Origin of the sequence: Curtobacterium sp. ODYSSEY 48 V2 (assembly GCF_023712625.1) — a bacterium.
In the GTDB taxonomy this organism is placed as follows: domain Bacteria; phylum Actinomycetota; class Actinomycetes; order Actinomycetales; family Microbacteriaceae; genus Curtobacterium.
The window spans coordinates 282,401-508,786 of sequence record NZ_JAMAXX010000001.1 but is presented as its reverse complement, the minus strand read 5'-3'; the positions used below and the strand labels follow the sequence as shown (position 1 = coordinate 508,786).

The 226,386-nt window shown below is 71.5% G+C and carries 225 protein-coding genes and 7 tRNA genes (1 of these 232 running past the window's edge); 123 read left to right on the top strand and 109 right to left on the bottom strand.

Going from position 1 to position 226,386, the window contains the following annotated elements:
- The 4 genes from gyrA to M3666_RS02490 form a co-directional block, all read left to right on the top strand.
- On the top strand, positions 1-88 hold the 3' portion of the coding sequence (gyrA, locus tag M3666_RS02505) for a DNA gyrase subunit A (RefSeq protein ID WP_066651131.1). Its footprint begins 2,576 nt before the window's first position; 88 of the gene's 2,664 nt are visible here — the last part of the coding sequence; the start codon falls outside the window, past its left edge; the stop codon is at positions 86-88.
- The gene (locus M3666_RS02500) at positions 81-488 is read left to right on the top strand and encodes a DUF3566 domain-containing protein (RefSeq protein WP_066651132.1); all 408 of its coding nucleotides are present in this window, start codon (positions 81-83) and stop codon (positions 486-488) included. The genes gyrA and M3666_RS02500 overlap by 8 nt, the downstream gene beginning before the upstream one ends.
- Before the next feature lie 76 nt (positions 489-564).
- A tRNA-Ile gene (locus tag M3666_RS02495) sits at positions 565-641 on the top strand.
- Positions 642-673: 32 nt separating this feature from the next.
- Positions 674-746, top strand: a tRNA-Ala gene (locus tag M3666_RS02490).
- A 616-nt stretch (positions 747-1,362) separates the two neighbouring features.
- On the opposite strand, the gene M3666_RS02485 is transcribed toward M3666_RS02490, so the two are convergent.
- Entirely contained in the window at positions 1,363-1,938 is a 576-nt protein-coding gene (locus M3666_RS02485; RefSeq protein ID WP_066651134.1) for a hypothetical protein, read from the bottom strand.
- A 116-nt stretch (positions 1,939-2,054) separates the two neighbouring features.
- Between M3666_RS02485 and M3666_RS02480 the strand changes: the two genes are divergently transcribed.
- Entirely contained in the window at positions 2,055-2,594 is a 540-nt protein-coding gene (locus tag M3666_RS02480) for a peptidylprolyl isomerase (protein WP_066651135.1), read from the top strand.
- A 5-nt stretch (positions 2,595-2,599) separates the two neighbouring features.
- Positions 2,600-3,466, top strand: a complete 867-nt coding sequence (locus tag M3666_RS02475; protein ID WP_066651137.1) for a rhomboid family intramembrane serine protease — start codon at positions 2,600-2,602, stop codon at positions 3,464-3,466.
- A gap of 404 nt (positions 3,467-3,870) precedes the next feature.
- Here M3666_RS02475 and M3666_RS02470 read toward each other — a convergent pair whose 3' ends face one another.
- Positions 3,871-4,125, bottom strand: coding sequence for a cell division protein CrgA (locus tag M3666_RS02470; RefSeq protein WP_251154393.1), 255 nt, complete (start codon positions 4,123-4,125; stop codon positions 3,871-3,873).
- Between the two features lie 82 nt (positions 4,126-4,207).
- Between M3666_RS02470 and M3666_RS02465 the strand changes: the two genes are divergently transcribed.
- Positions 4,208-4,852, top strand: coding sequence for an aminodeoxychorismate/anthranilate synthase component II (locus M3666_RS02465; RefSeq protein WP_066651138.1), 645 nt, complete (start codon positions 4,208-4,210; stop codon positions 4,850-4,852).
- 124 nt (positions 4,853-4,976) lie between these two features.
- Here the strand turns inward: M3666_RS02465 and pknB are convergent, their stop codons facing one another.
- From pknB to M3666_RS02430, 7 genes are all read right to left on the bottom strand, one after another.
- Complete coding sequence (gene pknB, locus M3666_RS02460; protein WP_308301814.1) at positions 4,977-6,809, bottom strand: Stk1 family PASTA domain-containing Ser/Thr kinase; 1,833 nt, start codon at positions 6,807-6,809, stop codon at positions 4,977-4,979.
- A 121-nt stretch (positions 6,810-6,930) separates the two neighbouring features.
- Entirely contained in the window at positions 6,931-8,661 is a 1,731-nt protein-coding gene (locus M3666_RS02455; protein WP_066651142.1) for a protein kinase, read from the bottom strand.
- The gene (locus M3666_RS02450; protein ID WP_066651145.1) at positions 8,658-10,112 is read right to left on the bottom strand and encodes a penicillin-binding protein 2; all 1,455 of its coding nucleotides are present in this window, start codon (positions 10,110-10,112) and stop codon (positions 8,658-8,660) included. Before M3666_RS02450 ends, M3666_RS02455 begins: the two co-directional genes overlap by 4 nt.
- Positions 10,109-11,557 (bottom strand): FtsW/RodA/SpoVE family cell cycle protein, encoded by a 1,449-nt coding sequence (locus tag M3666_RS02445; RefSeq protein ID WP_251154392.1) that lies wholly within the window; start codon positions 11,555-11,557, stop codon positions 10,109-10,111. Before M3666_RS02445 ends, M3666_RS02450 begins: the two co-directional genes overlap by 4 nt.
- Entirely contained in the window at positions 11,554-12,939 is a 1,386-nt protein-coding gene (locus tag M3666_RS02440; RefSeq protein ID WP_066651160.1) for a Stp1/IreP family PP2C-type Ser/Thr phosphatase, read from the bottom strand. Before M3666_RS02440 ends, M3666_RS02445 begins: the two co-directional genes overlap by 4 nt.
- Positions 12,940-12,946: 7 nt before the next feature.
- Positions 12,947-13,516 carry an FHA domain-containing protein gene (locus M3666_RS02435; protein WP_251154391.1) on the bottom strand — a complete coding sequence of 190 codons (570 nt, stop codon included), beginning with the start codon at positions 13,514-13,516 and terminating at the stop codon, positions 12,947-12,949.
- A complete protein-coding gene (locus M3666_RS02430; RefSeq protein ID WP_066651163.1) occupies positions 13,513-14,193 on the bottom strand; it encodes a DUF3662 and FHA domain-containing protein in 681 nt (226 codons plus the stop codon). Before M3666_RS02430 ends, M3666_RS02435 begins: the two co-directional genes overlap by 4 nt.
- Before the next feature lie 110 nt (positions 14,194-14,303).
- Here M3666_RS02430 and M3666_RS02425 point away from each other — a divergent pair.
- The 10 genes from M3666_RS02425 (at position 14,304) to M3666_RS02380 (ending at position 23,731) form a co-directional block, all read left to right on the top strand.
- Positions 14,304-14,390 (top strand) — tRNA-Leu (locus M3666_RS02425).
- A gap of 272 nt (positions 14,391-14,662) precedes the next feature.
- Complete coding sequence (locus tag M3666_RS02420) at positions 14,663-15,658, top strand: matrixin family metalloprotease (protein WP_251154390.1); 996 nt, start codon at positions 14,663-14,665, stop codon at positions 15,656-15,658.
- 94 nt (positions 15,659-15,752) lie between these two features.
- Entirely contained in the window at positions 15,753-16,469 is a 717-nt protein-coding gene (locus M3666_RS02415) for a GntR family transcriptional regulator (protein WP_209684753.1), read from the top strand.
- 90 nt (positions 16,470-16,559) lie between these two features.
- Entirely contained in the window at positions 16,560-17,558 is a 999-nt protein-coding gene (locus M3666_RS02410) for a sugar phosphate isomerase/epimerase (RefSeq protein ID WP_251154389.1), read from the top strand.
- Positions 17,555-18,508 carry a 3-hydroxyacyl-CoA dehydrogenase family protein gene (locus M3666_RS02405; protein WP_066651174.1) on the top strand — a complete coding sequence of 318 codons (954 nt, stop codon included), beginning with the start codon at positions 17,555-17,557 and terminating at the stop codon, positions 18,506-18,508. Before M3666_RS02410 ends, M3666_RS02405 begins: the two co-directional genes overlap by 4 nt.
- 11 nt (positions 18,509-18,519) lie before the next feature.
- The gene (locus M3666_RS02400) at positions 18,520-19,281 is read left to right on the top strand and encodes an SDR family NAD(P)-dependent oxidoreductase (protein WP_209684746.1); all 762 of its coding nucleotides are present in this window, start codon (positions 18,520-18,522) and stop codon (positions 19,279-19,281) included.
- 73 nt (positions 19,282-19,354) lie between these two features.
- A complete protein-coding gene (locus M3666_RS02395) occupies positions 19,355-20,743 on the top strand; it encodes an MFS transporter (RefSeq protein WP_251154388.1) in 1,389 nt (462 codons plus the stop codon).
- Entirely contained in the window at positions 20,740-22,473 is a 1,734-nt protein-coding gene (locus M3666_RS02390) for a dihydroxyacetone kinase family protein (protein ID WP_066651181.1), read from the top strand. Before M3666_RS02395 ends, M3666_RS02390 begins: the two co-directional genes overlap by 4 nt.
- Positions 22,470-22,973 carry a ribose-5-phosphate isomerase gene (locus tag M3666_RS02385; protein WP_251154387.1) on the top strand — a complete coding sequence of 168 codons (504 nt, stop codon included), beginning with the start codon at positions 22,470-22,472 and terminating at the stop codon, positions 22,971-22,973. Before M3666_RS02390 ends, M3666_RS02385 begins: the two co-directional genes overlap by 4 nt.
- Positions 22,970-23,731 (top strand): triose-phosphate isomerase family protein, encoded by a 762-nt coding sequence (locus M3666_RS02380; RefSeq protein ID WP_251154386.1) that lies wholly within the window; start codon positions 22,970-22,972, stop codon positions 23,729-23,731. The genes M3666_RS02385 and M3666_RS02380 overlap by 4 nt, the downstream gene beginning before the upstream one ends.
- A 12-nt stretch (positions 23,732-23,743) precedes the next feature.
- Here the strand turns inward: M3666_RS02380 and M3666_RS02375 are convergent, their stop codons facing one another.
- From M3666_RS02375 to M3666_RS02365, 3 genes are all read right to left on the bottom strand, one after another.
- On the bottom strand, positions 23,744-24,415 hold the full coding sequence (locus tag M3666_RS02375) for a response regulator transcription factor (RefSeq protein ID WP_066651190.1): 672 nt from the start codon (positions 24,413-24,415) through the stop codon (positions 23,744-23,746).
- Positions 24,412-25,749, bottom strand: a complete 1,338-nt coding sequence (locus M3666_RS02370; RefSeq protein WP_251154385.1) for a histidine kinase — start codon at positions 25,747-25,749, stop codon at positions 24,412-24,414. The genes M3666_RS02375 and M3666_RS02370 overlap by 4 nt, the downstream gene beginning before the upstream one ends.
- Before the next feature lie 206 nt (positions 25,750-25,955).
- Positions 25,956-26,639: an SDR family oxidoreductase gene (locus M3666_RS02365; RefSeq protein WP_251154384.1), complete on the bottom strand. Its 684-nt coding sequence runs from the start codon at positions 26,637-26,639 to the stop codon at positions 25,956-25,958.
- Between the two features lie 202 nt (positions 26,640-26,841).
- On the opposite strand from M3666_RS02365, the gene M3666_RS02360 reads away from it, so the two are divergent.
- Positions 26,842-27,723: a manganese catalase family protein gene (locus tag M3666_RS02360; protein WP_209684732.1), complete on the top strand. Its 882-nt coding sequence runs from the start codon at positions 26,842-26,844 to the stop codon at positions 27,721-27,723.
- A gap of 97 nt (positions 27,724-27,820) precedes the next feature.
- Here the strand turns inward: M3666_RS02360 and M3666_RS02355 are convergent, their stop codons facing one another.
- The 3 genes from M3666_RS02355 to M3666_RS02345 form a co-directional block, all read right to left on the bottom strand.
- Positions 27,821-28,141: a hypothetical protein gene (locus M3666_RS02355; protein WP_251154383.1), complete on the bottom strand. Its 321-nt coding sequence runs from the start codon at positions 28,139-28,141 to the stop codon at positions 27,821-27,823.
- 14 nt (positions 28,142-28,155) lie between these two features.
- On the bottom strand, positions 28,156-28,599 hold the full coding sequence (locus M3666_RS02350; RefSeq protein ID WP_066651206.1) for an Hsp20/alpha crystallin family protein: 444 nt from the start codon (positions 28,597-28,599) through the stop codon (positions 28,156-28,158).
- 123 nt (positions 28,600-28,722) lie between these two features.
- On the bottom strand, positions 28,723-29,193 hold the full coding sequence (locus M3666_RS02345) for a MarR family winged helix-turn-helix transcriptional regulator (RefSeq protein ID WP_251154382.1): 471 nt from the start codon (positions 29,191-29,193) through the stop codon (positions 28,723-28,725).
- A 62-nt stretch (positions 29,194-29,255) separates the two neighbouring features.
- Here M3666_RS02345 and M3666_RS02340 point away from each other — a divergent pair, with 62 nt between their 5' ends.
- Both M3666_RS02340 and M3666_RS02335 read left to right on the top strand, forming a co-directional pair.
- Positions 29,256-29,783, top strand: coding sequence for a phenolic acid decarboxylase (locus tag M3666_RS02340; RefSeq protein ID WP_209684726.1), 528 nt, complete (start codon positions 29,256-29,258; stop codon positions 29,781-29,783).
- Entirely contained in the window at positions 29,783-30,574 is a 792-nt protein-coding gene (locus M3666_RS02335; RefSeq protein ID WP_066651209.1) for an alpha/beta hydrolase, read from the top strand. The genes M3666_RS02340 and M3666_RS02335 overlap by 1 nt, the downstream gene beginning before the upstream one ends.
- A gap of 135 nt (positions 30,575-30,709) precedes the next feature.
- Here M3666_RS02335 and mgrA read toward each other — a convergent pair whose 3' ends face one another.
- Complete coding sequence (gene mgrA, locus M3666_RS02330) at positions 30,710-31,753, bottom strand: L-glyceraldehyde 3-phosphate reductase (protein ID WP_066651210.1); 1,044 nt, start codon at positions 31,751-31,753, stop codon at positions 30,710-30,712.
- A 141-nt stretch (positions 31,754-31,894) separates the two neighbouring features.
- Between mgrA and M3666_RS02325 the strand changes: the two genes are divergently transcribed.
- The 3 genes from M3666_RS02325 to M3666_RS02315 are packed head-to-tail and all read left to right on the top strand — an operon-like array spanning position 31,895 to position 33,348.
- On the top strand, positions 31,895-32,077 hold the full coding sequence (locus M3666_RS02325) for a hypothetical protein (protein WP_066651213.1): 183 nt from the start codon (positions 31,895-31,897) through the stop codon (positions 32,075-32,077).
- Between the two features lie 47 nt (positions 32,078-32,124).
- Positions 32,125-32,682 (top strand): MarR family winged helix-turn-helix transcriptional regulator, encoded by a 558-nt coding sequence (locus M3666_RS02320; RefSeq protein WP_066651217.1) that lies wholly within the window; start codon positions 32,125-32,127, stop codon positions 32,680-32,682.
- A gap of 48 nt (positions 32,683-32,730) precedes the next feature.
- Positions 32,731-33,348 (top strand): TetR/AcrR family transcriptional regulator, encoded by a 618-nt coding sequence (locus M3666_RS02315; protein ID WP_066651220.1) that lies wholly within the window; start codon positions 32,731-32,733, stop codon positions 33,346-33,348.
- Positions 33,349-33,450: 102 nt separating this feature from the next.
- Here the strand turns inward: M3666_RS02315 and M3666_RS02310 are convergent, their stop codons facing one another.
- The 3 genes from M3666_RS02310 to M3666_RS02300 form a co-directional block, all read right to left on the bottom strand.
- Entirely contained in the window at positions 33,451-35,154 is a 1,704-nt protein-coding gene (locus M3666_RS02310; protein ID WP_251154381.1) for a beta-N-acetylhexosaminidase, read from the bottom strand.
- Between the two features lie 43 nt (positions 35,155-35,197).
- Positions 35,198-36,520: a hypothetical protein gene (locus M3666_RS02305; protein WP_251154380.1), complete on the bottom strand. Its 1,323-nt coding sequence runs from the start codon at positions 36,518-36,520 to the stop codon at positions 35,198-35,200.
- Between the two features lie 111 nt (positions 36,521-36,631).
- Complete coding sequence (locus M3666_RS02300; RefSeq protein ID WP_251154379.1) at positions 36,632-37,537, bottom strand: ROK family protein; 906 nt, start codon at positions 37,535-37,537, stop codon at positions 36,632-36,634.
- A gap of 216 nt (positions 37,538-37,753) precedes the next feature.
- Between M3666_RS02300 and M3666_RS02295 the strand changes: the two genes are divergently transcribed.
- From M3666_RS02295 to M3666_RS02280, 4 genes are all read left to right on the top strand, one after another.
- The gene (locus tag M3666_RS02295) at positions 37,754-38,902 is read left to right on the top strand and encodes an ROK family transcriptional regulator (RefSeq protein ID WP_251154378.1); all 1,149 of its coding nucleotides are present in this window, start codon (positions 37,754-37,756) and stop codon (positions 38,900-38,902) included.
- Positions 38,903-38,936: 34 nt separating this feature from the next.
- Complete coding sequence (locus M3666_RS02290) at positions 38,937-40,265, top strand: sugar ABC transporter substrate-binding protein (protein WP_251154377.1); 1,329 nt, start codon at positions 38,937-38,939, stop codon at positions 40,263-40,265.
- 79 nt (positions 40,266-40,344) lie between these two features.
- On the top strand, positions 40,345-41,328 hold the full coding sequence (locus M3666_RS16975) for a carbohydrate ABC transporter permease (protein WP_066651231.1): 984 nt from the start codon (positions 40,345-40,347) through the stop codon (positions 41,326-41,328).
- On the top strand, positions 41,325-42,251 hold the full coding sequence (locus M3666_RS02280; RefSeq protein ID WP_251154376.1) for a carbohydrate ABC transporter permease: 927 nt from the start codon (positions 41,325-41,327) through the stop codon (positions 42,249-42,251). Before M3666_RS16975 ends, M3666_RS02280 begins: the two co-directional genes overlap by 4 nt.
- A 55-nt stretch (positions 42,252-42,306) precedes the next feature.
- Here the strand turns inward: M3666_RS02280 and M3666_RS02275 are convergent, their stop codons facing one another.
- The 3 genes from M3666_RS02275 to M3666_RS02265 form a co-directional block, all read right to left on the bottom strand.
- Positions 42,307-43,299 (bottom strand): alpha/beta hydrolase, encoded by a 993-nt coding sequence (locus M3666_RS02275; protein ID WP_251154375.1) that lies wholly within the window; start codon positions 43,297-43,299, stop codon positions 42,307-42,309.
- Entirely contained in the window at positions 43,292-44,797 is a 1,506-nt protein-coding gene (locus tag M3666_RS02270; RefSeq protein ID WP_308301812.1) for an MFS transporter, read from the bottom strand. The genes M3666_RS02275 and M3666_RS02270 overlap by 8 nt, the downstream gene beginning before the upstream one ends.
- 167 nt (positions 44,798-44,964) lie before the next feature.
- Entirely contained in the window at positions 44,965-45,384 is a 420-nt protein-coding gene (locus M3666_RS02265; RefSeq protein WP_251154374.1) for a hypothetical protein, read from the bottom strand.
- Between the two features lie 307 nt (positions 45,385-45,691).
- On the opposite strand from M3666_RS02265, the gene M3666_RS02260 reads away from it, so the two are divergent.
- Positions 45,692-46,243 (top strand): hypothetical protein, encoded by a 552-nt coding sequence (locus M3666_RS02260; protein ID WP_251154373.1) that lies wholly within the window; start codon positions 45,692-45,694, stop codon positions 46,241-46,243.
- Positions 46,244-46,253: 10 nt separating this feature from the next.
- Positions 46,254-46,457: a hypothetical protein gene (locus tag M3666_RS02255; protein WP_251154372.1), complete on the top strand. Its 204-nt coding sequence runs from the start codon at positions 46,254-46,256 to the stop codon at positions 46,455-46,457.
- 62 nt (positions 46,458-46,519) lie between these two features.
- Here the strand turns inward: M3666_RS02255 and M3666_RS02250 are convergent, their stop codons facing one another.
- Positions 46,520-47,635 (bottom strand): Gfo/Idh/MocA family protein, encoded by a 1,116-nt coding sequence (locus tag M3666_RS02250; RefSeq protein WP_251154371.1) that lies wholly within the window; start codon positions 47,633-47,635, stop codon positions 46,520-46,522.
- Positions 47,632-48,432 carry a sugar phosphate isomerase/epimerase gene (locus M3666_RS02245; RefSeq protein WP_209684703.1) on the bottom strand — a complete coding sequence of 267 codons (801 nt, stop codon included), beginning with the start codon at positions 48,430-48,432 and terminating at the stop codon, positions 47,632-47,634. Before M3666_RS02245 ends, M3666_RS02250 begins: the two co-directional genes overlap by 4 nt.
- A gap of 239 nt (positions 48,433-48,671) precedes the next feature.
- Here M3666_RS02245 and M3666_RS02240 point away from each other — a divergent pair, with 239 nt between their 5' ends.
- Together M3666_RS02240 and M3666_RS02235 are read left to right on the top strand one after the other, a co-directional pair.
- Positions 48,672-49,967, top strand: coding sequence for an MFS transporter (locus tag M3666_RS02240; RefSeq protein WP_251154370.1), 1,296 nt, complete (start codon positions 48,672-48,674; stop codon positions 49,965-49,967).
- A gap of 110 nt (positions 49,968-50,077) precedes the next feature.
- The gene (locus M3666_RS02235; protein WP_251154369.1) at positions 50,078-51,400 is read left to right on the top strand and encodes a carboxylesterase family protein; all 1,323 of its coding nucleotides are present in this window, start codon (positions 50,078-50,080) and stop codon (positions 51,398-51,400) included.
- 88 nt (positions 51,401-51,488) lie between these two features.
- Here the strand turns inward: M3666_RS02235 and M3666_RS02230 are convergent, their stop codons facing one another.
- Both M3666_RS02230 and M3666_RS02225 read right to left on the bottom strand, forming a co-directional pair.
- Positions 51,489-52,733, bottom strand: a complete 1,245-nt coding sequence (locus M3666_RS02230) for an acyl-CoA dehydrogenase family protein (protein ID WP_251154368.1) — start codon at positions 52,731-52,733, stop codon at positions 51,489-51,491.
- 37 nt (positions 52,734-52,770) lie between these two features.
- The gene (locus tag M3666_RS02225; RefSeq protein WP_251154367.1) at positions 52,771-53,409 is read right to left on the bottom strand and encodes an AmiS/UreI family transporter; all 639 of its coding nucleotides are present in this window, start codon (positions 53,407-53,409) and stop codon (positions 52,771-52,773) included.
- 161 nt (positions 53,410-53,570) lie between these two features.
- On the opposite strand from M3666_RS02225, the gene M3666_RS02220 reads away from it, so the two are divergent.
- Positions 53,571-54,155 (top strand): TetR/AcrR family transcriptional regulator, encoded by a 585-nt coding sequence (locus M3666_RS02220; protein WP_251154366.1) that lies wholly within the window; start codon positions 53,571-53,573, stop codon positions 54,153-54,155.
- A gap of 97 nt (positions 54,156-54,252) precedes the next feature.
- Here the strand turns inward: M3666_RS02220 and M3666_RS02215 are convergent, their stop codons facing one another.
- Together M3666_RS02215 and M3666_RS02210 are read right to left on the bottom strand one after the other, a co-directional pair.
- Positions 54,253-55,014 carry a DUF4184 family protein gene (locus tag M3666_RS02215; protein WP_251154365.1) on the bottom strand — a complete coding sequence of 254 codons (762 nt, stop codon included), beginning with the start codon at positions 55,012-55,014 and terminating at the stop codon, positions 54,253-54,255.
- Positions 55,015-55,027: 13 nt separating this feature from the next.
- Positions 55,028-56,329: an esterase family protein gene (locus M3666_RS02210; protein WP_251154364.1), complete on the bottom strand. Its 1,302-nt coding sequence runs from the start codon at positions 56,327-56,329 to the stop codon at positions 55,028-55,030.
- Positions 56,330-56,634: 305 nt separating this feature from the next.
- On the opposite strand from M3666_RS02210, the gene M3666_RS02205 reads away from it, so the two are divergent.
- Both M3666_RS02205 and M3666_RS02200 read left to right on the top strand, forming a co-directional pair.
- Positions 56,635-57,069: an NUDIX hydrolase gene (locus M3666_RS02205; protein WP_066651264.1), complete on the top strand. Its 435-nt coding sequence runs from the start codon at positions 56,635-56,637 to the stop codon at positions 57,067-57,069.
- On the top strand, positions 57,066-57,416 hold the full coding sequence (locus M3666_RS02200; protein WP_066651271.1) for a hypothetical protein: 351 nt from the start codon (positions 57,066-57,068) through the stop codon (positions 57,414-57,416). Before M3666_RS02205 ends, M3666_RS02200 begins: the two co-directional genes overlap by 4 nt.
- On the opposite strand, the gene M3666_RS02195 is transcribed toward M3666_RS02200, so the two are convergent.
- Complete coding sequence (locus tag M3666_RS02195; RefSeq protein ID WP_251154363.1) at positions 57,397-57,765, bottom strand: VOC family protein; 369 nt, start codon at positions 57,763-57,765, stop codon at positions 57,397-57,399. The two genes, M3666_RS02200 and M3666_RS02195, sit on opposite strands and share 20 nt — an antisense overlap.
- 37 nt (positions 57,766-57,802) lie before the next feature.
- Between M3666_RS02195 and M3666_RS02190 the strand changes: the two genes are divergently transcribed.
- Both M3666_RS02190 and M3666_RS02185 read left to right on the top strand, forming a co-directional pair.
- A complete protein-coding gene (locus M3666_RS02190) occupies positions 57,803-58,444 on the top strand; it encodes a nucleoside/nucleotide kinase family protein (RefSeq protein WP_251154362.1) in 642 nt (213 codons plus the stop codon).
- A 70-nt stretch (positions 58,445-58,514) separates the two neighbouring features.
- The gene (locus tag M3666_RS02185) at positions 58,515-59,348 is read left to right on the top strand and encodes an NmrA family NAD(P)-binding protein (RefSeq protein WP_251154361.1); all 834 of its coding nucleotides are present in this window, start codon (positions 58,515-58,517) and stop codon (positions 59,346-59,348) included.
- A gap of 192 nt (positions 59,349-59,540) precedes the next feature.
- Here M3666_RS02185 and M3666_RS02180 read toward each other — a convergent pair whose 3' ends face one another.
- The 4 genes from M3666_RS02180 to M3666_RS02165 all read right to left on the bottom strand — a co-directional run bounded on the left by M3666_RS02180 (position 59,541) and on the right by M3666_RS02165 (position 63,730).
- Positions 59,541-60,788, bottom strand: coding sequence for a CynX/NimT family MFS transporter (locus tag M3666_RS02180; protein WP_251154360.1), 1,248 nt, complete (start codon positions 60,786-60,788; stop codon positions 59,541-59,543).
- A gap of 10 nt (positions 60,789-60,798) precedes the next feature.
- The gene (locus tag M3666_RS02175; protein ID WP_209684693.1) at positions 60,799-61,467 is read right to left on the bottom strand and encodes an HAD hydrolase-like protein; all 669 of its coding nucleotides are present in this window, start codon (positions 61,465-61,467) and stop codon (positions 60,799-60,801) included.
- A gap of 166 nt (positions 61,468-61,633) precedes the next feature.
- On the bottom strand, positions 61,634-62,329 hold the full coding sequence (nucS, locus tag M3666_RS02170; protein WP_066651293.1) for an endonuclease NucS: 696 nt from the start codon (positions 62,327-62,329) through the stop codon (positions 61,634-61,636).
- Positions 62,330-62,338: 9 nt separating this feature from the next.
- Positions 62,339-63,730, bottom strand: a complete 1,392-nt coding sequence (locus M3666_RS02165; RefSeq protein WP_251154359.1) for an MFS transporter — start codon at positions 63,728-63,730, stop codon at positions 62,339-62,341.
- Between the two features lie 126 nt (positions 63,731-63,856).
- Between M3666_RS02165 and M3666_RS02160 the strand changes: the two genes are divergently transcribed.
- Positions 63,857-65,011 carry a substrate-binding domain-containing protein gene (locus M3666_RS02160; protein ID WP_251154358.1) on the top strand — a complete coding sequence of 385 codons (1,155 nt, stop codon included), beginning with the start codon at positions 63,857-63,859 and terminating at the stop codon, positions 65,009-65,011.
- Positions 65,012-65,057: 46 nt separating this feature from the next.
- Here M3666_RS02160 and M3666_RS02155 read toward each other — a convergent pair whose 3' ends face one another.
- A complete protein-coding gene (locus M3666_RS02155; RefSeq protein ID WP_251154357.1) occupies positions 65,058-65,426 on the bottom strand; it encodes a DUF4190 domain-containing protein in 369 nt (122 codons plus the stop codon).
- 150 nt (positions 65,427-65,576) lie between these two features.
- Between M3666_RS02155 and M3666_RS16970 the strand changes: the two genes are divergently transcribed.
- Positions 65,577-66,656, top strand: a complete 1,080-nt coding sequence (locus M3666_RS16970) for an esterase family protein (protein ID WP_251154356.1) — start codon at positions 65,577-65,579, stop codon at positions 66,654-66,656.
- A 39-nt stretch (positions 66,657-66,695) separates the two neighbouring features.
- Here the strand turns inward: M3666_RS16970 and M3666_RS02145 are convergent, their stop codons facing one another.
- From M3666_RS02145 to M3666_RS02135, 3 genes are read right to left on the bottom strand one after another with little or no spacing between them, the layout of a single operon-like run.
- Entirely contained in the window at positions 66,696-67,844 is a 1,149-nt protein-coding gene (locus M3666_RS02145) for an ATP-binding protein (RefSeq protein ID WP_251154355.1), read from the bottom strand.
- Between the two features lie 43 nt (positions 67,845-67,887).
- Positions 67,888-69,132 (bottom strand): lipopolysaccharide biosynthesis protein, encoded by a 1,245-nt coding sequence (locus M3666_RS02140; protein ID WP_251154354.1) that lies wholly within the window; start codon positions 69,130-69,132, stop codon positions 67,888-67,890.
- Positions 69,129-70,463 carry an MATE family efflux transporter gene (locus M3666_RS02135; protein ID WP_251154353.1) on the bottom strand — a complete coding sequence of 445 codons (1,335 nt, stop codon included), beginning with the start codon at positions 70,461-70,463 and terminating at the stop codon, positions 69,129-69,131. Before M3666_RS02135 ends, M3666_RS02140 begins: the two co-directional genes overlap by 4 nt.
- A gap of 61 nt (positions 70,464-70,524) precedes the next feature.
- On the opposite strand from M3666_RS02135, the gene M3666_RS02130 reads away from it, so the two are divergent.
- A complete protein-coding gene (locus tag M3666_RS02130) occupies positions 70,525-71,187 on the top strand; it encodes a GAP family protein (RefSeq protein ID WP_251154352.1) in 663 nt (220 codons plus the stop codon).
- A 103-nt stretch (positions 71,188-71,290) separates the two neighbouring features.
- On the opposite strand, the gene M3666_RS02125 is transcribed toward M3666_RS02130, so the two are convergent.
- Both M3666_RS02125 and M3666_RS02120 read right to left on the bottom strand, forming a co-directional pair.
- Positions 71,291-72,628 carry a uracil-xanthine permease family protein gene (locus tag M3666_RS02125; protein ID WP_251154351.1) on the bottom strand — a complete coding sequence of 446 codons (1,338 nt, stop codon included), beginning with the start codon at positions 72,626-72,628 and terminating at the stop codon, positions 71,291-71,293.
- Between the two features lie 56 nt (positions 72,629-72,684).
- On the bottom strand, positions 72,685-73,251 hold the full coding sequence (locus tag M3666_RS02120) for a hypothetical protein (protein WP_251154350.1): 567 nt from the start codon (positions 73,249-73,251) through the stop codon (positions 72,685-72,687).
- A gap of 110 nt (positions 73,252-73,361) precedes the next feature.
- On the opposite strand from M3666_RS02120, the gene M3666_RS02115 reads away from it, so the two are divergent.
- Both M3666_RS02115 and M3666_RS02110 read left to right on the top strand, forming a co-directional pair.
- Positions 73,362-75,326, top strand: coding sequence for a M13 family metallopeptidase (locus tag M3666_RS02115; RefSeq protein ID WP_251154349.1), 1,965 nt, complete (start codon positions 73,362-73,364; stop codon positions 75,324-75,326).
- Positions 75,326-76,345, top strand: coding sequence for a serine hydrolase (locus tag M3666_RS02110; RefSeq protein WP_251154348.1), 1,020 nt, complete (start codon positions 75,326-75,328; stop codon positions 76,343-76,345). Before M3666_RS02115 ends, M3666_RS02110 begins: the two co-directional genes overlap by 1 nt.
- Before the next feature lie 114 nt (positions 76,346-76,459).
- Here the strand turns inward: M3666_RS02110 and M3666_RS02105 are convergent, their stop codons facing one another.
- The gene (locus tag M3666_RS02105) at positions 76,460-77,134 is read right to left on the bottom strand and encodes a DUF4232 domain-containing protein (RefSeq protein WP_251154347.1); all 675 of its coding nucleotides are present in this window, start codon (positions 77,132-77,134) and stop codon (positions 76,460-76,462) included.
- Between the two features lie 104 nt (positions 77,135-77,238).
- Between M3666_RS02105 and M3666_RS02100 the strand changes: the two genes are divergently transcribed.
- On the top strand, positions 77,239-77,517 hold the full coding sequence (locus tag M3666_RS02100) for a hypothetical protein (RefSeq protein ID WP_209684668.1): 279 nt from the start codon (positions 77,239-77,241) through the stop codon (positions 77,515-77,517).
- A 51-nt stretch (positions 77,518-77,568) separates the two neighbouring features.
- Here M3666_RS02100 and M3666_RS02095 read toward each other — a convergent pair whose 3' ends face one another.
- Both M3666_RS02095 and M3666_RS02090 read right to left on the bottom strand, forming a co-directional pair.
- Positions 77,569-77,973, bottom strand: a complete 405-nt coding sequence (locus tag M3666_RS02095; protein WP_251154346.1) for an NUDIX domain-containing protein — start codon at positions 77,971-77,973, stop codon at positions 77,569-77,571.
- Between the two features lie 23 nt (positions 77,974-77,996).
- Entirely contained in the window at positions 77,997-79,319 is a 1,323-nt protein-coding gene (locus tag M3666_RS02090) for a glutamyl-tRNA reductase (RefSeq protein ID WP_066657578.1), read from the bottom strand.
- A gap of 122 nt (positions 79,320-79,441) precedes the next feature.
- Between M3666_RS02090 and hemE the strand changes: the two genes are divergently transcribed.
- From hemE to M3666_RS02025, 13 genes are all read left to right on the top strand, one after another.
- The gene (hemE, locus tag M3666_RS02085; RefSeq protein ID WP_251154345.1) at positions 79,442-80,572 is read left to right on the top strand and encodes a uroporphyrinogen decarboxylase; all 1,131 of its coding nucleotides are present in this window, start codon (positions 79,442-79,444) and stop codon (positions 80,570-80,572) included.
- Positions 80,569-81,897 carry an FAD-dependent oxidoreductase gene (locus M3666_RS02080; RefSeq protein ID WP_209684664.1) on the top strand — a complete coding sequence of 443 codons (1,329 nt, stop codon included), beginning with the start codon at positions 80,569-80,571 and terminating at the stop codon, positions 81,895-81,897. Before hemE ends, M3666_RS02080 begins: the two co-directional genes overlap by 4 nt.
- Before the next feature lie 98 nt (positions 81,898-81,995).
- Positions 81,996-82,250 carry a hypothetical protein gene (locus M3666_RS02075; RefSeq protein WP_066651317.1) on the top strand — a complete coding sequence of 85 codons (255 nt, stop codon included), beginning with the start codon at positions 81,996-81,998 and terminating at the stop codon, positions 82,248-82,250.
- Positions 82,247-82,681: a phage holin family protein gene (locus M3666_RS02070; RefSeq protein WP_066651323.1), complete on the top strand. Its 435-nt coding sequence runs from the start codon at positions 82,247-82,249 to the stop codon at positions 82,679-82,681. The genes M3666_RS02075 and M3666_RS02070 overlap by 4 nt, the downstream gene beginning before the upstream one ends.
- 34 nt (positions 82,682-82,715) lie before the next feature.
- Positions 82,716-82,946 (top strand): DUF3618 domain-containing protein, encoded by a 231-nt coding sequence (locus M3666_RS02065; protein WP_066651325.1) that lies wholly within the window; start codon positions 82,716-82,718, stop codon positions 82,944-82,946.
- Positions 82,947-83,018: 72 nt separating this feature from the next.
- Positions 83,019-83,792, top strand: coding sequence for a hydrogen peroxide-dependent heme synthase (hemQ, locus tag M3666_RS02060; RefSeq protein WP_245172028.1), 774 nt, complete (start codon positions 83,019-83,021; stop codon positions 83,790-83,792).
- Complete coding sequence (locus M3666_RS02055; protein WP_066651329.1) at positions 83,789-85,021, top strand: ferrochelatase; 1,233 nt, start codon at positions 83,789-83,791, stop codon at positions 85,019-85,021. The genes hemQ and M3666_RS02055 overlap by 4 nt, the downstream gene beginning before the upstream one ends.
- Positions 85,018-86,094 carry a hydroxymethylbilane synthase gene (gene hemC / locus M3666_RS02050; protein ID WP_251154344.1) on the top strand — a complete coding sequence of 359 codons (1,077 nt, stop codon included), beginning with the start codon at positions 85,018-85,020 and terminating at the stop codon, positions 86,092-86,094. The genes M3666_RS02055 and hemC overlap by 4 nt, the downstream gene beginning before the upstream one ends.
- Before the next feature lie 120 nt (positions 86,095-86,214).
- Positions 86,215-86,985 carry a uroporphyrinogen-III synthase gene (locus M3666_RS02045; protein ID WP_066651333.1) on the top strand — a complete coding sequence of 257 codons (771 nt, stop codon included), beginning with the start codon at positions 86,215-86,217 and terminating at the stop codon, positions 86,983-86,985.
- Positions 86,982-88,037, top strand: a complete 1,056-nt coding sequence (gene hemB, locus M3666_RS02040) for a porphobilinogen synthase (RefSeq protein ID WP_271825934.1) — start codon at positions 86,982-86,984, stop codon at positions 88,035-88,037. The genes M3666_RS02045 and hemB overlap by 4 nt, the downstream gene beginning before the upstream one ends.
- The gene (hemL, locus tag M3666_RS02035; protein WP_251154343.1) at positions 88,034-89,398 is read left to right on the top strand and encodes a glutamate-1-semialdehyde 2,1-aminomutase; all 1,365 of its coding nucleotides are present in this window, start codon (positions 88,034-88,036) and stop codon (positions 89,396-89,398) included. Before hemB ends, hemL begins: the two co-directional genes overlap by 4 nt.
- Before the next feature lie 141 nt (positions 89,399-89,539).
- On the top strand, positions 89,540-90,718 hold the full coding sequence (locus M3666_RS02030; protein WP_251154342.1) for a histidine kinase: 1,179 nt from the start codon (positions 89,540-89,542) through the stop codon (positions 90,716-90,718).
- Positions 90,715-91,374: a response regulator transcription factor gene (locus tag M3666_RS02025; RefSeq protein WP_251154341.1), complete on the top strand. Its 660-nt coding sequence runs from the start codon at positions 90,715-90,717 to the stop codon at positions 91,372-91,374. The genes M3666_RS02030 and M3666_RS02025 overlap by 4 nt, the downstream gene beginning before the upstream one ends.
- 3 nt (positions 91,375-91,377) lie before the next feature.
- Here M3666_RS02025 and M3666_RS02020 read toward each other — a convergent pair whose 3' ends face one another.
- The 6 genes from M3666_RS02020 to M3666_RS01995 form a co-directional block, all read right to left on the bottom strand.
- Complete coding sequence (locus M3666_RS02020) at positions 91,378-92,268, bottom strand: L,D-transpeptidase (RefSeq protein WP_251154340.1); 891 nt, start codon at positions 92,266-92,268, stop codon at positions 91,378-91,380.
- Between the two features lie 85 nt (positions 92,269-92,353).
- The gene (locus M3666_RS02015) at positions 92,354-92,932 is read right to left on the bottom strand and encodes a hypothetical protein (protein WP_251154339.1); all 579 of its coding nucleotides are present in this window, start codon (positions 92,930-92,932) and stop codon (positions 92,354-92,356) included.
- Between the two features lie 170 nt (positions 92,933-93,102).
- Positions 93,103-93,888 (bottom strand): ABC transporter ATP-binding protein, encoded by a 786-nt coding sequence (locus M3666_RS02010; protein ID WP_251154338.1) that lies wholly within the window; start codon positions 93,886-93,888, stop codon positions 93,103-93,105.
- Positions 93,889-93,928: 40 nt separating this feature from the next.
- On the bottom strand, positions 93,929-94,621 hold the full coding sequence (locus tag M3666_RS02005) for a GntR family transcriptional regulator (protein ID WP_251154337.1): 693 nt from the start codon (positions 94,619-94,621) through the stop codon (positions 93,929-93,931).
- Positions 94,622-94,711: 90 nt separating this feature from the next.
- The gene (locus M3666_RS02000) at positions 94,712-95,689 is read right to left on the bottom strand and encodes an acryloyl-CoA reductase (protein ID WP_251154336.1); all 978 of its coding nucleotides are present in this window, start codon (positions 95,687-95,689) and stop codon (positions 94,712-94,714) included.
- A 125-nt stretch (positions 95,690-95,814) separates the two neighbouring features.
- Complete coding sequence (locus M3666_RS01995; protein ID WP_251154335.1) at positions 95,815-96,843, bottom strand: 6-phosphofructokinase; 1,029 nt, start codon at positions 96,841-96,843, stop codon at positions 95,815-95,817.
- A 161-nt stretch (positions 96,844-97,004) separates the two neighbouring features.
- On the opposite strand from M3666_RS01995, the gene M3666_RS01990 reads away from it, so the two are divergent.
- Both M3666_RS01990 and M3666_RS01985 read left to right on the top strand, forming a co-directional pair.
- Positions 97,005-97,937: a DNA-3-methyladenine glycosylase gene (locus M3666_RS01990; RefSeq protein ID WP_251154415.1), complete on the top strand. Its 933-nt coding sequence runs from the start codon at positions 97,005-97,007 to the stop codon at positions 97,935-97,937.
- 65 nt (positions 97,938-98,002) lie between these two features.
- Positions 98,003-98,191: a hypothetical protein gene (locus M3666_RS01985; RefSeq protein ID WP_058750533.1), complete on the top strand. Its 189-nt coding sequence runs from the start codon at positions 98,003-98,005 to the stop codon at positions 98,189-98,191.
- Positions 98,192-98,275: 84 nt separating this feature from the next.
- Here the strand turns inward: M3666_RS01985 and M3666_RS01980 are convergent, their stop codons facing one another.
- Together M3666_RS01980 and M3666_RS01975 are read right to left on the bottom strand one after the other, a co-directional pair.
- Entirely contained in the window at positions 98,276-99,133 is an 858-nt protein-coding gene (locus M3666_RS01980) for an NAD-dependent epimerase/dehydratase family protein (RefSeq protein ID WP_251154334.1), read from the bottom strand.
- Positions 99,134-99,195: 62 nt separating this feature from the next.
- Positions 99,196-99,381 carry a hypothetical protein gene (locus M3666_RS01975; RefSeq protein ID WP_058729353.1) on the bottom strand — a complete coding sequence of 62 codons (186 nt, stop codon included), beginning with the start codon at positions 99,379-99,381 and terminating at the stop codon, positions 99,196-99,198.
- A 304-nt stretch (positions 99,382-99,685) separates the two neighbouring features.
- Here M3666_RS01975 and M3666_RS01970 point away from each other — a divergent pair, with 304 nt between their 5' ends.
- From M3666_RS01970 to M3666_RS01950, 5 genes are all read left to right on the top strand, one after another.
- Entirely contained in the window at positions 99,686-100,372 is a 687-nt protein-coding gene (locus M3666_RS01970) for a hypothetical protein (protein WP_066651357.1), read from the top strand.
- Positions 100,373-100,492: 120 nt separating this feature from the next.
- Complete coding sequence (locus M3666_RS01965; protein ID WP_251154333.1) at positions 100,493-101,191, top strand: YceI family protein; 699 nt, start codon at positions 100,493-100,495, stop codon at positions 101,189-101,191.
- Positions 101,188-101,703: a sigma-70 family RNA polymerase sigma factor gene (locus tag M3666_RS01960; protein WP_066651360.1), complete on the top strand. Its 516-nt coding sequence runs from the start codon at positions 101,188-101,190 to the stop codon at positions 101,701-101,703. Before M3666_RS01965 ends, M3666_RS01960 begins: the two co-directional genes overlap by 4 nt.
- On the top strand, positions 101,700-102,434 hold the full coding sequence (locus tag M3666_RS01955) for a zf-HC2 domain-containing protein (RefSeq protein ID WP_251154332.1): 735 nt from the start codon (positions 101,700-101,702) through the stop codon (positions 102,432-102,434). Before M3666_RS01960 ends, M3666_RS01955 begins: the two co-directional genes overlap by 4 nt.
- 7 nt (positions 102,435-102,441) lie before the next feature.
- Positions 102,442-103,317 (top strand): serine hydrolase, encoded by an 876-nt coding sequence (locus M3666_RS01950; protein ID WP_251154331.1) that lies wholly within the window; start codon positions 102,442-102,444, stop codon positions 103,315-103,317.
- 24 nt (positions 103,318-103,341) lie between these two features.
- Here the strand turns inward: M3666_RS01950 and M3666_RS01945 are convergent, their stop codons facing one another.
- Positions 103,342-103,806 (bottom strand): MarR family winged helix-turn-helix transcriptional regulator, encoded by a 465-nt coding sequence (locus M3666_RS01945; RefSeq protein ID WP_158407717.1) that lies wholly within the window; start codon positions 103,804-103,806, stop codon positions 103,342-103,344.
- A 118-nt stretch (positions 103,807-103,924) separates the two neighbouring features.
- Between M3666_RS01945 and M3666_RS01940 the strand changes: the two genes are divergently transcribed.
- Positions 103,925-107,503, top strand: coding sequence for a proline dehydrogenase family protein (locus M3666_RS01940; RefSeq protein WP_251154330.1), 3,579 nt, complete (start codon positions 103,925-103,927; stop codon positions 107,501-107,503).
- Between the two features lie 35 nt (positions 107,504-107,538).
- Complete coding sequence (locus M3666_RS01935) at positions 107,539-107,751, top strand: hypothetical protein (protein ID WP_066651373.1); 213 nt, start codon at positions 107,539-107,541, stop codon at positions 107,749-107,751.
- A gap of 10 nt (positions 107,752-107,761) precedes the next feature.
- On the opposite strand, the gene M3666_RS01930 is transcribed toward M3666_RS01935, so the two are convergent.
- A complete protein-coding gene (locus M3666_RS01930; protein ID WP_066651376.1) occupies positions 107,762-108,127 on the bottom strand; it encodes a hypothetical protein in 366 nt (121 codons plus the stop codon).
- Entirely contained in the window at positions 108,124-109,119 is a 996-nt protein-coding gene (locus tag M3666_RS01925) for an SDR family oxidoreductase (protein ID WP_209684630.1), read from the bottom strand. Before M3666_RS01925 ends, M3666_RS01930 begins: the two co-directional genes overlap by 4 nt.
- Positions 109,120-109,203: 84 nt before the next feature.
- Here M3666_RS01925 and M3666_RS01920 point away from each other — a divergent pair, with 84 nt between their 5' ends.
- Entirely contained in the window at positions 109,204-109,827 is a 624-nt protein-coding gene (locus M3666_RS01920) for a hypothetical protein (RefSeq protein ID WP_251154329.1), read from the top strand.
- A gap of 48 nt (positions 109,828-109,875) precedes the next feature.
- On the opposite strand, the gene M3666_RS01915 is transcribed toward M3666_RS01920, so the two are convergent.
- The 6 genes from M3666_RS01915 to M3666_RS01890 all read right to left on the bottom strand — a co-directional run bounded on the left by M3666_RS01915 (position 109,876) and on the right by M3666_RS01890 (position 115,279).
- Entirely contained in the window at positions 109,876-111,147 is a 1,272-nt protein-coding gene (locus M3666_RS01915) for a phosphatidylserine decarboxylase family protein (protein ID WP_251154328.1), read from the bottom strand.
- A 101-nt stretch (positions 111,148-111,248) separates the two neighbouring features.
- Positions 111,249-112,637 carry a hypothetical protein gene (locus tag M3666_RS01910; protein ID WP_251154327.1) on the bottom strand — a complete coding sequence of 463 codons (1,389 nt, stop codon included), beginning with the start codon at positions 112,635-112,637 and terminating at the stop codon, positions 111,249-111,251.
- A gap of 84 nt (positions 112,638-112,721) precedes the next feature.
- The gene (locus tag M3666_RS01905) at positions 112,722-113,504 is read right to left on the bottom strand and encodes a DUF2071 domain-containing protein (protein ID WP_251154326.1); all 783 of its coding nucleotides are present in this window, start codon (positions 113,502-113,504) and stop codon (positions 112,722-112,724) included.
- Positions 113,501-114,331, bottom strand: a complete 831-nt coding sequence (locus M3666_RS01900; RefSeq protein ID WP_066651387.1) for a nitroreductase family protein — start codon at positions 114,329-114,331, stop codon at positions 113,501-113,503. Before M3666_RS01900 ends, M3666_RS01905 begins: the two co-directional genes overlap by 4 nt.
- Before the next feature lie 27 nt (positions 114,332-114,358).
- Positions 114,359-114,730 carry a hypothetical protein gene (locus tag M3666_RS01895; protein ID WP_251154325.1) on the bottom strand — a complete coding sequence of 124 codons (372 nt, stop codon included), beginning with the start codon at positions 114,728-114,730 and terminating at the stop codon, positions 114,359-114,361.
- Positions 114,731-114,841: 111 nt separating this feature from the next.
- Positions 114,842-115,279, bottom strand: coding sequence for an Lrp/AsnC family transcriptional regulator (locus M3666_RS01890; protein ID WP_058729711.1), 438 nt, complete (start codon positions 115,277-115,279; stop codon positions 114,842-114,844).
- 235 nt (positions 115,280-115,514) lie between these two features.
- On the opposite strand from M3666_RS01890, the gene ddaH reads away from it, so the two are divergent.
- Both ddaH and rocD read left to right on the top strand, forming a co-directional pair.
- Positions 115,515-116,402 (top strand): dimethylargininase, encoded by an 888-nt coding sequence (gene ddaH / locus M3666_RS01885; protein ID WP_209684620.1) that lies wholly within the window; start codon positions 115,515-115,517, stop codon positions 116,400-116,402.
- 2 nt (positions 116,403-116,404) lie between these two features.
- A complete protein-coding gene (gene rocD, locus M3666_RS01880) occupies positions 116,405-117,676 on the top strand; it encodes an ornithine--oxo-acid transaminase (protein WP_251154324.1) in 1,272 nt (423 codons plus the stop codon).
- A gap of 266 nt (positions 117,677-117,942) precedes the next feature.
- On the opposite strand, the gene M3666_RS01875 is transcribed toward rocD, so the two are convergent.
- Together M3666_RS01875 and M3666_RS01870 are read right to left on the bottom strand one after the other, a co-directional pair.
- Positions 117,943-118,938, bottom strand: coding sequence for an SDR family oxidoreductase (locus M3666_RS01875; protein ID WP_251154323.1), 996 nt, complete (start codon positions 118,936-118,938; stop codon positions 117,943-117,945).
- Between the two features lie 58 nt (positions 118,939-118,996).
- Entirely contained in the window at positions 118,997-119,662 is a 666-nt protein-coding gene (locus M3666_RS01870; RefSeq protein WP_251154322.1) for a hypothetical protein, read from the bottom strand.
- A gap of 208 nt (positions 119,663-119,870) precedes the next feature.
- Between M3666_RS01870 and M3666_RS01865 the strand changes: the two genes are divergently transcribed.
- Positions 119,871-120,881, top strand: coding sequence for an aldo/keto reductase family protein (locus M3666_RS01865; protein ID WP_066657594.1), 1,011 nt, complete (start codon positions 119,871-119,873; stop codon positions 120,879-120,881).
- 171 nt (positions 120,882-121,052) lie between these two features.
- Here M3666_RS01865 and M3666_RS01860 read toward each other — a convergent pair.
- The 3 genes from M3666_RS01860 to M3666_RS01850 all read right to left on the bottom strand — a co-directional run bounded on the left by M3666_RS01860 (position 121,053) and on the right by M3666_RS01850 (position 121,326).
- Positions 121,053-121,125 (bottom strand) — tRNA-Phe (locus M3666_RS01860).
- 1 nt (position 121,126) lies between these two features.
- Positions 121,127-121,203 (bottom strand) — tRNA-Asp (locus tag M3666_RS01855).
- Positions 121,204-121,253: 50 nt separating this feature from the next.
- Positions 121,254-121,326 (bottom strand) — tRNA-Glu (locus tag M3666_RS01850).
- Positions 121,327-121,581: 255 nt separating this feature from the next.
- Here M3666_RS01850 and M3666_RS01845 point away from each other — a divergent pair.
- On the top strand, positions 121,582-122,865 hold the full coding sequence (locus M3666_RS01845) for a M23 family metallopeptidase (protein ID WP_251154321.1): 1,284 nt from the start codon (positions 121,582-121,584) through the stop codon (positions 122,863-122,865).
- Positions 122,866-122,898: 33 nt separating this feature from the next.
- Complete coding sequence (locus M3666_RS01840) at positions 122,899-124,344, top strand: NlpC/P60 family protein (protein WP_251154320.1); 1,446 nt, start codon at positions 122,899-122,901, stop codon at positions 124,342-124,344.
- Positions 124,345-124,477: 133 nt separating this feature from the next.
- Here M3666_RS01840 and M3666_RS01835 read toward each other — a convergent pair whose 3' ends face one another.
- On the bottom strand, positions 124,478-124,969 hold the full coding sequence (locus tag M3666_RS01835; protein WP_251154319.1) for an inorganic diphosphatase: 492 nt from the start codon (positions 124,967-124,969) through the stop codon (positions 124,478-124,480).
- Between the two features lie 51 nt (positions 124,970-125,020).
- Here M3666_RS01835 and tilS point away from each other — a divergent pair, with 51 nt between their 5' ends.
- The 15 genes from tilS (at position 125,021) to M3666_RS01765 (ending at position 137,970) form a co-directional block, all read left to right on the top strand.
- A complete protein-coding gene (gene tilS / locus M3666_RS01830) occupies positions 125,021-126,040 on the top strand; it encodes a tRNA lysidine(34) synthetase TilS (protein WP_251154318.1) in 1,020 nt (339 codons plus the stop codon).
- Between the two features lie 9 nt (positions 126,041-126,049).
- Entirely contained in the window at positions 126,050-126,601 is a 552-nt protein-coding gene (gene hpt / locus M3666_RS01825; protein ID WP_031272831.1) for a hypoxanthine phosphoribosyltransferase, read from the top strand.
- Between the two features lie 165 nt (positions 126,602-126,766).
- Positions 126,767-128,755: an ATP-dependent zinc metalloprotease FtsH gene (gene ftsH / locus M3666_RS01820; protein ID WP_066651404.1), complete on the top strand. Its 1,989-nt coding sequence runs from the start codon at positions 126,767-126,769 to the stop codon at positions 128,753-128,755.
- A 6-nt stretch (positions 128,756-128,761) separates the two neighbouring features.
- Positions 128,762-129,766 carry a dihydropteroate synthase gene (gene folP, locus M3666_RS01815; protein WP_245172026.1) on the top strand — a complete coding sequence of 335 codons (1,005 nt, stop codon included), beginning with the start codon at positions 128,762-128,764 and terminating at the stop codon, positions 129,764-129,766.
- On the top strand, positions 129,763-130,152 hold the full coding sequence (gene folB / locus M3666_RS01810; protein WP_066651406.1) for a dihydroneopterin aldolase: 390 nt from the start codon (positions 129,763-129,765) through the stop codon (positions 130,150-130,152). Before folP ends, folB begins: the two co-directional genes overlap by 4 nt.
- Positions 130,149-130,682, top strand: coding sequence for a 2-amino-4-hydroxy-6-hydroxymethyldihydropteridine diphosphokinase (gene folK / locus M3666_RS01805; protein WP_251154317.1), 534 nt, complete (start codon positions 130,149-130,151; stop codon positions 130,680-130,682). Before folB ends, folK begins: the two co-directional genes overlap by 4 nt.
- Positions 130,679-131,167 (top strand): DUF3180 domain-containing protein, encoded by a 489-nt coding sequence (locus M3666_RS01800; RefSeq protein ID WP_066651410.1) that lies wholly within the window; start codon positions 130,679-130,681, stop codon positions 131,165-131,167. The genes folK and M3666_RS01800 overlap by 4 nt, the downstream gene beginning before the upstream one ends.
- Before the next feature lie 22 nt (positions 131,168-131,189).
- Entirely contained in the window at positions 131,190-131,711 is a 522-nt protein-coding gene (locus tag M3666_RS01795) for a PH domain-containing protein (protein ID WP_066651411.1), read from the top strand.
- Positions 131,712-131,720: 9 nt separating this feature from the next.
- Positions 131,721-133,484, top strand: coding sequence for a PH domain-containing protein (locus M3666_RS01790; RefSeq protein ID WP_251154316.1), 1,764 nt, complete (start codon positions 131,721-131,723; stop codon positions 133,482-133,484).
- On the top strand, positions 133,481-134,173 hold the full coding sequence (locus M3666_RS01785; protein WP_251154315.1) for a Rossmann-like and DUF2520 domain-containing protein: 693 nt from the start codon (positions 133,481-133,483) through the stop codon (positions 134,171-134,173). The genes M3666_RS01790 and M3666_RS01785 overlap by 4 nt, the downstream gene beginning before the upstream one ends.
- 120 nt (positions 134,174-134,293) lie before the next feature.
- Positions 134,294-135,829, top strand: coding sequence for a lysine--tRNA ligase (lysS, locus tag M3666_RS01780; protein ID WP_251154314.1), 1,536 nt, complete (start codon positions 134,294-134,296; stop codon positions 135,827-135,829).
- A 113-nt stretch (positions 135,830-135,942) separates the two neighbouring features.
- A complete protein-coding gene (locus M3666_RS01775; protein ID WP_066651415.1) occupies positions 135,943-136,146 on the top strand; it encodes a hypothetical protein in 204 nt (67 codons plus the stop codon).
- Between the two features lie 54 nt (positions 136,147-136,200).
- On the top strand, positions 136,201-136,344 hold the full coding sequence (locus M3666_RS01770) for a hypothetical protein (protein ID WP_209684602.1): 144 nt from the start codon (positions 136,201-136,203) through the stop codon (positions 136,342-136,344).
- Positions 136,345-136,418: 74 nt separating this feature from the next.
- On the top strand, positions 136,419-136,550 hold the full coding sequence (locus tag M3666_RS16590) for a hypothetical protein (RefSeq protein WP_268746767.1): 132 nt from the start codon (positions 136,419-136,421) through the stop codon (positions 136,548-136,550).
- Positions 136,551-136,896: 346 nt separating this feature from the next.
- A complete protein-coding gene (locus tag M3666_RS01765; protein WP_251154313.1) occupies positions 136,897-137,970 on the top strand; it encodes a sigma-70 family RNA polymerase sigma factor in 1,074 nt (357 codons plus the stop codon).
- 179 nt (positions 137,971-138,149) lie between these two features.
- On the opposite strand, the gene M3666_RS01760 is transcribed toward M3666_RS01765, so the two are convergent.
- Positions 138,150-139,082, bottom strand: coding sequence for an NAD(+)/NADH kinase (locus M3666_RS01760; protein WP_066651419.1), 933 nt, complete (start codon positions 139,080-139,082; stop codon positions 138,150-138,152).
- 167 nt (positions 139,083-139,249) lie between these two features.
- On the opposite strand from M3666_RS01760, the gene M3666_RS01755 reads away from it, so the two are divergent.
- Positions 139,250-141,766 carry an ATP-dependent Clp protease ATP-binding subunit gene (locus M3666_RS01755; protein ID WP_066651428.1) on the top strand — a complete coding sequence of 839 codons (2,517 nt, stop codon included), beginning with the start codon at positions 139,250-139,252 and terminating at the stop codon, positions 141,764-141,766.
- A gap of 253 nt (positions 141,767-142,019) precedes the next feature.
- Here M3666_RS01755 and M3666_RS01750 read toward each other — a convergent pair whose 3' ends face one another.
- Entirely contained in the window at positions 142,020-142,829 is an 810-nt protein-coding gene (locus M3666_RS01750; protein ID WP_251154312.1) for a hypothetical protein, read from the bottom strand.
- A 106-nt stretch (positions 142,830-142,935) separates the two neighbouring features.
- Positions 142,936-143,388, bottom strand: coding sequence for an SRPBCC family protein (locus M3666_RS01745; protein ID WP_251154311.1), 453 nt, complete (start codon positions 143,386-143,388; stop codon positions 142,936-142,938).
- 110 nt (positions 143,389-143,498) lie between these two features.
- Here M3666_RS01745 and M3666_RS01740 point away from each other — a divergent pair, with 110 nt between their 5' ends.
- From M3666_RS01740 to M3666_RS01730, 3 genes are all read left to right on the top strand, one after another.
- Positions 143,499-144,041, top strand: a complete 543-nt coding sequence (locus M3666_RS01740) for an amino-acid N-acetyltransferase (RefSeq protein ID WP_209684599.1) — start codon at positions 143,499-143,501, stop codon at positions 144,039-144,041.
- A gap of 136 nt (positions 144,042-144,177) precedes the next feature.
- Positions 144,178-144,876, top strand: a complete 699-nt coding sequence (locus tag M3666_RS01735; protein ID WP_251154310.1) for a hypothetical protein — start codon at positions 144,178-144,180, stop codon at positions 144,874-144,876.
- Positions 144,877-144,974: 98 nt separating this feature from the next.
- Positions 144,975-145,142: a hypothetical protein gene (locus M3666_RS01730; protein WP_209684597.1), complete on the top strand. Its 168-nt coding sequence runs from the start codon at positions 144,975-144,977 to the stop codon at positions 145,140-145,142.
- Positions 145,143-145,475: 333 nt separating this feature from the next.
- On the opposite strand, the gene M3666_RS01725 is transcribed toward M3666_RS01730, so the two are convergent.
- The gene (locus M3666_RS01725; RefSeq protein ID WP_022904520.1) at positions 145,476-145,682 is read right to left on the bottom strand and encodes a cold-shock protein; all 207 of its coding nucleotides are present in this window, start codon (positions 145,680-145,682) and stop codon (positions 145,476-145,478) included.
- A gap of 343 nt (positions 145,683-146,025) precedes the next feature.
- Between M3666_RS01725 and M3666_RS01720 the strand changes: the two genes are divergently transcribed.
- The gene (locus M3666_RS01720) at positions 146,026-146,409 is read left to right on the top strand and encodes an SseB family protein (protein WP_251154309.1); all 384 of its coding nucleotides are present in this window, start codon (positions 146,026-146,028) and stop codon (positions 146,407-146,409) included.
- 232 nt (positions 146,410-146,641) lie between these two features.
- On the opposite strand, the gene radA is transcribed toward M3666_RS01720, so the two are convergent.
- Both radA and M3666_RS01710 read right to left on the bottom strand, forming a co-directional pair.
- Entirely contained in the window at positions 146,642-148,003 is a 1,362-nt protein-coding gene (radA, locus tag M3666_RS01715; protein ID WP_251154308.1) for a DNA repair protein RadA, read from the bottom strand.
- Positions 148,004-148,012: 9 nt separating this feature from the next.
- Positions 148,013-149,086, bottom strand: coding sequence for an SGNH/GDSL hydrolase family protein (locus M3666_RS01710; protein WP_209684596.1), 1,074 nt, complete (start codon positions 149,084-149,086; stop codon positions 148,013-148,015).
- 141 nt (positions 149,087-149,227) lie between these two features.
- Here M3666_RS01710 and M3666_RS01705 point away from each other — a divergent pair.
- Together M3666_RS01705 and M3666_RS01700 are read left to right on the top strand one after the other, a co-directional pair.
- Positions 149,228-149,317: transfer RNA gene (locus M3666_RS01705), tRNA-Ser, on the top strand.
- Positions 149,318-149,709: 392 nt separating this feature from the next.
- Positions 149,710-151,578 (top strand): ATP-binding protein, encoded by a 1,869-nt coding sequence (locus M3666_RS01700; RefSeq protein WP_251154307.1) that lies wholly within the window; start codon positions 149,710-149,712, stop codon positions 151,576-151,578.
- Positions 151,579-152,290: 712 nt separating this feature from the next.
- Here the strand turns inward: M3666_RS01700 and M3666_RS01695 are convergent.
- Positions 152,291-152,995 (bottom strand): hypothetical protein, encoded by a 705-nt coding sequence (locus tag M3666_RS01695; RefSeq protein WP_251154306.1) that lies wholly within the window; start codon positions 152,993-152,995, stop codon positions 152,291-152,293.
- A gap of 874 nt (positions 152,996-153,869) precedes the next feature.
- On the opposite strand from M3666_RS01695, the gene M3666_RS01690 reads away from it, so the two are divergent.
- Genes M3666_RS01690 through M3666_RS01680 form a run of 3 tightly spaced genes read left to right on the top strand, consistent with a single transcriptional unit; the run spans position 153,870 to position 155,456 of the window.
- Positions 153,870-154,220: a hypothetical protein gene (locus tag M3666_RS01690; protein ID WP_251154305.1), complete on the top strand. Its 351-nt coding sequence runs from the start codon at positions 153,870-153,872 to the stop codon at positions 154,218-154,220.
- A gap of 22 nt (positions 154,221-154,242) precedes the next feature.
- The gene (locus M3666_RS01685; protein ID WP_251154304.1) at positions 154,243-154,809 is read left to right on the top strand and encodes a hypothetical protein; all 567 of its coding nucleotides are present in this window, start codon (positions 154,243-154,245) and stop codon (positions 154,807-154,809) included.
- A 26-nt stretch (positions 154,810-154,835) separates the two neighbouring features.
- Complete coding sequence (locus M3666_RS01680) at positions 154,836-155,456, top strand: hypothetical protein (RefSeq protein WP_251154303.1); 621 nt, start codon at positions 154,836-154,838, stop codon at positions 155,454-155,456.
- Positions 155,457-155,635: 179 nt separating this feature from the next.
- Here the strand turns inward: M3666_RS01680 and M3666_RS01675 are convergent, their stop codons facing one another.
- Both M3666_RS01675 and M3666_RS01670 read right to left on the bottom strand, forming a co-directional pair.
- Positions 155,636-156,835: a Fic family protein gene (locus M3666_RS01675; protein WP_251154302.1), complete on the bottom strand. Its 1,200-nt coding sequence runs from the start codon at positions 156,833-156,835 to the stop codon at positions 155,636-155,638.
- 104 nt (positions 156,836-156,939) lie between these two features.
- Complete coding sequence (locus M3666_RS01670; protein ID WP_251154301.1) at positions 156,940-157,593, bottom strand: nuclease-related domain-containing protein; 654 nt, start codon at positions 157,591-157,593, stop codon at positions 156,940-156,942.
- Positions 157,594-160,469: 2,876 nt separating this feature from the next.
- Here M3666_RS01670 and M3666_RS01665 point away from each other — a divergent pair.
- Positions 160,470-161,552 carry a site-specific integrase gene (locus M3666_RS01665; RefSeq protein WP_251154300.1) on the top strand — a complete coding sequence of 361 codons (1,083 nt, stop codon included), beginning with the start codon at positions 160,470-160,472 and terminating at the stop codon, positions 161,550-161,552.
- Between the two features lie 202 nt (positions 161,553-161,754).
- Here the strand turns inward: M3666_RS01665 and M3666_RS01660 are convergent, their stop codons facing one another.
- From M3666_RS01660 to M3666_RS01645, 4 genes are all read right to left on the bottom strand, one after another.
- The gene (locus M3666_RS01660; RefSeq protein WP_251154299.1) at positions 161,755-162,093 is read right to left on the bottom strand and encodes an ASCH domain-containing protein; all 339 of its coding nucleotides are present in this window, start codon (positions 162,091-162,093) and stop codon (positions 161,755-161,757) included.
- A 211-nt stretch (positions 162,094-162,304) separates the two neighbouring features.
- Positions 162,305-163,204 (bottom strand): NAD(P)-dependent oxidoreductase, encoded by a 900-nt coding sequence (locus M3666_RS01655; RefSeq protein WP_251154298.1) that lies wholly within the window; start codon positions 163,202-163,204, stop codon positions 162,305-162,307.
- A gap of 3 nt (positions 163,205-163,207) precedes the next feature.
- Positions 163,208-164,008, bottom strand: coding sequence for an SDR family oxidoreductase (locus tag M3666_RS01650; protein WP_251154297.1), 801 nt, complete (start codon positions 164,006-164,008; stop codon positions 163,208-163,210).
- Between the two features lie 117 nt (positions 164,009-164,125).
- Positions 164,126-164,956: an oxidoreductase gene (locus M3666_RS01645; protein WP_251154296.1), complete on the bottom strand. Its 831-nt coding sequence runs from the start codon at positions 164,954-164,956 to the stop codon at positions 164,126-164,128.
- A 153-nt stretch (positions 164,957-165,109) separates the two neighbouring features.
- Between M3666_RS01645 and M3666_RS01640 the strand changes: the two genes are divergently transcribed.
- Complete coding sequence (locus M3666_RS01640) at positions 165,110-166,000, top strand: helix-turn-helix transcriptional regulator (RefSeq protein ID WP_251154295.1); 891 nt, start codon at positions 165,110-165,112, stop codon at positions 165,998-166,000.
- Positions 166,001-166,079: 79 nt separating this feature from the next.
- Complete coding sequence (locus M3666_RS01635; RefSeq protein WP_251154294.1) at positions 166,080-166,286, top strand: hypothetical protein; 207 nt, start codon at positions 166,080-166,082, stop codon at positions 166,284-166,286.
- Between the two features lie 36 nt (positions 166,287-166,322).
- Here the strand turns inward: M3666_RS01635 and M3666_RS01630 are convergent, their stop codons facing one another.
- Positions 166,323-166,982, bottom strand: coding sequence for a response regulator transcription factor (locus M3666_RS01630; RefSeq protein WP_251154293.1), 660 nt, complete (start codon positions 166,980-166,982; stop codon positions 166,323-166,325).
- Positions 166,979-167,950 (bottom strand): HAMP domain-containing sensor histidine kinase, encoded by a 972-nt coding sequence (locus M3666_RS01625; RefSeq protein WP_251154292.1) that lies wholly within the window; start codon positions 167,948-167,950, stop codon positions 166,979-166,981. The genes M3666_RS01630 and M3666_RS01625 overlap by 4 nt, the downstream gene beginning before the upstream one ends.
- A gap of 356 nt (positions 167,951-168,306) precedes the next feature.
- On the opposite strand from M3666_RS01625, the gene M3666_RS01620 reads away from it, so the two are divergent.
- The 3 genes from M3666_RS01620 (at position 168,307) to M3666_RS01610 (ending at position 170,618) form a co-directional block, all read left to right on the top strand.
- A complete protein-coding gene (locus M3666_RS01620) occupies positions 168,307-169,107 on the top strand; it encodes a hypothetical protein (RefSeq protein ID WP_251154291.1) in 801 nt (266 codons plus the stop codon).
- A gap of 69 nt (positions 169,108-169,176) precedes the next feature.
- Positions 169,177-169,851, top strand: coding sequence for a DedA family protein (locus tag M3666_RS01615; RefSeq protein ID WP_144805274.1), 675 nt, complete (start codon positions 169,177-169,179; stop codon positions 169,849-169,851).
- Positions 169,852-169,868: 17 nt separating this feature from the next.
- Entirely contained in the window at positions 169,869-170,618 is a 750-nt protein-coding gene (locus tag M3666_RS01610) for a hypothetical protein (protein WP_251154290.1), read from the top strand.
- Positions 170,619-171,083: 465 nt separating this feature from the next.
- Here M3666_RS01610 and M3666_RS01605 read toward each other — a convergent pair whose 3' ends face one another.
- Complete coding sequence (locus M3666_RS01605) at positions 171,084-171,398, bottom strand: hypothetical protein (RefSeq protein WP_251154289.1); 315 nt, start codon at positions 171,396-171,398, stop codon at positions 171,084-171,086.
- A gap of 668 nt (positions 171,399-172,066) precedes the next feature.
- On the opposite strand from M3666_RS01605, the gene M3666_RS01600 reads away from it, so the two are divergent.
- A complete protein-coding gene (locus tag M3666_RS01600; RefSeq protein ID WP_251154288.1) occupies positions 172,067-172,300 on the top strand; it encodes a hypothetical protein in 234 nt (77 codons plus the stop codon).
- A 21-nt stretch (positions 172,301-172,321) separates the two neighbouring features.
- Positions 172,322-172,735, top strand: a complete 414-nt coding sequence (locus tag M3666_RS01595; protein WP_251154287.1) for a hypothetical protein — start codon at positions 172,322-172,324, stop codon at positions 172,733-172,735.
- A gap of 1,049 nt (positions 172,736-173,784) precedes the next feature.
- On the opposite strand, the gene M3666_RS01590 is transcribed toward M3666_RS01595, so the two are convergent.
- Both M3666_RS01590 and M3666_RS01585 read right to left on the bottom strand, forming a co-directional pair.
- The gene (locus M3666_RS01590; protein WP_251154286.1) at positions 173,785-174,627 is read right to left on the bottom strand and encodes an AbiJ-NTD4 domain-containing protein; all 843 of its coding nucleotides are present in this window, start codon (positions 174,625-174,627) and stop codon (positions 173,785-173,787) included.
- Between the two features lie 608 nt (positions 174,628-175,235).
- A complete protein-coding gene (locus tag M3666_RS01585) occupies positions 175,236-175,982 on the bottom strand; it encodes a FadR/GntR family transcriptional regulator (protein ID WP_251154285.1) in 747 nt (248 codons plus the stop codon).
- 250 nt (positions 175,983-176,232) lie between these two features.
- Between M3666_RS01585 and M3666_RS01580 the strand changes: the two genes are divergently transcribed.
- Genes M3666_RS01580 through M3666_RS01555 form a run of 6 tightly spaced genes read left to right on the top strand, consistent with a single transcriptional unit; the run spans position 176,233 to position 182,367 of the window.
- Complete coding sequence (locus tag M3666_RS01580) at positions 176,233-177,621, top strand: MFS transporter (RefSeq protein WP_251154284.1); 1,389 nt, start codon at positions 176,233-176,235, stop codon at positions 177,619-177,621.
- A complete protein-coding gene (locus M3666_RS01575; protein WP_251154283.1) occupies positions 177,618-179,354 on the top strand; it encodes a dihydroxyacetone kinase family protein in 1,737 nt (578 codons plus the stop codon). Before M3666_RS01580 ends, M3666_RS01575 begins: the two co-directional genes overlap by 4 nt.
- Positions 179,347-179,832, top strand: a complete 486-nt coding sequence (locus M3666_RS01570; RefSeq protein ID WP_251154282.1) for a ribose-5-phosphate isomerase — start codon at positions 179,347-179,349, stop codon at positions 179,830-179,832. The genes M3666_RS01575 and M3666_RS01570 overlap by 8 nt, the downstream gene beginning before the upstream one ends.
- On the top strand, positions 179,832-180,623 hold the full coding sequence (locus M3666_RS01565; RefSeq protein WP_209684564.1) for a triose-phosphate isomerase family protein: 792 nt from the start codon (positions 179,832-179,834) through the stop codon (positions 180,621-180,623). The genes M3666_RS01570 and M3666_RS01565 overlap by 1 nt, the downstream gene beginning before the upstream one ends.
- Positions 180,620-181,453, top strand: a complete 834-nt coding sequence (locus M3666_RS01560; protein WP_251154281.1) for a sugar phosphate isomerase/epimerase — start codon at positions 180,620-180,622, stop codon at positions 181,451-181,453. The genes M3666_RS01565 and M3666_RS01560 overlap by 4 nt, the downstream gene beginning before the upstream one ends.
- The gene (locus tag M3666_RS01555; protein ID WP_251154280.1) at positions 181,450-182,367 is read left to right on the top strand and encodes a phosphogluconate dehydrogenase C-terminal domain-containing protein; all 918 of its coding nucleotides are present in this window, start codon (positions 181,450-181,452) and stop codon (positions 182,365-182,367) included. Before M3666_RS01560 ends, M3666_RS01555 begins: the two co-directional genes overlap by 4 nt.
- 1,261 nt (positions 182,368-183,628) lie before the next feature.
- Here the strand turns inward: M3666_RS01555 and M3666_RS01550 are convergent.
- Positions 183,629-184,141 (bottom strand): MarR family winged helix-turn-helix transcriptional regulator, encoded by a 513-nt coding sequence (locus M3666_RS01550; RefSeq protein ID WP_251154279.1) that lies wholly within the window; start codon positions 184,139-184,141, stop codon positions 183,629-183,631.
- A gap of 105 nt (positions 184,142-184,246) precedes the next feature.
- Here M3666_RS01550 and M3666_RS01545 point away from each other — a divergent pair, with 105 nt between their 5' ends.
- A complete protein-coding gene (locus tag M3666_RS01545) occupies positions 184,247-185,176 on the top strand; it encodes an NADP-dependent oxidoreductase (protein ID WP_251154414.1) in 930 nt (309 codons plus the stop codon).
- Between the two features lie 21 nt (positions 185,177-185,197).
- Here M3666_RS01545 and M3666_RS01540 read toward each other — a convergent pair whose 3' ends face one another.
- From M3666_RS01540 to M3666_RS01525, 4 genes are read right to left on the bottom strand one after another with little or no spacing between them, the layout of a single operon-like run.
- A complete protein-coding gene (locus M3666_RS01540) occupies positions 185,198-186,703 on the bottom strand; it encodes a glycoside hydrolase family 36 protein (protein ID WP_251154278.1) in 1,506 nt (501 codons plus the stop codon).
- Between the two features lie 32 nt (positions 186,704-186,735).
- Positions 186,736-187,719, bottom strand: a complete 984-nt coding sequence (locus tag M3666_RS01535) for an N-acetylglucosamine kinase (RefSeq protein WP_251154277.1) — start codon at positions 187,717-187,719, stop codon at positions 186,736-186,738.
- Entirely contained in the window at positions 187,716-188,849 is a 1,134-nt protein-coding gene (locus tag M3666_RS01530) for an SIS domain-containing protein (protein WP_251154276.1), read from the bottom strand. Before M3666_RS01530 ends, M3666_RS01535 begins: the two co-directional genes overlap by 4 nt.
- The gene (locus M3666_RS01525) at positions 188,846-190,177 is read right to left on the bottom strand and encodes a D-tagatose-bisphosphate aldolase, class II, non-catalytic subunit (protein ID WP_251154275.1); all 1,332 of its coding nucleotides are present in this window, start codon (positions 190,175-190,177) and stop codon (positions 188,846-188,848) included. The genes M3666_RS01530 and M3666_RS01525 overlap by 4 nt, the downstream gene beginning before the upstream one ends.
- 158 nt (positions 190,178-190,335) lie before the next feature.
- Between M3666_RS01525 and M3666_RS01520 the strand changes: the two genes are divergently transcribed.
- The 5 genes from M3666_RS01520 (at position 190,336) to M3666_RS01500 (ending at position 195,922) form a co-directional block, all read left to right on the top strand.
- Positions 190,336-191,124, top strand: a complete 789-nt coding sequence (locus tag M3666_RS01520) for a DeoR/GlpR family DNA-binding transcription regulator (protein ID WP_066651508.1) — start codon at positions 190,336-190,338, stop codon at positions 191,122-191,124.
- A 234-nt stretch (positions 191,125-191,358) separates the two neighbouring features.
- Entirely contained in the window at positions 191,359-192,675 is a 1,317-nt protein-coding gene (gene melA / locus M3666_RS01515; protein WP_251154274.1) for an alpha-galactosidase, read from the top strand.
- A 41-nt stretch (positions 192,676-192,716) separates the two neighbouring features.
- Positions 192,717-194,063: an ABC transporter substrate-binding protein gene (locus M3666_RS01510; protein ID WP_251154273.1), complete on the top strand. Its 1,347-nt coding sequence runs from the start codon at positions 192,717-192,719 to the stop codon at positions 194,061-194,063.
- A 9-nt stretch (positions 194,064-194,072) separates the two neighbouring features.
- On the top strand, positions 194,073-195,023 hold the full coding sequence (locus M3666_RS01505) for a carbohydrate ABC transporter permease (RefSeq protein WP_251154272.1): 951 nt from the start codon (positions 194,073-194,075) through the stop codon (positions 195,021-195,023).
- A complete protein-coding gene (locus M3666_RS01500; RefSeq protein ID WP_081984540.1) occupies positions 195,020-195,922 on the top strand; it encodes a carbohydrate ABC transporter permease in 903 nt (300 codons plus the stop codon). Before M3666_RS01505 ends, M3666_RS01500 begins: the two co-directional genes overlap by 4 nt.
- A gap of 328 nt (positions 195,923-196,250) precedes the next feature.
- On the opposite strand, the gene M3666_RS01495 is transcribed toward M3666_RS01500, so the two are convergent.
- From M3666_RS01495 to M3666_RS01475, 5 genes are all read right to left on the bottom strand, one after another.
- Positions 196,251-197,159, bottom strand: coding sequence for a carbohydrate ABC transporter permease (locus M3666_RS01495; RefSeq protein ID WP_245172021.1), 909 nt, complete (start codon positions 197,157-197,159; stop codon positions 196,251-196,253).
- The gene (locus M3666_RS01490; RefSeq protein ID WP_251154271.1) at positions 197,156-198,115 is read right to left on the bottom strand and encodes a carbohydrate ABC transporter permease; all 960 of its coding nucleotides are present in this window, start codon (positions 198,113-198,115) and stop codon (positions 197,156-197,158) included. The genes M3666_RS01495 and M3666_RS01490 overlap by 4 nt, the downstream gene beginning before the upstream one ends.
- 109 nt (positions 198,116-198,224) lie before the next feature.
- Positions 198,225-199,538 (bottom strand): sugar ABC transporter substrate-binding protein, encoded by a 1,314-nt coding sequence (locus M3666_RS01485; RefSeq protein WP_251154270.1) that lies wholly within the window; start codon positions 199,536-199,538, stop codon positions 198,225-198,227.
- On the bottom strand, positions 199,535-200,773 hold the full coding sequence (locus M3666_RS01480) for a Gfo/Idh/MocA family protein (protein ID WP_251154269.1): 1,239 nt from the start codon (positions 200,771-200,773) through the stop codon (positions 199,535-199,537). Before M3666_RS01480 ends, M3666_RS01485 begins: the two co-directional genes overlap by 4 nt.
- 213 nt (positions 200,774-200,986) lie before the next feature.
- On the bottom strand, positions 200,987-201,775 hold the full coding sequence (locus M3666_RS01475) for a DeoR/GlpR family DNA-binding transcription regulator (protein ID WP_066651516.1): 789 nt from the start codon (positions 201,773-201,775) through the stop codon (positions 200,987-200,989).
- A 131-nt stretch (positions 201,776-201,906) separates the two neighbouring features.
- Here M3666_RS01475 and M3666_RS01470 point away from each other — a divergent pair, with 131 nt between their 5' ends.
- A complete protein-coding gene (locus M3666_RS01470; RefSeq protein WP_251154268.1) occupies positions 201,907-202,968 on the top strand; it encodes an ROK family protein in 1,062 nt (353 codons plus the stop codon).
- Positions 202,965-204,080, top strand: coding sequence for an N-acetylglucosamine-6-phosphate deacetylase (locus M3666_RS01465; RefSeq protein WP_251154267.1), 1,116 nt, complete (start codon positions 202,965-202,967; stop codon positions 204,078-204,080). Before M3666_RS01470 ends, M3666_RS01465 begins: the two co-directional genes overlap by 4 nt.
- A gap of 96 nt (positions 204,081-204,176) precedes the next feature.
- Here M3666_RS01465 and M3666_RS01460 read toward each other — a convergent pair whose 3' ends face one another.
- Complete coding sequence (locus M3666_RS01460; protein ID WP_251154266.1) at positions 204,177-205,220, bottom strand: hypothetical protein; 1,044 nt, start codon at positions 205,218-205,220, stop codon at positions 204,177-204,179.
- Between the two features lie 81 nt (positions 205,221-205,301).
- The gene (locus M3666_RS01455; RefSeq protein WP_066651524.1) at positions 205,302-205,721 is read right to left on the bottom strand and encodes a BLUF domain-containing protein; all 420 of its coding nucleotides are present in this window, start codon (positions 205,719-205,721) and stop codon (positions 205,302-205,304) included.
- A gap of 129 nt (positions 205,722-205,850) precedes the next feature.
- On the opposite strand from M3666_RS01455, the gene M3666_RS01450 reads away from it, so the two are divergent.
- The gene (locus M3666_RS01450) at positions 205,851-206,756 is read left to right on the top strand and encodes a carbohydrate kinase (protein ID WP_251154265.1); all 906 of its coding nucleotides are present in this window, start codon (positions 205,851-205,853) and stop codon (positions 206,754-206,756) included.
- A gap of 332 nt (positions 206,757-207,088) precedes the next feature.
- On the opposite strand, the gene M3666_RS01445 is transcribed toward M3666_RS01450, so the two are convergent.
- The 7 genes from M3666_RS01445 to M3666_RS01415 all read right to left on the bottom strand — a co-directional run bounded on the left by M3666_RS01445 (position 207,089) and on the right by M3666_RS01415 (position 215,096).
- Positions 207,089-208,012 (bottom strand): PfkB family carbohydrate kinase, encoded by a 924-nt coding sequence (locus M3666_RS01445; protein WP_209684538.1) that lies wholly within the window; start codon positions 208,010-208,012, stop codon positions 207,089-207,091.
- The gene (locus tag M3666_RS01440; protein WP_251154264.1) at positions 208,009-209,493 is read right to left on the bottom strand and encodes a cytosine permease; all 1,485 of its coding nucleotides are present in this window, start codon (positions 209,491-209,493) and stop codon (positions 208,009-208,011) included. Before M3666_RS01440 ends, M3666_RS01445 begins: the two co-directional genes overlap by 4 nt.
- A 148-nt stretch (positions 209,494-209,641) precedes the next feature.
- Positions 209,642-210,658 carry an ADP-ribosylglycohydrolase family protein gene (locus M3666_RS01435; protein ID WP_251154263.1) on the bottom strand — a complete coding sequence of 339 codons (1,017 nt, stop codon included), beginning with the start codon at positions 210,656-210,658 and terminating at the stop codon, positions 209,642-209,644.
- Entirely contained in the window at positions 210,655-211,365 is a 711-nt protein-coding gene (locus M3666_RS01430; protein WP_209684533.1) for a GntR family transcriptional regulator, read from the bottom strand. Before M3666_RS01430 ends, M3666_RS01435 begins: the two co-directional genes overlap by 4 nt.
- Before the next feature lie 117 nt (positions 211,366-211,482).
- On the bottom strand, positions 211,483-213,501 hold the full coding sequence (gene glgX / locus M3666_RS01425) for a glycogen debranching protein GlgX (RefSeq protein WP_251154262.1): 2,019 nt from the start codon (positions 213,499-213,501) through the stop codon (positions 211,483-211,485).
- Positions 213,502-213,637: 136 nt separating this feature from the next.
- Entirely contained in the window at positions 213,638-214,159 is a 522-nt protein-coding gene (gene msrA / locus M3666_RS01420) for a peptide-methionine (S)-S-oxide reductase MsrA (protein ID WP_066651533.1), read from the bottom strand.
- 154 nt (positions 214,160-214,313) lie between these two features.
- Positions 214,314-215,096: an SDR family NAD(P)-dependent oxidoreductase gene (locus M3666_RS01415; RefSeq protein WP_209684528.1), complete on the bottom strand. Its 783-nt coding sequence runs from the start codon at positions 215,094-215,096 to the stop codon at positions 214,314-214,316.
- 87 nt (positions 215,097-215,183) lie between these two features.
- Between M3666_RS01415 and M3666_RS01410 the strand changes: the two genes are divergently transcribed.
- Both M3666_RS01410 and M3666_RS01405 read left to right on the top strand, forming a co-directional pair.
- On the top strand, positions 215,184-216,038 hold the full coding sequence (locus M3666_RS01410; protein WP_251154261.1) for a helix-turn-helix transcriptional regulator: 855 nt from the start codon (positions 215,184-215,186) through the stop codon (positions 216,036-216,038).
- 120 nt (positions 216,039-216,158) lie between these two features.
- Positions 216,159-216,419, top strand: coding sequence for a hypothetical protein (locus M3666_RS01405; RefSeq protein ID WP_066651540.1), 261 nt, complete (start codon positions 216,159-216,161; stop codon positions 216,417-216,419).
- A 35-nt stretch (positions 216,420-216,454) separates the two neighbouring features.
- On the opposite strand, the gene M3666_RS01400 is transcribed toward M3666_RS01405, so the two are convergent.
- Positions 216,455-217,063 (bottom strand): TetR/AcrR family transcriptional regulator, encoded by a 609-nt coding sequence (locus M3666_RS01400; RefSeq protein ID WP_066651542.1) that lies wholly within the window; start codon positions 217,061-217,063, stop codon positions 216,455-216,457.
- 78 nt (positions 217,064-217,141) lie between these two features.
- Here M3666_RS01400 and M3666_RS01395 point away from each other — a divergent pair, with 78 nt between their 5' ends.
- The gene (locus M3666_RS01395; protein ID WP_251154260.1) at positions 217,142-217,756 is read left to right on the top strand and encodes a GNAT family N-acetyltransferase; all 615 of its coding nucleotides are present in this window, start codon (positions 217,142-217,144) and stop codon (positions 217,754-217,756) included.
- A gap of 79 nt (positions 217,757-217,835) precedes the next feature.
- Here M3666_RS01395 and M3666_RS01390 read toward each other — a convergent pair whose 3' ends face one another.
- From M3666_RS01390 to aztB, 4 genes are read right to left on the bottom strand one after another with little or no spacing between them, the layout of a single operon-like run.
- A complete protein-coding gene (locus tag M3666_RS01390) occupies positions 217,836-219,020 on the bottom strand; it encodes a hypothetical protein (protein WP_251154259.1) in 1,185 nt (394 codons plus the stop codon).
- Positions 219,021-219,046: 26 nt separating this feature from the next.
- Entirely contained in the window at positions 219,047-219,952 is a 906-nt protein-coding gene (locus tag M3666_RS01385) for a metal ABC transporter solute-binding protein, Zn/Mn family (protein ID WP_374109563.1), read from the bottom strand.
- Positions 219,949-221,148, bottom strand: coding sequence for an ABC transporter (locus M3666_RS01380; RefSeq protein WP_251154258.1), 1,200 nt, complete (start codon positions 221,146-221,148; stop codon positions 219,949-219,951). Before M3666_RS01380 ends, M3666_RS01385 begins: the two co-directional genes overlap by 4 nt.
- Positions 221,145-222,044: a zinc ABC transporter permease AztB gene (gene aztB / locus M3666_RS01375; protein ID WP_251154257.1), complete on the bottom strand. Its 900-nt coding sequence runs from the start codon at positions 222,042-222,044 to the stop codon at positions 221,145-221,147. Before aztB ends, M3666_RS01380 begins: the two co-directional genes overlap by 4 nt.
- 50 nt (positions 222,045-222,094) lie before the next feature.
- Here aztB and M3666_RS01370 point away from each other — a divergent pair, with 50 nt between their 5' ends.
- Both M3666_RS01370 and M3666_RS01365 read left to right on the top strand, forming a co-directional pair.
- The gene (locus M3666_RS01370) at positions 222,095-222,721 is read left to right on the top strand and encodes a metal ABC transporter ATP-binding protein (protein ID WP_251154256.1); all 627 of its coding nucleotides are present in this window, start codon (positions 222,095-222,097) and stop codon (positions 222,719-222,721) included.
- A 539-nt stretch (positions 222,722-223,260) separates the two neighbouring features.
- The gene (locus M3666_RS01365; RefSeq protein ID WP_251154255.1) at positions 223,261-223,995 is read left to right on the top strand and encodes a Fic family protein; all 735 of its coding nucleotides are present in this window, start codon (positions 223,261-223,263) and stop codon (positions 223,993-223,995) included.
- A 24-nt stretch (positions 223,996-224,019) separates the two neighbouring features.
- Here the strand turns inward: M3666_RS01365 and M3666_RS01360 are convergent, their stop codons facing one another.
- Together M3666_RS01360 and M3666_RS01355 are read right to left on the bottom strand one after the other, a co-directional pair.
- Positions 224,020-224,754: a copper homeostasis protein CutC gene (locus tag M3666_RS01360; protein WP_251154254.1), complete on the bottom strand. Its 735-nt coding sequence runs from the start codon at positions 224,752-224,754 to the stop codon at positions 224,020-224,022.
- Positions 224,754-226,292, bottom strand: coding sequence for a M81 family metallopeptidase (locus M3666_RS01355; RefSeq protein WP_251154253.1), 1,539 nt, complete (start codon positions 226,290-226,292; stop codon positions 224,754-224,756). The genes M3666_RS01360 and M3666_RS01355 overlap by 1 nt, the downstream gene beginning before the upstream one ends.
- Positions 226,293-226,386: the final 94 nt, after the last annotated feature.

Genomic DNA, 226,386 nt, shown 5'->3' with positions numbered 1-226,386 from the left:
TGACGAAGCGGCCCCCGAACCCGCCGACCCCGCCGACACCGAGCCTGTCGAGGACGAGGCCGGAGAGGACCAGTCGAACAATGAGTAGTGTCGCCGAGAAGCTCCAGAAGAAGGCGAAACGTCCCAGCGGTACCCGGCAGGTCCGCCTGCGTCTGGTGTACCTCGACTTCTGGTCGATGGTGAAGCTGAGCTTCCTCATCGCGCTCGCCGGTTCGATCGTGATCATCGTCGCGACCGCGCTGGTCTGGGTCATCCTCAACCAGACCGGTGTGTTCACCCAGATCGACGCCCTGCTCAAGGACGTCACCGGGCAGAACAGCTACTCGATCATGGACCAGTTCTCGCTCGGGCAGGTCCTCGGGTTCTCGGTCGTGGTGGGCATCCTCAACGTGGTCGTCGGCACCGTGCTCGGCGCGATCGTGAGCGTCCTCTACAACCTCAGTGTGCGGATCACGGGCGGCCTGCTCGTGGGCTTCACGAACAACTGACACACCCGGGCCGGACGGCAGTCGCCCCTCGATTTCGTTCTCCGAGATCGGTACGGTAGGCTTTCTTCTGGTCTGAGGGGCTATAGCTCAGGCGGTTAGAGCGCTTCGCTGATAACGAAGAGGTCCAAGGTTCAAGTCCTTGTAGCCCCACCACTTCCCACCGGGACCAGTACGCTGGTCCTCACGGGGCCTTAGCTCAGTTGGTAGAGCGCCTGCTTTGCAAGCAGGATGTCGGGAGTTCGATTCTCCCAGGCTCCACTCGAGAAGCCCCTGCTCGCGACTTCGTCGCTTCGCAGGGGCTTCGTTCTGTGCTGGCCTGCGCCTCCGGCGCGCCGCTCCGCGATGGTCGCCTTCTTCCGGGCGTTGCCGCTGCGGGGTGGTCGTCTCGGTCGTCTTCGGGCGTGAGGTGTCGCCGCTGCGGGCGTTCGGCCCGGCGCTGGCGCACGACATGCCGTCTGTGGTGCTTCGACGCGGCATGTCGTGGCACCTGGGCGAGCGACGGCGGCATGTTGCGCGACGGCGCAACAGCGGCTGACGGGATGAGGGCGTGCCTCCAGTCTGTGGCTGGGGCTGGGGCTGAGGCCGGGCCTGTGCCTGAGGCTGGGGCCGGTGCTGTGCCTGAGCCTGAGGCTGGGGCTGTCGAGCGGGCAGGACGTGCCGCGTGCGGGGCGTCGACAGGGTTCTTCTCGTCGAGTCTCAGCGGTGAGCGGGCCGTATGTCGCCCGTTCGGGGCTCGGGGCTCGGGGCTCGGGGCTCGGGGCTCGGGGCAGGTGGCACGGGGCCGGGGCCGGGGCAGGTTCTGCGGCGTGCGGGACGGCCGGGGACGACGAAGGGCCCCGGCGCGGTGCCGGGGCCCTTCGTACGAACCGGGAGGTCAGGCGGCGGGCTTCTCCGCCGTGTCGGCGTCGTCGGCGACCCACAGGTCGTCGTCGGCGCGGAGCGTCTGGTAGGCGGCGTACGCGGCGCCGGCAACGGCGACCACACCGACGACGATGAGGGCGACCCCACCGAACCCGAGGCCCTTCTTCTGCTGCCCCGGCGTGTACTTCGCCGCGGCCTTCTTCGCCTTCTTGCCCTTCTTCTGGGCGTCCTTCACGATCTTCTTGACGCGCGGGTCCTTCGCGAGGTCCTTCACGCTCATCACCGAACCAGCGGTCGCCACGAGGCCGGGGACGACCTCGGTCTGGAAGCGGTGCGACGCGCTGTGCGCGGCCGAGGTCGCTGCGTGCACGCCCGTCGCGACGGCGGGACGGATCCCGTTGTCGATCGCGTTCTGCACGCGGGGGGCGATGTCCTTGCGGGCTGCGTCAGCAGCGTGCGAGCGGGCCTCGGCGAGGATCGCGTTCGCGTGCTCGAGGACCTTGCGCTGCTCGCCGAGGAGCGAGGCCGTCTTGCCCTTGAGCTTCTTGATCTGCTTCCGACGCTTGCGCGGGATCTCGATCGTCGTCATCTGGTACCTCCATCGGATCGGCGTGACCCCATCCTGCCACCGAGCACCCTGACAGGTCACGGATCGTCGGCTGTGTGATCCGTGTCACCGTCAGGAGTGCATGCGAGAATCGACACATGTCTCTGCACACCGCTGTCGCAACGATCCACACGAACAAGGGCGACATCCGCGTCAACCTGTTCGGCAACCACGCCCCGAAGACCGTCAAGAACTTCGTCGACCTCGCGACCGGCAAGCAGGAGTGGACGCACCCCGGCACGGGCAAGGTCTCGACCGACAAGCTCTACGACGGTGTCGTCTTCCACCGCATCATCAAGGACTTCATGATCCAGGGCGGCGACCCGCTCGGTCAGGGCATCGGTGGTCCGGGCTACCGCTTCGACGACGAGATCCACCCGGAGCTCACCTTCCAGGAGCCGTACATCTTCGCGATGGCGAACGCCGGCATCCAGGGCGGGCGGGGCACGAACGGCTCGCAGTTCTTCATCACGACCGTGGCGACCCCCTGGCTGCAGGGCAAGCACACCATCTTCGGTGAGGTCGCCGACGACGAGTCGCGCGCGGTCGTCGACGCGATCGAGGGCGTCCCGACGGACGGTCGCGACAAGCCCGTCGAGGACGTCGTCATCGAGAGCATCGACGTCGAGGACGTCTGAACCCGGTGACCGACCAGGCCCCGGGGCGGGACAACTACTGCTACCGGCACCCGGACCGGCAGAGCTTCATCCTGTGCCAGCGGTGCGGGCGGACGATCTGCACCGAGTGCCAGACGCCGGCGGCCGTCGGCGTGCACTGCCCGGAGTGCGTACGTGAACAGCGCGCGCAGTTCCAGGCGAACCGTCGTGCCTCCGGGGCCCCGGGCGGCCTGACCGTCGCCCGTCGTCGGTTCGCGATGATGGACCAGAAGGCGACCACGGTGATCATCGCCGTGTCGGTCGTGATCTGGCTGCTGAACCTGCTGTCCGGCAACGTCGTCAACCAGTGGCTCAGCTACTGGACGCCGTTGGTCGGGACACAGCCGTGGCGCCTCGTCACGGGGCTGTTCGTCCACTCGTCGATCTTCCACATCGGGTTCAACATGCTCGCGGTGTTCATCTTCGGGCGGATCCTCGAGAACCTCCTCGGCACGTGGCGCTTCGTCGCGCTGTACTTCCTGGCGGGCCTCGGCGGTGACCTCGCGGTGTCCCTGCTGACCCCCGGTACGCCGGTGGTCGGTGCCTCGGGTGCGATCTTCGGGCTGTTCGCGGCGTTCTTCGTGATCCAGCGCAGCCTCGGCTACAACGCCGTCCAGCTGCTCGTCATCATGGGGCTCAACCTCGTCGTCGGCTTCCTGCCCGGGACCAACATCTCGTGGCAGGCCCACGTCGGTGGCATCGTGCTCGGGTTCGTCACGGGCTTCGTCTTCTCGAAGACCCGGAACGTCCGGCAGCGTGGCCTGCAGGTCGGGCTCCTCGTCGCCGAAGCGGTCCTGCTCGTGGCCGGGATCGGCGCCGCGTACATCAGCATCGGTGGCTACGCGATCGGCTGACGAGTCCGCCGCCGCTCAGGACGCCTCGTCCCACCACAGTGTGGGGCGGGGCGTTCTGCCTCTCTGGAGGCCGCTTTCCACAGCCGTCCGGTGAGTTCTCCACAGTTGGGGACAACTCGGTGAGTTACACGGGTGTGATTATCCCCACTGTGGACGGGCCTGTGGACAACTCGGGGGCCATGGTGTGGATGGTCGTGTGGAAAGTGTGGACAACTGTGGAGAACGTGGTCCCGGGTGTGGACGGATGCGTCGGGGTGGTGTCGGGCTTGTGGACAGCGAGCAGGAACCCGGGCCGAGACGGGACGGGCCGGGACAGGACGGGCCGGGAGGGGACGGGCCGGGGCGAACGACGACGCCCGCCGTACCGGGCGGTACGACGGGCGTCGGGAGATGCTGGGCGGCGGTCAGCGCCACCGCGTGGTCATGAGGAACCCGATGAACATGATCCCGAAGCCGATCAGGATGTTCCACGACCCGAGCGACGGTACGGGCAGGGTCGTGTTCGAGATGTAGAAGACGATGACCCAGGCCAGCCCGATGAGCATGAAGCCGAACATGACCGGCTTGAACCACATGGGGTTGGGCTGGTCGCCCGCCGTGTCGACCGAGTCGGCTCGGGTCCTCCGGGCGGGCTTGGTGCGGTCCTTGTCCTTGGCCATGGCCGGTATCCTACCGTGACCACGTCTGTGGGAAGACCCTCAGCAGCCCGCGCACATCCCCCACGAGTACGGTGATCCGACCATGACCAAGATCCTCGTCGTCGACAACTACGACAGCTTCGTCTACACGCTCAACGGCTACCTGCAGCAGCTCGGCGCGGACACCGACGTCGTCCGGAACGACGCGTTCCCCGAGGACGAGATCGCCGAGCGCATCGCCGACTACGACGGTGTGCTGCTCTCGCCCGGGCCGGGCACCCCCGCGGACGCCGGTGTCTCGATCCCCACCGTGCGTGCGGCCGTCGACGCCGAGACCCCGCTGCTCGGCGTGTGCCTCGGGCACCAGGCGATCGCTGAAGCCATGGGCGCCACGGTGACCCACGCCGAGGAACTCATGCACGGGAAGACCTCACAGGTCGACCACGACGACAGCGTGCTCTTCGCCGGTGTCCCGCACCCGTTCACCGCCACGCGGTACCACTCGCTCGCGATCGTCGACGGGACGGTGCCCGACGAGCTCACCGTCACGGCGCGGACCGCAGGTGGGGTGATCATGGGCGTGCAGCACCGTGACCACCCGGTGTACGGCGTGCAGTTCCACCCGGAGTCCGTCCTCACCGAGGGCGGGTACCGGATGGTCGGCAACTGGCTCGAGACCACCGGTCTGACCGGTGCTGCCGAGCGGGCCGCAGCGCTCAACCCGCTGATCGCCGAACACCGGTCCTGACGCCGGAGCGGTACGACCGCCGCCGCGTCCGGTGACCACCGGCGCAGGCGACGTCCGCGGGGATGCTGCCGCGTGCCTCCAGGCCGACGGACGGACGCCCGCCGCAGCCGACGTGACGGACGGACTACTGTCCGGCGCCGCCGCCCTGGACGGTCCCGCTGCCGCCGCCACCGTCGCTGCCGCTGTCGTCGCCACCCCGGTCGGGGACGGACGGCGCCTGCGACGGCCGCTGTGCCGAGGCTGCGCAGTACGTCAGCGTGATGGTGCTGCCCTGCGCGACGTCGCCCTGCGGCACGCTCTGCTGCACCACGGTGCTGCCCGTGCACGTGTACGTCGGGGACGCCACGACCTTCAGCCCGAGGTTCGCGAGTGCCTCGTTGGCGGCGCTGATCGGCTGCTGCGTGACGTCCGGCATCTGCACCTTGCCGTTGGAGACCGTCAGGTTGACGACGGAACCCTTCGTCAGCTGCGTGCTGCTGCCCGGGTCGCTGCTCATCACGGTGCCCTCGGGCACGTCGCTCGAGTAGTCGCTGTTGATCGCTCCGACCGCGAACCCGGCGTCCTTCAGGGCTTGTTCCGCCGCGTCCTGCGTCTGGTTGGCGACGTCCGGGACGGCGACCTGCTCCGGTCCCAGGGAGACGACGACGCGGATGCTCTGCTTGCGGGCGACGTTCGTGCCCTCCCCGGGCTCGGTGCGGATGACCGTGTCCTTGGCGACGTCGTCGGAGTTCTCGCCGACCTCGACGGCACTGAGGTCCCGCTTCTCGAGTTCGGTCCGCGCCGAGTCCCACGTGGCGCCGACGACGTTCGGTACGGACACCGACGACGACACCGGTGCCTTGCCGGGCTGCAGGTTCGCGACGAAGAACACCACGCCCGCGATGACGGCGGCGGTGAGGATGATGCCGAGCCAGATCCAGGCGACCGGAGGGCGGTTCTGCGTGCGCTGGGGTCGGTGGTCAGCGGCGTCGTCGTCGAGCTCGCGGAACGCCACGGCAGGGTTCGAGGTCGTGCGGGGGTTCACGCCGAAGAGCATCGTGGACGCGTCGTGTGCCGCGTTCTGCTGGAGCGTTCGCGTGGACACCGGGACCTTGCCGGCGGCGGCCTGCTGCAGGTCGGTCCGGAAGTCCGCGGCGGTCTGGAACCGACGGGTGCGGTCCTTCACCAGGGCGTGCAGCGTCACCGCGTCGAGCGCCGGGGACACCTCGGGCACGAGCGTGGAGGGCGCGACCGGCTGCTCGCTCACGTGCTGGTAGGCCACGGCCACCGGGGAGTCGCCGACGAAGGGCGGGCGGCCGGTGAGCAGCTCGAAGAGCAGCACGCCGGTCGAGTACAGGTCGGTCCGGGCGTCGACGGTCTCACCGCGGGCCTGCTCCGGCGAGAAGTACGAGGCCGTCCCGAGGATCGAGGTCGTCTGCGCGACCGTCGCGGACGTGTCGGTGATGGCACGGGCGATGCCGAAGTCCATCACCTTGACCTGGCCGCTGTGCGTCACCATGACGTTCGCGGGCTTGATGTCGCGGTGCACCACGCCGGCGCGGTGCGAGTACTCGAGGGCGGTGAGGATCCCCTCGGTGATGCGGACCGCCTCGGCCGGGTCGAGCGGGCCGTCGTCGAGCACGTCGGAGAGTGCGCGACCGTCGACGCGCTCCATGACGATGTAGGGCACCTGGACCTGGGCGCCGGAGGGCTCGGTGACCGTCTCCTCGCCCGCGTCGTAGACGCGCACGATCGTCGGGTGCGCCATGCGGGCCGCCGCCTGGGCCTCCTGCCGGAAGCGGATCCGGAAGGTCGGGTCCGTGGCGAGGCTCGGCTTGAGGAGCTTCACCGCCACCTTGCGACCGAGTCGCGTGTCGGTGCCCACGTGCACCGTCGCCATGCCCCCACGACCGATGACGTCACCGATCTCGTAGCGGTCGGCGAGGAGCGTGATCCCCGCGGTCACACCTTCTGGCACGTACTCCTCCGAATGTTCGTCCGGGCAAGTGTACGGCAGGGGTTCCTGCCCGAACGCTGACGACGGGGGCTGCCGACGAACCGTTACACAACGGTGTCGACAGCCCCCGTTCGGGTGACGATCAGTTGGCGTCCTGCGGGCCCGTCGGGGTCGGGGTCGGGGTGCCCGAGGGCGTCGGGTCCTCGGCCTGTTCCCACGTCGCCGTCGCGGCGTCCGAGGACTCGGAGGCAGCGAGCGAGCCGCACGTGACCGTGTAGGTGAAGGACACCTCGTCGTTCACGGCGTCCGCCTGGATGGTGACGGCCGTCGAGCTGGTGTCCCCGGAGGTGGCCCCCGAGGCGTCCTTGCCGCCCGTGACCGTCCACGTGTACTTCGACACGTCGTAGCCGTCGGGGCACGTCGCGCCCGACCAGCTGAAGGTGACCTGGCCGGACTCGGACACCGTCCCCGCGGTCGGGGTGTTCGGCTTGTTGGCCGTCGGCGGCGTCGTGTACTGGGTGAGCGTGACGAGGGTGCCCTCGACGACGCTGCCGGTCGGGGTGAGGTCCGCGACGGTGCCGGCCTGCTCCGCCGTCGGCGCGGGGCTGCCGTCCTGCACGGTGACCTCGAAGCCGCGGCCCTGGAGCTCGTTCCGGACCTCGTCGGCGCTGCGGCCGACGTAGTCGCTCTTGTTCAGGAACACCCGTGCCGTGGTCGGTGTCGGTGTCGGCGTCGACCTGGTCGGCGCGGCCGAGGCCGACGTCGGTGCGGGGTCCGGGTCGTCGGAGCCGCCGAGCGCGAAGGCCGCGATGACCCCACCGATGACGAGCACCGCGAGGACCCCGACGAGCCACCAGATCCAGGCGCGCTTCTTGGTCGGCTCCTCGTCCTCCGGCGCTGCCGGTGACCGCGGCGTGCCGGGAGGGCCGGCGACGGCTCCGGCCTGCGTGCCGATGAGCGCGGTCGCCGCGTCGTTGCCCGGACGCTGCGGCGGGTTGAACGCGACGGTGCCCGCGCCGCCGACTGCAGGCACGGCGACGGTCGCTGCGGCGACGTCCCCGCGCCGCAGCGCCTGGGACGCGCGGGCCAGGTTCGCCGCGGTCGCCGGACGGTCCGCCGGCTTCTTGGCGATGCAGGACAGCACGAGTGCCGAGACCGGCTCGGGCACGTCACCGGGCAGCGCGGGCGGCTGCTCGTTGATGTGCGCCATCGCGATCGCGACCTGGGACTCGCCGGTGAACGGACGACGCCCGGCCAGGCACTCGTACGCGACGATGCCCAGCGAGTAGATGTCGGTCGACGGCGATGCCGGGTGGCCGCTCGCCTGTTCCGGGGACAGGTACTGGACGGTGCCCATCACCTGGCCCGTCGCGGTGAGCGGGACCTGGTCGGCGATGCGCGCGATACCGAAGTCGGTGATCTTCACACGGCCGTCGGGCGTGATGAGCAGGTTCCCGGGCTTGATGTCACGGTGCACCAGGCCGACGGCGTGGGCGGCCTGCAGGGCGTTCGCCGTCTGGGCGACGATGTCGAGCACCTTGTCGACCGGCAGCGTGTGCTCCCGCTCGATCATGGTGGACAGGGCCTCGCCCGGGACGAGTTCCATCACCAGGTAGGCGCTGCCGTCCTCCTCGCCGTAGTCGAAGACGTTGGCGATCCCCTCGTGGTTGACGAGGGCAGCGTGGCGCGCCTCTGCGCGGAAGCGCTCGAGGAAGCCCGGGTCGCCGAGGTACTCGTCCTTGAGGATCTTGAGTGCGACGGTCCGGCCGATGACGAGGTCGGTCGCCTGCCACACCTCACCCATGCCGCCGATCGCGACCCGCGAGGAGAGCTGGTACCGCCCACCGAAGGTGAGTCCGCTGGTGGGTCTCATTTGTTCAGCACCGCCTCCATGACCTTCTTCGCGACCGGGGCCGCGACCGTGTTGCCGACGCCGGACTGCCCGAGTCCGCCGCCGTTCCCGACGACGACCGCGACGGCCACCTCCGGGTTCTTCGCCGGGGCGAACCCCGTGAACCACAGCGTGTACGGATCACCCGTACCGCCTTCCGCCGTACCCGTCTTGCCGGCGACGTCGACTCCGTCGATCTTGGCATTGGTGCCGGTCCCGCCGCTCACGACGCTCTGCATCGCCTCGGTCAGGTCGGCGGCCTCGGAGCCGGACAGCGGGTCGCTGTACTGCTTCGGCGAGAACGACTCGACGGTCTTCAGGTCGCTCGTGGTGATCGAGTCGACGAGCGAGGGCTGCATGACCTTGCCGCCGTTCGCGATGCCGGCCGACACCATCGCCATCTGCAGCGGCGAGACGCGCACGCTGGCCTGCCCGAACGCGCTCAGCATGAGCTGGGCGGTCGAGTCGACGTCGGGGTACTGGCTCGCGGTGGCGCGCATCGGGACCTCGATCGCGTCACCGAAGCCGTACTCGTCCGCGACGGACTTGATCGTGTCGTACCCGAGCTTCTGGCCGAGCTCGGCGAACGGGATGTTGCACGAGAACTGGATCGCCGTCCGGAGCTTGACCGTGTCGCCACCGCCGCAGGAGCCGCCCTCGGCGTTGTTGATGTACGAGCTGGTGCCCGGCAGCTGCAGGCGCGACGGGTTCGGGAACTCGGAGTCGAGCGAGTACTTGCCGTCCTTGAGCGCGGCGGAGGCCACGACGAGCTTGAAGACCGATCCCGGCGTGTACAGGTCGCCGCCGATCGCCCGGTTCTGCAGCGGGGTCGGGGTCTGCTGCAGCAGGGCGTCGTACTGCTGCTTGACCTGCGCGGTGTCGTGCGAGGTCAGGGCGTTCGGGTCGTACGCCGGCTTCGACACCATCGCCAGGATCTTGCCCGTGCTGGGCTGGATCGCGACGACCGCACCGCTGTTCTCGCCGAGTGCGTCGTACGCGGCCTGCTGCACGTCCGGGTCGATGGTGAGGTTGACGTTGTCGCCCTGGACGTCCTGCCCGGTGAGGATCGCGTTGAGGTTCTGGAAGAACGACGCGTCGGAGTTGCCGGAGAGCACGGCGTTCTCGGCGCTCTCGATGCCCGTGTTGCCCTGGCCGATGGTGAAGTAGCCGGTCACGGCGGAGTACAGCGCACCGTTCGTGTACTTGCGCTGGTACTGGTACTGGTCGTCCGAGGGGGTCGACTCGGCGATCGGGCTGCCGTCGACCAGGATCGCGCCGCGCTTGGTGGAGTAGCTGTCCAGGATCGTGCGGGAGTTCCGTGAGTCGGCACGCAGGGTGTCGGCGGCGAAGAACTGGATCGAGGTCGTCGACACGAAGAGCGCGACGAACATGAGCACGATGACGGTCGAGACGCCGCGGAGCTGTCGGTTCACCGGGTGCGCTCCTTCCTGGTCGTCGCACCGCGTCCGGAACGGCCACGGGCGGCGGGGACCGCGCCCTGCTGGACGCGCTGTTCTGCGGGGATCGAGTCGGTCAGTCGCAGCAGCATCGCCGCGATGATCCAGTTCGCGATGAGCGACGAGCCACCCGCGGCCATGAAGGGTGTGGTCAGACCGGTCACCGGGATGATCCGGGTGATGCCGCCGACGACGACGAACACCTGCAGGGCGATGATGAAGCCGAAGCCGACACCGAGCAGCTTGCCGAAGTCGTCCTGCGCCATGAAGGCCACGCGGAGGCCCCGCGACGCCAGCACGATGAACAGGGCGAGGATCGCGAAGACGCCGATCAGCCCGAGTTCCTCGCCGAGCGACGCGACGATGTAGTCCGCGTTGGCGACGGGCGTGATGTACGGGCGGCCCTGACCGAGGCCGGTACCGGTGATCCCGCCGTTCGCGAAGCCGAACAGGCCCTGGACGAGCTGGTAGCTGCCCTGGGTCTGTCGGTCGAAGATCGCCTGGTCGAACGGGTCGAGCCACTGCTCGAAGCGACCCCGCACGTAGACCAGGACCGACTGCGCGACGAGGGCACCGCCGACGAACAGCCCGAGCCCGATGACGACCCAGCCGAGCCGGGCGGTCGCGACGTAGATCATCACGAGGAACAGGCCGAAGTAGAGCAGCGCCGTACCGAGGTCGCGCTGGAACACCAGAACGGCCATGGCCGACGCCCACATCACCAGGATCGGGCCGAGGTCACGGGCGCGCGGGAAGGTCATGCCGGCGAACTTCTTGCCGACGATCGACAGCGAGTCCCGGGCGGTGACGAGGTACCCGGCGAAGAACAGCGCCATCGTGATCTTCGCGAGCTCGCCGGGCTGGAACGAGAACGGGCCGATGCGGATCCACACGCGGGCGCCCCCGACGTTCTCCCCGATGCCGGGGAGCATCGGGAGGAGCAGCAGCGCGATCGTCGCGAACATGAAGATGTAGCGGTAGCGCTGCAGGAAGCGGTGGTTGCGGACCGCGACGACGGTGATCGTCGCCAGGACCATCGCGAGCATCGTCCAGACGATCTGCTTGACGCCGATCGCGTCCCAGCCGGTCAGGCCGTTGTGCACGTCGATGCGGTAGATCTCGGCGATGCCGATGCCGTTGAGCACCAGGGCGATGGGCAGCACGAACGGGTCCGCGTGCTTCGCGACGACGCGGAGCACCACGTGCATGACGAGCGCGAGGCCGAGGATCCCGCCGCCGACCCAGAGCACACCGGTGTCGAAGATGCGGCCCTTGGTGCCGAGCTGGACGAGCACCATCGCGCCGGCGCAGATGCCGCACGCGATGACGAGCAGCACGAGCTCGAGGTTCCGGGCCCGGGCCGGCTCCCGCAGCTTGATGGTGATCGCCTGCGTGAAGGACTGCGCGGTCGCGGTGCTCATCGGCCGTCCCCCGGGCTCTCGGACGGCGAGGCGCTGCCGGACGGCGAGGCGCTGCCCGACGGTGACCCCGACCGGGTCGGGGTGGGCGACGGCGACGAGTCCGCATCGCCGCCCGTGCCGGCCTGGTCCTGGCCGGTCTCGGCGGCCTTCCGCAGCCGGTCCACGATGTCGCGCGCGTCGGAGAGCGAGGTCGCGTTGATCGTCGACCGCACGTTCTCGCGCGTGTAGTCCGGGAGCGACGTGACCGAGATGTCGGTGTCCTCGTAGACGTCCGACAGCGCGATCGGCCCGATCGACTGCTGCACGCCCTGGTAGATGGCGACCGTGCCGCGGTCGGTGCCGACGTAGTAGTGCGCCTGGGTGATCCGCCAGCCCAGGAACACCGCCCCCACGAGGGCCGCGACGGCGACGACGAGCGCGATCGACCAGGCCACGCGGCGTCGGATGCGCCGACGGCGGTCCTCGGCGATGAGCTCGGCGAAGTACTGGTCGGACTCGGGCTCGAAGTGGGAGTCCTCCGGCACGGCGCTCACCTTGAGCGGGTGGAGCAGGATCGTGGGGAGGCGGATCGGCTTGCGACCGGTCGACGCCTCGAAGGTCAGGGGTGCCGCGGCGGAACCGACCGTGGTGGCGGCGGCGTCGTCGTCCTCGGGTTCCGTGTCGGTGACGTCCATCACGACGACGGTCACGTTGTCCGGGGCACCGTGGTCGAGCGTCTCCTTGACCAGGCGCTGCGTCACCTGGTTCGCGTCCATGGTCGACGCGAGCGCGTGCCGGATCCGCTCCTCGGCCAGGTACGACGACAGACCGTCCGAGCAGAGCAGCCAGCGGTCGCCGGTCTGGATGTCCATGACGGCGGTGTCGACCTCGGGGGCGGCGTCGACGTCGCCGAGCACGCGCATGAGCACCGAGCGCCGGGGGTGGACGGCGGCTTCCTCCGGCGTGATGCGACCGCTGTCGACGAGGCGCTGCACGAAGGTGTGGTCGGAGGTGATCTGCTGCAGCTCGCCGTCGCGCAGGCGGTAGATGCGGGAGTCGCCGATGTGCGCGATGGCGATCTGCTCGCCGACCCGGATGAGTGCGGACACCGTGGTGCCCATGCCGGTGAGTTCCTGGTGCTCGAACACCGTCTCGGTGATGAGCTGGTTCGCGGCGATGAGCGCGGACTGCAGGGCGAACTCGGCATCGTGCGCGGACGGGAACTCGCGGTCGACCTCGCGGATGCGGCGGATGGCGATCGCGGACGCGACGTCGCCGCCGGCGTGGCCGCCCATGCCGTCCGCGACGGCGAAGAGGTGCGTGCCGGCGTAGCCGGAGTCCTGGTTGTTGGCGCGGATGCGCCCCACGTGGGACACAGCGGCGCTCAGCGTGCGAGCCGTCATGTCCCGGTTACCGCCGCAGCTCGAACGTCGTCGTCCCGATCGTGATCGGCGTCCGTTCCGCGATGGTCACGGGCCCGGTCACCTTCTGACCGTTGACGAACGTGCCGTTCGTGGACTCGAGGTCGGACAGGACCCAGCCCTCGCCGCGGAGGTCGAGGCGGGCGTGGTTGGTCGACGTGTAGTCGTCGCGGATGACGACGTTCGACTCGCTGGAGCGTCCGATGGTGATCGGACCGCCGCCGAGGGGCATCTCCATGCCCTCGCGGGAGCCCTCGGTGATGACGAGGCGCGTCGCGACGCCGGTCGGCGGTGCGGAGCCGGACTGCTGCTGTGTCGGGCCCGCGGGTTGGCCGATCAGCTCCGTGAACGCGCCGGGCGCTGCGGCTGCAGGAGCCGCGGCGGCGGGCACGGTCGGCGTCGTCGGTGCGGACGCTCCGGCCTTCGGGTCGGTCGGGATGGTGCGGACACGTTGGCCGAACAGGTCGCTCCGCAGGGCGAAGACGATGACGAACACGAACAGCCACAGCACCGCGAGGAAGGCGAAGCGCAGGACGAGCAGGGTCAGGCCCGTGGTCATCGCGCACCTCCGTCGTTCTCCGGGATCACCCGGAACACCATACGGGTACGACCGATCTCGATGGTGGAGTCCGGCTCGACGATGGCCTGCTGGAAGCGTTCGCCGTTCAGCTTCGACCCGTTCGTGGACCCGAGGTCGTTGGCCTGCGCGTGCTTGCCGTCCCAGATGATCTCGACGTGCTTCCGACTCGTCCCGGTGTCGGCGACGGTGATGTCCGCGTCGGTGCCGCGCCCGATCACGGTGCGGCCGCGGTGCAGCCGGTGGCGCTGCGACCCGATGTCGAGCACGGCGACCCACGCCACGTCACGCTGCACCGTCGACGAGTCGACCTGCAGGATGCCGGTGGACAGCGTGCCGTCCTGCTGCAGCGTGATCGAGACCGGTCCGGAGAAGGAGTAGTTCTGGGCCACCGCGTGCTGCTGCACCATCTGCGACAGCTCGTCGATGAGCGGGCGCCCGATGTCGTTCATCCGCGTGTGGTCCGGCGGCGCGAGGCGCACCGTGAACTCGTTCGGGACGAGGATCCGCTCGCGGGAGACCACGGCGGCCTTCGTGTCGAGCTCCCGCCGCAGCGCGCTGGAGATCTCGACGGGCTGCACGCCGGAGCGGAAGGTCTTCGCGAAGGTGCCGTTGACGGCGCGCTCCAACCCTCGCTCGAAGCTGTCCAAGAGGCCCATGTGTCTCCGTGTTCGTCGGTCAGGGACCACTGCATGGTAGTGGGTGGCGCTCGTGCCCGTCTGTGCGTGGTCACGGGCACCCTCCGTCGCGTGCTAGTGTTGCCGGGCTGGCGCGAGTGGCGGAATTGGTAGACGCGCACGGTTCAGGTCCGTGTGCTGGAAACGGCGTGGGGGTTCAAGTCCCCCCTCGCGCACCAGGTGAGGAACGGCCCCCGGAGGAATCCGGGGGCCGTTCCGCGTTCCGGCGCCGATGCTCCCCACGACCGGCCTGGAGGCTCGTCCCACCTCCGTCCGTCGGCCGCAGCCGTGCACGGATCGGGTCCGCCTCGGCGCGCCGACCGGGTCGGCCCATCGACCCCGTGGTGACCGCCGGCCTGCCCGTTCTGGGGGTTGCCCGTCCGCTGCCGCTCTCCGCACACTGATCGGCGTCGTACCGGGTCGTGCCGGTGCGCCTGCTCCTGGAGGACCCATGCGGACGTCGTCCGTGACCGCTGCCGTGGTCGCACTCGGGACCGCGCTCGTCGCGGTCGTCACCACCAGCGTCGGGGTCGCCCCCGCGCACGCCGCGCCGTCGTGCCGCGGTGACCGGATCACGGTCGCCGAGCTGTCCGGTGGCTGCGTCGTCGCGTCCGGCTCGGTCGTGCTCCCCGACGGTCGCGTCTTCGCGGTGCCCGACGCCGGCACGACGGTGACGGCGCTGCCGGTGGCGACGACGACCGGTGGTGACCCCGGGGACGCCTCGGTGACGAACACCGGCGCGGCAGGCATCGCCGTGGCGGTCGACGGCCGCTGGTCCGGCGCCCCTGCTGCCGTCCGGCGGGTGCTCGCACTGCGCGAGGGCCGCGTCGCCGCCGGGCACGACGCCGGTGCGGGTGCGGCCACGACCGGCACCGGATCGGCGGCCTCGAGCTGCACGGACCGGTCCTACACGCTCCTGGCGTACCGCTGGACGAGGGACGTCCGGTGGTGGTCGAACCCGACGGGAGCGAAGGCGGCGGATCGCGTGGCGATCCGTGCGGGTGCGACGGCGTGGAGCGGACGGCTCGGGACCTGCGGGCGCTCGATCACGTCGAGTGCCGCGAACACCTGGGTCAGCACGACGGCGAGGACCCCCGCGGTCTCGAGCACCGGGGGCTGCGGCGACCCCGACCGTCGGAGCGTCACCGGCTGGGGCTCCCTGCCCGCGGGCACGCTCGCGACCACGTGCGTGTGGTCGCAGGACGGCATCGCGGTCGAGGCGGACCAGCGCTACTCCACCCGGTACGCGTGGTCGTCGACGGCGACGTGCTCCGGGAACCGGTACGACCTGCGCGGCGTCGCGACGCACGAGTGGGGGCACGCGTACGGCCTCGGCCACACCGCAGCCTCGTCGGCCCTCGTCATGAAGCCGGCGGCCGCGCCGTGCGACGTCGCCCAACGCAGCCTCGGGCTCGGGGACGCCCTGGGTATCGACGCCCGGTACTGACGATCGCCGACGGTGCCCGGCGCCGGCGCACACCGGCCACCGCCGCCGCCTGACGCGCAGGTCGCGGGACCCTGCACTCTCTAGGATCGACCGCATGACGAGCACGATGCCGGGCTTCGGCTCCGCGCGGATCACCCAGATCGGGTTGCGCGACCGCGTGTACGACCGGGTGCTCGAGGTGCTCATGGGGCACGACGTCGAGCCCGGGATGCGCCTGTCGATCGACGGTCTCGCCCGGACGCTCGGCGTCTCCCCGACCCCGGTGCGCGAGGCCCTCGTGCAGCTCGAGCGGACCGGCCTGGTCACGCGCGAAGCCAACAAGGGGTACCGCGTCGCGCCGCCGCTCGCCGGCGACCAGCTCGAGGCGCTGTTCGACGCGCGGCTCATCGTCGAGAGCGGGGCGGTCGAGCTCGCGGCACGCGGGGACGTGGCCGTGCTGCGGGAGCGGCTCGCTGCGGCGCTCGCCGAGCAGGAGGCCGTGGCCGCCGAGGTCGCCCGGGTCGGCGCCCGCCGTGCGTCCGAGGAGCTGATGGCCCGGTTCTTCCGCTCCGACTGGCGGTTCCACCAGCTCGTGTTCGACGCGACGAGGAACCCCTTCCTCGAGGAGATGTCCGCGATCATCACGACGCGGGTGCACCGCATGCGGCAGATCGTCGAGGGCGGGGACGACGACACCGAGCGGGCGGTCGCCGAGCACCGTGCGGTCCTCGATGCCCTCGCCGTGGACGCGCCCACGGCCGTGGCGGCGATGCGGCACCACATCGACGCGGTGCGGGTGCGCTCCCGGGCCGACGCGTCACACTCCGCCTGACGGAACGGGGTTGCGCTCTGGCTCAGCGCGACTATCTTTCCTATAGGAAAGAGGTTCAAGGATGAACCGTGTGATGCAAGGGAGCACTCCGTGAGCACACCGCAGGACTGGGTCGAGCAGGACTGGGACCCGGACAGCTGGACCGACCGGACGTGGCCGATCGCCGTCTGCCTGCACGGCTTCGACCGGGTCACCCGGGACGGCACCGCCTTCCACGACGCCCCCGTCGAGGTGTGGGACGACGTGTTCGCGCAGATCGCCGCAGCGGGCTTCTCGCTCGCCGAGCTGGCCGACAGCCACGTCCGCCCCGCGGACCTCGAACGGTCCCGGCGCGACGAGCTCTTCGCGGTCGCGGCGGCCCACGGCGTGGGGATCCCGTCGGTGCACCTGCAGCGTCGGAGCGTGATCCAGCCCGGGCACGAGGAGGAGAACCTCGCCTACGCCCACCGCACGATCGACGCGGCGGCCGAGTGGGGCATGCAGGTGTTCTCGACCGGACTGCACCAGCCGTTCTCGGAGGCCCAGCAGCGCGCGCTCTGGTTCTGGACGGCTCCCGGGCCGAAGGACCCCGAGGACCCCGACGTGTGGGACGCGGCCGTCCGACGCCTCCGCGAACTCGGGGAGCACGCGGCGAGCGTCGGCCTGCCGATGGCCCTCGAACTGTACGAGGACACCTACCTCGGCACCGCGGACAGCGCGGTCCGGCTCGTCGAGGAGATCGGGCTCGACACCGTCGGTCTCAACGCCGACGTGGCGAACCTCGTCCGCCTGCACCGTCCGGTCGAGGACTGGCGGGAGCTCTTCGCGAAGACGATGCCCCACACGAACTACCTGCACGTGAAGAACTACACGCGCGACGAGGCGGGCGACGGCAGCTGGGCGACGAGTGCGCCGAGCACGATGGAGACCGGGCTCATCAACTACCGCCAGGTCCTCCGGGACGCGGTCGCCGACGGCTTCCGCGGGATCGTCATGACCGAGCAGTACGGCGGGGACAGCCTCGGCGTCTGCGCCACCAACCAGCAGTACATCCGGTCGGTGCTCGCCACGACGAGCATCGGCACGAAGCACGGAGGAGCAGTCCGATGAGCACCCTCGACATCGCCGTCGTCGGGTCCGGGTACATGGGCGGCGGGATCGCCCAGGTCCTCGCCCTCGCCGGTCACACCGTCCGCATCGCCGACGTCTCGGCCGAGATCGCGCAGCAGAACCTCGAGCGGCTGATCCGCGAGACGGGCCAGTTCGTCGCCGACGGCCTGTTCCCGGAGGACGCCGTCGCGCGGGTCACCGCGCACCTCAGTGCCGCCGAGTCGATCGAGGCCGCCGTCGCGGACGCCGACTTCATCGAGGAGGCGGTCCCCGAGAAGCTCGCGATCAAGCACGAGACCCTGCGTCGGATCAGCGCCGCCGCCCGACCCGACGCCGTCATCGGCTCGAACACGTCGACGATCCTCATCGAGAGCCTCGCCGAGGCCGTCACCGGTCCGGAGCGCTTCCTCGGCGTGCACTTCTCGAACCCGGCGCCGTTCATCCCCGGTGTCGAGCTCATCCCGCACCCCACCACCGGCGAGCACGCGGTCACCGTCGGCGAAGCAGTCGTCGCGGCGACCGGCAAGCAGTCTGCACGGGTGCAGGACTCGACGGGGTTCGTGCTGAACCGCCTGCAGTACGCCCTGTTCGAGGAAGCATCGAAGATCGCGGACGAGGGCATCGCCAGCCCCGACGACATCGACACGATCGTCCGGACGACCTTCGGGTTCCGCCTGCCCTTCTTCGGCCCGTTCGCGATCGCGGACATGGCGGGACTCGACGTCTACGCGTTCTGCTTCGAGTCGCTGCAGACCCGCTGGCCCGAGCGCTTCGCCACCCCGCCGACGCTGCAGCAGCACGTCGACGCCGGCGAGCTCGGCACGAAGACCGGATCGGGCTACCTCGACGTGCCCGCCGACCGCACGCCGGAGCTCGTCGCCTACCGGAACAGGGCCTACGTCGCCATGCAGGAGCTCCTCGACGAGCTCGGCCCGGCCCCGATCCACTGAAGGAGCACGCGATGCGCAACGAGCAGCAGACCGTCGTCCTCACCGGCGCGGCGTCCCCGCGCGGCATCGGCCGTGCGACCGCCCACCACCTGGCCGAGCAGGGCTGGAACGTGGGGATCGTCGACCTCGACCAGGCCGCGAGCGAGGCCGTCGCCGCCGAACTCCGCGAGCAGCACGGCGTGCAGGCCGTCGGCGCGGGCGCGGACGTCGCCGACGAGGCCGCCGTCCGGGCCGCCTTCGACACCATCGAGGCCGGGCTCCCGCCGATCGCGGCACTCGTGAACCTCGCGGGTGTCTCGTCGGCGCACGCCTACCTCGACCTGCCCGAGGGGGAGTGGCACCGGGTGCTGAGCATCAACCTCGACGGGGTGCACTTCGCCGGTCTCCGGGCAGCCGAGTCGATGGTGCGGAACGGGTACGGCCGCATCGTCAACCTGTCGTCGGTCTCCGCGCAGCGCGGCGGCGGGACGTTCAGCAAGACGCCGTACTCGGTCGCGAAGGCCGGCGTGATCGGCCTCACCCGCGGGATGGCCCGCGAGCTCGGGCAGCACGGCGTGACGGTGAACGCCATCGCGCCCGGCCCGATCGACACCGACATCATGGGCGGCACCCTCTCCGAGGAGCGCAAGGCCGAGATGGCTGCCGACGGTGTCCTGCCGCGCATCGGCACGCCGCGGGACGTCGCCGCCGCGGTCGCCTACCTCGTCAGCGCCGACGCCGGGTTCGTGACGGGTCAGACCCTGAACGTCGACGGCGGCCTCTACATGCACTGAACCCGACGGCACGCACCGGAGCCGACGGCTCCGACCACCAGAACGACCACTCATGATCGCGAAGGAGCGATTCGTGTCCGCAAGCAGCCCCGCCCTGGGGTCCACCCACGACCCGGCACTGAGGTCCGCGATCGCCAAGGCGACCAAGCACCTCATGCCGATGCTGGTCATCCTGTACTTCGTCGCCTTCCTCGACCGCACCAACGTCGGCTTCGCCGAGGAGGCCCTGAGCGTCGACCGGAACATCTCCGACGCGGCCTTCGCCCTCGGCGCCGGCATCTTCTTCATCGGCTACGCGATCTTCGAGATCCCGTCCAACCTGCTGCTCAAGCGCTTCGGGGCGCGCTTCTGGCTCGCCCGGATCGCCGTCACGTGGGGCATCGTCGCCGCACTGTTCTCGTTCACGACGAACGACACGATGTTCATCGTCCTGCGCTTCCTGCTCGGTGTGACCGAGGCGGGACTGTTCCCGGGCGTGATCATGTACCTGTCCGAGTGGTTCCCGAACAAGGTCCGCGTGCGGATGTTCGCGATCTTCTACCTCGCGCAGCCGTTCTCGCAGATGATCGGCGCACCGCTGTCCGGCGGGCTCATCAGCGTCGGTGACCAGGTCACCCCGTTCCACGGCTGGCAGGTCATGTTCTTCGGCGAGGGCATCCTCGCGGTGCTGGCCGGTGTCGCGGCGCTGTTCTTCCTGACGAACAGCCCGCAGCAGGCGAAGTGGCTGGAACCGGGGGAGAAGCAGTCGCTCACCGCGGCGATGGCCCGTGAGGACACCGCCCGCACCGAGGACGGCCCGAAGGGCATCTGGAAGGCGATGGCGAGCGGCCGCGTCTGGTACTTCACGATCATCTACTTCTGCCTGCAGGTCGCCGTGTACGGCACGACGTTCTACCTGCCGCAGCAGGTGTCGTCGCTGCTCGGTCAGGACGTCGGCTGGCAGGTCGGCCTCGTCGCGGCGATCCCGTGGCTCGTCGGCCTGGTCGCCTGCTACCTCGTCGGGTCGAAGGCCGACACCGTGGGTCGTCGCCGCCGCTGGGGGACGATGTTCTACATCACGACCGGGCTGTCGATCCTCGGGTCGGCGTGGGCGGGTGCGAACGGCCAGCCCGTCCTCGGCATCCTGTTCATCACCCTCGCCGTCGCGAGCTTCCTGGCGGTCGGCCCGATCACCTGGGCCTACCCGACGGCGTTCCTCACCGGTGCGGCGGCGGCCGCGGGCATCGGCCTGATCAACTCGCTCGGCAACCTCGGTGGGTTCGTCGCCCCGATCATGCGCACCGCGATCAACGAGGCCGTGCCGACCGACAGCGGGGCGTTCGGCATCGTCTCGCTCGGCGTCCTGGCGTTCGTCGCCGCCGTGATGATCTCCTGCACCAGGTTCTTCCGCGGCGCGAAGGCCGACGAGCTGCTCGACACCTCGCACGTGGCCACCACCTCGACGAAGGGGACGACGCGATGACCCGGCTGTACAACGACCCGGCGGCCTTCGCCGACGAGGCCACGGACGGCTTCGTCGCGGCGAACGAGCGGTGGGTCCGCAGGGTGCACGGCGGTGTCGCCCGCGCGACCACCAGTCCGGACGGCACGGTCGCCGTCGTGATCGGCGGTGGCTCGGGGCACTACCCGGCGTTCGGCGGTCTCGTCGGGCACGGGCTGGCCGCCGGCGCGGCGATGGGGAACCTGTTCGCCAGCCCGTCCGCGCAGCAGGTCGCCGCGGTCTGCCGTGCCGCCGAGCACGGTGGCGGCGTGCTGCTCAGCTACGGCAACTACGCCGGCGACGTGCTGAACTTCGACGCCGCGGCCCGCACGCTCGAGGACGAGGGCATCCCCGTCCGCACGGTCCGGGTGACCGACGACGTCGTGTCCGCCCCGGCCGGTGCCGAGGCCGACCGGCGCGGGATCGCGGGCGACCTCTGCGTGTTCAAGGTCGCCGGGGCCGCGGCCGAGCAGGGGCGCCCGCTCGACGACGTCACCGCCGTGGCGGCCCGCGCGAACGACCGGACCCGGAGCTTCGGCGTCGCGTTCTCGGGCTGCTCGCTCCCCGGTGCCGAGGAGCCCCTGTTCGAGGTGCCCGAGGGACGGATGGCGATCGGCATGGGCATCCACGGCGAACGCGGCATCGACGAGACCGACGTGCCGAGCGCCGACGGTCTGGCGGCGCTGCTCGTCGAACGGCTGCTCGACGAGGTGCCCGCGGGCGTCACGGTCGAGGGCGCCCGGGTGGTCCCGGTGCTCAACGGACTCGGCAGCGTGAAGTACGAGGAGCTCTTCGTCGTCTACGGCTCGGTGCAGCGACGGCTCCGGGACGCCGGTGTCGTGATCGTGGAGCCGGAGGTGGGCGAGCTCGTCACGAGCTTCGACATGGCCGGGGTCTCGCTGACGCTGTTCTGGCTCGACGACGAGCTCGAGGAGCTGTGGTCGGCACCCGCGGACACGCCCGCCTTCCGCAAGGGCGGGGCGGTCCCGCAGGAGCGGGTCGCCGACGACGTGGTCGCCGCCGACGAGGAGGGCATCGTGATCGGTCCGGCGGGCGACGACTCGCGTGCCGCGGCCGGTCGCATCGCAGCGGGCATCAGCGCCGTGCGCGCGGTGCTCGACGACCACGCGGACGAACTGGGCCGCATCGACCAGGTCGCGGGGGACGGCGACCACGGCATCGGGATGCAGCGCGGGTCGCACGCGGCGGACACCGCCGCCGCGGACGCGCTCGCTCGGGGCGCGGGAGCGGGGACGCTCCTGCGGGTCGCGGGCGACGCCTGGTCCGACCGGGCAGGCGGGACGTCCGGTGCGATCTGGGGTGCCGCCCTGGAGGCGCTGGGTCGCGTCGTCGGGGACGACGCGCGTCCGACGTCGGCGACGGTCGCGGACGCGGTGCGGGCCGCCACCGAGGCGGTCCTGGCCTTCGGGGCGGTGCCCGGCGACAAGACGATGGTGGACGCCCTCGTCCCCTTCGACGAGGAACTGCGGCGCCGGCTCGAGGCCGGCGATGCCCTGGACACCGCGTGGCGGACGGCGGTGGACGCCGCCCGCCGGGCAGCGGACGCCAGCGCGGACCTGCTGCCGCGGAAGGGCCGCGCGCGGACGCACGCGGAACAGGCCGTCGGGACCCCCGACCCGGGCGCGGTGTCCTTCGCGCTCGTCGTCGAGACCCTGACGGCGACGATCGACGAGGAAGGAGTGGACGCATGACGCTACGACTGGTGGTGGGCTCGGACGACGCGGGCTTCGACTACAAGGAGGTCATCAAGCGGGACCTCGAGGCCGACGACCGCGTGGCCAGCGTGGTCGACGTGGGCGTGGACGCGGACGGCCACACGGCGTACCCGCACGTCGCCGTCGACGCCGCCCGGATGATCGCGGACGGCGAGGCCGACCGGGCGATCCTGGTCTGCGGCACCGGGCTCGGCGTCGCGATCAGCGCGAACAAGGTCCCCGGCATCCGGGCCGTCACGGCGCACGACTCGTTCAGCGTCGAGCGGTCGGTGCTGTCGAACGACGCCCAGGTGCTCTGCATGGGCCAGCGCGTGATCGGTGTCGAGGTCGCCCGGCGGATGGCGAAGGAGTGGCTCGGGTACACGTTCGACCCGTCGAGCGCGAGCGCGGAGAAGGTCGCCGCGATCTGCGGCTACGACGGCTCCGCGCCGGTCGGCACCGACGCCCCTGGGGACGGGACGGACCCGGGCGCATGACGATCGTCGGGGTGTCGCTGAAGATGTACTTCTCGCACGCGCAGACGCTCTCGTGGGCGAGCGCGGTGGCGGACATCGCCCGGCGGCACCCCGCGGTCGCCGCCGGCGCGGTGGAGCTCTTCGTCGCGCCGACCTTCCCCGCGCTCGTCCCGGTGCGCGAGCTGCTCGCCGGGTCGGGCATCCGGCTCGCCGCGCAGGACCTGTCGGCGTCGGACGAGGGCGCGTCCACCGGCGAGGTGTCCGGCGCCGAGCTCCGCGAGATCGGCGTCGACCTCGTCGAGATCGGGCACGCCGAGCGGCGCTCCCGGTTCCACGAGACAGACGAGGTCGTCGCGCGCAAGGTGCACGCGGCCTTCCGGCACCACCTCGAACCGCTGGTGTGCGTCGGCGAAGCTGTCCGCGCCTCCCGTGCGGAGGCCGTGGCGGAGGTCACCGGGCAGCTCGACCGGGCGCTGGCGGTGGCCGCGGAGGCCGGGACGACCGGACGGGTCACCGTGGCGTACGAGCCCGTGTGGGCGATCGGCGCCGCCGAGCCGGCGCCGCACGAGCACGTCGTCGGGGTCCTCGAGGGGATCGAGCAGTCCCTGGCGGCCCGGGCGGCCTTCGCGGGGTCGCGGGTGGTCTACGGGGGCAGCGCCGGACCGGGACTGCTCACCCGTGGACGCGGGCGGATCGGCGGACTGTTCCTCGGGCGCTTCGCGCACGATCCCGCGGCGGTCGGTGCGGTGCTCGACGAGGCGGCGGCCCTGGCGTCCTGACCGGGTCGCCGGTCACCCCTCCCGGGCGCCCGCCAGGCCGTGGTCGTGCGCGTAGACCACGAGCTGCACCCGGTCGCGGAGCTCGAGCTTGCCGAGGATGCTCGAGATCTGCGACTTGACGGTCGACTCGGTGACGAACTCCTTCGCCGCGATCTCGGCGTTCGAGAGCCCTCGGGACGCCCACCCGAAGACGATGCGCTCCCGGTCCGTCAGGGTCTGGAACGCCTCGGGCTGGGGAGCAGGGGCTCGGTCGACATCGGCGCCGAACAGCTGCGACAGGTCGTTCGGGGCGATCACCGAGCTGCCCTCGTGCACGGCCCGCACCGCGGCGAACAGGAACGGCGGTGTCGTGTCCTTGAGCAGGAACCCGCTCGCACCGAGCCGGATCGCGGTGGCGGCAGCGGGGTCGAGGCCGAACGTCGTGAGCACCACCACGCGGGGGAGCGGCCCCGGGACGGCGCCGGAGAACAGCTGGCGCACCGTCTCGACGCCGTCCATCCCGGCCATGCGCATGTCGAGCAGGACGACGTCGGGCCGCAGCTCCCGGACGCGGTCGAGGGCCTCGGCGCCGTCCGAGGCCTCGCCCACCACCTGCATGTCGGGCTGCGCGTCGAGCACCACGCGCAGGCCCGCCCGGAAGAGCGCCTGGTCGTCGGTGAGCAGGATGCGGATCGGGTCGGTCATCGGGTCGTCCCCCCTCGGACGTCGAACGGGATGCGGGCGCGCGCGACGAACACGGCGTCCAGCACGGCGGCGTCGAACGACCCGCCGATCGTGGTCAGTCGGGTCTGCATGCCGGTCAGGCCCCGGCCGGAGCCACGGGTCGACGTGACCGTCGGCTGCTCGGCGGTCGCGGTCGGCTGTCCTGCGGTCGCGGTCGCGCGGACGGGGACGCCGCCGGTGGCCGCCGCGGCGAGTTCCTCGAGCCCGAGCCCGGGCCCGACCGGCAGCGCGTCCGACGGGACGGCGTTCTCCACCTCGAGCACGAGGTCGGCGGACCGCCAGGTCTCCCGGACCTCGACGGCACCGCCCGGTGCCCCGTGCCGGAGGGCGTTCGTGAGCATCTCCTGCAGGACCCGGCGGGCAGCCGTGCCGTGCACCGCGCCGAGCGGTCGGGCGACACCGCGCACGGCGTGCTCGACGTCCACCCCGGCGTCGCGGATGCCGCGGACGATCTCCTCGAAGGACGTCGGGTCGCTCGCGGTGTCCGACCCGTCGATGTGCCCGAGGACCTGTCGCACCTCGACCAGGGAGCTCCGGGCGGTGCTGGCGATGGTGGCGCTGACCTCGCGGATCCGCGCCTCGTCGTCGAGGAAGGGCACCGAGTCCGCCTGCGCGATGATGACCGCGAGCGAGTGGCCGACGACGTCGTGCACGTCGCGGGCGATGTCCGCACGGATGCGTTCCGCCTCGGCCTCGTCGACCGCGCGCGTGGCCACGGCCTCGGCACGGTTGGCCACGGCCTCCGCCCGGCTGGCGGCCGCCTCGGCGTCGGCACGCCGGACGGCCTCGGCGTTCTGTGACCGGATCGCCCGACCGGCGAGGCCCGCCGCCCAGAAGGAGAGCAGGACGAGTGCCGGGGCGGCCAGGACGAGGACGACCTGGTCACGCGGCCCGTTCAGCAGTAGTGCGTAGCGGTAACCGGTCGTGGAGAGGTACATCGACGCCGAAGCCCCGGCGACCACGGCGAGCAGACCGGCCAGCACGGCCTCGAACCGCGTCCCGACGACGGCGACGGTGCCGATGACGACGGCGATGGCGAGGTCGACCAACGACGGTCGCTCGCCGCCGGCCACCTGCACCGCGCCCAGGGCGACGGTCGCGGTCATCGCCGCGCTCGGCGAGAGGCGGCGGACGGCGATGGCGACGGTGGCGATCGCGACGGCGAGGGGGCTGGCGTGCTCGAGCTCGACGTCGATCGGGGCGGCGGACACCAGCGCGGCGAGGCCCGCCCAGAGGAGGTCGACGACGACCGACCGGGTCCGCATCGGCCGGAGGAGCGTGCGCCGGTCCGTCACGGCTCGATCATCGCACGACGCGGGCTCACGGCACGGGGGACATCGCGACGAGGGCCACCGCGGTGACGACGATGATCGCCGCGCAGGTGGCGAGGGTGGCGATCACGTGCTTGGTCGAGCTCTCCATGCCACCGAGCCTGTCGGTCGACCCGGTCGTCGGGCATCGTGCGGAGGGACGAACGGGGTCGTCCTGCAGGACGAACCCGTCAGATCGTCAGTTGTCCCAGCACGCGGTGCCCGATCGACACCGACTCCCCGCTGACGACCGAGCGCGGGGACGACAGGAACGCGACGAGGTCGGCGATCTGCTGCGGGCTGGACTCGCCACCGGCCCCGGGCTGCACCGTCCTGGCGGGCTCGTCCGTCACCGCACCGGGGTTCACCACGTTCACGGTGACCCCCGTGCCGACGGACTGGTCGGCCAGGTTCCCCGCGATGATGCTCGTCGCCGCGTTCCGGAGCGAGGTCGTGACGTTGCCGGACAGGTAGGCGTTCTGCCCGCTCACCACCACCACGCGGCCGAAGCCCGCATCGCGCTGCACGGGCAGCACGGCGTTCGCGACCCGGAGGAAGCCCAGTGCCTTGCCGTCGATCGCCGCGGCGACCTGATCGGGGTCCGACGCACGCTCCGGGTCGAGGGTCCCGGCCGCCGGCGCGGCGGTGACGACGAGGACGTCGATGCGTCCGTGCTGGTCGAGGACGCGGGCGACCCCGGCGTCCACCGACTCCTGCGACGCGGTGTCCATCGCCACGGCGTCGTCCCCGTCGGCGTTCCGCGACGCGACGACGACCCGGGCGCCCTCGCGACGCAGGGTCTCGGCGACGACGGAGCCGATGTACCCCCGTCCGCCGACGACGAGGGCGACACGGCCGGTGAGTTCGAGGTCCATGCGCCACACGCTAGGCCGATCACCCGCGCTCGGACCGGGGGCAGCGGGACGTCGTCCGCGCGATCCGGCCAACGGACCCGCGCGATCCGTCCACCCCGAACGCCCGCCCAGTCATCCGAGCGGAGCGTCGGCCACGACGACGGACCCCGCCACGCCGCCGTGCACCACGACGACGTGACGACCATCGAGACAGGAGAACGAGTTGTACTTCCACAAGCAGGAGCTCCAGTTCAAGGCCACCCCCGACAAGCCCGACGCGGTGTACGCGCGCAAGCTGCAGGAGGTGCTCGGGGGTCAGTACGGCGAGATCTCCGTCGCCCTGCAGTACCAGTTCCAGGCGTGGAACATGCACATCCCGGGCAAGTACCGCGACATGGTGTTCGGCATCGGGGCCGAGGAGATGGGCCACGTCGAGATGCTCGCGACGATGATCGCGCAGCTGCTCGAGAAGAGCCCGCTCGGCATCACCGAGGACGCGCTGCAGGACGACCCGACCGTGGCCGCGATCGTCGGCGGCACCGACGTGCAGCACGCCATCGTCGCGGGTGCAGGCGCCCGTCCGGTCGACAGCAACGGCAACCCCTGGCAGGGTTCCTACATCACCGCGTCGGGCAACCTGCTCGCGGACTTCACGGCCAACGAGAACGCCGAGATGCAGGGCCGTGTCCAGGCAGCACGGCTCTACCACATGACCGACGACCACGGCGTGCGGGACCTGCTCTCGTTCCTCATCGCCCGCGACACCATGCACCAGAACATGTGGGCGACCGCCGCAGCCGAGCTCCGCGAGCAGGGCGTCGAGGGCTTCCCGGTGCCGAGCAACTTCCCGCAGTCGAAGGAGCACACCGAGTTCAGCTACCAGTACCTCAACTTCTCGGACGGCAAGGAGGCCGGCGACGGCCCCTGGGCGAGCGGCCCGTCGTTCGACGGCAAGGGCGAGTACTCGTACCACGACGGCCCCACGTCGTCGGTGCCGATGCCGCCGCCCACGCACCCGGACGTGCGGTTCTACGGCACGACGGAGCTGCCGAACGTGGTCGAGAAGACCGCCGGGCTCGTGCAGGACAAGCTCAACAAGGAGTGACGGTCCGCCGGTCGCGCGGCCTCACCACCCGACGCGACCGGGAGACGGACGGGAGGCGCGGTGCCAGCCGGTACCGCGCCTCCCGTCCGTCACGTGGTCACGCCGTCGACTCCACGCCCACCGTCGCCAGCGCGGCGGTGTCGTCGTCGCGCGGTGCGCGCGGTGGCTCGAAGATGCCGGACCAGAGGCGCGTCGCGCTCCAGAGTGCGATGAGCGCGACCGTGCCGGCAACCGCGGCGAGCCAGGGGACGAGCGGGACCTGTGCCCACGCGCCGGGCGCGACCAGCCAGGTGAGGAAGTTCCCCGCCGTGCTGCCGGCCGCGCCGAGGAGCACGGCCACCCGACGGTCCAGGCTCGTCGCGACCAGCGCTCCCGTCACGACCGCGACGGCGAGGAAGGCGTTGATGATCGTCGTCACCGCACGCCCCCGGACTACTCGGTGGAACCGCTGCCGACCGCGAGCTGCTGCGCCCCACCACCGGTGGTGACGTCGATCTTCCGGGGCTTCGCGGACTCCTTGACCGGGATCGTGACGCTCAGCACGCCGTTGTCGTAGGCGGCACTGATGCGCGCGGTGTCGAGGTGGTCGCCGAGCGTCAGCTGCCGGACGAACGTGCCCGGCTGGCGCTCGCGGGTCAGCCACTGCGAACCCTCGGGGGCACCGAGCGTGCGCTCGGCGCGGATGGTGAGCACCGAGCCGTCGACGTCCACGTCCACCGATCCGGGGTCGATGCCCGGCAGGTCGACGTCGAGGACGTAGTGGTCGCCGGTCCGGTACAGGTCCATCGGCATCGAGCGGGGAGCACCGGCGCCGGCACCGAGCAGGGAGCCGGCGAGTCGGTCGAGCTCGCGGAACGGGTCGAACTGCATCGTCATCGAGATCAACTCCTTCGTCCTTGTTGAGTCCCTTCGACTCAACTGCGTCATGTTCTAGCACTCTCCCCTCAGGAGTGCCAAGAGAACGCTCGGAGGGCGCTGGGAGCACCGGGTCGCCGACGCTCAGCGGTCGCCGCGGTGCGCGATCTCGCGGTGGAGGTGCTCGAGTGCGGGGAGTGCTGCGGCCAGCGCGGCTCGGTCCTCGGGGGACAGCCGGTCGAGCGCCTCGACGAGCACGGCGGTCGAGGCGTCGTCGTAGGCGGCGAGCCGCTCCTCGGCCAGGGGGGTCAGGCGGAGTTCGGTCCGGCGTCCGTCACCCGCTGCCAGTCGTCGCTCGAGGAGCCCGGCGGTCTCCATCGCCGACACGAGGTTGCTCACCGTCGAGCGAGCCAGTCCGAGCCGGCCGGCCAGGGCCGAGGGCGTGGTCGTGGTCCCCGTCAGGGCCCGCATCACCTCGACCTGGGCGTCGGGCAGGTCCGGCAGGTCGGCGACCTCGCGCGACGTCCGGAGGAGGGCGCGCCGGAACGGGCCGATGCGGTCGCTCAGCCTGCGCGCGACCTGCGTCGTGCCGCCCGGTCCGTCCGTACCCTGCACACACGGCAACCTAGCAGCGAGGTTTGTTTGCAACAAAACCAGTTCGGGAGCAAACTCGACGCATGACCACGCAGACCTCCGTCGAGCACCCCGAACCGCCCCAGGACCTCACCGGCATCGTCGGCCACCGGTTCGTCTACACGTACGCCAACGGCTGGCAGTACGAGATGTACGTCAAGAACGCGACGACCATCGACTACCGCATCCACACCGGCCACGTCGGCGGTCGCTGGGTGAAGGACCAGACCGTCGACCTCGTCGCCCTCGCCCCCGGCGTCTACAAGGTGTCCTGGAACGAGCCGACCGGCACCAGCGTCGTCGTCAACGTCGTCCCGGAGCAGCGCGTCCTGCACGGCACGATCTTCTTCCCGCGCTGGATCGAGCTCGACGGGCAGAAGACCGTGCTGTTCCAGAACGACCACCTGGACGACATGCAGCGCTTCCGCGACGAGGGTCCGACCTACCCGATCTACGTCGTGCCGGAGTTCGCGCACATCACGCTGTTCGAGCACGTCGGCGCGGACGACGAGACCGTGATCGACACCGCTCCCGGTGACCTGCCGGCCGGCTGGGCGGACCGGACGAACTGATGTCCGTCGTGCCGCTGCGGGGCGCCGATCCCCGCACCACCCCGACCACGCTCGACCACCACGGTCGGACGGTCCGCGGATGGCAGTGGGAGCCGCAGGACGGTGCGGCCGCGGATGCGCCCGTCGTGCTGCTCGTGCACGGCTTCAGCGACAGTGCGCTCGGCGGGCACCAGCTCTTCGTGCAGACCGCACGACACCTGGTCGCCCGAGGCGCGGTCGTCCGCAGTCACGACCGACTCGGACAGGGCGCCAGTGACGGGGAGTTCGCGGACATCACCATCCGTGACGAGGTGGAGCAGGTCGTCACGATGATCCGCGCCGCCGACCGTGGGCAGGGCGTGCACGTCGTCGCGCACAGCCTGGGGGCCGTCGAGTCGGCGCTCGCCGCGGCGCAGGAGCCCTCGCTCGTCCGGACGCTCACGCTGTGGTCACCCGCCGGCGTCGTCGTGGACGACATCACGGAGCACGACGTGATCCAGGGGCAGCCGCTCGCCCCGGTGCGCGAGCACGGATGGTTCGACTTCGGCGGGATGCCCCTCGGTGGCGCGTTCATCGCCGACGTGCAGGACGACCTCGACGTGTACGGGCCGGTGTCGGGCTACGGCGGACCGGCCGACGTGGTGCACGGCAGCGAGGACGCGATCGTGCCGGTGTCGTACGGTCGCCGGTACGCCGACCTCCTGCCGGGTGCGCGACTCACGGTCGTCGACGGTGCGGACCACGGCTGGTCCTCGGTGCCCTTCCGCGAGCGGCTCCTGGCGCTGCTGGACGAGCGGCTCGGCCTGCGCTGACGCCACCGTCCCGCACGACGCAACGTCGGCGGCAGCTCGCAGCGGTACAGCGCTGCGAGCGACCGCCGACGTTGCGTTCCGCGATCTGCGCCAGGCCGGGCCGGGCCGGGCCGGGCGGACGGAGCCGGTCCGGGGTCAGCTCACCTGACCGGAACGGGCTCCCGACCACAGGTCGACGTCGAGCACGCCGACCGAGTGCTCGTCGATGCGGCGCAGCTCGTCGTCCGTGAAGGACAGGTTGCCGAGCGCCGCGACGTTCTGCTCGAGCTGCTCGACGCGCGACGCCCCGATGACGAGCGAGGTCACCCGCTCGTCGCGCAGTGCCCACGCGAGTGCGAGCTGCGCGAGGCTCTGCCCGCGGTCGGACGCGATGTCGTTCAACGCCCGCAGGTGTCCGACGACCTCGTCCGTCAGGGACCCGGCGTCGAGGGACTTCCCGGCGGCGGCGCGCGAGTCCTCCGGCACGCCGTCGAGGTACCGCCCGGTGAGCAGGCCCTGCGCGAGCGCGGTGAAGCCGATGACGCCGAAGCCCAGGTCGCCCGCGGCGTCGAGCAGGCCCTCGTCCTCGATCCAGCGGTTGAGCATCGAGTACGAGGGCTGGTGGATGAGGAGCGGCGTGCCCAGGTCGCGGAGGATCTCGGCGGCCTGTCGGGAGCGCTCCGCGTCGTAGGACGAGATCCCGACGTAGAGCGCCTTGCCCTGCTGGACCGCGGTGTGGAGTGCGCCCATGGTCTCCTCGAGCGGGGTCGAGGCGTCGAGGCGGTGCGAGTAGAAGACGTCGACGTAGTCCAGGCCCATCCGCTCGAGCGACTGGTCGAGCGAGGCGAGCACGTACTTCCGCGAGCCGCCGCCCTGCCCGTACGGCCCGGGCCACATGTCCCAGCCCGCCTTCGTCGAGATCACCATCTCGTCGCGGTAGGGACGGAAGTCCTCCCGCATGAGCCGGCCGAAGTTCACCTCGGCGGCGCCGTAGGGCGGGCCGTAGTTGTTCGCGAGGTCGTGGTGCGTGATGCCGAGGTCGAACGCCCGGCGGCTGATCGCCCGCTGCGTCTCGAAGGGCTTGTCGTCGCCGAAGTTGTGCCAGTAGCCCAGCGAGAGCAGTGGCAGGTCGAGGCCGGAGCGGCCGGTCCGGCGGTAGGGCATGGAGTCGTAGCGGTCGTCCGCGGCGATGTAGGACATGGGACCCATCCTGGCCCCGCCCTGTCGAGTGCCGCGCGAACCGTACAGAACGCGAAAGGTTCGTTGCACTGATCGTTCGCGTCGTGAAACAGTTCACTCGTCCGACCAGGACGGCAACGACGCAGGAAGGCGGGATCAGTCATGCACAGCACGTACTCCGGGATGCCGCGCACCACACGGATGTCCGCGACCCACACGCGGGTCGGCCTGACCGACCCCGCCGTGATCGACGCCTGGGTGTCCCGGCGCATCCAGGACCCGTCGCTCCTGTCGACGCGCAGCGAACCGTCGTACGCTGACTTCTTCACGGCGCCCACCGCGTAGCCACCCGCTCCGACCGGATCCGCCCGACAGAGAGACCCCACCAGCCGATGCCCCTGACCGTCGTCCGCCGTGAGCACGTCCACCTCTACGCCAGGGAGCCGCGGTCGAAGGCCGCGAAGGTCGCCGTCGACGCGCTCCTGCGTCTGCAGCACGTCGAGGAGCAGCAGCTGGAGCAGGCCCGCACCGAGAGCGGCCTGACGAAGAACGAGTTCCTGACGGTGCGGTACATGCTGCAGGCGCACCGGGACGGTCGGGCGATGGGCCCGAAGGACCTCGCCGTCATGCTCAACGTCTCGAACGCGTCGGTCACGAAGATCGTCGACGGGCTCGCGGCGAAGGGCGACATCGTCCGCGTCCCGCACCCCACCGACCGACGGGCGCAGGTGCTCGAGCCGACGGTGCAGGCCGCCGAGAAGATCGACTCGTCGTACGCCCGGTTCCACGAGGCCGTGGTCGGCGTGATGGACCACCTGTCGAGCGAGGACAACGAGGTCCTCGCGCGCTGCCTGTCGCAGATCACCGACGCCCTCGCCGTCGGGACCCCGACACCCGTCGACGAGTACACGGTCGACCCCGACGGCGCTGCGGAGCCGAACGACTCCTAGCGGCGACCGCAGGGTGGCGCGAAAACCTTCCAGCGGTAAGTTGGGGGGATGACGCACGAGGTCGACGACGACGGCGCGACCCCGCCCCGACGCGGCGGGTACCGCAAGGGCGCCGAACGCCGTGCGCAGATCCTCGACGAGATGATCCGCATGGTCGCGGCGCAGGGCGTCGACGCGTCGTCGCTCCGCTCGGTCGCCGACGCGCTCGGGATCACCCACGCGGCGCTCCGGCACTACTTCCCGAGCCGCGACGAACTGCTGCTCGCCGTCTACCGCGAGCACGAGGTGCGTGAGCAGGACGCCCCGGACCGCCTGCGGTCCGCGATCGGCGACATGCGCGAGAGCGCGTCGCGGAACCGCGCGGTCCCCGGGCTCGTGCAGCTCTACACGACGCTCGCGGCCGACGCCGTGCAGGAGGGGCACCCCGCCACGCGCGACTTCATGCGCGAGCGCTTCACCCGGCTCCGCGCCGACCTCGCCGAGCTGATCGCCGCGGACCAGGCCGCCGGACGGATCCGGGCCGACCTGGACCCGGTCGACCTGGCCAGCCTCGGCATCGCCGCGTCCGACGGCCTGCAGGTGCAGTGGCTGCTCGACCCGGAGGCGGTCGACGGCGAGCGGGTGCTCCGCCTGCTCGAGTCGATCATCCCCGCCGCGGACGACTGAGGCGGCTCCGCGCGGCCGGACCCGTCGCCGGTGCGCCACCAGCGACGGACGGGAGGCGCGTGGCGGTGCCGCCACGCGCCTCCCGTCCGTCGGTCGCCCCGTTCAGGACGCCGGCGCACCGTCCGCGATGTTCGCCGTGATCGCGTCGACGTACGCCGCGCGTTCCTCGCGGCTGTGGGGGCGACCCGGCACACCGGGCCGTTCCTCCCACGGGCGCGGGCCGGACTCGTGCCGGTACGCGACGCCGAGCGCGTCGAGCCGGGCGAGGTGGTGCGTCAACCGCTGCCGGAACTCCTCGACGTCGCGAGGGCGGGCGACGTCCGCCGACCAGAGCGCCTCGGACAGGGCGACCACGCGCGGGAACAGCTGGTAGTCGAGGCGGCCGACGGTGTCGACGTGCTCGGTCCACATGTTCGCCTGCCCGCCGATGACGTGTGCCCGCTCCGCCTCGGTGAGCTCCGCGGGCACCGGGTCGAAGGCGTACACGTCGTCGACGGTGAGCACGATCGACACCGGGATCGGCTCGTTCGGCAGGTCGCTCTGCCGGTAGTCGAGGTAGACCTGGTCGTCCGGTGTCGAGATGACGTCGTGCCCACGCCGTGCGGCGGTGATCGCTCCCTGCAACCCGCGCCACGAGACGACGGTCGCCGACGGGGACAGCGTGCCGCCCTCGAGGATCTCGTCCCACCCGAACGCCCGGCGTCCGTGCGACTCGAGGTGCGCCGCGAGCTGTCCGACGATCCAGGCCTGCAGCTGCTCCTCGTCCGCGAGGCCGAGCTCCCGGATGCGCTCCTGGGTGCGGGGATCGTCCTCCCACTGGTCCTTCGGGCACTCGTCGCCGCCGAGGCCGATGTACTCGGAGGGGAAGAGCGCGACGACCTCGTCGAGCACGTCCGTGAAGAACCGCACCGTGCTGTCCTCGGCGTTCATCACGTCGTGCGCGATGCCCCACTCGGTCCACACGTCGAGCTGCCGCTCCGGGTGCACGCCGAGCTCCGGGTACGCGGCCAGCGCGGCGCGGACGTGTCCGGGGGTCTCGATCTCCGGCACGACCGTGACGAACCGGTCGGCCGCGTAGGCCACGATCTCGCGGATGTCGTCCTGGGTGTAGGAGCCGCCGTGCGGGCGTCCGTCCTTCCCCGCGACCCGGAGGGTGCCGTCCGCGTCCGGCACGTGTGCGCCGACCTGCGACTCGGTGCGCCACGACCCGACCTCGGTGAGCCGCGGGTACTTCGTGATCTCGATGCGCCAACCCTGGTCCTCGGTCAGGTGGAAGTGCAGGCGGTTGAGCCGGTGCACGGCGAGCTGGTCGACGAGGCGCAGGACCTCGGCCTTCGTGCGGAAGTGCCGGGCGACGTCGAGCATCACGCCGCGCCAGGCGAAGGCCGGGGCGTCCTCGACGACCGTCACCGGGAGCGTCCACCCCTCGGTGCGCACCTGGCCGCGGCGGTACACGTCGGCGGGGAGCAGCTGGAGCAGTGCCTGGACGCCGTAGAAGACGCCGGCAGGGCCACCGCCGGTGACGACGACGCCCTCGGCGGTGACCTCCAGCCGGAAGGCCTCCGAGCGGTCACCGCCGGGGCCCTCCGGCAGGTCGCTCGGGTCGGCGGCGACCCGGAGGGCGACCAGGGGGACGTCGGTCGCGCCGGCGGCGCCGAACAGGGGGAGACGGGTGGAGGCGCGCAGGACCTGCTGCAGGTACTGCGCGACCGGCTCGGCCGCGGGGTCGGCGGTGACGCGGGTCCGCTCGTCGAGGGTGAACGAGCCGGCGCCGTCGACGCGGGAGCGGGGGCGGGGGATGAGCATGCGGTGCTGTCCTTCCGGGGTGGTCGGGGACGGATCGGGATGGTCAGAGGCGGAACGGGTTCGTGCGGGTGACGGCGAGCAGGTACCAGGCCGTCGCACCGGTGTGCAGGCTCGAGTGGTAGAGGTCGCCGAACCCGGTGTCGAGTCCGTCGGACGACGCCGAGACGATGCCCTTCCCGTCGCCGTTCGCCTGCGTGCGCTGCGCGAGCTGGACGCTGTCGAGGACCGAGGCGGACCGGGTGCGGTCCGTTCGCGTGCCCCGCGCCTCCAGGGCGAGCGCCAGCTGACCGGACCCCTCGAACCAGACCTTGCTGACGTCCGTGTCCGAGAAGGACGGGCCGGTGTACGGACCGTCGTGGGCGATGAGGTGGTCGAGCACCCAGGTGACCGATGCGGAGTACCGGCGATCGAGCGTGGCGAGGTACGCCCAGACCTGCACGTCCTCGGGGATCGGCGTGCGGTTGATCGTCGTGCCGTCCGGGTCGGTGCCGGTCCAGAGGTGCCCGTCGGTCCGGTCCTGCATCGCGCGGACGAAGGTCTCCGCCAGGGTCGCTCGTCGGGACCAGGTGCGGTCGCCGGTGAGCCGGGCGAGCTGGGTGAAGAACGCCGTCACGTCGATGTTGTGCTCGGTCGACTTGTAGGTGATCGGCTGGTCGTCGGCGTTCCGTCCGCCCGTGTACCCGGCGGGCTGCCGTACGTCGTCGCGGGCGTTCGTCTCGATCCAGGCGCCGAGCCGGAGCGCCCCGTCGAGGAACCGACGTTCCCGGGTGACCACGAACAAGCGGCAGAACGCCATGCCGACCCACGACTGGTTCCCCGTGTAGGCGGCGGGGGAACCGATGTCGATCGGACGCGGGGGCGTCGCGACGGGGAAGGTGTCGGGTTGGTACGAGGCCCGGGTCCGACCGTCGCCGATCGGGTCCGCAGCCTGCAGCGCCAGCAGGGTGTCCCCGAGCACCGTGGCCCGCTGGACGTCGCGGTGCCGGCCCCGGCCGAGCCAGGCCAGCACCATGAGGGCATCGTCGTAGGCGAACGACGACACGAACTCGGTGGGCAGCGACGCGAAGTACCCACCGAAGTAGCTGCGGGGGAGGCGGAGCTCCGTGCCGGAGCCGTACTCGTCCATGCGGAGGTCGAGGTACTCGTAGGCGAGGTCGCGGGAACGGCCGCGCGACACCGGACCGGCCGGGGGTCGAGCACCCCCGCGCAGTACGGCCGGCGGCGTCGCGGCGGCGATGCCCGGGGCGCCGAGCGTGACCGCGGCGGACGCGACGGTCGCCGCGGCGCCGAGCACGATCCCTCGGCGCGTCAGCGTGCCGCTCGCTCGGGGGCTGTCGTGGTCGGAGGGACGGGATGTTCCGGTCATGGCGTGCTCACTTCCGCTGCGTCGGGACGCGATCGGTGGGTTCGAGGCTTCGGTGGTGCGGGCGGCCGGTCGACCGCGGTCAGGCGGTCGAGACGGCTGGCTCGACCGCGGTCAGGCGGTCGAGACGGCCGGCGCGGGTGCGAGGAACGCGGCCCCGAGTGCGGCGAGCGGACGGTCGACGGGGGCGATGTGGACCCTGGACGACAGGTCGAGCGAGGCGGCGAAGGGGGACGTGCGCGCGGCGCCGTCGAAGCCGGCGCGCACGAGGGCGAGCAGGCGTTCGCCGAGGGTGGCGAGCCCACCGCCGATGACGACCGACTCGACGTCGGCCGTGACGACGAGGATGCGCACGGCCGATGCGAGGCCCGAGACGAAGCGGTCGCGGACGGCGACGGCAGCGGGATCACCCGCGTCGGCCGAGTCGAACAGGGCCGTCGCTGCGGAGCTGCCGTGGCCCGGCCACGCGACTGCCAGGGCGGACCCCGATGCGAGGGTCTCGAGGCAGCCGCGCTGACCGCACACGCAGGGCTGCCCGTCCGCCACGACCGGGATGTGCCCGACCTCGCCGGCGTTGCCCCGTGCTCCGCGCCACAGGCGCCGGTCGACGACGAGTCCGGCGGCGAGTCCCGTCCCGATGTTCAGGTACGCGTGCGGCCCGTCGAGCTGCATCGCCTGCGCGGCACCGAGCGCGGCGACGTTCACGTCGTTCTCGACCTGGACCGCCGCGCCCGTCGCAGCGGCCACCAGCGGACCGAGTGCGACCTCCGAGAGCCCGAGGTTGACAGCGTGTCGCACCCAGCCGGTCTCGTGGTCGACCAGACCGGGGACACCGATGCCGATCGTGTCCGCGGTCGAGCGCGTCCGGACCTCGAGCGATCGGACGACGGCGAGCGTCTCGGCCACCACCGCGTCGGGCCCGAAGCCGGTCGGGACCCGGACCCGATCGACCACGTCGCCCGCCGGTGAGACGGCGACGGCGTCGATCTTCGTCCCGCCGATGTCGAGGCCGATCCTCATGGTGCTCCCGTCCAGGGGGTGCGCGGCCTCGTCAGCGAGGACGCGGCGTCAAGGCTGCGCATGCGGGTTAGTAAACACGCCTAACTCGACGCTGGCAAGAGCGTGTCGAGCAGTGTTTCCGCGAGATCACGGGGCTGTTACGGCTCCAGATCGGTGCTTGACATCGGATTAGGAACGGTCCTTTACTAAGGCAACCACTCGGAGGGAGGAACCCCATTGGCGAACGACACGGATGCTCCGGCACCCTTCGCGGCGCAGGTACGGCGTCAACGGAGCAAGGCCCTGCCGCAGCACAGCCGGGCGCTCAACCGCTCCCTGATCCTGCAGACGCTCTTCACCGACGGCGCGATGAGCCGAGCGGACCTCTCCCGGCACTCGGGGCTCACCCGGCCGACCGTCTCCGGTCTGGTCGCCGAACTCGAGGCCGATGCCCTCGTCACCGAACTCGGGCCCCGCGAGGACCTGCGCGTCGGGAAGCCCGCGACCCTGATCAACCTGAACGTCGACGCCTTCCACATCGTCGTCGTGGACCTCTCCGTCCCCGACCACTTCGTCGGGGCGGTCACGAACCTGCGTGGCGACGTCGTCGACAGCGCGAAGATCGAGGTCGACGGTGCCGTCGGAGACCAGGCCCTCAACCGCATCATCCGACTCGTCGAGCGCCTGGCGGCGACGACGTCGCGTCGCCTGCTCGGGATCGCCGTCGGGTGCCCCGGCGTCATCGACGAGACGGGCACGGTCCTCGACTCGGTCGCACTCGGGGGCGGCTTGCCCCTGCAGCGGCAGCTCGCCGAGCACTTCCGGCTCCCGGTGCACGTCCTCAACGACGCGAACGTCGCGGCGCTCGGCGTCCACGCCTTCGAGGTCGACCCGACCCGGGACGTGCTCGTCGTCGCGCTCGAGCACGGCGTGGGGACGGGGATGGTGCTCGGCGGACGACTCGTGCTCGGCGAGCGCTACGCGGCAGGTGAGATCGGCCACCTGACGATCGACGAGGACGGCGAGCCGTGCCCCTGCGGGCGCCGTGGGTGCCTCGAGGTGATCATCGGGGCCGACCACCTGGCTCGGCGGCTCGACGCTGCCCCCGTCGCCGACCGTGCCGGCCTCCTCCGGTCTGCGGGGGACACCCTCGGCCGGGTGCTCGCTCCGATCGTCAGTGCCGTGAACATCACCGAGATCGTCGTCACCGGGCCCGCCGACCTCGTCGAGGGCCCCCTCGTGCAAGCCGTGCACGACACCGTCTCGGCCCGCACGCTCGCGAGCGTGGGTGACGACCTCGCCGTGACGGCCACGTCCACCAACAGCGACCTGATCCTCCGGGGCGGGGCAGCGTTCCTGCTCGCCGCGGAGCTCGGGGTCAGCTGATCCGACACAGCAGAACGACCACCAAGGAGAAGCAATGCGTACGAAGAAGTTCGCGGCAGCAGCTGCCGTGGCCCTGACCGTCGCCCTCGGGGTGACCGCGTGCTCCAGCGCCGGCAACACCGGTGCTGGTGGCAGCGGTGGCACCAAGGAGATCGGGGACGTCAAGGGGGACGGCAAGACGCTGACCGTGTGGGCGATGACCGGGGACTACTCCGACAAGACCATCGCCGCGATCAACGACCAGTTCGAGAAGGAGACCGGCGCGAAGGTCAAGGTGCAGATCCAGCAGTGGGACGGCATCACGACCAAGGTCTCGACCGCGCTGGCCACGAACACGCCGCCGGACGTCCTCGACCTCGGCAACACGCAGGTCGCGAGCTACGCCGCGAACGGCGCGTTGCTGGACCTCACCCCGTACGAGTCGGACCTGGCACAGGGGCAGACCTGGCTCGACGGCCTGTCCGACCCGGCCACGGTGGAGGGCTCGCTCTACGGCGTCCCCGGTTTCGCCGGCGCCCGATCGGTCATCTACAACAAGCAGATGTGGAAGGACGCCGGCATCACGGAGGTCCCGACCACCTACGAGGAACTGACGGCCGACCTCGACAAGGTCAAGGCAGCGAACACCGCGAAGGACTTCTCCGCCTTCTACATGCCCGGTCAGTACTGGTACGCCGGGATGCAGTTCGTCTGGGACGCGGGCGGTGACATCGCGACCGAGGACGGCGGGACGTGGAAGGCCGGGTTCGGCGACGCGAAGGCGCAGCAGGGCCTCGAGGACTTCCGGGCGTTCGCGAACGCGTACTCGACGAAGGCCTCGGCCACCCTCAACACCGACAGCCCGGACATGAACCAGGTCTTCGCGGACGGCAAGACATCGGCCATCCTCAGCACCAGCGGCACGCTCGGCCTCATCGAGCAGGCGAACCCGGAGATGACGGCGGACACGATGGGCACCTTCCCGTTCCCGGGGAAGTCCGGGAAGACACAGCCGGTCATGCTCGGTGGATCGGACTGGGGCATCGCAGCGAAGTCCGGCAACACCGACCTGGCGCTCAAGTGGGTCGAGATCGCGTCGAGCCCGGACGTCCAGAGCAAGTACGTCTACGGCGACAACGGCTGGATCCCGAACAGCACCGAGGGCATCAAGGCCGCCGACTCCAGCCTGAGCGCGATCAACAAGGCCTTCTTCACCGCCGCGTTGAACTCGAAGGCGACCCCGGCCAACGCCCGGTGGGCCGACCTCGAGGGTGACCAGAGCATCAACACCCTGTTCTCGAGCATCGTCTCCGGTTCGAAGACGCCGGAGGAAGCCGCGGCGACCTTCGACAAGGCCGCCGACGACGTCCTGAACAAGCAGTAGGACGACCCACCAGGACGGTGCGGGTGCCGTCGTCACGCGACGGCTCCCGCACCGCCCGCCCCGACCGGAAAGGCCAGACGTGACCGTCTCAGCCACCCGCCCGAGCACGGAGCGCCGTAGCCGCCCCGACCGCTCGCCCGGGGATCGTCCCGGCGGCGCTCCGCAGCGCCGGGCAACCCGCTCGTTCGCCCCCCTCTGGCTCCTGACCCCAGCAGGGCTCGTGCTCGTCTTCGTGACGGTCGCCCCCATCGTCTTCCTGGTCTTCACGTCGTTCACCGACTACGACCAGCGCTCGCTCTTCACCGGTGCGTACGACGCCGTCGGGCTGGCGCAGTACGGGCAGATCCTCTCCGACCCGGCCTTCTGGGCATCGCTCGTCCGCACCGTGCTGTTCACGGCGGCGATGGTCCTCGGGAGCATCCTGATCGGCGCGGGCGTCTCGCACCTGATGACCCGGCTGGGCGTGGTGCTCCGCTACGCCGTCACGATCGTCCTGATCTGTGCGTGGGGCATGCCGAACGTGGCGTCCTCGCTCGTGTGGAACTGGCTCTTCCAGCCGGGCTACGGGGTCGTGAACTGGGCGCTCACGCAGCTCCGGGTCTTCGGCGACATGACCGACACCGACTGGGGCAACAGCGCCGGCCTGGCGTACACGTCCATCTGGATGCTCGTCGTCTGGCAGGCGGTGCCCTTCATCGCGCTCACCCTGTACGCCGCCGAGACGCAGATCCCGATCGAGGTGAAGGAGGCCGTCCGGCTCGACGGCGGCTCCGAGTGGACGGTGTACCGCGTCGTCACGATCGAGTACCTCCGACCGACCCTGCTCCTCGTCACGATGCTCTCGATCATCTGGGACTTCAACGTCTTCAACCAGATCTGGCTCGTCTCGCAGGGCGGTCCGGACGGTGCGACGTCCACCCTCGGTGTCTTCACCTACGTCACCGCGTTCGTCGGGCACGACATCGGGACCGGTTCGGCGGTCGCCGTGATCGCGGCGCTGATCCTCATGGCGCTCAGTGCCCTCTACATCCGGAACCTCGTCCGATCGGGAGAAGAGCTGTGACCACCGCGATGCCGACGGGCGTCCCCGTCCGAGCCGACGTCCCCGCAGCCGTCCCCACCCCCGAGGGCGTCGCCGCGACGAGACGCATCCGCCGTCGCCGGCGCCCCGTGCGCTGGATCAGCAGCTCCATCGCGATCGTGTTCTGCGTCGTCTGGATCTTCCCGGTCTACTGGATGATCAACACGGCCTTCAAGCCCCGCTCCGAGGCCCTGACCAGCACCCCGCTCTTCGCTCCGGCTCACCCCACGCTCGACAACTTCGTGACGGCCTTCACCCGAGCGGACTTCCTGGTCTACCTGGGCAACTCGACCATCGTCGTGGCAGGGGCCGTCGTGCTCTCGCTGGCCCTGGGCATCCTGGCGTCGGCGGCACTCTCGCGGTTCCGGTTCCGTGGCCGTCGCACGATCCTCGTCACGATCCTGCTCGTCCAGATGCTGCCGGGGACCGCACTGCTCATCCCACAGTTCCTCATCTTCAACCAGGTCGGCCTCACCGGTACCTACGCGGGGCTGATCCTGGCCTACGTGGCTGCGGTGCTGCCGTTCTCGATCTGGGTCATGCGCGGCTTCTTCCTCGCGATCCCGATGGAGGTCGAGGAGGCAGCGCGCATCGACGGTGCCAGTACGTGGCAGGTCCTGACGAAGGTGCTCTTCCCCCTGGTGATGCCGGGCATGATCGCGACGAGCGTCTTCGCGTTCATCGCCGCGTGGAACGACTACATCGTCGCGTACACGTTCATGCAGGACCAGGCGCACTACACGCTGCCCGTGTGGCTCGCGTCGTTCACCACCCAGACGACCGGCACCGACTTCACCGGTCAGATGGCCGCGTCCGTGCTGTTCTCGCTGCCGGTCGTGGTGTTCTTCATGATCATCCAGCGCAACCTGGTCTCGGGGATGTCGGCGGGAGCGGTGAAGGGCTGACTCGACGGACGGGAGGCACGGTGCGGGCCCGCACCGTGCCTCCCGTCCGTGCGCGTCAGGTGCGCGGCGCCGGGTCGGGTTCCCCGAGCAGCCGGGTCGTCCAGTCGGCGAGGGCCGCGACCGCGGACCGCGAGACCGCCGCTCCCGGCACCATGCTCGTGAAGCCGTGGAACGCGCCCGGCCACACGTGCAGCTCGGCGTCGACCCCGGCGGCCCACAGCGCGCTCGCGAACGCCACGGTCTCGTCGCGGAAGACCTCGGCGCTGCCGCAGTCGACGTAGGTGCGGGGGAGTCCGGACAGGTCCTCGGCGCGCGCCGGTGCCGCGTACGGGGAGACGTCGTCGGTGCCCCGGCGCTCGCCGAGGTACGCGCCCCAGCTGAAGTGCATCGCCTGGCGGTCGGCCACGCCGACGCCGTCGATCTGCCGGGTCGACACGGAGGCGTCGCGGTCGTCGAGCATCGGGGAGACCAGGACCTGCGCGAGGACCTCGGGGCCGCTGCGGTCCCGGGCCAGCAGGACGGTCCCCGCGGCGAGGCCCCCGCCGGCGCTCTGGCCGGCGACGACGATGCGCGCCGGGTCGATGCCGAGCTCGTCGGCGTGCTCCGCGACCCAGACGAGTCCGGCGTAGCAGTCCTCGACCGGGGTCGGGTCGGGGTGCTCCGGAGCGAGACGGTAGTCCACGCTGACCAGCACGACGTCGTGGTCGAGCAGCCAGTCGTCGTACGAGTCGAGGTTGCCGAGGTGGTGGCCCATCACCATGCCCCCGCCGTGGATCGTGTAGACGCCCGTGGTCGGGCCGGTCCGGCCGGCACGCTGGATGACCGCGAGGTCGATCGGGTCACCGCCGTGTCCGGGGACGGTGATGCGCCGCCGCTCGAGCCCGCGGGCGCGCAGGCGGTCGTCGAGCTCCTGCTCGGTGATCTCGAGCGCACGCATCCGGGGCAGGGCCGCGGCGTCGATGGTGAACGGTCCACGGGCCTCGAGCGCGGTGAGGAAGACGGCGAGCTCGGGGTCGAAGTGCGGTCGGGGCGAGGTGGTGTCAGGCACGGGAGGGCTCCTGGTGGTGGTCGGCGGAAGTGGACGAGGAAGAGGAAGAGGACGGCATCGGCGGGGTCGGGGTCGGTTCCGGCGTGCCGACGGCGCGTCGCGCGCGGAGCACCCCGACGGCGACGAGCAGCGCCGCGATCACGGTGATCACGGCCCCGGCGACCTGCAGCGCACCGACGACGGCGGCAGCGTGCGCTGCCGTGGTCCGGGCGACGGTCACGCTGCCGGGGACGAGCGCGGCGAGCACCGTCCCGGTCGCAGCGATCCCCACCGCCGTGGCGAGTTCGCTCGCGGTGTCGACGAGTGCCGCCCCGATCGACGTGCGGTCCGTCGGGAGCCCGGACAGGACGCTGGCCCCGGCGACCGCTCCGACCACACGCATCCCGGCCGCGACGAGCACGAGGGCGACCGCGACCGCCGGGTACCCGGTGCGCCCGGACAGGGTGAACACGGCGAGCCCGACGACGACGGCCGTGGCGCTCGTCCACGCGGCCCGATCGAGCCCGACCCGCCGGACGACGGGCCCGACGAAGCGGCCGCTCGCGAGGAGCACCACGACCTGGGGCAGGGTGCCGAGCGCGGCGAGGGCCGGCGGCCACCCCCACGCAGCCTGCAGCTGCAGGGTCACCGCGTAGGACAGCCCGGCGGTGGCGAGCCCGGCGGCGGCCTTGTACGCCAGACCGCTCGCGACGAGGGGCCGTGCCACCAGGGTGAGGTCGAGCAGCGGGTGCGGGGCCGTCCGCTCCCGCACGACGAAGCCCGCGACGGCGGCGACGGTGGCGGTCGCCGCGGCCCAGGTCGGCCAGCCGGTGGTGGACACGGCGAGCGTCGGGGTCACCAGGACGCCGACGACGGCGGCCGTGCCGAGCACGGCGCCGACGAGGTCGAGCGGGTGCCGGTGCAGGTCCGCCGGCCGATCGGCCCCGATCCCGGAGCGGATGCCGACGAGCGCGACGAGGGCGATCGGCACGTTCGCCACCAGGAGCACCTGCCACGGCGCCACCGTGAGCACGAAGCCGCCGACCGTCGGGCCGACCGCCAGCCCGACGAGCCCGGCGGTCGACACCACGGTCAGCGCCCGGACGCGCAGGTCGTCGGCGGAGAAGAGCCGGAAGGTCAGGGCCATCGAGCCGGGCGTGGTCATCGCGGCGGCGAGGCCCGTGAGGACCCGGACGACGACGAGCTGCTCCACGCTGGTCACCAGGACGGTCGCGGCGCTCGCCGCGGCGAGCAGCACCAGCCCGACGAGCATCGTGCGGCGGCGGCCGAACCGGTCGGCGACCGCCCCGAACAGGAGCATGAGCCCGCCGAATGCGACCGAGTACGCGCTCGAGACCCACTGGAGCGAGGCGGTGGACGCGGCGAGGTCCCGACCGATCGTCGGCAGGGCGACGGTGAGGACCGAGTTGTCGAGCATCTCGAAGAGGAACACGGCGGACAGCCCGGACAGGGCGATCCACGTGTCACGGAGACGGGCGGGTGGGGTGTGTGCAGACACGGGTGCACTCCTTCGATGAAGAAGTGGCGACTCCCGTGAGACGCGTGCACGCTCCCGGCCGGTGAGCGGCGCGGGATTTTTTCCCTCTGCGAGGAACAGTAGCCGATCAGCGGCACGTGCAGAAGAGCGGCTGGGGACCTGCCGGGCGGCTCAGTGCAACGAGTCGCTCACCCGTAGCCCTCGTCGTACAGCCGCCACCCGTCCTCGGTGTGGCGGAAGCAGAACTGCCACCCCCGCAGGGTCCCGGGGTCGGCGCCGCTCATGTTCGTCTCGGTGACGTCGACGGGGATGCACTCCTCGGCGCCCCCGCCTCGCTCGTCGGCCGGGATCCACTCGACGGCGCCGACGTTCCGGTGGACGAGCAGGTCCGGGTGCTCGTCGAACCAGGACGTCGGCTGCCGCTGCCCGCACCACGCGTGATCGGGTGACGACGGCGCGTGCGCAGCCGTGAGGGCTTCGGTCACCGCGCAGTCGTGGCCCTCGGCGGCGCGGAGGTAGACGCGGAGGACCTGCTCCGACGAGGCGCTCGCCGGAGGGAGGCGTCGCGCGGTCTCGACCCGCTGGACCACCGCAGCCGTCCCGGTCACCGCGAGCACGGCACCGACCGCGACGGCAGTGGCCGCGATCCGACGTCGCCGTGTCCAGCCACTCGTCGTACGCGTGTTGTCTCCTCTGTCGGCGATCGGATCCCGTCTCACGTGCGACTGTCGCACGCACCGCGTCCAGCGGCATCATCCCTCGAGACGAAGCCGGGTGGCCGAGCGACCGGCAGGCGGGGCGGCCTCCTTGCATGCAGCAGATATACCACTGTTCCACATTCGAGAGGTCCGGCACTACGGTCGACCCACCGGGATGTCCAGATCCTGGTGCACACCTCGAGAGATAGAGACGATCATGCAGAATTTCCGTACCCGATCGGCCGGTGTCGCGTTGGCTGGGGCACTCATCGCAGCCGGCCTCGTGAACGCTCCCGCTGCGAACGCAATTGCCCGTTCATCAACGGACGTGTCCCAGAGCATCGACGGCACGGCGCCGGATGCCGTCACGATGGAAACCGTTCATCGAGCCATCGAGGAAGCCCGGTCCGCAGGAGCGATCACTGCGGAGCACACCGCAGCTGACGGTACGACGACCGTCGTCATCGAGGGGGAAGGTGGGACGACGCTCGAACTGAACACCGGCGGCTCGGACGCCCGCTTGGGTACGGGGTCGGACCGCTACGGCATGTACGTCGCGTTCAACGCGTTCGATCAGAACCTCATCATCAGTGGCGCGCTGTCCGCGATCGCGTCCGGCATGTGCGCGCTCGGCCCCGCGGTGTGTGCCGTTGCGCAGGTGGCAGCGCTCCTCGCGAGCAATGCCATCGGCAGCGGTGGTGGCATCCGCTGCGGTACGAAGTCGCTACGCGTCTACCCGGTTTCGCACCACGCACCCCGATGTGCCTGAGTGCAGAGCTGTGCTGAAGATCCTGACGAACGTCTGGTTCGCAGTCGCCGTCGCGGTCGGCCTGCTGGTGGCCGGCTCTGCGTACTTCGCCAGCACGGTGGACACACCGGGTCAGTGGACGGGCGCGCTGGTCAACGCGGTCGCCGTCGGGGCGAGCGGGATGTACGTCGGGACGATGATCCGTCGTCGTCGCCGCCGGAACGCCAGGCGCTGAACGCGACGGACGGGAGGCGCGGTGCCAGCTGGCACCGCGCCTCCCGTCCGTCACGTGGCTGGCTAGGCGTTCGCGCCCTCCGCCAGCACCGCAGCAGCCGGGTCGAAGTCCTCCGGCAGCGGCTCCGGCTTCGTGATGCGCGAGGTGATCTCGACGGCCTGGCCGGAATCGGCGGCGTCCCGGATGCCGAGCATGACGTCGAGCGCGTGGGACGCGACGGCACCGGAGGCGCGCTCCGGGCGGCCCTCGGCGATCGCGCGTGCCATTTCGACGACGCCCGTGCCGCGACCCCAGGTCGAGCCCTTGTGCTCGAGGGTCGTCGGTTCGTCCTTGCCGAGCGTCCACAGCGTGCTGTCACCGTCGAAGACGTTCGGGTCCGGCAGCACGATCGTGCCCTCGGAGCCGTTGATCTCGACGAAGCCGTTGCGGGGCAGGGCGTGCTGGAACGACAGGGTCGTCTGGGCGGACTGCCCGTCGGCGAACGAGATGAGCGCGGCGTGGTGCGTGGGCACCTCGACCGCGAACTCGGTGCCGGCGCGGGGGCCGGAGCCGATCACGCGGGTCTCGCGGGACTTCGACGACACGGCCTGCACGCGCGAGGCCGAGCCGAACGCGTGGAGCAGGGTCGTCACGTAGTACGGGCCGATGTCGAACAGCGGACCGGCGCCCTCGGCGTAGAGGAACTCGGGGTCCGGGTGCCACTGGTCCGGGCCGGGCACGTGGAACATCGTCGTCGCGGTGAGCGGCGTGCCGATGTCACCGCGGGCGATGGCGCGGATCGCGGTCTGGATGCCGGCACCGAGCACGGTGTCGGGGGCGGTCGCGTACCGGACGCCGGCGGCCGATGCGGCGGCCAGGAGCGCCTGGGCGTCCTCGGCGGTGGTGGCGACCGGCTTCTCGCTCCAGGTGTGCTTGCCGGCGGCGATGATCTGCTGGCCGACCTTCGCGTGCTCGGCCGGGATCGTGATGTTGACGACGATCGAGATGTCGTCGCGGGCGAGGAGCTCCTCGACCGTGCCCGACGACGGCACGCCGTACTTCTCGGCCTGCGATGCCGCGCGCTCGAGGATGAGGTCGGCGACCATCAGGACCTCGACGTCGGCGAACTGCGTCAGGTTGGTCAGGTACTGGTCCGAGATGTTGCCGGCACCGATGATGCCGACTCCGACGCGGCTCACTTGTCGTTGCCCTTCAGCCACTCGAGCGACTCGGCGATGCCCTGGAAGACGTCGCCCGAGTACGCGTCGAACTCGACGACGCGGATGGCCTGCGGCGCGGCGGCGAGGATGCCCCGCACGTCGACGTCGCCCTGGCCGGCCGGGGTCTGGTTCTCGAAGGCGCGCTGCAGTGCCTCGGGCACGACGAGGGCGCTCTCGGACGAGGGCAGCGCGGTGAGGATGTCACCGTCGACCTTGCCGTCCTTGACGTGGATGGCGACGACGCGGTCGCCGAGCGACTGCAGGACGGCCGGGGCGTCGGCGCCGCCGACGGTCGCCCAGAAGGTGTCGACCTCGAGGACGGTCTCCGGCGAGAGCTGCGACACGAAGAGCTCGTAGACGGTCTTGCCGTCGACCTTGTTCGTGAACTCCCACTGGTGGTTGTGGTACCCGAACTTCAGGCCGCGCGCGGTGGCCTCGGCGGTGAGCTCGTTGACGCGCTCGGCGATCTTCGCGACGTCGTCGGCGGTCTGCCAGCGGTCGGTCGGGATGAACGGGTCGATGACGGTCTGGATGCCGAGGCGCTCCGCGGCGTCCCAGATCGGCGCGGTGTCCTCGGCGTCGATCACGGCGACATGGCCGGACGGAGCCTTCAGGCCCGTGGCGGCGAAGGCCTTCTCGAGGTCGGCGGCGCGCTCGACGAACGCGTACGGCTCGACGTTCTCGTAGCCGATCTCGCGCACCCGGGCGATGGCCTTGTCGAGGTCTTCGGCGATGGCGTCGCGCAGCGAGTACAGCTGCACAGAGGTGGTGGGCATGGCAGAGGGCTCCTTCGGTCCTGTCAGGTTGTCGGGGCCCGTCGAGGATCGATGCTCCCCGGCGAGATCGAGACCGACGCTACCCCAAAAACCACCCGCTGTGTAGTTTTTGTCGCGCGTCATCGGTGGCGCACTCGCGCGCCGTCTGGGCGACACGTGTCGATCACGCCTCGGGCGATGTATGCTCGCCGACGGAAAACCTTGCAGTACAAGGTTTCCGATCGACTCAAGGAGGCGTCATGAGCACACCCGAACCCGGCAGCCCCGCACTGCTGGACCCGGAAGCGGGCATCACCCAGCCCGTCAGCACCGTCAAGGTGGGGATCGGCTACCAGGTCGCCCTGTTCCTCGGACAGTTCGGCCTGTTCGTGGCGCTCATGGCCCCGGTCTACGTCAGCATGCAGATCAAGGCACAGGCCCTGGTCGGCGACGACGCGGCGAACGTCATCGGCTCCGTGCTGCCGATCGGGGCGTTCGGTGCGCTCATCATGAACCCGCTGGCCGGCGCGCTGTCCGACCGGACCCGCACGCGCTGGGGCCGCCGACGCCCGTGGCTGCTCGGCGGTGTCGTCGTCTTCGCGATCGCGCTCGCCTGGATCGCCTACGCGCCCGACGTCCTCAACCTGACGCTCGGCTGGCTGCTCGCGCAGCTCGCCGCGAACGCCACGCTCGCCACCCTGCTCGCGAGCTTCGCCGACAACGTGCCGCAGCTCCAACGCGGCCGGGCGTCGAGCATCATCGCCCTGGCGCAGAACATCGCCGTGCTCGCCGGCACCTACCTGTCGGTGTTCTTCGTCGCGAACCTGCCGGTGCTGTTCATCGCTCCCGGCATCCTGGCGATCGTCCTGGTCGTCGTGTACGCCCTGGTCGCCCGTGACGACCTGCCCACCTACAAGCTCAAGCCGTTCACCTGGATCAACCTCATCTCGTCGTTCTGGACGAACCCGATCAAGAACCCCGACTTCGCGTTCGCGTGGTGGTCGCGCTTCCTGATCATCCTGGCGACGTTCATGTTCACGACCTACCGCCTGCTCTACATGCAGGAGCACCTCGGGATCGCGGACCTGAAGGAGGCCACCGAGGCCGTCGCGTTCGGCGTGCTCCTCTACACGCTCGCCCTGCTCGTCAGCGCGGCACTCTCCGGCTGGGCGTCGGACCGGATCGGCCGCCGCAAGGTCTTCGTCGGCGGATCGACGGCGCTGTTCGCGGTCGGCCTGGTGATCCTCGCCCACGCCGACACCGTGACGGGCTTCTACGTCGCCGAGGTCGTCATGGGCTTCGCCTACGGCATCTACTCGGCAATCGACACCGCGCTCGTCGTGGACGTGCTGCCGAACGCCGACCGTCCGGGCAAGGACCTCGGTGTGATCAACATCGCGAACGCGCTGCCGCAGTCGCTCGCACCCGCGATCTCGCTCTTCTTCCTGAAGATCGGCAGCAGCCACCCGGACAACTACGAGCTCATGTGCTGGGCTGCGGGGGTCGTCGCTCTGCTGGGCGCCCTGGTGGTCATCCCGATCAAGCGGGTCCGCTGACGCCCGTCGCACTGACGGATTGAAGGCGCGGTGCCAGCTGGCACCGCGCCTTCAGTCCGTTCGTCTGGCGTCCGTCGTCCGTCCGCAGGTCGCGTCGTTACCGTGGGTCGGTGCGCTCCACCGACACCCGTTCCTTCGACTCCCCGGCCGGCACGATCGAGGCGGTCGTCGACGGCGACGTGACCCGCGCCCTCGGCATCCCCTACGCGCGGGCCGACCGCTTCGCGCCGCCGGCGCCGCAACCGCCGTTCAGCGGCCCGTTCCGCGCGGACACCCCGGCGCCCGTCCCACCACAGCCGAGCGCGCAGTTCGTCGACCAGCTCCTGCCGTCGATGGACCACCTGCAGGTCGACGAACACTGCCAGCGACTCAGCATCACGGTGCCCTCGGACGTCCGACCCGACGAGCGCCTGCCCGTGGTGGTCTGGGTGCACGGCGGGTCCTACGTGCTCGGCGGCGGGGACCTGCCGATCCACGACGCCCACGACCTGGTGACCGAGCAGCGCGTGGTCGTCGTCACGGTGACCTACCGGCTCGGGGTGCTCGGGTTCCTCGGTGACGGCGAGACGGTGCCGGCCAACCTCGGACTGCTCGACCTGGTCGAGGCGTTCCGGTGGGTGCAGCGGAACATCGCGGCGTTCGGCGGGGACCCCGACTCCGTCACCGCGTCCGGGCAGTCCGCCGGAGCCGACGCGATCGCGCACCTCATGATCAGCGAGGGCGCCCGCGGCCTGTTCCGCCGCGCGATCGTGCAGAGCGCGCCGCTCGGGCTCTCGCGCGGGCGGGCGCGGATGAACCGGGCGATGGTCCGGGCCGTCGGGTCGGTCGCGGCGGACACGTCGCTCGACGAGGTGCTCGAGCGGCAGGCCCTCGCGACGAAGGCCGGTGGCCGGTACGGCCTGGCCGGCGGCATGCCGTTCGGCACGCAGTACGGGTTCGCACCGTTGCCCGCCGAGCGCGACACCGACCGGGCCTGGCGGTCGGTCGCACCGGAGGTCGACGTGCTCATCGGGTCCGGCTCGGACGAGGCGGGAATGTACGTGCCGCTCGTCCCGGGGCTCCGGACGGCCGCGCGGTCCCGCCTGGTCCGACCCCTGCTGCGCTGGCTGCTCGTGCGGCCCCTGTCCGAGGTGATCTACGGCCGCGATGCGCGGCGCTTCGCCGATCGTCACCGGGCCGCCGGTGGACGGGCGACGGTCTACCGGTTGCTGCGGCACCCGTCCGTGGCGCCGGTCGGTGCGGTGCACATGAGCGACCTGCCGTTGCTGCTCGGCGGTCGCTCGGCGTGGGTGGGCAGTCGCTTCGTGCCGGAGCGGGACTGGCCGGAGGTCGAACGGCGCGGGCGGGCGTTCCGGGCGGTCTGGGCGGAGTTCGCGCGGACCGGACGGGTGACGGCGGCGGACGACGAGACGCTGGTGTTCGACCGGGGGTGACCTCCACCGGGCCCGTACCGGCTGCACCGCGAGGGGCCGGGGCACTCGGCCCCGACCCCTGCGACGGTGTGCTGCGGTGTCGCGGTGCTCAGCCGCGACGCGTCGCCCCGATCGCCCAGACCCGGGGCGGTTCGACCCCGTTGACGGCGTGGTCGCCGACGATCCGGGCCTTGAACACCCACGGGTTGTGGCTCCCCGCGGTGCGGGCGTTCCGCCAGTGCCGGTCGAGGTTCTTCGTCGTGCTCACACCCGAGGCCGCGAGGGCGTCGAACAGGTGTGACGTCGCCGTGGTCGCGAGGGACGTGAGCGAGACCTGCGCCTGTGCGGTCGCGAGCTCGGCGCGGTCGTTCCGGCGCTCGTCCTCTGCCTCGTCGAGGGCAGCACCCTCGTACGCGGCCTGCAGCGCCTCGGCTGCCCGGTCGACGATCGCGGTCGCCGCGAATCCGGCCGCGGACACCTCGCCGACGACCTGCAGGATCTGCGGGTCCGCGGCGAAGGTGTCGGCGTTGCCGTGCGAGAACACCCGGTTGCGGTTCCTGACCTGCAGCGCGATCTCCCGCTCGGCGGCCAGGACGGAGCCGGCGAGCACGGTGAGGAGCACCGCCTGGTAGAACGCGGTCTGGTACTTGAACCGGTGGTCGAACAGCACGACCGCGTCGGCCTGCACGACGGCGTCGGTGAACGTGCTCGTCCCCGAGCCCGTGGTCCGCTGGCCGAAGCCGTCCCAGTCGTCCGAGTGGGCGACCCCCGGCTGGTGTGCGTCGACGATCGCGATGACCCGCTCGCCGGTGTCGGTGCGCTCCGCGTACGTGTCGATCCAGTCCGCGAAGATGCTGCCCGTCGAGTAGTACTTCTGCCCGCTGACGCGGAAGGTGCCGTCGTCCTGCGGTGTGACCTTCGTGACGACGTCGCCGACCTGCACGGCCCCGACCTCGGTCCAGGAGTTGCCGGCGATCTCGCCCCGACCGAATCGTCCGAGCCAGGCATCGCGTTCGCCGGAGCGCCCGACGAGACGGTCCTCCACGAGGGCGAAGTGCCCGCGCAGGGCCTGCGGGATGTTGCTGTCCGCGGCGGCGAGCTCGGTGAGCAGGCGGAAGAGCTGCGGGAGGGTCGCGCCCGCGCCACCGAACGCGACGGGGACGCGGACCGCGCCGAACCCGGCGGCTGCGAGTTCGCGGATCTCGTCGAAGGGGAGCCGATGGTCCTGCTCCCGCTCGGAGGCGCCGGCGGCGATGCGGTCGAAGATCGGCCGGAAGCGACCGGCAAGGGTCTCGTAGTCGACCGGTGCGGTGGTCTGGGCGGTGCCGAGCTGGTCGGCCGTGGTGTCGGTCATGGTGTCGTGCCTTCCGGGTTGCGTGTGCGGGTGCTGTTCAGGCGGTGGCCGTCGGTGTGACGACCTGGGGCTGGGCGGGGGTCGACGGTGCTCTGCGAGCCCCGCGTCGGGAGAGCACGGCCGCGCCGACGAAGACGACGAGCGCGACCAGGGCGGCGCCGACGGTCCACGCGGCCCCGGCCGGCCACCGACCGGAGAGCCCGAGGAGCGCCGGCGCGGTCGTGGTGGTCTGGCTGGCGAGGACGAGGGCCCAGGCGGTGTACCGGCCGAGGTCACGACCCAGGGCGAGCAGGAGGAAGAAGAGCGTCCAGAGCCCGGCCCAGGTCGCCCACAGCACGGCGAGGACCGGGTCGACGGTGACGTTCGAGACCGCGAAGACGACGGCGATCGCGGCGACGAGGCCGCAGAACCAGCCGAGCCCCGTCGAGCCGAGCCCCGCGAGCGCGTCGATCCCCACGTACAGGTAGGTGAGGCCGAAGAGGAACGTCCCCGCGATCGAGAGCAGGACGGGCAGTGACCCGTCGGCCGTGACGGAGACGGCCGTGCACAGCACGAGCTGCAGCCCGCCGATCAGGACGTTGAACACACCGCTGTCACGGCCGGGGACCCGACCGAGCAGGGTGAGCCCGTTGATGAGCAGTGCCGCTCCGGAGAGCACCAAGCAGATGTACGCCATGGCGACGACCGTGGCAGCGAGGGGACCGCCGCGGAAGGGTTGTGTCGCACTGTGTCCGACGGTGACGATCCGTGACGTCGAGCGCTCACTGCTGCTCCCGACGTCGCTCGCCCCCGGACGGGAGGTCGCGCGCACACCGCTCCGTGGGCAGGATCGACCACATGCCCGACGCCGACCTCCGCGCCCGCATCGTCTCCGGTGCCGCCGATGCCTTCCGTGACGGCGACTTCCACACGATCGGCCCGGACGACGTCGCCCGGGCCGCCGACGTCACGGTGGCCGAGGTGCACCGCGTGTTCCCGTCGTGGGAGCTGCTCGTCGTGGCCGTCGTCGACCGGTGGACCAAGGACGGCCGCGATGCGCTCCGCGGGGTCGCCGAGCAGGAGGGGGCCGTCGCGTACCTCCGAGCCCGGCTCGACCGCGGACACCGACACCCCGCGGTCGTGCGGGTCCGCGTCGCGCTGCTCAGCGCGACGTCGACCCCGGGCCACCCGGCGTCCGGGTGGTTCCGGCAGCAGTACACGATGCTCTTCGAGGACGTGACCCTCGCGCTCGTGCGGGACGTCGTCGCCGGTCGTGAGTCCCGCGGGGCTGCTCCGCGGCACGCCGCCGAGCAGCTCGTCGCGCTCTTCGAGGGGCTGCAGCTGCAGGCGATGCTCCGCGACGACACCGACCTGCTCGCCGGGTGGGACCGGGCGGTCGCACGCATGCGGGCCGGCTGGGCCGCCGCCGCCGTCGCGGCCTGAGGGGAGCCGGCCGCGCGGGCACCGGACGTTCACGCAGCGCCCTGCCGGGGCCCGCGGGCACCCGGACGTTCGCGCAGCGCCCTGCCGGTGCCGGGTCCTAGGACCCGCGTGTCCCGTGGCCGCGGAGTCCACGCCCGACGAGCAGCACGACGGCACCCACGACCAGGGCGACCGCGACGAGTGCCGGCACCCGGAACGCCAGCGCGGTGACCACGCCACCGATCCCGCCGCCGGCGAGGAACGACCGCACCCCGACGGCCAGCGCCAGGACGACGACCACGGCCAGGGCTGCGACCGGGACGACCCGCTCGACGGGGGGCAGGGGCCCGACCGGCCGGACGTCGGCGCGTCGCCACCACACCGCCGCGACGACGAGCAGGGCGAGCAGCCCGAGCACGCTCGACAGGTCCTGCAGCAGGAAGGGCAGCGGGTACCCGCCGACGGCGGCGTCCCGCAGTGCGGGCCAGGCCCGGACCACGAAGCCGTGCTCGTGGGTGAAGCCGTCCCACACGACGTGCGTGACGCTGCCGAGCAGGCAGCCCACGACCACCGGCAGCACGTCGCGTGCACCGAGCGGCGGCCGGCGACCCCAGCCCCGCGGCAGACGCCGACGCAGCCCCGGGACGACCGGTGACCATGCCGGCCGCACGAGGAACCACCACGTGGCGAGCACCACGAGGGAGACGGCGAGGTCGATGGTCGGGACGCCCCACCACGAGTGCGCGTCCTCGTAGGGCGGCAGGAACGGCGCGAACAGCACCGTGTCCGGCGCCATCGAACCGATCGCGACGGCGGCGACCGGCACGGGAAGGCGACGTGTTGCCAGGGCGACGACCGCGTGGCTGACGGTGAAGGGCACGGTCACGTCCTCGTCATCGGGCCAGGTGCGTGCGGTGCACGAACCACTCGACGCCCTCGGCCAGGGCGACACCGGCGGTGTGCCAGTCGTGGCCACCGTCCTCGATGATGCGCTCCGTCACCGTGACGCCGGCTGCACGTGCGGCCGCCACGACCCGCGGGACGACCGGTCCGTACCGGCTGTCGTCCGCACCGGCCGCGACGAACGCGGCGGAGTCGCGGTACGGCGCCCGCTCGGCGAGCACTCGGAGCGGCTGCGCGGCCTCGTACGCCGCCCGGTCACCGCGGAAACCCCTCGAGACGGTGTCGTCGCGACCCTGCAGGACCGGCCCGATCTGTCCCGAGACGTCGATCCACGAACCGAACCGGTCGGGCCGGCCGGCCCCGAGCTGCAGGGCGCAGGTGCCTCCCTGCGAGAAGCCCGCGATGGCCCAGTCCGCCCCGCCGGCGGCAGCGTGCAGGTGCTCGTGGACCCAGGTCGGGACGTCGCGCGTCAGGTAGGTGGCGCTGTTCCCGAGCGGACCGTCGACGCACATCGGGTTGTTCGATGCCCGGGCGAGCTGGTCCGGCATCACGACGATCGGTGCGAGTCCGCGGTGCCGGTGGGCGATCGCGTCGAGCCGGGTCGCCATGCGGCCGGCCTCGACGATGTTCGCCGGAGCGGCGCCGGGTCCCTGCCCGGAGAGCATCACGACGACGGGCAGCTCCGGGGCGTGCTCGACGAGGGCGGCCGGGGGGAGCCAGACGATCGCGGGTCGGGCGTGGAAGTGCGACACGGTGCCCGGGATCCGCACCGAACCGTAGCGGCCGTGGGCCGGCATGTCGCGCGGGGGTCGCCAGCTCGCGGCGTCGACCGGGGCCGATCCCGGGGCCGGGTCGTCCGGCAGGCGGAGGGGCGGCACGTGCGACTGCCCCAGGGCGTCGGCGATCGTGGGGAAGAGCCCGGCGTCCCGGTTCACCGCCAGTCCGCCGGACACCAGGGCGAGGGGGACCAGCAGCGCGGCGACCACCCGGGTCAGCACCCGGCCCCGCCGTGCCCGGCCACCGCGGACGAGTCCGACGACCGCGACCCCGAGCAGTGCGCACACCACACCCGTCCAGACCCGGTCGACCCAGGTGGGCGGGACGCCGAGCACGTCGAGGACGTCGCCGAGGAACCAGGAGAGCATGGTCCCGACCAGCGCTCCCGCGACGATCGCGACGGCTGCCCAGCGCCAGGAGCGGCGGACGGTGGTGAGGACGAGGACGGCGGCGACCAGGGTCAGGGCGTAGAGGGGCAGCAGCACGTGGGCGGACAGGAGCGGCAGGGTGGTCACGGGCGGGTCCGACGGTCGGGACGCTCTCGGACACCCGGCGGGTGACGGGACAGGAGCGGCGTGGTCCAGCGACGGTAGCGAGCCGAGGTGTCCGGACCGGCAGCGGGGAGCCCGTCCCCGGCGGTCTCCCGGCTGATCCTGAGCGATCCTGCACGGGGGGTGGCCGGCCGACGGTCCGGAGCTGTCCGAGCGGCCAGGCCCGGGTGGTCCGTCGACCGTGCGGAGGACCGCACCGTCCCCGCACCGGACGGTGGCGGGCGGCGCGTCTGGGTGTGCCCTCCAGGGGATCCTGGCAAGGTCGGCGGATGGAGTACACGGACTACGACACCCGGCTCGCCGCCTACGGCGTGATCACCGAGGGCGACCGTGTGCTCCTGGCCCGACTGCGGGTCCCCGAGGCCGGCACGTGGACGCTGCCGGGCGGCGGGGTCGAGTTCGACGAGACCGTCGAGCAGGCCGTCGTGCGCGAGGTCCTCGAGGAGACCGGGTACGAGGCGACGTGCGGTCCGCTCCTCGGCGTCCGGCACCACATCGTGCCGAAGGAGCGCCGGATGCACGACAACGGGCGGCCGATGAAGGCGGTGCAGGTCGTGTTCCGCGTGACCGTCACCGGCGGCGAGCTGCGCAGCGAGACGGACGGCTCGACCGACGAGGCCGCGTGGGTCCCGGTCGCCGAGCTGCCCCACCGACGGCACGGGCTGCTCGTGCCGATCGCCCTCGGCTGGGCTCGACGACCGTGAGCGGCGAGGCCACCGACCTGTCCGCCCGGCTCTGGGACGAGCGGGCGCTGCTCGGCGACCTGGTCACCGCTGCGGCCGACCCCGACCGCGTCCGCCGGCTCCTCGACCGGTTGCGCGAGCTGCGCCTGGAGCAGGACGTCCTCGTGCACGCCCTCGCCGAGCAGTGGGGCACCGGTCCCGACACCGCCACGCTCCGGTCGCTCGAGCGTGTCGCACCCCCGCCGTGGGACCTGCTCCTGCCCGAGCACCTGACAGCCCTGGCGAGCCTGACCGCCGAGGTCGCCGCGGTGCTGCCACCCGGCCCCGTGCGCGACGCGTGGGACCGGATCAGCCCTCGAGCACGCTGAGCACGTTGCCCGACGGGTCGGTGAACCACGCGATGAGCGGACCGCCGTGCCGGTTCACCCCGCGCTCGTCGGTCACGCCCTCGTAGCGCAGGAACGTGACGCCCTTCGACGACAGCTCGTCCACGGCGGCGTCGACGTCCGGCACCGGGAAGTTCAGCACCGTGAACGACGCCGGCTCGTGCGCGGGCCCCTTCGGGTAGACGAGCACCCCGGCGCCGGAGCCGACGTGCAGCACGAGCATGCCGTGGTCCTCGCTCACCGGCAGCCCGAGGACGCCCTCGTAGAACGCCCGCGCCCCGGGGACGTCATGCACCGAGAACCCGCTGAACGCCGTCGTCGCATCGACCATGCGGCCAGTGAACCACCGCTCCTGTCAGGATGGGACGGTGACCCCGACCGAGCTGTCCGTCGACGCCGCCGTCGAGCGGGCGGTGGCGCTCGCCGCGGTTCCCGGCCGCGCGGTGCTCGGCATCGCGGGGGCGCCCGGGGCGGGCAAGTCGACGCTGGCACGCCGGATCGTCGTCGCCGTCGACGCCGCGCACGGGCCCGGCACCGCGGTGCAGGTCCCGATGGACGGCTTCCACCTGGCGAACGCGGCACTCGACGCCCTCGGCCGGCACGACCGCAAGGGCGCGATCGACACCTTCGACGCGGCCGGCTACGTCGCCCTCGTCCGTCGTCTGGTCGTCGCGGACGACGACGTCGTCTGGGCGCCGGACTTCGACCGCCGCGTCGACGAGCCCGTCGCCGGCAGCATCGCCGTGCCGCGGAGCACCCGGCTCGTCGTCTCCGAGGGCAACTACCTGCTCGACACCGACGCGCCGTGGTCCGCGCTGCCCGGCCTCTTCACCGAGACGTGGGCGTGCGTCGTGGACGATCGTGTCCGCGTCGACCGTCTGGTGGGCCGGCACGTGCGGCACGGACGCGACCACGAGGCGGCCCGGACCTGGGCGCTCGAGGTCGACGGCGTGAACGCGGCGAGGGTCGCTGCCACGGTGACCCGTGCCTCCCGGACGGTCCGGACCTGACCGGAGCCGGACGACCAGGGCGGCCCGACCCGAGCCACCCGACCAGCAGCACCGAAGGACAGGAGCGACCATGACCATCGCCATCACCGGAGCCACCGGCAACATCGGCGGGTCCGTCGCCCGCGCGCTCGCCCGGGCCGGCACGCCGATCCGCATGCTCGTCCGCGACGCGGCCCGGGCACCCGAGCTGCCGGGAGCGGAGGTCGCGGTCGCCTCGTACGCCGACGCGACCGCGTCCCGCGCCGCGCTCGAGGGCGTCGACCTGCTGCTCATGGTCTCGGGCGCCGAGGCGCAGGACCGCCTCGACCAGCACCGCGCCTTCGTGGCCGCGGCCGCGGACGCGGGCGTCGCCCACGTGGTCTACACGTCGTTCGTGGGTGCGGCACCGGACGCCACCTTCACCCTCGGCCGCGACCACTGGGCGACCGAGCAGGCGATCGAGGAGACCTCGATGCGGCACACGTTCCTGCGGGACTCGTTCTACCTGGACTTCGTCGAGGACCTGGTCGGCGAGGACGGCGTGATCCGCGGACCGGCCGGTGTCGGCGCAATGGCCGCGGTCGCGCGGGCGGACGTCGCGCGCGTCGCGACCGAGGTGCTGCTGCACCCGTCGGACCACGCCGACCGGACGTACGAGCTCACCGGACCGGAGGCGATCACCCTCGCCCAGGCGGCCGCCACCGTGTCCGAGGTGCGCAGCCGCGCCGTGACGTACCAGCCGGAGACGGTGGCGGAGGCGTACGCCTCGCGTGCGCGCTGGAACCCGGAACCGTGGCAGGCGGACGCGTGGGTGAGCACCTACACGGCGATCGCCGAGGGTGCGCTGGCGCACGTCTCGACGGACGTCGAGCGGGTGACCGGCCGTCGGCCGCTGTCGCTGCGCGAGGTGCTGCAGTCGGACTGACCCGGCCGGGAGGCGCAGCGCGCGTCCGCCGTGTCGGCCGCGGGTACTGCTGCACGACGGGAGGCACGTCGCACCACGTCCTTCCGTGGTGCGACGTGCCGTCGGTTGTTCGAGAGCGCGTCGAACCACGTCCTCGAGTACGGGCCGATCGCCGCGCTTCGCCGCCGCGGCGCGCCGCGCCGCTGCGCCGCGTCAGCGCACGCGGCGGGCCGCGAGCGTCCCCGCGACGCCGAGCGTCAGCACCGCCACGAGCACGACGAGCAGCGGGGCCGTCCAGCTCCCGGTCGCGCCGTGCAGGGCCCCGGCGACGAGGGGTCCCGCCGAGCCGATCAGGTACCCGCCGCCCTGCACGAACGCGGACATCCGCCGGGCGTCGTCGTCGCTCGTGACGATCCGCACGACGATGATGAAGACGACCGTGATCCCGCCGCCCTGCGCCGCTCCGCCGAGCACCGACCAGAGCAGCCAGAGCTGCGGCGCGAACAGCAGCCCGAGGGGCATCGCGAGCCAGAGGAAGGCGACGAGGGCGATGATCGCGCGGGGCGCCCAGCGGGTCGCGAGCACCGGGACGCCGAGCGCGCCGACCACCGCCAGGATCTGGAACACGGACGAACTCGCGCCCGAGGACTCCGCCGAGAAGCCGATCTCGTCGTGCAGCAGCGTCGGGATCCACGCGGTCAGGGCGTAGTACGAGAACGCCTGCCCGCCGAAGGCCAGCGTCAGCCCCCACGTGATGAGCCGGCGCGCGGGTCGGACGGGCTCCGACGCTGCCGACACCGTGCGGATCGACCCGGTCTCGGTCAGGAGCTCGACCGGACCCGTCGCGACCACGGGCTCGACCCGGGCCGGCCGGAGCCACGCCGCGCGCGCCCCGACCGCGTACGTCCACGCGGCCCCGGCGACGACGGCGAACACCGCCCACACGGCGATGGCGACCGGCCACCCCCACGCGGCAGCGATCGGGGCGGTGCCGAGCGAGGTGATCATCGACCCGACGTTGAGCGCCGACGTGTACACGCCGGTCACCAGCCCGACGCGCTCGGGCGAGGTGTCCCGTCGGATGACCACCGGGATCACGACGTTGCCGATCGTGATGCCGATGCCGATGATCGCGGTGCCGACCAGGAGCGCCGCCGCCGACGGGGTCGACCGGACGACCGTGCCCGCGAGCACGATCACGAGCGCCAGCGACACCGCACGCTCCGGGTCGGCCTTCGCGATCACCCAGCTGGCGAACGGCGTCGCCAGCGAGAAGCACAGGACCGGGATCGTCGTCAGGAGCCCGGCGATCGTCGCGGTCAGCCCGAGGTCCACGCGCAGGTCGCCGATGACCGGCGCCGGAGCCACGATCGGCCCGCGCAGGTTGAGAGCGATGAGGACGATCGCCGCCGGCAGCAGCCAGGCCGCACCGCGGAGTCCGCGACGGGCGACCGTGTTCACCGGTTCCTGCTCACGCCGCCGCGTCCGGCAGCAGGATCGGCAGCAGGTCGAGCGGGGTGGCGGCCCGGGCGACGGTGCCCTCGGCCTCGGCGGGGGAGCCGTAGCCCCACTCGGCGAAGACGACCGGCACGCCGTGCACGTGGGCGCCCTCGACGTCGTGCAGCCGGTCGCCGACGAGCACCGGGCGGCTGACGTCGTGGCCGGCCGCCTCGAGTCGTCGCAGGGCCTCGGCGACGACGTCGGCCTTGGCGCTCCGGACCTCGTCGTCGCTCGCGCCGGTGACGAAGTCGAAGTACCCGGTCAGGCCGTAGTGGTCGAGGATCACCGTGGCCGGTGTCTCGGGCTTGCTCGTCGCGGTGGACAGCGGCAGTCCGGCCTCGTGCAGGGTGCGGAGCACGACGTCCATGCCCCTGAACATCGCCGAGTCGAGAGCCCCGTGCGACAGGTAGTGCTCGCGGTACACGGCGAGTGTCCGCTCCGCACCGACGTCGTCCATGCCCATCGCCGTCCGGAAGGTGTCCATGATCGGCGGGCCGACGAACGACATCAGCGTCGCGTGGTCCGGCACGGGCACGCCGACCGTGCGGAAGGTGTGCGTCATGCTCTCGAGGATCCCCGGGGCGGAGTCGCTGATGGTCCCGTCGAGGTCGAACAGGATGGCGGAGTAGGGGCGCGTCATGTCCTGACCAGCCTAGTCGCGGCGGTGGGGCCGGCCACGGGGCGGGCCGGTGGGCGCGCAGGGCGGTGGGGCGAGCCTCCCGGCTCGGTGCCGGTCCTGCGACATCGCACGCGTCGATCGACGGGTGCGGTGTCGCAGAACGCGTGCCGAGCGCGCCACGCGACCGTCAGAACAGGCGGGTGTGCCCGCCCTCGATGCCGCGCATCGCGTCGTAGTCGAGCACGAGGACGCGGATGCCGCGGTCCTCGGCGAGCGTGCGTGCCTGCGGTGCGACCGTCTGCGCGGCCAGGACGCCCTGCACCGGCCGCAGGTGCGGGTCGCGGTTCATGAGCTCGAGGTACCGCGTGAGCTGCTCGACGGCGTCGATGTTGGCGTTGCGCTTCATCTCGACCGCGACGCTCGCCCCCGCGTCGTCGCGCGCCAGGATGTCGACCGGACCGATCGCCGTCATGTACTCACGTCGGACGAGCGTGTGCCCGTCGCCGAGGAGCTCGATCTGCTCGGCGAGGAGCTGCTGCAGGTGCGCCTCGACGCCGTCCTTCACCAGACCGGGGTCGACGCCGAGGTCGTGGCTCTCGTCCGCGACGACCTCGTACAGGCTGACGATGAGCTTGTCCTGCGTCTTCTTCTGCGTGACGGTCCAGACCTGGGTGATGCCGGCGCTCGCCTGCTCCTCGTCCGGCTCGGTCATCTCGATCGAGCACGGCGGGCTCATCCAGTTCAGCGGCTTGTAGCTACCGCCGTCCGAGTGGACGAGCAGGGAGCCGTCCGCCTTGAGCATGAGCAGACGGGTCGCGAGCGGCAGGTGGGCCGACAGGCGTCCGGCGTAGTCGACGGAGCAGCGGGCGATGACGAGACGCACCCGGCGATCCTAACGGTCGGCGCGCGTCCCACCGGACGCGGCGGGGTCCGCCACCGTGTCGTCCGTCCCGTGGTGCGGGCGGTCGGTCTGGAGGCGCGGCTCGCCCCCGCCGGGCTGCGCCGCGTCCGGCTGCTGGTCGCGTGCCGCCCCGTGGCCACCGTCGTCGCGTCCGCGCCGCTTCCGCAGCGTCTCGGCCGCCGCGCCGGTCTCGCGCGCCGCTCCCGATGCCAGGCCGGCGGCGATGATGAACACGAACACCACGAGCAGCGCGCCGAGCAGGCCGATGTGCTCGCCGAGGAAGCCGATCAGCGGCGGACCGGCGAGGAACGCCACGTAGCCGATCGTCGCCACGGCGCTGACCTTGAGCGCTGCCGAGCGGGGGTCGTCGGCGGCGGCGGACATGCCCATCGGGAAGCCGAGGCTCGCACCGAGGCCCCAGAGGACGACACCGACGATCGCGATCGGGATCACGTCCACGAAGATGAGCAGCCCGAGGCCGACCACGGCGACGGCGGCGCTCACGCGGAGCACGGGCACCCGGCCGAACCGGTCGATGAGCGGGCTGCCCGCGATGCGTCCGGCGGTCATCGCGGCGAGGAACACCGTGAGCACGGCGGAGCCGGCGGCGTTGTCGAGCCCGTGCCCGTCGATCATGGCGAGGGGCAGCCAGTCGTTGGCGGAGCCCTCGGCCAGCGCCATGCCGAGCACGATCACACCGATGAGGAGCGTCGACGGCTGTGCCCAGACCTGCCAGCGCGTGAGCTGCACCGGGGTCGGGCTGGTCGCGGTGGACTCGTGCTCCTCGTACCGGTGCTCGTCCCCGAAGCGCGACGCCGCCGCGAGCATGACCAGGCAGACCACGACGCCGAGCACCGCGAAGTGCAGCACGACGGGGACGTCGAGCGCCTCGGTCAGGGCGCCCAGCCCGGCACCGGCGAGCGTGCCGACGCTGAACGCGGCGTGGAAGAGCGGCATGATCGTGCGACCACCGGCCTTCTCGGCGGCGGCGCCGGAGACGTTCATCGACACGTCGACCAGGCCGTTGCCGAAGCCGAACGCGATGAGACCGATCCAGATCGCGGCGAAGCCCCAGCCGGCGGTGACGGCGACGCCCGCGAAGACGAGGCCGACCGCCAGGCAGACCGAGGCCACCTGCACGCCCCGACGGGCGCCGACCTTTGCGACGATGTGGCCGGCGAAGGTCAGGCCGCCGATCGAGCCGACCGCCATGCCGAGCACGAGCAGGCCCATCTCGAAGGTGGTGGCACCGAGGGAGTCGCGCACGCTGGGGATGCGGCCGAGCCAGGTGGCGATGGCCAGACCGGACAGCGTGAAGGCCACGAAGACCGCGATGATCCAGGTGCGGGTCGTCGGGGCGGTTCGGGTGGACGTCGTCGTCATGCGGAGCTTCCGGTCTCGTGCTGGTCGTGTCGTGGGCCGCCGGCGAGGCCGTCCCTGGTCGGGTTCCTGCCTGCGGCTGTCCGGTCGAATCGATTCGACCGGTTCGTGTGACTACGCTAACGGGCGATGGACCACCCGGCAACAGCACCCGGCGCGTCCGGGGCGACGAACCCCCGCGACCACGCCGACGGTCCCGTGCGCCGAGGGCCGAGGCCGACCCTCGCCGCGGTCGCACGGGCAGCGGGGGTCGCACCGTCGACCGCCTCCCTCGCCTTCAGCGGTGCCGGCCCGGTGTCCGAGGACGCGAGGGCCCGGGTGCTCGCCGCCGCTGCCGACCTCGGCTACGGGGGCCCGGACCCGCGGGCGCGCTCGCTCCGCCGGGGGCGGTCCGGGGTGATCGGCGTCGTGATGGACGAGCGGCTGAGCGATGCGTTCCGCGACCCGGTCAACGTCCTGACGCTCGACGGCATCGCCGAGGTCGCGGGCGAGGCGGGCGCCTCCCTGCTCCTCGTGCGCAGCCCCCTCGACGACGAGCACGGCGCCGGGCCGATCGTCGACGCCCCGATGGACGCCGTCGTCCTGGTCGGGTGCAACGTGCGGATCGACCCTGCGGTCGCCGTGCTCCGCCGACGACAGATCCCCGTCGTCGCGATCGAGGCCGACGACATCGAGGGCGCGGTCCCCGTCCAGCTCGACAACCGCGAGGCCTCCGGTCGTGCCGCCGACTACCTGCGCGAACTCGGCCACACCGCGGTCACCGTCGTCACCCTCCCGCTCGACGCCGAGCGCCGCCGCGGCCCCGTCGACGCAGCGCGCGAGGCGGAGGGGGTCGCCCACACCACCCTGGAGCGTCTCCGTGGTGTGCGCGGCGTCTACCCCGACGCCGTCGCGGTCGAGGCCGCCGCCAGCTCCGTCGAGGAGGGCCGGATCGCCGGACAGTCACTGTTCACCGGCGACGGACCGGTCCCGAGCGCGGTGATCGCGCAGAGCGACCTGCTCGCCGTCGGGGTCGTCTCGGCAGCGCTCGACGCGGGACTCCGGGTGCCCGAGGACGTCAGCGTCGTCGGCTTCGACGGCATCACGGTCGACGACAGCCTGCTCCACCGCTCGCCGATCCGGCAGCTCACGACGCTGGTGCAGCCGTTCGAGCAGAAGGGTCGGGCCGCCGCACGCGCCGCGCTCGCGATGCTCGAGGGCGACGAGCCGCAGCCGGCGGCCTTCCGGTCGGAGCTGCGCGTCGGCGACACGACGGGGCCGGTGCGCCGGGCGGTCGGCGACTGAGCGCCCGGGTCCGCGACCCGCGCGCCTCCTGCCGGAGAGACGGGGGCTAGGCGCCCGAGGTGCCGCTGGTGGCGATGCCCGCTGCGCCGATGCCGATCACGAAGATGACGAGCAGCGCCCACCCCACGACGAAGAGCCCGTTCAGGATCAGACCGGTGACCGCCATCCCGCGACCGGCGGGTTCCTTCCGGAGGCCGACGATGCCGAGGACGAACCCGACCAGCGGCACGAGGAAGGTGAACCCCAGGACGATCGACACCAGGCCGAGCACCATGCTCGCGATGCTCAGACCACGCGGCGGAGCGGGCTGGTAGCCGACCGTCACGTGCGTCGGCTGCCCGTACTGCGGCGCCGGCGCGTACTGCGGCTGGTGCTGGCCCTGGTTCCCCTGGCCCGGGTACTGGTCGTCACTCATCGGTTCCCCCTCGTCGAGTCCGCTGTCGCGTGCCCCAACGGTAGCGGATGGCAGAGCGCGGCCCCGGCTGGGTGTCGGTTGGGGGTTTCCTCAGCGCCGCAGGCCCCTGCCACCGACTGCTCACGAGGAGCGCTCCCTACGCTCCGTCACGTGCAGCCGATCGATCGTTCCCGGGACCTGGTGTGGCTCGTCGTGGTCCTGGTGGTCGCGTTCGTCTCGGTCGCGCTCACCGTCGTCGTCGTGCGATCGGTGGGGTCGTCCGACCAGGCGCCTGCTGCTCCGGCACCGAGCGCGACGCTGATCGCGCCGCAGCGCACCCGCAGTGTGCCGACGAGTTCCCGCGGCATCCCCGCCACGGAGCGCCCGACGTCGCACGAACCGTCGAGCGTCGACCTCGCGACGACGTGGACCCCGCCCGCCGACCTCCCGCAGCAGGGGCGCCTGCTGCACGTCGCCATCCCGGGCACCCGGTCGCACTTCGTCGCGCGGGACGCCCTGCTCTGGCTCCCACCGGCGGCACTGGTCGCCGATCCGCCGCCACTCCCCGTCACCGTCCTCATGTCGGGGCAGTCACGGGGCGCCGGCCCCGACGACGTCGAGACCGGCGGGCACATCGCACACACCATGGATGCGATCGCCGGCCTGCACCGCGGCCTCGCGCCGATCGTCGTCGTGCCCGATCAGCTCGGCCCACGATCGGGCAACCCGATGTGCGTCGACGGGCCGCTCGGCAACAGCCGGACGTACCTCGAGCAGGACGTCCCCGCGTGGATCACGAGTCACCTGCGCGTGCAGACCGGTGCCACGGCGTGGACCGTCGGCGGGTTCTCGCAGGGCGGTACCTGCGCGATCCAGCTCGGGGCGGGCGATCCACAGCGCTTCGGCAACGTGATCGACGTCTCCGGTGAGCTCGGCCCGACCGAGCCGACCCGCGCCGAGACCCTGCACGGGTTCGGCGGCAGCGTCGCGGCCTGGCGTGCGGCGCAACCGATCGCGGTGATGGCCCAGCACGGCCCCTACACGGGTACGTCCGCGTTCTTCACCGCTGCGCAGCTGGACCGGCACTACGGTCCGGCGATGCCCGTGGTCGCCGCGCACGCTGCTGCGGCGGGCATGCACGTCACGCGGTGGGTCGTGCCGGGAGGCGGGCACGACTGGGCGATGGCACGCGCGGCCATCGCTGCCGGGATGGCGTGGCTGGAGCCGCACGTGGGACTCGCGGCGTCCTGACGGCTCGCTCGCCACTCGAGGGCTCCGGCCGCCGGTCCCTCAGGAGTACTCGGAACGGATGAAGGCGGCGAACCCGGGGATCGTGAACTGGAGCATCCCCCGGTCGGCTGGTTGCACGAGTCCCTTGTCGATGAGCCGCGCCCGCGGCGTGGAGAGCTGGTTCGTCCCGGTCCCCAGCGCCTCCGCGATCGACGCCCGCGAAGTCGGACCGTCGCCGAGCCGTGCCATCGCCGTCAGCAGACGCCGTTCCGAGGTCGAGCACGCCGACCACCTCGCCCGGAAGAGCGCCTCCAGGTCGGCCTGCATGGAACGGTGTCCGGTCTCGACCGAACCGACGTCGATCACCGCTCCCGGATCGGGCCGCCCTGCAGCCGCCCACGCGGAGTCGGCGATGAGCTGGACGGAGTACGGGTAGCCCTGCGCGATCGACAACGCGCGGTCGACGGCTTCCGGCGTCCACTGCACTCCGAGGAGGCGAGCCGGTCCGACCAGTGCGATCTCCTCGGCATCACGATGCAGGGGGCCGAGCGGTCGGTACGCGAGGCGTTCGCTGAAGGTGACGATCTCGGCGATGGTCTCCGGCGCGTTCGGCAGTCCAGCGGCGAAGACCGCGGCGGGGACGTCCGTACCCTCCGCCTGGAGGTGTTGCCAGGCGTAGACCAGCGTGCGGAGGCCTGCCGCGTCCGCTGACTGGATCTCGTCGACGAAGATGACGAGCGGCCGCTCCGTCGTGGCGGCGCGGATGACGTCCTCGAGGCCGCGGGCGCCCGCACGAGCGCGCTCGTCGTCCGGAGCCGTCGAGCGGAAGGTCCCCGTCGCGGTGGCGACGCCCGGCACCCCGAGCGAGAGCCGGAGTGACTCGACCTTCTCGCGGAGAGCCCTGCCGTGCGGGGCGCCGGCAGCTCCGACGGTCCGCCGCAACTCGTCGAGGATCTGCTCGACGAGCCCTTGCGGTTCACCTGCCGTCACCCACACGGTGGCCGCGCCGCGCGCAGAAGCCCGGCGTTGGTACTCGCGGAGCAGTGACGTCTTCCCGAAGCCTCGCGCGGCGTGGTCCACCCGGATCCGACCCACCAGACGGTGGAGGTCGACCAGGACTGACAGGCGCTCGTCCAGATCGGCGAGTTGGAGGGCGCGCCCGGGAACGGCGCGGGCGATCTCACCCGGTGTGTAGGGGCTCGGCTGCATGGGCCTCCGATGATCTGTTATGAAAGACGTCTTTCATAACAATCTATCGCGCTCCTCCCGCCCGCGGCCCGCGCAGCCCGAGCACGACCACGGCGACGAGGTTCACCGCGCTCCCGACCAGGAACCCCGTGCTGCCCCCGGCCACGCCCCACGTCGGAGCGAGCACCGCCATGAGCACCACCCCGACGACGAACCCGGCGACCGACGCCAGCGCCACCTGCCGCGACCGCCCGGACGCGAGCAGCAGCGCCGCGGGCACGAGCCCGACCGTGAACACCCACACGCCGACCATCAGGTACCGCAGGTCCGACACGGCCTCGGCCCCCTCGGCGGGGTAGACGAGCGGCAGGAACCACCCGGCGAGCCACGCCACGAGCCCGAACACCACGGCGGTCCCGCCGGTGAAGCCGCCGACGAGCAGGAGCACCCCGCGTGAGCGCAGCGACCCGCCGTCCGAGCGGTGGGCGAACGCCGGCACGAGGACCTGGCCCAGCGCCTGGCCGACCATCGACGCCGGGGTCGCCAGGGTGAACGCCGCCGCGTAGACACCGGCCTCGTGCGCCGAGACGGAGACCTGCGCCGAGATCATCGTCAGCTGCAGCAGCCCGTTCGAGGTCACGACCGCGAGCACGTTCCAGGCCGCGAAGGCGAGCACCCCTGCGGTCGGTTCCGGTGCGCCGGGAGCACGGTTCCCTCGCGGCCAGCAGGCGACGGCGAACACGGTGTACCCGACCGCCAGCGGCAGCAGTACGAGGGGCTCGAGCCGGGTGACGCACGCTGCGACGAGCAATCCGAGGGCGAGCAGGCTCGTGACCATGTCCCACAGTGCGACGCGTGGCGCCCGGTCGTACCCGAGTTGCGCTCCGCGGGCGTAGCAGTACAGGCCGTACCCGACGACGACCCCGACCCCGCCGACGACCATGCCCGGGCTCGTTCCCCAGGCGAGCGCGACCGGCACGGTCACGGCGGCGAGCACGGCGCTCGACACCGCCATCGAGGCCCCGAGCAGCCGGTTCACCGCGGCGTCCGAGCGACGTCCGCGCAGTGCGATCGCCAGCACCCTCGACGCGGTGTTCCCCGCGGCGTTCGGCCAGAGCAGCGCGGTGAAGACCGACAGGGAGAGCAGGGCGGTGGTCTGCCCGAGGGTCTCGGTGCCGAACACCCGGCCGACGACGACGGTGACGAGCAGCTTCGCGAGCCCCTGCACGCCGATGCCGACGGTGGCGAGCAGCGCCGACGACGCGACGCCCCCGTGCCCGTCCGCGCGCCCGCCCGTGTGCCCGCTCACCGCGCCAGCGCCTGTTCGACCCAGCCCCGACGGTGCGCCCGCACCCCGAGGGTCACCGCCCGGACGCCGATGTAGCCGAGCGCGAAGGCCGCCCAGAGCCCGGCGAGCGTCCCGCCGACCCACCAGAGCAGCGGCAGGTACACGACCAGGTTCACGAGCCCGGCGACGGCGAGGTAGCGCGCGTCCCCGGCACCGATGAGCACGCCGTCGAGCACGAACACGTAGCCGGCGACGGGCATCCCGACGGCGATGAGGACGAGCACGAGCGGCAGGGCCGAGCGCACCGCGGCGGAGTCGGAGAAGACCGGTCCGAGCAGTCCGCTCACCGCGAGGGTCAGCACCCCGAGCAGTGCCCCGCCGACGATGCCGAGCAGCACGAGCCGGCGCGTGACCAGCCGCACCCGATCGGGGTCGCGCGCGCCGAGCCCGTGACCGACGAGGGCCTGCCCGGCGATCGCCAGGGCATCGAGTGCGAAGGCCAGGGTCGAGAACACCGTGAGACCGACCTGGGTCGTCGCCAGGCCGGTCGTGCCCAGGCCCGAGGCGGTCGCCACGGTCGCGAGCATCGCCACGCGCAACGACGCCGTGCGCAGGAACAGCCACGCCCCGGACCGGAGCGCCCGCACGACGCCGGACGCGCCCGGTCGCAGCGGTGCACCCGATGCCCGGGCCGCACGCACGGCGATCACGACGTACACGGCGGCCATCGCCCACTGCACGATCACGGTGCCGGCGGCGGACCCCTCGACGCCCCAGCCGGCGCCGTAGATGAGCACGGCGTTGAGCAGCCCGTTCGCCACGAAGCCGATCGTCGCCACGACGAGGGGTGTCCGCGTGTCCTGCAGGCCCCGCAACAGTCCGGTCGAGGCCGTCACGACCAGGATCCCGGGGAGCCCGATCAGCGACACCGTCAGGTACGCGGTCGCCGCGGTCGAGACCGCCGCCGCGGCGCCGAACAGCTCGACGAGCGGTCCGGCGAGCGGCCAGCCGACGAGTGCGAGCACGACACCGAGCCCGAGCGCGAGCCACATCCCGTCGATGCCGGCGTGCACCGCTCCGCGACGGTCGCCGCCGCCCAGCGCCCGGGCCACCGCGGGGGTCGTCGAGTACGCCAGGAAGACGAGCAGTCCGGTCACCGTCTGCAGCACGACGCTCGCCAGGCCCACGGCAGCCAGCGCCGTCGCCCCGAGGTGTCCGACGAGCGCCGTGTCGGTCAGCAGGAAGAGCGGCTCGACGACGAGCGCGCCGAGGGCCGGCAGCGCGAGCCGGACGATGTCCCGGTCGACCGACCGACGTTCGGTCGTCGCGGCTGGCGAGGTCGGTCGTGGCACCGGACCATCCTGCCGGAGTCGGAGCAGCACCGGTCCGTCCCGCCGTCGGTACGCTGCGCGCGTGGACCTCCTCGCGCTCGCGCCCGGCGCCGTCGGCATCGCCCTGAGCCCGCTGCCCGTCGCGTCCGTGGTCGTCCTGCTCGGGCACCGTCGCGGCTCCGCCCCCGCCGTCGCCTGCACCGCCGGGTGGACCGTGGCCGTCGCCGCGGCGCTCGTCCTGGCGGTCGCGGTGGGGGAGCGGCTCCCCGTGCAGACGGCCGGTGGCTCGTCCGTCCAGGCGATCGTCGCCGTGGTCGCCGGGGTGGTGCTCGCCGCGCTCGCGGTCTGGCAGTGGACGGTCCGCCGGCTGCCGGACGGCTCCCCGTCGAGCACCCGCTGGGCGGACGTGGTCGAGCGGGTCGGTCCGGTGCACGGCTTCGGGCTCGGGATGCTGCTGTTCTGCAACCCGAAGGCGGTCGTGCTCGCCCTGACCGCGGGGCTCGCGTTCGGGGACGCCGAGCCCGACCCCGGCGAGGCACTGCTCGCCGGCGCGGCCTTCGTCGTGGTCGCCGCGTCGACGACGGTGCTGCCCGTGGTCCTCGTGCTCGCGGCCGGTCGTCGCGCTCGCCGTCCCCTCGCTGCGATGCGCGCGGGCATCGCCCGGTGGGGCTCTGTCGGACTGGTCGCGGTGCTCGCCGTCCTGGCGGTGGTCCAGTTCACCGTCGGCGTGGTCGGTCTCCGCTGACGCTGGCCGACAGGGCGGGTGCGCGCACGACCGGACCGCGGACGGAACGGACGGGAGGCCCGTGGCGGGGTCGCCACGGGCCTCCCGTCCGGTGGTCCCGGCGTCAGTCCGCGCGCGGCTCTGCCGGGATCGCCCCGGTGGCGGCGCGCGCCTCGTCCGACGCGCGGGGCGTCGCCGGGTCCGTGCCGCGGGCCCGTCCGACCAGGTCCATCAGGTGGTGGACGACGATCGCGGCGACCGTGCCGACGATGATGCCGCCGAAGGTCGCGCCGCCGAACGAGAACGTGAAGTCGGCGATGCCCATGATCAGCGCGATGCCGGCGGTCAGCTGGTTCTTCGGCTTGGCGAAGTCGACGCGGTTCTCGACCCAGATGCGGATGCCGATGACGCCGATCAGTCCGTACAGGGCGGTGGTCGCACCGCCGAGCACCCCGGCCGGCACCGAGGAGATGACCATGCCGACCTTCGGCGACAGCCCCAGCAGGATCGCGACGATCGCGGCGACCCAGTACGCGGCCGTCGAGAAGACGCGGGTCGCGGCCATCACGCCGATGTTCTCGCCGTAGGTCGTGGTGGCGGAACCGCCGCCGGCACCGGCGAGCACGGTCGAGACGCCGTCGGCGAAGAGCGCGCGACCCGTCAGCGGGGTGAGGTCACGGCCGGTCAGCTGTCCGACGCCCTTGACGTGACCGACGTTCTCGGCGACCAGGGCGAGCACGACCGGCACGAAGCCGAGGTAGATCGCGAGCTGGCCCGGGTCGAAGGCCGGGGCGGTGAAGGTCGGCAGGCCGATCCACGGGGCCGCGCTGACCGTCGACAGGTCGACCTGGCCGGAGAGCAGGGCGGCGACGTAGCCGACGAGGACGCCGATGACGATGGACAGGCGACCGAGCAGTCCCTTGAACAGCACCGTGACCAGGATGATCGCCGCGAGGGTGACCAGCGCGACGACCGGGGCCTTCGCGAAGTTGTCGCGGGCGGCCGGCGCGAGGTTGAAGCCGATCAGGGCGACGATCGCTCCCGACACCACCGGGGGCATGAGGCGGTCGATCCACCCGGCCCCGGCGAGGTGCACGATCGCGCCGACCAGGGCGAGCAGCACGCCGACCACGATGATCCCGGACAGCGCGAGCGGGATGCCGCCGATCTTCGTCGCGGCGCCGATCGGGGCGAGGAAGGCGAACGACGAGCCGAGGTAGCTCGGCAGCCGGTTGCCGGTGATCAGCAGGAAGAGGATCGTGCCGACGCCGCTGAAGAGCAGGGTCGTCGAGGGCGGGAAGCCCGTGATGAGCGGCACGAGGAAGGTGGCACCGAACATCGCGACGACGTGCTGGACGCCGAGCCCGATGGTGCGACCCCAGGAGAGGCGCTCGTCCGGCGCCACGATGGTCGAGGAGGAGACGGTCGCGCCGTCACCGTGCAGCTTCCAGCCGAGTCCCATGGCAGCACCGTAGCGGCTGCGGGGCTCACGGTGCGGGCTCGCGGGTCCCGCTGGTGCTAGTGCCCGCCGGTGTCCCCGCCCCGCGACCCCTCGCGACGCCGGACGACGAGGGTCCCGATGCCCTGCACCACGAAGAACACGGCGGAGGCGGCGAGGAGGACCGCCACGGCGACCGCGCCGGCGGACAGCCCCCTCGCGACGAGCTGCACGACCGCGACCGTGAGGAAGACGCCACCCATCACGATGACGACGACGGGGTTCTGCGCGACGAGGAAGCGTCGTCCGCCGTTCGCGTCGGCGACCGCCCGGGAGCGGGCCTGCGCCACCGCGTCGGGAGAACGGCCGTCGCGACGATCAGCGGCTCGGCGACGTGCACGCACACCGAACCAGACGACGGCACCGATCACGACCGCAGCTCCGTACGCGATCGGGCTCGGAGCCTGGAGCAACCCCGACACGAACAGCACCACGATGCCCGTGACGATGCCGGCGACCGACGCGGTCGTCCAGGTGTCGGTGCGGCCGTCGACCCCGGTGACGTAGCCCGGGCGCTTCGCGTACGGGTCGTGCGGCTGCTGCTCGTCGTCGCGCGACGGTGCGTTCGGTGTCGGTCGGGATCCCACCGAGCAGAACGTACGCGTGGGTCCTGGGGCTCGCAGGAGCCGGCACGCGCGTCCTGACGTGACACTGCTGGCTCCGTCCCGACGCGGACCCGGTGGCTATCGTGGAGCGCATGACCGACGTCGCACGCACCTCAGGGATCCACACCGACGAGCTCGACCCGGCCGTCCGCCCGCAGGACGACCTCTACCGGCACGTGAACGGGACGTGGATCGCGCAGACGCCGATCCCCGACGACAAGGCGCGGTACGGCTCGTTCACCGTGCTCGCCGAGGACGCCGAGGTCGCCGTGCGCGAGATCGTCGAGCGCTCCCAGCAGGCCGCACCCGGCACCGAGGAGCGCAAGGTCGGTGACCTGTACACGTCCTTCACCGACGAGGAGCGGCTCGAGGCCCTCGGCACCGGACCGATCGACCCGCTGCTCGGCGAGATCGACGCCGTCGAGACCACCGACGACGTCATCGCGATGGTCGGACGCTTCGAGCGCCTGGGCCTGCCCGGCTTCGTCCAGCTCTTCGTCGACAACGACCCGGGTGACCCGGAGTCGTACGTCGTCTTCCTCGAGCAGTCCGGCCTGGGCCTGCCCGACGAGTCGTACTACCGCGAGGAGCGCTTCGCCGACATCCGGTCGAAGTACCGCGAGTTCGTCGCGTCGATGTTCCCGCTCGCGGGCTTCGCCGACGCCGGACGGAGCACCGAGGCCGTCATCGCGCTGGAGACGGCGCTCGCCGCGGCGCACTGGGACAACGTGACGACCCGCGACAGCCAGAAGACCTACAACAAGATGACCTGGGACGAGGTCGCCGCGCTCGCGAACGGCACCGACCTGCACCTGTGGTGGCAGGCGATCGGTGCCCCTGCCGGCGCCTTCGAGACCGTGGTCGTGCGCGAGCCGTCGTTCATCACCGGCCTGGCCGAGCTCCTGCGCTCCCAGCCGCTGGACGCGTGGAAGGACTGGCTGCGCTGGCAGGTCATCCGCGGCTCCGCGGCGTACCTGACGAGCGCGATGTCCGCCACGAACTTCTCGTTCTACGGCACGGCGCTCACCGGTGCGCCGAAGCAGCGCGAGCGCTGGAAGCGCGGCGTCTCGCTGGTCGAGGGCGCGATGGGCGAGGCCGTGGGTCGCATCTACGTGCAGGAGCACTTCGACGAGACGTCCAAGGCCGAGATGGACGACCTCGTCGCCAACCTGGTCGAGGCGTACCGGCAGAGCATCACCGCGCTCGACTGGATGACCGACGAGACCCGCGCTCGTGCCCTCGACAAGCTCGACAAGTTCACGCCGAAGATCGGCTACCCGGTGACGTGGCGCGACTACTCGGCCCTGTCGGTCAGCCCCGACGACCTGATCGGCAACGTCCGGGCCGTCGCGAGCTTCGCGGTCGACCGCGAGCTGGGCAAGATCGGGAAGCCGATCGACCGCGACGAGTGGTTCATGACCCCGCAGACGATCAACGCGTACTACAACCCGGGGTTCAACGAGATCGTCTTCCCGGCGGCGATCCTGCAGTTCCCGTTCTTCGAGGCGTCGCGCGACGCCGCCGCGAACTACGGCGCGATCGGTGCCGTCATCGGGCACGAGATCGGACACGGCTTCGACGACCAGGGCTCGCAGTACGACGGGGACGGCCGACTGCAGAACTGGTGGACCGAGGCCGACCGCACGGCGTTCGAGGAGCGCACGAAGGCCCTCATCGCTCAGTACGACGCGCTCGTACCGACCGAGGTGCCGGACGGCCACGTCAACGGCGCGCTGACCATCGGCGAGAACATCGGTGACCTCGGCGGGCTGTCGATCGCGTGGAAGGCGTACCTGCTGTCCCTCGACGGCCAGGAGCCCCCGGTCGTGGACGGACTGTCCGGCGCCGAGCGCTTCTTCCTCAGCTGGGCACAGGCCTGGCGGATGGCGATCCGTCCGGAGGAGGCAGCGCGTCTGCTGAGCATCGACCCGCACTCGCCGAACGAGTTCCGCTGCAACCAGATCGTGCGGAACATCGACGGCTTCTACGAGGCCTTCGGCGTCACCGAGTCGGACACGATGTACCTCGACCCGGCCGAGCGCGTCGCGATCTGGTGATGACCGAGCCGGACGCGGCTCCGTCGTCCGAGCCGAGCGCTGACCACAGCGGGACACCCAGCGCTGCGCCGGGCGAGACGCCGGGCGCCGACACCGGTGCCTCCCGCCGTCCCCGCCGCCGACACCAGGTCGGCGGCGGGAACGGCGCTCGTGCGCGCGGACGCCACCGTGGCGGGGCCGACGAGCGGTTCGGCGCGACGGTCGACGCCCTCGGTTCGATCGCCCGTGACGGTGCCGCCGTCAGCGCGTCGATCATCGACACGTCGACCGGCAAGGCCCTGCTCGCCGTCGACGACACCCTGGTGCAGCCGGTCGCGAGCCTCGGTCGCGTGCTCCTGCTCATCGAGGTCGCGGCGCAGCTCGAGGACGGCCGGCTGCACGGCGACCGGCTCCAGCGGATGGCACGGGACACCGCCACCGGCGCCGGGCTGTGGCAGTTCCTGCAGGAACCGACGATGCAGGTGCCGGACCTGGCGACCCTGGTCGGGGCGACGGCGGACGCGTGGGCGATGAACGCACTGCTGTCGACCGTCGGCATCGACGCGGTGCGGCAACGGGCCGAGGCGCTCGGCATCGACCGCGCGGCACTCATCGACCGCGTGCGGGACCGGCGCGGTCCCGACGACGCCCCCGACGCCTCCGTGGCGCCGGCAGGCGAGCTCGCCTGGCTGATGCGCGGCCTGGCCCTCGGCGAGGTCGTCGACGAGGCGGTGTCGAACCGGGTGCTCGGCTGGCTGAGCCTGGCGAGCGACACCACGCTCGTGGCGGGCTCGTTCGGCCTCGACCCCCTGGCGCACCGTGCGCTGGACCACGGGCTGCAGGCCGTCGTCGTGACCGGCTCGTCGACCGGCGTCCGCGCCGAGGCCGGCATCCTCCGGGGACCCGGCTCGTCGGTGAGCTACGCGGTCACGGTGACCTTCGACGACGCGACACTGCAGCGGCGGCTCGCGGTCGTCGAGGCCCTGCGCACGATGGGCACCGAGGTGCTCGAGGCCGTGCACACCCCCGCCCGCCGCTGACCAGCACGGACGAGCACGGACGGGCGGGCGCAGACGGGCGCCGGCGGGCGCGACGGGCGCCGGCGGGCGCGACGGGCGCCGGCGGGCGCGACGGGCGCCGGCGGGCGCGACGGCTCAGTCGGCCGCCTGCCCCTCCGGCACCAGGCCCTGCACGCTGAGCAGCCCCGCGTCGGTCGACCGGCACGCCGTGATGCCGGAGTCCCGCACGAACAGTGACTCGGTCGACCCGGGCGGGTACACGCGGAACCCGTCCGCGGACACCGGGTCGCACGTCGCCGTCGGGTAGTTCTCCGCCTGGGTGATCCTCAGCGGTGCGACGGCCACCGCGCCGGGCGCCAGCGTCACGGTCGGGTGCGCCGATGCCTCGTCACGGGTGGCCGGGGCGCCGATCTGCTCACCCGAGCCGCCGCCGACGAAGGAGACCCCGGGCCACCCCTGCAGCGTGCAGGTCGTGGAGCCGGTGTTGCGGAGCGCGAGGTGCACGTACGTGCTGCCGGCGGCCCCACCGCTGCCGGACTCGACGCTGCCCGACAGCGATCCGGTGGTGCACCGGCCACCGTCGCCGCCGGACCCGCCACCCGCCGAGCCGCCCGACGACGACGACGCCGCCGACGACGAGGACGGAGCCGACGTCGCGGTGGAGGGTGACGAGCCCCCGGCCGACGCGGTCACGGTCTCGGTGGCCGTCGGCGCCGTGTCCGTACCGCCCGACGAACAGCCGGTGAGCGCGAGGGCGAGTACCACCCCGGTGCTCGCGAGGACGATGGGTGTGCGGGTGCTGCGGTGCATGCCTCGACGCAACACCGGCCCCCACCCACGGGACTCGGTGAGCGTCCAGTCGTCACGGGCACACTCGCGTCACAGCCAGGAACACGAGCGACGGAGGTCGGAACATGGCAGGCAAGCACGAGCAGGCACGCGGCGAGGACGGTCGGGCGGACGGCGTCGACACCCGCGCCGGCGCCTTCACCGACAGCGAGATCCCGGGCGAGCAGCACGTCGAGTCGCACGAGCCCGCGGGAGAGTTCGTCTCCAGCGACATCCCCGGCGAGACGCGGCCCCAGGGCGCGGGCGGCGCGGACGAGGGTGAGTACGTCGAGTCGGACATCCCCGGCGAGGCCGAGCCCACGCCGGACGGCGAGGCCGGGCACTACGTCGACAAGGACGAGTGAGGCGCCGAGGGGCACCGGTCGGAGCTGACCGGATCCTCAGGCGTCAGGACCTCAGTCGACCAGATCGGCGGCGACCAGCCGGCGGAGCGTCTCGACGCCCGCCGGCGGGCACCGGTCCGCGTCCGACGAGGTGACCCACTCCACCTCGTCCACCTCTGCGGAGGCGACGGGCGAGGCGCCATCGGCGGTGCCTCCCGGCCGGACCCGGAACAGGGCCATGGCGACCATCGTCCCTTCGCCCTGGCCGTGCGCGGCCTCGGTCACCGTGCCGAACGGCTCGAGGTCCGCCTCGGTCAGGTGCAGCCCGGTCTCCTCGCGCGCCTCGCGGATCGCGGCTTCGACGTCGGTCTCGTGCGGCTCCGCCTTGCCGCCGGGCAGGTAGAGCACGTCGCGTCCGCGGGCGCGCACCATCAGGACCTGCCGGTCACGGACCAGCAGCAGCGCGCTGACGCGCAACGTGCGGGGGACTGCCGGGAGGCTCAGCTCGCGTCCGCCTCGCCGGTGCGGTCCGTCGAGACGGGGCACTCGGGCGCGGTGCGCTCCGCGAGCGGCACGATCGGCGACGGCAGCTCCGCCTCGGGCTCCGGGTGCACGCCGAACAGGGCGTCGAGCGCCCCGACGAACTCCTCGCCGCGACCGGCGCGACCGAGCTCGCGCGCGCGCACCGAGGGGCGGTGCAGCAGGACCCCGACCAGGTGCCGGAGGGCCCGTTCGGTCTGCTCGACGGACTCCGGGTCGCCGTCGCGACGCTTCGCGCGGTCGATCTCGTCGTCGAGGATGTCGAAGACGTGCTTGCGGAAGGCCACGAGCGCCGGCGTGGTCGACTGCTCGAGCGCCTGCGCACGGAAGCGCGACACGGCGTCGTCGACCATCTGACGCGCCTCGGACTCGGCGTTCAGCTCGGCGATCGGCGCGTGGATGCTGATCGTCTCGAGGTCGAGCAGCTCGACGCCCTCGACGTGGGCCGCGTCGGGGTCGACGTTGCGGGGCAGCCCGAGGTCGATGACGATGCGGCGCTGGCCGTCGGCGAGGTCGGCCGGTTCGACGACCGGGACCTCGCTCGAGGTGCAGGTGATGACGACGTCGCTCGTGCCGATCGCCTGGCGCAGGTCGGTCGCGGCGACCAGGTCGTGCTTCGCGGCGAACCAGGGCGCGCGGCCGGACGGCGAGAAGACCTGGATGTTCGCGGCACCGCGGTCGCGCAGCGCGGCGATGGTGGTGGCCGCGTAGCTGCCGGTGCCGACGAGCAGCACGCGGGTCCGGGCCCAGTCGGTGATCCGCGACGAGGCGAGCTCGAGCCCGAGACGGACGAGCGACCGGCCGGCGGCACCGATGCGGGTGCGGGTCTTGACGCCGCGGGAGGTGTGCGCTGCCTCCTGGAACAGGCGCTCGAGGTCGGACGTCGTGGTGCCGTTGGCGCGGGCGTCCTCGAGTGCCCGGCGGACCTGGCCGGAGATCTCGGTCTCGCCGACGACGACGGACTCGAGTCCGCTGGACACGGCGAACAGGTGCTGCACGACGTCCCCGCCGCCGAGCACGCTGACGGAGTCGAGGACCTCGGCGGGAACGAGGTCGCTGGCGGTGGCGACGGCGTCGACGGTGGCCGACACGGCGGAGTCACGATCGTCGCCCGCGATGTCGAGGTAGGCCTCGAAGCGGTTGCAGGTGGCGAGGACGACGGCTCCGTCGAGCACGTCGGAGTCCGTCACCAGACGGCTCGCGGCGGTCGGTGCGCCGATGCTCAGTCGCTCCAGGAGGTCGAAGCTGGCGTTGCGGTGCGACGCCGTGAGACAGATGAGCACGTCTTCCATCGTAACTCGCGCTCGGGCCACCGGCTGTTCGCCCTCCGCGTGCACAGCAGACTGTGCGGTGGCGCCCGTGTCCGGGGCGGGTCGTGCCCGGCCGCGGATGGGACAATCGGTGGGTGACCTCCGCCGCACCCGCCGCCCTGCCCAACAGCCACCCGCTCGTGACCGGCAGGACCTCGGGGTCGCCGCTCGTCCGGGCGCTCCGTGGGGACCGTCCGGAGACGCTGCCCGTGTGGTTCATGCGGCAGGCCGGCCGGTCGCTGCCGGAGTACCGGGAGCTGCGGGTCGGCACCGCGATGCTCGACGCCTGCCTCGACCCGGCGCTGGCGTCCGAGATCACCCTGCAGCCGGTCCGTCGGCACGGGGTCGATGCCGGCATCTTCTTCAGCGACATCGTCGTGCCGATCAAGCTCGCGGGCGTGGACGTCGAGATCGTCCCCGGTCGTGGCCCGGTGCTCGGGTCCCCGATCCGCACGGCGGCCGACGTGGACGCGCTCGCCCCGCTCGACCCGGGTGCCCTGGCGCCGATCACCGAGGCCGTGCAGCGCACCGTCGCCGAGCTCGGGGACACCCCGCTCATCGGCTTCGCGGGCGCACCGTTCACGCTCGCCGCCTACCTGGTCGAGGGCGGCCCCTCGAAGGACCACATCCGCGCGCGCACGCTCATGCACAGCGACCCGGAGACCTGGGCACGGCTGCTCGACTGGGCCGCCGGCGTCTCGGGCGCCTTCCTCCGTGCGCAGGTGACGGCCGGTGCCTCGGCCGCGCAGCTCTTCGACTCGTGGGTCGGCTCGCTCTCCCGCCGGGACTACGTCGCCTCGGTGGCCCCGCACTCGGCGACGGCGCTGTCGCACGTGGCGGACCTCGGTGTCCCGCGCATCCACTTCGGCGTCGGCAGCGGCGAGGTCCTGCACGAGATGACGACGCTCGGCGACCCGTCGGACGCCGTCGCGGTCGACGCCGTGGGTGTCGACTGGCGTGTCCCGCTCGACGACGCCGTCCGTCGCGTCGGCACCGGCGTCACCGTGCAGGGCAACATCGACCCCGCGATGCTCGCCGCCCCGTGGGAGGTGCTCGAGGCCCACGTGCGCGACGTCGTCCGCCGTGGCGGCACTGCCCGTGCGCACGTGGTCAACCTGGGCCACGGTGTCCCGCCGGAGACCGACCCGACCGTGCTCACCCGCGTGGTCGAACTGGTCCACGGGCTGGGCGACGGCCGGGGCGACGGGACCGGAGCCGCGGCGTGACCGACGTCGTCGTGGTCGGCGGTGGGGTCGCCGGCCTGGTCGCCGCCCGTGACCTGGCCGAGGGCGGCGCGCACGTCGTGCTCGTCGAGGCCGGGGAGCGCCTGGGCGGGATGATCCGCCGGCACACCGTCGCCGGGCTCGACCTCGACATGGGCGCGGAGTCCTTCGCGACCCGCACCGACGCCGTCGAGCGGCTCGCGATCGAGCTCGGCCTCGGGAACGACGTCGTGTCGCCCGACCCCCGCGGTGCGTGGCTGATGACGCGCGACGGCCGGACGGCCCCGATCCCGCAGACCGGCTTCCTCGGGATCCCGGGCAGCCCGATGGCCGCCGACGTCCTCGCGGTGGTCGGCCAGGGCGGTGGCCTCCGCGCACAGATGGACTCGCTGCTGCCGTCACCCGTCGGTGCCCGGGCACAGTCGCTCGGTGCCCTCGTGCGGAAGCGCATGGGGGAGCGCGTGCTCGACGACCTGGTCGTCCCGGTCGCGGGCGGCGTGTACTCCACGCACCCCGACCAGCTCGACCCCGACCGCGTGGCCCCGGGGCTCCGTGCGGCCCTGCAGCGTGAGGGCTCCCTCGCCCGCGCCGTGCTCGCCCTGCGCTCCCGGTCCGCCGCGGGCTCGGCGGTGCAGGGCATCCGCGGCGGCATCGCCCGGCTCGTGGACGAGCTCGTGGCCGACCTCGAGACCCACCGCGTCGACGTCCGGACGGGCACCCGCGCCACCGCGGTCGAGCGCTTCGCCGTCGAGACCGTGGCAGCGGACGGCACCCGCGAGCGCCTGCCCGCACAGCACGTCCTCGCGTCGACGGCCGACCCGGGCCGGACCGCGGCGGCCGACCGCACCGGCATCGAGCTCGTCACCCTGGTCGTCGACCAGCCCGAGCTCGACGCCGGGCCGCGCGGGACCGGGATGCTCGTGCACCCGGAGGCCGCCGGGGTCGGGGCGAAGGCCCTGACGCACGCGACGGTGAAGTGGCCCTGGCTGGCCGAGGCGGCCGCGGGCCGCCACGTCCTGCGGCTCAGCTACGCGACCGCACCCCACGATCCGGTGACCGGTGACGACGGGGTGGGGACGAGCCTCCCGGTCGACCCGGAGGACACCGTCGGCGCCCGCGCCGTCCGGGACGCGACCGCGCTCCTGGGCGTCCCCGTGACCGCGGACCGTGTGCAGGGCGCCGCCCGCGTCCGCTGGTACGGGCCGGACCTGACCGCAGCCGGCTTGGCCGAGGGGGTCGTCGGCATCGGCGAGACCTCCTCCGGCCGCGGCCTGGCGGGCATCGTCGCCGCGGCCCGGGCGTCCGCTGCACGCATCCTGGGATCCTGAGCGGACCGAGGAGCACCCGAGGGCTACTGTGGACCAACGCCGGACGTATTCCGTTCGGCGCATGACCACCGCACACCCTCAACAACGGAGGATCGCACATGCGAGGCAAGCTCCTGTTCGTCGCCGGCGCCGCACTCGGGTACGTCCTGGGATCGCGAGCCGGACGGGCGCGGTACGAGCAGATCAAGACCGTCAGCGGCAAGATCTGGAACAACGGCAACGTCCAGAAGGGCGTGCACCAGGCCGAGGAGTTCATCCAGGACAAGGGCCCGGACGTCGCCGAGTTCGTCGGTGAGCAGACCAAGAAGGTCGTCCGCAAGGTCAGCCAGAAGAAGGACTCGACCACCTCATGACCGACACCCGCGACCGCAAGTCGCGATCGTTGTTCGGTCTGGTCGGGGACATCCCGAAGCTGGTCAAGAACCTCGTCAAGGGCGAGATCGACCTGCTGAAGGCCGAGATGATCGCCAAGGCGAAGGTGTTCGGCCTCGCCGCCGGGCTCCTCATCGGCGCGCTCGTCATCGTGCTGTACGCGATCGGCGTGCTGCTGACCGCTGCCGTGATGGGCCTCGCGACCGTGATGCCGGCGTGGCTCGCAGCCCTGCTGCTCGCCGTCGTCATGCTCATCGTGGCCGGCATCCTCGGCTTCGTCGGCTGGAAGCGCTTCAAGAAGGGCCTGCCCCTCACCCCGAAGCGCACGATCGACAGCGTCAAGGACGACATCAACGCCGTGAAGGGCATGGGCAACAAGCCCGGCCAGCACGACCGGATCACCCGCTCCTGAGCGGGACGACCGACACCCCCACCGGAGGACCCCTGTGACCGATCAGCACGACGACCTGGCGAACCGCGTCGCGGCGACCCGCACGCAGCTGTTCGAGACCCTCGACGCCATCGAGGACAAGCTCAACGTCCCGAAGCAGCTCGGCATTGCGGCGTCCAGGGTCAAGCAGGGGATCGACGAGAAGCCGGTGCCGTACCTGGCCGGCCTCGCAGCCGGTGTGGCGGTGGTCGGGAGTATCGTCGTAGCGGTGCTCCGACGGCGGTAGACCGCCTCTGATCGGTGGTCTCCCGGACGCGGCGCGCAGCCACGACCCAGGCAACCGACAAGACGAGGAACCATGAGCTCCGACGTGCACGCAGCCACGCACGAGAACGTCCCCGACAACGCCGCCGCGCACGGCGGCATCCCGGCGCACGAGACCGACCCGGCGAGCGGGATCGACCCGAACCTCCTCACGGCGTACGCGCTGTGGGCCGTGTTCCGGCGTCCGCTCGGGCCGATCCACCGCGTCGGTGACGACGCCGTCGCCGAGCTCGACGCCGCGGTCGCCCGCGCCGCCGACCAGGGCGTGACGATCCGCGGTTTCTACGACGTCTCCGGCTTCCGGGCCGACGCCGACGTCATGATCTGGCTGCACGGCGACGACGCACAGGCGATCCAGGCCGCGCTCCGCGACCTCCGTCGCACGGCGTTGTTCCAGGACGCCGAGCCGGTCTGGCACGCGATGGCCATGCACCGCGAGGCCGAGTTCAACAAGCGCCACACCCCGGCGTTCCTGCGCGGCAAGGACCCCGAGGCCTGGATCACGGTGTACCCGTTCGTCCGGTCCTTCGAGTGGTACCTGCTGCCGGAGGAGGAGCGCTCGAAGATGCTCCGCGACCACGGCATCGCCGGCGCGAAGTACCGCCGCGTGCTCACCAACACGATCGCGACCTTCGCCCTCAGCGACTACGAGTGGATCCTGCCGCTCGAGAGCCCCGAGCTGGTCGACCTCGTCGACCTCATGCGCGACCTGCGCTACACCGAGGCGCGCCTGCACGTGCGCGAGGAGGTCCCCTTCTTCACCGGTCGTCGGGTGACGACCGCCGAACTGCCGGAGGTGCTGTCGTGACCGACACCAGCCAGATCACCAACGGGAAGGTCCTCGCCGCGACCCCCGCCGCGGCGGACGGCCCCGAGCACGTCGAGGTCCCGACCGCGTACGACGCGATCCTGCTCGCCGGCTTCGGCGGCCCCGAGGGCCAGGACGACGTCATCCCCTTCCTCCGCAACGTCACCCGCGGCCGCGGGATCCCGGACGAGCGTCTGGAGGAGGTGGCGCACCACTACCGCCACTTCGGCGGCGTGAGTCCGATCAACGCGCAGAACCGCGCGCTCAAGGCGGCGCTCGAGGGCGAACTCGCGAAGCGCGGCATCGACATGCCCGTGCTCTGGGGCAACCGGAACTGGGCGCCCTACCTTGAGGAGGCCTTCACCGAGGCCGCCGACAAGGGCTACACCAAGCTCATCGCCATCGCGACGAGCGCCTACTCGTCGTTCTCGAGCTGCCGCCAGTACCGCGAGGACTACGCCCGCGTGCTCACCGAGACCGGCCTGATCGACACGATCCAGGTCGACAAGGTCCGCCAGTTCTTCGACCACCCGGGCTTCGTGCGCCCGTTCGTCGACGGCGTGCGCGACGGCATGGCCCGCGCGATCCGCGAGAACGAGGGCCTCGACGTCGCGACCGAGCTGCACATCCTCTTCTCGACGCACTCGATCCCGTCCACCGACGCGGCGAAGTCGGGCCCCGATTACCGGGGCTTCGACGAGCACGGCGCGTACGAGGCCCAGCACCTCGCCGTCGGCGAGGTCGTCCTCGAGCAGGCCTGGAACGAGCTGCTCGAGCAGCCGGAGTTCGCGCACCTGCAGGGCACGTCGAAGCCCGCGTGGAAGCTCGTCTACCAGTCGCGGTCGGGCCCCCCGACGCAGCCGTGGCTCGAGCCCGACATCAACGACTACATGAACGAGGAGCTGAAGGGCGGCCAGACCCGCGCGGTGCTCATCGTCCCGCTCGGCTTCGTGAGCGACCACATGGAGGTCATGTGGGACCTCGACGAAGAGGCCACCGAGACCGCGGGTGAGCTCGGCTTCTGGTCGCTCCGCACGCAGACGCCCGGCGTCGACCCGGCGTACGTCGCCGGCCTCGTCGACCTGGTGCTCGAGCGCGTCAACGGCACGCCGACGACCGAGCGTCCGCACCTGACCGACATCGGCCCCTGGTACGACGTGTGCCGTCCGGGCTGCTGCGAGAACGTGCGCGCCGGGTTCAAGCCGGCCGCGGCCGGGGTCGCCCCGTGACGGACGCCGACAGCGCGACGCCCTCCGACGGCCCGGCCCCGATCCGGCTCGGCACCCGTGCCAGCCGACTCGCGGTCGCGCAGTCGCAGGACGTCGCCGACCGTCTCGCCACGGCGGCGGGGCGTCCGGTCGAGCTCGTCACGGTGACGAGCGAGGGCGACACGAACCGCGCCTCGCTGGCGAGCCTCGGCGGCACGGGCGTCTTCGCCAGCGCCCTGCGCGAGGCCCTGGTCGCGGGCGAGGTCGACGTGCTCGTGCACTCACTGAAGGACCTGCCGACCGCTCCGTACGAGGGGCTCACGATCGCGTCGGTCCCGAAGCGCGCGGACGCCCGTGACGTCCTGGTCGCCCGGAACGGCGCAACGGTGGAGACCCTGCCCGAGGGCGCGAAGGTCGGCACGGGCTCACCCCGCCGCGTCGCGCAGCTCAGGGCGAAGCGTCCCGACCTCGACGTCATCGACATCCGCGGGAACATCGACACCCGGCTCGGCCGCGTTGACGACGACCTCGACGCCGTGGTGCTGGCCGCCGCCGGCCTCGGCCGGATCGACCGGCTGGACGCAGCGACCGAGCTCCTCGACCTCGGCTTCTGGCCGAGCGCTCCCGGCCAGGGAGCACTCGCGGTCGAGGTCCGGGCGGACGAGACCGACAAGGGCCTGCTCGCTGCGCTCCGCAAGCTCGACCACGCCCCGACGCGCCTCACGGTGACGGCCGAGCGCGAGGTCCTCGCGAAGCTCGAGGCCGGCTGCTCCGCCCCGATCGGTGCCACGGCGGTCGTCGATGCCGAGCTGCTGCTCGTGTCCGCGACGGTCTACCGCCCGGACGGTTCCGAGTACCGCACGGCGTCGCACGCGGCACACCTCGACGGGTCCGCGCAGGACCGTCTCGACGAGGCGCTCGAGGTCGCCGGTCGCGTGGCCGCCGAGCTCCTCGAGAACGGTGCCGCCGAGCTGGCGGACCTGGCGTCGACGGTGTCCGGTGCCCCTGCCGAGGGCGACCACTCCGCCGGGCCCGGTCTCGCCACCCCCGCCGCCGAGCAGCCGGCGGACGACAGCTCCACGACGACGGCCTAGGCGGTCACCACGGACGACACCGCTCGCGTCGCGGACGAGGCACGGCCCCCGGTCGTCCTCGTCCCGCGCGGCGGTGCGTGGGGGGACGCGGTCGCCGCCGCGGCCCGGGAGCGCGGGCTCGTGCCCGTCGTCGTCCCGCTCATCACGGACGCTCCGCCCGCCGACCCGGCGGACCTCGACGCGGCGCTCGTCCGGTTCGCAGACGCCGCGCTCGCCCCGTCCGTCGACCGCGCGTCGGGACCGTCCGTCGTCGACGCCCCGGCCGGGAGGCACGACACACCACCCGCGGTCGGCACGCGTCCCGGGGGAGCCGGCTCCGGAGCCCCCTGGCTCGTCGTGACCAGTGCGACGGCCGTGCGCGTGGTCGCCGGGCGCGTGCCGCGCCTCCCGGCCGGCGTCCGCGTGGCCTGCGTCGGCGACGCGACCGCGCGTGCTGCCCGGCAGGCGGGGTGGCCGGTCGACCTGGTGCCGGACGAGGAGTCCGCCGCCGGGCTCGCCGCGGCCCTGCCGACGGACGCCGGACCCGTGCTGTTCCCCCGATCCGAGATCGCCGCGACCACCCTGGTCGACGCACTGCGCGCCCGCGGCATCGCCGTGTCGGAGGTGGTGGCGTACCGTACCGTGGGGACGGGCCACGATCCGATCGTCCTCGACCCCCCACCGGACGCCGTGCTCGTGACGAGCGGGAGCGTCGCCCGACAGGTCGCAGCGCGGATGACCCCGCTCGACCCGAGCACGCACGTCGCGTGCATCGGACCGTCCACCGCCGACGCCGCCCGTGCCGCGGGACTCCCCGTGCACGTGGTCGCCGCCGCTCGGTCCGCCGAAGCCCTGCTCGACGCCGTCGTCGAGACCCTCCACCCGAACCCCAGAACAGGAAGGTCATCGTGACCGGACGCTTCCCCCAGGTCCGCCCCCGTCGACTGCGGGCCACCCCCGCCATGCGACGACTCGTCGCCGAGACGCGGATCCACCCCGCCGAGCTCGTGCTGCCGATGTTCATCCGCGAGGGCGCCACCGATGCGATCGACATCTCGAGCATGCCGGGCGTGCAGCAGCACTCGCTCGACTCGTTCCGCCGGGCGCTGAACGAGGCCGCGGCGCAGGGCGTCGGCGGTGTGAACCTGTTCGGCGTGCCGACGTCGAAGGACGCCGAGGGCTCCGGTGCGACCGACCCCGACGGCATCCTGAACGTCGCGATCCGCGTGGCGAAGGAGGAGGTCGGTGACGCACTCGTCGTGCAGTCCGACCTGTGCCTCGACGAGTTCACCGACCACGGCCACTGCGGCGTGCTGGCCGCGGACGGCTCGGTCGACAACGACGCGACGCTCCTGCGGTACCGCGACATGGCGGTGGCCCAGGCCGAGGCGGGCGCGGAGCTCGTCTGCATGAGCGGCATGATGGACGGCCAGATCGCCGCCGCGCGCGACGCGCTCGACACCGCCGGCCACAGCGGTACGGCGCTGCTCGCGTACTCGGCGAAGTACGCGTCCGCGTTCTACGGTCCCTTCCGCGAGGCCGTCGCGTCGACCCTGCAGGGCGACCGACGGACGTACCAGATCGACGCCGCCGACGGCCGGCAGGGCCTGCGCGAGGTCCTGCTCGACATCGAGGAGGGCGCCGACATCGTCATGGTGAAGCCCGCCATGAGCTACCTCGACGTCCTCGCCCGCACCGCCGACGTCTCCGAGGTCCCCGTCTGGGCGTACCAGATCTCGGGCGAGTACGCGATGATCACGGCCGCCGCCCAGAACGGGTGGATCGACCGTGACGCCGCCGCGATGGAGGCCCTCGTCGGCATCAAGCGCGCCGGTGCGGACGCGATCCTGACGTACTTCGCCGTGGACATCGCACGGAAGCTCAACCAGGAGGCCGGCCTGCGCACGTCCGGCAGCACCGCGGCGGTGTCCGGCGTCGCCTCGACCGGGAAGGCCCCCGAATGACCACCACCACCGCTTCCACCGGCACCGCTCCGGTGTCGAACGACGAGCTGTTCGGCCGCGCGAAGGACAGCATCCCCGGCGGGGTGAACTCGCCCGTCCGCGCGTACGGCTCGGTCGGCGGCACGCCCCGGTTCCTGACCGCGGCGAACGGCCCCTACGTCACCGACGCCGAGGGGCGGCAGTACGTCGACCTCGTCGCGTCCTGGGGCCCCGCGATCCTCGGGCACGCGCACCCCGGCACGGTCGAGGCCGTGCAGCAGGCGGCATCCCGCGGCCTGTCCTTCGGGGCGTCGACCCCGGGGGAGACCGAGCTCGCCGAGCTCGTGAAGCAGCGCGTGCAGGTCGACGGCGACGGACCGATCGAGAAGCTCCGCATGGTGTCGACCGGCACCGAGGCGACGATGACCGCCATCCGCCTGGCCCGCGGGTACACCGGCCGCGACCTCCTCGTGAAGTTCGCCGGGCACTACCACGGCCACTCGGACTCGCTGCTGGCCGAGGCCGGATCGGGTGTCGCGACGCTCGCGCTCCCGGGCAGTGCGGGCATCACCGCCGAGACCGCCGCGCAGACCCTGGTGCTGCCGTACAACGACCTCGACGCCGTCCGCGCCGCGTTCGACGAGCACTCCGAGCGCATCGCCGCCGTGATCGTCGAGTCCGCCGCCGCCAACATGGGCGTCCTCGCGCCGGAGCCCGGGTTCAACCGGGCGCTCGCGGAGATCACGCGGGCGCAGGGTGCGCTGCTCATCGTCGACGAGGTCCTGACCGGCTTCCGCGTCGGCCCGGCCGGCTGGTGGGGCCTCGAGGCCGACGGCACCGTCCCGGAGGGCACCGGGTGGAAGCCCGACCTCGTCACGTTCGGCAAGGTCATCGGCGGCGGCATGCCCCTCGCCGCGCTCGGTGGTCGTCGTGAGGTCATGGACTTCCTCGCACCGCTCGGGCCGGTCTACCAGGCGGGCACGCTGTCCGGGAACCCGCTCGCGGTCGCGGCCGGCACCGCCACGCTCCGGGCCGCGACGCCCGACGTGTACGCGCACCTGGACCGCACCGCGGCGACGATCGCCGACGCCACGAGCGCCGCGCTCTCGGCCGAGGGGGTCGCGCACACCGTGCAGCACGCCGGCAACCTGTTCTCGTTCGCGTTCGTGGAGCAGGCACCGCGGAACTACGACGACGTCCGCGCGCAGGAGGCCTTCCGCTACGCACCGTTCTTCCACAGCATGCTCGACCAGGGCGTGACCCTGCCGCCGAGCGTGTTCGAGGCGTGGTTCGTCACGGCGGCGCACGACGACGAGGCCGTCGGCCGCGTGCTCGACGCGCTCCCCGCGGCCGCTCGCGCGGCTGCTGCCGCGACCGCGTAGGAGTCCCCTCGCAAGACGCCACGTCGGCGGTTCCGCGCAGCGACATCCCGCTGCGCGGAACCGCCGACGTTGCGTTGTGAAGGTCGGGGTGCGGTCGAGCTCGCGCTGGTGCGGAAACCGAGTGACATGTAGTGTTCCAGTGTGCTGAACACGACGCTGTCTTCGTACTTCCGCTCCGCGCGCGCTCGCCGACTCCTCGTCGACCTGGCCGTGACCGTCGCCTTCGCGTGCGTCATCTGGACGTACTCGCTCACGTACGACGGGTCGGTCGACAAGGGGGACCGGGTCGTCCAGACCTGGACCGGTTGGCACCTGGCGATCCCCGCCGTGACCGTCGCCCTGGTCGGGATCCGTCGGTTCGTGCCGTGGGTCGTGCTCCCCGCGCTGCTCGCAGTGGACTGGTACGACCGCTGGAAGTCCATCGGGAGCGAGCCCTTCGGTGTCGCGATGGGGCTGTTCGCCATCGCCAGCGAGCGTCCCTGGCGCCACACCCTCGTCGCGGGCGGTGTGGCGCTCACCGTGCTCGTGGCGTCGACACAGCTCATCGGCCGGACGACACGAGGGTTCTGGACGTGCCTGATCGTCTACACGTTCGGCATCGTCGCGGGATTGGCGGTGCGCCGTGCACAGGCCGCCCGATGGCGGGTGCTCCGGCTCCTCGCACAGTCGCGCATCGAGCGCAGGACGACCCAGCGCGCCGAGGAGCGAGCGGCGCTGGCCCTCGAGGTCCACGACGTCTGCTCCAACTCGCTCGCCGTCGTCAGTCGACTCAGCGAGGTCGCGCGCAGCCGTGTCACGACCGAGCCCGCCGAGGCGATGCGCCTCCTGGACGACGTCGCGCGCGTCGCACGGGACGGCATGACCGAGGTCCGACGGTTCGTCCGACTCGCCGAGAGCGACCCGGTCGACGGCGATGTCCACGCCATGATCGCGCGCGTCCGGGCGGTCGGCGTCCCGTTGAGGGCGACGATCTCGGGGGAGCCGCGGGACGAGCGGGTCGCAGCGACGGTGTACCGGGTGGTGCAGGAGGCCCTGACGAACGTGCTGCGCCACGCACGTCCGGCACGGGTCGACCTCGAGGTCCACCACGACCAGGACGGCGGGGTCTCCCTGCGGGTCCTGAACGACGGTGTGGTCGCCACCGTGCGCGGGTCCGGCCGCGGGACGCGTGGGATGGCCGAGCGCGTGGCGACGCTCGGGGGGAGCCTCCGAGTCGGGCCCGGGCATGAGGACGGCACCTGGTGCGTGGAGGCGGTCGTCCCTCCGGCCGGCGGCGACCTCGCGACCGCCCAGCGTCGTTCGACGGCGGTGGCACGGTGATCCGCGTCCTCGTCGTCGACGACCAGCACCTGCTCCGCACCGGGACCGCGATGGTGATCGGGACGGCGGACGACCTCGTCGTCGTGGGGGAGGCGCAGGACGGTCTCCAGGCCCTGGAACGGGTCGGTGTCCTCCGGCCGGACGTCGTCGTGACGGACGTTCGGATGCCGGGGATCGACGGCATCGAGACCACCAGGCGGATCACGGAGCGCTTCCCGGCCGTCAAGGTCCTCGTGCTCACGCAGTTCGACCTCGACGAGCACGTGTTCGGCGCCCTCGCCGCCGGCGCGAGCGGCTACCTGCTCAAGGAGAGTTCCGCCGCGGAGCTCTGCACTGCGGTCCGGACGGTGGCCGCGGGCGATGCGATCGTGGCGCCTCGAGCGTGCCGACGCCTGGTCGAGACGGTGAAGCCGGCGTTGCTCACGGCCCGCCCGCAGCAGGCTCCGGCCTCGCCCTTCGACGCCCTCAGTGCTCGGGAGCTCGACGTCGTCCGGGCCCTGGCGGACGGGTCGTCGAACGCCGAGGTGGCCCGGTCCCTCTTCATCTCCGAGGCGACCGTGAAGAGCCACGTCGCGAGCATCCTGCGGAAGCTCGGGGTCCGTGACCGCGTGCACATCGTCATCGAGGCGTTCCGCTGCGGGGTCGTCCGGGACTGATCGTCAGGGCAGGACGACGATCGGCGTCCCCAGCGGCAGTGCGTCGAGCTGCGCGACGGCACCCGGTCGAACGCGGATGCACCCGTGCGACACGCGGCCGCGCGGGTCCGGGTTGGCGTGGATCGCGATGAGCCCGCCGTCGGTGCCGGTGTACGGTTCGTCGGCTGCGGTCGCGTGCAGCGAGGTGAGCTGGATCGCCCCGGGCGCCAGCGCCTGCGCGGGGTCCACGTAGCGGGCCTGGAGGTAGCCGCTCACACCCGTCGGCGTCGGGGTGGAGTCCTGTCCGACTCCGACCTCGTGCCGGTGCGATCCCTGCGCTGTCGTGATCGTCATCGACTGCTCCGCCACACGGACCGTGACCGAGGCGGTGGCTGGCTGCATCGCGGGCAGCTCGTCGGTCCGCGCCCACGCCGCCGTCTGCGCGGGTGCCCCCGACGCACCCGCCGCCGAGGGCAGCGTCTGCCGGGCGGGCGTCAGGACGAGCGTCCAGTCGCCGGTCGTGGTCACCGCGGCGACCACGGTCGGTCCCCGCAGGAAGTTGCGCCCGGGGAGCACGGCGACCGGTTCTCCGTCGCGGGCCGCGTACAGCACGAGGTCGTGATCGAGGAGCCCGGCGTGTGACGCCACAGCGTCGGGCCCGGGCAGGAGTGCGCCGATGACGGCGTCGTGCACGGCGACCGGCAGGTCCTCGGTGGGCGGACCGGCCGGTGCGGTGCTCGCCTCCGGGGAACGGTTCGGTGTGGGGCTCGGCGGGGACTGGCCCTGCGCGGGTGACGTCGGACGTGACGGACGCGGGTCCGTGGAGGTGGTGCTGCACGCCGACGCACCTGCCACGAGGGCAGCACCCACCGTGAGTCCGAGGCAACGGAGCGCCGCACGGCGGTCGAGGGTCATGGATCGGTCCTTTCGACGGTCCGAGGGATCAGCGGTGGGGAGACGGCGGGGCCGCGGCGATGTGGCGCCGCGGCCCCGAGCCGGATCACCCCGCGACGCGCGGGAGCTTGGTCGGGGGCTGGGTGACGCCCTGCTTCCCGACCGGGGCCTTCGGCTTCGAGCTGCCAGATCCGGGGGTGCTCTTCCCCGAGTGGCGGTCGGGGTTCGCCGCCTCCTCCAGCTCCGATCCGTCGTTCGCGCTGCACCCGGCCGCGAGGAGCTGCCGAGCGCTCTCCGGCGTGATGCGTCCGTCCTTGCCGTACACCGGTGTCGGCTTCGTGCCCTTCGTGCAGGTGAAGCGGTCACCCGCCGGCTGCTGCTGGCGCTGCTGCTCGGACTGCGGCTGCTTCTTCTTCTCCGCGGGCGTGGTCGATCCGTCGTTCCCGCCCGACCCCCGCGCGCCGGACCCGGTCGACCCCGACTTCCCGCCGGACCCCTTCGTGTCCGGCGTCCGAGGGTCCTTCCGGTCCTGTCCCTGGTTGCCGGTCTGCTGCTGCGAGGTGGTCGGCCGACCGGTCTCCGACCGGTCCGGTTCGCCGTGCGCCGTGAGCGGCGCGAGGACGACCCCACCCACGAGGGCGAGCCCGGCCGACGTGGCGAGGATGGTCTTCTTGATGGTGTTCACGATGTGCTCCGTTCGGTCGTGTCGGCGGTCTCTCCGTCGACATGAACAGTGAAGCGCTGGAACACCACATTTCACACCGTCCGGACGGACGGTTGCGCACCCCGCCGTCCGGACGACGCGGCGCACGGTTCCCCGACCAGAGGTGGATCCGGACGGGAGGCGCGGTGCGGCTACTCCGCGCGGCGCGCGTGCCAGCGGCCAGCGGTCCGCTCGATGGCCAGCGGGAAGGCGAAGGCGTGCGACACCGCCTCGGACGTGACGACCTCGTCGGCCGGGCCCTGGGCCACCACGGCGCCGTCGCGCAGCAGCATCGCGTGCGAGGTCGACGCGGGCAGGTCCTCGAGGTGGTGGGTCACCATCACGCTGCCGAGGTCCGGCTGGCGCTGGCGCAGGGCGTCGACCGTCTCGAGCAGGTGCTCGCGCGCGGCGACGTCGAGTCCGGTGGCCGGCTCGTCGAGCAGCAGCAGGCGCGGTTCGCTCATCAATGCCCGGGCGATGAGGGTCCGCCCGCGTTCGCCCTGCGACAGCACCGGCCACCGGGTGTCGGCCCGTGCCGCGAGGCCGACGTCCGCGACGTGCCGTCGGGCGGTCTCGAGCTGCTCCGGCGTCGGCTCCCACCGCATCATGAGGTCCGTCGTGCCGGTCAGCCCGGTCAGGACGGTCTCGGTGACCGTCAGCGGCGACAGCATGCGGTGTCGCGGGTCGACGTGCCCGATGTGCTCGCGGAGCTCCCGCACGTCGACGCGGCCGAGCCGACGGCCGAGCAGCTCGACGGTGCCCGCGGTCGGGTGCCCGTTCGCACCGAGGACGGCGAGCAGGGTCGACTTGCCCGCGCCGTTCGGACCCAGCAGCGCCCAGTGCTCACCGCTGCGGACGGTCAGGGCCACGTCGTGCAGCAGGTCCCGCCCGGAGCGGGTGACACGGAGGGCTTCGGTTCTGAGCAGGACGTCGGTCACCCGGCCAGTCTGCCCGGTCGGGTAGCCCGCCCCGCCCGTCTCAGGCGGTCGCGTCGGCGTCGGCGTTCGCGTTCGCGGCGCGGATCTCCGCCATGTGCTCGGCCATCGCGCGGGACATGCCGCGGATGACGGCACCGGCGGCCTCGCCGTCGCGGGCCTTCGCCGCTGCACGGAACGAGTCGAGCCCGTGCTTGACGTCCCAGAACACGAACTCCGGCTGCCCGATGCGCACGAACTTCGCGCGGTTGACGATGCCCTCGGCGGTCTTGACGAGCAGCTCGTTGCCCGAGTGCGCGACGAGGAACGCGATGAGCGCGTCGACGTCGTCGTTCAGGGCGCGGTCCTCGGCGTCGGCGTGCTTGCGGGCCTGGTCGAGGAGCTTGCCGAGCTGCTTCACGGCGGCGTCGTCGAGGTTCGGCACGGCCCAGCGGGCGGCGAGCTCGGCGAAGCCGAAGAGCAGCTGGAACGCGTCGTCGTACTGCTCGCGGGTCGGGGACGCGACGCGGGTGTACCGGTTCGCCTCCATCTCGACGAGCCCGAAGTCGACGAGCTTCGCGATGGCCTCGCGGATCGGGGTCCGACTGACGCCGAGCCACGCGACGAGCTCGTCGTCGTTGAGGCGTTCACCGGCCTGCAGCGTGCCGTCCTGGATCGCGGCGAGCATCTTCTCGAGCACGACGTCCCGCAGGAGCTTCCGGGGGGACGACTCCACCGACGACTTGGGTACCGGCATGGCTGCTCCTCACAGGTTCGGGTGTTCCGTGTGCCAAACCTAGCGTGTCAGTTGGCAAGCGTTCGGGAAATCACCTGAGAGGGAAAAGCATCAGCGTCGCAGGTCGACCACCGTCCGGCCGTGCACCCGTCCGGCGACCACCTCGGCGCCGACCGCGACGGCGTGCTCGAGGTCGACCGTGCGGGTGACGTCGGCGAGCAGTGCCGGGTCGAGGTCGGTCGCGAGCCGCTCCCAGGCCCGCTGTCGCAGCGGCAGGGGTGCCTCGACCGAGTTGATGCCGAGCAACGACACCGCGCGCAGGATGAACGGCATCACCGACGTCGGCAACGCGGAGTCCTGCGCCAGGCCGCACGCCGTCACCGCGCCACCCCACCTCGTCGCGGCGAGGACGTTCGCGAGCGTGGCGCCGCCGACGCTGTCCACGGCGCCGGCCCAGGTCGCGCGCTGCAGCGGCTTGCCGAGCTCGGCGATCGCTGCGCGGTCGACCACGTCCGACGCGCCGAGGGCACGGAGCGAGGCCTCGTTCGCCCGCCGCCCGGTCGAGGCGGTCACGCGGTACCCGCGGGCGGCGAGCAGGGCGATCGCCACCGTGCCGACGCCGCCGGACGCCCCCGTCACGAGCACCGGCCCGTCCTCGGGCGAGACCGTCCGCTCGAGGGCGAGGACGGAGAGCATCGCGGTGAAGCCGGCGGTGCCGATCGCCGCCGCGAACGAGTCCTCGACCGTGTCCGGCAGCACGACGAGGGACCCGCTGGGCACGATGGCGTGCTCCGCCCACCCGCCGTGCCGCGTCTCGCCCAGGCCGGCGCCGTTGCACACCACGCGGTCACCGATCGCGACGTCGTGGACCCCGGGGCCGAGCGCCGACACGGTGCCGACGACGTCGATGCCCGGGACCAGCGGGTCGATCCGGGCGACGCCGGGGTTGCCCGCCAGGGCGAGCCCGTCCTTGTAGTTCACGCTCGAGTACGTGACGTCGACGCACGCCTCGCCCTCGGTGGGGTCGGGGAGGTCGACCTGCGTGATCGCGGGTGGGGTGGAACGGGAGACGAGGACTGCGCGCGTCATGGACCGGACGCTACCCCGTGCCTCCCGGCCGTCGTTCCGACCCATCGCACGGAGGATGGAAGGACGATCCGCGCATGGTGAGCAGGAAGGAACGGCCTCCTACGCGCGGAACTGCGCCGCGCCGCTCAGCCGAACATGATGGCGGCCTCGTCGTACCGCGCCTGCGGGACCGTCTTGAGCTCACCCAGGGCGTCCTCGAACGACACGTGCACGATCTCCGTGCCCTGGAGCGCGACCATCCGGCCCCACCGCCCCTCGACCACGGAGTCGATCGCCGCGAGCCCGAGCCGCGTCGACAGCACCCGGTCGTACGCGGTCGGGGTCCCACCGCGCTGGATGTGCCCGAGCGTCGTGGCACGGGTCTCGATGCCCGTCATCTCCTCGATCATCGGCGCGAGACGCTCGCCGATCCCGCCCAGCCGCGGCCGCCCGAACGCGTCGAGGCCGCGCTCCGTGTGCGCGTTGTCCTCGTGGTCCGGCACGAAGCCCTCGGCGACGACCACGAGCGGCGCCCGTCCCCGGTCGTAGGCGGCACGCACCCACGCCGCGATCTGCTCCATGCTCGTCTTCTGCTCGGGGATGAGGATCGCGTGCGCGCCCGCTGCCATGCCGGAGTGCAGCGCGATCCAGCCCACGTGCCGGCCCATGACCTCGGCGACCATGCAGCGCGAGTGGGACTCGCCCGTGGTGCGGAGGCGGTCCATGGCCTCGGTCGCGATGGCGACGGCGGTGTCGAAGCCGAACGTGTAGTCGGTGGCACCGAGGTCGTTGTCGACGGTCTTCGGGACGCCGACGATCCGCAGGCCGGCGTCGGTGAGGCGCTTCGCCGCGGCCAGGGTGCCCTCGCCGCCGATCGCCACGATGGCGTCGATGCCGTGCCGTTCGAGGGTCTTCGTGATGTTCTCGACGCCGCCGTTCGGTCCCTCGAAGGGGTTCGTGCGGCTGGTTCCGAGGATCGTGCCGCCCTGCTTGGCGATGCCCTGGATGTCCTTGCGACCGAGGGGCACGATGTCCCCGTCGACGACGCCCCGCCAGCCGTCGCGGAACCCGACGAACTCGTGGCCGTGGATCGCGATGCCCTTGAGCACGATGGCGCGGATGACCGCGTTGAGGCCGGGGCAGTCGCCTCCGGAGGTGAGGATGCCGATGCGCACGGAGACTCCAACGTCGTCGGGTTGCGGGGACCTCCCCATCATGTCTGACGGTGGTGTGGCATTACCATCCCCGTGTGTCCCTGCCGTCCTCCGTCGCCTCCGGTCCGTCCGGAGCGCCCGGTCGGCGGCCGGGTGCGTCCGGCCGGGGCGTCGGGTCCGGCCTGACCTCCGCTGCGGCCGTCCGGGTCGACACCGTGTACCGGCCTGGAGGCGCGGTGGACGTCCGCGCGACCCTCCGGCCCCTGCAGCGCGGTTCCGGCGACCCCGCCTTCCAGGTGGTCGGGTCCGACACGTGGCTCGCGTTGCGCACGCCGGCGGGGGCTGCCTCGGTGCTCGTGCGCCGGGCGGGCAGCGATGCCGTCGCGGTCTCCGCGTGGGGTGCCGGTGCCGCCTGGGCGGTCGAACACGCACCGGACCTGCTCGGGCGCGGGGACGACTGGTCCGACCTCGACGTCAGCGCGCACGCCTTCCTGGCCGAGGCGCGACACCGTCAGCCGGGGTTACGGCTGCTCCGGACGAACACCGTCGTGGCGATGCTGGTGCCGGCGATCATGGAGCAGAAGGTGACCTCGCGACAGGCCTGGCGCGCGTGGCGGTACCTGCTCCGGCGCTTCGGCGAGCCGGCACCCGGTCCGGCGCCCGCGGAGATGTTCGTCCCGCCGGCCCCCGAGCAGTGGGCGCGGATCCCGAGCTGGGAGTGGCACAGGGCGGGCATCGAGCCCGGTCGCTCGGCGACGGTGATGCGGGCGGTCAAGGTCGCGCCCGCGCTCGAGCGGACGCTGGGGCTCGGTCGTGGTGGCGCGGTCGTGTCGCAGCGGCTGCAGTCGGTCCCGGGCATCGGGCAGTGGACCGCTGCCGAGACGGCGCAGCGGGCGCACGGGGACCCGGACTCGCCGAGCGTGGGCGACTACCACGTGCCGGCCCTCGTCGGGTGGGCACTGACGGGCGGCCCCGTCGACGACGACGGGATGCTCGAGCTCCTCGAGCCCTGGCGCGGGCACCGCGAGCGCATCGTGCGACTGATCGGGGGCTCGGGCTTCCGGAAGCCGACGTTCGGCCCGCGGATGACGATCCAGGACCACCGCTGGCACTGAGCCCGGACAGGACCGGAGCTGCGACGTAGGCTCCTTGTGAGAACCGATCTCACGAAGGAGGAACCATGTCGGACCCGAACACCACCCCCGCCGCCGAGGCCGAGGAGCACCGCGTCGCCGAGCACGACGTCGCCGACCACGACCACGAGCAGGACGGCGGCGAGCACGAGACCGTCGAGCACGGCGACCACGTCGACTTCGTGCACGACGGCCACCGGCACGCCCGTCACGAGGACCACTACGACGAGCACTGAGCGGCACTGACGTGACCGGCGGCGGCCGGGAGGGGCATGGCGGAGCCGCCACGTGCCTCCCGGCCGTCGTCCGCGCAGCGGCGCCTACGGGTGCCGGGTGCCCTCGCCGGCGAACACGGCCCGGTAGCCCTCGCGGAACGTCGGGTACCGCGGCTCCCAGCCGGTCGAGCGCAGCAGGGCGTTCGCGAGCCGCTTGTCGCCGCCTGCCTGCCGCCCCTCGGGCTCGGCGCTCGGCAGCTGCTCGACGCCGAGCTCGTGCGCCAGGAACGTCAGGACGTCGTCGAGTCGGACCGGTTCGTCGTCGGTACCGAGGTACGTCGGTGCGGGGTCGTCCACCCCCGCCAGGTGGACGAGTGCCGCGGCGGCGTCGTCCCGGTGGATGCGGTTCGTGTGGGGCGACGTGCCGAGCGACAGCCGGGCCTGCCCGGACCGCACCTGGTCGATCAGTCGCTCGCGGCCGGGCCCGTAGATGCCCGACAGCCGGACGAGCACGGCCTCGGGTGCCCGCTCCCGCAGCAGCGCCTCGGCCTCGAGCAGGACGCCGGCGGTCGGGGTGCTCGCCCGCGCCGGGGTCTCCTCGGTCACCTCGTTGCCGTCGTCGACGTCGTACACCGCGGTCGAGGACACGACGAGCAGCCGGGGCGAGGCGCCGGACGCGTCGATGCCGTCGAGCACGTTGCGCAGGCCGTCGACGTAGGTCGCGCGGTACTCGTCCACGGCACGGGAGCCGGCGGCGAAGGCGACGACGACCACGCCCGTCTCCGGGGCGATCGTCGGGACCTCGTGTCGGAGGTCGACGCTGCGGCCGGCGATCGGTGCGGGGATGCGCTCGGCGCGACGGCGGAGCCCGGTGACCGGGTGGCCGAGCGCCGCGAAGCGCAGGGCGACCTCGGTACCGAGGTCGCCGCAGCCGGCGATGACGACGGGGGAGCGGTGCTGCATGCCCTGAGCTTGTCAGGTGCGCGTCGGAGCGGCCCGAGCGCGAGGGCCCGGGCCGTCGGTCATCAGACCTGCTCGTTGTCCGGCGACTCGGGCTCGCCGCCCGAGTCGACGTCGCTGTCCTGCTGCGGGTCCTCGGTCGCGTTGCCGGTGGATGAACCGTCGGGCAGGTCCTCGGTGCGCTGGAACTCGCTCTCGGGGGCGTCCGTGGAGCCGTCGGTCGGGGTGTTCTCGTGCTGCTGGTCGCTCATGCGGCGCACGCTACGCGGGAGCGCCTCCACCGCTGTCCGGGCAGGAGTGTCCCCCGGGAGGCGACTCGGGCGCGGTGCTCGTGCGACCCGTACGGGCGCTGCGTCCCTCGGGTTTGTAACGGAGAGATAACGACTCAGAACTCGTCCAAACCCTTCGGTGGAGGGTCCCGAATCACCTGCATCAACCGGGAAACACCCGGAGCGCTCACCAGCCGCAAGTAGCTGGTTCTCCACCCCTTTCCGGGGTGTGTTCGGCGCACACACAGTGTCCGCGCCGAGCGCGACGACGAAAGGAACGCATCTCATGCGCAAGTCCCTCAAGACCTCGATCACCCTCGCCACCACCGGCGCCCTCGTCCTCGGTGGTGCCGCGTTCGGCATCAGCTCGGCGAACGCCGCGACCCCGAACGTGCAGACGGTCTCCTCCTCGTCCGAGGCGTCGAAGATCCCCGCCCCGGTCGCATCCGTGCCGGACGTCCTCGGCGGCGACACCTCCGTCGCGCTCGACAGCAGCTTCACCGACGCGCTGACCTCGCTGGGTCTGACCCCGGGCGTCTCGGGCGACGCGAAGCTCGAGGACGGCGCCGTGTCGTTCCCGATCACCGCCGGCTCGGTCACCTACTGGAGCCCGGACGGCAACTACCGCCCCTACGTGCAGGGCCTGCTGAACCACAACGGTTCGGGTCTGACCCTCAAGGCCGGCGACACCACGGTCACGCTCGAGAACTTCGTCGTGAACCCGGGCTCGTCCAAGCTCTACGGTGACGTCCTCGTCAACGGCGAGGTCGCCGCGTCGAACGCCTACCTGTTCGAGCTCTGGGGTGGTTCTCTCAAGCCGCTGCAGCTCGAGGGTGACAACGCGGTCCTGACCGGCACCACCGTCCACATCTCCGAAGACGCTGCTGGCCTGCTGAACAAGACCTTCAGCACCGACGCCGTCAAGCGCGGCATGCTCGTCGGCACCGCCACGATCACCGCGCAGATCAAGTAACGCCCCGCGGCACAACCGCCGCACCGGCACCACCACGAGAAGGCGCCGCTCCCGACCACGGGAGCGGCGCCTTCCGCACGTCCGGGTGAACGATCCGGCCGGCTGTCTCGTCGTCAGGGCATGGGACTCCGCACACGTACGAAGGTCGTCATCGGCATCGCCACCGGTGTCGTCGTCATCGGCGCCGCAGCCGTCATCGCCGGCCCGGTCATCTACGCGAACACCGTCAACGGCCAGGCCGCCGCCGCCCCCTCGCTGAGCGCCGCTCCGTCCGGCTCCGGTGCGACGCTCGATGCCCAGCAGGCCGACGGCACCTGGACGAGCACGAGCAGTTCGTACGCCGGGTACCGCGTGCACGAGGTCCTGCAGGGGAATGATGTGGACGTGGTCGGTCGGACGAAGGACGTGCAGGGCACGGCGACGGTCGACGGCGGCTCGCTCACGAAGGCGACCGTCACGGTGCAGGTCGCGACGATCTCCACACCCGAGGCCGCGCGCGACGAGTACTTCCGGAGCAAGGCCCTGCAGACCGACCGGTACCCGACGGCGACGTTCGCGCTGACGGAGCCGGTCGACGTCTCGAAGGCGCTCGACGGCAGCACCCAGGACGTCACGCTCACCGGCACGATGGACCTGCACGGCGTCGAGAAGCCGGTCACGGCCGATGCGCAGGTCGCCGTGACGAAGAACGGGGCCGTCCAGGTCGTCGGCTCGGTCCCGATCACCTTCGCCGACTACGGGGTCGAGGCCCCGTCGCTCGGCTTCGTCACCGTGGACGGGAAGGGCTCGGTCGAGTTCTCCCTCGACCTGGCGAAGTGACCGTGACGAGCCGTTCCGCCGACGAGCTGCTGGCGACGCTGTACCGCGAGCACGGCGACGCGCTCACCCGGTACGTCCGGCACCTGACGCGGGACGGCTCGACCGTCGAGGACGTCGTGCAGGAGACCATGGTCCGCGCCTGGCAGCGTCCGGCGGTGCTCGAGCGGGCGCCCGACAGCGCACGGGCCTGGCTGTTCACGGTCGCCCGGAACCTGGTCGTCGACGACGCCCGCTCCGCACGCAACCGGCGTGAGCAGGGCTCCGAGCACCCGGTCGACCGTGCCGAGGCCGACCGGACGGACGCGGTGCTCGACCGCATCGTCGTGGCGGACGCACTCGCGTCGCTCAGCCCGGACCACCGCCGCGTGGTTGTCGACGCCTACTGGCTCGGCCACACCGTGCCGGAGATCGCACGACGACACGACATCCCCGAGGGCACCGCGAAGTCGCGGTTGCACTACGGGCTCCGGGCCCTCCGGCTCGCACTGCAGGAACGAGGAGTGACCCGATGAGCGAGGACCGGTACGCGGAGTGGGACGCGGCGTACGTCCTCGGCTCGCTCACGCCCGACGAGCGGCTCGAGTACGAGCGGCACCTCGAGACGTGCGACCGCTGCACGGCGGCCGTCGCCGAGCTCGTCGGCCTGCCCGGTCTGCTCGCGAAGCTCCCGGCCGACCAGGCGGTCGAGATCGCGGCACCGGACGGGAGGCCCGACACGCGTCCCGAGAGCGCCCTCGCCGCCGTCGCGCACCGCGTCCGACACCGTCGTCGCCGCCGTCGGGCATGGGTCGCCGTGACCGCGGGGCTGGCGGTCGTCGCCGCCGTGCTCGGCGGGCTCGCCGTCGGCACGGCCGGTGGACGAGGTGCGACGGTGCAGGCCGGTGGCGCGCCCACGACGTCCGCACCGACGACCGCGGGTGACCGCTACACGATGACCGGGTCGCAGGGTCTCGACGTCGACCTGGCCGTGAGCGGCGAGCAGTGGGGCACGCGCTTCGACTGGGGGTGCTCGTACGGCGGCAGGGAGTGGTCGGCGGACGGCTCGGTGATGTACGACCTCGTGGTGGTCCGGAAGGACGGCTCCGTGCAGACCGTGGCCTCGTGGTCGGCAGCCGGGGCCGAGGCCCGCGGGCTGTCGGCGTCGACGGACGTCCCGCGCGACGACATCGCCGAGGTGCAGGTCCGACTGCGCGGCGAACGCGGGTCCCTGGTGAGCACCGACCTCGCTCGACACACGGGATGATGGCGGGGTGGACCGCGCCGCACCAGTGCTCGACGACGTCGTCCGCGCGGTCGCGCGGACGGGCTTCCGCGCCCACGGCCTGCACGTGCTGGTCGGCGACGACACCGCCGAGCACCACTGGTCCGCCGACGTCCGCCGTGACGTGCACTCCGTCGCGAAGGGCGTGGTCGTCCTGGCCGTCGCGACCGCCGCGGACGACGGGCTGATCGCGCTCGACGAGTCCGTCGGCACGCTGCTGCCCGACGTCGTGCTCGGACCGGGTGTGCGGGACGTCACGCTCCGACACCTGCTGACCATGACGAGCGGCATCGACATGCCGTGGTCGCCGACGCAGACCACCGACTGGCCGGACCTGGCACGGGAGTTCCTGGGACGCCCGACCGTCGGACGGTCGTTCCGGTACGCGAACGCCAGCACCTACACGGCCGCGAGGGCCCTGGCCGCACGGGTCGGCGACGTCGGCGCGTACGCGCAGGACCGCATCTTCACCCCGCTCGGCATCGACGACGTCCGCTGGGACCGCTGCCCGCTCGGTCACGTCGTCGCGGGCGGCGGCCTGTGGCTCCGCACCGCCGAGGTCGCGCGCATCGGCCGGCTGCTGCGGGACCGCGGCGCGGCGGACGGGCGTCAGCTCGTGCCCGCGGCGGTCGTCGACGCGATGCACACCGACTGGGTCGCGGCGGGGTCGTCACCGTCGTACGACCGCTACGCCCTCGCGGGCTGGGGCGGCCCGGGACGGACCTGGCGACTGCACGGGGCGTACGGGCAGCTCGTGCTCCTGGACCCGGTCGCCGACGCCGTCGTCACCCTCACCGCGGACGACCACGAGCGTGCCGACGTGACGGCCGCGGCCGTCGCGGAGGTGCTCGCAGGCTCCAGCTGAGCCGGTCCCGCGAGCGGGCTCTCCTCAGGCCTCCGGCTCGACCGGACCGAGTGCGTCGAGGACGCGGTGGGAGACGGACCGCAGGGTGTCCGCATCCGCAGCCACGGGCCTCCAGAACAGCTCCTCGAGTGCCGCGGTGTGCGCGCGGATGCCGGCGAGCACCGCGCGCCGACCCTCGGTCGTCATCGTCACCCAGCTGCCACGTCCGTCCGCCGGGCAGTCCGCGCGGGCGACGAGCCCGCGCCCGACCATCCGCGTGACCTGGTGGCTCACGCGCGACTTCTCCCACCCGATGCCCGCGGCGACGTCACGGACCCGCAACCGGTGGTCGGGAGCGCGGTGCAGGCCGATCAGGATCTCGAACTCGGGGATCGAGATGCCGGCACCCTGCTGGACGGCCTGGTCGAGCGCCCGGTCGAGCCGACGCCAGACGTCGTGGAACGCGTCCCAGGTCGCCCAGTCGTGCCCCTCGCCGCCCTGCTCCGCCATGACCGCCAGCGTAACCAGCGGGCGTGCCGCGGGACCGAGGATCATCCGTTCGGCTGACTCCGGGGCGGCACTCGGCGCGCTCAGAGGTCACGTCGGACGCCCGGAATACGATCACTCCATGCCGACCCCGCACCTCCGAGACTGCACCGACGACGCGGTCATGCGGGCACAGGGGTGGATCGAGGCCGCCCGCGGGGTGAAGCCGGAGCCCGCGGCCGCACGTCTGGCCGAGCTGCTCGCCGACCACCGTGGCGCCGAGTTCGCCCGCGCGTTCGTCGACGTCGTGGTCCGGCCGGAGGACCCGAAGGTCGTCGCCCGGAACCTCGAGCGCGCGAGCCGGGCGGTACCGGACGACCTCGCCTGGTACCTCCGCGGCGCGGTGACGGTGGGCGGTGGCTTCGCGACCATGGCGCCGTGGGCGGTCGTCCCCTCCGCGCGGAAGGTGCTCCGGCGACTCGCAGGACACCTCGTCGTCGACGCCACGCCCGCCCGGACCCCCGCGGCACTCGCGAAGGTCGGCGGACCGGACACCCGACTCGACGTCGACCTGCTCGGCCCAGCCGTGCTCGGACCGGCCGGCCGCGACCGACGGCTCGCGGCACTCGACGACCTGCTGCACCAGGACGTCGCCGCCGTCACCGTCGACCTCGACGCTGTGCTGCCGCCGGTGTCCCCGTGGGACCTCGACGCCGCCGTCGCCGACGCGGTCCGGCACCTCACACCGCTCCTGCACACCGCGGCGAGCCGGCCGACACCGCCCGTGGTCACCCTGCAGTCCGGCCGCGCCCGAGGTGTCGAACGGGCCGTCGCGGTCCTGAGCGCGCTGCTCGAGCACGACGGCACGCGGGAGCTCACCCTCGGGGTGACCCTGCCCGCCGAACTCCCCGAGTCGCTCGACCTGCTCGACCGGGTGACGACCGCAGCACGGGAGCGTCGGGCATCCGGCGGGGCACCCGTGCGCGTCCGCTTCACCAAGGGCACGCTCCTCGCCACCGAAGGGGTCGACGCCGTGCTCGAGAGCCGGCCGCTCGCCGTGACCGCGGACACCCGCACGACGGACACCGCGTTCCTGCGCCTGCTCGACACGGCGATCGACCCCGAGCGGACCGACGCAGTGCACGTCGGTGTCGCCACCGACGACCCGTTCGCCCTCGCGACCGCGCACGTGCTCGCCGAGCGCCGCGGCGTGCTCGACGTCGTCGGACCCGAGCTGCTCCTCGGCACGACGCGGTACGCCGAGGTGCTGCGCACGGCGTTCGGCCACGTGGTCCTCGGTGTGCCACTGGTGCGGCCCGACGAGTTCGACGCTGCCGTCCCGTACCTCGCTCGTCGACTGCGCGAGGTCGCCGGCCACCGCCCGGTGGGCGGCTCGACCACGGCCGGGTCGACGGCGGCGGACACGACCGGCTCGACCGACGACACCGCTGCCGTCGAGCGTGCCACCGCCGAGCACGTCGACGCCGTGGCCGCGCTCCTCCGTCCCGCGCCGCCCACGCGCCGCACCCAGGACCGCCGACGGCCGCCGGGTGACCCGGTGCTGCGCTCGGCTGCCGAGAACACGCAGGACACCGACCCCTCCACGCCGGGCAACCGCGCGTGGGCCGCCGAGGTGCTCGCCCGGGTACCGGAGTCGCAGCGCGGCACCAGGACGATCCGTGCCGCCCGCATCACCGACCGCGGACGCCTCGAGCGTCTCGTCGCCCGCACCGCCCAGGCCGGTGTGAACTGGGGCCGCCAGGACCCGGAGGACCGTGCCGAGCTGTTCGACCTGATCGGCCACGCGCTCGAGACCCACCGCGGGGCACTCGTCGAGACGATGATCGCCGAGCTCGGGCTCACCCTGACCGACGCCGACGGCGAGGTCAGCCGGGCTGTCGACGCCGCCACGCACGCCGCGGACCGCACGCGACACCTCGAGGACATCAACGGGGCGGTCCCGGTCCCGCCGCGCCTGACGGTCGTCGTGCCCTCGTGGAACGCCCCGCTCCTCGATGCCGCCGACGGTGTGCTCACCGCGCTCGCCGCGGGCAGCGGGGTCGTGCTCCAGCCCGCCACCGCCGCCCGACGCACCGGTGCCGTCTTCGCCGACGTGCTCTGGGACGCCGGGGTCCCGCACTCCCTGCTCCAGCTCGTCGACCTCGACGGTAGCGACCTCGCACGCGACCTCGTGGCGCACCCCGCCGTCGACCGCGTCGTCCTGACCGGCACCCCGGAGACCGCTCGGTCCTACCGCTGGTGGCGCGCGGACCTGCCCCTCGTGGCGGAGCTCACCGGGGTCGTCACCGCGGTCGTCACCCCCTCGGCCGACCTCGACCAGGCGGTGCGCGACGTCGTCGCCTCCGCCTTCGCCCGCTCCGGACAGGCGTCGTCGGCGGTGTCGCTGCTCGTGCTCGTCGGGTCCGTGGGGGAGAGCCCGCGCTTCCGCGAGCAGCTAGCCGATGCCGTCCGTGGCCTGCGCACCGCGTGGCCGACGGACGCGACCGCCCAGGTCGGGCCGCTCGTCGCCGAGCCGACCGGCGCCGTCCGGACCGCACTCACCGAGCTGCGCCCGGGGGAGTCCTGGCTCGTCGAACCGGTCGCGCTGGACGACACCGGCCGGCTCTGGTCGCCAGGTGTGCGGGAGGGCGTCCGCGCCACGGGCGACCTCGCGCGGACGGCCGTGCCGGCACCCGTCCTCGACGTCGTCCGCGTGGAGACCCTCGACGAGGCGATCGCCCTGCAGCACTCCGTCGACGGCGGCTCCGTCGCGGCGCTCCACACCCTCGACCCCGACGAGGTCGCGACCTGGTCCGACCGGACCCGGGCCGGCGTGCTCGTGGTCGACCGCCCGACCACCGGGGCCCGGCCGGGACGCCAGCCCGTCGGCGGGTGGCGCGGGACCGCGGTCGGTCCGACCGTGCACCGCGGCGGGCCGCTGGCCGTGATCGGGGCGGACCGGTGGGACCCGACCCGACGTCAGCCGCACCGGAACATCCAGCTGCAGGGACTCGGCAACCGCGTCACCGCCGTCATCGAGGCGGCGCGGGCCGGACTGTCCTTCGAGGAGTTCGACCGCGTCCGTGCCGGGGCCGAGAGCGATGCCGCTGCCCGGGCATCGTTGTACGGACGATCGCGGGACACGGCCGACCTGGTCGTCGAGCGGAACGTCATCCGGTTCCGCCCGCAGTCGGTCGTGGTCCGGCAGTCCTCGGGGGTCGGCGCCGGCGACCTCGTCCGCGTGCTCGTCGCCGCGACCGCAGCGCGCGCGCACGTGCTCCTCAGCACCGCCCGTCCGCTGCCCGCCGAACTCCTGCCGCTGTTCTCGACGGCGCGCTCGCCCCTCGACGTGGTCGACCAGGTCGTCGAGGACGACGCCACGTTCCTGGGACGGGCTGCGGCGGGCACCCTGCTGCAGGACGGGTGGTCGGACGGCGCTGAGCCGGAGGTCGACCCGATCGACCTGGTGCTCGCGCAGGGAGCGGAGCCCCGACGGCACGCGGCCTTCGGCGGCCCCGGGTCACGCGTCCGGCTGCTCGGCGGTGACGCCCGTGCCCTCGAGGAGGCCCTGGGCGCCGGCACCGAGACGACCATCCACGACGACCCCGTGGTGGAGTCCGGCATCGTCGAGATGCTGCACTTCCTGCGGGAGCAGACGGTGTCCGTCACCGCGCACCGTCACGGTGACGTCTCCCGGGTCTTCAGCCGCCTCCGCCTCTGAGGTACCGGACCGGATGCGGGCGTAGCGTCCGGACCATGAACGCACGAGCGAACGACGACGAGGTCCAGACCGCCCCCGTGATGGACGGTGCCACCGAGGCCACCAACGAGGAGAAGCTCGCCGGCCTGGTCGAGCAGGTCGATCACGACCACGGACACGAGGGTGCCGGGGCCATGGCCGACCACCTGCGCGACCGGATGGACGAGACGGGTGTCGAGGAGGAGCAGCCGAACGACGAGGTCGAGTAGGCAGCGGCGGTCAGCGTCGGCCGGGGCGACCGTGTCCCGTGCCGACGAGGCCGACCTCGAGCACGGTGAGGACCACGGCGACGACGAGCTGTCGTGCCGCGAACCCCCGTGTCTGCCGGTCGAGGGCGATGAGCGGCACCATCGAGACGCCGTGCGTGGCGTCGACCGCTGCGCCGAGGACGTGCGCTTCCGGTGACGCTGCGCGCGTGAGCAGTGCGGCCTGCACGAGTTGCCGGGCGCCGAGCACCCGACCGAACACGGCCACCCGGCCCGTCGACCCACGCGAGGCGAGCAGGTGTGCGACGCCGATGCCGGCGCGGAGCCCCTCGACCCACCGCGCCCGCTGCCGGCGGTCCCTGCGGGAGCGGCGGCTCATCGGCGCTTCCCCGCGGCCAGGGCGATCGCGCCCGCGACGCCGACTGCGGCTCCGATGATCCCGTTGCCGAGCCTGCGGTGCTCGACCCACCACGTCTGCGGCGACCAGGCGTGCGCGGAGTCGTCGAAGACCCCGTGCGCACCGTGGTCGCCCGGGACGGGCTCGTGCAGGTTCGTCGGCAGCGACTGTCCGTCCTTCTGCTCGGCCTGCTGTCCGCTGACCAGGGTCTTCGCGGCGTACCAGTCGGCGAAGCGTCCACTGATCCGGTTGCCCAGGATCGTGTAGACCGTCGATTCGCCCACCCACGTGCGGCGGCGCGGCCGCTCTGCAGTGACGGCGATCGCGCGGGCGCCGACCTCGGGCTGGTAGATCGGTGCGACGGGCTGCGGGTGGTGCGGCAGGAGCGACTTCACCCAGTTGAACTGCACCGTGTTGAGCGCCGGCATGTCGACGCGGCTCACGGCCACCCTGCTGCCCTGTTCCGTGAGCTCGGACACCACCGACTCGGTGAACCCGACGATGGCGTGCTTCGCGCTGCAGTAGGCGGCCTGCAGGGGGATGCCCCGGAAGCCCAGTGCGGAACCGACCTGGATGACGTGCCCACGGTCACGGGGGACCATCCGGGCCAGCGCCGCGCGGGTGCCGTTGACGAAGCCGAGGAAGTTGACGTCGACAGCGCGCTCGAAGTCGTCGGGGCCGGTGTCCGTGAAGCGCCCGAAGACCCCGACCATCACGCAGTTCACCCAGAGGTCGATCGGTCCGAGCTCCTGCTCGGTGCGCTCGGCGGCGGCCTCGACGGCCTGTCGGTCGGCCACGTCGGCGATCAGCGCGAGGCCTCGGCGTCCCGCGGCCTCGACCTCGGCGACCGCGGCGTCGACACCGTCGCGTCCACGGGCCAGGACGGCGACGTCCCACCCCCGGGCCGCGAGTTCGCGGACGGTCGCCCGTCCGAGTCCTGCCGAACCACCGGTCACCACTGCCACGCGCGTCATGCTGTCCGTTGTACGCGGGCTCGTGTCCGCACCGGTCCAGCCGCTGTCCCCCGGCCGCCGGACGGCGTGGGGCAGGATGGCGCGGTGGAGACGGACGACCAGGAGCAGACCGAGGAGGCACCTCCCGGCTGGGTGTTGCGGACCCCGACCCGGTACCGGGAGGTCCTGGGGTCACCGGTCCTCGCACTCGTGCTGGCGGTCGTCGCCGTCCTGGTCGGGAGGACGTTCGGCGATGCACTCGCCCTCGTCACCGGGACCGTCGCCGGTGTGCTCGGGATCGCGTGCGCGGTGGTGCTCCTCGTCGCGGCGCTGCGGGCGTACCGGGAGCAGACGCGTGGCGCGTCGTGGGACCTGCACCGCGTGCGCGTCGTGGTCGGTGTCACCGCCGGAGCGGCGGTGATGGTCGCGAGTCTCGTCGTCGGGTTCCCGATCGCGGCGACGATCGGGGTCGTCGGTGGCTTCTCGCAGCTCAGTCGGTACGCCCGATCCGTGCCACGTTTCGACCTCTCGGCCGTGGCCTGGGCGTTCCTCGGCGTGGTCCTGAGCTGCGCGGTCCTCGTCGTCCTGGGACTCGTGCTCCCCGAGGGCCCGGTGCTCCCCGCCTGGCGCGCGGCGGTCTGGGTCGGTGGCGGCATCGCGGCAGCCGTGTTCGCCGCGGTGCTCGCCCTCGTGCACGCACAGCGGGCAGGCCGAGCCCCGTCGCGGTGACGGGCGGCGGCAGCCGACCGTCCGCGGAGCCGACGTCGACCGGTTCCGTCAGTCGGACGACCGCCGCAGCGCCGTCGCCAGGTGCGACCGCACCGGCAGGACCGCCGATTCCTCCTCCGGCGCCTGCGGCAGCGCTCCCAGCGAGAACGACTCGACGACGTCCGGCCCGAACAGCACGCACACCGACGACCCGCCGAACTGGAAGTACCCGAGCTCGTCGCCCTTGCCGACGTGCGCACCGTCCGAGATCCCCTCGCCGATCACGCACGAGGAGACGTCGGACATCCCGATGAACACGACCGCGATCGTCCCGATCGCGGGGTCGTCGGCGTCGATGAGCACGATCGCGCGGGTGGCGACGTGTGCCAGGTAGCCCTGTGACAGCTGCGGCTCGGCGGCGTCGGTGCCCTGCGACGAGGCCTCGGAGTAGTAGGTCCCCGGTTCGACCCAGGCGCGCAGGACCGTCCCGGCGACCGGGCTGTGCCAGCGGTGGTACTCGAGCGCGCTGAGGAACGCCTGCCACACGGTGCCGTCGACGAACAGGTCGGCGGTCTCGTCGCCGGCGAGCAGCTCCTCGACCGAGTACGGCTCCGCCTTCGCCCAGAACGCGTCGAGCCGGTGGACGCGACTGGCGATCCGGTACGGGGTGGCTTCGCAGGGGCTCACCACGACCGCGTCGTCGTCGGGCGCGGCGACCGGGCGCTCGCCGTCCCGGAAGCGCCGCGTGAAGAAGTCGTTCCACGACCCGAAGCCCCAGTGCTCGGCGTCGGCATCGTGCTCGAACCGGTCCATGCCGACCGCCCGACGAGCGGCATCGCTGCACCACCCCGAGGGTGCGTCCACGAGCACCTCGAGGGACTTGTCGCTCGACAGGAAGTCGCACCACCCCTGCAGGATCGCCCGGAGCGCGTCGTTCACGCGCGGGTCCCGGTAGAAGGCGAAGCCCGCCGGCGTGGCCTTCGTCCAGTCGAGCACCCCGTCGAGCGGCGTCATCACCATCTGCTCGTCGCTGTACTCGGGCGCGGTCGTGATGACCTCGTCGACGAGCTCGAGCAGCTCCCCGAACGACTCGAGGTGCCGGTCCTGGTACTCGCGACCAGCGGGGACCTGTTCGATCATCTGGTGCGCGTGCATCCGCAGCACGGGGTCGCCCTCGACGAGGTCGCGGAGGGCCGAGACCGCCGGGTGCAGGGCCCGGTCGGGGTCGCGCTCCTGGTGGCGCTCACGACGCCCTCGGAGCCAGGCCTCGAGCCCGCTCTGGTCCTGCGGGAGCCATCCCGCGCGGCGTCGGACGTCCTGCTGCTGCGCTCCACCGGTCACGACCCCGACGGTACTCACGCGCGGAGGGAGCGGTCGCAGTTCCGAGGACGACGGACCCCGCCGATCCGTGGATCGGCGGGGTCCGTCAGGCCGCGACCTGGTCAGCGTTCGACGGTGACCTCGGTGGTCGTGAGCCGGTCCCACATGCTGGCTTCCGGGTTCGTCTTGGCGAGGAAGGTCAGCTTGTACCGGCCGGGCGCCTGGTAGACCTTCGCCGCGAAGCGGCCGTCGCGGACGGTGTACTCACCGACCGGCTTCCCGTTGGCGAGGACCAGGACCGTCTTGCCCGGAGCTGTGCCCGTGTAGGTGACGAAGCCCTCCGAGTCGAGCTGCACCGCCCCCGACTGGTCGACCGCGAGCTCGGCGGGCGACTGCTCGCCGCCGCCGTTGCCGTCACCGGGCGTCTCGCCGCCGCCGTTGCCGTCGCCGGGCTGTTCGCCGGTCTCGCGGACGAGGTAGCTCAGTCGTTCGTTGGTGACGGGTGCGCCGTGTTCGGTGGCGGAGAGCGCGACGATCGCGATCTGGGGGCCGGTGGTCGCGGGGATGTCGGCGGACCAGCGGCCGTCCTCGACCTGGGTGGTGGCGAGGACCTGTTCGCCGCTGCCGTAGACGGTGATCCAGCCGGCGGAGGCGCGGCCGGAGAGGGTGATCTTGCCGTCCTTCGGGGTGAGCTCGGCGCCCTGCTGCTGGTCGAGACGCAGCGACCGGGCGTCGACCTGCTCGCCGCCGCCGTTGCCGTCGCCGGGCTGCTCACCACCGCCGGAGCCGCCGCCGTTGCCGTCACCGGGCGTCTCGCCGCCGCCGCTCGACCCGCCGCCGAACGTGTAGTGGTCGTCGGACTCGAGCGACTCCTTCTCCCCGAGCGCCTGCTTCGCCCGCACCTGGTTGTCACCCGCGCGGAACTCGACGGGGACCGTCGCGACACCGTCACCCGAGGCCGTGACGACCTCCGAGCGGCCGTTGGCCACGACCGTCACCTCGGCGCCCGGGAGCGCGTCGTACCGCATCTCGTGGACGAACTGGCCGTGTGCGACCGCACGGGCGATCTCCTCCAGGCGGCGCTCCGAGCTGAGGTCGAGCGGCGCGGACAGGGGGAGGCCGCGGAAGTCGAGGTCGACGACGCGGACGGCCGAGGACTGCCCGGTGTCCACCGCGTAGCGCGCAGTGTCCTGACCGGTGGGCTTCACCTGGAACACGACCTGCTTCCGAGGATCGCCGCTCTTCGCGGCGACGGGCTCACCCGACGGGTCGAGGAGGCGCACGACCGTCGGCGCGTCGACGGTGACGCGCACCTCGACCCACTGCTGGTCGCCGACCCGCTGCGGGGTCTGCTGGACGTCGGTGATGGCGGATCGGGCCGTCGTCGCGGACGATGCCGCCGACCGAGCGTGCTGCTCGGGCGCGGCGAACGCGCCGGAGCTCGCAGCGCCGACGGCGATGCAGCTCGCGAGGACCACGGCGGATCCGACGGTGAGTGGGCGGAGGTTCATGCTGTTCCCTTTCGGAGACTCAACGGACTCCGAAAGGCTATGTATGTGGAATACCGGATGCTGTCATCATGCCGAGTGTGATGCTCAGCGTCCCCGCCCGAACCGCGTGGTCACCCCGGGCGAGTACAGCACCGAGTCCGGCTCCAGTCCGGACAGTCCGAAGGGCAGCCCCGCAGCCGCCACCAGGTCATCCCGCAGCGACACGAGGGACGCCCGGTACAGCGGCCACGACTCGTGCTCGTTCGGCCAGTAGCGCGTCGCGCCGACCCGGCGCACGTGCATGCCCCACCGTGCCGTCAGGAACGTCTCGAGGGGCGTCGGCTCGTCGACCGCGTCGCCCACCCGGACGTCGAAGGTCGACCGCAGGTGCGTCCCGTGCCGACGCATCGCGTAGCCCACCCGGCCGTCGGTCTTCCGGATCGCCGCGTGCGCCCACCAGTACGGCAGGCCCGTCGCGACCCGTGCGCCGATCGTCGGCAGGAGCTTCCCGGCGTCCAGCGACAGGAACGCGACGCCCCGACGGCCCTGGTCGTCGCACGTGTAGACGCGCACGTTGACCTCGACGAAGTCGCCGACACTGCCGGCCCGTCCGAGCCCGCCGAGCGGCGGGAAGCGCGTGTCCGTGAAGCGGAACCCGATGAGGCCCACCCAGGTGGTCGCCCCGTCGTCCGTCCCGTCCGGCGCCATCGTGTCCGGGTGCGCTCCGGCGGGCAGCAGCGGTGCCACCGCCGACACGTCGACGCGCCAGTGCACGAAGACCACGTCGAGCCAGTCCTGCGAGATCCACGGCGTCCCGCGCAGGGGCGGTGCCTCCGGCGAGACGGCCGGGAGGCCCGGCTCGCCCCCGCCCCGCTGTCCGGCGGTCACGAGACGGTCCCGTCGGTCGCGCGGGCAGCGTCCGGCGCGTCGTCCCACCCCTGCTGCGGGGTCGCGCAGGTCCCGCGGAACACGTACTGCGACGGGCGCTTCCGCTCGTTCGACACCCAGTCGATGGCGGGACGTCGACGCTCCGGCGGCAGGTAGCCGATCCGGTAGACGGCCATCAGCTCGAGCTCCGGCGGCACCGCGAGGAGCCGCTCGACCTCGGCCCAGGCCTCCTCGACCTCCATCGGGAAGGACACGAACTGGATCCCGAGGCCGAGCTCGGTCGTCGCGAGCCAGACGTTCTCCATCGCCGCGCCCATGCTGAACACGGAGTAGAAGGCGTTGCGCGCCTCCTTCCGGTACTCGTCGCGGTCGAGCATCACCCCGAGCAGGAGCGGCGACCCGGCGACGAGCTTCCGGTTCTCCTCGCCGAGGGTCTGCGGTACCCGGAGCGTGTTCATGAGGAGCTGCCCGCGCTTGGTGAACACCTGCTTCGTGAAGGGCTTGAGCGGTCCCGGCAGCTTGTCGAACAGCATCCCGTCCCGACGTTCGTCCATCTCGGCCTGCGAGAACCGGAAGTACGGACGGTAGCGCGTGAAGAACGAGCCCTCGGCCATCGTCTGCGTCATCGACCGGCCGCTGATGTCGGCGATGCGGTCGATGGTGTCGCGCTCCTCGACGATGACGAAGCGCCACGGTTGGCTGTTCAACTGCGAGGGTGCACGTCCTGCGAGCTCCATCAGCAGCCGCTGGTGCTCCTCGGACACCGGGTCGGGCAGGAACGCGCCGTTGGTCGTGCGCCGGCGTCGGATGGCCTCGAAGAGCTCCACTGCATCCCTCGTGTCTCGTCGTCGCGGTCAGCGCCGTGCGAGCAACGCCCCCAGGTAGGACGGTGCGGCGGCGACCGCGACTCTCCAGTGTGCTCCGGAGCGGGGGTTCGTGCGTGGAGCGAGGGCGAGGGGGACGAGCGCCGGCAGCAGGAACAGTGCGGAGCGGTCCCGTGTCCAGGCCGGGGTGGTCGCGGCGACCCCGGTCAGGGTCGCGGTCACGACGAAGAGGCCGTGGTGCACGACGCGGAGCTTCTCCGTGCGGATGACCCGGACCGCGACCGCGGTGCCCCAGAGGCAGTTCGTGACGTACGCGGCGGCGGCTGCGGCAACCAGGCGGCGGGCCGCCGGCGGACGCGTGGGAGTGGCGCCGCGCCTCCCGGCCGTCCTCCCGATTCCCACGACCGCGACCCTACGCGCGGGACGCTCGCAAGACGCAACGAGGGCGCTCCCTCGGACCGCTGTGCCGCTGCGCACCGTCGCCGACGTTGCGTTCCGCGGAGGAGACGGGGGCTACGCGGACTCGCGGGAGACGAGCTTCGACAGGACGATGGCGCTGCGGGTGTGGTCGACCTGCGGGGCCAGGCGCACCCGGTCGAGTGCGAGCTCGAGCGCCGGCAGGTCACGGGAGCGCATGTGCACGACGGCGTCGGCGCTGCCGGTGACGGTCCCGGCGTCCACGACCTCGGGCACGGTGTCGAGCAGCGTGCGGAGCTCGTCGGGGGAGACGGTGCCGCGGCAGTACAGCTCGACCCAGGCCTCGGTCCCGCGGTCCTCGACCGCGGGGTCGACCTTGATCGTGAAGCCCTGGATGACCCCGTCGGCGACCAGGCGATCGACCCGACGCTTGACCGCCGACGCGGAGAGGCCGACCACCGATCCGATGTCGCCGTAGCCGGCTCGGGCGTTCTCCCGGAGCTGGTCCAGGATGCGGTGGTCGAGCGTGTCCATGTTCGTCGATCGTACGCGGGGTTCTTGCGAGCCAGGTGCGTCCGACGCAGGAATCGTGCGTCACCCGAACGGGTGCCATGCGCTCGTGGACGGGGTACTGCACCGATCGGACCGTTCGTGTCAGACTGCTGCTGGCGTCGACCTGGTCCGCTGCGGTGAGTGAGCCTGCATCTCATCGGAGTGCTTCACCCGTGGTGGTTCCTGGCAGGCTCGGGCCCCGGTCCCAGGAGGACTGATGTCGAACACCGCAACCGAACCGCAGGCCGCACCGGCCCGTGTCGCCACGAAGCGCACGATCCTGATGTGCAAGCCGACGCACTACACGGTGAGCTACCGGATCAACCCGTGGATGCACCCCGAGGAGCCGACCGACACGTCGAAGGCCGTCGAGCAGTGGCAGTCGCTCGTCGACGTCTACGAGCAGCTCGGCTTCGACATCTCGTACATCGAGCCGATCGAGGGCCTGCCCGACATGGTCTACGCGGCCAACGGCGGCTTCGTGCTCGACGGCGTCGCGTACGGCGCGAAGTTCCAGTACCCCGAGCGCCAGCCCGAGGGACCCGCGTACATGGACTGGTTCCGCAGCGCCGGCCTCACCGTCGCCGAGCCCGAGGAGACCAACGAGGGCGAGGGTGACTTCCTGCTCATCGGCGACACGATCTTCGCCGGCACGGGCTTCCGCTCCGACAGCACCTCGCACGAGGAGCTCGCCCGCATCTACGGCCGCGAGGTCGTCACCCTCAAGCTCATCAACCCGAGCTTCTACCACCTCGACACCGCCATCGCCGTGCTCGACCCGGAGCCCGACGCGACCGGCCGTTCGAACATCGCCTACCTGGAGAGCGCCTTCGACGAGCCCTCGCTGGCGATCCTGCGCGAGCGCTTCCCCGACGCGGTCATCGCGACCGAGGAGGACGCCGCGATCCTCGGCCTCAACTCGTACTCCGACGGCTACAACGTCGTGATCGCATCGCGTGCGACGACCTTCGCCGAGCAGCTGCGTGAGAAGGGCTACAACCCGATCGGTGTCGACCTGTCCGAGCTGCTGCTCGGCGGCGGCGGCGTGAAGTGCTGCACGCTCGACCTGCACCCCGTCGGCACCGGCACCTCGGTCGCGCGGTAACCGTGAGCACCGCGACCGGAGCCGGCACCCACGCGGGTGCCGGCGCGTCCGGCGACGCCACCGTAGCCGGTGGTGCCACCGTCGCCGCGCTCGCCGTCGAGGACCGCTCCCTCGCCCACAACTACAGCCCGCTGCCGGTCGTCATCGCGTCCGGCCAGGGTGCGTGGGTGACCGACGTCGACGGCAAGCGCTACCTGGACGGACTCGCCGCGTACTCCGCGGTGAACTTCGGCCACGGCAACCCCCGGCTGCTCGACGCCGCCCGGGCCCAGCTCGACCGGGTGACCCTGACGAGCCGCGCGTTCGTGAACGACCGGCTCGGACCCTTCGCCGCCGCTCTGGCATCGCTGACCGACACCGAACTCGTGCTCCCGATGAACACCGGGGCCGAGGCCGTCGAGTCCGCGATCAAGGTGTCGCGCGCCTGGGGCTACCGCGTCAAGGGCGTGCCGGCCGGGCAGGCCACGATCATCGTCGCGTCCGGGAACTTCCACGGGCGCACCACCACGATCGTGTCGTTCTCGGACGACCCCTCGGCCCGCGAGGACTTCGGCCCGTACACGCCGGGCTTCCGCACGGTGCCGTACGGCGATGCAGCGGCCCTGCGGGAGGCGATGGACGAGACCGTCGTCGCCGTCCTGCTCGAGCCGATCCAGGGCGAGGGCGGCGTGGTCATCCCGCCCGAGTCCTACCTGCCCGAGGTCCGCGCGGTCTGCGACGAGTTCGGTGCGCTGTTCGTCGCCGACGAGATCCAGTCCGGGCTCGGGCGCACCGGGCACACCCTGGCCGTCTCGCGTGTCGGTGTCCGACCCGACCTGATCACGCTCGGCAAGGCCCTGGGCGGCGGCATCGTCCCGGTGTCGGCCGTCGTCGGCTCCCGCGAGGTGCTCGGCGTCCTGCGTCCCGGCGAACACGGATCGACGTTCGGCGGCAACCCGCTCGCGGCCGCCGTCGGGTCCGAGGTCGTCGCGATGCTCGGCGAGGGCACGTTCCAGCATCGCGCGCTCGACGGCGAACCGCTGCTCCGTGGGCTGCTCGACGAGCTCGTCGGGCACGGGGTCGTCGCGCACCGGGTCGCCGGACTCTGGGCGGGGATCGACATCGACCCCGCGCTCGGCACCGGCAAGGAGATCGCGCACGACCTGGCCGACCGCGGCGTGCTCGTGAAGGACACGCACGGGTCGACGATCCGCTTCGCGCCGCCGCTCGTCGTCACCGACGACGAGGTGCGTCTGGCGATCGGGACCCTCGGCGAGGTGCTGGCCGCGCGCTAGACGCGACCAGCCGACGGACGGGAGGCGCGGTACCAGTGGGTGCCGCGCCTCCCGTCCGTCGCGCTCGGCCGCGCCCGCGTCGCCTACCGCGCGCGTCAGCACCCGTCCGCACAACCGGAGGCACGTCGCGCCACGCGATTCCGTTGCGCGACGTGCCTCCGGTTGTGCACCGGCGCCTCGCGCCGTGCGCCGCGCACGTCGCACGGTGCGGCGCGCGCGTCGCACCGTGCGCCGCGCGCGCCGCACCCGCACCGCCCCGCCCCGCGTCAGCGCACCTGCCACCGCTCGACGAGCTGGTCCATCAGCCCGTCGAGCCGCTCGTCCGTCACCCGGCGCGACGGGTCGGCGTCGAACCACGCGACGATCTCCCGCGCCCCCTGCCGGATCGACGTCGTCTGCGCGAACTCGGGCACGAGCGTCTGCACCTTCGTGTTGTCGAAGACCGAGGTGTTCGCCTTGTCTCCGAGCAGGCTCGCGCCCCAGTCGGCGTCGAGCGCGTCGATCGCGTCGGCCGGGACGTGCACGAGCTGCAGGTCCTCGACCCCCGCGGCCGCCGCCAGCTCGTGGGCGATGCGGTCCCAGGTCGGGGCCTCGTCGCCGGTGATGTGGAACGCCTCGCCGATCGCCTCGGCACGGTCGAGCAGCCCGACGAACCCGACCGCGAAGTCCCGCGCGTGCGTGATCGTCCACAGCGAGCTGCCGTCGCCGGTCACGACGATCGGCTTCCCGGCGCGCATCCGTCCGAGCACCGTCCACCCGCCCGAGAACGGCACGAGGGTCTCGTCGTACGTGTGCGACGGCCGGATGATCGTCATCGGGAAGTCGTCCTCGCGGTACGCCTTCGTGAGCAGGTCCTCGCACGCGATCTTGTCGCGGGAGTACTGCCAGAACGGGTTCTTCAGCGGCGTCGACTCGGTGATCGGCAGGTGCGTCGCGGGCGTCTGGTACGCCGAGGCCGACGAGATGAAGACGTACTGGTTCGTGCGACCCGTGAACACCTCGATGTCCCGCTGCACCTGGTCGGGCGTGAACGCCACGAAGTCGATGACGACGTCCCAGTGCTGGTCACCGATCGCGGCTTCCAGCGCGGTGCGGTCCGACACGTCGGCCTGGAGGCGCGCCACGGCATCCGGGATCGGCCGCTTGTCGGTCGTGCCCCGGTTGAGCACGGTGACGTCGTACCCCTGCTCGACGGCTTCGCGGACGCACGCGGCGCTGATGATGCCGCTGCCGCCGATGAACAGCACGCTCGGTCCCGACATGGATGCTCCCTTGCTCCCGGCGGTGCCGCTGTGCACCGCGCCCCTGCGATCCTGCCCCTCATCCGCTGGGTCGGGCGTCGAGGACCGCGCTGAGCGACGTCACGTCCGCCGCCCACTCGGCGGCGGCGGGGTGGACCCAGCCGAGCAGCTCGAGCGCATCGTCGAGGTCGCGGTGGAGGTCCCGCTGGTGGATCGGTTCGTGGTGCGCGGCGCGGTTCCGGACGAAGTGCAGCTGTTGCATGCGAGCCCGGACCTGTCGCTGCCGTGTCAGGACGTCGGCCGGACCACAGGGGAAGGCGCGGTGCAGAGCCGGCGTCCAGAGCGACGTGAGGTAGCGGGATTCGACCAGGTACCGCCAGAAGCCGAACGAGAGCTCCGCCAGGACCCGACCGTGCACTTCCGGGCGCCGCCCACCGCGCGTCGCTCTGGCCCGTGCCTTCGCCAGGTCGCGGCGTCCCGGTCCGTCCAACGGCGCGACGTCGAACCACGTCGCCTCTCGACGCCGAGATCTTGCCCAGCGCCGCAGTTCGGTGTCCATGGCGTTCCTTGCCACGACCTCGACGACACCGGTCAACTCCGTCACGGCTGCAGCAGCCCGCATGTTCCACTCGTAGAGCCGGAGCGCTCCCGCCACCCGCCCCGCAGATCGCTCGTAGGACGCCAGCCGCTCCCTGGTGAGCACCTCGACGAGCGCGTCGTCGCGTGTGACCTGCCGTCCTTCCACCGACGATCCCCCTCCGTGTAGCATCGTTCCCGAAGACCCCGGAACGATCACTGGCCTCGGCCACATCGCCGGGGTTTCGTCTTGCCCCGAGCAACTGATACTTCACGGTAGCGGCTCCGGAGTGAACGGTGGAGGCGGCACGGTCGACGCGGACTACCGTCACGGGTCGGGGCGCACCGACGCGCTCCACGACAGGAGTGACACGCACATGGAGTACCGCTACCTCGGCAACTCGGGCCTCAAGGTCTCCGAGATCACCTACGGCAACTGGCTCACCCACGCATCCCAGGTCGAGAACGACGCGGCGATCGCCTGCGTCCGGGCCGCGCTCGACGTCGGCATCTCGACGTTCGACACCGCCGACGTCTACGCGAACACCGGCGCCGAGACCGTCCTCGGCGAGGCGCTCAAGGGGGAGCGGCGCCAGTCCCTCGAGATCGCCACGAAGGTCTTCGGTCCGACCGGCCCGAAGGGGCACAACGACACCGGGCTGAGCCGGAAGCACATCCTCGAGTCGATCGACGGCTCGCTCGAGCGGCTGCAGACCGACTACGTCGACCTGTACCAGGCGCACCGCTTCGACCACGAGACGCCGCTCGAGGAGACGATGCAGGCCTTCGCCGACGTCGTGCGACAGGGCAAGGTGCTGTACGTCGGCGTCTCGGAGTGGACCGCGGACCAGCTCCGGGCCGGGGCCGAGCTCGCGAAGGACCTCGGGTTCCAGCTCATCTCGAACCAGCCGCAGTACTCGGCGCTCTGGCGGGTCATCGAGGGCGAGGTCGTCCCCGCGTCGAAGGAGCTCGGGATCTCGCAGATCGTTTGGTCCCCGATCGCGCAGGGCGTCCTGACGGGCAAGTACCAGCCCGGTCAGCCCCTGCCGGAGGGCTCGCGCGCCACCGACGACAAGGGTGGCGCGAAGATGATCGAGCGGTTCATGAACGACGAGACGCTCTCGGCGGTGCAGGAGCTCAAGCCGATCGCGGACGAGCTGAGCCTGTCGATGGCGCAGCTCGCGGTGGCCTGGGTGCTGCAGAACGAGAACGTGGCGTCGGCGATCATCGGTGCCTCGCGTCCGGAGCAGGTGCACGACAACGCCGGCGCTGCCGGGGTGCAGATCCCCGCGGAGCTGATGTCCCGCATCGACGACGCCCTCGGGTCGGTCGTCGAGCGCGACCCGGCGAAGACGAACGACAGCAGCCCGAAGACCCGCGAGGCCTGAGGTCGCGAAGGTGCAGCGGTCCCGCTGCACAACGGGAAGCACGTTGCGCCAGGGAAGTCCGTGGCGCAACGTGCTTCTCGTTGTGCGCGAGCAGATCGAGCCCCCGAAGTGCGGCGAGCGACGGCCGGGAACGCAAAAGAGCCCCTCACTCTCGTGAGGGGCTCTTCACCGTGGCTGGACACGGCATCGATCCGTGGACCTTTCGATTTTCAGTCGAACGCTCTACCAACTGAGCTATCCAGCCGTGGCGACCCTGACGGGACTTGAACCCGCGACCTCCGCCGTGACAGGGCGGCACGCTAACCAACTGCGCTACAGGGCCATATTGTGTTGTGTTCGGTGTCGTACTGCTGCTTGCTCACTCACGTGGAGTGACCCCAACGGGATTCGAACCCGTGCTGCCGCCGTGAAAGGGCGGTGTCCTAGGCCACTAAACGATAGGGCCGCAAGCTGCGCCGTGCGCTACCGGGAGTCAAGCATACGGACGCTCTGCGTGATGCACAAATCGAGTGCCCCCGAGCGTGCATCCCCGGCGTGTCGCGCTGTCCTGATGCGCATCGGCCGGGCGCTCGGTGCGACCATCATGGGCGGCCGAGGCCCTCGCTCGGGGGTGTCCCTGCCGTGACCCGTGTTGTTACTGTTGCGTCTGTTGACAGTGTGGCGTGCCCGAGCCTCGCCGCACCGTTACGAAACCGAGACCATGTCGCCTGCACCCCACCGCATCCCCCGCCCCCGCTCCCGCCGCCGCGTCATCGCCGCCGCGGTCGCCGTCGTGCTCTCCGCCGGGGCACTCGCCGCGGTCGGCCCGGTCTCCGCGGCATCGGCTGCCGGGTACCCCAGCTGGTCGGACGTCGAGCAGGCCAAGGCATCGAAGGACGCCCAGCAGGCCAAGGTCACCGAGATCAAGGCGCTCCTGCAGGACCTGACCGCGAAGGCATCGGCCGCGCAGCAGGAGTCCGAGGCAGCCGGCACGGCGTACCAGACGGCGCAGACGAAGTACGACGCGGCGACGCTCGAGCAGCAGACGCTGCAGCACCAGGCGGACGAAGCAGACCGCACGGCGAAGCGTTCCGAGGAGCAGGCCGGCCAGCTCGCCGCGCAGCTCGGTCGCGCGAGTGCGAACGACGTGACGACCGACATCCTCACGCACCCGTCCGACTCGGGTGACCTGCTCTACGAGCTCGGCGCGATGTCGAAGCTCACGGAGCAGGCCGACGGCATCTACTCGCAGGCCTCGCAGGACCGCGGTGTCGCCCAGGGCCTCGCCGACCGCGCCGAGCAGGCGAAGGAGGCCCTCGGCACCCTCGCCGACGCGGCCCAGGCGAAGATGCAGGCGGCCCAGGACGCCGCTGACCGGGCACAGACCGCGGTCGACGCGCAGGCGGACAACAAGGCCCGCCTCGAGGCGCAGCTCACCCTGCTGACCACGAACGCGAAGGACGTCGAGGCCGAGTACGACAAGGGCGTCGCTGCCGAGAAGGCCCGTGAGGCGGCCCGGGCTGCGGCGGCCGCGAAGGCTGCCGAGCAGGCGGCCGCGACGGGCCAGGGCGGCTCCGGCGGCGGGGCCCCGAACTCCTCCGGGTGGGTCCGTCCCGCCGGCGGGTACCAGACGAGCCCCTACGGCTACCGCGTCGACCCGTACACGCACTACCGGGCACTGCACGCCGGCGTCGACCTCGCGCCCGCCTGCTACGCCCCGATCTACGCCGCCCACGCCGGCACGGTGACGTTCGCGGCCAACGGCGGCGGCTACGGCAACGAGGTCGTCCTCGACAACGGCGGCGGCATCTCCACCGCCTACGGGCACATCGTCGACGGCGGCATCCTCGTCTCCGTCGGGCAGCACGTCGAGGCCGGACAGCAGATCGCGAAGATCGGCTCCACCGGCTGGTCGACCGGGTGCCACCTCCACTTCGAGACCCGGGTGAACGGCTCCGCCGTCGACCCGGTCCCCTTCATGGCAGCGCGGGGGATCTCGGTATGAGCAACAGCGCCGTCGAGAGGCCCTGAGCGAGACATGAAGCCCTCCACCCTGTCCGGCTGCACCGCGGTCGTCGCCGTCCTCGGCATCGGTCTGTCGGTCGTCCTCGCCGGTCCCGCCCAGGCAGCTCCCTCGGCCCCGAGCTGGGACGACGTGCGCCAGGCGAAGGCCGACACGGCGCAGGCCCAGACGACGGCGGACGAGCTGAGTGCCCGGCTGCAGACGCTGCAGGACGCCGCGGACAGCGCCGAGGTCTCCGAGCTCCAGGCGGCGCAGGACTACGCGATGGCGGTGTCGCAGCAGCAGGAGGCGCAGGCGTCCCTCGACGACCTGACGGCGCAGGCGAAGCGTGCCGAGCGGCGGGCGGACGAGTCGGCGGCCCAGGTCGCCGGGCTCGTGGTCGAGCTCTCCCGCACGGGCGGCGGTGACCTGTCGACCTCGATGCTCGTCGACGCCTCGGACGCGAAGGACCTGCTCTACCGCGTGGGAACCGTCTCGCACCTGTCCGAGCGTTCGGCCCGTGTGCTCGCGCAGGCACAGACCGACCAGAACACCGTCGAGTCGATCGCCGCGCAGCAGTCGGCGGCGACGAAGGCCCTCGCCGCAGCGACCACGAAGTCCGAGCGTGCCCTCGACGACGCCAACGACGCGTCCGCCTCGGCTCGTGCCCGCGTGCAGCAGCAGCAGGACGAGCAGTCCGAGGTGCTCGACCAGCTGGCGTTCCTCAAGGGGACGAGCAAGGCGACCGAGACGGCGTACTGGAACGAGCAGCAGGCGAAGCGGGCCGAGCAGCAGCTCGCTGCCAGGACCGCCGCCGCCTCCCGTGACACGGCACCCAGCGCCGGCGACTCCGGTGGCAGCAGCGACCCCGCGTCGCCGTCCGTGCCGTCGCGCCCGAGCTCGAACCAGCCGAGCACGACGCAGCCGAACACGAGCCCCTCGCGCCCGAGCACGAGCCCGTCGCGCCCGAGCACGACGCAGCCGAACACGACCCCGTCACGTCCGACTCCGGCGCCCGCGCCGGCGCCGGCCCCCGCGCCGGCGCCGGCCCCCGCTCCGGCCCCCGCACCGGCACCGGTCTCGAGCCCGTCGAAGGCCGCCGGTGCCATCGCGTACGCCCGCGCCCAGCTCGGCAAGCCGTACCTGATGGGCGGGGCGGGCCCGAACACCTGGGACTGCTCCGGCCTGGTGATGATGGCGTACAACTCGCAGGGCATCGCGACCGGCGGGCACAACGTCGTCTGGCAGTACAACCACTTCGCGTCGATCGGCCGGCTCGTCCCGCTGTCGCAGCGCCAGCCGGGCGACATCCTCTTCTACTCGTCGAACGGCAGCGTCTCCGGCGCCTACCACGACAGCATCGTCACGAGCTACGGCACGATGGTCGAGGCCGCCCGCCCCGGTGTCGGCGTGGTCGAGCGCGGCATCTGGCTGCCGAACCAGCTCCTGCCGTACGTCGCCCGCCCGAGCGGCTCGCTCTAGCCCGAGCGACCGGCCGGCGACCGGCGACCGGCGACCGGCACCGGCGACCGGCGACCGAGCGACCGGCGACCAGCACGAACGACAGCGCCCGCGCTCCCCTCGGGGAGCGCGGGCGCCGTCGTTCGTGCGAGCGTCAGTGACCGGCGGGCACGTACGCGGCCTGGCCGGCCTGCACGATCGCCTCGGCCTCGGCGGCGTCGCCCCAGCCGTCGGCCTTGACCCACTTGTTCGGCTCGAGGTCCTTGTAGCGCTCGAAGAAGTGCGCGATCTCGGCCTTCGTCTGGTCGTCGACGTCCGAGATGTCCTGGATGTGCTGCCAGCGCGGGTCCTTCGCGGGGACCACGAGGACCTTCGCGTCGTTGCCGGCCTCGTCGCTCATCTTGAAGACACCGACGGGGCGGACCTTCACGCCGACGCCCGGGAACACCGGGTACTCGAGCAGCAGGAGCGCGTCCACGGGGTCGCCGTCGTCGGCCAGCGTGTTCTCGAAGAACCCGTAGTCGGTCGGGTAGACGAAGGACGTGAACAGCACGCGGTCGAGGTACACACGACCGGTCTCGTGGTCGACCTCGTACTTGTTGCGGCTGCCCTTGGGGATCTCGACGACGACGTCGTACGCGGTCATGGTGCGCTCCTGGTCTCATGTGCGGGAAGAAAGCGCGGCTAACGTTACCGGGTGAACACTCCGCGTCCCCGGTTGGACCCGGCCGTCGCCGCGACCCGGCTGGCGGTCCGGACGCTCCTCGCCCAGGCTCGTGACGAGGGGCTGCTGCACCGCGGCGACCTGGTCACGGTCGCGCTGAGCGGGGGAGCGGACTCGCTCGCGCTCGCCGCGGCCACCGCGTTCGAGGCACCGAAGCAGGACCTGCGGGCCGGCGCGGTCGTGGTCGACCACGCGCTCCAGGCGGGCAGCGAGGCGGTGGCGAGCCGTGCCTCCCGGACGGCCGCGTCGCTTGGTCTCGACCCGGTGACGGTCCGCAGGGTCGCGGTCGGCACGGACGGTGGTCCGGAGGGCGCCGCCCGGGAGGCACGGCACGCCGCCGTCGCGGAGGTCGCCGCCGACACCGGGTCACCCCTGGTGCTGTTCGGCCACACGCTCGACGACCAGGCCGAGACCGTGCTGCTCGGCCTGCTGCGGGGCAGCGGGCCGGACGCGCTGTCCGGCATGCCGCCGCTCGCGCGACGCGCGACCGGGCCGGCGTACGGCCGGCCGCTCCTCGGTGTCCGCCGGCACACGACCCGGCAGGCGGCGGTCGCCGCGGGCCTCGTGCCGTGGGACGACCCGCAGAACGACGACCCCGCGTACGCACGGGTGCGCGTCCGGAGCACGCTGATGCCGGCGCTCGAGCGGGAGCTCGGCGCGGGGGTGCCCGAGGCGCTCGCCCGCACCGCCGAGCAGCTCCGCGAGGACGCCGCGGCACTCGACCACTTCGCCGAGGAGATGGCGGAGGACCTCGCCGAGCACTCCGAGGCAGGCATCTCGCTCTCCGTGCCGGAGCTGCTGGCGAACCCGCCGGCGCTCCGGCAGCGACTCGTCCGCCTGGCGGTCGAGGGGGAGTTCGGCGTGACGCTGTCCCGCACGCAGACGCTCGAGGTCTGCCGGCTCGTGACCGACTGGCGCGGGCAGGGCCCGGTCGACCTGCCGGGGGTGCGGGCGTCGCGCGAGGGCGAGCGCATCGCGTTCGCCGCCCGTTAGAGTGCTCTGGTGGAACTCTCCGACGTCCAGGCAGACCTGTCCGAAGTGCTCTTCACCCCCGAGCAGATCGACGAGAAGCTCGCCGAACTCGCCGCGGTGGTCGACCGTGACTACGCGGGGAAGGACCCGCTGCTCGTCGGCGTGCTGAAGGGCGCCGTCATGGTCATGGCGGACTTCTCGCGGCACCTCAAGATGCAGGCGCGCATGGACTGGATGGCGGTCTCGTCGTACGGCTCCGGCACGAAGTCGTCCGGCGTCGTGCGGATCCTCAAGGACCTCGACACCGACCTGCACGGCCGCGACGTCATCATCGTCGAGGACATCATCGACTCCGGCCTGACGCTGTCCTGGCTGAAGCAGAACCTCGAGTCCCGCGGTGCCGCGAGCGTCGAGATCGTCGCGCTGCTCCGCAAGCCCGAGGCCGCCAAGGTCGAGGTCGACGTGAAGTACGCCGGCTTCGAGATCCCCGACGCGTTCGTGGTCGGCTACGGCCTGGACTTCGACGAGCGCTACCGCAACCTGCGCGGCATCGGCGTCCTCGCGCCGCACGTCTACTCCTGAGGCCCGCCGGGCCGTCCGGACCACGGGCGGCCCGTACGGCTCCCTCCGGGCACGGGTGGAGTTCGCCCGCAGAGGACACCCATTCTCGCCACAGAGTCACCGCCGTATGCTGACCTCCACGCAACTCCGGCAGAGAAAGGTGTCGGGCCATCGCGCCCGGATCACATGAACTTCAAGCGCATCTTCCGCGGCCCGTACCTCTACGTGCTCATCGCGCTGGTCGGCATCTTCATCGGCTGGAGCGTGATCGCACAGTCCGGCACGCAGCAGATCGACACCCAGAAGGGTCTCGAGCAGCTCGCCGACGGCAAGGTCTCGTCCGTGGTCGTCAACTCGACCGAGCAGCGCGTCGACCTGACCCTCAAGGACGGCAACGCGAAGGAGCAGTTCTACTACTCCACGCCGCGTGGCGAAGAGGTCGTCTCGGCCGTCAACGACGCGAACCTGCCCGACGGGTACAACGACGTGGTGAACCAGGGCAACTGGTTCCTGTCGCTCCTCGGGATCATCCTGCCGTTCCTCATCATCGGCGCCCTGTTCTGGTTCCTGCTCTCGAGTGCCCAGGGCGGCGGCTCGAAGGTCATGCAGTTCGGCAAGTCGCGCGCGAAGATGAACAACAAGGAGAACCCGCAGGTCACCTTCGCCGACGTCGCCGGTTCGGACGAGGCGATCGAGGAGCTCCACGAGATCAAGGAGTTCCTGCAGGAGCCCGCGAAGTTCCAGGCGGTCGGCGCGAAGATCCCGAAGGGCGTGCTGCTGTACGGCCCTCCCGGCACCGGCAAGACCCTGCTCGCACGCGCCGTCGCGGGCGAGGCCGGCGTGCCGTTCTACTCGATCTCCGGTTCGGACTTCGTCGAGATGTTCGTCGGTGTCGGTGCGAGCCGCGTCCGTGACCTGTTCGAGCAGGCCAAGCAGAACGCCCCCGCGATCGTCTTCATCGACGAGATCGACGCCGTGGGCCGCCACCGTGGCGCCGGCATCGGCGGTGGCAACGACGAGCGCGAGCAGACGCTGAACCAGCTCCTCGTCGAGATGGACGGCTTCGACGGCAAGACGAACGTCATCCTCATCGCGGCGACGAACCGCCCCGACGTCCTCGACCCCGCGCTCCTGCGTCCGGGCCGCTTCGACCGCCAGATCGGCGTCGACGCCCCGAGCCTGCAGGGCCGCAAGCAGATCCTCGAGGTGCACGCGAAGGGCAAGCCGCTCGCTGCGAGCGTCGACCTCGAGCTCCTCGCCCGCAAGACGCCGGGCTTCACCGGTGCCGACCTGGCGAACGTCCTCAACGAGGCCGCCCTGCTCACCGCCCGGTCGAACGCGCAGCTCATCGACAACCGCGCCCTGGACGAGGCCGTCGACCGCGTCATGGCGGGTCCGCAGCGCCGCACGCGCATCATGTCCGACCAGGAGAAGCTGATCACGGCGTACCACGAGGGTGGTCACGCCCTGGCCGCCGCCGCGATGCGCCACACCGACCCGGTGACGAAGATCACGATCCTGCCGCGTGGTCGCGCCCTCGGCTACACGATGGTGCTCCCGCTCGAGGACAAGTACTCCGTGACCCGCAACGAGCTCCTCGACCAGCTCACCTACGCCATGGGTGGCCGCGTCGCCGAGGAGATCGTGTTCCACGACCCGACCACGGGTGCGTCGAACGACATCGAGAAGGCCACGTCGACCGCACGCAAGATGGTCACCGAGTACGGCATGAGCCGTGCCGTCGGTTCCGTCAAGCTCGGGTCGGGCTCGAGCGAGCCGTTCGTCGGCCGCGAGATGGGCGGCAGCAGCGGACGCGACTACTCGGAGAACATCGCCGAGACGGTCGACGCCGAGACCCGTGCCCTGCTCGAGGCGGCGCACGACGAGGCCTACCAGGTGCTCAACGACAACCGCGACATCCTCGACCGCCTGGCCGGCGAGCTCCTCGACAAGGAGACGCTGGACGCGCCGGAGCTCGTCGAGATCTTCAAGGACGTCCGCAAGCTCCCGGAGCGCCCGCAGTGGCTCTCGAGCGACCGTCGTCCGGTCTCGAACCTGCCTGCGATCGAGTTCCCGGGCAAGGCTGCGTCGACCGCGGCGGAGCAGGGCGACACCGAGTCGTCGTCGAAGCCTCGTCGTCGCCCGTTCGGCAACCCCGGTATCGCCCCCGCGTAGGCCGGCATGACCGACCTGCCGACGAGACGCTCCCGTCGCCTCGCCGAGGCGGACCGCGCCCGTGCCGCCGAGCACGAGGCGCGGACCGCCGCGGCGGAACCGCCGACGGTCGCGATCGACCTCCGTGCACCGGCACCGGTGCCCGAGATCGTGACCGGCCGGCGGCGTGACCGCGCGTCGAGCGGCAGCGCCGGCGGACCGGACGACCGCACGCGGGTGATGGGCATCCTCAACGTCACGCCGGACTCGTTCAGCGACGGCGGCCTGCACCTGGCGGTCGACGCCGCGATCGCGCACGCCCGCGACCTCGTGGGCGCCGGAGCGGACCTGGTCGACGTCGGCGGCGAGTCGACCCGACCCGGTGCCGACCGGGTGCCCGTGGCGGTCGAGCAGCAGCGCGTCCTGCCGGTCGTCCGCCAGCTCGTGTCCGAGGGCATCGCGGTGAGCGTCGACACCATGAACGCGTCGACCGCCGAGCGCGCGGTCGAGGCCGGCGCTGCGATCGTCAACGACGTCTCGGGCGGCCTCGCCGACGACGACATGGCCAGGGTCGTGCGCGACACCGGTGCCGGCTTCGTCGTGATGCACTGGCGTGGGCACAGCGACCGGATGCACCGGAACGCCGAGTACGCGCACGCGGTCGAGGAGGTCCGGCGCGAGGTCGAGCTCCGCGTCGCCGAACTGATCGTCCTCGGGGTCCGCGAGGAGCAGGTGGTCATCGACCCCGGCCTCGGCTTCGCCAAGCACGGCGCCCAGAACTGGGAGATCCTGGCCGGGTACGAGCGCTTCGCCTCGATCGGCCTGCCGGTGCTCGTCGCCGCCTCCCGCAAGCGGTTCCTCGACGGTGTCGGCAGTGCTGCCGGTGCACCGCCGCGCGACCGCGACCTCGCCACCGCCGCCATCAGCCTGCTCGCCGCCGAACGCGGCGCGTGGGGTGTGCGCGTGCACGACCCCGCACCGACCCGTGCGGTGCTCGACGTCTGGGATGCCTGGAGGGCAGCACGATCGTGAGGGACACCATCCGACTGACCGGGGTCCGTGCCCGGGGGAACCACGGCGTGTTCGACCACGAGCGCGCCGACGGCCAGGACTTCGTCGTCGACGTCGCGGTCGAGGTCGACGCCCGTGTGTCGTCGGGGTCCGACGACCTGGCCGACACCGTGCACTACGGGGTCGTCGCCGAGCAGGTCGTGGCCGAGATCGAGGGCGGGCCCGTCGACCTCATCGAGACCCTCGCCGAGCGCATCGCGTCCGCGGTCCTCACCCACCGGGCGGCGCTCGCGGTCGAGGTCACCGTGCACAAGCCCCAGGCGCCGATCACGGTGCCGTTCTCCGACGTCTCGATCACGATCCGCCGCACCCGCGGTGGATCGGTGTCCCACGAGGAAGAAGAGTGAGCCGGGCGGTCATCGCCCTCGGTGCGAACCTCGGGGACCGCGGGAGCACCCTGCGGGCCGCGGCGCAGGCGATCGCGGCCGTGCCGGGCATCCGGCCGGTGGCGTCGAGCCACGAGGTCGAGTCCGTCGCCCTGACGCTCGACGGGCTCGACGACAGCAAGCCCCGGTACCGCAACGGCGTCGTCGTGGTGGACACTGACCTGGCGCCGCACGACCTGCTCGACGCCCTGCACCGCATCGAGGACGACCACGGACGCACCCGCGAGGTCCGCTGGGGCGACCGCACCCTCGACCTCGACGTGATCGCCGTCGACGACCTGCTGATCGACTCCGGGACGCTCACCGTCCCGCACCCGCGGGCGGGGGAGCGCGCGTTCGTGCTCGCACCGTGGCTCGACGCCGACCCGGACGCGGTCCTGCCCGGCGCCGGACGCGTCGCGGACCTGCTCGACGGACTCGGCGACGACACCGAGCGCGTCGACGAGCCCCGGCTCTTCGACGCCGTGCCCGGGTCGGGGTCCGCCGCGTGAACCCCACCCGCGCCTCCACCCTGATCAGCGTCGCGGTCGTCGCCGTCGTCGCCGGGTTCGCGCTCGACGCCGTCCTGGCCTCGCGCCAGGCGCCCACCCTGCTGCTCTCGACGCCCCTCGGCGTGACGCTCGCGCTGATCGGCGTCGCGGTCGTCGCGATGGCTCGACCCGTGCGCCGCCACGCCCGCGACGGCGCGACCCGGCAGCACCCCGTCGACCCGCTCTACGCCACGCGCGTGGTCGTCCTGGCGAAGGCCTCGAGCCTGGCCGGTGCGCTCTTCGGGGCGTTCGCGGCCGGGCTGTTGCTGTACCTCCTGACCAGGTCGGCCCTGCCGCCGCTAGGCTCGGTCCTGCCGAACGCCGTCGCGGTCGGGGGCGGTCTCGTGCTCGTGGTGTGTGCGCTCGTCGCCGAGCGGATGTGCATGGCGCCGCCACCGGGCGACGACGACGACGACCTGCCGCGGGGTGGGACGACGGCGAACTGACCGACGACCGCAGGAGGCCGTGATGCCGCTGGAACGACTCGACGAGCCGGGCCTCGGCCTGACCGGGACCACGTGGACGCGGGTGTCGCCGAAGCTCGTCTGGACGGAGCTCGTCAGCACGATCGTGGTCGGGGTCGTCGTGACCGCCGGGTGCGTGCTCTTCGCGGTGCTCTTCGGCGGGTTCGGGGGCGCCGCCGGCACGGTGTGGAGCTGCGTCGCGATCGTGGTCGCCCTCGTCGCACTGGTCACCGCCGTCCTGACGCCCCGTCGGGTCCGAGCGATCGGCTACGCCCTGCGCGACGACGACCTCGTGCTGCGCCGCGGGCTCATGTGGCAGCGCTTCACCGCGGTGCCGTACGGCCGCATGCAGCTCGTCGACGTGAACCGCGGACCGCTCGACCGGATCCTCGGGCTCAGCGAGCTGAAGTTCGTCACCGCGGCCGCCGCGACCAACGTGCGGATCCCGGGCATCCCCGCCGCCGACGCCGACGAGCTGCGCGACCGGCTCGTCGAGCTCGCCGAGTCCCGCCGCGCCGGGCTCTAGGGAGTCGTCGTGACGTTCCGACCCGGACCGCCGCCGCCCGCACCACCGCGGCGTGGCGATGCTGCCGCTGCCGCTCCGCTGACCGACGGCGAGTGGCACCGCCTGCACCCGCTGACGCCGCTGCTCAAGGGCGGCATCTTCCTCATCGTGGTCCTCGGGTACGTGCTCAACAACCTGCGGGACCAGCTCCTCGAGTTCTTCGTCCCGGGCGGCGCACCGCAGGACGACGGCGACCCGGTCCGCTACGTCTGGGAGCACGGCGCCGTCGGCTGGGTGCTGCTCGGGGTGGTCGTGCTCCTGCTGGTGCTCTTGGGGCTCTTCACCGTCTCCTGGCGGATGCACGAGTTCCGCGTGACCGGCGACGTGGTCGAGGTCCGCTCGGGCGTGCTGTTCCGCAGCCACCGCAAGGCGCGGCTCGACCGGATCCAGGGCATCAACATCTCGCGGCCGGTGGTCCCGCGGATCTTCGGGACGGCGAAGCTCGAGATCGCCCAGGCCGGCAACGACGCCAACGTGCAGCTCGCGTACCTCGGTGCGCGGGCAGCCGACGACCTCCGGCAGCGCATCCTCGTGCTCGCCTCCGGCGCGCAGGACGACGAGGAGACGGCCCGTCGCGACTCGAACGGCGTGCTGCAGGACCGTGTCGGCGAGCTCTTCTCGCCGGAGCTCGACCCCGCCGCCGTGCACGCGACGCGCATCGTCAAGGTGCACCCCGGACGCCTGATCGCGTCGATGCTGCTCTCCGGGACGACGGTGTTCTTCGTCGTGGTGATCGTCGCGATGATCGTCAGCATCGCGATCACGGGCGAGTACGGCATCCTGATCGGTCTGTTCCCGGTGGTGATCGGTGCCGGCGGCTACACCGTCCGGAAGTTCTCGCGCTCGCTGCAGTACACGATCGCCGAGACCCGCGACGGCATCCGGATCGGCTTCGGTCTCGTCTCGACGTCGAACGAGACGCTGCCGCCCGGGCGCATCCACGCGGTGAGCGTCGCGCAGCCGCTGCTCTGGCGTCCGTTCGGCTGGTGGGACGTCCGCATCAACCGTGCGACGAACGCCGGCAACGGGGCGTCGAACAACCAGCAGGTGTCCTCGATCGTGCTGCCGGTCGGTCGCGCCGAGGACGTCCGCGAGGTCCTCGACATCATCCTGCCGGGGCTCGTCGGCACCGCGGTCGCCGGACCGACGGCGTCGCGCGAGGAGCTCCGCGAGGGCTCGTCCGAGGCGGTCAACGTCGTCGACGACAGCCTCACGACGACGGGGGACCGCGGCGGGTTCGTGCACTCCCCGCGTCGCGGCGCCTGGCTCCGCCCGTTCTCGTTCCGCCGCAACGGCTACCGCTTCGTGCAGGGCGCGGTGCTGCTCCGTCTCGGAGCCGTCTGGCGCTCGCTCGTGATCGTGCCGCTGCCGCGCGTGCAGAGCGTCAAGGTCGAGCAGGGGCCGCTCGAGCGGGTGCTCCGGCTCGCGACCGCACACGTCCACACCGTGTCCGGTCCCGTCTCGGCGCGGATCGGCGCGCTGGACGCGCTCGACGCCCAGCGCCTCTGGTCGGAGAGCGCGCACCGCGCCGTCGAGGCCGCGGCGGTCGACACCACGCACCGCTGGCGCGCCCGGGAGGCCCGCCGCACCCCTGCCACGCACGCCCCGGACGGACAGGTGGTGACGACCGCCGCCGACGCAGCTCCCACGGGAACGTGGCGGGCCGACGGGGGGACGCAGGCCGTGCCTCCCGGCCGCTGGTCCGACGTGCCGCCGCCCGGAGCGCTCCGGTGAGGGCCGGACGACTCGGCGTCGGCATCGTCGGCGCGGGCCGGGTCGGACCGGTGCTCGGGGCGGCCCTGGCGAACGCCGAGCACGCCGTCGTCGGTGTGACGGCCGTCTCCGACGCGGGCCGCGACCGCGCCGAGGCGATGCTCCCCGGTGCCCCCGTCCTCGCGACCCCCGACCTGGTCGAGCGCAGCGAGCTCGTGCTGCTCGCCGTCCCGGACGACCAGCTCGCCGGACTCGTGCAGGGCCTGGCGGACGCCGGGATCTGGCAGCCGGGCCAGCTCGTCGTGCACACCAGTCCGGACCACGGTGTCGACGTCCTGCGGCCCGCCCTGTCGGCCGGCGCGATCCCGCTCGCGATCCACCCGGCGATGGCCTTCACCGGCACGAGCGTCGACCTCGCCCGGCTCCGGGACGCCCACTGCGCGGTGACCGCCCCGGCGCCCGTGCTGCCGATCGCCCAGGCGCTCGTGGTCGAGATGGGTTCGGAGCCGTTCGTCGTGTCCGAGCAGGACCGGCCGGCGTACGCGGATGCCGTGCGCGCTGCGGTGTCGTTCTCGACCGCGATCGTGGACCAGTCCGCCGGGACGCTGTCCGGCATCGGCGTCGAGCGCCCCGGACTCGTGCTCGGCGCCCTCGTGCGCTCGGCCGTCGACAACGCGCTGGCCGCGGCCGACGGTCGGGCGGACCACTAGCGCCCGCTCCCCGCCGACACCGGGCGGGCCCTGCACGCCGCGGGTCAGCGCGGGGACCGGCGGGAGCGGAGCGGCCGGTACCATCGGTGCATCCCCACGACCCCATCGGAGCCGCACAGCATGACCGACGAGACCGCATCCGCCACCGAGCCCTCGGGCGACGGCCCCTCCGCCGAGGAGCTCGCCGCCGCCGAGACCAGCGAACAGCGACAGGTGCGGCTCGACAAGCGGGCGAAGCTGCTGGACGCCGGCATCGAGGCGTACCCGGCCGAGCTGCCGATCACCACGACGATCCCCGCCGTCCGCGAGCAGTACGCGCACCTCGAGACGGGCGAGGAGACGCAGGACGTCGTCGGGCTCGCCGGGCGCATCGTGTTCTCCCGCAACACCGGCAAGCTCTGCTTCGCGACGCTGCAGTCCGGTGACGGCGCCCGCGTGCAGGCGATGGTCTCGCTGGCCGAGGTCGGCGACGAGGCCCTGGCCCGCTGGAAGGAGTTCGTCGACCTCGGCGACCACGTCTTCGTGCACGGCCGTGTGATCTCCTCGCGTCGTGGCGAGCTGAGCATCATGGTCGACGAGTGGGCGATCGCGGCGAAGGCGATCCTGCCGCTGCCGAACCTGCACAACGAACTGAACGAGGAGACCCGGGTCCGCCAGCGGTACCTCGACCTGATCGTCCGCGACCAGGCCCGCGAGACCGTCCGCGCCCGTGCTGCCGTGATGTCCTCGCTGCGACACACGTTCACTGGGCACGACTACCTCGAGGTCGAGACCCCGATGCTGCAGACCCAGCACGGTGGCGCCTCGGCCCGACCCTTCGTCACGCACTCGAACGCCTTCGACACCGAGCTGTTCCTGCGCATCGCACCGGAGCTCTTCCTGAAGCGCGCCGTCGTCGGCGGGATCGACCGGGTCTTCGAGATCAACCGGAACTTCCGGAACGAGGGCGCCGACTCGTCGCACTCGCCCGAGTTCGCGATGGTCGAGGCGTACCAGGCGTACGGCAACTACGAGCAGATGGCCGACCTGACCCAGGAGCTCGTGCAGAACGCGGCGAAGGCCGTCACCGGCGGCTCCCTCGTCGTCACGCTCGCCGACGGCTCCGAGTACGACCTCGGCGGCGAGTGGGCCCGCATGGACATGTACGGCTCGCTGTCCGAGGCCGCCGGGCGGGAGATCACCCCGGAGACCCCGCTGTCCGAGCTGGTGGCGCTCGCCGAGGCCGAGGGCGTCGAGGTCGCGCACGCCACGCACGGCAAGTACGTCGAGGAGCTGTGGGAGCACTTCCACGGGGACGACCTGCACGCGCCGACCTTCGTGATGAACTTCCCGGTCGACACCTCGCCGCTCACCCGCGAGCACCGCACCCGCCCCGGCGTGGTCGAGAAGTGGGACCTCTACGTCCGCGGCTTCGAGCTCGCGACGGCGTACTCCGAGCTCGTCGACCCCGTCGTGCAGCGCGAGCGCTTCGTCGAGCAGGCGAAGCTCGCCGCCGGTGGTGACCCCGAGGCGATGCGCGTCGACGAGGACTTCCTGCGCGCACTCGAGCACGCCATGCCGCCGTCGGGTGGCATGGGCATGGGGATCGACCGCCTGCTCATGGCGATCACCGGCCTCGGCATCCGCGAGACGATCCTGTTCCCGCTGGTGAAGTAGGGACGCGACCGGAGACGGACGGGAGGCGCGGTGCCGGCTGGCACCGCGCCTCCCGTCCGTGCGGGCCCCGTCGCGGGCAGGTGGCGGTCACCGGGGCGAGGTACGATGCTCCGGTGCCAGATGGAGTCGTGACCGGGATCATCTTCGCCGTGACGCCGACCGTCGTCGTCGGCCTGATCTTCTGGTTCGTGATGCGCGCGATCATGCGGGCCGACCGCACCGAGCGGTCTGCGTACGCCAAGGTCGAGGCCGAGGAGCGAGCGCGCTTCGAGCGCGAGCACGGCCGCCCGGCCCCCGCGCCGAGCTCGGCGGAGTAGCCCTCCCCGGCAGTCCGTCACCACCCGTTCACCGACGGGTGCTGCAGTGACGGGGTGACCGCACGTCCCTCGCCGTCGTCGACCCCCTCGGACCCGGCTGACCTCGACCCCGAGGACGCCTTCGGGCACTCCGTCCTGCCCGACGCCGCACGTGACGCGGTCTGGCAGGACGATGACGACGACGACATCGACGTCTGAGCGCCCGGCGTCGGTCACCGACCGTTCACCCGGTCGTCGCCGGGCGGTCGTCCGCGCGGGTGAGCATCGTCCGCATGTCCATCACGCACGTCTTCACCGGCCGCAGCCTCGTCGGCGACATCGAGAGCGAGTACGACGAGTTCGACCTCGACGCCGACCTCGAGGTCGCCGAGCGACGGGACGGGTGGCTCGAACCCTCCTGGTGACACCGAGCCCCTGCGCTCTTCGGGGTACGGCAGCCGGATCACGATGATCCGGAACGCCGTACCCCTTTTCCGTGTCCGCTCGGCGCAGCGGTCCGGGGTACACGCTTGCGATCGTCGATGAAACATCCCTGCAACACCGGAAACACGGCGGCATCCCCTTGTGCACGGGCATCCGGCGGGGCCATGCTGACACCAGGCCTGTACCCCGCGGGGGACAGTTCTGCGGGTGAAGCACGACGTTCCCTGGGAATCGATCCGATCGGTTTGTGGGGTACACCTCGGGACCGCTTTACTCGTCAACACCCCCCACCGAGGCCATCACCGTCGAACCGCAGGGAGAGTCACCATGACGATCGCGACCGCAGCACCGAAGACGACGACCACTGGCACCACCGCGCGCCGCAGCAAGAAGGCAGCAGCCGCGAAGACCGTCGTCACCGCGGTGGAGACCACCACGCTCGACGCCGTCGAGGTCGAGGCCGACGAGCAGCTCGCGGGTGTCCGCGGCGCCTCGGTCGACCAGGTCGGCGACTACCTGCGCCACATCGGGCGCCTCTCGCTCCTGACCGCCGAGGAAGAGGCGGACATCGCCCGCCGCATCGAGGTCGGTCTGTTCGCCGAGGAGAAGCTCGCCACCGAGGCCGGCATCGACAAGACGCTGCAGCGCGAGCTGCGCTGGCTCGTCCGCGACGGTGAGCGCGCCAAGGAGCGCATGATCACCTCGAACCTCCGACTCGTCGTGAGCATCGCGAAGCGGTACTCGCAGCGCGGTCTGCCGTTCATGGACGTCATCCAGGAGGGCAACCTCGGTCTGGTCCGCGCGGTCGAGAAGTTCGACTTCACGCAGGGCTACAAGTTCTCGACCTACGCCACCTGGTGGATCCGCCAGGCGATCTCGCGTGGTCTCGCCGACAAGGCGCGCACCATCCGCATCCCGGTGCACACCGTCGAGCTCATCAACAAGATCTCGCGCACCGAGCGTGACCTGACCGTCGACCTCGGCCGTGCGCCGATGCCCGACGAGGTCGCCGCCGAGCTCAGCATGAGCACCGAGGAACTCCTCGACCTCAAGGGCCGCTCGCACGAGCCGGTGTCGATCCACACCGTCGTCGGTGACTCCGACGACAGCGAGCTCGGCGACTTCATCGAGGACGAGGACGCCGCGAGCCCGAACGAGCTGACCGAGACGACGCTCCTGCACCGCGACATCCGGTCGATCGTCTCCGAGCTGCCGACCGACGAGGCCAACGTCATCCGCATGCGCTACGGCCTGGACGACGACAAGCCGATGACGCTCGACGAGATCTCGAAGATCGTGCACACCACGCGCCAGGCGGTCAGCCGCGTCGAGTCGCGTGCAAAGCTGCGCCTGTTCGCGAAGGCCGTGAGCCAGGACATGCAGCTGTACCTGACCGACTGAGGTCAGCAGGCTTCGGCCGGCGCGTGAGCGTCGGCACGGGGAACCGGGTCGTCCTGTGGGAAGGCGGGCCGGTGGGGTGATGGGACGGCCCGTCCAGGCACTGCCTGGGCGGGCCACTTCGCTGTCCGGGGTACCGCTGTCCAGGGCCTCGCGGTCCCGCCCTGTCGTTGCCTGGGCCGCTAGTCCTCGATCTCGCGGCCGAGCTTCTGGCGCAGGTCCTGCGGGATGAGCTCGATGAGCTGGTCCGGGCGGACCGGCAGGTCGAGCAGGCTGAGCTTCACCCGGCCGGTACGTCCGTGCCGCTCGGCGTCCAGGCGCACCACGCTGCCGGCGTCCTTCCGCAGTCGGATGTCGATCTGCGCGCCGGTGGCGACCTCGCCCACGACGAGGCCGTCGACCTCGAGGGCCGCGCTCCGGGTCCCCTCGGCGATGTCGAAGCGGTAGCGCTCCCGTGCCGCCAGGACCACGGCGCGGTCGATGCCCGCCATCGGGGCGACCGGCGTCACCACGGAGCCGGAGAGCGCCGGGGAGAGCACGGGGCCGCCGGCCGCGTAGTTGTACGCGGTGGACCCCGCGGGGGTCGCGGCGACGATGGCGTCCGCACGGTAGTACCCGTAGCCGAGCCCGTTCACGCTGAGGTCGGCCGACACCTGCCCGGCTCCCGGCCGTCGCACGATCGTCAGGTCGTTGAACGCCAGGTAGTCCGTCCGCGCGCCACCCCACGACAGCCGGGCCTCGAGTGCGTGGTGCGGTTCGAGCTGGTACTCGCCGGCGGACAACCGGTCGAGGGCGGCCTCGAGCTCGGGCGGTTCGATCTCGACCAGGAAGCCGACGTTGCCGTAGTTCACACCGAGCACGGGCACCGGACGCTTCGCCACGAGCCGCATCGCACCGAGCATCGTGCCGTCCCCACCGAGCGCGACGACGAGGTCGACCTGGTCGGTGAAGTCGTCGTCGCCGATCACCTCGACGTCGCCGCCGATGCGCTGGGCGTCCGCCCGCCGGGCGACGAGCCGGCCCAGTCCGGAGGCGTTCCACCCCTGCAGGGTCGCGATCGACTCCTGCACGTTCTTGGTGGGGTGGACGACGAGTCCGACGACGGGCTGCTCCATGCCCAGATCGTAACCGTCCGGGCCTGGTCGACGGCAGGTGCGGAGGTCGCGGGCCACCGGGCGAAGAGAGGTCACGCCCACGGCGAACAGGGGCAGCCCTGCGGGGGTCCGCTGGTTAGTCTCGATGTACGTCACCGAGCTCCCACGAGCCCGGCAAGGGAGAGCACATGTTCGAGAGATTCACCGACCGAGCCCGTCGTGTTGTCGTCCTCGCTCAAGAAGAAGCGAAGATGCTCAACCACAACTACATCGGCACCGAGCACATCCTCCTCGGCCTCATCCACGAGGGCGAGGGCGTCGCCGCCAAGGCGCTGGAGTCGCTCGGCATCTCGCTCGATGCCGTCCGCGAGCAGGTCCAGGACATCATCGGGCAGGGCCAGCAGCAGCCGACCGGGCACATCCCGTTCACGCCGCGCGCCAAGAAGGTGCTCGAGCTGTCCCTGCGCGAGGCGCTGCAGCTCGGCCACAACTACATCGGGACCGAGCACATCCTGCTCGGCCTCATCCGCGAGGGCGAGGGCGTCGCCGCCCAGGTCCTCGTCAAGCTCGGTGCGGACCTGAATCGCGTCCGTCAGCAGGTCATCCAGCTCCTGTCCGGGTACCAGGGCAAGGAAGCGGTCGCCGTCGGCGGCGAGCAGCAGCAGAACGCCCAGCAGGGTTCGCAGGTCCTCGACCAGTTCGGTCGGAACCTCACCCAGGCGGCGCGCGACGGCAAGCTCGACCCGGTCATCGGGCGCGAGAAGGAGATGGAGCGGGTCATGCAGATCCTCTCCCGCCGCTCCAAGAACAACCCCGTCCTGATCGGTGAGCCGGGCGTCGGCAAGACCGCGGTCGTCGAGGGCCTCGCCCAGGCGATCGTCAAGGGTGACGTCCCGGAGACGCTGAAGGACAAGCAGCTCTACTCGCTCGACCTCGGGTCGCTCATCGCCGGGTCCCGCTACCGCGGCGACTTCGAGGAGCGCCTCAAGAAGGTCACGAAGGAGATCCGCACCCGCGGCGACATCATCGTCTTCATCGACGAGATCCACACGCTCGTCGGTGCCGGTGCTGCCGAGGGCGCGATCGACGCCGCGTCGATCCTCAAGCCGCTCCTCGCCCGCGGTGAGCTGCAGACGGTCGGTGCGACCACGCTCGACGAGTACCGCAAGCACTTCGAGAAGGACGCCGCACTCGAGCGTCGCTTCCAGCCGGTGCAGGTCAACGAGCCGTCGCTGCCGCACGCGATCAACATCCTCAAGGGCCTCCGCGACAAGTACGAGGCGTTCCACAAGGTGTCCATCACCGACGGCGCGATCGTCGCCGCGGCGAACCTGGCGGACCGCTACGTGCAGGACCGCTTCCTGCCGGACAAGGCCATCGACCTGATCGACGAGGCCGGCGCACGCCTCCGCCTGTCGATCCTGTCGGCGCCGCCGGAGCTCCGCGAGTTCGACGAGAAGATCTCGACGGTCCGCGGGCAGAAGGAAGCCGCGATCGAGGAGCAGGACTTCGAGAAGGCCGCGAGCCTGCGCGACGAGGAGAAGAAGCTCCTCGGCGAGCGGCTCCGCCTCGAGAAGCAGTGGCGTGCGGGTGACGTCGCCGCGTCCGGCACCGTCGACGAGGGCATCATCGCCGAGGTCCTGGCGCAGGCCACGGGCATCCCGGTGTTCAAGCTCACGGAGGAGGAGACCTCGCGTCTCGTCTTCATGGAGAAGGCCCTGCACGAGCGCGTCATCGGTCAAGAGGAAGCCATCTCGGCCCTCTCGAAGACGATCCGCCGCACCCGTGCCGGTCTGAAGGACCCGAACCGCCCCTCGGGCTCGTTCATCTTCGCCGGCCCCACGGGCGTCGGGAAGACCGAGCTCGCCAAGGCACTCGCCGAGTTCCTGTTCGACGACGAGGGCGCGCTGATCTCCCTCGACATGTCGGAGTTCGGTGAGAAGCACACGGTCTCGCGACTGTTCGGTGCCCCTCCCGGGTTCGTCGGCTTCGAGGAGGGCGGCCAGCTCACCGAGAAGGTGCGCCGCAAGCCGTTCTCCGTGGTCCTGTTCGACGAGATCGAGAAGGCCCACCCGGACATCTTCAACTCGCTGCTGCAGGTCCTCGAAGAGGGTCGTCTGACCGATGGTCAGGGCCGCGTGGTCGACTTCAAGAACACCGTCATCATCATGACCACGAACCTCGGTTCGCAGGGCATCGCGGGTGGCCCGGTGGGCTTCCAGGTCGAGGGTGACTCGGCCGTCGGCTACGACCGCATGCGCTCGAAGGTGAACGAGGAGCTCAAGAAGCACTTCAAGCCCGAGTTCCTGAACCGTGTCGACGACACGATCGTGTTCCCGCAGCTCTCGCAGTCCGAGCTGCTGCAGATCGTGGACCTCTTCGTGAAGCGCCTGGCGGACCGCCTGCTGGACCGCGACATGACGGTGGAGCTGACGCTCGCCGCCAAGGAGCAGCTCATCAAGGTCGGCTTCGACCCGGCACTCGGTGCTCGTCCGCTGCGTCGCGCGATGCAGCACGAGGTCGAGGACCAGCTGTCCGAGCACATCCTGCAGGGTGAGCTCAACGCGGGCGACCACGTGAAGGTCGACTTCGTGGACGGGAAGTTCGACTTCGAGACCGGGCGTCAGCCGGGTCGCGAGGAGGTCCTCGCCGGGGCTCCCGCGGTCGAGTCCGCGGAAACCCCGCAGGGCGAGATCGAGTCCTAGGACCGGTTCCACTCGGACGGGAGGCGCGGTGCCGGCTGGCACCGCGCCTTCCGTCCGTTCGTGGTCGCGGATTCGTGTGCGGGTTCCGGCGTGCGCTGCGGACGCGACCCCCGGGCGGGGGGTACCGTTGTTCGTGCGAGGGTTCCCCCCAACACCTCGCGACCGACGTCCGGCTGGTTCCCCCAACAGGTCGGACGTCAGTGGCCCCGGTCTCCCCCCGACCGGGGCCACTTCTCGTTCCGGTGAGTGTCCGTCAGCCGAGCGTCGCGGCGAACTCCCTGACGGCGCGCTCCCACCGCTCCGGGTCCTCGTTCCACTCGAGCGTGTGCCGGGCGTGCGCGAAGGTCTCGACCCGGGCGCCGCGGGCGCGGTGCGTCTCGACGTCGGCCGCTGCCACCAGGGCATCGGCCGTCGAGTGCAGCAGGAGGGTCGGCGTGCGGTCGTCCTGCCAGCGGGTGACCGTGAGGGGGTAGGGCACCCCGGCGAGTCGGCTGAGGCCCGGTGTGGTCGCGATCCGTCCCGCGACCACACCGACGGCCGCCGGGAAGCGCGCGGTCGTCACGGCGCCGCGCAGGGCCGACCGGACGTCGAGGAGCGGTGCGACCCCGACGATGCCGTCGACCGGCGTGCGTGCCGCCGCGGCGGAGGCGGCGAGGGCGCCGGCGGACCAACCCTGCAGCACCACCCGTTCGGCTCCGCGGGCACGCGCGGCGTGCGCGGCTGCGGCGACGCGGTCGACCGCGGCGGGATCGAGGGAGCGCAGCGGCAGGTCGGACGTGTCGACCACCTGGTTCGAGGCGCCGAGCTCCCGCCAGACGCGCAGGCCACGCAGGACCTGCTGCGGGCCGAGCGACTGCCCGTGCACGTGGACGACGTGGGTGCGCCCGACGACGCGGTCCGGTTCGGTTCCCGGGACGGACCGCTCGTCGGCGTACACCAGCTCGGACTCCGGGGGCACGAACGGTGCGGGGCGGAGGAGCCGGCGTGCGGCGGCGGCCCCGAGGGCGACGCTGCCGGCGGTGGCGATCACGGTGCCGGTGACGGCGGTGCGGACGAGCTGCATGGTGTCCACCCTGCCAGGGCGACGTGTGCGTGCGGTCCCCTCCACAGCGGAACGGGAGGCGCGGTGCCAGCCGGCACCGCGCCTCCCGTCCGTCGTGCTGCGGGTCCTAGGCCTGCACGTCGCCGCGCCAGCCCGGCTCGGTCGGGGCGTTCTCGACGCGCTCCTTGTAGTTCTGCAGGTCCTTCTTGACCGCGTGGCCGCCGACACCGACGGCGGAGCCGAGCTTCTCGAGGAAGCCCGACGGCTCCCAGTCGATCTGCGCGGTCACGCGGGTCTCGTTGTCCGACAGCTTGTGGAACGTGACCACGCCGGCGTGCTCGACGTCTCCGTCCTTGACGGTCCACGCGACGCGCTCGTCCGGGTGCTGCTCGGTGATGACGGCGCGGAACTCGCGCTCCTGACCGGCGACCTTGACGGTCCAGTCGGTGGTCTTGTCGTCGACCTGGACGATCTTCTCGACCTCGTCGAGGAAGTGGGGGAACTCCTCGAACCGGGTCCACTGGTCGTAGGCCTGGCGGACGGGGACGTTGACGTCGACGGTCTCGATGATCTGGGGCATGGTCGCTCCTTCGTTTCGTCGTGCTCTTCGGGTTCGTGACCGACGCTATGCCGGTCCGGCTGGAGGGTCCCCAGGGCAGTGTCCCCCTGCTGCGCCGTATGCTCGACGGGATGAGTGGCAACGGGAAGCACGCGTTCGACGAACGGGACGAGCACGGCATCCGGGTGCGCCCGGCCCTGGCCTCGGACGTGCCGCACATCCAGCGGCTCATCGCTCCGTACGTCGACCGGCGCATCCTGCTCGGCAAGGAGAACGTCGCGCTCTACGGCTCGATCCAGCAGTTCCGGATCGCCGAGGGGCCGGACGGCACGCCGATCGGCTGCGGTGCCCTCGCCGTGTTCTGGGACGACATCGCCGAGGTCCGCACGCTCGCGCTCGACGCCGACTGGATCCACAAGCGGGTCGGCCACCGGATGCTCGAGGCGCTCGAGCACGACGCCCGGGAGCTCGGCGTCGCCCGCATCTTCTGCCTGACCTTCGAGGTCGAGTTCTTCGCGAAGCACGGGTACCTGGAGATCGGCGAGCAGGTCGTGTCGCCGGACGTGTACGCCGAGCTCGTGCGCTCGTCGGACGAGGGGGTCGCGGAGTTCCTCGACCTCGCCCGGGTGAAGCCGAACACGCTCGGCAACACCCGCATGTTGAAGATCCTCTGACCGGGATCCTCTGACCGGGATCCTTCGGTCGGGGGGCCACTGACCGGCGATCCGCTGCCTGTGGATTGCTGACGCGTTCGGCTGCGCTTCGGCGTCGCGTCGCTGCGGAGCCGCCCGTTCGCCCTACCCTGTGCGCATGTCGTCGTTCCGTCACCCTGTCGGACCCGAGTCGTCCGGTGTCTACTGGCGTCGTCGCGCGCTCGTCGCCGGCGTGCTGCTGCTCGTCGTCGTGGTGGTCGTGCTGATCGTGGTCGGGCGGGGGAGCGGGGCCTCGTCCGCGTCGGCGCCGGGGGCCTCGCCGTCGGCTGGTGGTGGAGCCGCGTCCGACGGCTCCGTGGCCGCGTCCGGGGCGGCGTCCGCTCCGGCCGGCGCCGGGGCATCACCCGCCCCGTCGGCGTCCGCCACGGCACCCGCTTCGGCCTCCGGCGACGCCACGACGTGCTCCGAGGACCAGATCGAGCTCACGCCGGTCGTCGACAAGGGCACCTACGGGCCGACCGAGGACCCGCAGATCGCGATGTCGATCACGAACACCGGCTCCGACTCGTGCCACCTGGACCTCGGCTCGGCGCAGCAGGTCCTGACGATCAGCTCCGGGCAGGAGCAGTACTGGTCGTCGAAGGACTGCCAAACGGGCGGGACGAACCAGGACGTCACGATCAAGGCGGGGCAGGAGCTCACCACACCGGCGATCGCATGGGACCGCACACGCTCGTCGACGACCACGTGCGACGGTGCTCGGCCGTCGGTGCCCGGTGGCGGGGCGAGCTACCACCTGCAGGTGTCGGTGGGGGACCTGGAGTCGAAGGAGTCGGCGCAGTTCGTGCTGAACTGACGCGGCCCTGGGACGATCCACCCTGCGGCGCGCCCGGCACGTCATCCGAGTGACGCACTCGGTACTGGGAGCTGTCCACGCTGCGTCATGCTGACAGAGTGTCGGATCAGGGAATCGTTCGGGAGTCAGCCTCGGCCTACGAGCGCGATCACGGCGTCGAGCCGGTGAAGATCGCGACGCTCAAGGGGCTCCGGAAGCGCGCGAAGCGCGGTCTGTTCGAGCCCGCGGACGACACGATCTGGTCGGACGGCGTCCGGAGCGAGTAGCGGCGCTGCTGCCGAGGGGCTGCTCCCGCACCTCCTCCTAGAGCTGCTCCTCGACTGAACCCGGTTCGAGTCCGGTCATGAAGTCGTCGAGGAACGTCTGCATGTCGAACGGCTGCGCGCTGTCTTCCGGTCCGTGGTGCGTGGAAGTCATGCCACCACGCTACGTCACATTGCTAGGGCGTCTAGCGATTTGTCCGGAAGCGGCGCTGCCCGGAGACGATGCTTCCTGGCGGCGAGGCTGCTCGGAGGTGGCCCTGCCCGGAGGCGATGCCGCCTGGACATGCGAACGGGCCCGCCGTCCGAAGACGACGAGCCCGTTCCGAGCAGCTGAGGTCAGCCGATGACCGAGATGTTCTCGGCCTGCGGGCCCTTGCGGCCCTCGGTGATCTCGAATTCGACCTTCTGGTTCTCCTCGAGCGACTTGTAGCCGTTGCCAGCGATCGCGGAGAAGTGCGCGAAGACGTCGGCGCTGCCGTCGTCCGGAGCGATGAAGCCGAAGCCCTTTTCGTTGTTGAACCACTTGACGGTGCCAGTTGCCATGATGGCGTTTCCTTAACTTTCTTGCCAGGCCACGTTCGTTGCCTGTCTTGCGAGACGGCTCTTGCTGCCGCCGATCCACCGACGGTTGTCGTCAGATCAGTGCGTCCCGCGGGCATGGGCCGGTGGGACGGGTTCGGGGCCAGGCGACCTGGGAAGATCAGTGACCGATGGCGCTCGAAGGTGCAGAGCACCGGAAGAACGATGGACTCCCGCCGAAGCGGTTGAGACCAACCTACCGTGCTGTGGCCGCAATGGAAGAGGCAGCGCCCACTTCTGTGCAGGATCTCTGCCTCGCAGCCGTTCCTGTTCGCCGTCGGCGTGCAGATCTGGTGGACTAGGGGTGATGGCAGACAAGGAACAGCGCTTCCGGAGCGAGCAGCTCGAGGAGGCCCTCGCGAAGCAGGACGTCGCCGCGGTCGCGTTCGCCCTGCGGAACGACATCGTGATCGTCCCCCGGCTCGTCACCGGCAAGAAGGACATGCAGGTCCGCGTCTTCGGCCGCGAGGGCTCGGACAAGCGCATCCTGCTGCTCTTCTCGTCCGCCGATGCGTACACCGCGATGGTGCCGGACGAGAAGGTCCGCCAGGTCATGGTCTACGACGGGCCGCGGCTCGACGAGTTCCTGGCGGCGCACCTCGACTCGCTCGAGGGCGTGTTCTTCGACATCGCCGGGCCACACACGATGCAGGCGGCACCGTCGGACCTGCTGGCGGCGCTCCGCGCGTAGTCGGGGCCTGGGCGGCGTCGGTTCGCTCTGGAGGCGCGGCGCGCTCGTCCTGCGGCTCGCCACGGGCGATCGGTCCGGTCCGGCCTGGTCCGGTTCGGCCAGACCTGGTCCGGTCCGGTTTGGTCGGAACTCGTTGGTGCGGCCTGGTCCCGTCCGGTCAGACCTCGTCCGGTCCGGCCTGGTCCGGTCAGATGTCGTCTGGTCCGGTCAGGGCCGTCGGTGCCGGTTCCGGTCAGAATGCGCGGTCGAGCTCGCGTTCACGGACCGACTGCGTCAGCGAGAACGCGACGCGCAGCGCCTCGCGCAGGTGCTCGGCGTCCGCGCCGAGCACGGTCGTGAACCCGAGCCGCGAGGCCTCATTTGCCCGCTGCTTCGCGCCCGTCGCCGGACGGATCTCGCCGGCCAGACTGATCTCGCCCACCGCCGCCAGTGTGTGCGGGTACGGACGGTCCCGCGCAGCGCTCGCCAGGGCCAGCGCGATCGCCAGGTCGGCGCCAGGCTCGGTGAGCTTCATCCCGCCGACCGTCGAGACGTAGACGTCCGCATCGGACAGCTTGAGGCCGGCGCGTCGTTCGAGCACGGCGAGCAGCATCGCCACGCGTGACGCGTCGACGCCGTTCACGACCCGGCGCGGCTGCGGAGCCGAGCTCGGCACGACGAGCGCCTGCACCTCGACCGGGAGCGCACGGCGTCCTTCGAGTGCCACGGTCACGCACGTGCCCGACACCGGGGTGCCGTTCCGCGACATGAAGAGCCCACTCGGGTCAGGGACCTCGTGGATGCCGTCGCCGGCCATGTCGAAGCAGCCGACCTCGTCCGTCGGGCCGAAGCGGTTCTTGAGCGCCCGGACGAACCGGAGCGCGGTCTGCCGGTCGCCCTCGAAGTGGCAGACGACGTCGACCAGGTGCTCGAGCAGTCGCGGACCCGCGATCGTGCCGTCCTTCGTGACGTGGCCGACGATGAGGACCGGCAGTGACCGCTCCTTCGCCACCCGGATCAGGGTCGAGGCGACCTCGCGCACCTGGGAGGTGCCGCCGGCGATGCCGTCCACCGTGCTCGACGAGATCGTCTGCACGGAGTCGGCGATCACCAGGTCGGGCTGCACCTGGTCGATCTGCCCGAGGATGACGCCGAGGTCGACCTCGCTCGCCAGGTAGAGCTGGTCGTGCATGGCGTTCGTGCGCTCGGCGCGGAGTCGGACCTGGTCCACCGACTCCTCGGCGCTGACGTAGAGGACCCGCTTGCCGGTTGCTGCCGCACGGGAGGCGACCTCGAGCAGGAGCGTCGACTTGCCCACACCCGGCTCGCCGGAGAGCAGCACGGCCGCCCCGGGGACGATGCCGCCACCGAGGACGCGGTCGAACTCACCGATGCCGGACGTCCACCGCTGGACCCCGGTCCCTCGGGCCTCGGTGATCGGTCGGGCCACGCGCGCTCCAGCGACCGAGACGGCAGCGGTACCGCGCGAGCTCGCCGCGGCCGCCGTCGTGTCCTCGACCGTGCCCCACGCCTGGCACTCACCGCACCGGCCGACCCACTTGATGCTGGTCCACCCGCACTCGGTGCAGCGGTAGAGGGACTGGGTGCGCGCCATGGCTCGAGGCTAGAGCGCCCCGCCGACACCGCGGTGCCGCGGAGCGTGCCGGCCGTGCCCGTCGTCCGTGCCGTGCTCGTCGTCCTTTCCTTGCTCGTCCTCGCCGACGTGCTCGACGTCCCCGTCGTGCTCGGTCGTCTGCTCGCTCTCGCGCGCCTGCTCCGGCAGGGGGACACCGCCCGTCATCCGCTGTCGCAGCCGCTCCACGGGTCCCGGGCGGTCGCCGTGCCCGAGGTCCGCCGCGTGCTCCACGTCCTGCTCGGCGCGGGCGGTCGCGACGGCGCCGGCCTCGCGCCCGAGGTCCTCGGCCTCGCGTGCGGACAGGTAGTGCCGGATCGCGGCGACGGTGTCCACGCGGGCATCGACCGCGGGTTCGAAGGCGCTCGCCCAGATCTCGTACCCGCGGTCGTTCGGGTGGAACAGGTCGCCGTAGCTGTTGAAGAAGGTCCGACGGAGCCCGACGCGCTTCGTGATGACGTGGAGCGGCGCCACGGTCAACCCGAGTTCGGTGGCGACACGGTGCACGATCTCGTTCGCCACGGCGACCTTGCGCTCGCGGTCGGGCACGAACATGCACGGGAGCTCGGCGACGACCGCGTGCGAGGGCACGGCGCTGTAGATCGCGCGGATGTTCCGCTCGAACTTGTCCGGGTGGAAGTCCGCGATGTCGTTCGCCCCGATCGACACCGTGCAGATGTCCGGGGTGTACTGCCGCAGTTTCGGGAGCTGGTCCTGCTTCGCACCCCACGTCGTCGCGCCCGAGACGCTGAGGTTCACCACCCGCACCGACATGCGCGACCGGTGCCGGATGCGGCGGGCCAGGAGGCCGACGTACCCGCGCCCCGGAGCGGTGGCGCCGACGCCCTGCGCAGCGGAGTCGCCGATCGCGAGGTACGTCAGCTGCCCCTCGTGCTGCAGGCGCTCCCGCCACCAGTCCGCATGTACGGGGAGCATGTCGACCACGCGCTGGGACGCAGCTCGCTGCCCCCGGATCCCCGCGCGGGCACCGAACGCGCCACCACCCACGACGGCGAGCCCGCCGATGACGGAGGTGAGCAGGGCGACGAGGGTGCGGGTCTTCATGCCGGAGACCGTACGCGGCCTCGCTCACCCCGGGCTCTGGCGGAGCACACCGGTGGACGGACGGTGGGACGGGGCCGGTGGTGCAGGGGAGCGGCCCCGTGGTGGTCGTGAGCACCGTCGGAGTCGTGTAAACTCTTTCCCGGTACCGTGTCCGAGCGGCCGAAGGATCATGTCTCGAAAACATGTGTGGGGGCAACTCCACCGTGGGTTCAAATCCCACCGGTACCGCCACAGAAAGCCCCCGTTCACGCGGGGGTTTTCTCCTTTTGAGGAGCGTCCTTGGTGCATCTCTGGTGCACTCTCCTGAGTGCACGACTCCGCGCCGTGCCTGCCTCCTCCTTGGCAGCGCAGTGAGTGACGGCGCGTCGGACCCGGTGTGCCAGGCCCACTTGCCTGTTCCTCGAGTGTGCGCAGCGGAGCAAGCCTTCACGTCGGTCTCCACTGGGCCTCGCCACCGCGTTGCGGCGCTGAAGCTCTAGATCAGCGCACAGATGTGTGGCAGAGGCCCGAGGGGAACCCTAGAACGACAGGCGCACAGCCAGCCGCGACTGTGGCGCTGGGGTATACCCAAACGCAACTTCAACGCGACGTGGCCCGTGCACCCCGCATGGGTGCCAACGCGCATGGCGCAGCTGAATTATGCTCATCCTCGGACCGAAGGGGAGCAAGTGATTTTAGATGCTGTAGCGATCAAGAATTTCCGAGGCTATACGGATGAGCAAGAGGTAGCTATCTCCAACCTCACCGCCATTGTGGGGAGAAATGATGTAGGTAAATCGACAGTTTTGGAAGCTCTCGCCATATTTTTTGGCAGTGATCTTGTCAAGCCTGAGGTTGGAGACCTCAACGTATCGACGAAATCCGATGCATTTGAAGTGACGTGTACGTTCAGTGACCTGCCCGAGAATCTTGTCCTGGATGCCCAGGCAGAGACTTCCCTCGCACAGGAGCACCTATTGACGGGTGATGGGAGGTTGAAAATCAAAAAGCGGTGGACCTGTTCGGGGGGAAAGCCCAAGGAAGAGGTGTTCGTAATCTGTGACCACCCTTCTGTCGAGGGGCTCTCGGATTTGCTTCTCCTGACAAATTCCGTGCTGAAAGGTCGCTTGTCGAAGTTCCTGACCGCGGAGCAGCTGGCGGCTGTGAATAAGTCAAATAATCCTGCTATGCGTCAGGCGCTCTGGGGATCGAGATCGTCACTTGCGCCAATCGAACAGGAGGTGCCTGTCTCGAAGGAGGACTCCAAGCGTATTTGGGAGCGGCTGGCACCGATGTTGCCGCACTTCGCGTTGTTCCAATCAGACAGGGCCAGTCGGGATTCTGACAACGAAGTACAAGACCCGATGAAACTCGCCATCGCCTCGGCGCTTGCGGAGACCGACGTGCAGAATGCGCTGGCGCAAGTCGTTGGCGCTATTCGTAAACGCGCCACTGAGCTAGCAGCGCGAACTCATGCTGCGCTCGGGGAGCTGGACCCCAATCTTGCCGACGGGCTTGTGCCGGATTTCAAGAGTGATCCCCGTTGGGCGAGCCTCTTCAGCATCACCCTCGAAGGTGCTGACGGAATTCCCATCAACAAGCGTGGCAGCGGAGTTCGGCGGCTCATTCTGGTCAGCTTCTTCCGAGCAGAAGCCCAGCGCCAGATGGAGGAAGGCTCCAAGCGAAGCGTCATCTACGCAGTTGAAGAGCCTGAAACTTCGCAGCATCCTAAGAATCAGAAGGTGCTGCTCGAAGCGTTCCGGGAAATGGCTCGTGCTGACGGCTGCCAAGTGTTGCTCACGACTCACAGCCCGGGCTTGGCTGGCCACCTTCCAGCGGATAGCCTTCGATTTGTTTCAAAGACACCGGGCGCAGGTCCTCGAATCGACGCTGCAAACGAAACTTCGTGGGATGCGATGGCTGAAGAGCTGGGTATCTTGCCCGACGACCGTGTTCGTGTCTTGGTCTGCGTTGAGGGGCCGCACGACGTGGCTGGCCTAAGTGGCTTGAGCCGCGCGCTGTACCGTGAGGACAGTACCTTAGTTGACCTGAGCGTTGATAAAAGGTTTGCTTTCGTCCCGCTGGGCGGAGGCACTCTTCAGCAGTGGGTCTCCAAGCGGTATTTGCAGGGATTTGGGCGTCCAGAGTTCCACCTGTACGACAACGACGTGGCCAAATACCAACAAGTCGCTGACCAGGTAAACGCTCGAAGCGACGGGTCCTCCGCTCGGCTCACCGATCGGCGCGAGTTGGAGAACTACCTACATCCCGACGTTATCAAAGAGGTCCTTGGTGTTGAGGTAGCTTTCGAAGAGAGCGACGACGTACCAGCGATCATCTCTCGCGCTGTTGCGGCTGATGAGACCCGTTCTCCGCTCAATCCCCGCACTGTCAAGAGTAAGCTTGCTGATCAGGCGTACGCAAAGATGACCGCGGATCGCGTCGAAGACATCGGGGCGGCTGAGGAGATTCGGTCATGGTTGCAGGAACTGTCCAGTATGGCGGCTAACTGACGACGCGCATGTAGCATGCATTGCCCGCCATTGCTGACATAAGAGCGCCGTATCGGCGCGAACCAGAACAGCCGGCCGCGCCGAGGTCTGTCCGGCTGTTCTGCTGAGGGAGCGGCGTCAGTGCGCCGCGTTGTGAGCGTCGCGGACGATGGGGCTGATGCGGCTGCGGCTGGAGACCTCGCAGGAGGTGCGGGCAGTCCGTCACATCGGCGGGTGAGCGCCTCATTCCGGCGAGACTTGTTTGAGGTCGACGCAGCACTGTGAGGTGGGGTCAAATGGTGGCGCCTGGGCGTGCGAGCCTGTTGCTGCATCGGTCTTCGCGAACGTCAGGGCGACCGACAGTGGTCAGCGCCGCTGCGCGATCGCGAGCTCGAGGCCGAGGGCACGTGGTGGCGCTTGGTCAGGCCGGGGCTTGAACCCTGGGGTCATTTGGTGGCGCTGGGGCTTGAAGCCTGGGGTCATCTGGTGGCGCTGGGTCAGGCTGGGGCTTGACGCCTGGGGTCGTTTGGTGGCGCTGGGGCTTGACGCCTGGGGTCATTTGGTGGCGCTGGGTCAGGCCGGTGGCTCGAACCCCGTAGCCGCCGGATGATAATCATGCTCTCCGGTGGGACACGTCATGCTCCACCATTATCGAGACGCCGTCCTGCGCAGAACCCTACGGATGCGCCTCGACGTATGCCAGAGCTCCAACAATGCTTAGTGGAGTCGAATGTCACAGGAGATAGCTCTCGAGGATGTCCACGAGGGGCTGCGCGTCCTGCCCGGCTGCGAGCCACTCGATCGGCGCGACCGGGCGACCGTTGACGCGAGTATCACTATGCGGAGTTGTCATGAACCCCAGGATGCTTGCCGGATTGAGCCCCTCGGGGAATGCCTCCACGAGTCTCGATAGCTGCGGGAGCACCGGATGGCCGGGGGCGTTGCTGAACTGCCAGGTCGGATAGTGAAGTTCGGCGTTTGCGACGAACGCGAACAGGTCGCCAACGCCGAGCATCCATCGCAGCTTTGCCCGGCTGATCCCAAGTCGCGCGGCCACTGCAGGCTCGATAAGCGATTCGTCGAGAGCACGCTTCCAGTTCTGCCGAATGTGCTCGTGGAGCTCACCGCGTGCGACGCGCGCCTTCGCCGCTGCGAGCGTCGATGCCGTAAATACGCCCGACTCGATTAGGATCGCGTCGCTGAGTGCCGCTTGGTCGAGCAGCAGATCGGGGACCGCGGGTTGCGGCGTCCCGAAGTCTCGTCCTCTCGCGTGCACCCCCGCTACGCCGACGAAGGGATTCCCGGCTCGCGTGAGCCGAGGCGCTGTCGAGATATCCATCGCTGCCCTTGCCGCGACGTCGTCGGGCAGGACCTCGCCAGTTAGTCGCGCGAGGGCTACTCTCGCCCGTGCTCTGGCGATATCGAGCCGCGTCGTCATCGAAGACGCCCATGGATCTTGCGGCGCTGAGGTGCCGCTGCCCGATCATCCTGCCGAGCGGGCCGGGCTGCACAGGGTCGACTTGCATCGGCGTCCGCTCTGTGCGCGCGCGCCTTCGGCGCGCTATACATATCGAGCTCGGTTGAGAACCGTGGGCACGCCGTCCTCATCTAGATCGAGAGCGAGAAGCACGTCTTCAATCACTCGCGCTTGCGAGACCTTGAGTGTCGTCGCCGTTGCAACCAAGATCTCCTTCGCCGCCGGCGCCACGCTGCCGTAGACCGTTGGATTGCCCTTTGCGGCACCCCGAGGCCTTCGTCGTACTGCACCGAAGGCAGGAGAAGACGGGCTCGCGCTCGGGGTTGTCGGCGGTGCATTTGGAACCATCGTTGTCCTCCGGTCCGCTCCTATAGAGCATTCGGTTGTGTCGTGGCGTCGGCCCGAGCTAGGTGCTTGCCGCGGTGGGCGGCCGGTGAGACTAACGACCCTACAAGTTCCGCGAGGTTCGCATAGCGCACAGTCGGAGCCGCGGATGCAATCTGCTCGTTTACGAGAAGAAGATGCTCGCTGGGAAAGTTCCGGTAGCGCGATTCGCCGCGGAACCGGTCGGCCGTGCGCCGAATAGTTGCGTTAAGGGCCATTACCGTCGGTGTGAGTCGCACCCCTTGAAGTGACCTGATGCTGCGTCTGTCTGCGGATGCGGGCAGCCGCTGAGGCAGTCGATCTCTGCGAGAATCGCGCCATGACAGATCCTCGGCAGTCGGACCGGCGCATCGGGTGGCATCTCCACCCGTGGCGCCTGGACACCTACCGGTACTGGACGGGTCAGCGATGGCTCCAGGACGGCGAGGCTGCGCCGGAAGTCCGACCGGTCGTGAAGCGGAAGCAGCTGCTGCCGTGGGGGAGCGCAATCTTGCTGCCCGTGCTGACGCTCGCCGTGCTCGGCGGCATCATCGGCGCGGTGAAAGTCGGCACGGCCATCGGACCGACCGCGAACTGCACGATGGCGATGGAACAAGCCGAGCGGCAGGCATCGGACGCGGACTACAACGCGGACTTCTACGTCGAGCGGAGCCTCGACATGTGCCGGGACGCCGATGACTGGAACAAGGCGTTCGCAAAGCACCCCAGCCTCCTCGGCATGACTCGCGCCACCGGCGATCAGGACGTCGAGATCGTCTGCGGTGTGTTCCCGGACACGGCGGTCTGCGAGTCCCGGCGATGACGACGACCCAGAGATGCCGGCCATGACTTCACCAGTAGCAGCGGACGGGCATCCGCAGCTCGGCTCCGCGCACAAGAACGGCGATCGCCGGTTCGGGATCACCGGGCCCTACTCGAGCGTCTACGCCGGCCGAGGGACGCCGATGCTGTCGAGCCTGTACCACTCGACGGTCACCGAGCACATCGGATCAGTCCGCGTCGGCGACGAGCTCCACGTCGAGTGGCGAGGCACCCACTGGTGGGCGACGTCGGACGAAGGCACCGTCGGCAGGCTCTCCTGGTCGAAGGGGCTTCGCGGAAAGACGGCCTACGTCCCGGACGGGCCCAGCCCCTACGACTTCGACGACGGGACGCTGTACGTGCAGCACGTCACGGTGAACGCCGCCGGCGAGGTCGTCGACTGCGGCGGGTACGTCGTGCCGGACGACTACGAGCCGTCGGACTGGCCGATGACGCCGATGCCGGACCCGGCCGAGCGCGAGCTGACCATCACGATCGGCGTTCCGGCGCCGCAGCCGGTGGATTCATCAGCACCGGGCGTCGCGCCTCTGCGACGCCGCGGATGGCTCGACCGGGTCATGGGACGATGACGATGGCCTTGGAGGGTGGAACGACGATGAGCGAGCAGACAGAGTTGCCGGAGGGCGCGATCGGGTATGTGTTCCGAACAGAGCCCGCTGACCAGTCGTGGGCGTACGTCGGTCAGAGCACTCGTCTCGATCCGGCACATGTCGATGGCTACTTCGGTAGCGGTGCGTTCATGACTCAGGTGATCGCAGAGCATGGCGCCGGCGGACTCACGAAGCGCATCGTCGCGACGGCGGGGTCGTCGCTCGAGCTGCACTACCTCGAAATGCTCTACATCGCCGAGGCCCGTCGAGACGGTGTGCGGGTCGGCAATGGTGACTTCGGAGGTCCACGACCATTCCCGAGCCTGCAACAGGCTCTCTGGGAGGTCGCCCCGGCCGTGATTCGCGTGGCGGGTGACCCCCAGCGGTTCTACGACGCCCTCGTGGAGCACCGCGATCTGGTCGAACAGGCGATCCTCGACTCGTCGAGCGTTCCGGTCGACGCCTTCTACGCAGGCCTGGAGCGCGACCTCAGGGCCACCGAGGACTTGTCGCACCCGTGCCCGACATGCGGCTCCGACGTCGGTGAGGTGTGCCGGACGAACTCGAAGTCGCTCAGCCAGCCTCGGAACCCCGCGCGGAACCACTCGAAGCGGCCGGCCTCGTGACGACGTACACACCGCGAGAGCTGGCAGCCGAGCTCGGCTACACGAACGAGTCTCGTCCGGGGCGGGCCGTGCTGGCCTACCTGCGGGAGCGTTACCCGGAGCACACCGGATTCTGAGTACTCGACGAGGCGCAGGCCGACGACGTGCGAGCGAACGTGCCCCGCGCGTCGTGACGAGTCTCAAGCTCCGCGGAGCCTGGTGATCCGCTCGCGGATGCGGGTGTCGAGGTCCTCGAACTCGTCGAGCACATCCATCGCGGCGTACGCGCGGCCGCGGACTCGCTCAGTGACGGCTTCGACGACGCGTGCCTCCTCGAGGGCCTGCACGCCACGGTAGACGCTTCGCTCCGGGATGTCCCTGAGCGCGTCGACGAGCTGCTCGATGGTGAACACCGGCAGCGACAGCAGGACGGGCAGGATGCGCTCGGCCGCGCTGCCGGCGCGCGGGGCGGCCTGCTCCCGCCACGCAGCCTCGTAGCGCGCGAAGACGCGCGCCGTGCCGCGGGCCTCTCGCGCGGCCGTCTCGACGCACAGCGCCAGGTCTGTGACGATCGGCGCCGCGTCGCCCGTCCGGTACGCGGTCAGCAGCGAGAAGTAGTGCGTCGTGTCGGCGGCGAGGGCGCTGGCGACCGGCAGCACCGTGTGCGGGGTGACGCCCCTCCGGCGGAGGATGGCCCCGATGAGCGCCCGGCCGATGCGGCCGTTGCCGTCGGTGAAGGGGTGGATGCTCTCGAACTGGGCGTGCGCGATCGCGGCCTGGGTGACCGGCTCGACGTCGTCGCGGTTCGAGAACGCGATGAGGTCGTCCAGGAGCGCCGGGACCTCCTCGGGCGGCGGCGGGACGTAGAGCGCGCCGCGGGGGGAGTACTGCGAGCCGCCGATCCAGTTCTGCACGTCGCGGACGCGGCCGGCGTAGGGCCGCTCGGACAGGTCCGGGTCGGCCTCCATGAGCGCCTGGTGCGCGGCGAGGATCTCGTCGAGCGTGATCGTCGTGCTCGACGCGGCGATGAGCTTCGTGATCGCGGTGCCGGCTGCGACCATCGACATCGCCGAGGCGTTCTCCTTCAACCCGCCGATGGCGCGTGCGAACGCGACCGGCGTCGCCTCGACGTGCTCGATGCGGCTCGACGCGACGGACTCCATGCGGATGAGGAAGCCGGCCAGCGGGCTCAGCACGCCGTCGGCGACGCGCTCGAGGTCGGCGGCCTCGTACCGGGCGCGGGCGAGGTCACGCTCGGCGATGACGGGTACGTCGAGGTCGGCGATCCGCGGTGGGATCGAGACAGTGACCTCGGAGAGCGTCCGGTCCTCGCGGGTGCCGCGGCGGCTCGTGCTCGTCCAAGGGAGCACGCGCTGGGCGTGTGCTGGCCAGTTCGTCATCGCGGCTCCTTTCTGGCGATAGCCAGGTCGATAATGTCAGTTATTTGGAAAAAGTGACAATATCGACGAGGTTGCTGCCACGGCGCTCCTGCGGACCGCGCGGCTCAGGCGGGCGGGAAGTGCGCTGCGATCGCCTCGGCGACCGCGGTGACGTCGACCGTTCCTTCGAGTGCGGAGAGGCGCTTGGCGAGCCGCTTCGGCCAGCACACGTCGACACCGCGCACGGTGAACGAGCCGCCGAAGAGCGGCCAGTCGGCGTCGACGAAGCAGAGCGCGCCGTGCACGGAGGCTGGAGCGACGACGTCCTGGACGAGCGCCACCTGGCGGAGGACGCTGTCGACGAGCTTCGTGCGGTCCCCGCCGACGATGAGCTTCTCGGTGCGCGGACGGAACAGCCCGCCCTCGACCTGCAGGCGGGGCCGCTTGTTCCGGTAGCGCTTCGCGTCGATGACCCAGACGCCGGCGTGGGTGATGGCGATGTGGTCGATGTTCGCGCGCGACCGAGGGATGCGCCGGTCGTGGAGCACGACGACGTGCTCGTTGGCGATCGCGTCGAGGGCCCGTCCGACCTCCGCCTCGCCGGCGGCACCGGACTTCCACGCTGCGGTGCTCTGGCGTTCGCCCGAGAGCGCCACGGCGATCGAGCCGATCCGGCCTTCGCCCCAGGTCTCGCGGATCTTCGCCTCGTCGCGCGCCCGGCGGCGGTCGTACTCGCGCTTGGCGGATGCGCCGGCGCCGGTGGTGTCGTTCGTCCCCATGGTGTCCATCCAGTCAGAACAGGAGAGCGCGCGGCGAGCCCCAGTGCGAGGCGCGAGAGCCTGCTGAGGGGAGAAGCAGTCCGGCCGTCCGTCTCCTACCGCTCGACGTCGGGCCCGTCGTCGTGCTCGAGCGCCTCCAGGCGGGAATCGCGTCGTCTGCGAAGAGCATTCCGGCGGCGACCTGACGAGCGAGCGAGCAAGTCTCCTGGGCCGTGACCTCGTGCCCGGCGGCACCGAGCATTCCGTCTGCGAGTGTCGTCCGGTGTTCGACCCGTGCCTCGGAAACGGGCTTCAGGCTCGTAGGTCCCATCGCCGTTGCCGGCCAGGCGACGGCCCGCAAGTGGGTGACGTGGCGCATCACGGCGCCGTTTCGTGTCTACCGACGACGCCCAGTGTCCTGGAGTGGCTTCGCGACCGTCGGGGGCGCATGACGGTGGTGCTCCTCGCGCTCAAGGTGTACCTGTTCTGTTTCTTCGTTCGGTTTGCCGCCGATGTACCTCCGATTGCCACAATCGGAGGTACATCGGCTCGGAGGAAAACCGCAGCTCAGGCGCTGTTTCCGGGCTCACGCACTGAGGGGTGTACCGGCGATCGACCGCTCGGTTTTCCATTGGAGGTACAGGGACGGAAGGGCTACTTCCCTTCTTTCCCGCGGAAGTAGGAGAGAGGAAAGCACCGATGTACCTCCTGTACCTAGTTCCGCAGGGAAGCTCCACACGCGCATGCATGCGCGCACGCATGCATAAGAGTTCAGCCAGATTGGCGGTACAAGCGGAACGTTTCGCTGTTTCCGCTGATGAGCATGCGTTTTCTACCGGGACGAGCGCGGTACGCGAAGTGGTACGCGCGTTCGGCCATTGCAGGTGAATTGACCTGCTGACCTGGGCTTAACTCCCGCACGGTCCCCAAAACGGCTGTAGCGCTTTCGCCTCAGAATCCGCGGTACGTCCGCCCTGGGCGCGCGAATGCCTTGTGTTGAGACGAGTGGAAGGCCGACTTGCTCTGATACTTGGGCTGTCGTCGGCTCCTCAACCCCTCCCTGCTGCATGCAGCACTGAGGTCGGCGGACGATCACCGCTACCTCGAAAGTCTTGGCTCGACGGTCCATGACTGGTCCCTCTACGGGCGCGCACCGCCCAATACGTGGTCCGGAGTGCAACGCGAGGGATCGGTCCGCTCGTGCCGTCCGTGGCGTGCCCTTGCGGTGCCCGCGGGGTGCCCTCTTTTCGGCCCGCATCAACCCTTCGCGAGCGAGGCACTCGCCATGACCCGCTTGGCTTGCTTGAAACCTCTCGCGGTCCGCTGATCGGTCACAGACTTACGTCATTTCGGGCGGGGAGCGGTCGGTTGTGACCAGTCCGCGACCTGTTTGTAGCGCGCCTCGGCGGCTGAATCGTGCACGAGCGGCTGTCGAAAGAGCTCGAGCGCGCGGCGATTGAGCCCCGTACCAGCCTGAACTTCGATGGAACTCGTGCGGGGTGCCGTGGCGCCACGGACGCTCCACAGTCGCGCCCGACGGGGCAAAGGAAGAGCTTCGGATCACCGCTTCGCGGTGCGCGAGATCCCGGTGGCCGATCGTTCCTCACGGCCCCCGATGAGGCATCGGCTTCGCCAACCAGAGAGGTCTCCGCGATGCTCCGACCTGCGCTGCCGTGGGCCATAGGCAGCCGCGTCCCCGCGTCTGCGTCAGGGTTGAAACGGGTCTGGTTCCGCAGGCTCCACCACCCCCGACGTCGCTGCGCTCCATGTCTGGTACCCCGGCGTCAAGCCGCCTCAAACCGGGGTACCAGCCAAACCCTGACTTCCCAGGGCAAAAGGGTGCTCCTGGTACCAGCCCGCGCTTCGCGTCCTCCGGATTCCGGTCTGGTACCAGATGGTCTGGGACCACTCATTTCCCCTGATCACAACAGCAGTTGTGCCCTCCATCCGTCGCTGAAGCTCCGGATCCTCGGGTCAAAAGAAAAGGGCATAAGGGGGACTGACGCCGACCTGCGTTTCCTTCCTCGCTGCGCTCGTCGGGAACTGGTTCGTCGGTCGGCGTAGCCGACAGTCCTTCGGGGCGCCCGGAGACTGTCGCTGCGCTCGGTCTTCGGGCGCCCCTCACCCCTCGTCGCTGGCGCTCCTTGGGGCCCTTACTGCGTCGCTACGCTCCTTGCCCTACAACGCCCCGTCGGGGGCGTTGGAGGGTGCCTTGCGCCGATGCCGCGTCTCCGCTTCGCTCCGTCTCGGACACCGGCTGCGAGCCGCCCTCCCGGGCCGGAGACCATAACACGGCGGTGCCGCGCGAGAGGCCTGCGATCAAGCGCTTGGGGCAGTGAAGCACGGCGTCAACCCGAGCAATCATTCCGCAAATGATTCCGCTCGAAGTCTCCCTGGTGAATTACTGAGGAGAGGCGCTGCTAGCGCGGGCACTCGTGAGGTGGATCGCACAGGGCCCGCGATGCCAGCTGGCTGCTGAAGGGTGTTCACTTGGCCGGGTTTGTCCGAGAAGGTCGCAGTGGGTATAGTGATCGCAAGTCTGAATGAGATAAAAGGACCAGGGCCACTGCGGGCTCGACGAGTGGGTACGCCAAGCAACCGTTAACAGGTTCGGCTCCAAAGGCCTCCTCGAAAGCATCGACTTTCGAGGAACATCTATGTCCGAGACCGCTCTCGCTCCGCACCGGCAACCCGGCGAACTGCTCACCCCTGACGCACTGGCCGCTCGACTCCATGTGACGACCCGGAACTTGCGGCAATGGCGCGTCACGGGGGCGGGCCCGCGGTTCGTTCGTGTCGGGCGATTCCCGCTCTACAGGCAAGAGGCCGTCGAAGCATGGCTCCTCGAGCAGGAGTACGCCAGCACCTCCGACGAGCTGCGCTAAGCCGTGGGTTCAGTGAAGTCCTATGAGACAAAGACCCGTGGCAAGCTCTACGAAGTTTGGTACACAAAGCCCGACGGGACTCGCGGTCACGACCGCGGCTTCCGCAGAAAGGCCGAGGCCCTCAACTACCTCAACACCGTCGAGGTGTCGAAGCTGCGAGGCTCCTACGTCGACCCGACCGATGCGCGAGTTTCGATAGGCGAGCTCGGGACAGCTTGGCTCGAGATGCACCGATTCAAGCTCACCCAAAGCAGCTTCCACTCCGTTGAAAGCTGCTGGCGCGTGCACGTCGAACCAAAGTGGGGTGGGTACGCCGTGGGCCGAGTCAGCAAGCGAGACGTCCAAACGTGGCTGAACGAACTCGGGCATTCGCTCTCGCACACCTCGGTGGCGAGGGCACGAGACCTGCTCGCTGGCATCCTCGATGAAGCCGTTGAGGAAAACCGCGTGGTGAAGAATCCTGCGCGCGGCCTCACAGTCAGGAAGAAGCCGATCCCGGACGAGGTGTTCCTGACACATCGGCAGGTCGAAGCGCTGGCCTCAGAGGCCAGGTACGGCGATCTCGTTCGGCTGCTCGCTTACACCGGTTTGCGATGGGGCGAGGCGACGGCCTTGCGGGTTCGGAACGTCGACCTCGATCGCCGTCGCCTCAACATTCGAGAGGGAGTGACTGAGGTGAACGGTCAACACGTCCTGGGCAGTGTGAAGTCGCATGAACGGCGCTCCGTCGCGTTCCCTGACTTTCTCGACTCGGCTGTTGCCGCGGCCTGTCGGAACAAGCACCCCGACGATCGCCTCTGGTCGTCACCGGCTGGAGGCTTTCTCCGGCCGGGGCACTCCCGTCAGGGGTGGTTCGCGAAGGCAGTCCAACGGTCGATGGCGGGCGACGCGAGCTTCCGCCGAGTCACACCGCATGACCTCCGGCACACCGCTGCATCACTCGCGATCAGCGCTGGCGCCAACGTCAAAGTGATCCAACGCATGCTGGGCCACAAGTCGGCGAAGGTGACTCTCGACACTTATGCGGCGCTGTTCCCTGACGATTTAGACAACGTCACCTCCGCGTTGAGCCGGCAACGAGCGGAACAGCTATAGCGATGGTCGTGAACGTGGTCGTGCTGACGGTCGCGCCCACGGGCGTGACCTCCTCGGCCCCGGAGCTCAAGTTTCATCGCATGACACGGTCTCGCATAGGGCACCTTGCCGGAATCACTTTCGGACCAGCTATCTGAGACAGGCGGAGCGCGGAAGGTACGCAGACGGAGACACGCAACGCTCCGTCTCGCTGAACGACCGGCTATTGAGACGCCTCGATCGCGAGCTGGGCGACCTCGACGACAGCGTCGGAAGGCATGTCCGGGTAGTAGTTCTCGCGCAGCTGTTGGGCGAAGAGCTGCATGTCAGTCTCAGGAGGCTGGTGGGCTTGTTCGGCGGTGAGGCTGTCAAGCCGGTGTTGGTGCACGGCGATCACGGCGCCGGGGACCGGTCCTGCCGTCGGGTGTTCATCGAAGACGAACACGGCTGCTCCCACCGGGACGTCCTCGTTCCACCGCACGGTGGTGACCTTCTCGCCAGACATCACTGCCTCGTAGTGCTTGCGATGGAAGTGGATCGTGTTGGGTGCTGCACTGACCATGCGCCCACTCTGCCGTAGCGGCAGAGGGTGGCGATCGAGGTGCCGGTTCCGGCGACCGGAAGTCGCGCCGCCGCGCTGGATCGGCCCGAACGAATGCGTCCGGAGGCCGATCGGCTATCGAGACTGCATGTTGACTTCTATGCGGCACTTCCGCGTGAAACGGTGAGGTCACACCCGTTTGCGGGTGTGACCTCACTCGATGCGGCGGCGGTCAGCAGCGGTCGGGCTCGACGCGGTCGCGCCAGCTGTGTTCGGGTGCCCAGCCGAGGTCACGCTTCGCGGCAGCGTTCGAGAGCAGCGACCCGAACTCGGCCAATTCGCCCGTGACGGCGGTGTTCGGGTACCGCTCGGCGATGATCTTCGCGGTGGGGATGGGCATGACGGTGTCGTCGGCGACGATCAGGTACGGGTGGAAGCCGCGCTCGGTTTGGTGCAGGGCCTTCTCGGTAGCGGTTCCGACGTCACGGCCGTCGATGTACGACCAGATGTCCCAGGCGCGGGTATCGAGGTTGTCGGCGAAGGACGGGTACTCGTCGTACTCGTCGACGTTCTGCACGTAGGACAGACGAAGCGCGGTTACGCGCAGCTCGGGGTCGTTGCTGGTGTACTCCTCGGCGAGATGCTCCATGATCAGTTTCGACAGGCCGTAGGCGTTGCGGCCGTGGCGGGCGGAGTCGTCGTCGAGGGGCAGGTGGTCGAGGTCCGCCGGGAACGGCACGCCGAGGACGGTCTCGCTGGAGGCCAGCACGATGTCCTTCAGGCCGTGGCGGTGGGCAGCCTCGAACACGTTGTAGCCCGCAACGACGTTGTTCTCGAACGTCTTGGCGTTGCTGTAGAGGCGGGGGTGGGGGACGGCGGCGAGGTGGACGACGACGTCGAAGGCGTTGTCGACGGTGTCGCCGAGGACGTCCCAGCCGACGGAGCCTAGGGCATCGAAGGTCTGGCCGTAGTCGGTGAGGTCGGCGACGATCGAGATGATGTCGGTGCGCTTGGCGGGGGTCTGGTCGATCCCGAAGACCTCGTGGCCGTGTTCGAGGAGCTGGTCGACGACGTGCTGGCCGACCTTGCCGTTGATGCCAGTGACGGCGACGCGCTTCTTCGTGGTGCTCATCGGTCAGCTCTCTCGTGACTGGTCGGGGCGGGTCAGCTCAGCCTGCTTGGCGGCTTTCTCCGGCTCGGGGATGGTGCGGTTGTCGATGACGATCTGCTTGGTGGCGTCGTCGCCGCCGACGACGTGGTCAGCCCCAGCGAGGAGGGCTTCGTAGCCCTGCCGGGCGACTTCGGTCTTGTCGTTCTTCTTGAAGTCGGGGCCGAGCTTGGTGTTGTTCATCCCTGCGTTGGCGTGGAAGTCGCTGTCGGTGGCTCCGGGCAGGAGTGCGGTGACGCTGACACCGGTGTCCTTCAGCTCCTCGCGGAGGGATTCGGCGAAGGAGAACCCGAACGCTTTCGAGGGGCCGTAGACGGTCTCGAACGGGGTCGGGGTGGTGGCGGAGATCGAGGAGACGATGAGGATGCGGCCGCGGCCGTTGGGGACCATGTGCTGTACGACGCGCTTGGCGAGGTGGACGGTGCCCTTGATGTTGATGTCCAGGACCCGGAACTCGTCCTCGAGGGTGTTGTCGACGAACGCACCGCCCAGGCCGATCCCGACGTTGAGCGCTGCTGCGTCGACGGGGCGACCGAGGTCGCGGACGAAGGTCCAGAAGCTCTCGACGCCGACGTAGGTGCTGGCGTCGGCCTGGTGAGGGTACGCCTTGACGCCCAGGGACGTCAGCGTGTCCGCGGCGGTGAAGACGCGGTCGCTGGAGGCGGTGATCGCGACGTCGTAGCCGCCGGTGGCGAACCGCTTCGCGAGCTCGAAGCCGATGCCGGAAGAACCGCCGGTGACGAGGGCGAGGGGACGGGTGTCAGTCATGGAATCTGCTCTCCGACGCGGTCGTGGTGCGCGTCTTGTCGGTCGTGATCCGGGGGTCGAGCGGGCGCGTCGGACGCATCGTCCGTGCGGTGGAACGTCGCTCTGGTGTCGGATAGGTCATCGGTCGGCGCTGCGGCTGACGTGTTCGCGGGCGGCGATGTCATCGCGGACCATGTCGAACTTCTCGAGGATGCCGTCGTAGGCGAATTGGCCGAGCGGAAGGCGCTGCGGCGGGTTGGTGTCGTGCGCGACGTCGACGATGGCGATCGCGGCCTTCGCCGGGTCGCCGGGTTCCTGACCTGCCCCCTGGCGGGAGTTCTGACGATTCACCCCCGCGGTGTCGGCGTAGTCGGCGATCTCCCGCTCGGGCTTGGTCTCGGCGGCAGAGTTGCCGGCCCAGTCGGTTGCGAAAGGTCCGGGCTCGACCAGAACGATGTGGATGCCGAGTGGTGCGACTTCGTGCGCGATGGCTTCCGAGAGGCCTTCGACGGCGAACTTGGAGGCGTTGTACCAGGACAGTGCCGGGAACGAGCGGATGCCTCCGACGGAGGAGACGTTGATGATGGTGCCGCTTCGGCGGTTGCGCATGCCGGGCAGGAGCGCCTTCGTGACCGCGGCGAGGCCGAACACGTTGATCTCCATCAGGCGACGCTCTTCCGCCTCCTCGCCTTCCTCGAAGGCGGCGAAGTAGCCGATTCCGGCGTTGTTGAACAGGACGTCGATGCCGCCGGTGCGCTCCTCCGCTTCCGCGGTGACGGAGCGGACCTGCTCGGCGTCGGCGACGTCGAGCGTCATCGGGATGACGCGGTCTCCACCTGCGTCGATGATGTCGGTGAGCGCGTCGGTGTTCCGAGCGGTGGCCACGACGGTGTCGCCCCGTCGCAGGGCCTCGAGTGCGACCTCGCGGCCGAATCCGCGCGAAGCGCCACTAATGAGCCAGGTAGCCATGAAGCAGGTGTCCTTTCGATTTTGGCCGGACTCTTCCCGGCACCGGTCCAGGACACTGCGGCCGGGGCTCGGGTGTCAGGGCCGCGGCATCGTAGGACAGGAAGGCCCACCCACGACCGTCCTGCCCGGAGCTGCGGCGGGGACAATGAGGGGATGGCGAAGAACGAGGCGCTGAGCGAGTTCCTGACGGGTAAGCGGGCCGCCGTGACCCCGGCGCAGGTCGGCCTCTCCGCCACTGGCCCTCGGCGGGTCCCAGGGCTGCGCCGCGAGGAGGTTGCCTTCCTCGCGGGCGTCAGCGTCGATTGGTATATCCGCCTCGAACAGGGCAGGCAGGTGACGCCCTCAGAGTCGGTGCTGGCGGCGATCGCGAAGATCTTGCTCCTCGACGATGCTGAACACGACTACCTCGTGAACCTCGCCCGTCCCGCGGCAGGGATCACGGGAGGTCCTGCCGAAGTTCCAGTGCGGCCCGGGATCGTGAAGATGTTGCGCACTTTCGACCGTCAGGCCGCGTTCGTCGTGGGCCCCCGAACCGAGGTGCTCGCGGGCAACGACTTGGCTTGGGCGCTCCTGACGGACTTCCCGAGCAGGGCACCCGGCGACCGGAACCTGCTGCGCTGGATCCTCCTCGACCCGGACGCGAGGAAGCTCTACGCCGACTGGGCAGTCGTTGCGTCAGAGATGGTCGGAGTGCTCCAGCTCGAGGCCAGCTCCTATCCCAACGATGAAGCCATGGCGGCCTTCGTCGGAGAGCTTGCGACCAAGAGCCCGGAGTTCCGAACGTGGTGGAGCGTCCCCAACCCACTCGGACGAACATCGGGCCGGAAGCGGTTCTTGCACCCGGCCGTAGGGGAGGTTCTCATCGATTGGGAAGCGTTCGTGGTTCCCGGCCCCGAAGGGCAGACGATGTTCGTCAACAGTCCCGCGGATGCAGCCGCCGAAGAGTCCCTGCGCTTGCTCGCCTCGTGGTGGGCAACCAAGACCGAGCCGCGCACGGAGCGCAGATCCACGGAGCCGACAACCTTCACAGGACCGTCTCGGTAGCCGATCGGCAAACGAGACGCCTTGAAGAGCGGCCGTTTCGCATTGGTCTACTTCCTTAACCGGCTTCGTGCTGGGCCGCATGCTGCGAGCAGACGCGCTGGCGCGTCGGCGTGACTGGGTGATTCCTTGGTGGGTTGCCGCGATGGTGGGCGTGGAGGTGGTTTCCGTGGTGCTGATCGTGGTTGCTGCGGCCGTCGTGCTGCTCCTGGTGGTCGTCGCGGCCGTCGGGGCTGCGCTGCTGGCGGTTGCGTCAGAAGCGGAGAAGGAAGGTCTCCTAGACGACTAGGCGCTTCTCGCTTGTTTCAGCGTTAGTGACCCGCGGTCAGGCGGGTGTGCCGAGCCGGTAGCCGACGCCGCGGATGGTGCTGATGAGGTCGCGGTCGGTTTTCCGGCGGATGTAGTGGACGTAGGTGTCGACGGTACCGAGCTGCTCGCCGTTGTCGAACACTGCGGAGAGCAGATGTTGTCGGGTGAAGGCGCGGGATGGTTCGCCCGCGAGCAGCCGCAGCAGGGCGGTTTCCTTCGCGGTCAGCATCACCCGGCCGCTGTAGGGGGAGGTGATGCTGTGATCGTCGGGGTAGAACGCCCACCCACCGATCTCGATAGTGGCGCCAGTGCCGGTGTAGTCGCGGGTGAGCGCGCGGAGCCGTGCGGTGAGCTCGTCGAAGTCGAAGGGTTTGACCAGGTAGTCGTTCGCGCCGGCGTCGAGACCGGAGACGCGGTCGTGGACTTCGCCGAGCGCGGTGAGCATGAGCACAGGGGTGCTGACGCGTCGCTGCCGAAGGGTCGCAATCACCGTGGTGCCATCGATCCCGGGGAGCCGGCGATCGATCACCATGACGTCGAAGTACTCCTTCGCAGCCGTTTCGAGCGCGGATTCTCCGTTCACGCAGAGCGTGACGGTCCACTGCTCGCCGAGCTCGTCGGCGACGAGTGGACCGAGCCGGGGGTCGTCCTCGACGAGGAGGAGTCGGGGCATCATGCGCGGTCCTTCCGGTCGTGTTCCGAGCCGCTGTCCGGAGCGGTCGGTAAGTGGAGCGCGAAGATCGTTCCGCTGCTGTCCGTGCGTTCGATGACTGCGTCGCCGCCAGCTCGGACGGCGATGTCGCGGACCAGAGCCAGGCCGATGCCGTACCCGGTGCGGGTGCTCGTTGCTATCGCGTCGGCGGGTGCGCCGTGGGCGAAGCGGTCGAAGACTCTAGCTGGTTTGATGCCGACGACACCGGGGCCTTCGTCCGCAACGCGGATCGTCACACGGGTCGCGGTGGTCGTCGCGGTGATCCGGACGTGCCGACCCGGTGGGGTGTGACCGATCGCGTTGTCGGTCAGCGCGACCAGGCAGCGGCGCAGCTGCGTCTCCGACACCCCCGCACGGGCGTCGATCGGTTCAACGTCGAGCGTCACACCTCGCTCCGCGGCGAGGACGTTCATGTCGTGGTGCACCGAGTCCATCGCGGCCCGGAGGTCGGCGCTCCCGTCGGGGTCGGCGGTGCCGGCGGCGGCTTCGAGGAGGTCGTTGACGATGTTGATCAGGATCTGGGTGTCTTCGCGCAGATCGTCGACGACGGGACGCCGTCGGTCGTCGTCCGGGGTCATGCGCTGCAGGCGTTGCACGCGTGCGTGGAGCACGGTCAGCGGAGTGCGGAGTTCGTGGCTGGCGTCGGCGACGAAGGTGCGTTGCATGCGTGCTGCTTCGGCGATCGGCCGGACTGCGCGGCGGGCGATGAGCCACGCGGCGATGCCGGCGAGGATGATCGCGAGTCCGCCGACGCCGATGACCGCGATGCTGAGGTCGATGGTGTCGAGGTAGATGTGGATGTCGGTCGGGCCGGGTTGTTCGTGGAGTTGGTTCGGTGTCAGCTGCCACAGCACGTAGGCGACGACGAGGACGATGATCGCGATCACCAGCGCCGCCGAGACGACCGCAACACGCAGTGCGATCCCGATCACGGACCGGCGGTACGCCAACCGGTCCGGATCGGTCTCCACACGAGACCGGAACGACCAGCGTGCCAGTCCGTCCGCGATCGCTGACCGCCATCCAGCAGACATGTGGCCCCTTCCGTGCTGGTGACGCCGGAACGCGAGGGGGGAAGCGTTCCGGCGTCACCGCGTCGGCTCGATCCTGCCTCACTCAGAGCAGCACCGGCCCCCAAGCCTCAGCGACACCAGCCAAGGAACAGCCAAGAAACGTCGCACGGGCGGCCGGTCCAATTCTTGGTGGAGTCTTGCGCGCCGTTTTCTACCGTCGGAGCATCGCCGACCCCGCACATCGCGGTACGGCCCATCCTGACGAGGAGAACGCCATGTCCCACTCGCCCGCAGCGCCTGTGCCGACCCGGAGCCGCTCGAACAAGGTGCCCGACCCGACCGCGTCGTTCTGGATCATCAAGGTCCTCGCGACCACGGTCGGTGAGACCGCCGCCGACCTCCTCAGTGACACCGTCGGACTCGGACTGCCGCTGACGACGCTGATCATGGCGGTCGCATTGGCGGTGTTCCTGGTCCTGCAGTTCCGGTCCCGCAGCTACCGGCCGCCGCTGTACTGGATCACCGTGGTCCTGATCAGCATCGTCGGGACCTGCGTCACCGACAACCTCACCGACGGTCTCGGCGTGCCCCTCGCCGTCAGCACCACCGTGTTCGGCGTCGCACTGCTCGTCGTGTTCGCGATCTGGTACCGGGTCGAGGGGACCCTCTCGATCCACAGCATCGACACGCTCCGCCGGGAAGCGTTCTACTGGCTGGCGATCCTGTTCACCTTCGCCCTCGGCACCGCCGCCGGCGATCTCATCGCGGAACAGACCGGGCTGGGCTACTTCCCGTCACTGCTCCTCTTCGCCGGTGCCATCGCGGTGACCGCCGCCGTCTGGTTCATCGGACGCCGCGGCCCGGTGCTCTGCTTCTGGATCGCGTACATCCTCACCCGCCCCCTCGGCGCGTCCACGGGCGACCTGTTGTCCGCGTCCCCGCAGGACGGCGGTCTGGGTGTCGGGACGATCACGACGAGCGTCGTGTTCTTCGTCATCATCGCCGCGATCATTAGCTACCTCGTGATCCGCATCCGCCGCGACGAACCCGCGCAGCGCAGCCGACTCACCGTCTGACCCGTCCACTGGTCCCACCGCCGACTTGAACGCCGGTGGCACCAGGCCCTCCGCTCGTGAAAGGTCCTCGTGCTCCACACCGTTCCGCTCGCCGTAAGCCTGTTCGACGCAGCATCCGTGCTGCACGCATTCGGCCCGTACGTCCTCGCCGGAATCGCGCTGCTGATCTTCATCGAGTCCGGGGTGCTGTTCCCGTTCCTGCCCGGCGACTCCCTCCTGGTCACCGCCGCGATCATCAGCAGCACCCTGGGCGTGACGCCGTGGCAGGTCGCCCTCGTCGCATCCATCGCCGCCGTCGCCGGCGACCAGGTCGGGTACTGGATCGGGAAACGCTACGGACGTCGCCTGTTCAAGGACGACGCCCGCATCCTCACCACCGCCAGACTCGACGAAGCAGAGGCGTTCTTTACGAAGTGGGGCGGCCTGAGCCTGATCCTCGGAAGGTTCGTCCCGATCGTCCGGACCTACGTGCCGCTCGCGGCCGGGACCGCGCAGATGCACTACCGGCGGTTCCTGCTGTTCAACCTCATCGGCGCCATCTCCTGGGCCTGCGGCCTGACAGCAGTGGGGGTCCTGCTCGGAGGCATCCCGCTCGTCGCCCACAACATCGACGCACTCATGATCGTGATCGTCGTCGTGTCGGTCCTGCCGATCGTCATCGGCGCCCTGCGCCGCCGTCACGTCGCCCGGAAGCGCACGTCACCGGCGGCACGACCCGCGGAGCGGACGGTGGGGGACCGGTGACGGGTGGGACCGGAACGATGAACCGTGTCCCGGGACCGACCGCGTCGTTCTGGCTGATCAAGGTGCTCACGACCGGGATGGGTGAGGCGCTCTCCGACTTCCTGGTCACCCGCCTCGACCCCGTCCCCACGGTCCTGGTCACTGCGGCCGTGTTCGCCGTCGTGCTCGTGGCGCAGCTCCGCGCCGACCGCTACCGGCCGTGGCTGTACTGGGGTGCCGTGTCGATGGTCGGGGTGTTCGGCACGATGGTCGCCGACGTCACCCACGTCGCACTCGGCGTTCCGTACGCGGTGTCCACCCCGGTCTTCTTCGCCGCCCTGGTCGTCGTCTTCGTCCTGTGGCGACGGGTCGAGGACACCGTCGACGTGCACACGATCACCAGCACCCGGCGGCAGCTGTTCTACTGGGCCGCCGTGATCGCTACGTTCGCGATGGGCACCGCGGCTGGTGACCTCGCCGCGAGCACGTTCCACCTCGGCTACCTCGGTGGCGGCCTCGTCTTCGTCGCCGCGATGACCATCGTCGTCCTCGCGCGCCTGACGGCGCTACTCGGACCGGTCACGGCGTTCTGGACCGCGTACGTCCTCACCCGCCCGGTCGGCGCGTCCTTCGCCGACTTCGTCGCGGTCCCGCACGCCCGAGGCGGCCTCAACGTCGGCACCGGCCTCGTCAGCGCGGTCCTTCTCATCGCCATCGCCTTCGCCGTGGCCCTGCAGGAGAAGGTACGGCGAATCCCTTCCACAGAAGCAGCCTCGAGCGTCCGCTGACCCACCGTCTATCGAGACGTCTGCAAGGGCAGCCCTCGTGGTGATCTATCTCAGCCCGCGCCTGCTCTGCAGTCAGGTCGCCGGCGAGGATCCGTGCAACGCGGTCAGTGGTGTCCGCGTCGACGACATGACCTCGTGCCCGCAGAGCACCGACCACGAACGCCATCGTCTCGGCCGGGCTTCCTCCCGGTTCAGCTTCCATGGGCCTTCCGATCTCCGATGTGCAGCAATCCGCTCGGGCTCTGCCGAATGACCTGTCCAGCGGGCGCAACGATGTAGCTCAGCTCCGTATCAGGCGTGCCCGATGCCGCGCACACTGACCGCCTGCATGCCGAGGCGCAGACGGCGGCTCGTCTTCACCATGACGTCATAGGTCGAGATGGGGCGACGGTTGACGGTACACAGGTGTTTTGCTTGTGCCCCGGGAGCCGCTACAGCTCTTCGCGGCACCTCTGGTGTGCCTACTCATCTGCGGTCCCGGGCATCGGGACCGGTTGGGGGAAGGACGCTGATTCTCCAGCGCGCATCCGTGAGGAAGTCTTGCGCGGCAAGGTCGCCTGCGTCCTCGAGGACGTCCTCCGGCGCCGGCTCCAACAGGACCGGGATCGCCGGAGCGAGCATGACCTGCACCGTCACCGGTAGTCCAGCATCATCAACGGTCGGCACTGCGACGGTGTCAGCGACCGCGGCTTGCGCCAACGAGGCGCTGTAGGCCAGCACCACTTTGCCGACCATGTCGGTGACGAGGATGCGGGTATGCCCGTAATGGAGGTACTGCACGATCAACCGCTCTCGCCGCGGGACAAGGCGGGATTGAGAAGACGGCGACCGTGAAAATCATCCCCGACGCGCCCAGTCCAACGACGCTCCTGTACCGTACGCGCCGCTCCCGGAGGCACATCCAACGGGTGTCCCTCATGCGCGGGCCGAGGAGACGCACCGGTGGCTGGAACTGTCATCGCGGTGCCCAAACGCGCGGGGCGATGTCAACTCCTTAGCGCGATGTCGACACGGGAACGATTACCTCGCAAAAGATCCTTCTGGCAAGGACCTCGCAGCGATCAGCCTGCAGCCGCTGGTGACGAGGACCAGTACGGCGTCGGCCATGCCGATTGCGCCCGACCCGTGTTCAGTTTCGAGTCACGCTCATCGCAGCGGACGATCAGATCAGGCCGTCCGCTGACGGCCTGACGCACTCCAGCTTCACCACCTGTCGACGGACGCCCGCTCCGAACTAGCCAGGCGATGCGAACGAGTGACCGCTTACCTCAGATCAGTCGAATGCATGAGACGGATACCTCGACCGCGTCACAGGCGCCTTGACGATCAGCAACGTGATCCCGCTTGACCAGCGAGGCGACCGGTGGCCCATGGTTCATCGGGACCGCCAGCATCACCCTGAGTACCGTCGAATCGACAGCTACCGAGGCGAATGGGACTGTAGCTGTGTGGCAACGATGTCGAAGCGCGCCAAGGGCTGGGTCTTCATCTGGGTCAGCCTGCTGTTTCCCGCGATGGCGATCAGCACGCTCGTCTTCGGGGCGCTCGGCGACCCGGACCGTTCCGACTGGCTCATCTGGACGCTGGTGATCGTGCTGCTGTCGGCAGTCATCGTCGTTGCGTACATCTGGGTGTTCCGCAGCATGCGCGCTCTCCGAGCGCCGGATCGTAGCGGCCGATAAGCCACCGGCCACACCGCGCGCGTGAGCATCGTGTCATACCAGCAACCAAAGAGCGCAATCCAGCGTCTCGCCGCACCGTGGCGTCCGCTGCTCGGCAATCGCTACGCCCTCGAGATCGCGCGCAGGAAGCTCTCTTTCGCCATCGCGTTCCCCGCGCAACTCACGATCTGGGTGCTGGCTTGGGCCCTCGGGCTCATGCATATCGGTCCGACCTGGATCTTCCCGGTCCTGATCATCGGGTCGGGCGCAGTGACGGTCGCGACGATCGTGCGCTTCGGCCGATTCGGTGCGCGGGTCCGGCGCGACCTCGCAGCTCACGACGTGCACGTACAGGAGCTCCTGGTCGCCCGACGACCAAACGACGTCCAGCAGTGGGCCGGTCGCAACCGTGTTGATCTCCACGTCGTCGCCCAGATCGGAGACGATCATCGCTGACAGCGATTCGCCCAGCCCTCTCCAACCGGCGCCAGAGCTGTCCGGTGATCGATCCTCGAACGGGACGACCGTCAGCCTCGTAGGAGGTGCGCGAGTAGCGAGACGATGATCACAATTCCGGCGAGTACGAAGGCGCATCCCAAGAACCTCGTCAGCTCCGGAGTGAACTGACCTCCCCAGAACTCGCCCTGCAACTTCCGTGAGAACCGCGCGATCGGCTCGGGGAAGCAAAGGAGCACGGTGCCCCAGCTAAAACAAACGACCGCTGCTACTGCGATCCAGAGAGTAAGCATGCGCGGAGGCTATCCGGTCTCGTGTCGCAACAGCCGATCCTTGACCGGTCGCTGACTCATGGCCCCGTTTCAATTCAGAATCGGGGTACCGAGGCTCACGGCAGCAGCGAGCCCCAGGTGATGTCGCCGTGACAGAAGACGACGGTCGTGCCGTCTCCTGCCCAAACGTCGATCCAGGTGGGAGCGGTCGGGCGGGGACTCATCTGAGGCAGCGAGGACCTCGAAAGCGCCTTGATCTTCGCTTTCCCGGGCCAGTGGGGCTTACACTGTCCTCCGCCTCCGCCTCCGCCTCCGCAGCCGCAAGCCTCGAACGCTACCTCGGCTCCATCGCGGACGAGGACCGCCGCAACCTCTTCGCGGATGTCCTCCTCGAGGCGAGACAGACGATTTCCCTCTGGCGTGAACAACTCGCAGGCGAGATTGAAGGTGCCGGGGCGTACGGCAAATCGGCCGCCTGAAGTGGTGGCTCCAGAGATCTTGCCCCGACCCGTCGTTCGCGTACGTTTCGTCACGACGCCAGTTTCTCACCCCTAGAAATCGCAACCCGGTCGTCCGGCCAACGATCGCTGGCCGGACGTTGGCGCGGAACCGTCGCGAGAAGGTGTAGCGGCGCACAAGAGTCAGCCGTCGGCACCCAAACGTGGTCTGGAGCGCGCGACCGTAGGTCCACCTGGGCCCTGAGCTCGCAGAAGACTTCAGGATCAAGCAGCCTGAGGTACTGACCGGCTTGCTGCTCGCCTGCCGATGTAACGAGGATCAGATGAGCTCGCTCTTCCTGCCGGCTTCGATGACGTAGGACACGAATGCGGAGCACGCGACGAGCATGTACTTTGCGAGACTTTGGTCAGCATCCGCCTGGTCGATAGCCGCGTGACGGATACCCTGCGCGTCAGACGTCCAACCGTACATCTTTGACCAGGCGCCCTCCAGCGCGGGGTGAAGCTCGATGCCCGCTGTCTTGAGCTTCCGCAACCCCGCACCGAGCGTGCCCTCGCCCGTAACCGTCGCCACAACGGATTCCACCGCCGAGATTGCTTCCTTGATGCTGTTCGGGTAGTCCGGTGTCTGCCGATCGGCAAGCAATTCTGTCGCACGAAGCAGGTGGTTCCGAGCACCGTTGAGCTGGACCGTGAGATCCAGCGCGTCCGTTACCGCGGCGATTGACATGTCGTCGCTGAGTGGAACGAGTTCTCGCTCGATCAGTCGGTACCCGACGAGGTACCGTTCGAGGGTGGCATTCAGAAGGCCATCGAAAGTGTCCGGAACCTGGTATGTGAACTGGTTCGAGAATCGGTGCAGGTATTTGCCGTAGGCCTCGATGCAGTCCAAGGCTTCGAACCACTCACCGTCCATAATGGCCGACTTGACCAGCCCCCAAACCTTCTCGTCGCGCGGCTGCTCATCACGGGCGTTCTTGAAGTACCAAGCCCAGATTGCGGCAGTGATCGCTGTATCGACGTCATAGGCCATCGCATCTTGCGTGAGTCCGCGAATCACATAGACGGTGTTCCAGAGTTCAGTCCTGGTCTCCGTGTCGAGCGCGTCTGTCTGTGTTACGGACCGGGGTGACGTGAACCCCATGCGTTCGGCGAAGGACATGGGTGGACCGTAGCGTCCGCCACTGACCGTCGAGCTTCCACGGGCCAGCGGATGTCGTCTCGATGGGCGGTCCTCCGGCGTACGAGTCATCGCGGTCGCACGCAGCGCTCACCATCTGTCTCACATAGGTGGTCCGCAGACAGTCGCGATGGCGGGGCGCTATCCGGACGCCCATCCGGGGGCGGGTGCTTCGTCTCCGCGCCGCTCTCGGGAGCGGGCGTCCCCCAGCAGCGCTGTGGTGCAATTTGGTGCACTACCACCTGTCCGGGAACGGCTCCGACTGGCCCGACCCGTCGGCAACTTCCCCATGAATCCGGCGATCGGGGGCGCGCCCGTGAAGGCACGAACACGCAGCGATGGGTTCAAATCCCACCGGTACCGCCATCACGAGGAGCCCCGGATCCCTGTCAAGACAGAGATCCGGGGCTTTCTTGATCGGTCGGGAACCACGATCCGATCAGCCGTGACGGAGCAGCTGCGCCCGAGCGCGTGGAGTAGCGAGGCCGAGCCACGCCCCGCCCGGATCCCGCCACCACGCGGAGTGGGCGACACTCGCAGATCCGAGCGCCTGACGCACTCAGCACGCTGACGTCGCGGGCATCGAAGCGTCAGCGCTCGCTGATCGGGTCCGCGTTCTCGATGCGGGCACTGGCGGTCGCCATGTGGTCGTCCATCGCACGCTGGGTGGCGGCGACGTCGCCCGCGCGGACGGCGTCGAGGATCGCCCGGTGCTCCTCGTAGGCCGCTTCGGTTGCCTGCCGGGTGCGGACGCGTCGACCGACCCAGACGCTGAGCATCGAGCGGAGGCTCTGCAGGAGGTCCGCCAGGACGTCGTTCCCTGCGGCACGTGCGAGCAGCACGTGGAACCGGACGTCGGCTTCGATGAAGGCCTGCGGGTCGTCGAGGGCGACGCGCTGCCGCTCGAGGTACTCCTGGAGCTCGTCGAGCTGCGCGGCGTCGGCCCGCTGCGCGGCGAGGATCGCTGCGGTGCGTTCGAGTGACGAGCGGACCTCGAGCAGCTCACGCGTCCGGTTCGATGCGAGCATCAGGCCCCAGGAGAGCGTGGTGGGGAGCAGGTCCGAGGTCCCGCCCTGCAGGTAGGTGCCCGAGCCTGGTCGGATCTGCACGATGCCGAGGATCTCGAGCGCCGCCAGCGCCTCGCGGACCGCTGACCGCCCGACCCCGAGCTGCTCGGCGATCACGCGTTCCGAGGGCAGGCGGGAACCGGGGGCCAGCTCGCCCGTGGTGAGCAGGGTCACGAGCTGTCGCGCGACCGCAGATGCGGGGGACCCGGCCGGGACCGACTCGAGTTCGAGTCGGATGTTGAGCGGGTCGTTCTCGCTGAACGCGGGCATGCAGCGAGCGTACCGGCGCTCGATCCACGGCCGAGCGTGTACCGCGCTCGATCCACGGCCGAGCGCGGACCGGCCCTCAGGCGATGTCCGAGCAGACCCGGTGATTGGTCAACCGGTTGACAAGTGACTCCGCGGAGTCGAGACTGGCCTCCGCGCACCGATGCGCTGGTCCGGCCGGTCCCACGCCCGGACCTTCCCGACCCGGCGTACCGGCATCGTTGCCGAGCACCCATCCCGAGCAGGAGTCACCGTGGACATCCCCGCGACGAGAGGCATCCCCACCTCGGCTGTCGAGAAGACAGCCATCCGCAAGATCGCGATCCGCATCGTGCCCTTCGTGGCACTGATGTTCTTCATCAACTTCCTCGACCGCACCGCGATCTCGTTCGCCGCGCCGAACGGCATGGAGGCCGATCTCGGCCTCACCGCGGCGCAGTTCGGCTTCGCGTCCGGGGTGTTCTTCATCGGCTACCTCGTGCTCGAGGTCCCGTCCAACCTGGCGCTCCACAAGTTCGGCGCGCGGGTCTGGCTCGCCCGCATCATGATCACGTGGGGCATCGTCTCGCTGCTCTTCACCTGGGTGCAGAACTACCCGCAGCTCGTCGGCCTGCGCTTCCTGCTCGGCGTGGCCGAGGCCGGCTTCTTCCCGGGCGCGATCCTGTTCCTGTCGACGTGGGTCCCGGCCCGCCACCGCGGCAAGATGCTCGCGCTGTTCTACCTTGCACAGCCGCTCACCAGCGTCATCGGGTCGCCGCTCGCCGGTTGGCTGATGACCCACGAAGGTCTGCTCGGTGGCCTGGCCGGCTGGCGCTTCATGTTCCTCTGCGTCTCGATCCCCGCGATCGTCGTCGGCGTCCTGTGCCTCTTCGTCCTGAAGGACAAGCCGTCACAGGCGAAGTGGCTCGACGCCGACGAGAAGCAGTGGCTCGAGACGGCCCTCGCGAAGGAGAACGCGTCGAAGACCGCCGGTCACGGTGCGAAGGGCGGACTCAAGACCGCGTTCGGTTCCGGTCGGGTGTGGATGCTCGCCGGCGTCTACTTCGGCTTCATCTACGGCCTCTACGCACTGAGCTTCTTCCTGCCGACCATCATCGACGGGTTCCAGGAGCAGTTCGGCACCACGTTCGACCTGTTCGAGAAGGGCCTGATCACCGCGATCCCGTACGTGCCCGCGGCCGTCGTGCTCTACTTCTGGTCCCGTGACGCGTTCCGTCGCGGGGTGCGGGTCTGGCACATCGCGCTCCCGGCGCTCGTCGGCGGACTCTCGATCCCGGTAGCGCTCTACATGAACTCGCCCGCCGCGACCGTCGCCGTCATCGCGGTCACCGCCTGCGCCATCTTCGCCGCCCTGCCGAACTTCTGGACCGTCCCGACCCAGTTCCTCTCCGGTGCGGCCGCTGCAGCGGGTGTCGCCCTCATCAACACGCTCGGCAACCTCGGCGGGTTCGCTGCGCCGTACATCACCGGTGCGGTGAGCGAGGCGACCGGTGGCTACCAGGTGCCGATGTTCATCGTCGGGTTCTTCATGCTGCTCTCGAGCCTGCTCATGGTCCTGCTCGCCCGCCACACCCGCCGGTCGGACGGTTCGCTCGCGGCACCGACGCCGGTCGCCGCGGACACCGAGGAGGCCCGGGCATGACCCGCCTGTACAACGACCCCGCGGACTTCGCCGACGAGATGGTGGACGGTTTCGTCGCCGCGAACCAGCGGTGGGTGCGCCGGGTGCACGGCGGCGTCGCCCGCTCGACCACCAGCCCGGCCGGCACCGTCGCGCTCGTGGTCGGCGGCGGCTCGGGCCACTACCCGGCGTTCGGCGGCCTCGTCGGGCACGGTCTCGCCGCCGGTGCCGCGATGGGCAACCTGTTCGCCAGCCCGTCCGCCCAGCAGGTGACGGCGGTCGCGAAGGCGTCCGAGCACGGCGGCGGCGTGCTGCTGTCCTACGGCAACTACGCCGGCGACGTCCTCAACTTCGACGCCGCGTCGCGGACGCTCACCGACGCCGGCATCGCTGTGCGGACCGTCCGCGTGACCGACGACGTGGCGTCCGCCCGAGCGGAGCGCGCGCACGAACGACGTGGCATCGCCGGTGACCTCTGCGTCTTCAAGGTCGCCGGCGCGGCGGCCGAACGGGGCGACGACCTCGACACAGTCGCGGCGATCGCGGCGCGGGCGAACGACCGTACGCGGTCCTTCGGCGTCGCGTTCTCCGGGTGCTCGCTGCCGGGCTCCGACGAGCCGCTCTTCACGGTGCCGGAGGGTCGGATGGCGATCGGCATGGGGATCCACGGGGAGCGCGGCATCGCCGAGGCCGCCGTGCCCACCGCGGCCGGACTCGCCGACCTGCTCGTGGCACGACTGCTCGAGGAGCTGCCGGAGGGCGTCACCGCGGCCGGGGCACGCGTCGTGCCGGTCCTGAACGGTCTCGGCAGCGTGAAGTACGAGGAGCTCTTCGTCGTCTTCGGCGCCGTCCAGCGGCTCCTGTCCGACGCGGGTGCCGTGCTCGTCGAGCCCGAGGTCGGTGAGCTCGTCACCTCGTTCGACATGGCAGGTGTCTCGCTGACCCTGTTCTGGGTCGATGACGAACTCGAGCAGCTGTGGGCCGCCCCGGCCGACAGCCCCGCGTTCCGCAAGGGCGGCGCCGTCCCGCAGGAGTCCGTCGCTGCCGAGGTCCTCGCGCAGGGCACGGTCGTCCCGGTCACGCCGGGCTCCGAGGAGTCCCGGGTCAGCGCCGCGCGCATCGCGGACGCCGTCACCGCGATCCGCCGCACGGTCGACGACCACGTCGACGAGCTCGGCCGCATCGACGCGGTCGCCGGGGACGGCGACCACGGCATCGGCATGCAGCGCGGTTCGACGGCCGCTGATCGCGCCGCCCGGGACGCCGCCGACCGCGGTGCCGGTGCCGGTTCCGTCCTGGCCGTCGCCGGGGACGCGTGGTCCGACAAGGCGGGCGGGACGTCCGGTGCGATCTGGGGCGCCGCACTGGAGGCACTCGGTCGCGTCCTCGGCAACGAGTCGCGTCCGTCGGCGGCGCAGGTCGCGGAGGCGGTGCACGCCGCCACGGAGGCCGTCCTCGCCTTCGGCGCGGTGCCCGGTGACAAGACCATGGTCGACGCTCTCGTGCCGTTCGACGAGGTCCTCACCGCCCGGACCGCCGCCGGCGACGACCTCGCGACCGCCTGGTCCGCCGCGTCCGCCGCGGCCACGACCGCCGCCGACGGCACGGCCGACCTCCTGCCGAGGATGGGCCGCGCGCGCACCCACGGCGAGGACGCGGTCGGCACCCCCGACGCCGGGGCGATCTCGTTCGGCCTCATCACGGCCGCGGTCCTCAGCACCCTCACCACGCAGAAGGAAGAGCAGCATGCTTGAGCAGCAGTTCCGCATCGTCGTCGGCTCCGACGACGCCGGCTTCGAGTACAAGGAGACGATCAAGCGCGACCTCGAGGCCGACCCGCGCGTCGTGTCCGTGGTGGACGTGGGCGTCGACGCCGCCGGGCACACCGCGTACCCGCACGTCGCCGTGGACGCGGCCCGCATGGTCGCGGACGGCGAGGCCGACCGGGCGATCCTGGTCTGCGGCACCGGGCTCGGCGTCGCGATCGCCGCGAACAAGGTCCCCGGCATCCGCGCCGTGACGGCCCACGACTCGTTCTCCGTCGAGCGGTCGGTGCTGTCGAACGACGCCCAGGTGCTCTGCATGGGGCAGCGGGTCGTCGGGGTCGAGGTCGCTCGTCGGATGGCGAAGGAGTGGCTCGGCTACACGTTCGACCCGAGCTCGGCGAGCGCCGAGAAGGTCGCGGCGATCTGCTCCTACGACGGCTCCGCCCCGGTCGGGTCCGACGCCTGATGCCCGGGTCCACGGCAGCTGCCCCGCTCACGATCGGGGTGTCGCTGAAGATGTACTTCGGGCACGCCCGGACACTCGCGTGGACGGCCGCCGTGGCGGACGTCGCCCGCTCCCACCCGGCCGTCCGGTCCGGCGCGGTCGAGCTCTTCGTCGTGCCGACGTTCCCGGCGCTCGTGCCGGTGCGGCAGCTGCTCGACGGCAGCCGGGTGCTGCTCGGCGCGCAGGACCTGGCATGGGCGGACGAGGGGGCCTTCACCGGCGAGGTGTCCGGGCGCGAACTGGCGGAGATCGGCGTCGACCTCGTCGAGATCGCGCACGCCGAGCGGCGCTCCCTGTTCCACGAGTCGGACGAGGACGTCGCTGGGAAGGTGCACGCCGCCCTCCGCAACCACCTGCGTCCGCTGATCTGCGTCGGTGAGGCGACCCGTGCCTCCAGTGCGGATGCCGTCCGCGACGTGACCGCACAGCTGGACCGCTTCCTGCGGACCGCGACCGCGGACGGCCTTGCCGGTCCGGTGATCGCGGCGTACGAGCCGGTCTGGGCGATCGGTGCGGCCGAGCCCGCTCCGGACGAGCACATCGTCGCGGTGCTGGCCGGGATCGAGGCGCACCTGGCGACCAGGCCCGAGCTCGTCGGCAGCGTCGTGATCTACGGCGGCAGCGCAGGCCCCGGGCTCCTCACCCGCGGGCAGGGACGGATCGGCGGCCTCTTCCTCGGCCGCTTCGCCCACGACCCGTCCGCGGTCGCGACGATCCTCGACGAGGCACAGTCCCTGGCGGTGCACGCATGACGTCCCTGCTCGGTCTCTCGACCTACGCGTACACCTGGCGGATGTCCGACCGGGTGCCCGCGCCGATGACGCTCGACGACGTCCTCCGCGACGCCGCCGACCACGACGGCGTCGACCTGTTCCAGATCTGCGACCACCTGCCGCTCGACACCGCGTCGGACGAGCGCCTGGGGGCGGTCCGTGCCCTCGCCGACGAGCTCGGGCTGACGCTCGAGGTCGGCACCCGCGGTACGCACCCCGACCACCTCGCCCGGTACCTGCACGTCGCCGAGCGGCTCGGCGCCACGCTCGTCCGGTCGATGTGGGGCGCGGGGGACGACCTGCCCGGGCCGGACGAGACCGAGCGTCGCCTCCGTGCCGCCCTGCCCGCCTACCAGGCCGCCGGCGTGACGCTCGCGCTCGAGACGTACGAGGTCGTCGCGACAGCGGACCTCGTCGACGTCGTCGCGCGGATCGGGTCGCCGGCGCTCGGCATCTGCCTCGACCCCGCGAACACCGTCGCCCGACTCGAGCACCCCGCCGAGGTCGTCGCCCTGACCGCTCCGTGGGTCCGGAACTGGCACGTGAAGGACTCCGGGTTCACCCGGTCGCCGGGCTGGGTCGGGTTCCAGTACACGGGCGTGCCGATCGGCACCGGCGTCCTCGACCACGACGCCGTCCGTGCCGCGATCGACCCGCACCGCAACGGGATCAACCGCGTGATCGAGTTCTGGCTGCCGTGGCAGGACGCCTCCCTCGGGATCGACGGCGACCCCGCACAGACCACCACCCGCACCGAGGCGGCGTGGACCGAACAGACGATCGACTACCTCAGGAGCAAGGAATCATGACCGACACCGCCACCACCACGCACACCGTCGCTGCCGGATCCGGCACGGCCGACGTCACCGTCGCCGTGATCGGTGCGGGCGGCAAGATGGGCACCCGCGTCTCGAACAACTTCGCCAAGAGCGAGTACACGACGCTCTACAGCGAGGCCTCGCCCGCCGGCCAGGAGCGCATCCGCGACCTCGGCCGCACCATCACCGACAGCCTCGACGCCGCCGCGGCCGCCGATGTGGTGGTCCTCGCCGTCCCTGACGTCCTGCTCGGCAGCATCTCCGAGCAGCTCGTCCCGGTCATGAAGCCGGGTGCCACGATCCTGACGCTCGACCCGGCTGCCGCGTACGCGGGGCTGCTCGCGGAGCGCGAGGACGTGCACTACGCGGTCGCGCACCCGTGCCACCCCTCGGTGTTCCTGGAGCGCACCACCAAGGAGGAGTGGGACGACACCTTCGGTGGCATCGCCGCTCCGCAGGAGGTCATCGCGGCGTTCGACGCCTCCGAGTCCCTCGGCGACGAGGGCGACACCGCGAAGGCGATCGCCGAAGCCGTGATCACGACGATGTACGCGCCGGTCATCCAGGTGCACTGGGTCACCGTCAAGCAGCTCGCCGTCCTCGAGCCCACCCTGGTCGAGACGATCGCGTGCATGATCGGCGACTTCCTCAACGACGCCCTCGAGGAGACCGTCACCGGCGTCGGCGTCCCGCGCGAGGCCGCCCGCGCCATGCTCCACGGCCACACCTGGATCGCCCTGACGAACGGGCTCCGCGGCTCCAACCCGTTCTCGGACGCCTGCCACATCGCGATGGGGTACGGCCGCGAGAAGCTCATCAAGGAGGACTGGAAGCAGGTCTTCGACGACAGCGAGCTCGACTCGGTCATCGCCAAGATGCTCAAGATCGACGCCGTCAAGCGCTGACGGCACCCGTCACACCCCGGTGCCTCGTCGGCAGGACGACGAGGCACCGGGGTGTGGCACCAGGCACTGTCCGGGCGTGGCCACGGAGAGCCGCCCGTGCCCTCCCGCGTACTCACCGCTGAGGCCGTCCTGTCGTCGTCCGGCGCTGCCACGCACGAGACCCGGGTGAGCACGGCATCCCCCTCGAAGCTCTCGACCCCACCGGCCCACACGGTGAGGGGCACGTCTGCGTGGAGCTCGACGGGGACCACGAGGTCGTGCGGGTTGCCGAGTCGGCCGGAGTCGTCGAACACGGAGAACTGCACGTCCGCCGACGGGCAGTCCCGGTCCGGGATGAGATCGAACCCGATGCGGCCGAGGCTCCGGCACCCCTCGGGTTGTGCCTCGTGGTCCTGCGTGGGGAACCAGGTCGCGACGTGGTCGTCGATCTCCGGCCGTGGCTGACACCCGGCGGCCTCGATGCCGCTCCACGGCTCCGATGCGACGGAGGCCAGGAACGCGGGGGGTCCCGGGCCGGACGCGGACCGACCATTCCTGGGTACGTGTGACCGGCCCGGTCTCCGTGTCCGCGAAGCCGATCGTGACGTGCAGGTCGCACTCGATCGAGGCGACGATGCCCCACGCCAGGCAGTCGGAGTCGCCCATGGCCGCTTCGCAGATCGCCGCCCACGCGTCCTCCTCGTCGAACTGCGCGATGCGCACGGCCCCGCCCTCGACGGTGAACGGTGCGACGGGGAGACCGCGGGCGCCGCGGGGTGCGCCACCGGTCGGTGTCGACGTCGTGGTCGGTGTGGGCGTCGGCAGGGGTTCGGCGGCCGCGTCCAGGAGGACCGCCTGAGGCCGGTCCGGCTCGGGCGTCGGGGTCACCCAGCTGCCGACCCCGGCCACGAGCGCCAGGATCGAGAGGCTCGCACCGAGCCACAGCGCCCCGTCTGGCGCTGCGCACGTCGGCGACGGAGACGGTCGGGCGCCACCCCGGTGTCCGAGCGGAGCGGTCGTCCTGCGCACCGATCGCCAGTGCCGTGTCGACGGCGAGGTCCCACCAGCGGACGCGCCGCCTCGAGCGACCCGCCTGTCCGCATCTGCGCCCGCACGACGTGCACGGACGTCCTCATCGGCAGGTGCTCCACGCGGCGAGGCTACTGAGGCGGCCCGGACCACCGCAGGCCCCTGTTCGGGCCGGACCGGACGCCTGTCGGCTCGGCACTGCCGGACGGGAGGCGCGGGGGCAGCCCGCCCCGCGCCTCCCGTCCGGCCGTCGTCACGTCGAGTCGCCCGCCGTCTTCCGCCGCCCCCGCCCCGCCGACCGCGGCGGGTGCTGCCGCAGGTGCCCGCTGATCCGCCCGAGGACGTCCCCCAGCTGCGCGGCGTCGTCGTCGCTGATGTGCGCGAACAGCAGTCCGTGCACCGTCGCGATGTGCCCGGGCAGCACGGTGGCGAGCGCGTCGCGCCCGGCGTCGGTGAGGGAGACCACGGTGCTCCGGTCGTCGTCGGGTGACGGTCCCCGCGTGACGAGCCCGCGCTGCTCGAGCACCTGTGCCTGGTAGGTGAGCCCGCTGCGGCTGTAGACGACCCCGTCCGCCAGGTCGGTCATCCGCAGCCGCCCGTCCGGCGCATCGCCCAGCCGGGCGAGCAGCTGGAACTGCACGTAACTCAGTTCGCCGGCGTCGCGGAGCTGCTGCTCGACCGCCGGGCGCAGCAGGGCCGCGACCTCGGTGAACGACAGGTACGCGCCGAGCTGGGTCGGGGTGAGCGCCGACGGGGGAGAGTCCATGCCCCGATCCTACCTGTTGCTTCGAACTCGAAGCAGGTGTACGGTCAACCCATCGCTTCGAATTCGAAGCACACAATGAAGGGGAACATCATGAACGAGGACACCATGCGGGCAGTGCGGTTCCACGAGGTCGGCGGTCCGGAGGTCCTGCGGATCGAGGACGTCGAGCGCCCGGTTCCGGGCACGGGCGAGGTGCTGGTGCAGGTCACCGCCTCCGCCTACAACGCCGCCGACAACGGCATGCGCGGCGGGTTCCTGCCGATCCCGGTCCAGCTGCCGCACGTACCCGGCTACGACGTCTCCGGCACGGTCGCCGCGCTGGGCGAGGGCGTCGACGGCCTCGCCGTGGGCGAGGCGGTCGTCGGGTTCCTGCCGATGGAACGCGACGGCGGTGCCGCCGAGTACGTCGTCACACCCGCGGAGGCACTGGTCGCCGCCCCGACGAGCGTCCCGCTCGTGGACGCCGCGGCACTCCCGTCGGTGGCGCTGACGGCATGGCAGGCACTGTTCGACGAGGGTCGCCTCGAGGCGGGCCAGCGCGTGCTGATCAACGGCGCCGGTGGCGTGGTCGGGAAGTACGCGATCCAGCTCGCCGTCCGTGCCGGCGTGCACGTGGTCGCCACCGCGAGCCCGCGGAGCGCCGACGCGGTCCGCGCCGCGGGGGCCCAGCAGGTGATCGACCACACCACGACCGACGTCCTGGCGGCGGTGGACGAGCCGGTCGACGTGCTGCTGAACCTCGCGCCGATCGAGCCGGAGCAGTTCCGGGCGCTCGTCGCCGCCGTGCGTGACGGCGGGGTCGTGGTGAGCACCACGGCGTTCATGGCGACGCCGGACGACGAGTCCCGGGGCGTCCGCGCCGCGACGGTGTTCGTCCTGCCGGACCGCGGGCGCCTGGCCGAGCTCGTCGCGCTCGTCGACGCCGGGCAGCTGACGGTCGAGGTCACCCGGCGCATCCGGCTCGAGGACCTCCCGGCGCTGCACGCCGAGGGCGCGGCCGGGCGGATCGCCGGCAAGGTCGTCGTCACCGTCTGAGGGACGACGACCGCCGGCCGGTCAGCCGATGAAGGACGCCGCGTCGACCGCGTGCTCGCCCGTGACGTACGGGGTGAGGTCGACCACCCGGTCGTCGAGGCGGAAGACGTACCGGCCGACCTGCTCGACCACGGCGCTCCCGCCGAGCCAGTCCGCGGCCTCGGAACGCTCCTCCGGTCGGAGCCAGTCGACGGGGTCGGACGTCGACCGGAACCCGAGGACCGCCGCGGTGTCCTGCAGCGCCCGACGCTCGTCCGGACCGAGCAGGTTCCGCGCACTGCGGAAGTAGACCGAGTCGGGGTCCACCTCGTACAGCCGCCGCATCCACACCCGGTTGACCGAGGACACCAGCGCGTTGCGGGCGCCCTCGCCGGAGGGATCGCCCACCCGCTCGGCGTTGTCCCAGAACGGCGCGACGTCCGGTCCGACACGGGCTCCGTCGAACACCCCGACCGAGGGGATCATCGGGACCCCGCACCCGAGCAGGTAGACGTCGTCGCCGACGGTCGCTCGGATGTGCTCGATCGCCTGCCGGTAGGCCTGTTCGCGGGGCAGGTCGACGTGTCGGTGCCCGGCGATCGCCCCGGCGTACATGAAGTCGAGCTTCAGGTAGCTGTAGCCGTCCGCGGTGATCCGGTCGAACACCCCGCGGAGGTGGTCGGTCACCTCCGGGTTCGTCGTGTCGAGCGAGTGGTAGTGCGACCCCCAGTTGTGCCCGGTGACGAGCGGACGGCCGTCGTCACCCGCGACGAGCAGGTCGGGGCGCTCGGTGGCGATCGTCGAGCCCGGCAGGGCGATCAGCGGCGCGAGCCAGATGCCCGGACGGAAGCCGTGGCGCGCGATGGTCCGTGCGGTCGCCGCCATCCCGCTCGGGAAGTCGGGCCCCGCCGTCCAGTCGCCGACGATCGGCTCCCACCCGTCGTCCAGCTGGAAGACGTCGACCGGGTAGCCCTCGAGGTCGGCGGCCGCCCGCGCGATCCGGTCCTCGGTGATGTCCTCGTAGTACGAGTACCAGCTACTCCACACGGTGCCGGCGCGGGCCGTCCGGCGACCGAGCCGCTCGGTGACCCGGTCGGCGTACGCGGCGAAGACGTCCTGCTCGGCGCCGTACGCGACGAACCACTCCGCGTCGTCCTGCTCGCTCGACGCCCACAGGACGTTGCCGTCGGCGCCGACCCGCGGGGTGCCGAGCCCGAGCGCCCCGACGAGGAGGGTGCCGCCGTCCGGACCGGTCACCGCACCCACCGCGCTGCCGGAGTGCGCGTGCGGTGTCTCGTTCGCGGCGTCGTCGGCGGTCAGCAGGCGTTCGGGGCTGTCCTTGATCCCGATGGTGTCGCCGTCGACCCGCGTCCACCCGCTCGGGCTCCACGAGTTCCAGCCGTGCCGGTAGAACTCGGCGCGGTGCCCGAAGGGGTGGAGCAGCGCGACGGGGCCCGCCGGGACGAGCCACCCGTCCGCCGTCCGGCGGGGTGGTCCGGAGACGTTCGCGGGCACCCGGAGGCCGTCGAACTCGAACGTGTACTGCACGGGTGGTCTCCTCGTGGTGTCGGTGCGTGGTGTCAGCGGGCGGCGCTGGAGGTGGCCGGGACCGTCTCCGCGGTGAACCGCTCGGGGATCGGTGCCCCGGCCCGGCGCATCGCGACCAGGACGCTGCCGACGGTCGGATCGTGTCGGGGTTCGACGAGCTCGAGGGTCGTGTCCTCGGCGAGCAGTGCGGTGGCGAACGCCTCGCGGAACCGCGGCGCCCGGAAGAGCCCGCCGGAGTACGACACGGGGACCGGCTCGCCGGCGGGGAAGCCGAGCGCGCGGACCGTCGCGCCGACCAGGGTCGTGAGCTCCGCGGCGGCGCGGTGCAGGACGTCGGCAGCAGCGTCGTCGCCGGCGTCGGCGGCCGCGACGACCACCTTCGCCAGGTCGGCGACGGTCCCGCGGTCCGCGCCCCACTCGTCCATGACGACGCCGATCAGGTCGAGGTCCTCGGTCACCCCGACCCGCTCGCGCACGAGTGCGTGCAGCGGACCCCGGGGGAGTCGGCCGTCCGCCATCCGCGAGAAGGCGTTGAGCCCCTGGACGGCGACCCAGTACGCGGACCCCTCGTCGCCGAACACCTCGCTCCAGCCGCCGACGCGGTGCGCGGTGCCGCCGCGCTCGCCGTAGGCCATCGACCCGGTGCCGGCGATCACGTTGACGCCGTCGCGGCCGGCCAGCGATCCGGCCCAGCCGCCGACCATGTCGTTGCCGCAGGAGTACCGGTCGTGTCCGAGCACGTCGGCGGGGAGGGCGTCGAGCACGGGGGTGTCACGACTCGACTCCCCGTGACCGGGGATGCCGAAGTGCGCGAACGTGATGTCCGCCGGGGTGATGCCGGCTGCCGATGTCACCGCGTCGACGCCCGCACGGACGACGTCGCCGACGAGACCGGTCCCCGCGTCGAACCAGGAGGAGGCCGGCTGCCGCGACTCGGCGAGCGTGGTGCCCTCGCCGTCGGTGAGCAGGAACGCGGTCTTGGTGCCGCCGCCGTCCATGCCGAGGAAGACGGTCATGCCCGTGCAGCTCCCGCGCGGTGGTCGTGGATGGTCACGCCCTGGACGACGCGGTTGACCGTGCCGCCCGGGAACGGGTTGTCCGGCGTGCATCCGTGCGCGACGGACGTGGCGAGGGCGAGGAGCTGGGCGAAGCCGACCAGGGCGACGCTGCGGAACGCGTCGTCGAGGCCCGCCAGGTCGTCGAGCGGGAAGGAACGCTCGTCGTCCGCGTCCCCGCTGACCGAGACGACCCGGACGGCTCCGTCCGCGCGGAGCTCCCGGAGGATGTCCGCGTCGTACCGCGCTGTGTACGGGTCCGACGAGCCGTAGACGACCACCAGGGTGTGCGCACCCGCGACGGCCTTCGGGCCGTGCCGGAAGCCGAGCGGGGTGTCGAAGAACGACACGACCCCGCCGGCGGTGAGCTCGAGCAGCTTCAGCGCCGACTCGCGTGCCAGGCCCTGCAGCGCTCCGCTGCCCAGGTACACGACGCGTTCGGTGCCCTCCGCGAGCGAGGCGATCCGTGCCTCCAGGCCGGCGATCGTCCGTGCCGCCGCGACCAGCGCGCCGGTGCCGGCCACGAGCTCCGGCCGGAAGGCCAGGAGGACGGCGAGGAGCATCGTGGAGAAGCTGGACGTCATCGCGAAGCCGGTGTCGTTCGTCTCGGCCGGCATGTCGAGGACGAAGGACCGGTCCTGCCCGCGGTGCTCGCGGGCGAGGGCGCCCGTGGGGTCGCAGGTGACGACCAGGTGGTGCGCGCCCGGTGCGACGTCGTCGACGACGCGGGTCGCTGCGACGCTCTCCGGACTGTTGCCCGAGCGGGCGAACGAGACCAGGAGCAGCCGGCCGGGGTCGCCGAGCGAGCCGTGCGGGTCGGCGACGATGTCGGTCGTGGCGATCGACTCGACGCGACGGCCGAGGTGGCGGCGCAGGTCGACGCTCGCGATGTCCCCGACGAAGGCCGAGGTGCCGGCCCCGGTGAGCACGATGCGCAGGTCCTCGTCGGCGAGCAGCGGCTGCAGGAAGGCGTCGAGCGCGGCACGGCGGCCGTCGAGCGACGCGACGAGGCGCTGCCAGCTGTCGGGCTGCTGCAGGATCTCGCGGTGGGTCGCGGTCTCGTCGGCGCGGACGGGGGCGGTGGTGGTCACAGGGACTCCTTGCTGGTGGTGGTGGTGACCGTACCGGTGGCCTGCGCGCGCGGGGCGACGGCGGCGGCGTACGGACGCAGGACGTCGCGGACGCGGTCGAGCACGATGTCCTCGGCACGGTTCGGCAGCAGGCCCTCGCGGACCCGCTCGTACTGCACGGGCAGGTACTGGCTCAGCAGCGGGAGCGGGATGCCGACCGCGTCGAGGCTGCGGACGAGCGCCTCGGTCGCGGCGGTGATCTCCGGGTCCGGCCAGTAGTAGCGCATGCGGTCGCTGTAGCTGTAGGTGCGGGCGATGCGCTGCTCGTGCGCGTCGCCCTCGTAGTAGCGCTCCCAGCGGTCCGGCTCCGCGAGCATCCGACGCTCGACGACGCCGCGCAGGTCGACCGCGCTGCCGTCCGGGACGAGTTCGGACTCGACGGCGTCGAGGGCGAACAGCGCCTCGCGGAGCCCGAAGGTCAGGCCGGGGCCGACCTTGAGCACCGCCCAGTGGTCGTCGACCAGGGCACGGAGCGCCTCGGGCGTCTGGTAGTCGGTCGAGTGGGCCTCGTACACGAGTCCGGGCGTCGCCTCGATGACCTCCTGCAGCGCGGTCGTGGCCTCGGGCACGTAGTCGATGACCTGCAGGTGGTCGAACTCCACCGCGGGCTGCACGACGAGCGCGACGACGCGTGGCCACACGTCGGCGAGGCCGGCGCGCTCGAACGCCGCACGGTGCACGTCGAGCGTCCCGACCGCGGCCGTCGCCGGGGTCGGCTCGAGGTCGTGCAGCGTCTCCTTCGCCCCGCCGGGGGTCGGGACCTCGGTGCCGATGACGTAGACGATGCCGTCGCGGTCGATCCCGGCGTCGGTGGCGGCGGACTCCGCGGCGGCGAGCAGCACGGCGGCCCGCTCGGCGACGACCGCGTCGGTCAGCGGGGCGACCTCGCCCTGCAGCGGCATGCTGCAGTCGAGGTGGATCTTCGTGTAGCCGGCGGTGACGTAGGCGCGGACGAGGTCGACGGCGAGCGGCATCGCCTCGGCGGCCGGGCGGTCCTGCCACGTGTTCGGGCCGAGGTGGTCGCCGCCGAGGACGAGCCGGTCGGCCGGGAAGCCCTCGGCCTCGGCGAGGTCGAGCACCGCGGCCCGGAAGTCCGCGGGGGTCATGCCGGTGTACCCGCCGAACTGGTCGACCTGGTTCGAGGTCGCCTCGATGAGCAGGGGGGCGTCGTCCTCGAGTGCCTGGCGCATCGAGGCCCGCAGGACGTACGGGTTCGCCGAGCAGACCGAGTACATGCCCTCACCGGATCCGGCACGGTGGCGAGCGACGAGCGCAGTGATGGGGTTCACGTGGTTCTCCTGGTGCGTGCGCCGCGGTCGGCGGCGCTGCCGACGCGGCACCGTCCGGCGCCGCGTCCGGACCCAGTGTCGGCAACGACCGATCACTTCCGCTGCCACAACGATCACTCCGGTCATTCGCAGTGATCGTTCTGGCGCATGATGGGTCCATGGACAACGACTCGCCGGACGTCGGCCGCAAGCGGCGGGACCGGATGCGGGACATCCTCGAGCGGGTGCGGGAGCAGGGCTCGACGAGCACCGACGAGCTGATCCGGGCCTGCGGCGTCTCGGCGGCCACGGTCCGACGCGACCTCGGCGAGCTCGAGGCGCGCGGTCTCGTCGTGCGCAGCTACGGCCGGGTCGAGTCCGTCGGTGCGCTCCCGGAGCTGCCCGTCGTGATGCGTGCCTCGGAGGCCGACGCCGCCAAGCGCGCGGTCGGTCGGCTCGCCGCACGGCTCCTGCCCCCGGGGCGACAGGCCGTCGCGGTCAGCGGGGGGACCACCACGAAGGAGGTCGTGCGGGCGCTCGGCGACCGGAACGGTCTGACGGTGATCACGAACGCCGTGACCATCGCGCTCGAGGTCTCGCGCAGCCCGCGGGTGAAGACGATCCTGACCGGCGGCACGCTCCGCGCCACCTCGCTCGAGGCGGTCGGTCCCCTGGCCGAGGCCGCGTTCGCGGCGTTCAAGGTCACGACGGCGTTCCTCGGCACGGACGGCATCAGCGCGGCCGGCGGCGTCACCACGCACGACGACACCGAGGCGCGGACGAACGGCGTGATGGTGACGCACGCCGACCGCGTGGTCGTGGTGTGCGACGGCTCGAAGGTCGGGCGGCAGACGATGGCGCGGATGGCCGACATCGGCGACGTGTCGGTCCTGGTGACCGACGAGCACGCCCCGGCGGAGGCGCTCGAGCAGATCGCCGCGGCCGGGGTCGAGGTCCTCATCGCCTGAGCGCTCCACGCCCGAACGCGCACTCGTCCTGCGCGTTTCGCGAGGCTGCGTGGTGGTCGTGCCCACCGCGCCCTACCGTGGGGCCCGGCCGGCGAACCCCGTCGAGGCCGCGCACCCGGACGCCGCAGGAGCCCGCGTCGGGACGCGTGACCTCCCACCCCTCCGTGCCCTCTGCCACCCGCCGGGTGGCCCCGACCGTCGTCCCTCGGCGGTACCCCGAACGAAGGGCTTCCCATGACCCGCATCGTGTTCGTCGGCGCCGGGAGCGTCGTCTTCACGCGACAGCTGCTCGCCGACCTCCTCCGGTACGACGACCTCCCCGAGCTGGACCTCCGGCTGTTCGACGTCGACGAGCGTCGCCTCGCCGTCGCCGAGGCCACCGCCCGCCAGGTGAGCGAGCGCCTCGGCCGGCCGGTCACCCTCACGGCGACGACCGACCGACGCCGCGCCCTCGCCGACGCGGACTTCGTCGTCGACATGGTGCAGATCGGCGGGATCGCCGCGACCCGGACCGACCTCGAGATCCCGGAGCGGTACGGCCTGCACCAGACCATCGGTGACACCACGGGGGTCGGCGGCGTCTTCCGTGCCCTCCGCACCTTCCCGTTCCTCACCGAGCTGACCGCGGACATGCGCGAGGTCGCCCCGGACGCGGTCCTGCTCAACTACACGAACCCGATGGCGATGAACATCTGGTGGGCGGACACCGTCGCGCCGGACATCACGGCGCTCGGGCTCTGCCACAGCGTCTACTGGACCGCGCACGACCTCGCCGGACTCCTCGACCTCGACGTCGAGCAGACTCGGTTCCGCGCAGCAGGCGTCAACCACCAGTCGTGGTTGCTCGAGTGGACGCACGAGGGCGAGGACCTGTACCCGCGGCTCCGCGAGCGCATCCGGCAGGACCCGGAGCTCGAGCGGCGGGTACGGGTCGAGGTGTTCAAGCGGATCGGCTCCTACCCGACCGAGACGAGCGAGCACTCCTCCGAGTACCTGTCGTGGTTCCTCCGCTCGCCGGAGCAGGTCGACCGGTTCCGCCTGCGTCCGCTCGAGTACGTCGGCATCTCCGAGGACAACGTCGCCGAGTTCGAGGCCGCCGAGCGCGACCTGGCGGCCGGCCGACCCGTGCAGCTCGAGGAGGGCGCCTCGGAGTACGCCCCGCAGGTCATCCACTCGCTGGTCACCGGCACCGAGCGCGAGATCCACGCGAACGTGCCGAACAGGGGCCTGATCGACAACCTGCCGGACGGGTGCGTCGTCGAGGTCCCGACCACGGTCGGCGCTGGCGGCATCGCACCGGTCCCGATGGGGGCGCTCCCCGTGCAGGCAGCGGCGCTGAACCGGCCGTACGTCTCCGTGAACGAGCTCACCGTGCACGCCGCGCGGACGGGTGACCCGGTCGCGATCCGGCAGGCGGTGCTCATGGACCCGAACGCGTCCTCGACGCTCACGCCCGAGCAGATCTGGGAGCTGTGCAACGACCTCGTCGTCGCCCACGGGGACCTGCTGCCGGAACCGCTGCGCGCGACGATCCCCGCACGCGGGATCTGAGCTCGCCGGCCGACGCACCACTGACGACGAAGGAGTCCGCAGTGACACGCACCACCAGCAGCACACGCAGCAGCACACGCACCGCCCGCCGCCGCACCGGACGCGGCGCGCTCGCCGTCGCGATCGCGGTCGCCGCGACGGTCCTCACCGGCTGCGCACCGCAGGGTGCCACCGAGCTCGACACCACGGCACCGGTCCACCTGACCATGTGGTCGGGCCAGAGCGACGAGGCGGCGAAGCTCCTGCAGGTGCTCGTCGACGAGTACGAGGACGAGCACCCGAACGTGACGATCGACATGTCCTCCGGGGCCTCGTCGACCGACGAACTGCTCCAGAAGCTCGCGGCGTCGTTCGCCGGGAACGACTCACCCGACATCTCGTACACCTTCGGGTCGTGGGCGAGCCAGCTCGAGCGATCCGGGCGGACGCTCGACCTGCGCGCCGAGGCGGAGGACCCGGACACGCACTGGGACGAGTTCTCCCCGGCGGCTCGCGGCACCGCGCAGCCGACCGGGCGGAAGGTGATCGGCTTCCCCGCGGTCGTCGACAACATCTCGCTCTTCTACAACAAGACCGTCTTCGACGCCGCCGGTGAGCCGTACCCGACGGCGGACTGGGACTGGTCGGACTTCCGTCGCGCCGCGAAGGCGTTGACGGACCGGGACAGCCAGACCTTCGGCTACGGCTACTCGGTCTCGGGCAGCGAGGAGACCACCTGGCAGATGTGGCCGCACCTCTGGCAGAACGGCGGTTCGATCCTGTCCGAGGACGGCGAGCACGCCGCGTTCGACTCGAAGGCCGGCGTCGACGCCCTGGAGTTCATGCGGTCCATGGCCGTGACCGACCGCAGCGTGTACCTCGACCAGACGGACACGAAGTTCGCCCAGCTGTTCGAGAGCGACCGCGTCGGCATGATCACCTCCGGTCCGTGGGAGCTCTCCGCCCTGCAGACGGCCGGGACCTCCTACGGCGTGGTGCGGCTCCCCGGCACCGACGGTGACCACCAGACGGTGTCCGGGCCGGACCTCTGGACCCTCTTCGACAACCACGACGTGAACCGCGCGTACTGGGCGAAGGACTTCACGAAGTGGCTGACCTCGCCCGAGCAGGACGAGCGGTTCAACGTCGCGGTCGGCAACCTGCCGCTGCGGTCGAGCGAGGCCGACAGCGAAGCGTTCCGCAAGCAGGTCGACGCCCTGCCCGGACTCGACGTGATCCAGGCGAACTCCGCCAACGCGAAGCAGGTCCGCCCGACCCTGCCCGGCTACAACGGCCTGTCCGAGGCGTTCGGCAACGCGGTGTCCCGCGTGCTGCAGGGCGAGGGCGAACCGGCCGAGGCACTCCGGCAGGCGACCGTCGCCGCCGACAAGGCACTCCGTCAGGGCTAGGAGGCCCCCGTGACCACTCCCGCACTCCGCACCCGTCCGACCACCGACACCGCGCCGCCGCGGCCACCGCGCCGACGTCGATCGGCCGCCGCCCGCGAGGGCCTCGCCGGCTGGGGCTTCGTCGCCCCGGCCCTGGCGGTCGTCCTCGGCCTCACGATCTTCCCAGGGGTCTGGGCGCTCGTCCTCTCCTTCCAGCGCTGGGACGGCTTCAGCCCGCCGTCCTTCGCCGGCATCGAGAACTACCAGGACCTGGCCACCGACGCGAGCGCGCTCGCGGCCGCCGTGCACACCCTGCTGTACACGGTCCTGTTCGTCCCCGCGTCCCTGCTGCTCGGACTCGCCCTGGCCGTCGCGCTGAACCGGCGCATCCGGTTCATCGGGCTGTACCGCACGGCGATCTTCGTGCCGTTCGTGGCCTCGGCCGCGGCGACGGGCATCCTGACCACCTACCTGTTCAGCCCGCAGTTCGGCATCGTCAACAACGTGCTCCGCGTGCTGCACGTCCCGCCCCAGGGCTGGCTCGAGGACCGCGCCGAGGCGATGGTCGTGATCGTCGTCATGTCCCTGTGGGGGCAGGCGGCCTTCACGACCGTCATCTACCTCGCCGCCCTGCAGGACGTCCCCGGCGACGTGCTCGAAGCGGCCCGGATCGACGGCGCGAACAACTGGCAGACCTTCTGGCGCGTGGTGTGGCCGCAGCTGGCGCCCGTCACCGCGTTCGTCGGGATCTACCAGACCCTGCAGGCCGTGCAGCTCTTCGACCTCGTCTACGCAACCACCCGAGGCGGACCGCTCGACGCGACCCAGACGATCGTCTACTACCTGTGGAAGACGGCCTTCCAGAACCTGCAGTTCGGCTACGGGTCCGCCATCGCCTACGGCATGTTCTTCGTCACCCTCACCGCGACCGTGATCGTCACGCTCGTGCAGCGCCGAGCCGGAAGGAACGCGTCACGATGACCGTCGAGACCCGAGTACTCGAGACCCCGAACCGGCCGGACGCCGTCGCGACACCGGCGGAGCGCACCACACCCCGTCGTCGACGTCGCCTGCCGTTCAGCCCGTGGCACCTCCTGCTCGCACCGGTGGCGCTCCTCTTCCTGCTGCCGTTCGTCGAGATGTTCATGACGTCGCTCGAACCGGCCTCGGAGATCAACAAGTTCCCGCCGTCGTTCCTCCCGACGCAGTTCACGCTGTCGGGCTACACGCGCCTGTTCGCCGAGTCGGACATCCTGCACTGGCTCCTCAACACGGTCATCGTGTCGGCGTCGGCGATCGTCTCGCACCTCGTCCTGTGCTCGCTGGCCGGGTACGGGTTCGCGCGCCTGCGGTTCCCGGGGCGGACGTTCGGGTTCCTGGCGATCCTCGCGACGATCATGATCCCGTCGCAGCTGCTCATGATCCCGACGTACGTCATGTTCGCCCGGTTGCACCTCGTGGACAGCCTCGGTGCCGCGATCGTGCCCTGGCTCGCCTCGGCGTTCGGCATCTTCCTGATGCGGCAGTTCTTCCTGTCCCTGCCCGCCGAGCTCGAGGAGGCCGGCCAGATCGACGGGTGCACCCGCCTGCAGGTGTTCTTCCGGATCGTGCTGCCGCTCGCCCGTCCCGCGTTGGCGACGCTCGCGATCTTCACGCTGCTCGGGTCGTGGAACGACCTGGTCTGGCCGCTCGTGGCGATCAACGACGCCGACTCGTTCACGCTGCAGCTCGGTCTGACGAACTTCCAGGGGGCGCGGCGGACCGACTGGTCGCTGCTGATGGCGGGGAACGTGGTCGCCACGCTGCCGCTGATCCTGCTCTTCCTGGTGGCGCAGAAGCAGTTCGTCGCGACGATGGCCTCGGCCGGTCTGAAGGGCTGAGCAGCACGGACGACGGGAGGCACGGTGCTCACGGGCACCGTGCCTCCCGTCGTCCGTGCGGGCGGTCCGCAGGCACGGCTGCCGGCCGGGAGGCGCGGGTCCGCCCGGAACCGAGCCGCTGGCTGGGCGCGGACTGCCGGCCGGGAGGCGCGGGTCGGCTCGGTACCACGCCTCCCGTCCTGCGCACGGACGGACCGGAGCCGCGGGGCGGGCCGGTACCGTGCCTCCCGTCCGGGCGCATCGGCCGTCCACGCGGCCGCAGCGACCACGACGGAGCGCCCCTCGGATCCCGAGGGGCGCTCCGTCCGGTGGCCGTGTCGGCCACCGCTCACTTCAGGCCGGAGGACGCGAGACCGTCGATCACCCGCCGCTGCAGCACGATGAACAGGATCAGCACCGGGGCCATCGCCATCAGGCTCGCCGCCATGAGCAGGGGGTAGTCGATGGTCCGGTCGCTGGACAGGGTCGCGAGCCCGGCGGCGAGCGGCATGTCCTCGGCGCGGGTGGAGACCACCAGCGGCCAGAGCAGCTCGTTCCACGACCAGAGCACGGTCGTGATCGCGAGCACGCTGATCGACGGGCGCGCGAGCGGCAGCATGATCCGCCAGAAGGTCTGGAACGGGTTGGCTCCGTCCATGCGTGCCGCCTCCTCGAGCTCCGCGGGCATGTTGAGGAACGCGGTCCGCATCAGGAAGGTGCCGAAGGCGCTGAACAGGCCCGGTGCGACGATGCCGGCCAGGCTGTCCAGCCACCCGAGGCCCTGGACGATCTGGTACTGCGAGATCAGGTAGACCTGCGACGGCACCAGCAGGATCGACAGCACGATCCCGAGGATGACCGCGCGGCCGCGGAACCGCATGCGGGCGAACGCGTACCCGGCCAGGGTGCACAGCACGATCTGCGCCAGGGTGCGGATCAGGGTCACCCAGATCGAGGTCGCGAGCTGGTCGAGGAAGGGGAGCCGTTCGAACACCCGGGCGAAGTTGCTCCACTGCAGCTCACCGGGCCAGAAGGTCGGCGTCGGCGAGGTCACCTGCGCGTTCGTGGACAGCGCCATGACGATCTGCCACAGGAACGGGAACGCCATGACGAACCCACCGATGCCGAGCACCACGTGGATCCACCAGTGGCTGCCCCCGCGGCGCCCCGGACGCGTCGTCGTCTGCGCCCGGCTGCGGCTCGCCGCCCTCGTGGCCGCCGCGACCTTGCTGCCGCGCGCTTCGATGATGCCGGTCATGACTGGACCCACTTCCGCTGGACCCGGAACTGCACGACGGTGATGATGCCGATGAGCACGAAGATCACCATCGCGATGGCAGCCGCGAAGCCCTTGTCGTTGTCGATGAACCCGGCGTTGTAGAAGTAGAAGACGAGGGACATCGTCTTCGGGATGACCGGGTTGGTGGAGCCGAGGATCGCGTAGAGCAGGTCGAACAGCTGGAAGCTCGAGATCGTGGTGACGACGAGCACGAAGAAGATGCTCGGGGTCAGCAGCGGCACGGTGAGCGCGTGGAACTGGCGCCAGCGACTCGCGCCGTCCAGCTCTGCGGCCTCGTACAGCTCGGGTGGGATGTCCTTGAGCCCGGCACCGAGGATGATCATCGAGAAGCCGAGCGACGACCACAGGCCGACGAGGGACACCGCGACGAGCGCGAAGCCCGGGGTGGAGATCCAGTACGGGCCGTCGATGCCGACCAGCCCGAGGAACCAGTTCACGATGCCGAAGTCGCCGTTGTACATGATGCGCCACACCAGGGCGATCGCGGCGGGCATCGCGACGTAGGGCAGGAAGAACAGCACGCGGTAGAACTGTGCGAAGCGCAGGCCCGGCGTGTTCAGCAGGCTCGCGAGCCAGACCGCGATCGGGATGCCGAGCAGGACGATCACCGTGGAGACGATCGTGTTGACCAGCGACTGGTACAGCTGCGGGTCGGTCAGCAGGCGCCCGTAGTTCGCCAGGCCCGTGAAGGTGGCGCCGCCGAACACGCCCCAGCTCGTGAACGAGTACCAGAACGTCTGGAGGATCGGCCAGATGAAGAACGTCCCGACGCCGATGAGCAGCGGGAGCACGAACAACCACGGCCAGATGCCGTCGGTGCGTGGTGCCCGCGACGGTCGCGAGGGGCCGTCGGGACTGGTGTCGGGCGGTGCGGCCATCTGTGTGGCGTCCGGTTGCTGGGTGTTGATCGTCATCAGGTCGCTCCTCGGCCAGGGCGGTCGGATCGGGTGGTCCGTGCGGTGCGGATGGGCGGACGGGACGGAGCCGGCCGGCCGGGCGCGGGCCCGACCGACCGGCTCGTCGTCACTCCTTCGCGAGTGCTGCGTCCATCTCCTGGGCGAGCTTCTCCGTCACCTGGTCGACCGGCTCGGAGCCGTCGAAGGCGCTCGGCAGCAGGTTCGTCTCGAGGGTGTTCCACGCGGCGGTGTTCTTCGACACCGGCAGCGGCTTCGCGTAGTCGACCGCGTCGAGGAAGACCTGCAGGTCCGCGTCGGGCATGGTCTTCGTGAAGGCGTCCTGCGTGCCCTCGTACGCCGGGATGACCGCGCCCATGTCGCCCTGCTGCTGCTGTGCCGGCTTGCTCGCCAGGTACGCCTGCAGTGCCTGGGCTGCGGCCCTGTTCCCCGACCCCTCGGCGACGACGTTCGAGACGCCGTGGATGACGGTCGCCTGCTCCTTGCCCTTCGGCAGCGGGTAGACGACGACGTCCTGCTCCATGTCGGTGCCGATCAGCGCCGACCGGAACCAGCTGCCGCCCTGGTACATCGCGAGCTTGCCGGAGGTGAACCACTGGTCCGCCGTGGTGTCGGTGAGCTGCTTGATCGTCGGCGAAGCGCCCGAGTCGATCAGGTCGGTCCAGAAGCGGATGCCCTCCTGCGCGGCCTTCGTGTCGTACTCCGACTTCCCGTCGTCGATGACGGACCCGCCGGCCTGGAAGATCGTGTCGTAGTAGGTGGTCTGTCCGTCCATGCCGCCGGCGGCGCCGTACGCGCCGTCGCCCTGCAGCTTCTGCGACAGTTCGGCGGCGGTGTCCTGGAAGTCCTGCCACGTCCAGTCCTTCGACGGCATCGCGACGCCGGCCTGCTCGAACAGGGCCTTGTTCACCCAGACGCCGATCGTGTCGAAGTCCTTCGGCACGCCGTACTGCTTGCCGTCGTAGGTGTACAGCTCGTCGAGCGCCTTCGAGTACTTCGACGGGTCGATCGCGCCCGACTCCACGGCGCCGGTGATCGGTGCGAGCTTGCCGTTGCCCGCGTAGAGCTGGAAGTTCGGGCCGTTCATCCAGAACAGGTCGGGCAGCGTGTTGCTGGAGCCCTGCGTCTGCAGCTTCGTGAAGTAGTTGGCGTACGGCGTGACGTCGACGTTGACGGTGATGTCCGGGTACTCCTCGTTGAAGCCCTTGATGTTCGCCTTGATCGCGTCGACCTGGTTCTGGTCCCACACGGCGTACGTCAGGTCGGCCTTCGTGTCCTTCGCGACGGTGCCCTTCCCGGAGTCGGAGCCGGCGGACGAGGCGCTGCTGCACCCGGCGAGGAGGGCGACGGCGCTGACCGCGGCAGCGAGACCGAGCAGGGCGCGGCGGCGACCGCGGCCGTGACGGGGGGAGGGGAGGGTCATCGGGTGTTCCTTCCGGAGAGGTCGTCGCGGCCGGCGGCCGAGAAGTGACGGATCGTGGCATCGGGGAGGGGCGGCACGTCGAGCGGGACGGAGCCGTTGCGGAGCGAGCGGGTGGCGAGTGCGCCGGCGGCGACCGCCATGCGCGCCGCGATCGGGGACAGCGTCGTCGGCTCGCCGAGGGCCACCGAGCGGAGGAACTCGGTCATCGTGAGGAGGTCGGCGTCGGCGTGACCGTCCTCGACGCCGTCGACGGGGTACTCGACGTCACCGGTGACGTCCCAGTTGCGGCGGTGGGTCCACACCTTGACGACACCACCGCCGGTGTCGCCGACGTTCTCGAGCCGTCCGTGGGTGCCGATCACCGTGTAGTTGCGCCAGTAGTCGGGCGTGAAGTGGCACTGCTCGTAGCTCGCCTGCACGCCGTTGTCGAGCGTCATCATCACCATCGAGACGTCCTCCACGTCGACGACGGGGTTCAGGCCGGTCTGCTCGGCGGGCGGCCAGTTGTCGAACGAGAACCAGTCGGTCATGAGCTCGTCGCTGCGGTCCCGCCGGTCGGTGACGTCGCCGTACACGGAGAGCGACCCCATCCCGACGACCCGGCTCGTGTACGCACCGGCGAGGGCGTGCACGACGTCGAGGTCGTGGCTCGCCTTCTGCAGCAGGAGGGAGTTCACGCGGCTGCGGTCGGCGTGCCAGTCCTTGAAGTAGTAGTCGCCGCCGTTGCCGACGAAGTGGCGGACCCACACCGCCTTGACCTCGCCGATCTCACCGCGGGCGATCACCTCGCGCATGAGTCGGACGACGGCGGCGTGCCGGAAGTTGTGGCCGACGTACAGGGGCGTCCCGGTCTCGGCGGCGGTGTTCAGGACGGCGTCGGCGTCCTCGACCGTGATCGCCAGGGGCTTCTCGAGGTAGACGGCGATGCCGGCACGGAGCAGGTCGATCGCGATCTCGGCGTGGGTCCAGTCCGGGGTGGTGACGATCGCCGCGTCCACGAGGTTCGGCACGCCGTCCGAGCCGATCAGTGCCCGGTGGTCGGCGACCACCTCGGCCTCCGGCCAGTGTGCGGCGGCACGTGTCCGGCCGTTCTCCGTGGTGTCGGCGGCGGCCGTGATCCGGGCGTCCACGCCGTCGGCGTCCAGCCCAGCAGCGGCCACGTGGTCGGCGATGGCCGACCGCTGGCCGATGCCGACGACGCCGACCCGGAGCAGGCGTGTGCTCGTGGTGGTCATCTCGCTCCCTTGCGTGAATGTGACGGCAATGATGCCAAATCGATCATGAGTGCACAATAAGCACGCATGGCTCGATCACGGAAGCGTGCATCCGAGGTTGTTACATGTCGGCAACGTCACGACGACGGCACACGACGGCACGGGACGGCGCCGGCCGACTGCGGCTGCGCAGCCGACGACGGGCGGATCCGGGGTGACCTGGGCCGCGGGGCGTCAGCTCGCGACGACGAGTTCCACGCCGGCGGACGCCAGGTCTGCGGCGAACGACGCCGGCACCGCCTGGTCCGTGACGAGCACGTCGATGCGGTCGAGCGGGCAGATGCGCGCGAAGGTGGAGCGCTCGATCTTCGTCGAGTCGGCGACCACGATGATCCGCCGTCCGACCGACGCGAAGTGCCGGCTCACCTCGGCCTCGCCCTCGTGCATGGTCGTGGCGCCGTACTGGCCGGACAGCCCGTCGACCCCCAGCACGACGACGTCGAGCGCGAACCCGTCGAGGGTGTCGCGGACCGTCGGGCCGATGAGCTCGTACGACTGCCGCCGTGCCACACCGCCCGTCACGACGATCTTGACGTTGGCGCGGATCGACAGCTCGTAGCCGATGTTCAGGGCGTTGGTGACGATGGTGATGCCGCACTCGCCGTCGGCGCGGATGAAGCGCTCGGACTTGCCGAGCTCCCGCGCGACCTCGGTCGTCGTCGTCCCGCCGTTCAGGCCGACGGTGTCCCCCGGGGAGACGAGCGCGGCGGTCGCCCGGGCGATGGCGGTCTTCGCCTCGGCCTGCCGGGCGATCTTGTACTGCAGCGGCAGCTCGTACCCCGCGCCCAGCGCTGCGGCCCCACCGTGGGTGCGCGTGACCAGCCGCTGGTCCGCCAGGGTCGTGAGGTCGCGCCGGGCGGTCGCAGCGGAGATGCCGAGCGCCTCGCCGATCTCGGCGATGGAGACGTTCCCGCGGTCGCTCACGAGCTCGAGGAGCGCGTTGAGCCTCTGCTGCGGGGTCATGGCGTCATCCTACGGGCGTGTTCGCTGCGCGATGTGAGCGGAAATGATGCGCGTTGTTTGCACCGATCACGATCGGTCGGCAGGCTGTCGGCGTCCGATCAGTCCCGATCGGCACGACCGGAGGGCTCGCGATGACCGCGAACGGTGCAGCGCTCGGCATCGACGTCGGGGGCACGAGCATCAAGGTGCGCCTGGTCGCCGACGACGGGCGGGTGCTCGAGGAGCAGCGTGTCCCGACGCCCCGGGAGGACCCGCAGGCCACCGCGCTGGCCGAGCTCGTCGCGACGCTGGGACAGCGGGCCCGGACGGTCGCCCGGCGACGGGGGACGGACCTCGGGGCGATCGGTCTGGTCGTCCCCGGGGTCGTCGACGAGGACGCCGGCCGGTCGGTGCTCTCCGTGAACCTCGGCTGGCGGGACGTGCCGGTCCGGGCACGGGTCGCCGACGCCCTGCGCGCGGCAGGCGTGGACGCCGTCCCGCTCGCCTTCGGCCACGACGTCCGGGCCGGAGCGCTCGCCGAGGTCCGGGCCGCCGGTCCGGGAGCGGCCCCGGGCGGTCCGCTCGCCACCGACACCGACACCGACACCGACACCGACACCGCCACCGACACGATCGCCGCGCTCGGCCGTGGCACCGTCGCCTTCGTCCCGGTGGGGACCGGCCTGGCGAGTGCCCTGGTCGTCGACGGCCGGGTCGTACCGGGCGGCGGGTGGGCCGGGGAGGTCGGCCAGGTCCGGATCCGGGACGGCGCGCACGCGGGCCTCCGGGTCGAGGAGGTCGCCTCGGCCGGCGCCGTCGCACGCCGCAGTGGTGCTCCGAGCGCCCACGACGCGATGCTCCGGGTGCTCGACGGGGACCCGGTCGCCCGACGGGCGTGGGACGACTGCGTCGACGTGCTCGCCGACACCCTGGCCTGGCTGACGGCCGTCGCGGGGTGCCACACCCTGATCGTCGGCGGCGGGCTGGCGCAGTCCGGGCCGCTGCTGTTCGACCCGCTGCGCGCCGCCGTCGCGGACCGCCTCGCCGGGGTCCGACTGCCCGAACTCGTGGGGGCGCGCCACGGCGATGCGGCCGGCGCCATCGGTGCGGTGCTGCTCGCCCGCCAGGCCCGAGCCGGCTCGGCGCAGGCCGGCTCCGCGCGTGCCGCGTCGGTGCGTGCCGGGTCGGTGCCGGACGTGGCGGTGACCGCGTGACCGTCCTCGTCCGCGCCCCACGGATCGTCACCGCCGCGGTCGACCTGTCGGAGGCGTGGCTCGCCGTCGAGGACGGCCGGGTCGCCGCGGTCGGCACCGGTGCGGCACCGGTGCACGACCGTGTGGTCGAGGCGCCGGGCACCGTCCTGCCGGCCTTCGTCGACCTGCACGCGCACGGTGCCCTCGGGCACGACTTCGCCTCGTGCTCGGTCGCCGAGGCGCGGGCGGCCGCCGACCACCACGCCGCGCGGGGGACCACCCGCCTGGTGGCGTCGATCGCGACGGGCACGGTGCCGGACACGGTCGCTGCCCTGCACCGCCTGCGACCGCTCGTCGACGACGGCACGCTCGCCGGACTGCACCTCGAGGGGCCCTGGCTCGCACCCGCCCGCCGGGGTGCGCACGCCGCGCAGCTGCTGCACCCGCCGACCCCCGACGAGGTCGACCTGTTCGTGGACGCCGGCGGTGCGGCGCTCCGGATCGTCACCCTCGCGCCCGAGCTCCCGGGTGCGCTCGACGCGGTCCGGCGACTGGTGGCGTCGGGTACCGTCGTCGCGATCGGGCACACCGACGCCGACGGCGGCCAGGTCCGGGCGGCGGTGGACGCCGGTGCGACCCTCGTCACGCACCTGTTCAACGGGATGCCGCCGCTGCACCACCGTGCGCCCGGCCCGGTCGGCGTCGCGCTGTCGGACGAGCGTCTCACCGTGGAGTGCATCGTGGACGGCCACCACCTCGACCCGGTCACCGTCGACCTCGTGCGCGGAGCCGCGGGTGACCGCCTCGTGCTCGTCTCGGACGCCATGGCCGCGACCGGCTGCGCCGACGGCAGCTACCGGATCGCCGGCTCGGAGGTCGTCGTCTCCGACGGAGTCGCCCGGCTCGCGGACGGCTCGTCACTGGCGGGGAGCACGATCACGGTGGCAGACGCCGTCACTCGCTTCGTCGACGGTCACCCGGACCGGCTGCCGGCGGCGGTGCACGCGTCCTCGGCACGGGCGGCGTCGGTGCTCGGTCTGCGTCCGCCGCTCAGCGTCGGATCCGCCGCCGACATCGTGGTGGTCGGACCCGACGGGCGGATCCACCCGCTGCCGCTCGGACCGGCCGCCTGACCGAGCGCGGCCGCCCGCCCGGGCGGCCCGTGTCACGGAGCCGGCGCCGCCGGACGGGAGGCGCGGTGCCGGCCCGCCACGCGCCTCCCGTCCGGATCAGCGACGTGCCGGCGGGCCGCACGCCGCGCCGACGACCGGACACCGGTTGCCGTCGAGCTCGTCGGTGTACTCGTCGCCGTCACCGAGCAGCACGTGCCGGTACGCCTCGTCGTCGATCGGTTCCGCGGAGCGCACGGCAGCCTCGAGCAGGCTGTCGTCGACCTCCGGCAGGGCGCTGACGGCCACGAGCGTGCCGCCCACGACCGCGGCGACCTCGTGGCCGTGTTCGCTCGTCCGCCGCACGACCCCGCCGTCCTCGTCGCACGACGTCTCCGCCTCGGAACCGCCCCCGGGGGCGACGCCCTCGATCGGTCGGCCGCACGGCGGGGTCGTCGCCGCGAGCGTGACGACCGTCAGGTCCGATCCCGACGCGTCGCCGGGCGCGTGCGCCTCCTCGGCAGGCGAGGAGAACACCTGCAGGAACCCCGGCAGCCGCTGCTCGATGTTCGCCTCGTACACGGAGCCGTACCCGTCGGGGGAGATCGTGACGGGCCGGAAGTCCGCGCCGATGGCGACCTGCGCCCGCGCGATGGCCTGCTCGTCCCGTTGCACGTCGCTCCCGTGGACGCGGACGCCGACCGCGACGACCACCGCGACGACCGCGACCGCGGCGCCCGTCCCCAGGACGGCGCCGAGCTTCCGCAGGACCCCGCGGTGCACGAGCATCGCCGGGACCGCGGCGACGACCGCGCCCACCATGTACGGCGTGGGCGTGGACGCGAGGAGCGGGAACGTCGGCTCGGGGCCGGCGAAGGCAGCGGGCAGCAGCGCCGCGACGAGGACCGCGGGGACGAGGACGAGGCCCGCAGCACCGAGCCACGCCGTCCGGCGACGCCGGGTGGCGAGGACCGCCAGACCGCCGAGTGCTCCGCACGCCACGACCGTGTGGACCAGCAGCGCCACGAGGCCGGGTACGCCGACGAAGAACGTGAGGAGGGCGGCCGCGCGCGCGAGGTGTGCGGCGCCGACGCCGATCGCCGTCGCGCCGAGCACGTGCACCCAGGGGTGCGTCCTGGTCTGCTCGCTGGTCGTGTCGCCCACGCTGTGCCCCCGTCCGTCGGACCCCCTGTCCGACCGAGCCGATCCTCGCACGCCGCGTGCCGTCGCGGTCGGGCCGGGTCGTCAGCGGGGCGAGGGTCGGAACCAGCGGATCAGCTCGCGGAGCGCCGGCAGCGAGCTGATCTGCGTGCCGTCCGCGGCGTCGAGGTCGTCGAAGGTCGTCCGGTAGCCCGGGGCCTGCTCGACGTCGGTGTCCTCGGCCGGGTAGCCCATCGTCCACTCCGGGAACTGCCGCTCCTCGATGAGCTCCTCGGTGAGCACCGTGACCTTGGTGTGCCGGTCGTCGTGCTTGATCGTCGCCATCTTCGCGCGGACCGCCTGGTCCGGACCCTCGAGCAGCTGCAGGAAGTAGCCGTTCCGGAAGAGCAGGACGCCGGTGATGTCGTTCTCCGCGTTCGCCCGCCGACTCTGCGCGAGCAGGCCGGCGAGGTCGTCGTCGTCGAGGGATCGGGTGGCGACACTCGAGTAGATGAGGGACAGCATCGGGGCTCCTTGGTGGCGGTCGTGCCGGGTCCGTCAGTCAACTCCGCGGCACCCGTGCGTCCACGGACCACCGGGGGACGAGCGGACAGGCCGACGTCGCACGGCCGTCGGCTCTGGGAGGCTGGTGCCATGGACCCCGTCATCGTCATCGGAGAAGCCCTGGTCGACGTGGTCGACCGCCCCGATGGGCGCGTCGAGCACCCGGGCGGGAGCCCGATGAACGTCGCCGTCGGCCTCGCTCGCCTCGGCCGGGCCGCACGGCTCGTGTGCGCGCTCGGCGACGACGACCACGGCGGTTCGATCCGGGCGCACGTCGGCGCGAGCGACGTCGAGGTCGACGCGACCGCGATCGAACGCACCTCCACCGCCGTCGCGACGATCGGCGACGACGGCGGTGCGTCCTACGAGTTCGACCTCGACTGGCGCCTCGACCCGGTGCAGGTGCCGGTCGGTACGCCGCTCGTGCACGTCGGCTCCATCGGTGCCGTGCTGGAGCCGGGCGCACGGACCGTGCTCGAGGCGCTCCGCACCCGCCCGACGGACGCCCTCGTCTCCCTCGACCCGAACGTCCGTCCGTCGATCGCGCCCGACCGGGATGCCGTGCTCGCCACCCTCGAACCGCTGTTCGCCGAGGCCGACGTGATCAAGCTCAGCGACGAGGACGCCGCGTGGCTCTGGCCGGACCGCAGCGTCGACCAGGTCCTCGACGGGCTGCTGGCGCACGGGGCGGCGCTCGCCGCGGTGACGCTCGGCGGCTCGGGCTGCGCGATGGCGTCCGCCCGCGCGCGGACCACCGTGCCGGCGCCGCGCGTCGAGGTCGCGGACACGATCGGCGCGGGTGACTCGTTCATGGCGGGGCTGCTCGCCGGCGTGCTCGCACGGGGATCCGCGCCCACCGGCCTCGACACCGACGAGCTCGGACGCCTGGCGTCGCTCGCGCTGGCCTGTGCCGCCGTCACGGTGTCCCGCCCGGGCGCGGACCCGCCCGTCCGGGCCGAGCTCGACACGGACGCCGCCGGGGTCCTGGGCGCCTGACCGCTCGTCGCCCTGCCGCACGCCCGGACCGGACGTACGGGGCAGCGACCGGTGCTCGCCACGGGTGAGCCTCGCGTCGCCCGCACAACGGGGAGCACGTGGCGCCGCGGATCGACGTGGCGCGAGGTGCTCCCGGTTGTGCGCGAGCACATCGCACCGGCGGCCGACCGCGTGGCCGCTGACCGCCCGACCACCGACCGCGTGGCCGCTGACCGCCCGACCACCGACCGCGCGACCGCTGACCGCCCGACCACCGACCGCGCGACCGCTGACCGCCCGACCGCTGCGGCCCGCGCGGGCGCACGGCCGCGCACCGGCCGGGCCCCCCGCCGTCAGGCGTGCGCGGCGAGGAACGCGTCGGTCTCCGCGGCCGTCGGAGCCGTCGCCGGCCCCCGCCGTGTCACCGCGAGTGCCGCCGCGGCATTGGCACGCCGGACCGCGTCGACCAGCGAGAGCCCGCGCGCCAGGGCAGCGACGAGCACGCCGCCGTGGGCGTCACCCGCGCCGTTCGAGTCCACCGCGTCGACGGGGAACCCGGGCACCAGGACCGGGGCGCGCCCCGGCTCGGCGACCCAGCAGCCCGCTGCGCCGTCACGGGCCAGCGCGGTGCCGCGGGCGGATGCGGCGATCGCCGCGACCGCCTCGGGGAGTCCCGCGGCGGTCGGTGCCATGAGCCGTGCCTCCCGGCCGTTGGCGCTGACCACGTCCGCGCGCGCCGTGACGGGGCCGAGCACCGCCGGGGGCAGCGTGTCGACCAGCGGTGACGGGTCGAGCACGACACGGACGGAGTCCGGCACCGTCGTCAGCCAGTCGGCGATGGCCGGACCGTTGACGGCGTGCGCGAGGCCGTAGCCGGAGACGACGACGGTGTCGTCCGGCCGGAGCGCGACGCGGTCGAGGTCCGCGCGGCCGAGCCGGCCCTCGGCGCCGACGCTCGTCACGAAGGTGCGCTCGGTGGAGGCGTCGACGAGTGCGACGCAGTACCCGCTGTCGACGTCGTCGAGCCCGGGCTGCAGGACCTCGACGCCCGAGTCGACGAGCGCCGCACGGACGACGTCGCCGAACGGCCCGGTGCCGTACTGTCCGGCGAACACCACGGGCAGGCCGTCGCGGACGGCGGCGACCATCGTGTTGAGCCCGCCGCCCGCGGTGATCTCCGACGCCGAGGCGATGACGTCACCGCCGGGCTCGGGGATCGCGTCCACGCGCATGACGATGTCGACGACGACGTTGCCGACCGAGACGAGGCGGCTCACGCGCGCTCCTCGGGAGCGTGCAGCTGGCCGCGGGCACCGCCGGTGAGCAGGTACACGAGGGCGGCGACGACGAACGTCACGATCCACCCGAGGCCGTTCGCGCCGATCCAGCTGTCCGAGAGTGCTCCGACGAACACGGGGTCCGCGTCGCCGACCTGCACCGAGGTGAAGAGGAAGCCGACGACGATCGCGACGACCCAGGCGGCGAGGGCGCCCCAGGCGACGCCGCCGCGGTACCAGTAGCGGCCTCCGGCGCGGAGGTCGAGCAGCGCGGCCGGGTCGTACCAGCGTCGCTTCGCCATGTCGGCGATGAACACCCCGAGCCAGGCGGTGATCGGCACCGCGAGCACCGAGATGAACGTGATGAAGGGCGCGTAGAAGCCGTCGGCGACGAGCATGAAGTACATCGCGCCGAGGGTCGTGACGACCACGTCGACGGCGACCGCCCACACGCGGGGCACCTTGATGCCGAGGGTCAGCGTGGTGAGGCTCGCCGAGTACACCGACAGGTGGTTCGACAGCAGCAGTCCGCCGAAGGCCGCGACCAGGTACGGGATCGCCATCCAGCTCGGCAGCAGGTCGCGGATCGCCGCGACCGGGTCACCGGCCTGCGCGAGGGTGGGGTCGCCGGCGGAGACGAGGGCGCCGAGACCGACCAGGACCACGAGGGGGATGCCCGCGCCGGCGGCGCTGGCGCTGATCAGGGCGCCCGCCTTCACCGAGGTGCGCGTGTACCGGGCGATGTCCGCACCGGCGGTCGCCCACCCGATGCCGGTGCCCGCGGCGATGGTGCCGATGCCGATCACCATCGCGGCGACCGGGCCCGCGGGCTGCGACCCGACGACGTCCCAGTCGACACGGAGCACCAGGAACACGGCGACGAAGACGTTGAGGGCGCCGAACACCCACGTCGCCCACTTCTGCACGGCGACGATGAACGCGTGGCCGAGCCCGGAGACGAGCACGGTCGCGACGACGAACACGAGGATGGCGACGATCGTCAGCACCGGGTTCGCCTTCGCGTCGCCGTCGGTGCCGAACAGGATCGTGAAGAGCGACAGCAGCACGAAGGCCGCGGTCGTCGTGTTCACGGTCTCCCACCCGAGGCGGGAGAGCAGCGACACCGCGGTCGGACCGATGTTCCCGCGCACGCCGAACACCGCGCGGCTCAGGGTCAGACCGGGAGCCCCGCCGCGGCGTCCGGCGATGGAGATCACCCCGACGACCGCGAAGGACCCGGCGGCGCCGATCACCGCGACGACGAGCGCCTGCCAGATCGTCAGCCCCTGGAACGCCACGAGCGTCGCACCGAGGGGGAGCCCGAGGATCGAGATGTTCGCGGCGAACCAGACCCAGAACAGGGCCCCGGGGGCGCCGTTCCGCTCGTCGTGGGGCACGGGCTCGATGCCGCGCTGTTCGACGCTCGTCAGCGTGCCGCTGGAGAGCGTGCCGCCGGAGCGCGTGGTGGTGTCCTGGGCCATGGGGTCCTCTTACGTCATCGGAAGGGTGCTGCGGGGGAGGTGGGGTGCTGCGGGGGAGGTGAGGGTGCGGCGGGGGAGCGAGGTGCTCCCGGGGAGGGGTGGTGACCGGGCGGCGGCGGAGGGGGGACCGCCGCCGTCCGGCGTCGGGTCAGGCCCGGTGACGGAGCGCGAGCAGTCCGTCGACCAGCGGGCCGAGCTCGAGGTGGTTCACGGTCGTCACGGTGGTGACCGCGTCGACGGGCCAGGCGTCCGGACCGTGCACGGCACCGAGCACGGCACCGGCCATCGCGGCGATGGTGTCCGTGTCGCCGCCGATCGACGCGGCCGTGCAGAGCGTCTCCCAGGGGTCGAGGTCGAGCGCCACGAGGGCGAGCGCTGCGACGACCGACTCCTGGCTGGCGACGCTCGTGCCGACGAGCTGCGACACGGTGTCGATCCGGTCGTCGGCGGGGACGGTCGGCAGGAAGCCGCGCGCCCAGGTCGTCCTCGCAGCGATGTCCGCGCCCGCGACCCAGTGGCCGCGGCCCGCGCCGATCGTGGCGGCCGCGACCGCGGCGTCGAGCGCCTCGGTCCGGGAGGCGCCGCCGACGCCCGCGCTCACGGCGGCGGCGACGGCGCTCGCCCCGGCGATGCCGATCCCCGTGTCGTGGGTGACGCGCGACGCGTCCTGCACGGCGTCGACCAGACGCACGAGGTCACCGGAGGGCACGGCGATCCCGACCGGCGCGATCCGCATCGCGGCGCCGTTCGTCGTCCCCGTCGACCCGGCTTCGGACGCCGGGACGCCGTCGAGGATGCGCTGCACGGCCGTCTTCGTGCTGGGGCCGAGCAGGTCGAGCGAGCCCTTGGCCTGCATCGCGCGTTCCCAGGCGATGAGCGCCTCGGCGAAGCGGGTGGGGTCGATGTGCCCGTCACCCTCGACGAGGAGCTCGGCGACCATGACCGCCTGCTCGGTGTCGTCGGTGATCGTGCCCGCGGGCATGCCGGCGGCGATCCGCTGGTGCGGTCCGGCGTCGACGAACCCGGAGATCGTGCCGTGGTCGGCTCGGATCTGCGCGAGGGACATCGACTGCGTGGGCATGCCGAGGGCGTCGCCGATCGCGAGGCCGGTCAGGGCGGCGAGGGCGTGGGTCTGGTCGTTCACGGTGTCCTGTCGAGTCGTCATCGTGCGGTCCCGAAGCGCATGTGCAGGCGGAAGCGGTCCGGGTCGAGGAGGCTGTCGACGCGCTCGACGAACGCGCCCTGGGCGGTGCGCGAGTCACGTCGGCTCCGGAGGAACGGGGTTCCCTCGGCGCGGTCGAGCAGGCGGGCGTCCTCGGCGTCGAGGGGCACGACGTCGACCCACTGCTCGGCGCTCGCCGGTACGAGGCCGGCCTCGGCGATGGTCGCCGTGAGCGAGTCCTCGACCAGTCCGTCGGTCGGTGCAGCGGCCAGGCGGCCGACGGCGGGCAGGATGCTCCGCTCGAGCGACACCGGCCGCCCGCCCACGACGGTGCGCAGCCGGTCGACCGCGACGAACGCCGCGTCCGCAGCGTCGACCTCGACCTGGAGGCCCGGGTCGTCCACGCGGGCGAGTCGCAGGATGCGGGTGGTCACCTCGGTGCCCGAGGCGGCGATCGACCGCGCCCAGCCACCCCGCGGGTCGAGGGCGGCGCCGTCGAACGTGACGACCGAGCCGACGCCCCCGTGGGTCGAGATGTACTCGTCGTCGGCCAGGTCGGCGAGGGCGGCGCGGACGGTGCCGCGGCTCACCGCGAAGCGGGCGGCGAGGTCGTGCTCGCCGGGCAGGCGCTCACCGGCGCGGTACCGGCCCGTCGCGATCGCGTCGCGGAGGGCGTCGGCGACGAGGCGTCGCTTCGATGAGACGGGCATGGACAGGAGTGTACATGTACAACGCCTGTCCAGCCGCCGAGGCGATCACACGACGGACGGGAGGCGCGGTGCCAGCTGGCACCGCGCCTCCCGTCCTCGTGTCCGTGCGTCCGGGGACTAGACCAGTGCGGTGAACGACGCGTCGCGCACGAGCAGCGTCGTCGCGTCGCCCTCGACGGCCTGGTCGTGGTCGCTCGACAGGCCGAGCGACCACGTGCCGCCGCCCGGCTTCTCGGGCAGCGTGAACTCGACGGTCGTCCCCGAGGCGTTCAGCAGCACCGCGACGGTGTCGTCGCCCTGCTGCAGCACCAGGATCACCGCGCGGTTGCCCGCGTCGGCCCAGTCGCCGTCCTCGAAGCCCTGCGCGTCCGCGCGGAGCACCTGCACCGTCGACTCCGAGTCGCCGGGGGCCGTGCGGTACCAGAGCGGGCGGAGCGCCTCGTGCTGCTTGCGGAACGCGATCGCCGCGGTCGTGAAGGCGAGCAGGTCCTGGTCGGCGGCCTCCCAGTCGAACCACGAGATCTCGTCGTCCTGGCAGTACGCGTTGTTGTTGCCGCCCTGCGAGCGGGCGATCTCGTCGCCACCGAGCATCATCGGGATGCCCGCGGAGAGCATGAGCGTGCCGAGGAAGTTCCGACGCTGGCGGTCGCGGTAGTCGTTCACCGCGCCGTCGTCGGTGGGGCCCTCGATGCCGCCGTTGAAGGACGTGTTGTTGCTCTCGCCGTCGTTGTTGTCCTCGCCGTTGGCCTCGTTGTGCTTCTCGGCGTACATCGTCAGGTCGGCCAGCGTGAAGCCGTCGTGCGCGGTGACGAAGTTCACCGAGCAGAGCGGGGAGCGACGGGAGCCCTCGTACACGTCGGGGGAGCCGAGCGTGCGCTGCACGGCGTCGCCGAGCGTGCCCTCGTCGCCGCGCCAGAACGCGCGGAGGTCGTCGCGGTACTTGCCGTTCCACTCCGACCAGTCGGCCGGGAACCCGCCCACCTGGTAGCCGGCGGTGTCCCACGGCTCGGCGATCATCTTCACCTCGCGGAGCACCGGGTCCTGGTGGATGATGTCGAGGAACGCGGAGTGCTTCTCGGCCTCGCCGTCCTGGCGGGTGAGCGTCGTCGCGAGGTCGAAGCGGAAGCCGTCGACGTGCATCTCCTCGACCCAGTAGCGGAGCGAGTCCGTGATGAGCCCGAGTGCGGACGGGTGCGACACGTTGAGCGAGTTCCCCGTGCCGGTCGTGTCGAAGTAGTTCGCCTCGTCACCCTCGACCAAGCGGTAGTACGACTGGTTGTCGATGCCCTTGAAGGACAGCGTCGGGCCCATGTGGTTGCCCTCGGCGGTGTGGTTGTAGACGACGTCCATGATGACCTCGAGCCCCGCGGCGTGCAGGGCCTTGACCATCTCCTTGAACTCGGTGACCTGCTGGCCCGCCGTGCCCGAGGACGAGTACTCGTCGTGCGGGGCGAAGAAGCCGATGCTGTTGTAGCCCCAGTAGTTGCGGAGGCCCTTGTCGGCCAGGGTCGAGTCCTGCACGAACTGGTGCGTCGGCAGCAGTTCGACGGCCGTGACGCCCAGGTCGGTCAGGTGCTTGATCGCGGCCGGGTGCGCCAGGCCCGCGTACGTGCCGCGGATCTCCTCGGGCACGTCCGGGTGCTGCTTGGTGAAGCCCTTGACGTGCACCTCGTAGACGACGGTGTCGCGGTACGGGGTGTGGAGCAGCGTGTCGCCGTCCCAGTCGAACTCGCGGTCCGCGACGACGGACTTCGGCATGGCGCTCGCCGAGTCGGTCTCGTCGATCTGCTCGGGGTCCTCCAAGTCGTGGCCGAAGAGGGCCTGGCCCCACTCGTACGAGCCGTCGACGGCGGTCGCGTAGGGGTCGAGCAGGAGCTTCGCGGCGTTGTGGCGCAGGCCGTTCGCCGGGTCCCAGGCGCCGTGCACGCGGAAGCCGTAGCGGGTGCCGACGGTCACGTCCGGCACGACGTCGTGGAACGTGTAGCCGGTGCGGTTGCGGAGCTCGGTGCGGTGCTCGGTGCCGTCCTCGTCGAAGCGGCAGAACTCGACCCGCTCGGCGGTGCTGGAGAAGAGCGCGACGTTGGCGCCCCCGTCGACGAGCGTGACGCCGAGCGGGGTGCGGGAGGAAGTGGTCATGCTCCCACTTGTAGTGGTCGGCGACTGTGTCCTCGGGTCGGTGACGTACCCCGGACATGCCGGACCGACGACGGACGGGAGGCGCGGTGCCAGCTGGCACCGCGCCTCCAGACCGTCACGTCGTCACGACGTCACGTCAGACCGTGGCGGTCGCCTCGTCGCGGTGCGGGAGCTTCCAGCCCGGGCGCACGAAGTGGCAGGTGTACCCGGCGGGGTACTTCTCGAGGTAGTCCTGGTGCTCCTCCTCGGCCTCCCAGAAGTCGCCAGCGGGCTCGACCTCGGTGACGACCTTGCCCGGCCAGATGCCGGAGGCGTCGACGTCCGCGATGGTGTCGAGTGCGACCTGGCGCTGCTCGTCGTTCGTGAAGTAGATCGCCGAACGGTAGCTGCGACCCACGTCGTTGCCCTGCCGGTCCTTCGTGGACGGGTCGTGGATCTGGAAGAAGAACTCGAGCAGGTCGCGGTAGGAGATCTGCGACGGGTCGAAGACGATCTCGACGGCCTCGGCGTGGTCGCCGTGGTTCCGGTACGTGGCGTTCGGGGTGTCGCCGCCGGAGTAGCCGACGCGCGTGCTGATGACGCCGGGTCGGCGGCGGAGGAGCTGCTGCGCTCCCCAGAAACACCCGCCGGCGAGGATGGCGGTCTCGGTCGTGGTCATGCTGGCCTCCTGGGCGTCGTCGTTGCCGCTGGCTGCGGCATCACCGGGTGCAACCGGCGACCCCGGGCGCGTGTTCCCGGGTCGTGGTCCATCGTGCGCCCCGGTCGTCGGTGCACGGACGGCCCACGTCCAGCCGGGCGCCACCGCGGGTGCGTCAGGCCCCGGCGCCGCCGTCCACCGGGATGCTCGCTCCGGTCACCATCGAGGCCCGGTCGCTGAGCAGCCAGGCCGCCACCTCGGCGACCTCCTCGGGGCGGGCCATCCTGCCGAGCGGTACCGAGGCGTCGATCTGCTCCGTGATCCCCGGGGTCGCCGCCTCCCACGCGGCGATCATGTCCGTCGCGGTGCCACCCGGGGTGATGCCGTTGACCCGGATGCCCTCGGGCGCCCACGTCACGGCTGCCGTCTCGGTGATGCTGTTCAGGGCGCGCTTCATCGCCCCGTAGGCCGGCAGTGCGGGGTTGGCCCGGCGGCTGCCGATGCTCGACGTGTTCACGATCGCCCCGCCGCCGGAGCGGCGCATCAGGGCGGCCTCGGCGGTCATCGCGACCCAGTGGCCCCGGAAGTTGACCGCGAACTGGGTGTCGATGTCCTCGTCGCTCGTGGCGTCCAGCGGGCCGGGCTGCTGGATCGCGGCTCCGTTGTTGAAGGCGCCGTCGAGTCGCCCGTGCAGCTCGTCGACCCGGTCGACGGCGGCCCGGATGCTCGCCGGGTCGGCGAGGTCGAGCGCGACGGCGTCCGCGGTGCCGCCGGCGTCGCGGATCCCGGAGACGACGGTCTCGAGGGACCCGGTGCTCCGCGCGGCGAGGACGACTGCGGCGCCCTCGTCGGCGAAGAGCCGGGCGGCGGCGGCACCGATGCCGCGGCTGGCGCCGGAGACGAACACGACCTTGCCGGTGAGCAGGCCGTTCGGACGGGTGGTGGTGTGATCGTTCATGCCGTCAGCGTCCGTCCCGCGGTGGCCGCGCAGCCAGGTACACCCGGTACCAGGACGGCGACGTGCCCGCGGGGGGAGGATCGGGACATGGACAAGCAGGAGCTGGCCGCGTTCCTCCGCGCACGGCGCGAGCGGTTGCGGCCGGAGGACGTCGGGCTCCCGTCGGGGACCCGCCGGCGCACACCCGGGCTGCGCCGCGAGGAGGTCGCGGTCCTCGCCCACATCTCCACCGAGTACTACGTCCGGCTCGAGCAGGCACGAGCCCCTCGGCCCTCCGCCGAGGTGCTGGCCGGCATCGCGGGGACGCTGCGCCTCACCGACGCCGAGTCCGACCACCTCCACCTGCTCGCCGGGACCGCGCGGACCCGGACTGCGAGCATCCGGCGTCAGGTGCGGCCGAGCATCCTGGCGGTCGTCGACCGTCTGCCGCTGACCGCAGCGATCGTGCTCGCCGCCGACTTCGAGGTCCTCGCGTGGAACCCCCTGGCCGCCGCGCTCCTGGAGGACTTCGCCCTGCGGGACCGTCGGGGCCGCAACCTCGCCCGGCAGGCCTTCCCCGTCGGCGGGACGGGCGGGGCGTCCGAGCCGCCGTACGGCATCTCCGACGGCGCCGAGTTCCGGCACCAGGTGGTGATGCAGCTGCGGACGACGCTCGCGCAGCACCCGACGGACGTGGAGGTGGTCGCGCTCGTCGACGAGCTCCGGACGGGGAACGCGGAGTTCGCGCGGCTCTGGTCACGACACGACGTGCAGCCGGCTCCGGTGCTCACGAAGACCTTCCACCACCCGTCGGTCGGGCCGGTCACGGTCGACTGCGACAGCCTCGCGCTCGTCGACGGCGACCAGTTCCTCGTGCTCTACACCGCGGCGCCGGGATCCGCTGACGCCGATGCCCTCGCGCTCCTCGGGATGCTCGCCACGCAGACTGCCGAGCGCGGCTGAGCCACGACGGGCCGGCGGTGACGACGTCGGTGGACGCGGTGCGCACCCGTCGACCCCGCACGTGCGTGTCGTCCTGCGATCGCCTACCATTCGAACACACGTTCGAATCGGGAGGTCGGGATGATGTTGACGCACGAGGTCGCCACGGTGTGGTGGGAGCGCGGGGTGCCGGACCGGATGGTGTGGCGGGACCGACGCTGGCGGGTGAGCGACAGTCCGACGCGACTGACCGCGACGGCGGAGTTCCTGCCGTCGGCGATGACCCACGCGCCGGAGCGCACGGTGGGGTGGCGCTTCCAGGTCAGCGCCGAGGGGGACGCCGTCGTCGTCGACATCGTCCCCGAGGGCGACGGCTGGGTGGTCGCGCGGACCTGGCGCTGATCGCGAGCGAGTTCGTCCACCCGGCCCGCCGGTGCTCAGCGGGTGAGCGCGTGCGCCAGGCCGCGGACGAGCACCGCGCGTGCGCGATCGGTCGACGTGCCGTCCGGGTCGCCCCACGCCGCGCGCCCGAGGCCGTCGACCAGGGCGAGCACCGCCTCCGCCGCCACCGCGGTCGGTTCGGCGAGCTCGACTCCGTGCCGCGCGGTCCAGCGGGTGATGCCGGCCGCCACCCCGTCGCGCCAGAGGGCTCGCTCGGCGGCGACGAGTGCGTCGTCACCGTCGAGGGCGGTGCCGCTGACGGCCTCGAGGAGGCGGAAGCGTTCGGGCTCCCGGCGCACCAGGTCCAGGTACGCGGCCACTCCGGCATCGATCGCGTCGGCGAGGTCGTGCCGCGCATCGGCAGCGGCGAGCACGCGGGGGAGGACGTCCCGTGCCTGGCGTTCGAGGAGCGCGACCACCAGGTTCCACCGCGCGCCGAAGACGTAGTGCACCACTCCGTGCGCCACGCCGGCACGCTCGGCGACCGCCCGCGTGGTGAGGCCGGTCACCCCGTGGTCGCGCACGACGAGGGCAGCCGCGTCGAGGAGCTCGTCACGCCGTTCCCCTCGGGGGCGGTACGACCGCGTCTGCTGGTCCTGTGTCATCACAGGAAGCGTACGGGGCGTCCGCAGGAGTGGTCGGCAAGCTGATCTGGCCAAATGGCCGAAAGTGGAGGAGTCCCCGTGTCGATCACCGTCCGTCCCGCATCCCCGTCCGAGGTGCCCGCCGCCGCGGCCGTGCTCGCCGAGGCCTTCGCTGCCGACCCCGTCCTCGGTGAGGTCCGACCGCCGCGTCCGGGCGAGGACCGGGTCGTCGTGCTCGGCGCCCTCTTCGCCGCGCTCGTCCGGGCCGTCCCCGAACGCGCCCGGGCGCTCGACGTCGCGGTCGACGAGGGCCGGCTGCTCGGCGCCGCGTTCTGGCAGGCGCCTCGGCCGCACGTCGGCGGCACGCTGGCGTTCGTCCGGCAGGTCCCGGCACTCCTCCGGGTCCTCGGGACCGGCGGTGCCCTCCGCGCGCTGCGGCACCTCCGACGGATGGACCGCGCCCGCCCCGATGCGCCGCACTGGTACCTCGCCGAGATCGGTGTCGCTGCCGCGGCCCGAGGTCAGGGGGTCGGCGGGCTCCTGCTCGACCACGCGCTGCGCCGGGTCGACGCCCTCGCGCAGCACGCGTACCTCGAGTCCTCGACGCCGCAGAACCGCCGGCTCTACCGTCGCCACGGCTTCGGGGACGGTGCGCCGATCACCGGCTTCCGGGCGGCCGCTCCGGTCTCGATGTGGCGACCCGCGGTCGGTTGAGCCGCGACCGACGGACGGACGGGAGGCGCGGTGCCAGCCGGTACCGCGCCTCCCGTCCGTCGGGTGGTGACGTCGGCCGTCAGGCGACCGCGATCTCGTTGGGGACGCCCGGCAGCTCGTCGCTCGACGCGACGACCTCCCCGGTGGTGAGGTCCACCGCGTGGATCTTCCGCTCGGTCGGGTCGGTCACGTACGCGACGTCACCCGCGACCTTCAGTGCGGGGTGGGCGTCCTGCCACTCGGTCGGACCCTCCCAGGCGTCGATGACGTCGAACGTGTCGATCGGCTCGCCCGTCTGCTCGTCGAAGGTGTGCAGGGCGCCGTCGGAGCCGAGGATCACGGCTTCGTCACCGGGACCACGCGCGATGTCGCGGAAGGTGAAGCCCACACCCTCGGGCATGTCGGCCACGCGGTACTCGCCCGACGCGGCGTCGATGAGTGCGACCTGGTCGAGCAGGTAGCCCTCGCTGTCCGGGTCGTCGTTGTAGTCACCGACGGCCACGGACGAGTCCTCGGTGGTGAACAGGTTGCCGGTGCGGCCGTACTCGGTCGGGGCGTCGATCTTCGCGAAGGCGCCGTCCTGGTAGACGAGGGCGCCGTCGGTGCAGCCGAAGACCGCGACCTCGCCCTGCACCGCTCCCTCGCCGTGCACGTTCGGGCACGCCTCCGAGCGGGCGAGCTCGGTGCCGTCCTCGTCGAGGGCGCGGACGCCGGTGCGCTCCTCCTCGGTGCCGATCGTGCTGAGGAGCGTGCCGTCCTCGAGCACGATCGCGACGCCGTGGTGTGCCGCCTCGGACTCCGTGGTCTCCACCTCGGGCAGCGTGGCGCCGTCGAGGTCGTCGTGGTCGAACACCGTGACGTCACCGCTGCCGTCCGCGAAGAGCGCGGTCTTCTCGCCGTGCACGACCGCGTGGCCGCCGGTGTCGGCCGGGAAGACGGCGTCGGTCAGGGCCGGGTCTGCGGCGGTGTCGAGGACCCGGAAGCCCTCGGGCACGGTGACGAGCACGTGGCGGCCGTCCCCGGCGGGGTTCACGCGGGTGAAGCCGTCGATGCTGTCGTCGGCGACGACCCGCAGGTCCTGGTCGAGGGTGAGCAGGCCGCCGTCGTAGGTGAGGACGATGCGGTCGCCCTCGGCGGATGCGGCCTCCGTGGTGCGGGTACCCTCGGCCTCCGCGTCGGCGGGGCCCGTCGAGCAGCCGGTGAGGACGAGGGCCGCGGCGCCGAGCAGGGCTGCGGGCGCGAGCGTGGTGCGCAGAGTTGTCATGCCGTTCACTGTACTGATTCTCATTCTCAATTAGAAATCGACAGGCCGTCGACGATCGCCGCCGTGTTCGACCGCATCATCCCGAGGTAGGTCGAGGCGACACCGTCCTCGGTCAGCGACTCGGAGGCGAGCGGACGGATCTCCACGTGCACGTCCACCTCGTCCGCCAGCACCTCGGCCAGCCGTGCGGGCTGCGAGAGGTCGGCGAAGATCGTCGGGACGCCCGCCTCGTCGATCGCCGACGCGAGGTCGCGCAGGTCCGCCGCGCTCGGCGATGCCAGGGTGGTCCCGCTCGGGATGACGGCGCCGACGACCCGGAAGTCGTACCGGTCCGCCAGGTACCCGAACACGTGGTGGTTCGTCACGAGTGCCCGTCGGTCCTCCGGGATGCCTGCGAACGCGTCGGACATGTCCGTGTCGAGCGTGGCCAGCTCGTCGAGGTACGCGTCGGTCCCGCTCGGCTCGACGCCCGCGTCCCGCAGGGCGTCGTCGAGGGCCTCGACGACGTCGACCATGCGTGCGGGGTCGGTCCAGAGGTGCGGATCGGGGCCGCTGTCGTCCTCCGTCGTCCACTCGAGCGCGTCGACGTGCTCGCCGGCCGTGAACACCGGGACACCGTCGGAGGCGGCGGCCTCCACGTGCCGGGCGACGCCCTCCTCGAGCCCGAGCCCGTTCTCGACGACGAGGTCGGCGCTCCGGAGCCGGGCGGCCTCCTGCGCGGAGACCTCGAACGAGTGCGGGTCGGCACCCGCCGGCATGAGGACCATCACCTCGGCGGCGTCCCCGACCACCTCGGTGACGACGTCGCCGAGGATGTTCGTCGTCACCGCGACGACCGGGCGGTCCGACCCGGCGGAGGAGCACCCCGCCGTCACCGCGACCAGTCCGGCGGCCACGGCCAGCGCGGCGCTGGCGCGGAACCGGCGGGTCACAGTCCGACCTCGGCGAACGCGACGGGCGCCGCGGCCAGGTCGATCGACCGCGCGAGGCGTGCACCGTCCGCGAAGTCGATCTCGTGCACCTGCTGCCCGGAGGCGTCGGCGACGTAGGCGCGCTGGGCGTCGAGCTGCAGGAGCGGCTGCTCGCCCGGGTCGAGCAGCGGTTCGGTGGTGGCGACCGTGCCCGTCGTCGCCGCGATCACCACGACTCGACCCTGGTCGTCCACGCCGACGACGTGCTCGTCCTCGTCGTCGACGGCCGTCACGGCGCGGAGGGGCCGTTCGGTCTCGACGAGTCGCCAGGTGCCCTCGCGGCTGTCGAGCAGCCACGCGCCCCGGTCGCCGGCGAGCCCGGCGACCGTCGGTCGACCCGCGCGGGCGGAGAACTCCGTCGGGCGTGCGGCCCCGTCGGGCAGCGCGACGGTGGTGGTCTCGCCGTCCTCGCCGAGGACGACCGCCCCGTCCGAGCAGCCGACCACGGCGCCGGCCCGGGTGACGATGCCGCCCGCGGGGTCGGTGCACGCGGCCTCGGCGCCGCTCGGCTCGCCGTCGGCGTCGAGCACCCGGACGCCGTCGTCGGTGCCCGCGACCAGCTGCTCGCCGAACGGCAGCAGGACGGTCGCGTCGATCCGGACCGTCTCCTCGACGTCACCCTGTCCGAGTGCGGCCCGGTCGAGGACGACGCCCTCGCCGCGCTCCGGCCAGGTGATGGTCGTCATCGTCTCCGACGAGTGCACCTCGACGGGCCCGCCGCCGTCGATCGAGCCCACCACGCGCGGTTCGGCCGCGTAGTAGTGCGTGTGGTCGCCGTGGTCGACGGTCCACGAACCGCCGTCGACGATCGTGGTGCGGTCCTCGGTGCTGCTGACGAGGAACCGTCCGTCGGTCGCGGAGTGCTCAGGCGCCTCGACGTCGTCGAGCGCCGTGGTCTCGCCGCTCAGCAGGTCGTGCACCGCCGTCTCGCCGGCGGCGGACACGGCCAGGAGGCGCACCTGCGGCTCCTGCGCCTCGCTCGCGCCCTCGACGTAGCCGTGGGGCTTCGCCGTGCCGGTCGCGTCGTCGGCGGCCGGTCCGGCGGTGCCTCCGGTCGAGCAGGCGGTCAGGCCGAGCGCGAGTCCGGCGGCCACCGCTGCGGTGGTCATGCGTCGCGCCGCGACGCGGCGGGTCGTGGTGGTGGTGGGGTTCGTCATGCTCCCTCTCGTGGTGCTGGTGCTGGTGCTGGTGCTGGTGCTGGTGCTGGTGCTGGTGTGGTCGTGGTCGTCCGCCGCCCCCGGTGCGGCAGCAGGGCGGCGAGGCCGCGGGAGACGGCGACGCCCGCGACGGCGACCGCCGCGATGCTCGCGCCGGCGGCGGTCCCCGCGTGCCAGGAGACGAGCAGGCCGGTGGTGACGGCGGCGCTGCCGATCACCGCGGCGAGGAGCATGGTCGACCCGACCTGCCGGGTCCAGGCCCGGGCCGCGGCGGCGGGCGCGAGCAGGAGCCCGACGACCAGGAGCGTCCCGACCGCGCGGTAGGACGCGACGACCGCGAGCGTGACGAGCCCGACGAGCACGACCTCGGCCAGTCGGGGACGGAGGCCGAGCGTCGCCGCCTTCCGGACGTCGAAGGCGGCCGCGGTGAAGGGCCGGTGGAACGCCGCGGCGAGGACGAGTGCGACGGCGACCGCGACGGCGAGCCCACCGATGTCGGTCCGGGTCACGGCGAGGACGTCGCCGAACAGGATCGCGGTGACGTCGGTGGCGAAGGACCGGGACGAGGACACGATGATGACCCCGAGGGCGAGCATGCCGACGAACAGCAGCCCGATCGAGGTGTCGTACGACAGCCGGGCGCGACGACGGAGTGCGCCGACGCCGACCACCATCACGCCCGCGCTCACGGCCGCTCCGAGCACGGCGGGGATCCCGGTGAGGGTGGCGACCGCGACGCCCGGGAGCATGCCGTGTGCGAGTGCCTCGCCGAGGAACGCCATGCCCCGCACGAGCACCCACGTGCCGACGACCGCGCAGAGGACCGCCGCCAGGGTGCCGCCGACGAGGGCGCGCAGCATGAAGTCGACGGAGAACGGGTCGGTCAGCCAGGTCACGCTGGGAGACGCTACATGAAAACGACTATCGATACTGATAGCGTGCTCAGGTGCTCACCACCGCGGTTCCCCCTGCCCTCGAGGTCACGCACCTCGTCGTCCGACGCGGTGACCGGACGGTGCTCGACGGTCTCGACGCGACGTTCCCCGCCGGGGTCGTCACGGCGCTCACCGGACCCAACGGATCCGGCAAGTCGACGCTGCTCGACGCGCTCGCCGGAGTGGTGACGCCCGTCGGCGGGGCCGTGTCGGGCCTCCCGTCCGGCGGAGTGGCGTACGTGACCCAGGCGGTCCCGCCGTCCGCGCTCCCGCTGACCGTGCGGTCGACCGTCGCGATGGGGCGCTGGCGGGCACGGCCCTGGTGGCGACCGCTCGGACGGGCGGACCACGCGGTCGTCGACGCGCAGCTGGACCGGATGGGCATCACCGACCTCGCCGACCGGCCGCTCGACGAGCTGTCCGGCGGGCAGCGGCAGCGCACGCTCGTCGCCCTCGGTCTCGCGCAGCGCGCGCCGGTCCTGCTCGTCGACGAGCCGACGGCGGGCGTCGACGCCGGGTCGGCGGCCCTCGTGACGGCGGCGCTCGCCGCGGAGGCCGCCGCGGGTGTCGTCGTCGTCCACGCGGCGCACGACCCGGTCGCGATCGCCGCTGCGGGCCGGGTCGTGGCCCTGGCGTGATCTCAGAAGATCCCCGCCGGATCTTCTGAGATGATGGGCGATCTCAGAAGAATTGCCCGTGGTGTTCTGACGTCCGTACGGAGGGCTGCGCATGACGACCTGGCCTGCACTCGGTCACGAGGAGCTGGAGTGGACGAGCCGGTACGCCGAGGTCGGCGTCCGCGCGGCGCGCCGTGCTGCGCTCTCTGAACGGTACCGAGCGGCCGTCCCGCCGATGATCGCGGCACTCCCGCTCGTCCTGGACGATGCACTTGCAGTCCTGGTCGATGAAGCAGCCACAGCGCTCGCCCGGTTCGACGGTGAGCTGGGTGCTCGCGTGGCGCCGTTCTCCTCGCTGCTCCTGCGCTCCGAGGCTGCAGCGTCGTCGCAGATCGAGCACCTGACGGCCAGTGCGCGCCAGGTGTTCACTGCAGAGCTCGGCGCACCGGGGGAAACGCAACGCTCAGGAGATCGTCTCGAACACCCGTGCGATGCGCACCGCGGTCGAGTTGTCGGACGCGCTGACCACGGACACCGTCCTCGCGATGCACCGTGTCCTCATGGCAGACGATCCGCACCACGAGGCGGGCCGCTTCCGGCAGGAGGCTGTCTGGGTCGGAACGAGCGGCAGGAGCCCGGTGGGCGCGGACTTCGTGGCTCCGGCGTGGCAGCGTGTGCCGGCGCTGGTCGACGACGTGATGGGGTTCGCGCGACGAGTCGATGTCCCGAGACTGGCGCAGGTCGCCGTTGCCCACGCGCAGTTCGAGACGATCCACCCCTTCACGGACGGGAACGGCCGGACCGGGCGGGCGCTGCTGCAGGCGATGCTCCGTTCCAACGAGCTCACGCAGAACGTGACCGTCCCGGTGTCCGCGGGCTTGCTCACCGACACGGACGGCTACGTCGCAGCGCTCACGGCGTACCGGAGCGGAGACATCGCGCCGATCGTGCGTGCGGTCTGCGACGCGGTCTTCGTCGCTGTGGCCAACGCGCGCCGACTGGTCGGCGACATCGAGAGGATCAGGCGCGGTTGGACCGAGCGGGTCACGGCGCGTCGTGACTCGGGCGTCTGGACCGCGATGGACATCGTCGTGCGACAGCCGGTGCTCAACGCCACGGTGCTGGCCGCGGAGATGGGTGTCGAGCCGCGGAACGCCTACCCGCACATCCAGAAGCTGGTGGAGGCCGGCGTCCTGGTGTCGAAGAACGAGTACCGCCACGGCGTGCTCTACCGGAACGACGAGGTCCTGCAGGCACTGGACGCCTTCGCAGCGCGAGCGGGGAAGCGAGGCTGACGCCGCACGGCGGGTCCGATCGGGTCAGGCCGACTGATCGAGGGCACTTCGCGCTGCTGCCACCACCGCCGCGTCCGTGACGGTGTGGCCGGAACCGTCGTCGCCGCTGCCCATCGGGACGCCGTCGTGACCGCCCGCGACCGACCGCTTGGCGGAGAGGTGCACCGCGGCGACCCCGGTCGCGACCAGTGCTCCGATGTCCCGCGCGTGGACCCCGGCCCCCGCCATCACCTGCACGGGCCCGGCGGCGTCGACCATGCGCGCGATCGTCGTCGCTCCCGCCGGAGCGCTCGCGGCGCCGCCGGAGGTCAGCACCCGCGTGACGCCGAGGTCGGCGAGCCGCGCGACCGTCGCGACCGGGTCGGCGGCGTGGTCGACCGCGCGGTGCAGGGTGACCTCGGCGTGCGCGGAGACCGAGCGGGTGGCGGCCACGAAGCGGCGGAGGGCGTCCTCGTCGAGGGTCCGGTCCGGGCGCAGGGCACCGACCACCACCCCGGCCGCTCCCGAGCGCAGGACCGTGCGGACCTCCCGCTCCATGAGCGCGAGCTCGTCGTCGTCGTACGTGAAGCCCCCGGGGCGGCAGCGCACCAGGGCGTGCGCCGGGATCCCGGTCTCGTGCGTGGCCTCGACCAGGGCCTGCGAGGGCGTCAGGCCGCCCAGCTCCAGGCCGATGCAGAGCTCGACCCGGTCGGCGCCCCCGTCACGGGCGACCAGGGCCCCGGCGGGCGACGTCACGGCGATCTCGAGGGCGACGGTCATCAGGCGGCTCCGAGGGGTTCGTTCGACGGCGGCACGATGCGCGCGGACAGGTCCGGCGGCGTCGCGAACTCCCGATCGTAGGGGAACAGCGGCCGCTCGATCCGGTGGTGCCCGAGGCGGAGCAGGTCCTGGTCGACCCCTCCCGGAGTGAGCGCCAGCATCCAGTCGGCCGCCATGTCGAAGAGTTCCGGCTCGAGGTAGCCGATCTTCACGACGACGACGTCGGCCCGACGCGGGTCGAGGTCGAGATCGGTGAAGTCGTGCTCGTGGTGGTACGGCTTGCGGAGCGTCGTCAGGATCGCGAAGACGCTGCCGACCTGCAGCACGACCTCGGTCTCGGCGTCCCGGTCGCCGTGCTCGACCGCGTGCACCCGGCCGGTCATCGTGATCGGCCCCGCGTGCACGTCGTCGACCTCGGCGCCCGCCGTCACCGTCACGGTCGCACCGACCCCGGCCGCGACCGCCTCGGCGACGGCGGCCGGGCCGGGGACGCTCGCGTAGATGACGGTGGGGCCGTCAGGGGTGGCGAAGGCCGGGTGTGCGAGCACCTGCGTGAGACCCCAGGTCATGTCACCGGAACCGCCGGCGGTCGGGTTGTCACCGGAGTCCGACACGAAGAACGGACGCGCGGTCCCGGGTGCGAGGGCGGCGGCGAGGCACTCGTCGAAGGAGCCCGTCGGTGCCACGAACACGAAGTCCTCGCGGGCGTCCCAGAACGCTCGGGCCAGGCGCTCGGCGCCCGCGGCCACGACGTCGCGGTCCCACCCGGTGACGACGGTGACGGCACGGTCGCGGGGCTGGTCGGCCCAGGCGTACCCGACCCAGATCGCCGCGTCGAGGACGCCGTCCTCCTGCTCGACCTCCGGCACCTGCCCGTAGATCGACGCCGCGGGCTCGATGCGGGTCGACGTCTGCTCGCCGGGCAGCAGCACCGGGATCGGGATCCACGCCTTCACCGGGCGCCGTCCTCCGACCGGCCTGGTGGTGAGCACGTCGACCAGGTTCCGGACCGCGCGCTCCTTCGTCTCGAGGGTGTCCTCGTGCGGGGCCGTCCGGTAGCAGGTGACGAGGTCCACCTGGTGCGCGAGCTCCCGTGTGACGTTGCCGTGCAGGTCCATCGATGCCGACACGATGACGTCCGGCCCGACGACCGCGCGGATGCGGCCGAGCAGGTCGGTCTCGGCGTCGTCGAGTCCCTCGACCACCATCGCGCCGTGGATGTCGTACCAGAGGCCGTCGACCGGCCCGATCTCCGTCAGGCGCGCGACGATCTCGTCGGCGAGTTCCTCGTAGGCCGGCCGGGCGACGACCCCGCCGGGCAGCGCGTGACCGATGAGCGCTCCGCGGAACTCGGCCGCGTCGGCGTACGACGCCAGGAACGGGTACCGCGCCACGACCTCGTCACCGCGGTCCGGGTGGAAGGCGGGCGCGAGCGTCCGGGTGGGCGTGAAGGTCGAGGTCTCGATCGCGAGTCCCGCGATCGCGATCACCGGGCGACGTGCGTCCGGAGCGGCGGCGGTGACGGCGGGGTCGGGCACGGGATCAGCATAGGCAGCGGCCGCGGAGACCCGGTGTCGGTGGAAGTGCGGACTGGCGCGGCCCCCGGACGAGGGTCAGGATGACCGCAGTTGC

Excerpts from the sequence above, each read along its gene's own strand:
- M3666_RS02500 (WP_066651132.1), top strand. The coding sequence starts at position 81 with ATGAGTAGTGTCGCCGAGAAGCTCCAGAAGAAGGCGAAACGTCCCAGC.
- M3666_RS02485 (WP_066651134.1), bottom strand. The coding sequence starts at position 1,938 with ATGACGACGATCGAGATCCCGCGCAAGCGTCGGAAGCAGATCAAGAAG.
- M3666_RS02480 (WP_066651135.1), top strand. The coding sequence starts at position 2,055 with ATGTCTCTGCACACCGCTGTCGCAACGATCCACACGAACAAGGGCGAC.
- M3666_RS02470 (WP_251154393.1), bottom strand. The coding sequence starts at position 4,125 with ATGGCCAAGGACAAGGACCGCACCAAGCCCGCCCGGAGGACCCGAGCC.
- M3666_RS02465 (WP_066651138.1), top strand. The coding sequence starts at position 4,208 with ATGACCAAGATCCTCGTCGTCGACAACTACGACAGCTTCGTCTACACG.
- M3666_RS02455 (WP_066651142.1), bottom strand. The coding sequence starts at position 8,661 with ATGAGACCCACCAGCGGACTCACCTTCGGTGGGCGGTACCAGCTCTCC.
- M3666_RS02445 (WP_251154392.1), bottom strand. The coding sequence starts at position 11,557 with ATGAGCACCGCGACCGCGCAGTCCTTCACGCAGGCGATCACCATCAAG.
- M3666_RS02440 (WP_066651160.1), bottom strand. The coding sequence starts at position 12,939 with ATGACGGCTCGCACGCTGAGCGCCGCTGTGTCCCACGTGGGGCGCATC.
- M3666_RS02435 (WP_251154391.1), bottom strand. The coding sequence starts at position 13,516 with ATGACCACGGGCCTGACCCTGCTCGTCCTGCGCTTCGCCTTCCTCGCG.
- M3666_RS02430 (WP_066651163.1), bottom strand. The coding sequence starts at position 14,193 with ATGGGCCTCTTGGACAGCTTCGAGCGAGGGTTGGAGCGCGCCGTCAAC.
- M3666_RS02420 (WP_251154390.1), top strand. The coding sequence starts at position 14,663 with ATGCGGACGTCGTCCGTGACCGCTGCCGTGGTCGCACTCGGGACCGCG.
- M3666_RS02415 (WP_209684753.1), top strand. The coding sequence starts at position 15,753 with ATGACGAGCACGATGCCGGGCTTCGGCTCCGCGCGGATCACCCAGATC.
- M3666_RS02405 (WP_066651174.1), top strand. The coding sequence starts at position 17,555 with ATGAGCACCCTCGACATCGCCGTCGTCGGGTCCGGGTACATGGGCGGC.
- M3666_RS02400 (WP_209684746.1), top strand. The coding sequence starts at position 18,520 with ATGCGCAACGAGCAGCAGACCGTCGTCCTCACCGGCGCGGCGTCCCCG.
- M3666_RS02390 (WP_066651181.1), top strand. The coding sequence starts at position 20,740 with ATGACCCGGCTGTACAACGACCCGGCGGCCTTCGCCGACGAGGCCACG.
- M3666_RS02385 (WP_251154387.1), top strand. The coding sequence starts at position 22,470 with ATGACGCTACGACTGGTGGTGGGCTCGGACGACGCGGGCTTCGACTAC.
- M3666_RS02380 (WP_251154386.1), top strand. The coding sequence starts at position 22,970 with ATGACGATCGTCGGGGTGTCGCTGAAGATGTACTTCTCGCACGCGCAG.
- M3666_RS02375 (WP_066651190.1), bottom strand. The coding sequence starts at position 24,415 with ATGACCGACCCGATCCGCATCCTGCTCACCGACGACCAGGCGCTCTTC.
- M3666_RS02365 (WP_251154384.1), bottom strand. The coding sequence starts at position 26,639 with ATGGACCTCGAACTCACCGGCCGTGTCGCCCTCGTCGTCGGCGGACGG.
- M3666_RS02350 (WP_066651206.1), bottom strand. The coding sequence starts at position 28,599 with ATGACGATGCAGTTCGACCCGTTCCGCGAGCTCGACCGACTCGCCGGC.
- M3666_RS02340 (WP_209684726.1), top strand. The coding sequence starts at position 29,256 with ATGACCACGCAGACCTCCGTCGAGCACCCCGAACCGCCCCAGGACCTC.
- M3666_RS02335 (WP_066651209.1), top strand. The coding sequence starts at position 29,783 with ATGTCCGTCGTGCCGCTGCGGGGCGCCGATCCCCGCACCACCCCGACC.
- mgrA (WP_066651210.1), bottom strand. The coding sequence starts at position 31,753 with ATGTCCTACATCGCCGCGGACGACCGCTACGACTCCATGCCCTACCGC.
- M3666_RS02325 (WP_066651213.1), top strand. The coding sequence starts at position 31,895 with ATGCACAGCACGTACTCCGGGATGCCGCGCACCACACGGATGTCCGCG.
- M3666_RS02320 (WP_066651217.1), top strand. The coding sequence starts at position 32,125 with ATGCCCCTGACCGTCGTCCGCCGTGAGCACGTCCACCTCTACGCCAGG.
- M3666_RS02315 (WP_066651220.1), top strand. The coding sequence starts at position 32,731 with ATGACGCACGAGGTCGACGACGACGGCGCGACCCCGCCCCGACGCGGC.
- M3666_RS02310 (WP_251154381.1), bottom strand. The coding sequence starts at position 35,154 with ATGCTCATCCCCCGCCCCCGCTCCCGCGTCGACGGCGCCGGCTCGTTC.
- M3666_RS02305 (WP_251154380.1), bottom strand. The coding sequence starts at position 36,520 with ATGACCGGAACATCCCGTCCCTCCGACCACGACAGCCCCCGAGCGAGC.
- M3666_RS02300 (WP_251154379.1), bottom strand. The coding sequence starts at position 37,537 with ATGAGGATCGGCCTCGACATCGGCGGGACGAAGATCGACGCCGTCGCC.
- M3666_RS02290 (WP_251154377.1), top strand. The coding sequence starts at position 38,937 with ATGCGTACGAAGAAGTTCGCGGCAGCAGCTGCCGTGGCCCTGACCGTC.
- M3666_RS02260 (WP_251154373.1), top strand. The coding sequence starts at position 45,692 with ATGCAGAATTTCCGTACCCGATCGGCCGGTGTCGCGTTGGCTGGGGCA.
- M3666_RS02245 (WP_209684703.1), bottom strand. The coding sequence starts at position 48,432 with ATGCCCACCACCTCTGTGCAGCTGTACTCGCTGCGCGACGCCATCGCC.
- M3666_RS02240 (WP_251154370.1), top strand. The coding sequence starts at position 48,672 with ATGAGCACACCCGAACCCGGCAGCCCCGCACTGCTGGACCCGGAAGCG.
- M3666_RS02230 (WP_251154368.1), bottom strand. The coding sequence starts at position 52,733 with ATGACCGACACCACGGCCGACCAGCTCGGCACCGCCCAGACCACCGCA.
- M3666_RS02225 (WP_251154367.1), bottom strand. The coding sequence starts at position 53,409 with ATGGCGTACATCTGCTTGGTGCTCTCCGGAGCGGCACTGCTCATCAAC.
- M3666_RS02220 (WP_251154366.1), top strand. The coding sequence starts at position 53,571 with ATGCCCGACGCCGACCTCCGCGCCCGCATCGTCTCCGGTGCCGCCGAT.
- M3666_RS02205 (WP_066651264.1), top strand. The coding sequence starts at position 56,635 with ATGGAGTACACGGACTACGACACCCGGCTCGCCGCCTACGGCGTGATC.
- M3666_RS02195 (WP_251154363.1), bottom strand. The coding sequence starts at position 57,765 with ATGGTCGATGCGACGACGGCGTTCAGCGGGTTCTCGGTGCATGACGTC.
- M3666_RS02185 (WP_251154361.1), top strand. The coding sequence starts at position 58,515 with ATGACCATCGCCATCACCGGAGCCACCGGCAACATCGGCGGGTCCGTC.
- M3666_RS02175 (WP_209684693.1), bottom strand. The coding sequence starts at position 61,467 with ATGACGCGCCCCTACTCCGCCATCCTGTTCGACCTCGACGGGACCATC.
- M3666_RS02165 (WP_251154359.1), bottom strand. The coding sequence starts at position 63,730 with ATGACGACGACGTCCACCCGAACCGCCCCGACGACCCGCACCTGGATC.
- M3666_RS02160 (WP_251154358.1), top strand. The coding sequence starts at position 63,857 with ATGGACCACCCGGCAACAGCACCCGGCGCGTCCGGGGCGACGAACCCC.
- M3666_RS02155 (WP_251154357.1), bottom strand. The coding sequence starts at position 65,426 with ATGAGTGACGACCAGTACCCGGGCCAGGGGAACCAGGGCCAGCACCAG.
- M3666_RS02145 (WP_251154355.1), bottom strand. The coding sequence starts at position 67,844 with ATGCAGCCGAGCCCCTACACACCGGGTGAGATCGCCCGCGCCGTTCCC.
- M3666_RS02125 (WP_251154351.1), bottom strand. The coding sequence starts at position 72,628 with ATGGGACTCGGCTGGAAGCTGCACGGTGACGGCGCGACCGTCTCCTCC.
- M3666_RS02115 (WP_251154349.1), top strand. The coding sequence starts at position 73,362 with ATGACCGACGTCGCACGCACCTCAGGGATCCACACCGACGAGCTCGAC.
- M3666_RS02110 (WP_251154348.1), top strand. The coding sequence starts at position 75,326 with ATGACCGAGCCGGACGCGGCTCCGTCGTCCGAGCCGAGCGCTGACCAC.
- M3666_RS02105 (WP_251154347.1), bottom strand. The coding sequence starts at position 77,134 with ATGCACCGCAGCACCCGCACACCCATCGTCCTCGCGAGCACCGGGGTG.
- M3666_RS02100 (WP_209684668.1), top strand. The coding sequence starts at position 77,239 with ATGGCAGGCAAGCACGAGCAGGCACGCGGCGAGGACGGTCGGGCGGAC.
- M3666_RS02075 (WP_066651317.1), top strand. The coding sequence starts at position 81,996 with ATGCGAGGCAAGCTCCTGTTCGTCGCCGGCGCCGCACTCGGGTACGTC.
- M3666_RS02070 (WP_066651323.1), top strand. The coding sequence starts at position 82,247 with ATGACCGACACCCGCGACCGCAAGTCGCGATCGTTGTTCGGTCTGGTC.
- hemQ (WP_245172028.1), top strand. The coding sequence starts at position 83,019 with ATGAGCTCCGACGTGCACGCAGCCACGCACGAGAACGTCCCCGACAAC.
- hemL (WP_251154343.1), top strand. The coding sequence starts at position 88,034 with ATGACCACCACCACCGCTTCCACCGGCACCGCTCCGGTGTCGAACGAC.
- M3666_RS02020 (WP_251154340.1), bottom strand. The coding sequence starts at position 92,268 with ATGACCCTCGACCGCCGTGCGGCGCTCCGTTGCCTCGGACTCACGGTG.
- M3666_RS02005 (WP_251154337.1), bottom strand. The coding sequence starts at position 94,621 with ATGCCGGTACCCAAGTCGTCGGTGGAGTCGTCCCCCCGGAAGCTCCTG.
- M3666_RS02000 (WP_251154336.1), bottom strand. The coding sequence starts at position 95,689 with ATGACGCGCGCAGTCCTCGTCTCCCGTTCCACCCCACCCGCGATCACG.
- M3666_RS01985 (WP_058750533.1), top strand. The coding sequence starts at position 98,003 with ATGTCGGACCCGAACACCACCCCCGCCGCCGAGGCCGAGGAGCACCGC.
- M3666_RS01980 (WP_251154334.1), bottom strand. The coding sequence starts at position 99,133 with ATGCAGCACCGCTCCCCCGTCGTCATCGCCGGCTGCGGCGACCTCGGT.
- M3666_RS01975 (WP_058729353.1), bottom strand. The coding sequence starts at position 99,381 with ATGAGCGACCAGCAGCACGAGAACACCCCGACCGACGGCTCCACGGAC.
- M3666_RS01970 (WP_066651357.1), top strand. The coding sequence starts at position 99,686 with ATGCGCAAGTCCCTCAAGACCTCGATCACCCTCGCCACCACCGGCGCC.
- M3666_RS01965 (WP_251154333.1), top strand. The coding sequence starts at position 100,493 with ATGGGACTCCGCACACGTACGAAGGTCGTCATCGGCATCGCCACCGGT.
- M3666_RS01955 (WP_251154332.1), top strand. The coding sequence starts at position 101,700 with ATGAGCGAGGACCGGTACGCGGAGTGGGACGCGGCGTACGTCCTCGGC.
- M3666_RS01945 (WP_158407717.1), bottom strand. The coding sequence starts at position 103,806 with ATGGCGGAGCAGGGCGGCGAGGGGCACGACTGGGCGACCTGGGACGCG.
- M3666_RS01940 (WP_251154330.1), top strand. The coding sequence starts at position 103,925 with ATGCCGACCCCGCACCTCCGAGACTGCACCGACGACGCGGTCATGCGG.
- M3666_RS01935 (WP_066651373.1), top strand. The coding sequence starts at position 107,539 with ATGAACGCACGAGCGAACGACGACGAGGTCCAGACCGCCCCCGTGATG.
- M3666_RS01930 (WP_066651376.1), bottom strand. The coding sequence starts at position 108,127 with ATGAGCCGCCGCTCCCGCAGGGACCGCCGGCAGCGGGCGCGGTGGGTC.
- M3666_RS01925 (WP_209684630.1), bottom strand. The coding sequence starts at position 109,119 with ATGACGCGCGTGGCAGTGGTGACCGGTGGTTCGGCAGGACTCGGACGG.
- M3666_RS01910 (WP_251154327.1), bottom strand. The coding sequence starts at position 112,637 with ATGAACCTCCGCCCACTCACCGTCGGATCCGCCGTGGTCCTCGCGAGC.
- M3666_RS01890 (WP_058729711.1), bottom strand. The coding sequence starts at position 115,279 with ATGGACACGCTCGACCACCGCATCCTGGACCAGCTCCGGGAGAACGCC.
- ddaH (WP_209684620.1), top strand. The coding sequence starts at position 115,515 with ATGTCGAACACCGCAACCGAACCGCAGGCCGCACCGGCCCGTGTCGCC.
- M3666_RS01875 (WP_251154323.1), bottom strand. The coding sequence starts at position 118,938 with ATGTCGGGACCGAGCGTGCTGTTCATCGGCGGCAGCGGCATCATCAGC.
- M3666_RS01865 (WP_066657594.1), top strand. The coding sequence starts at position 119,871 with ATGGAGTACCGCTACCTCGGCAACTCGGGCCTCAAGGTCTCCGAGATC.
- M3666_RS01845 (WP_251154321.1), top strand. The coding sequence starts at position 121,582 with ATGTCGCCTGCACCCCACCGCATCCCCCGCCCCCGCTCCCGCCGCCGC.
- M3666_RS01840 (WP_251154320.1), top strand. The coding sequence starts at position 122,899 with ATGAAGCCCTCCACCCTGTCCGGCTGCACCGCGGTCGTCGCCGTCCTC.
- M3666_RS01835 (WP_251154319.1), bottom strand. The coding sequence starts at position 124,969 with ATGACCGCGTACGACGTCGTCGTCGAGATCCCCAAGGGCAGCCGCAAC.
- ftsH (WP_066651404.1), top strand. The coding sequence starts at position 126,767 with ATGAACTTCAAGCGCATCTTCCGCGGCCCGTACCTCTACGTGCTCATC.
- folP (WP_245172026.1), top strand. The coding sequence starts at position 128,762 with ATGACCGACCTGCCGACGAGACGCTCCCGTCGCCTCGCCGAGGCGGAC.
- M3666_RS01795 (WP_066651411.1), top strand. The coding sequence starts at position 131,190 with ATGCCGCTGGAACGACTCGACGAGCCGGGCCTCGGCCTGACCGGGACC.
- lysS (WP_251154314.1), top strand. The coding sequence starts at position 134,294 with ATGACCGACGAGACCGCATCCGCCACCGAGCCCTCGGGCGACGGCCCC.
- M3666_RS16590 (WP_268746767.1), top strand. The coding sequence starts at position 136,419 with ATGTCCATCACGCACGTCTTCACCGGCCGCAGCCTCGTCGGCGACATC.
- M3666_RS01765 (WP_251154313.1), top strand. The coding sequence starts at position 136,897 with ATGACGATCGCGACCGCAGCACCGAAGACGACGACCACTGGCACCACC.
- M3666_RS01760 (WP_066651419.1), bottom strand. The coding sequence starts at position 139,082 with ATGGAGCAGCCCGTCGTCGGACTCGTCGTCCACCCCACCAAGAACGTG.
- M3666_RS01755 (WP_066651428.1), top strand. The coding sequence starts at position 139,250 with ATGTTCGAGAGATTCACCGACCGAGCCCGTCGTGTTGTCGTCCTCGCT.
- M3666_RS01750 (WP_251154312.1), bottom strand. The coding sequence starts at position 142,829 with ATGCAGCTCGTCCGCACCGCCGTCACCGGCACCGTGATCGCCACCGCC.
- M3666_RS01745 (WP_251154311.1), bottom strand. The coding sequence starts at position 143,388 with ATGCCCCAGATCATCGAGACCGTCGACGTCAACGTCCCCGTCCGCCAG.
- M3666_RS01740 (WP_209684599.1), top strand. The coding sequence starts at position 143,499 with ATGAGTGGCAACGGGAAGCACGCGTTCGACGAACGGGACGAGCACGGC.
- M3666_RS01735 (WP_251154310.1), top strand. The coding sequence starts at position 144,178 with ATGTCGTCGTTCCGTCACCCTGTCGGACCCGAGTCGTCCGGTGTCTAC.
- M3666_RS01725 (WP_022904520.1), bottom strand. The coding sequence starts at position 145,682 with ATGGCAACTGGCACCGTCAAGTGGTTCAACAACGAAAAGGGCTTCGGC.
- M3666_RS01720 (WP_251154309.1), top strand. The coding sequence starts at position 146,026 with ATGGCAGACAAGGAACAGCGCTTCCGGAGCGAGCAGCTCGAGGAGGCC.
- radA (WP_251154308.1), bottom strand. The coding sequence starts at position 148,003 with ATGGCGCGCACCCAGTCCCTCTACCGCTGCACCGAGTGCGGGTGGACC.
- M3666_RS01710 (WP_209684596.1), bottom strand. The coding sequence starts at position 149,086 with ATGAAGACCCGCACCCTCGTCGCCCTGCTCACCTCCGTCATCGGCGGG.
- M3666_RS01700 (WP_251154307.1), top strand. The coding sequence starts at position 149,710 with ATGGCGCAGCTGAATTATGCTCATCCTCGGACCGAAGGGGAGCAAGTG.
- M3666_RS01695 (WP_251154306.1), bottom strand. The coding sequence starts at position 152,995 with ATGACGACGCGGCTCGATATCGCCAGAGCACGGGCGAGAGTAGCCCTC.
- M3666_RS01685 (WP_251154304.1), top strand. The coding sequence starts at position 154,243 with ATGACTTCACCAGTAGCAGCGGACGGGCATCCGCAGCTCGGCTCCGCG.
- M3666_RS01680 (WP_251154303.1), top strand. The coding sequence starts at position 154,836 with ATGAGCGAGCAGACAGAGTTGCCGGAGGGCGCGATCGGGTATGTGTTC.
- M3666_RS01675 (WP_251154302.1), bottom strand. The coding sequence starts at position 156,835 with ATGACGAACTGGCCAGCACACGCCCAGCGCGTGCTCCCTTGGACGAGC.
- M3666_RS01670 (WP_251154301.1), bottom strand. The coding sequence starts at position 157,593 with ATGGGGACGAACGACACCACCGGCGCCGGCGCATCCGCCAAGCGCGAG.
- M3666_RS01660 (WP_251154299.1), bottom strand. The coding sequence starts at position 162,093 with ATGGTCAGTGCAGCACCCAACACGATCCACTTCCATCGCAAGCACTAC.
- M3666_RS01655 (WP_251154298.1), bottom strand. The coding sequence starts at position 163,204 with ATGAGCACCACGAAGAAGCGCGTCGCCGTCACTGGCATCAACGGCAAG.
- M3666_RS01650 (WP_251154297.1), bottom strand. The coding sequence starts at position 164,008 with ATGACTGACACCCGTCCCCTCGCCCTCGTCACCGGCGGTTCTTCCGGC.
- M3666_RS01645 (WP_251154296.1), bottom strand. The coding sequence starts at position 164,956 with ATGGCTACCTGGCTCATTAGTGGCGCTTCGCGCGGATTCGGCCGCGAG.
- M3666_RS01640 (WP_251154295.1), top strand. The coding sequence starts at position 165,110 with ATGGCGAAGAACGAGGCGCTGAGCGAGTTCCTGACGGGTAAGCGGGCC.
- M3666_RS01635 (WP_251154294.1), top strand. The coding sequence starts at position 166,080 with ATGCTGCGAGCAGACGCGCTGGCGCGTCGGCGTGACTGGGTGATTCCT.
- M3666_RS01630 (WP_251154293.1), bottom strand. The coding sequence starts at position 166,982 with ATGATGCCCCGACTCCTCCTCGTCGAGGACGACCCCCGGCTCGGTCCA.
- M3666_RS01620 (WP_251154291.1), top strand. The coding sequence starts at position 168,307 with ATGTCCCACTCGCCCGCAGCGCCTGTGCCGACCCGGAGCCGCTCGAAC.
- M3666_RS01610 (WP_251154290.1), top strand. The coding sequence starts at position 169,869 with ATGAACCGTGTCCCGGGACCGACCGCGTCGTTCTGGCTGATCAAGGTG.
- M3666_RS01590 (WP_251154286.1), bottom strand. The coding sequence starts at position 174,627 with ATGTCCTTCGCCGAACGCATGGGGTTCACGTCACCCCGGTCCGTAACA.
- M3666_RS01585 (WP_251154285.1), bottom strand. The coding sequence starts at position 175,982 with ATGCCCGCGTTCAGCGAGAACGACCCGCTCAACATCCGACTCGAACTC.
- M3666_RS01575 (WP_251154283.1), top strand. The coding sequence starts at position 177,618 with ATGACCCGCCTGTACAACGACCCCGCGGACTTCGCCGACGAGATGGTG.
- M3666_RS01570 (WP_251154282.1), top strand. The coding sequence starts at position 179,347 with ATGCTTGAGCAGCAGTTCCGCATCGTCGTCGGCTCCGACGACGCCGGC.
- M3666_RS01565 (WP_209684564.1), top strand. The coding sequence starts at position 179,832 with ATGCCCGGGTCCACGGCAGCTGCCCCGCTCACGATCGGGGTGTCGCTG.
- M3666_RS01560 (WP_251154281.1), top strand. The coding sequence starts at position 180,620 with ATGACGTCCCTGCTCGGTCTCTCGACCTACGCGTACACCTGGCGGATG.
- M3666_RS01555 (WP_251154280.1), top strand. The coding sequence starts at position 181,450 with ATGACCGACACCGCCACCACCACGCACACCGTCGCTGCCGGATCCGGC.
- M3666_RS01550 (WP_251154279.1), bottom strand. The coding sequence starts at position 184,141 with ATGGACTCTCCCCCGTCGGCGCTCACCCCGACCCAGCTCGGCGCGTAC.
- M3666_RS01545 (WP_251154414.1), top strand. The coding sequence starts at position 184,247 with ATGCGGGCAGTGCGGTTCCACGAGGTCGGCGGTCCGGAGGTCCTGCGG.
- M3666_RS01535 (WP_251154277.1), bottom strand. The coding sequence starts at position 187,719 with ATGACCGTCTTCCTCGGCATGGACGGCGGCGGCACCAAGACCGCGTTC.
- M3666_RS01520 (WP_066651508.1), top strand. The coding sequence starts at position 190,336 with ATGGACAACGACTCGCCGGACGTCGGCCGCAAGCGGCGGGACCGGATG.
- melA (WP_251154274.1), top strand. The coding sequence starts at position 191,359 with ATGACCCGCATCGTGTTCGTCGGCGCCGGGAGCGTCGTCTTCACGCGA.
- M3666_RS01500 (WP_081984540.1), top strand. The coding sequence starts at position 195,020 with ATGACCGTCGAGACCCGAGTACTCGAGACCCCGAACCGGCCGGACGCC.
- M3666_RS01495 (WP_245172021.1), bottom strand. The coding sequence starts at position 197,159 with ATGACCGGCATCATCGAAGCGCGCGGCAGCAAGGTCGCGGCGGCCACG.
- M3666_RS01490 (WP_251154271.1), bottom strand. The coding sequence starts at position 198,115 with ATGACGATCAACACCCAGCAACCGGACGCCACACAGATGGCCGCACCG.
- M3666_RS01485 (WP_251154270.1), bottom strand. The coding sequence starts at position 199,538 with ATGACCCTCCCCTCCCCCCGTCACGGCCGCGGTCGCCGCCGCGCCCTG.
- M3666_RS01480 (WP_251154269.1), bottom strand. The coding sequence starts at position 200,773 with ATGACCACCACGAGCACACGCCTGCTCCGGGTCGGCGTCGTCGGCATC.
- M3666_RS01475 (WP_066651516.1), bottom strand. The coding sequence starts at position 201,775 with ATGACCCCGCAGCAGAGGCTCAACGCGCTCCTCGAGCTCGTGAGCGAC.
- M3666_RS01470 (WP_251154268.1), top strand. The coding sequence starts at position 201,907 with ATGACCGCGAACGGTGCAGCGCTCGGCATCGACGTCGGGGGCACGAGC.
- M3666_RS01455 (WP_066651524.1), bottom strand. The coding sequence starts at position 205,721 with ATGCTGTCCCTCATCTACTCGAGTGTCGCCACCCGATCCCTCGACGAC.
- M3666_RS01450 (WP_251154265.1), top strand. The coding sequence starts at position 205,851 with ATGGACCCCGTCATCGTCATCGGAGAAGCCCTGGTCGACGTGGTCGAC.
- M3666_RS01440 (WP_251154264.1), bottom strand. The coding sequence starts at position 209,493 with ATGGCCCAGGACACCACCACGCGCTCCGGCGGCACGCTCTCCAGCGGC.
- M3666_RS01435 (WP_251154263.1), bottom strand. The coding sequence starts at position 210,658 with ATGACGACTCGACAGGACACCGTGAACGACCAGACCCACGCCCTCGCC.
- M3666_RS01430 (WP_209684533.1), bottom strand. The coding sequence starts at position 211,365 with ATGCCCGTCTCATCGAAGCGACGCCTCGTCGCCGACGCCCTCCGCGAC.
- glgX (WP_251154262.1), bottom strand. The coding sequence starts at position 213,501 with ATGACCACTTCCTCCCGCACCCCGCTCGGCGTCACGCTCGTCGACGGG.
- msrA (WP_066651533.1), bottom strand. The coding sequence starts at position 214,159 with ATGACCACGACCGAGACCGCCATCCTCGCCGGCGGGTGTTTCTGGGGA.
- M3666_RS01415 (WP_209684528.1), bottom strand. The coding sequence starts at position 215,096 with ATGAACGATCACACCACCACCCGTCCGAACGGCCTGCTCACCGGCAAG.
- M3666_RS01410 (WP_251154261.1), top strand. The coding sequence starts at position 215,184 with ATGGACAAGCAGGAGCTGGCCGCGTTCCTCCGCGCACGGCGCGAGCGG.
- M3666_RS01405 (WP_066651540.1), top strand. The coding sequence starts at position 216,159 with ATGATGTTGACGCACGAGGTCGCCACGGTGTGGTGGGAGCGCGGGGTG.
- M3666_RS01400 (WP_066651542.1), bottom strand. The coding sequence starts at position 217,063 with ATGACACAGGACCAGCAGACGCGGTCGTACCGCCCCCGAGGGGAACGG.
- M3666_RS01390 (WP_251154259.1), bottom strand. The coding sequence starts at position 219,020 with ATGACAACTCTGCGCACCACGCTCGCGCCCGCAGCCCTGCTCGGCGCC.
- M3666_RS01380 (WP_251154258.1), bottom strand. The coding sequence starts at position 221,148 with ATGACGAACCCCACCACCACCACGACCCGCCGCGTCGCGGCGCGACGC.
- M3666_RS01365 (WP_251154255.1), top strand. The coding sequence starts at position 223,261 with ATGGCAGACGATCCGCACCACGAGGCGGGCCGCTTCCGGCAGGAGGCT.
- M3666_RS01360 (WP_251154254.1), bottom strand. The coding sequence starts at position 224,754 with ATGACCGTCGCCCTCGAGATCGCCGTGACGTCGCCCGCCGGGGCCCTG.